The following is a 175,319-nucleotide window of genomic DNA, read 5'->3' on the forward strand; positions in this document are numbered from 1 at the left end:
CGGTCAGTACGACAACAGCGCGTTCACCTCCGCGTACGACACCACGGGCCAGTGGGCCGTGCCCGGCACACAGTCCGAGACCGGCACGTACGACGCGACCGCGTGGAACGCGACGGCGACGGCGACAGCGGCCACGACGACGATGCCCGCTCAGCCCGAGCCTCAACTTCCTTATGAGACAGCCGAGTTCCCACAGATGGAGCTCGCGGATGAGCCTGCGAACGAGCTCGCGGATGAGTTCCCGGACGTGCTCTCAGATGTGAACGCGGACGCGTTCGTGTACGGATCCGACCTCGATCCCGGCTCCGACTTGGAGCCCACCGCTCCCGATCTGCCCGGCCCGGTCGTCCCCGGTTCACGCGCCGAAGCCCGGCGCAACGCCGGTGCAGGCCGTCGGCGGCGTAGCCCCGCCAAGCGTTCGGCGCTGCTGACCGTCGCGGTGCCGTCCGTGTGCGTGATGGGGGTCGCGGGTGTCGCGGTCGCCTCCGTCAGCGGGCTCACCGGCGGCAAGGACGACGGAGCCACTGTGACGGCCGCGTCCGACCCCGCGTCGGTCAAGCCGGTCGCCGCCAACACCCAGCTGGACACGCAGCTCGCCAACCTCAGCGCCGACGCGAACAACTTCGCCGACCGGGCCAGCCGGACGCAGGAACGTATCGACCTCAAGGCCCGCCAGGACGCGGAGAAGAAGAAAAAGGAGGACGCGGCCGCCGCCAAGGAGGCCGCGCGCCCCAAGTTCGTCCTGCCGGTGACGCAGAAGGGCCTCAGCGCGTACTACGGGCAGGCAGGCGTCAACTGGATGTCGGTGCACACCGGCATCGACTTCCCGGTCTCGTACGGCACTCCGGTGATGTCGGCGATCGACGGCACGGTCCGCACGCAGTGGAACAGCGCCTACGGAAACATGGCCATAGTGACCGCTGCCGACGGCACCGAGACCTGGTACTGCCACCTGTCCAGCACCAAGATCCGCTCGGGTCCGGTGAAGGCCGGCGACGTCATCGCGTACTCGGGGAACTCCGGCAACTCCACCGGGCCGCACCTCCACTTCGAGGTACGGCCGGGCGGCGGCTCGTCGATAGACCCCCTGCCGTGGCTGCGCAGCCACGGCCTGGACCCGACGACGTAACCAAAAGCCCGGTCGAGCAAAAGCCCGGTCAGAGCAAACTCGATCAGAGCTTCTCCACCGGCGCGTACCGCAACAGCAGCTTCTTCGGGCGTTCGTCGCCGAAGTCGATCGTGGCCTGGGCGTCCGAGCCCGAGCCGGTCACCGTCATCACGGTGCCCAGGCCGAACTGGTCGTGCGTGACGCGGTCGCCGACCGACAGGGCGATCACCGGCTTGTCGTTGCCGCGCCGCGTCGCGAAGCCCGAGGGGCCCGCCTTGGAGCGCGACGAGGACAGCGAGTTGCCGATTCCGCCGCCGAGCGACTTGCCCGACATCGGGCCGGCCGGCGCTGCCATCGGCCCTGTCCGCTTCCACTCCAGGTGCTGGACCGGGATCTCCTCCAGGAAGCGCGAGGCCGGGTTGTACGAGGGCTGGCCCCAGGCGCTGCGCATCGAGGAGCGGGTCAGGTACAGCCGCTCGCGGGCGCGCGTGATGCCGACGTAGGCGAGGCGGCGCTCCTCCTCCAGCTCCTTGACCTGGCCGAGCGCCCGCATGTGCGGGAAGACGCCGTCCTCCATGCCGGTGAGGAACACGACGGGGAATTCGAGGCCCTTGGCGGTGTGCAGGGTCATCAGGGTGATGACGCCCGAGCCGTCCTCGTCCTCGTCGGGGATCTGGTCGGAGTCGGCGACCAGGGCGACCCTCTCCAGGAACTCGGCGAGCGTGCCCGCGCCCGCCCCTTCCCCGCCGTCGGCCTCCCTGCGCTCCTGCTCGAACTCCAGGGCCACGGCGGCCAGTTCCTGGAGGTTCTCGATGCGGGTCTCGTCCTGCGGGTCGGTGGAGGCCTGCAACTCGGCGAGGTAGCCGGTCCGTTCGAGGACCGCTTCGAGGACGACCGCCGGTCCCGCGCCGGAGTCGACGATCGTGCGGAGCTCCTCCATCAGCGCGTTGAAGCGCTTGACGGCGTTGGCCGAGCGGGCGGCCATGCCGTACGCCTCGTCCACGCGGCGCAGCGCCTGCGGGAAGGTGATCTTCTCGCGCAGCGACAGGGCGTCGATCATCGCCTCGGCGCGCTCGCCGATGCCGCGCTTGGGCACGTTGAGGATGCGGCGCAGCGGGACGGTGTCCTCGGCGTTCGACAGGACGCGCAGATAGGCCAGGACGTCCCTGACCTCCTTGCGCTCGTAGAAGCGGACGCCGCCGACGACCTTGTAGGGCAGGCCGACCCGGATGAAGATCTCTTCGAAGACACGGGACTGGGCGTTGGTGCGGTAGAAGACGGCGACGTCGCCCGCCTTGGCCTCGCCCTTGTCGGTGAGCCGGTCGATCTCGTCGGCGACGAACTGCGCCTCGTCGTGCTCGGTGTCGGCGACGTAGCCGGTGATCTGCGCGCCCGGTCCGGCGTCCGTCCACAGGTTCTTCGGACGGCGGCTCTCGTTGCGCTCGATCACCGCGTTGGCGGCGGACAGGATCGTCTGCGTGGAGCGGTAGTTCTGCTCCAGGAGGATCGTCGTCGCGCTCGGGTAGTCCTCCTCGAACTGGAGGATGTTGCGGATCGTCGCGCCGCGGAAGGCGTAGATCGACTGGTCGGCGTCACCCACCACGCACAGCTCGGCGGGGGCCTGCGCCTCGCCGGAGGGGCCCACCAGTTCCCGTACCAGCGTGTACTGGGCGTGGTTGGTGTCCTGGTACTCGTCGACCAGGACGTGCCGGAAGCGCAGCCGGTAGTGCTCGGCCACGTCCGGGAAGGCCTGGAGGAGGTGGACGGTGGTCATGATGATGTCGTCGAAGTCGAGCGCGTTGGCCTCGCGCAGCCTCGCCTGGTACATCGCGTAGGCCTGGGCGAGCGTCTTCTCGAAGCCGTCCGCGGCCTGGCCGGCGAAGGTCTCCTCGTCGATCAGCTCGTTCTTCAGGTTGGACACCTTGGCGCTGAACGACTTCGGCGGGAACTTCTTCGGGTCCAGGTCGAGGTCGCGGCAGACCAGCGCCATCAGGCGCTTGGAGTCGGCCGCGTCGTAGATCGAGAACGATGAGGTGAAGCCGAGCCTCTTCGACTCGCGGCGCAGGATACGTACGCAGGCGCTGTGGAACGTCATGACCCACATCGCGTTGGCGCGCGGGCCGACCAGCTGCTCGACGCGCTCCTTCATCTCGCCCGCGGCCTTGTTGGTGAAAGTGATCGCGAGGATCTGGCCGGGGTGCACCCCGCGGGTCGCGAGGAGGTGGGCGATGCGGTGCGTGAGCACGCGGGTCTTGCCGGAGCCGGCGCCGGCCACGATGAGCAGCGGCGAACCCGCGTGCACCACGGCGGCGCGCTGCTGTTCGTTCAGCCCTTCCAGGAGGGCCGCCGCGGCGATCGCCGGGCGCGGGGCGCCGCCGCGGTAGTACGCGTCACGGTCCGCGGGCGCGTCGAATCGGCCGCCGAACAGGTCGTCCGGCACCGGCTCGGGTGCGTGCGACTCCTCGGGCGGCGGCGGGTGCTCCTCCTCGGAGGGCTGGAGGTCCGCCAGGAAGCTGTCGTCAAAGAGGCTGCTCATCGTCTCCCGAGTCTAGGCCGCCCCTCTGACAGTCCGCCGCCGCCTTCGGAGAGACCGGCCACGACTACGCACCGTGAAGGTCACGGGAATGTATCGGGCCTGTCGGACATCAACCTTCCCAGAGCCCACGGGAGTTGGCTAGCGTGCCGCAGCAGCCGGGGAACGCCCCCGTCCGGAACGATCCGGAAGGAGGTGTCGGCCTTGCCCTCACACCGCAAGCCGCGCACCCGAATAAGCACCACCGGTCCCGCCCTCGGCGTGACGACGGCCGCGCTCGCCTCGGTGTCCCTGCTCGCGCAGAGCGCGGACGCCGCGCCCGCCGCGCCGAAGCCGAGCATCGAAGAGGTACAGAAGAAGGTCGACGCCCTCTACCGGCAGGCGGATCTCGCCACGCAGAGGTACGACGCGGCCAAGGAGGCCACCACCACCCGGCGTGCCCAGGTCGACGCGCTGCTCGACCAGGTGGCGGCCGGCACGGCGAAGCTGAACGACACCCGGCGGGTGATCGGCAGCTATGCGGCGGCGCAGTACCGCGACGGCGGGGTCACCCCCACCATGACGCTGCTGTTCTCGGACGATCCGCAGGCCTTCTTCGACCAGAGCCAGCTGATGGGCCGGCTCTCCGACGAGCAGCAGAAGACTCTGAGTACGTTCGAGACGGAGCGGGCGGCGAACGCGAAGAAGCGGGCCGAGGCGAGCCGGAGCCTGGCCGCGCTGACCGCCTCGCAGCAGACGCTACGGGCGGGCAAGCAGGACGTGCAGACCAAGCTGGCGGCGGCGCGCACCCTGCTGTCGACGCTGACCGCCGAGGAGAAGGCGCGGCTCGCCGCGATCGAGAAGAAGAAGCAGGACGAGGCCAGGCGCAAGGCCGCCGAGCTGGCCGCGCAGCAGGCCGCGCAGCAGGCCGCCGCCAAGGAGAAGCCCGCCCAGCCCGCCGGCCAGGCGCCCTCGTCGCCTTCGGCGCCCGCCGCGACCAAGGCGGCCAAGGCGCTCGCCTTCGCCCGCGCCCAGATGGGCAAGCCGTACGTGTGGGGCGCGACCGGCCCCGCCTCGTACGACTGCTCGGGTCTTACGCAGGCCGCGTGGAAGGCGGCGGGGGTGGATCTGCCGCGCACCACCTGGGACCAGGTGAAGGTGGGCACCCGGGTCGCGACGGCCGATCTGCAACCCGGTGACCTGGTGTTCTTCTACGACGACATCAGCCATGTCGGCATGTACATCGGCAACGGCATGATGATCCACGCGCCGCACTCCGGGGCGTACGTGCGCGAGGAGTCGATCTACTACATGCCGATCTACGGCAGCGTGCGGCCCGCGTAGGCCGCGCGGCCCATGCGGCTCAGGTCCAGAGCAGCGCGATGAAGATGTTCGCGACGGTGAGGCCGCCGACCACGCCGAACGCGGCCTTCTCGACCTTCTCCTCGTCCCGCTTCACATAGACCAGGCCCAGGATCACGATCAGGAACGCGAGCTTCACGCCGAGTTTGACGGTGTTCAGGGTGTGGTCGTCGGCCTGGTTGAGGCCGACCAGGGCGACGCCGGTGACCAGCATGGTCAAGGCGCCGTGCAGCATCGCCGGGACGAAGCGGGCGGTGCCCGCGCTCATCGCCTTCATCTGCGTCAGGAATCCGCCGAGCAGCGAAGCGATGCCGATGATGTGCAGGCCGACGACGACCTTGATGAGTACGTCCATGGGCCGGAGCCTAATTCCCTCGTAGCAGGCGCCGTGCGGCGGGTGGGGCCCAACCGGCACTTCGGTCACAGCAGGCGCGCACCCTGCGGGCCATCGTCCGGACTTCGGTCGAAGTCGGTCGCGCGAACGCCGGAACAGGGCACTTGCCGTCATTACATCTCTCGGCCGTGTCGCCCAGGTTTAGCGTCCTCCCCCAGGTGGCCGACTCCCCACCGCCGCCGCTCCACCGGGCGGCTGTCGGTCACCACCGCCGAAAGATCCGGCGGCGGGCCGCTCCCCCTGTGCGGTCCGTCGTCGGAACGGCTCCCCTCCCCGGAGCCGCAGCGCGGAAGCACTGCCGTACGGAAGGACGTGAAGGCCCTCGTGGCTGCGCACCGAAAGCCCAAGCAGCATCCGCTCACCGGCCCCGCCGCCCGCACCGCCGCGACGCTCGCCCTGGCGTCGGCGGCCACCGCCACTCTCTTCGAGGGTTCCGGGCACGCCGAGCCGAAGCTCACCCCGGCGCAGGTCAAGGCCAAGGTCGACCAGCTGTACCACGACGCGGAGGTCGCGACGGAGGCGTACGACGGGACGAAGGAGAAGGCGGACGCGACCGAGCGTTCGCTGAACGAGCTGCGGGACGAGGCCGCCCGCAAGACCCAGCGGCTCAACACCGCCCGCAACGCGCTGGGTTCGCTGGCGGCCGCCCAGTACCGCAGTGGCTCGGTCGCCCCCGAGCTCCAGCTGATCCTCTCCTCCGACCCGAAGCGCTACCTGGACGACGCCGCGATGGCCGAGCGCGCCGGGGACCGGACGGCGACCGCCGTGTCCGGGGTGCAGAAGCAGCTCGCCGAGCTCGACCGGCTGCACACGGCCGCCGACGGGAAACTCACCGAGCTGCGCGGCCAGCAGTCCACGCTGCGGAAGCAGAAGAGCGACATCCAGTCGAAGATCACCTCGGCCGAGGCGCTGCTCGCCCAGCTCACCGCGCCGGAGCGGGCCGCCTACGACGAGCCCGCCGCGGCCCCCGCCGCCACCCGGGCCAGCCGCTCGGCCGACGCCCCGCGCGCGCCGATCGCGGCCCCCACCGAGCGCGCCGCGGCCGCCGTCTCCTTCGCCTACGGCGCGCTCGGCAAGCCGTACGTGTGGGGCGCGACCGGCCCTTCGTCCTTCGACTGCTCGGGCCTGACCCAGGCCGCGTGGAAGGCGGCGGGGGTGGGTCTGCCGCGTACCACGTATACCCAGATCAACGCGGGCAGCCGGGTGGCGCGTTCCCAACTGGCGCCCGGTGACCTGGTGTTCTTCTACTCCGGAATCAGCCACGTCGGGCTCTACATCGGCGGCGGCCAGATGATCCACGCGCCGCACCCGGGAGCGCCGGTGCGGATCGCGCCGATCGACGAGATGCCGTTCGCGGGGGCCGTCCGGCCCGCGTGACACGTGCGGGCGGTACGCCCACTGACACGTACACTGACGGTGCGTCAGACTCCTTGCCCGGGTTCGACCTTGGCGCCCGCGCCCATCTCCTTGGTGAGCCAGCGGAAGACGTCCGGGACCTGGGTCTTCCACACCGCGCTCGCGTGCCCGCCGCCGTTGAGCTTGACCACGTTCACCACGGTGGGCGCCTTCGCGGCCTTCTTGAGGGCGAGCCCGTCGTTGTAGCCGTCGGTCTGCTCACCGGAGACGAACAGCGAGACGTGCGGCGGGGTCTTGGCGTTCTTGAGGATCCACAGCGGGTTGGTCTCCTCGCGCAGCTTCGGGTTCTTCGCGGTGATGGAGTCCTTTTCGGCCGCCGGGTCGTTGTAGCCGGACAGGTCGACGCCGGCCCGGTAGCGGTCGGGGTGCTCGATGGCGAGCTTGGCGGCGCAGTGGGCGCCCGCCGAGTACCCGGCGACGGCCCAGCCGTCGGCGCCGGTGGCGGCGCGGAAGTTGTCGGCGACCATCTTGCGGACGTCCACGCTCAGCCACGTGTCCGCGTTCACGACGCCGGGCACGTTCGCGCAGCCGGTGTCCTTGCCGTCCAGGAGGGTGGTGCGCGGCGAGACCAGGATGAACGGCGCGACCTCGCCCTTCTCCATCATCGGCGTGAGCTGCTCCTGCGTCTTCAGGGTGCCGAACCAGGCGCCTATCGACCCCGGGTAGCCGGGCAGCAGCTCGACCACGGGGAACGTCTTGTCCTTGTACGCCGGGTCGTTGTACTGCGGCGGCAGCCACACCGCCACATCGCCTTCGACGCCGGAGACCTGCCCCTTGAGCGTGGTCTTCATGACGCCCTTGCCGACCTTGTTGGTGTACGGCTCGAACTTCTGCTTCACCTTGGGGCCGGTGGCCGCGTTCTTGCCGCCGGTGCCGTCGGGGCCGAGGTCGGGGGCGGCGTTCACGTGGTTGCCGCCGCCGAGCAGGTCGTCCCAGGTGTCGTACAGGCCGTTGGCGTTGTTGACGAGGAGGAAGACCACGAGGATCGCGGTGACCTGGGCGAAGCCCAGCATGAGGAGCCGCGAGATCCAGCGCACGAAGGCCGGCCCGCCGATTCTGGTCCACAGGACGAGCGGCAGCAGCAGGGCAGCCGCCGCCGCCAGGATCGCGATCACGAGGAAGGGGGTTCCGGTCAGGCTCATCACGCCCCGCTAGAGGGCCGGCCGCAAACACCAGTTGCCCGTTTTACCAGCGTTTTACCAAAGGGTGACGCCCTGTGCCCTTCACTTCTCACCCCGTACGCCACCGGCGCCGGTGGCCCGCACGGCCGTCCCGTCGCCGCCCCCGCCGACGGGCTTCGGGCCGCCCTTGGCGTCCCTCGTTTCCTTGATGTTCTGTACGCCGCTGACCTGGCCGGACAGCCACCGGAACACCTCCGGCAGGAGCGGCTTCCACACCACGTTCAGATGACCGCCGCCGGTCTTCTGCACCCACACCTCGGTGGGCGCCTTCGCGGCCCGGCGCAGCGCGAGCCCGTCCTCGTAGCCGTCGCCGGGCTGGCCGGTGAGGAAGAGCGAGGTCTTCGGCGGGTGCTTGGCGTGGGTCAGCATCCACAGAGGGTCGGTCTCGCGGCGCAGCACCGGGTCGCCCGCCGTGATCGAGTCGGACTCGGCGGCCGGGTCGTTGTAGCCGGACAGCGAGATGCCCGCCCGGTAGCGGTCGGGGTGCTCGATGGCGAGCTTGGCCGAGCAGTGGGCGCCGGCCGATATCCCGGCGACGGCCCAGCCGGCCCCACCGGTCTCGGCGCGGAAGTTGTCGGTGACCATCTTGCGGACGTCCACGCTCAGCCACGTGTCCGCGTTCACGACGCCCGGCACGTTCGCGCAGCCGGTGTCCCGCCCGGGGAGCAGCGAGGTGCGCGGGGCGACCAGGATGAACGGCTCGACCTCGCCGCCGACCATCAGCGGCCGCAACTGCCCGGTGACGTCGAGGTTGATGAACCAGTCCCTGGCGGAGCCGGGGTAGCCGGGCAGCAACTCGACCACGGGGAACGTCTTGTCCTTGTACGCCGGGTCGTCGTACTGCGGCGGCAGCCACACGTACACCTCGCCGTCCGCCCCCGAGACCCGGCCGGTCAGCTGCGTGACCTGGACGCCGGTGCCCATGTTCGCGTCGTCGACCGGGCTGAAGGCCTGCTTGACGCGCGGTTCCCTGGCGATGCTGCGGCCGCCGGTGCCGTCGGCGCCGAGGTTGGGCGCGGCAGCGACGTGGCTGTCGGTTCCGAGCAGGTCACCCCAGGTGTCGTAGAGGCCGTTCGCGTTGTTGACGGCGACGAACACGACGACGACCGCCGAGGCCTGGGCGACGAGCACCATGAAGAGCCGCACGGCCCCGCGCACCACGACCGGCCCGCCGACCTTGTGCCAGACAAGCATCGGCACCAGAACGGCGAGCGCGGCCACCACGATCGCGGTGACGAAGAAGGGGGTTCCCGTCAGGCTCATCACGTCCGGAAAGAGTGACACGCATGCGTCCGGGTTGCCGGGTTTGCCATGGTTTTACGCAGGTAAAACCGCCGGTCACCTCCGTACGGAGGTCGCCGCTACCCCCCGTACGGAGGGTGCCGGCCCTCGTACGGAGATTGCCGGTCGCCCCGTACGGAGGCTCAGACCAGTCGGCGGGCCGTGGCCCAGCGGGTCAGCTCGTGGCGGTTGGAGAGCTGGAGCTTGCGCAGCACCGCCGAGACGTGCGACTCGACCGTCTTGACGGAGATGAACAGCTGCTTGGCTATCTCCTTGTAGGCGTAGCCCCGGGCGATCAGGCGCAGCACCTCGCGCTCGCGCTGAGTGAGCCGGTCCATGTCCTCGTCGACCGGCGGCGCGTCCGTGGAGGCGAACGCGTCCAGGACGAAGCCCGCCAGGCGCGGCGAGAACACCGCGTCGCCGTCCTGCACCCGGAAGATCGAGTCGACCAGGTCGGTGCCGGTGATGGTCTTGGTGACGTAGCCGCGGGCACCCCCGCGGATCACGCCGATCACGTCCTCCGCCGCGTCCGAGACGGACAGCGCGAGGAAGCGGACCGGGTTCTCGGCGGCCGCCATCATGGCCGCCGAGCGGCGCAGCACCTCGACGCCGCCACCGCCGGGCAGATGGACGTCGAGCAGCACGACCTCCGGGCGGGTCGCGGTGATCACCGTGATCGCCTGGTCGACGTCGGCGGCCTCGCCGACCACCTCGACGCCCGTGGTCTCGGTCTGGCCGATCTCCGCCTGGACTCCGGTGCGGAACATCCGGTGGTCGTCGACGAGGACCACCCTGACGTGGCGGTCTGTCGTTTCCTCGGTCATTCCTCTGCCCTCTCCATCTCCAGCTCGACCTCCGTGCCCCCGCCGGGCACCGAACGCAGCCTGGCAGTACCGCCGTTGCGCTGCATCCGGCCGATGATTGATTCTCGTACGCCCATCCGGTCGGCGGGCACCGCGTCGGGATCGAATCCGGGGCCCCGGTCCCGTACGGAGACGAAGACCGTGCGGCCCTCGACCTCCGCGTACACCTGGACGGCGCCGCCCTCGCCACCGTACTTGGCCGCGTTCACCATCGCCTCGCGTGCGGCCTGCATCTGTGCGGTCAGGCCGTCGTCCAGCGGGCAGTCGCCCACGACGACCACCTCCAGGGGGACGCCGTGCTTGTCCTCGACCTCGGCCGCCGCCTTCTTCACGGCCTCGGCGAGCGTCGTGGGTTCCTCTTCCTTGTCCTTGCCGGTGCCCTCCGGCTTGTACAGCCAGGCGCGCAGTTCGCGCTCCTGCGCGCGGGCCAGGCGCCGCACCTCGCCGACGTTCTCCGCGTTGCGCTGGATCAGCGTCAGGGTGTGCAGCACCGAGTCGTGCACATGGGCCGCCACTTCGGCCCGCTCCTGGGCCCGGATGCGCATCAGGCGCTCCTCGGACAGGTCCTGCGTCATGCGCACCAGGTAGGGCCCGGCGAGCAGCGCGATGCCGGCGAGCACCGCGATCGCCGCCGTCAGTACGTTGCCGAGCTGGGCGGCCGAGCCGTTGACGACGACGAAGCCGGTGAGCCCGGTGCCGACCAGGGCGACCCCGGCGAGCCCTCGGGCGACCGGCAGCCACCGGCTGCGGCGGGCGCCCTCGGTCCAGCGGGCCCGGCGCGTGTTGTCGGCCTGACGCCACACCAGGATGACGCCGACGCCGATCAGGGCGCTGGGGAAGATGTACGGGTTGGCCCAGCCGCCCACGTCCACCTTGGACGCGAAGATCGCGGCGCCGAAGAGCAGCGCGATCAGCGCTACGACCTGCCCCTTGTCGGGTTTGCGCAGCCTGCGCCGGCCGTCCGGGCTGACCTCGAACGCGGAGCGCGGCCCGGCCGTCGTACCCCCGAGGCCCAGCGGCACCACGAACCAGAACACCGCGTAGAGCAGCGCGCCCAGGCCGTTGATCGAAAGCAGCCCGAGGAACACCACCCGCACCCACACCACCGGCAGCCCGAGGTGCCCGGCGAGCCCGCGCGCGACGCCGCCGAGCATCCGCCCCTCGGCGGAGCGGTACAGCTTGCGGACCGGCGCTTCGTCGGCCTCGGTCGGCGACAGGCGGGGGGTGGTGACTGGCATGCCCCGATCGTCACACGGCCACGGGCCCGCGGGCATCAGGGTTGGCCCCCAGGCTTCCCTGAGGGAAACCCCCTCGCACGGGGGAGGGCCACCTCCCCTGCGAGGGGCGCCTTCGAGGGTGCCGCTCTCTGCCCCTTCGGGGACGAAATCAGGGTGAGGCCAGGGTCGGGGCGGGTGCCGTGTGTCGCGCGGGCCCGTCACCATGTACGTATGAGCACGCCGACCGAGACGCCCCTCGCGCCGCCCGATCCGGCCCCCGAGGCCCCGCAGCTGCGCCGCAGCAGCCGCAACAAGGTCATCGGCGGAGTCTGCGGGGGCCTCGGCCGGTACTGCGACCTCGACCCGGTGATCTTCCGGATCGCGCTCGGCGTGCTGTCCGTGACCGGCGGCCTCGGCCTGGTCTTCTACGGGTTCGCCTGGCTGATCGTGCCGCTGGAGGGCGAGGACGAGAACGAGGCGCGGCGGCTGCTCACGGGCCGCGTCGAGGGCGCGGCGCTGGTGGCCGTGCTGATGGCCCTGGCGGGCTGCGGAATCTTCCTCACCATGCTGAAGAACGGCTCGGTGATGACGTTCGCCGTGCTGCTCGCGCTGCTCCTCGCGGGCGCCGCCGTCTGGTCGCAGCGCCGCTCCACGACGCCCGCCGACACCCCGCTCGACCCGGTCGCGGCCCAGGCCGTCGCGGACGCGCCGCCCGAGACGAAGGCGCCGCCCGCGCCGGCCCCGCCGTCCTGGTGGCGGGACCCGATCGTCAAGGACGGCACCACCGGGCCGGTCCCGGGCGGCTATCTGTGGGGCCCGCCGGGCGCGGACGCGCCCCCGGTCTCCAAGGCCACCCGCAAGGCCGCGAACGCGGCGGTACGGGCGAGCCGGGGGCCGCGTCCCATCGGCGGGCTGATCTTCCTCACGGCGCTGCTCGCCTTCGGCGCGGGGCTCGGCGGCTCGTGGGACCACCAGCCGCTCGGCACCGGCCTGCAGATCGGGTTCGCGGCCGCGCTCGGGGTGTTCGCGCTCGGCCTGATGCTCAGCTCGTTCCTGGGCCGTACGGGGTTCGGCACTGTGTTCCTCGCGGTGCTCACGGCGGGCCTGCTCGCCGGGTCCGCGGCGCTGCCCAAGTCGATCGACTCGCACTGGGCACGGACCGGCTGGACGCCCGCCGCGATCAGCGACGTACGGCCGGACTACCACCTCGGCAGCGGCGTCGGCACCCTCGACCTGAGCCGGATCGCCGTGCCGCCGGGGCAGACCCTGACGACCGGCGCGGAGGTCGGCGCGGGCAGGGCGAGGGTCGTCGTACCGAAGGACGTGACAGTGAAGGTGACCTTCGACATGGGACTCGGCGACATCCGGCTGCCCGGCGAGAAGCCGGACGACATCCAGGTCACACCGGGCCAGAAGCGGACCGCGACGCTTGCGCCGCCCGTCGGCGCCAAGCCGGCCGGGACGCTCGAACTCCATCTCAAGGTCGGCGTCGGCCAGGCGGAGGTGGACCGTGCTGCGTCATGAGTTCCGCCCCGGCCGGCTCGTCGCCGGGCTCGCGCTGGCCGCCACCGCCGTCCTGTTCGCGGGGGACGCGGCCGGGCAGTGGAACACCCCCTCACCGGTGGCGATCCCGCTGGTCTGCGGCGGTCTCGGGATCGCCTCGCTCGTGAGCTGGATCGACTACGGGGTGCGCAAGCGGCGCCGGTTGGCGAGGAGCGCGTCGGCGGACAGCAGGGGCGTCCCGGCCAGTACGAGCGGCAGCCAGGCCATCAAGTAGGCCAGGTCGTTGCCGTAGTAGTACGGGTTGGTCTGCCAGCTCACCGTGAGCCACAGGGAGAGCGAGATGAGCGCGCCGCCCAGTGCGGCGAGCCGTCCGAACAGGCCGATCAGGGTGCCGATGCCGACGGCCAGCTCGCCGAACGCGATGGCGTACCCGAACCCCGCGGGGCTCTTCAGGGCGAGGTCCACGAGGGCGGGGATCGCGGAGCTGTCCCGCACGCCGCGCATCAGCTCGCCGATGGATCCGGTGCCGGTCGCGTGGAAGAACGCGCTGTCCGTGAGCTTGTCGAGGCCGGCGTAGATGAAGGTCACGCCGAGGAAGATCCTCAGCGGCACCAGTGCGTACGTGCGGGCCGTGGCCTGCCAACCCCGAGCCTGGTCCACCCCGGTCCGCACCCTGGTCGCGTGTCCATGTGCCATGGCTGATCCCGCCTCCATCCCATTCGCCTGTCACCAGACGATACGGACGGGGGGAACGGGTGTCTCATTCCCGCCCCGGGCAATGGGCGGGTGGCGGGCGGGCCCCCTACTCGGACACCTCCACCAGCACCGCGTTCGTCTCCGCCCCCGCCGCCGTCACCACCCGAACCTCCACGAGACCCGCCTCCACGTCCACCGGCACCGGCACGGTGAGCACCCCGTCGGTCGGGTTCGCGAAGCCGCCGGGGACGGGGATGAGGGGGACGTGGACGTAGACGGCCCCGATGCGGACCACCATCCGCGCGAGCCGGTCCGGCGTGCCCGCGCCCGGCGGTACGAACCCCGCGCCGCGGATCTCGATGTCCTCCCCGGTGCGGATGGGCGCGTCCAGGTCGCCGGCCTCCCGGGCCCGTACGACGGAGAGCACCACCGGACGGCCCCCCTCCGCGTGCTTCCCCGCGAAGTACGTCACGGCGGAGATGATGACCAGGAGCGCCAACCCCCATGGCAGGTCCGGGAGTTGGTCCGGTCGGCGGGCCAGTCGTACCGCCGCGAACAGCACCGCGGCCAGCGTCACCACCACGTACTGGGTGTCCGGGAAACTGCCCCGCCCCGCGTCGTCGGCGAACAGGTCGACCCCGCGCGGCCGGTCGGCGCGTACCTTCTGCAGCCGCTGCCCGTACACACGTACCGTCACGACGCGGCTGACCACCACCGCGATCAGCGAGGTGAGGAACAGAGCCGTCAACAGCCCGCCGCAGCGGGCGAGTTCGAGACCGCGTATGACCTTCTCGCGGTCGGCCGGGTCGGACGCCGCGGCCAGGCGCAGCGCGAGGAGCAGAGCCGCGAAGACCGCGAACAGGATCCAGGCCGCCGCGACCGTCCGCGAGGTGGAGAGCCGGTTGTCCTCGCCGAGTACGGGTGCGAGGAGGCCGCCGCGTGCGCGGTGGAAGTACGCCGCCGCCGTCAGCAGGGCCGCCGCCACGAGCGCGGACAGGAGCCCGGCGGTGCGGACCGCCGTCCAGCCCGCGCCGATGGCCGTCGCCGACTCGGCGAGACAGAGGGCGAACACCGCGCCCCACACCGTCGCCAGCGTGCCGCGCCACACCCGCTCGGGCCAGGCCCGGCCCGCTTCCCGGCCGTGTTCGGCGACCACCCGCGCGGACTGGGTGAGCTCGTCCGAGACCCACTGGCGGGACGCCACGGCGGAGTGGGCGAGGGCGGCGGGCAGCCCCTCGCCCGCGGCGAGCCCGTCCCGCTTGGCGAGGAACTCCGCCACCGCACGCCGGTGCCCGTCCCGCGCGCCGTGCGCGCAGTCACCTCCGCATTGCCGAGCCTCCTGCACCGCCACCGGGAACTCCGTCCTCGCGTCAAACCCCTTGAACCGTCAGGGAATTGTCGCGCACCAAAACCGCCCGGCGGTCGGCTATGCCTGGCTGGGCGGGTGATTGACGCACCATCAAATTGACGTACTACGACAGGAGTTCGGGCTCGTCGCGGCTGATCTGGCGCCACAGCGGCTGGTAGTTGATCCACGCCACGAGATCACTGCCGAGCTGGTCCCGGGTCGCCACCGCGTCCCGCCGGTCGATGAGCACGGGCTTGCCGGCCGCCCGCGCCGCGAGCTGCACGCGCGCGCACCGCTCCATCGAGATGAACCACCAGGCCGCCGCGTCCACCGAGTCCCCGACGGTGAGCAGCCCGTGGTTGCGAAGGACGACCGCCTTGTACGAGGCGAGCGCCGCCGCGATCCGCCGGCCCTCCTCGGCGTCGACGATCACCCCGGTGTAGGCGTCGTACACCGCGTGGTCTTCGAAGAACGCGCAGGCTTCCTGCGTGTACGGCTCGACGAACTCGCCCAGGGCCGCGAGCGCCCGTCCGTGCGTCGAGTGGGTGTGGACGACGGCGACCGCGTCGGGGCGGGCCCGGTGCACCTCGGCGTGCACGGTGAACGCGGCCTGGTTGACGTGGTGGCTGCCCTGCACGACCTGCCCGTCCCCGTTGGCCAGGACCAGCTCGCCCGCGGTGACGTGCGCGAACGGCACGCCGAAGGGGTTGACCCAGTAGCAGTCCGCCCACTCCGGGTCCCGCGCGGTGACATGGCCCGACACGCCGTCCTCGTATCCGAACCGGGCGAAGAGTCTCAGCGCCCCCGCGAGCCGCTCCTTGCGGTGCTGCCGCTCCTCGGCGGGGCTCTCGTGCACGGGCGGCAGATCGAACCGCAGCTGGTCCACCGGTATCGGCTGGGGCATCTCAGTCATGGCCGGAAGCTACCTCGCGTTACCGCAGGTGAACAGAGTCCTGCGGGAGTCCGCCCACAACGACGACGGCGCCGCCCCTGGTGCGGGGCGGCGCCGTCGGTTTCGCTGAGCGAGTGGGGACTACTCCCACTCGATGGTGCCCGGCGGCTTGCTCGTCACGTCGAGGACGACGCGGTTGACGTCGGCGACCTCGTTGGTGATGCGGGTCGAGATCCTCGCGAGCACGTCGTACGGCATCCGCGTCCAGTCCGCCGTCATGGCGTCCTCGGAGGAGACCGGGCGCAGCACGATCGGGTGGCCGTAGGTGCGGCCGTCGCCCTGGACGCCCACCGAGCGCACGTCGGCGAGCAGCACGACCGGGCACTGCCAGATCTCGCGGTCGAGGCCGGCCGCGGTCAGCTCCTCGCGGGCGATGGCGTCGGCCTCGCGCAGCAGGTCGAGGCGGTCCTTGGTGACCTCGCCGACGATGCGGATGCCGAGGCCGGGGCCGGGGAACGGCTGGCGCTGGACGATCTCGTCCGGCAGGCCGAGCTCCTGGCCGACCATGCGGACCTCGTCCTTGAACAGCTTGCGCAGCGGCTCGACGAGCTCGAACTCGATGTCGTCGGGCAGGCCGCCCACGTTGTGGTGCGACTTGATGTTCGCGGTGCCGGTGCCGCCGCCGGACTCCACGACGTCCGGGTACAGCGTGCCCTGCACGAGGAAGGCGACCTCGGGACCGTCCTCCTGGAGGATCTCCAGCTGCGCCTGCTCGAAGACGCGGATGAACTCGCGGCCGATGATCTTCCGCTTGGTCTCCGGGTCGGAGACCCCGGCGAGCGCGGTGAGGAAGCGCTCCTGCGCGTCGACGACCTTCAGCTGGACGCCGGTGGCGGCCACGAAGTCCTTCTCGACCTGCTCGGTCTCGCCCTTGCGCATCAGGCCGTGGTCGACGTACACGCAGGTCAGCTGCGAGCCGATGGCCTTCTGTACGAGGGCCGCGGCGACCGCGGAGTCCACGCCGCCGGACAGGCCGCAGATCGCGCGCTTGGTGCCGACCTGCTCGCGGATGAGGGCGACCTGCTCCTCGACGACGTTGTGCGTCGTCCAGGTCGGCTCGATGCCCGCGCCGCGGTAGAGGAAGTGCTCCAGGATCTGCTGGCCGTGCGTGGAGTGCAGCACCTCGGGGTGGTACTGGACGCCGTACAGCTTCTTCTCGTCGTTCTCGAAGGCGGCCACCGGGACGACGTCCGTGGAGGCCGTCACCGTGAAGCCCTCGGGGGCGGCGGAGCAGGCGTCGCCGTGCGACATCCACACCGACTGCTCGGCCGGGGTGCCCTCGAAGAGGGTGGAGCCGAGCTTGGAGACGGTCAGCGGGGTGCGGCCGTACTCGCGGGCGCCGTTGTCGTCGACCGTGCCGCCCAGCGTCGTCGCCATCAGCTGGAAGCCGTAGCACATGCCGAAGACCGGCACCCCGGCCTCGAAGATCGCGCGGTCCAGGCGCGGGGCCCCCTCGGCGTACACGGAGGACGGGCCGCCGGAGAGGATGATCGCCTTCGGGTTCTTGGCCAGCATCTCGGCCACGGGCATGCTGCTCGGGACGATCTCGCTGTAGACCCGGGCCTCGCGGACGCGGCGGGCGATGAGCTGGGCGTACTGCGCGCCGAAGTCGACAACCAGGACGACGTCCGGGTTGCTGTCGGGCGCGGCTGCGGAGGGTGCTGCTGGCACGGGAGGCGGCCTTCCGGCGGTGGGAGGGGGTCGGTATTTGTCGATTCTACCGGGGCGCACGGGTCCGGGTTCGTCTCACCATCCGAACCCGGATTGCCCCGCGCTCGGGGCGTCGGTCCATACTGTGCGCATGCGCAAGCACCAGACCTTCGTCTTTACCTATGGCATCCGGCCCGCCGGACGCCATGGTCGTGCTGCTTGAGCAACTGACGAGCAACTTCCACTGAGCGCCCCGGGCCGACAAGGTCCGGGGCGCTCAGTTGGTTTCCGGTCCTTGCCGACCCGGGGCGCCGCACCGAATTCCGACCCCATCGAATTCCGAGGAGCCCTCATGAGCATGTCCGTCACCGAGAAGACCGGCGCCCGCACCGACGAGGCCGCGGCCGTGATCACCGGCGCGCGCGAGCGCATCGACGCGCTGGACGACCACATCATCGGCCTCATCCAGGAACGCATGGCCGTCTCGGCCGTCATCCAGGAGTCCCGCATCGCCTCCGGCGGCCGCCGGGTCAACCTGAACCGCGAGATGGAGGTCCTGGCCCGCTTCCGCGACGCCCTGGGCAAGCCCGGCACCGCCCTCGCGATGACGATGCTGGAGCTGTGCCGGGGCCGCATCTGAGTTCGGGCGCTCCTCACCCGTACGGCGCCGTGACCGCCCCCGGCCCGGCTTCGTTGGTGGGGTGTCCGTGCCAGCCAGGGGCGGGCCCGAAAAAACCACGCGTGGCTCCGCTGGGGCGTGTGACGCACCTGCAAGTGCGTCGTGGGACCTCGCCCCGGTGTGCGTGACCGGGCGGCAGGGGACAGCAGCCCGGTCACCCCATAAGGTCGGCCGGTTCCGGGGACGCCCGGGGCCGGCCGCATCCGGTCGAAACGGTTGCGCCGGGCGCGGCCCGTCCAGCACGATGCAATGACAAGTCCCGTAATCCGCACCCCCGTTGCCAATGGTCGACACCACTCGCGCGCCTCGCACGCGCCGGGTCGGCCACCCTGGCGCACACAGTCCAGCGGCGCACCCCCCGGCGCCGCCCCGCGGCACCGACGCAGCCCTGACGTCGGTGCTGACGGCCCAGGGCCCCGCCGGCCACCCGTACGCATCCGCTGTACGGGGTGGCTGCGGGGCCCTTCGCTCGGTCGGCCTTCGCTTGGTCGGCCTTCGTTGGATCAGCGGGACAGGACGTAGCAGGTCGCGGCGTGCTGCGAATCCCGCTTCCAGTTGTCCTCGCTGGGCCAGACGTACCAGAACGCCCCCTCGTGGACGTTCTCGTCGGCCCACGCGGAAGGCGCGTTGCGGAAGGCCGTCGTGCACTCCGCGTCCGCCTGCTTCTTCACCGCCGCGCTGCCGGGGTAGCCGCCGTCCTGAAGCCCGGGGCGGGCGAGGATGCGGCCGTCGTGCGCGTGCCCGCAGTCGGCCTTGACCACGAGGCTCCTGTCCGTCAGCCCCGTACCGAAGTCGACGCAGGCCCCGGCCTTGGCCCCCTGGAGGTGGACGATGGCATCGGCCGCCGGGACGACCTTGTCCGCGGCCGGCACGGCGCCGTACGCCGAGCTGCCGTAGCCCTCAAGCGTCAGCTTGATGCGCAGACCCTGCACCCCGGCGATCTCACTTTGCTCACCCTTGGCGACGGCCGCCGACACATCGGTCTCGGCGGAGGTGATCCGGCCGTCCCGGTCCACGGTCATGGTGAAGGGGTAGCGCGCTGTGGTGCCGGCCTCGGCGAGCCCGCCGTCGGGAACAACGCCCCTCAGGAGCACAGTGACCGAGCGTCCGACCAGCACGGTCCGGTAGCGGCGGCCGCCGTCCGGCAGCGCCTCCTCCTTGGCCTCGCCGGTGGCCGCGAGGATTTCCAGCAGCGTGCCGTTGAACGGTGCCTGGTTGCCGCGCCAGGCGTTGGCGGCAAGCGCCGCGTATCCGTACGGGTCGCCGGTCAGAGGGGTGGTTCCGGTGTAACGGAGCCAGTAATCCGCCGTCGCCGAGCGGTAGTTGACGTTCTGGCGGTCGATGACCAGCCGGGCCGCCTGGTCGGTCCTGCGGCGATGCCGGTCGACATTGCCCAGCGCCTTCGCCGCCCCTTCCGGGAACCCCTCCCCCACGGTCCAGCCCAGCGAGCCGTCCGCGCGGCCGCCCTCGAAGTCCAGCTTGCCGGTGGTTTTCAGGACCGCGTCGGCGCCCTTCGCCGAGAAGGTGACGGTCTGGGTGAACGTCGCGTTCTTCGCCGCCTTGGTCTGGCCGAGCGCCGCGTACGGGCGGGCGTCCAGGGGCCTGGAGAAGACCGGGTGGGTGGACGAGGCGCTGGGGGCCGCCGGTTTCGCGGCGGGGGCGGACGGGCCGCAGGCGGCAAGGAGCAGCGCTCCTGACGCCGCCGCGACACCGGCCAGTGCGGTACGGGTTCTCATGTCAACTCTCCATGTCTGCAAGGGAGTTAGGGAGAAATCGGCAGGGCTTACGTGCGGCTGACCAGGCCGCAGCCCTCCGGACGGTCCGGCTTCAGCTCCCTGCTGCGGTCGTACGGGTCGATGGGAGAGCCGCTCGGGCTGGGGCCCGAAGGGGTCTCGTCGGCGAAATCGGGGTACAGATAGCCGTCGTAGAGCGCGCACCGCGAGTTGGAGATGTCCACGTCGTACCTGACGATCCTGAGCTTCCCCGCGGTGGACGTCATGACGGCCGGGTCGGAGACCTGGACGTCGAGGATCCGGCGCACGATGGTGCGGGCCACCTCTTCCGAGCCCGGCGCCGCCTTCACCACCGGGTAGACGAAGGTGTAGTCGGCGTGCACGACGACCCCGCTCTTGGCGTCCTTGTCGAACGTCATCCGGCCGCGGGTCTTGACCACGTCCCCGACGAGCTTGATCTTCTCGGGGTCGAAGCGGCTGAAGAAGTTCAGCGGGTCGTGCTCCTTGTCCGGCTTGACCAGGGCGGTGGTGAGGTCGCCGAGGAGGTCCTTCTGCAGCGGGTCGATGAGACCCAGCGCCTTTTCGGGGCGGCCGCCGTGCAGCGTCGCCGGGTTCAGGTCGGCGTCGATCAGGAGGTCGCGGGTGCGGGTCAGGGCCGCGGCCACCTGCTCCTTGGAGAGTCCGCCCAGGGCGGTGGCCTCGGGCAGTTCGATACCGGCGGCGCCGTCCGCGTACCGCGCCGCGGGCGAGCCGCGGAACGGCTCCTTCAGGGTGGGGTGGTCGGGGTCGGAGAAGGAAGGGGCGGCCGTGGGCGCGGCGGTCTCCGGCGGGAGCTGGGCCGTCGCCGTGCCGCTGGAGCTGTCGTCGCCGGTGATCAGTGACAGCGCGCGGGACGGGTTCAGCGCGACCAGGAGGACGCCCGCGGCGGCGAGGACGCCGAGCACGCCCCGGACGCGGCGCCTGCGCCCGGCCCGCCCGTCCATCTCCTGCCAGGCGGGCCCGGTCCGCCAGCCCTCGGGCTGGGCCGGGCGCTTTCTGCCCTTGCGTCCGCGGGCGGCGGCCTCGGCGGCCTCCTGCTCCTTGCGCAGCCGCTCGGTCACCATCCGGGCCCGCGCCGAGGGCTCCTTCGGCGCGGACTTCCTGATGTCCCGCTCGGTGTCGCGGACGAACTGCTCCCAGATCTCGTCCGGCAGCGAGTCGTCGCCCGACGGCCCCTTCGAGATCGGCGGCTTCTCGCTCACTTCTGATGGCCCCTCTTGACATGTCCGGTGCGGCACACGCCGCGGCAGCGGTTCGACATGCGGAGCCGCGCGAAGGTTGCCGCGAGGGAGAGGTGGCGTGGATCACATAAGGATTTCGTGAAGGCAGGACAACCATTCACAGGAGCCACGGGTCATGCATGCGGAACCAACAGCCTCGCCCGTGTTCTGTTCACGTCGGCGGGGCTCCACCAGGTCTCCGCACACGCGAGAGGCGCTGCACTCGGAGGGGGGTGCAGCGCCTCTTGTCGTGTCCGGGCCGGGGTTACGCGTGCGGCTTCGGCGGCACCGCCGGCATCCCCAGGAACGGCAGCTTCAGGGCGCCGAACGCCTCCGCCGGGACCGCCGGGGACTTCGGCTCGATCGGGGCGAGCCGCACATAGGCCGCACCCTGTGCGGGACGCGGGTCCTCCTCGCCCTTGTTCGGCCACAGCGACATCGCGCGCTCGGCCTGTGCGGTGATCGTCAGGGACGGGTTCACGCCCAGGTTCGCCGAGATGGCCGCGCCGTCGACGACCGAGATGCCGGGGTGCCCGTACAGCCGGTGGTACGGGTCGATCACGCCGGTCTCGGGTGAGTCGCCGATCGGGCAGCCGCCCAGGAAGTGCGCGGTGAGCGGGGTGCCCATGAGCTCGCCGACGTTCGAACCGGCGAAGCCGTTGATCTCCGCGGCGATCGCCGTCGCCCCCTCGGTGGCCGCCCGGATCTGCTTGGGGTTGGGCGCGCCGTGGCCCTGCTCGGCGGTCAGCAGTCCCTTGCCGACGCCGTCCGGCTTGAGATGGGTGGTGAGCGAATTGTCGAGTGACTGCATGACCAGGCCGATGATCGTTCGCTCGGACCAGCGGTGGTTGCTGATCGAACGTGCGAGGAGCAGGGGGTGCTTCGCCGCGTTGCCGAGCCAGTTGCGCACCCGGTTGACCCCGTACGGCACCTGGAGGATCGACATGCTGCCCATCGCGTTCGAGCCCTTGCCGTAGCGGACCGGCTCGATGTGGGTGTTCTCGTCCGGGTGGATCGAGGAGGTGATGGCGACGCCCCGCGTGAAGTCGACCCTGGGCGCGCCGTGCTGTTTGCGGTAGCGGCGGCTTGTGGTCTGCGCGCCGACGAGCGCCTCGGAGTTGGTCCGGGTCAGCTCGCCCAACTTCTTGGAGATGTACGGGAGTTGGCGGCCCGCCTTCATGCGGTGCAGCAGGGTCTGGGTGCCGTAGGTGCCGGCGGCGATGACGACGTGGCGGGCGGTGAAGAGCCGGCCCGCGGAGTTCTTGCGGTCGGTCGGCAGGGTGGCGACGGCGTGGCCGCCGCGCGAGTCGCCGGTCACCGAGACGACGGTCGTCATGGGGTGGACGACCGCACCGGCCTTCTCGGCGAGGTACAGGTAGTTCTCGTTGAGGGTGTTCTTCGCGCCGTGCCGGCAGCCCGTCATGCACTCGCCGCACTCGGTGCACGCCTTGCGGGAAGGCCCGGCCCCGCCGAAGTACGGATCGTCAACTGCCGTCCCCGGCTTGACTTTTGACGTACCGTCGGCGTCCTGACCGTCGCCGAAGAAGACGCCGACCGGCGCCATGTGGAACGTGTCACCGACCCCCATGCGCTGTGCCGCCGCCTTGAGGTGGACGTCGGAGGGCGTCATCGTCGGGTTGAGCCGGACCCCGAGCATGCGCCGCGCCTGGTCGTAGTACGGCGCCAGCTCGTCCTGCCAGTCGGTGATGTCCTTCCACTGCGGGTCGTCGAAGAACTGCTTCGGCGGCACGTAGAGGGTGTTGGCGTAGTTGAGGGAGCCGCCGCCGACTCCGGCGCCGCCGAGCACCATCACGTTGCCCAGCAGGTGGATGCGCTGGATGCCGTACAGGCCGAGCTTCGGCGCCCACAGGTAGTTCTTGATGTCCCAGGAGTTCTTGGGGAGCGTGGCCGGGGTGAAGCGGCGGCCCGCCTCCAGGACGCCGACCCGGTAGCCCTTCTCGGTGAGCCTCAGCGCCGTCACCGAGCCGCCGAAGCCCGAGCCGACCACGACGACGTCGTAGTCGTAGTCGTCCCCGCCGTCCTTGTCCGGTTTCTGGGCTGGGGGTACCTGGGACATGGCTCTCCTCGTGCACAGGGGCGGACTGGTCTTCGATGGGAGCTAGCGCAGACGCAGGGCCTTCATCGCCTTCAGGCTGCGGCTCATGAAGGCCGCGTACTTCTCGTCGTCCATGCCGAAGGAAGGGGCAAGCGGCAGGATGCGCTGCTGGGCGATGGTCTGGGCCTCGGTGTACTTGAGGATGCCCTCGGAGCCGTGCCGGCGGCCGAGCCCGGAGTCCTTCATGCCGCCCATCGGCGACTGGACGCTGCCGTACGCGGGCGCGTACCCCTCGTTGATGTTGACCGTGCCGGTGCTCAGCCTGGCCGCCACGGCGTGGCCGCGGCGCGAATCCTTCGTCCACACCGAGGAGTTGAGGCCGTACGGCGTGCCGTTGGCCTGCTCGATGACCTCGTCCTCGTCCTTGAAGCGGTAGATCGAGACGACCGGGCCGAAGGTCTCCTCGGTGCACACCGCCATGGGAGCCTCGACGCCGTCCAGGATCGTGGGCTCGTAGAAGAGCGGGCCGATGTCGGGGCGGGCGACGCCGCCCGCGACGAGCTTGGCGCCCTTGGCGACGGCCTCCTCGACGTGCCGGGTGACGGTCTCCAGCTGGCGCTCGCCGACGAGGGAGCCCATGTCCGCTCCGTACGCGAGTGATCGACCGAGCCGCATCGCCTTCGTACGTGCGGCGAATCGATCGACGAAGGCGTCGGCGATCGATTCGTGAACGTACAGTCGCTCGATCGAGATGCAGAGCTGTCCGGCGGAGGAGAAGCAGGCGCGGACGGCGCCCGCGGCCGCCTTCTCCACATCGGCGTCGTGGAGGACGAGCATGGCGTTCTTGCCGCCCAACTCCAGGGACACGCCCACGAGTCGGGCCGCCGCGCCCTGGGCGACCTCGCGGCCGGTACGGGTCGAGCCGGTGAAGGAGACGTAGTCGGCGTGCTTGACGACCTCGGGGCCGACGACCGGCCCCTCCCCCAGGACGACCTGGAAGACCTCGGCCGGAAGGCCCGCCTCGATCAGCAGGTCGCGCGCCCACAGGGCGGTCAGCGCGGTCTCGGTGTCGGGCTTCATCACGACGGCGTTGCCGGAGACGAACGCGGGCAGCGCGTCGCCCACCGACAGTTCGAGCGGGTAGTTCCAGGGCGCGATCTGGCCGACGACCCCGCGCGGCTGGCGCAGCTCGGTGACCTTGGTCAGGGTGGGCACGACTCCCGTGTGCCGCTTGGGCTTGAGGTACGACGGGGCCTTACGGCCGTAGTGCCGGGCGGCGACCGCGACGGCCTGCACCTCTTCGTGCGCGTGCAGGCGCGCCTTGCCGGTCTCCAGCTGGATCAGGTCAAGCACCTCGGCCTGGCGGGCGAGGACCAGGTCGTGGAAGCGGAGCAGCACGGCGGCGCGGGCGCGGACCGGCGTCGCGGCCCAGGCGGGCTGCGCCTCGCGGGCGCGCGCGAAGGCCTCGGCGACGTCCTCGGGGGTGGACTCGGGCAGGTCGGCCAGCTTCTCCCCGGTGAACGGGGTGTGGTTGGCGGTCCGTCCGGAGCCGGCCACGCCCCGGGTGAGCTGGGCGACCAGCTGGCCCGTGACCACATCGGCCGCGGTGCGCGCGCCTGCTGGGGCCGGGGCGACCGGGTTGGTTCCGGCGGTCTTGAGCGTGGTCGTGGGCGAGGCCTGCGAGTCCGTCATGGGGCGAGCGTATGCCCGGCGGACCACTTTCGGTACCCGTCGGTAACGGGTTTTCGGACCCCCGGTAACCCCGCCAGCGATCGCTGGCTGCATAAGTGCTGATCAGCGACTTACGGCCACCGGAGGCCCGCAGGACTTACAGGTCGTGGATCTTCAGACCGTCCGCGACCTGAGCGAACAGCTTCTCGCCGTCCTTCTCCGCCTGGCCCGCGGCCGGCATCGACACCCGCAGCCGCCAGTAGACGGTGCCCTTCCCGGGGACGAGCAGCTCGTGGTAGCGGTAGCGGGTCGGATTGGCGTCGGAGGAGGCCGAGTTCGGGGTGTAGTCGGTGACGATGTCGTACGCCGTCCGGCCCTGGTGCCGGACGGTGGTGGTGGTCACCTTGCCGTTCGTGAACTCGGTGCCGTTCTTGCCGCCCTTCTCGTAGTACGTCTTCCACGCCCCGGGGTCGCCGGGCAGCGTGTTGTGGGTCTTGTCGGTGGCCGGGTCGAGCCGGTCGGCGTAGACCTGGAAGACGGCGCTCGGGTCCTTGTAGGTGACGTTGTCGCCGTCGGTGCCCTGGGTGCGCGCGTAGTCGTCGGGGACCGTGACGTCCGCGTGCAGCACCTCGTTCTCGGGCCTGACCTGCCACCCCTCGGGCAGGCCGCCCCCGCCGAACGGATTGACCAGGAGCAGCACGAGGGCGACCGCGGCCGCCAACACCCCGCCACCGAGGCCGAGTTGAGCCCCCCGGTTGCCGGCGAGGACCGGCGGCACCCAGCGGTTCCCGCCGGTGGGCGCCCCCTCGCCCGCGTACAGCCGGGTCGCCGCGAGCGGGGCCGGGGCCGGGTTCGCGGCCGGCTCAAGCGTCGCCCGGATCTCGGCGGCGCTCGGCCTGGCCGCCGGGTCCTTGCGCAGGAGCTGCATGACGAGGGTGCCGAACGCCCCGGAGCCCCGGGCGGGCATCTGCGGTTCGGCGGAGAGCACGGCCTGGAGGGTGGCCGGGGTGTTGCTGCGGCGGTAGGGGGACATGCCCTCGACGGCCGCGTACAGGACGACGCCGAGCGACCAGAGGTCCGACTCGGGTCCTGGCCGCCGGCCCAACACCCGTTCCGGGGCGATGAACTCGGGCGAGCCGACGAACGCGCCGGTCTCGGTCAGGCCCTGCTCGCCCTCGACCTGGGCTATGCCGAAGTCGGTGAGCACGACCCGGTCGCCGCGCCCGAGCAGCACGTTGTCCGGCTTCACGTCACGGTGCAGGACGCCCGCCTCGTGCGCCGCCGCGAGCGCGCCGAGCACCGCGAGGCCGATCCTGGCCGCCTCGCGGACGTCGAGGGTGCCCTCCTGGAGCCGGTCGGCGAGCGACTGGCCGCGCACCAGCTCCATGACGATCCAGGGCTTGCCGTCCTCCATGACGACGTCGTGCACGGTGACCACGCAGGGGTGGTCGATGCGGGCGGCGGCGCGGGCCTCGCGCTGCATGCGCAGATGGACGGTGGCCCGCTCGCGCTCGCCCAAGTGGTCGGGCACGCGGGGTTCCTTGACCGCGACGTCCCGGTCGACGACCTCGTCGCGGGCCCGCCAGACCGTGCCCATGCCGCCGTGTCCGAGCCGCGAGACGAGCCGGTAGCGGCCGCCGAGGAGCCGCCCTGTGCCGTCGGCCGGTTGCTGCCGCGTCGGTTCGTAAGTCGTCGGCTCGTACGCCGACTGCTGCGGTACCGGAGCGGGCTCCGGGGGCCGCAGGCCGTAGCTGGTGGGCTCGTTCGCCCGTCCCCCATCGTTGGTCATGTCCACATCCTGACGAACGACGGCGGACCGTGCCACATCGGGCCGTGTGCGGATGCACAGCCGTGACAGAAGCACGCGGGAGCGGGTGGCTCAGGGTCCGGGGAAGAAGGAGTCGAGCGCGGTGTCGAAGGCGCGCTTCGCCTCGTCGAGCCGGCCGACCGGCGCCGACACCCACACGTCGTACATCCGCCCGAAGTCGTCCCAGCACTCGTCGTAGGTGTGCCGGGCGCCCTCGGCCGTGGTGAAGCCGTTCCAGGTGAACTCCCACAGCGCCGCGTCGCGCCCGTGATGGGTGGTCGCGGTGACCTTGCCGTCGCGGTAACCGGGGTTGGTGGAGGGCCCGTTGGCGGCCGCGAGCTTCATGACGCCGAGCGGCCCGCCGGACACCGCGTTCTGCGTGCGGATGCCGATCCGGACGGCGCCGTCCGGGGACTTGTAGAACACGCGCTGCTCGTCGGTGGTACGGACGTAGCCCTCGGGCAGTACGAGCGTGAAGCCGTTCGGGTCGCGGACGGGGCGGAATCCGTCGGGCAGCGGCGGCGGGGCCTGCCGCGGGGGTGGCGGGGGAGGCGGGGGCGGTCGCCTGGAGTCGTCCGGCGGGGCCGCGCCGGTGCTCGGCGCGGACTGCTCCACCGAGGTGCGGCCGCCTCCCGCGTCGAGCGCGAGGACCGCGACGGCCGCGCCCGCCCCGGCGAGCACGATCACCAGGGCGGCTCCCACCAGCACGCTCCGCGCCTGCCAGGGCCGTGCGACGGGCGAGGGCGATGTGACGGGTGTGGCGGGGAGTTCGGGGGCCGGGGGCACCGGCTGGTCGACGTGCTCGGTCGGCACGTAGCGCGGTCTGGGGGTGCTGCCCGTCGCGGCGAACGTACGGAGCAGTGACTCCGCCTCCACCGCGCCGAGCCGGTGGGCGGGGTCGCGCTCCAGGAGGCCGTGGACGACGGGGAGCAGCGGGCCCGCGGCGCGGGGCGGGCGGATCTCGTCGAGGACGACGGCGTGCAGGACCCCGCCCAACGAGTCGCGATGGAAGGGGGATTCGCCGCTCAGGGCCGCGCAGAGCAGGGCGCCGAGGGACCACAGGTCCGACTCGGGCCCCGCGTTCGCGCCCTGCATCCGCTCGGGCGCGGTGTATTCGGGCGAGCCGACGAACGCGCCCTCCTCGCTGATCGTCGAGGTGCCCGGCACCTGCGCGATGCCGAAGTCGGTGAGCACGACGCGTCCGCTGTCCTCCTCGATGAGGACGTTGGCGGGCTTGAGGTCACGGTGCAGCACGCCCCGGGCGTGCGCCGTGGTGAGCGCGCCGAGGAGCGCGACCCCGATGCGCGCGGCCTCCTGGACCCCGACGGGCCCGGCGGAGGCGAGCCGGTCGGCGAGCGAGCCGCCGTCGACGAGCTCCATCACGATGTACGAACGGCCGCCCCCGCCTTCGGCGTCGGCCTCCTCGACGACGTCGTGGACGACGATGACGTGGGGGTGTTTGATCTGGGCGACCGCACGGGCCTCACGCAGCGCGGCGGTGGCGGGCGCGCCGCCCTCGGGGTGCAGTTCCTTGACGGCGACCTGGCGGCCGAGCAGTTCGTCCTGAGCACGCCAGACCGTGCCCATCCCGCCCCGGCCGAGCCGCCCCCCTAGGCGGTAACGCCCGGCTACCAGACGGGAGTTGGGGCGCTGGTCCTGGGGTTCTTTCGGATCCTGCTCCGCTGTGGGCACCCGGGTTCCCCCTCGATCTCCCCGCACAATGTGCAGTGCCCATCATGCCGCACCCCGGGCGGGCTCCGACGGCGTTCGCCGCAGGTGGGAGCAGCCCGGTCAGCCGCCGTTGGCGGAGGTGGGCTGCCAGCCCTGGAGCACCGTGTCGAACTGCTGGCGGGTGGTCGCCCAGTCCTCGTCGGGGCCCGACATGTAGATGGCGTACTCGGGCTTGCCCCCGTCGCCGTAATACATCTGGTCGATGGCGTGCCGCTTGCCGGGGAAGTCCTGCTTCTCGAAGTAGGTGAACTCCCAGAGGGACGACTTCACCTGGTCCCGGAAGGTGTTGCTGTGCAGGGTGAGCCGCTTGTACTGCAGCCGCTCCTTCAGCGTCTTCTCCAGGTTGAGCATGTGCATGTACGGGTTCTCGAAGTCGGGCACCTTGTCGATGCTGATCCGGATGCGGTGCTTGCCGTTGTCCGGTGTGTAGTCGATCTCGGTGCCGTCCATCTGCCGCTTCCAGCCGTTGGGCACGAGCAGGCTGAAGCCGGCCTGGTCCTTGACCCGCTGCCAGCCGGCGGGCACCGACTGGTCGCCGCCGCCCGGCTTGTTGCCGGCCTCGGGGGTGGTGGGTGCGCCGGAGGTCCCCGAGCTGCCGCCGCCCGAACTGTCCTTGTTCTCCTGGTACTTCAGGTACGCGAACCCGGTGCCCACACCGACGACCGCGGCCAGCGCGACCACCAGGGCCACGGTCCGCCAGCGCCGCCGGCGTGGCGCGGGCCGGGTGCCGGGCTGCGCGGCGGGCCGGTCCGGGGACGGGCGCGGGGTCCGGTCGAGTTGGGTGGGCCCGGTCCGGGAGGTGGCGGCCGAGCGCATTTCCCGCTCGGAGAGCCGGCGGGTCGGCGCATAGGCCTGGGCGGACTCGGAGGGACCTCCCTCCATCGCGTCGAGGAACATCCGCTCGGCCTCCTCGACCGAGGGGCGCTCCTCCGGCTGCTTGCGGAGCAGCGCGACGATCACGGGGGCCAGCGCTCCGGCCCGGTCGGGCGCCGGGGGTTCGTCCTCCACCACGGCCTGCATGGTGGAGATCGGCGAGTCCCGGCGGAACGGCGACTCGCCCTGGACGGCGGCGTACAGGGTGGCGCCGAGCGACCACAGGTCGGAGGCGGGGCCGGGGTGGGCGCCCTGGACCCGCTCGGGCGCCAGGTAGTCGATCGAGCCGACGAGTTCGCCGGTCCTGGTGATGGTGACATCGCCCTCGATGGCGGCGATCCCGAAGTCGGTGAGCAGCACCCGCCCGTCGCTGGCGAGCAGTACGTTGCCGGGCTTCACGTCCCGGTGCAGGACGCCGGCCGCGTGGGCCGCGCGCAGCGCGCCGAGGACGTGCAGCCCGATGCGGGCGGCCTCGCGGGCGTCGATGCGGTTGCCGTCGGCGGCCTTGACGGCGTCGGCGAGCGAGGGCCCGTCGACGTACTGCATGACGATCCAGGGCCGGTTGTCGTGGTCGAGGACGTCATGGACGGTGACCACGCCGGGGTGGGTGATGCGGGCGGCGGCGCGGGCTTCCTTCTGGGTGCGCGCGTGCAGGATCGCCCGGTCGGCCTCGGCCACGTAGAGAGCGGCGGTGAGTTCTTTGACGGCGACGGTGCGGTGCAGGACCTCGTCGTGGGCGCGCCAGACCTTGCCCATGCCGCCGCGGCCTATCGCGTCGCCGAGCCGATAGCGCCCGGCGAGCAGCAGCCCCGCGCCGGAGCCGTTCGTGCTGTGAGTGTTTTCCACGTCCCCCGCCCGACCAGACCTTTCCTACGAGGTCAGATTACGGAGCGGAATCCGGCCAGGGAACCTCGGGGCACCCAACCGTGACCATACGGAACGTTGGTCCCGCGGTGATCGGGTCTTTCGGCCTTGTTCCGGGACGCACAAAACCGCCGAATCCCGTGCGCGCGGGGCGATTTCGGAGACTGCGCAGCGTGACCAGATGTCAGCGGGTGGCCTTGTAGGCGCCGGTGGCCTGCCCGAAGATCTCCGTCACCTTGTCACGCTGCGCCTCCGGACCGATGACCTGAACCACGTGATATCGGCCATTGACGATCATGGCGAGATTGCGCACATAGACCTGGCGGCCGTTGCTGTCGCGCCAGGTGAACTGCCCCTCGGCCATGGACCGCTGTCCCACGTCGATGCGTCGCAGACCACTGGAGGTGGACCAGCTGGAGTCCCGGAAGGGCTGGAGTTCGTGCTCCTTGTCGGCCTGGTAGGCCAGCGGATCCGAGCCGTTGTCCTTCACGGAGTCCCGCCCCGGAACGACGATCAGCGTGAAGTCACCTCCGACATAACGGACTTGCCCGGCATCATTCACGGGCTGCCGCTGCCAGCTCTTGTCGACGCCGACCTGGAATCCTTCCGCGTCCTTGCGTACGGCGTAACCGGCGGCCGGGGTGGCGCTGGGCCCGCCCGGCCCGGTGGTCTGCGTCTGCTGCGAGGGCGGCGTGCCGCCGGGCACGGGCACCTGCGAGCCGCTGCCTGGCTGCGAACCGGAGCTCTGCTGCCCGCTCGCGCGGGGCGGCGTGTCGCTGCCCGTGTTCTGCGCGGAGCCCGACCGGGGCATGAACAGCACGGCGTACGCGATCGCTGCGGCAAGCAGCACCAGGATGAGCAGAAGCAGCAGCCGGCCGAGCGATCTCGGTCTCCTGCTCCGCGGCGGCGCGGCCTGGCGGTGACGGTGGCGGCCGTGTTCGGCGGGCGGCGCGACGGGCACGGGGGCGGCGCCGCGCCGTCTGCGCCGTACGAGTTCGCCCCGGCGGCGCAGGATGGGGAGCCGTTTGGCGTCGGGCACGATCAGCGGGGCGATCCGGGTGCCCGCGTCCGGCTCGGGTGCGGACCGCACCAGCGAGCGCAGCCAGCCGCGCAGCTCCTCGAACTCCGGCCGCTCGGTGGGGTCCTGGCGCAGCAGTGATTCGACGACGGGCCGCAGCGGCCCGCACTCCTCGGCGAAGGCGGGCGGCTCCCCGCACACCATCTGGACGAGCTCCGCCGCGCTCTCCTCCGGGTAGGGGGCATGGCCCTGCACCGCGCGGAACAGCAGGGCGCCGAGTGCCCAGAGGTCGGTGGCAGGGCCGATCGGCGGGGCGAGCCGCCAGTTCTCGTGCACGGACCCGGCCTGCTCGGGCGCCCACCGCTCGGTGACCGCCCCCACGACGGCCATCCGGGTGTGCCGGGCCCGCTCGGCGGCGAGCCGGTTGGCGGGGCCGCGGTAGGGGGCGTCGGCCGAAACGGGGCTCGGCAGGTGCGCTCGCTCCTTGACCGGGACGGGCAGGGGGGCGCTGGGATGCGGCCGGCGCTGCGAGTCGGCCCGGAAGGCATCGGCCCGGAACCCCGGGGGCAGGGCGGGGGTTCTGGGGGCTGGAGTGGCGGTGGGAGTGGAGACGGGGGCGGGGGTGACCGACGTGCGTGCCGTGGTGCCTGAACTGCCTTGTGCATTACGGGAGTTGGGATTCACGGCGTTCGGGCTCCGGCCACCTGGATTCAGGGCATCCGGGTTCCGGGCATCCGAGTTCTGGGCCTCGGCTGCCTGGCGCAGGGTGGGGCGGGGCACCCAGCGCCCGGTCACCGGGTCGTACTGGCGGCGGGTGCGGCCGGAGTCGGGGCCGTGGTCCTCGGCGTACGGGCTGGCGGGGGCGCTGCTCGGGACCCGCACACCGCGTACGGGGTCGTACATGCCCTGGTCGCCGGGGGCGTCCGGCGAGACCCAGCTCCCTTCGAGCCCGGCCTGGCGGGCCTGTTCGGAGGGGGGCGGGCCCTCCGGGGCGGGGCGCTGCACCGGAAGATCCGCCCCGGTGCGCGCCGCGGCCCGGGCGCCCGCACGGTACGCGGCGATCACCCCGGGGCGCGCGGGACGCGGCTCGGGCCCGCCCTCTGAAGTGCCGCTCGGCGCGCCCGCGTTGAGGCCGGCCGAAGGCTCGGGCGGTGGTGTCTCGCCGGAGCCGGAGCCGGAGCCGGGGCCATCGGATTGGGATGTCGTGGCCGGTGGTGCTTCGTCGTCAGCTCCATGGGACGTCATGGCCGGGGCCGCTTCGCCGAACCCGTCGCCGTCCGGCGGGAGCGGCACGGGGGCGTAGCCGCACAGCGCGTCCTCGGCGGCCCCGGCCGCGAGGCCGGTCAGCACGACCCTGCCGTCGTCGCATATCAGCACCGTACGGGCGGTGATGTTGCGGTGCGTCCAGCCGTGTGCGTGCAGCACCGCGAGCGCGGTCAGCACGTCGGAGGCGACCTCCGCCGCGCGGAAAGGGTTCAGCGGGCGCTCGGCGAGCAGCGTCGACAGCGGGCGCGCGGCGACCAGTTCGCTGACGATCCACAGCGAACCGTCCTGCGCGAACACGTCGAAGACCTGGTCGAGGCGGGGATGGTCGGGGATCTGCGCGGCCGCCTGGGCCGCCTCGACAGCCCGGCGCACGGCGGGATCGGCGGGCCGCCGGGTGGTCCGCCCATATCCGGGCGCGGCACCGTACCCGCTCCCGCTCCCGCGCATATACGCGTCGGGTGTCCCGTACGCGTCAGGGCTCCCGTATAGGTCGGGCGTGCCGTATCCGTCGTCGTCACCGTCGCCGTCGTCGAGCACTTCGGCGTCGACGACTTCGGGCAACGGGACCTGCCGGACCAGGACTTCCTGGCCGCTGTACGTGTCGAAGGCGCGCGTCTCGACGAGTTCGTAGGTGTCGTCGGGGGGCAGCGGCAGCCGATACCGGTCGGCGAGCACCCGACCCGCGTAGTCGTCCACGACGCCTCCCCACAGCGCGCTGTTCCCCCGGACCACGGACCTCACTCCCGCCGCAACCCGTCAATTCCGGTCGTTTACCGGCCCATTGTGGCTGCGTACGGTCCGCGAGCTCTCACGATACGTGGCCCCGCCGCATCACGTCCGGGGGATGGACGTTTCCCCGGGCGGCGCGACTGTGCCCCTCGGGCGGGGCCCGGGCGGCGCGGCCGTGTCCCTCGGGCGGGGTCAGGCGGGCTGGAAGGTGGCGAAGAACGCGGCCAGCGTCTGCTGGGTCTCGGGCTTCGACCAGTCCGCGTCCTTGGCCGAGAACATGATTCCGTAGCCCTGCCTGAGGCCGGTGACGAAACCCCGGTCCACCGTGTGGTACTTGGCTCCGCTGTCGTCGTCGTAGGTGAACTCCCAGTCGGCGGCGGGCCAGCCCCGATAGTTCACCGCGGCTATCTTCACCCGCTTGTAGCCGGCCCTCGTCATGCCCGACTCCTGGTCCGTCCAGTCCGCCACCGGATTCGCCTTGGGGCTGTCGGTCCAGCCGATGAGGAGGCGCTGCCCGTTGGGGCCGGCGAATCGGATGCCCGCGTCGTCGGTCTTGCTGTACGACCAACCCGCGGGCAGGCCTATGGAGAAGCCCTGACTCGACTTGTAGGGAGTGGTTGCCGGACCGCCCGTGCCACCGCCCTTGTTGTTGTCGCCGGTGCCGGTGCCTGTGCCGGTGCCTGTTCCAGTGCCGTCGCCCGTGCTGCCGTCGCCCTGTCCGGCCGTGGCCGTGGAGCCCTGGCCGGACGGGGTGCTTCCACCGGAGGGCTTCTGGCTGCCGGTCCCCTTCTTGCTGCTCGCCGGGGAGCCGTTGGCCGCGGGCCCGGTGGAGGCGGCCTTGTCGCCCTTGGGCTTGTTCGCGGAATCGTCGCCTCCGCTGAGCGACACGGCGAGCACTGTGCCGAGTATGACGAGCGCCGCGACCACCGCGATGATCACCAGGGTGCGGCGCGGCACGACATCGGTGAGCGGCGCGCGCGGCGGCGGAACCGGGCCGGACTTGGGCCGCGGCGCGGGCACCGCCTTGTTCCGGACGTCCCGCGCCTCCCGGGCGACCTGCGCCTTCTCCTTGGCCGACGCCTTTGCCTCGGCGGCCGCGTTCCGTACGGACTTGAGCGCGCCGCGCACCCGCTCGGCGGCCGCGTCGCTCTTCGGCTCACCGGGCAGCGGCGGCAGCGGAACCACCCGGGTCGCCTCGGGCGACACCGGCTCGGGCGCGGCCGCCGGGCGCTCCGGGGCGCTGAGTACACCGGTGAGCAGCTTGCGCGCGGCGGCGTTGTCGAGCCGCTGCGCCGGGTCCTTGGCGAGCAGCCCGTAGATGACCTGCTCAAGGAGCGGCCCCGCGTTCTTGGGCGGATCGACCGGCTCGGTCATCACCGCGGTCAGCGTCGCGATCGCCGAACCCTTGTCGTACGGGGGCACGCCTTCCACGCTCGCGTACAGCAGCCCGCCGAGCGACCACAGGTCGGCGGCCGGACCGGGCTTGTGACCGCGGGCCCGCTCGGGCGAGATGTACGAGGGCGCGCCGACGAGCATGCCGGTGGAGGTGATGGAGGGGTCCCCCTCCACCTGCGCGATGCCGAAGTCGGTCAGCACGACCCGGCCGTCCTCGGCGATCAGCACGTTGGACGGCTTGACGTCGCGGTGCAGGATGCCTTCCCGGTGGGCGGAACGCAGGACGTCGAGGATGGCGAGCCCCACCTCTGCGGCGCGGCGGGGCGTCAGCGTCCCGTCCTCGCGCACCACTTCGGCGAGCGACTTGCCCTCGACGAGCTCCATGACGATCCAGGGCCGGTCGTCCTCGTCCACTACGTCGTAGACGGTCACGGCGGCGGTGTTACGGATCCGCGCGATCGCCTTGGCCTCGCGCAGGGTACGCGTGATGAGCCGACGCTTCTCGTCCTCGTCGATGCTGGAGGGGAAGCGGAGTTCCTTGACGGCGACGGTCCGCCCGAGCGTCTCATCGACGGCCCGCCAGACGGTCCCCATCCCGCCCCGCCCGAGCACCCCACCGAGCCGATAACGCCCAGCAAGCAAACGCCCTTCACCGCCGCCCTTCTTGGGGGGTTCGGCGCCGGTTCCGGTTCCGGTGCCGGTGCCGGTGCCGGAGGGGGTCTGGGAGCCCGTGCCGGTGGCGGCAACTGGCTTGGTGTCAGCGGGGCGGGGGGCCTGCTTGGCGTCGGTGGAGGGGGTGGTGGACTTGGCGAGCGACTTGGCCTCCGCCGAAGGGGAGGTGGGCTTGGCGAGCGACTTGGCGTCCTCGGGCTCGGGGGCGGGCTTGGTGTCGTTGGACAGGGAACTCGGCTTGGCGCCCTCAGCCTTGGAGGTCGGCTTGGCACCAGAGCCCTGCGGGCCCGACTCGGCTGGCGACTTGGCATCCGAGACCGCGGGGCCCGACCCGGCTACCGGCTTGGCATCGGCGGGCTGCTGAGAGCCCGACTTGGCTTCCCCAGCCTTGGCGACCGGCTCGGCGCCAGAAGCATCGGAGCCGCCCGGCTTGACAGCCGACTTGGCATCAGCGGGCCGGGAACCCGACTTCGCTTCCCCAGCCTTCGCAACCGGCTCGGCCTCGGAGCCCTCGGCGTCGGCGGAGCCGTCCGCCGGGCTCGGCTCGGCCGCCCTAGCCGGGGAGACCCGCTTCGTACCCTCCGCCTTGGTGCCCGGCTTCGCGGCGGGCTTGGCGACCGACGTCCGGGGGTCCGGCTTGGCCTCCCGGGCAGCGGCACCCCGCTCGGCTTCCGACGCACCGGCACCGGGCTTCGCGTCGTCCGCCCGGGAACCCGGGTTGCCCTTCGGGGCAGCCGCGTCCCGCCCCGCGTCCGACGACTTACCCGCACCCGACTCCGCCACCGCGTCACCCGCATCCGCCGGGCGCCGCCCGGACTTCGTGCCCGCCTCGCCCGAGGCGGACTCTGCGGGCGCCGACGACGCCCCCGGCTCCTGCCGCTTGCCCCGCTGGGGTTCCCGCGACTGCTCCGCCTCCGACATGCGTCCCCTCTGCGATTCCTGATCTTCGCCCGCGCCGGCCTCGGCCCGCGGCCTGCCGCGACCTGCCCTCGTGGAGGCGGCCCGGCTCACCGCTCCGACCTGCTTGTCCTGCCGGGTGCCCGACCGCACCGGAGCCGTTCTCGAACTCGGCGTCCGCGCGAGGCCCGTAACCCGCCCTGGCAGAGCCCCCATTGTCCCTCACGCCAGGACCGGTGGTGGTCCCGGGTCCGCCGTCCGCCAAGATGGCTCCGGAGGAAGGGAAGCCCGCCATGCCAACGCTCCGGGCGCTGCTCGTCGCACCGCTGGCCACGACGCTGACCACGGCGCTGTGCGTGCTCGGCACGACGTCGCTGCCCGGCGAAGCGGCCCCTTCCGCAACCCACACCGCACTGGCCCGCCTGGTCACCGACGGCGGCGCCCCGGCCGCCGCACTGCTCACCGAGGACCCGTCCGGCACGCGGTACCGCACCGCGGGCACCCCCCTCGGCCGCGCCGACCACTTCCGCGCGGGCAGCATCACCAAGACGTTCGTGGCCACCGTCGTACTCCAGCTGGCCGCCGAGGGCAGGCTGGGACTCGACGACACCGTGGATCGGTATCTGCCCGGGCTTGTGCGCGGGCACGGCAACGACGGCCGCCACCTCACCCTGCGCTCCCTGCTCTCCCACACCAGCGGTCTCTTCAACTACACGGCGGACACCACCGTTCCGGTTCCACTCACCCCCGACCAAGCCGTCCGCACCGCGCTCGCCCACTCCCCCGGGCCCCTCGGCACGTATGCCTACTCGAACACCAACTTCGTACTGCTCGGCCTGATCATCCAGGCCGTCACCGGCCACCCCTACGCCACCGAAGCCGAACGCCGCATCATCACCCCCCTCCATCTCAGCGGCACCTCCTTCCCGGGCGCCCGCACCACGCTCCCCGCACCGCACAGCCGCGCCTACACCCCCGGCGGCCGCGACGTCACCGAACTCGACCCGCGCCAGGCGGGCGCCTCCGGCGAGCTGATCTCGACCCTCGCCGATCTCAGCCGTTTCTACGCGGCCCTCCTCGGCGGCACCCTGCTGCCCGCGGCCCAGCGACACGAACTGCTCAGCACCGACGCCACCCACGGCGTCTACGCCCTGGGCATCTACCCCCAACGGCTGTCCTGCGGCCTGACCGTGTGGGGCCACGCCGGCCACATATCCGGCAGCTACGTGCGCGCCGCCACGACCCCGGACGGCCGCCACACCGCCGTCTTCCGTATCAACACCGATGCCCTCACCGACCCCTCCCTCGAACTCGCTCTCCTCGACGCCGAGTTCTGCCCGGCGCCGACCCATGCGCCGACGGCACCCAGCACCCCGGCGCCGCCCCGCGCACCGCAGCCGTCCCGCACCCCGCCCGCACCCCCGGCGACGGCACCGGCCCCGCCTCCCGCGTCCTAGACCGGTGCGATGTCCGGCGCCCCGAGCCGGGCCGCGTCCGCCGTCAGGTCGTCCGGCTGGCGCTGCGACTCCCGTTCGGCCTCCACCCGCTTCTCGTAGTGCTCCACCTCCTTCTCGATCTGCTTGTTGTCCCAGCCGAGCACCGGCCCCATCAGCTCCGCGCACTCCCGGGCCGAGCGCGTGCCCCGGTCGAAGGTCTCGATGGAGATCCGGGTCCGCCGGGTCAGTACGTCGTCGAGGTGGCGGGCCCCCTCGTGCGAGGCGGCGTAGACGATCTCGGCGCGCAGATAGTCGTCCGCCGCGGAGAGCGGTTCGCCGAGCGAGGGATCGGCGGTGATCAGCTCCAGGAGGTCCTCGGCCATCGAGCCGTACCGGTTCAACAGGTGCTCCACGCGCACCACATGGAGCCCGGTCCTCGCCGCGATCCTGGCCCGGGCGTTCCACAGCGCCTTGTACCCCTCGGCACCGAGCAGCGGGATGTCCTCGGTGACGCAGGCCGCCACCCGCTGGTCGAGCGCGTGCACCGCCTCGTCGACGGCGTCCTTCGCCATCACCCGGTACGTCGTGTACTTGCCGCCCGCCACAACCACGAGCCCCGGCACCGGATGCGCGACGGTGTGTTCGCGCGAGAGCTTGCTGGTGGCGTCGGACTCCCCGGCGAGCAGCGGTCGCAGACCGGCGTACACGCCCTGGACGTCGTCCCGGGTCAAGGGCACCGCGAGCACCGAATTGACGTGTTCAAGCAGGTAGTCGATGTCGGCGCTCGATGCCGCGGGGTGCGCCTTGTCGAGGTCCCAGTCGGTGTCGGTGGTGCCGACGATCCAGTGCCGGCCCCAGGGGATGACGAAGAGGACGGACTTCTCGGTCCGCAGGATCAGCCCGGTATTCGAGTGGATCCGGTCCTTGGGCACCACCAGATGGATGCCCTTCGAAGCCCGTACATGGAACTGCCCCCTCTCCCCGATCAGTGCCTGGGTGTCGTCGGTCCACACCCCCGTCGCGTTCACGACCTGCTTGGCGCGGACCTCGTACTCCCCGCCCGCTTCTCCATCCTGCACCCTGGCACCGACAACGCGTTCGCCCTCGCGCAGGAAGCCCACCACCCGGGCCCGGTTGGCGACCTGTGCCCCGTACGAGGCGGCGGTGCGCACCAGGGTGGTCACATAGCGCGCGTCGTCCATCTGCGCGTCGTAGTACTGCAGGGCGCCGACCAGCGCGTCCTTCTTCAACGCGGGGGCGACGCGCAGTGCGTGGCGGCGGCTCAGGTGACGGTGCGTCGGCAGCCCCCTGCCGTGCCCCGACGACACGGACATCGCGTCGTACAGCGCCACGCCCGAGCCCGCGTACAGCCGCTCCCAGCCCTTGTGCTGCAAGGGGTAGAGGAACGGAACCGGTTTCACCAGGTGTGGCGCGAGCCGTTCAAGCAGCAGCCCCCGCTCTTTGAGCGCTTCGCGTACGAGGGCGAAGTCGAGCATCTCCAGGTAGCGCAGGCCGCCGTGGATCAGCTTGCTGGAGCGGCTGGAGGTGCCCGATGCCCAGTCCCGCGCCTCGACCAGGCCGGTGGCCAGGCCCCGGGTCGCCGCGTCGAGTGCCGTACCCGCTCCGACCACCCCCGCGCCTACGACCAGCACGTCCAGCTCGCGTTCGGCCATGGCGGCGAGCGCCTGTGCGCGCTGCTCGGGCCCCAGTGTCGCTGTCCTCACGGCTTGCCTCCCGTGGATCGGGGTGGTCGCGCGGACCGGGTGGTCCGGCTCACATCCTCGATTCTGAACGTGACCACCGACATCGGCCACCGCCTGTGGACAACACTCGGATTGCCGCGCCCTCACAATGCCGCAAATCAGTCATATTTGCTCTTAGTCTGACATTCCGCACGCCCGTTCTGTCCACAGGGCTTGCGCTCCATGTCCCCTCGGGCTAAGGGAAAGGACGGCCACATGCCCGCAGACCTCGCCGTCATCGGACTCGGCCACCTGGGCCTGCCCCTTGCCCAAACCGCCGTCGCCGCCGGCATCCAGACCGTCGGTTACGACACCGATCCACACGCCGTCGCCGAGCTCAACGCGGGACGAACCCCCCTCGACGGCTCTCTCGCCCCCGCCGGCCTGCGCCGGATGCTCGCGGGCGGCTTCCACACCGCGACCGACCCGGCCGAACTGGGCCGGGTCCGTACCGCCGTCATCTGCGCTCCCACCACGCTCGGCGCCGACGACACCCTCGACCTCCGGGCGGTCGCCGCGGCCGCCCGCGCGCTCGCCGGGCGGCTGCGGCCGCACACCACCGTCATCCTGGAATCGGCCGCGCGCCCCGGAACCACCGAGGAATTCCTGCGCCCGCTCCTCGAAGAGGGCTCCGGCCTGCGGGCCGGGCGCGACTTCCACCTCGCCTACTCGCCGAGCCGCATCGACCCCGGCAACCGCACCCACAGCTTCGCGGCGACCCCGAAGGTCATCGGCGGGCTCACCCCGGCCTGCACGGAGTCGGCCGCCACGTTCTACGGGCGCCTCACCGACAAGGTGGTCCGCGCCCGGGGCTTGCGCGAGGCCGAGATGTCCAAGCTCCTGGAAACCAACTTCCGGCACGTCAACATCGCCCTGGTCAATGAAATGGCCGTGCTCTGCCACGACATGGGCGTCGACTTCTGGGACGTCATCCGCTGCTCGGAGACCAAGCCCTTCGGCTTCCATGCCTTCCGGCCGGGACCGGGCGTCGGCGGCCACGGCATCCCGCTCGACCCGGCCCCGCTGCCGTACGCGGGACTGCGCATGGTCCGACTCGCCCGCGAGATCAACGCGCACATGCCGGGCTACATCATCCAGCGCTCCACCACCCTCCTGAACGAACACGGCAAATCCGCCCGCGGCGCCCGCGTCCTGCTGCTCGGCGTGTCCTACAAGCCGGACTCGGCCGACCAGGAGGGCTCCCCGGCCCAGGAGATCGCCGGACGCCTGATGGATCTGGGCGCGCAGATCACGTACCACGACCCTTATGTGCCGACGTGGCGCGTACACGACCAGCCGGTGCCGCGCGCGGACTCGCTGTACGAGGCCGCCGCCCACGCCGATCTGACGGTGCTGCTCCAGCACCACCGCACGTACGACCTTCAGGGCCTGACGGTCAAGGCCCAGCTCCTCCTGGACACCCGGGGCGCGACCCCGGCGGGGGCCGCCCACCGGCTGTGATCGGGCCCTTATTCATCGCTTACGCCCGCGCCGACACGGCTGCTACTCTTCGGGGCCGCTCAATCGCACAGTCGTGCGCTTGTCCATGTTTGTTTCCAGGGGGAACGCGAAGATGAGCCAGTCCTTTCCGCCACCGCAGCAGCCTCAGCAGCCGGGCCAGTTCGGCCAGCCCCAGCCGCCGCAGGGCGGTTTCGGCTACCCGGCGGCGCCGCCGGCCGCTCCGGTGCGGAACAACTTCGCGCTCGGCCTGATCTCCGCGGTCGTCGCCGCCGTCGTCACGGCGGGCATCTACGGCGCGATCATCGGCGCCACCAAGCACGAGATCGGCTACGCGGCCGTGGGCGTCGGCTTCCTCGTCGGCTTCGCCGCCGGCAAGGCGGGCGGCCGCAACCCCGCCCTCCCGGTCCTCGGCGCCGTACTCTCGCTGGTCGCCGTGTACTTCGGCCAGTTGCTCGGAGCGGCGATCATCGTGAGCAAGGAGCTGCCGGTGACCGTCTCCGAGCTGTTCTTCGACCACTTCAGCGTCCTGAACGACGCCTGGAAGGCCGACGCCGACCCGCTCACCTTCCTGTTCTTCGCAATCGCGGCCGTGGCCGCCTTCTCGGGCGCCAAGAAGGCCGCCTCTTAAGAAGGCTTCGGCAGGAGACCTCCTCAGGAGGTCTTCTTCGCGAGTGCGGGACGCGACGCGAAGGGGCCCGGATCACCTGGTGATCCGGGCCCCTTCGCGTTGCGAGGCGTCAGCGCTTGTGCTGCGCGTCCGCCACCGTGACCTCGACCCGCTGGAACTCCTTGAGCTCGCTGTAGCCGGTCGTCGCCATCGAGCGGCGCAGGGCGCCGAACAGGTTCATCGAACCGTCCGGGGTGTGCGAGGGACCGGTGAGGATCTCCTCGGTGGTGCCGACGATGCCCAGGTCGACGAGCTTGCCGCGCGGCACGTCCTCGTGGACGGCCTCCATGCCCCAGTGGTGTCCGCGGCCCGGCGCGTCGGTGGCGCGGGCCAGCGGGGAGCCCATCATCACCGAGTCGGCGCCGCAGGCGACGGCCTTCGGGATGTCGCCGGACCAGCCCACGCCGCCGTCCGCGATGACGTGGACGTACCGGCCGCCGGACTCGTCCATGTAGTCGCGGCGGGCCGCGGCGACATCGGCGACGGCGGTGGCCATCGGGACCTGGATGCCCAGGACGTTGCGGGTGGTGTGAGCGGCGCCGCCGCCGAAGCCCACCAGGACGCCGGCCGCACCGGTGCGCATCAGATGCAGGGCCGCGGTGTACGTGGCGCAGCCGCCGACGATGACCGGGACGTCCAGCTCGTAGATGAACTGCTTCAGGTTGAGCGGCTCGGCGGCGCCCGAGACGTGCTCGGCCGAGACGGTGGTGCCGCGGATGACGAAAATGTCGACACCCGCGTCCACGACGGCCTTGGAGAACTGGGCGGTGCGCTGCGGGGAGAGCGCGGCGGCGGTGACGACACCGGAGTCGCGCACCTCCTTGATGCGCTGGCCGATCAGCTCTTCCTTGATGGGCGCCGCGTAGATCTCCTGGAGGCGGCGGCTCGCGGTCGCCTCGTCCAGCTCGGCGATCTCGTCGAGCAGCGGCTGCGGGTCCTCGTACCGGGTCCACAGGCCTTCGAGGTTCAGCACGCCGAGGCCGCCGAGCTCACCGATGCGGATCGCCGTCTGCGGCGAGACCACGGAGTCCATGGGGGCGGCCAGGAAGGGCAGCTCAAAACGGTAGGCGTCGATCTGCCAGGCGATCGAGACCTCCTTCGGGTCCCGGGTACGCCGGCTCGGGACGATGGCGATGTCGTCGAACGCGTACGCCCTGCGGCCGCGCTTGCCGCGCCCGATCTCGATCTCAGTCACGTTGTGTGGGCCTTTCCCTCTACGTCTGCATGCCCCAGTATCCCCGACATACGGGCGAGGGGCGGCCCCGGGAACTCCCGGGCCGCCCCTCGTCGGGTGCTGCGGACTACTTCCTGCTGTAGTTCGGCGCCTCGACGGTCATCTGGATGTCGTGCGGGTGGCTCTCCTTGAGGCCCGCCGAGGTGATCCGGACGAACTTGCCGTTCTGCTGAAGCTCGGGGACGGTGCGGCCGCCGACGTAGAACATCGACTGGCGCAGGCCCCCGACGAGCTGGTGGACGACCGCGGAGAGCGGGCCGCGGTAGGGCACCTGGCCCTCGATGCCCTCGGGGATCAGCTTGTCGTCGGTGGACACGGCCTCCTGGAAGTACCGGTCCTTGGAGAACGAGCGCTGGTCGCCGCGGGACTGCATCGCGCCCAGCGAGCCCATGCCGCGGTACGACTTGAACTGCTTGCCGTTGATGAAGAGCAGCTCGCCCGGGGACTCCTCGCAGCCCGCGAGCAGCGACCCCAGCATCACCGTGTCGGCGCCCGCGACCAGGGCCTTCGCGATGTCGCCCGAGTACTGCAGGCCGCCGTCGCCGATGACGGGGACGCCCGCGGCCTTGGCGGCGAGCGAGGCCTCGTAGATCGCGGTGACCTGCGGGACGCCGATGCCGGCGACGACGCGAGTGGTGCAGATGGAGCCGGGGCCGACGCCGACCTTGATGCCGTCGACGCCCGAGTCGATGAGCGCCTGGGCGCCGTCGCGGGTGGCGATGTTGCCGCCGATGAGGTCGACGCCCGAGGAGTTCGACTTGATCTTGGCGACCATGTCGCCGACCAGGCGGGAGTGGCCGTGCGCGGTGTCCACGACGATGAAGTCGACACCGGCGGCGATCAGCGCCTGGGCACGCTCGTAGGCGTCGCCCGCGACACCGACGGCGGCGCCGACGAGCAGCCGGCCGTCCTTGTCCTTGGCGGCGTTGGGGTACTTCTCCGCCTTGACGAAGTCCTTGACCGTGATGAGGCCCTTGAGGATGCCCTGGTCATCGACGAGCGGCAGCTTCTCGATCTTGTGGCGGCGCAGCAGCTCCATGGCGTCCACGCCGGAGATGCCGACCTTGCCGGTGACCAGTGGCATCGGGGTCATGACCTCGCGCACCTGGCGGCTGCGGTCCGACTCGAAGGCCATGTCGCGGTTGGTGACGATGCCGAGCAGCCTGCCCGCCGAGTCGGTCACCGGGACGCCGCTGATGCGGAACTTGGCGCACAGCTCGTCGGCGTCGCGCAGCGTCGCGTCCGGGTGCACCGTGATCGGGTCGGTGACCATGCCGGACTCGGAGCGCTTCACCAGGTCGACCTGGTTGGCCTGGTCCTCGATGGAGAGGTTGCGGTGCAGCACACCGGCGCCGCCCTGCCGGGCCATGGCGATGGCCATGCGCGCTTCGGTGACCTTGTCCATCGCCGCCGAGAGCAGCGGGACGTTCACCTTGACGTTCTTCGAGAGGTACGAGGAGGTGTCGATCTGGTCGGGCGCCATGTCGGACGCGCCCGGCAGCAGCAGCACGTCGTCGTATGTCAGCCCGAGCGTCGCGAATTTCTCGGGCACTCCGTCGACGTTTGCAGTCATGACACCTTCCCCAATGGCCTTGATCGGTGCGGATGTCCATGCTAACGGGCTGTGCGGGTGTCTCATTCCACGAGCAAGATCATCGAGATTCTTTGTACGTTCGCACGTGATCGGCAGGGGTTGGCGCCCCTGTCACACGCCTACGGACCGCCTACTGCTCGGCGAGGGCCCGCAGCCTGCTCAGCGCGCGGTGCTGGGCGACCCGGACCGCACCCGGTGACATTCCGAGCATCTGGCCGGTCTCCTCGGCGGTGAGGCCGACGGCGACCCGCAGCACCAGGAGTTCGCGCTGGTTCTCCGGGAGGTTGGCAAGGAGCTTCTTGGCCCATTCCGCGTCGCTGCTGAGCAGCGCGCGCTCCTCGGGGCCGAGCGAGTCGTCCGGCCGCTCCGGCATCTCGTCGGACGGCACGGCCGTCGAACCGGGGTGGCGCATCGCCGCCCGCTGGAGGTCGGCGACCTTGTGCGAGGCGATGGCGAAGACGAAGGCCTCGAAGGGGCGCCCGGTGTCGCGGTAGCGCGGCAGCGCCATCAGGACGGCGACGCAGACTTCCTGGGCGAGGTCCTCGACGAAGTGGCGAGCATCACCCGGCAGCCGGTTGAGCCGGGTGCGGCAATAGCGCAGCGCGAGCGGGTGGACATGCGCGAGCAGATCGTGCGTCGCCTGCTCGTCGCCGTCGACCGCACGGCGAACGAGTGCACCGATGACCCCTTGGGCCGCAGCCTCGTCGTCGCGCATCGATCCATGGTGCCCCGGCGTCGTCCCCTCCGTGGCACCGCGTCCGTAGTTGTGCACTGAAGCGTTATGAGCGGGTGCGCCGGAACTCATCCCCTGCACCCCCCTCCCGCTCGACCGACCTGTCCCCGAGGAACTCCACACCTACAAGGATGCGGCATCGCGGCGGAAGCAACACCTACTGCTGCCGTTCGCGGGGCGACCGGGCCCGTCCGCCCGATGACGGACGGGGCTCCGACCGGCTGTCGCACCTGCCGTCAGCGCACCAGGCCCCAGCGGAAACCGAGCGCGACGGCGTGCGCCCGGTCCGAGGCGCCGAGCTTCTTGAACAGCCGTCGGGCATGCGTCTTGACCGTGTCCTCGGAGAGGAACAGCTCGCGGCCGATCTCGGCGTTGGAGCGGCCGTGGCTCATGCCTTCGAGCACCTGGATCTCCCGCGCGGTGAGCGTGGGCGCCGCACCCATTTCGGCCGACCGCAGTCTGCGCGGGGCGAGCCGCCAGGTCGGGTCGGCGAGCGCCTGGGTGACGGTCGCCCGCAGCTCGGCGCGCGAGGCGTCCTTGTGCAGGTAGCCGCGGGCCCCGGCGGCGACCGCGAGCGCGACCCCGTCGAGATCCTCGGCGACCGTGAGCATGATGATCCGGGCGCCCGGGTCCGCGGACAGCAGCCGGCGGACGGTCTCCACGCCGCCCAGACCGGGCATGCGTACGTCCATCAGAATCAGGTCCGAGCGGTCGGCACCCCAGCGGCGGAGGACTTCCTCGCCGTTGGCCGCCGTCGTCACACGCTCGACGCCGGGCACGGTCGCAACCGCGCGGCGGAGCGCCTCGCGGGCAAGCGGGGAGTCGTCGCAGACGAGGACTGATGTCATGGCCGCCCTCCGCAGCTGATGCGCGTCACCTTGAGCCTCCAGGCTGGGTACATGTGTCACCTGTGCGATTGACGCCCTCGGACACTTGCCCGAGCGCTTGTTCTTTCAATCGCCTCCGCACTCTCAACGACGGTCACTCGAAAGAGTTACGGGTCGGGCGGGCACGTTCGGCACTCTACGTGAGGAAGCGCACACACAGGAGAGCGTAGCAAGCCACCCAGCTAACTTTTGTAGCTATGCCCCATTTAGCGGCTTTTCTTCCCATTCACTGGTGTCTGCGGCTAGATTCCCAATGAGTCATATTTACATCTACTTACACAGGAGATGTACCTTCGTCGGTACCTACGTTTCGGATGAGCCCCTGTGCGCACCCGTCCCGTACCGGCCCGCCCATCCGCCTCAGCACGGTTTCAAGGGGACAAGAGCAATGGCAGATTTCTCCCGCCTTCCCGGACCGAACGCCGATCTGTGGGACTGGCAGCTCCTCGCGGCCTGCCGTGGGGTCGACAGCTCGCTCTTCTTCCACCCGGAAGGTGAGCGCGGCGCGGCACGGAGCGCGCGCGAGAGCTCGGCGAAAGAGGTGTGCATGCGCTGCCCGGTGCGTGCGCAGTGCGCGGCCCACGCCCTGGCGGTACGCGAGCCGTACGGGGTGTGGGGCGGGCTCACCGAGGACGAGCGCGAAGAGCTCATGGGCCGGGCGCGCAACCGCCTGGTGACGGCCGCCGCCCCGGCCGGCGGCGGCCCGGGCCCCTCCTGAGGGACTCCGGAGCGGACCGGATCAGAAGAAACGTTTCTGCATGGTTTGATCCAGCTTCGGCCGCAAAGCGGCGGCTTGGTGCCGCCCCCTATGGTCGCGCCTGGTCGCGCGAGGCGGCCCTGGTCAGCTGGTCCAGCGTGGCCGCGACGGCCGGCACCTGGGCCAGATCGGGGAGGGTGAGGGCGACGATCTCCCGCTCGACGGCGGGCTCGACCGCGACCGTGCGCGCGCCCTTGGGGCGTACGGATTCGATCGCGAGCTCCGGCATCACCGCGACGCCGAGCCCCGCTCCCACCAGGCCGATCACCGCCGGGTAGTCGTCGGTCGCGAAGTCGATGCGCGGGGTGAAGCCGGACTCCTCGCAGACCTCCACGAGTTGGCGCCGACAGCGTGGACAGCCCGCGATCCAGGGCTCGTCCGCCAGGTCCTTGATGGCGACGGTGCCCGCTTCGGCCAGCGCGTGCCCCTCGGGCACCAGGCCCACCAGGCGGTCGACGAGCAGCGGGCGCACCACCAGGTCGTCCCACTCCGTGGCGTTGGAGCCGTACCGGAAGGCCAGTGCGATGTCGCAGTCGCCCTCGCGGAGCATCTCCACCGAGCGCGGCGGCTCGGCCTCGACCAGCGAGACCCGGGTGCCCGGGTGGGCCGCGCGCAGGGCGGCCAGCGCGGTGGGCACCAAAGTGGAGGAGCCGCTCGGGAAGGAGACCAGGCGCACCCGGCCGGCCCGCAGCCCGGCGATGGCCGCGACCTCCTCCTCCGCCGCGGTCAGCCCGGCCAGGATGCCGGCGGCGTGCCGGACCAGCACCTCGCCGGCCTGCGTCAGGCGCATCTCGCGGCCGGTACGGATCAGGAGCGGGGTGCCCGCGGACGATTCCAGGGCCTTCATCTGCTGGCTGACGGCGGGCTGGGTGCAGCCCAGCTCCCGTGCCGCCGCCGAGAAGGAGCCGGTGGCGGCGACGGCGCGCAGGACGCGGAGATGACGGGCCTCGATCATTCTTCGAGCATAAGCGACTCTTGGAGAGTGCGGCGATAATTCGGTCGCTACTTTGAGTTTGGCTCGGCTAGCGTGCGCCTATGGAGCTTCTGTCTGTGAACCTGGGCCGCGCCAAGACCGTCAGCTACACCGATGCCAAGGGCGGCGTCACCGGCATCGACAAGCGGCCCGCGACCGGCCCGGTCCGCGTCTTCGCTCCGGGCCCCAGGGGCCTGGGCGCCAGCGGCGTCGAGGGGGACGACGTCTGCGACTTGCGCCATCACGGCGGCGACCACCAGGCGGTCTACGCCTACGCCCGCGAGGACCTGGACGTCTGGGCGAAGGAGCTGGGCCGCGAACTGCCCAACGGCTCGTTCGGCGAGAACCTCACGACGTACGGCGTCGATGTGAACGATGCCCGGATCGGCGAGCGCTGGCGGATAGGGCGGGACGTGATCCTCGAAGTCTCCGCCGGGCGCATCCCCTGCCGTACGTTCGGGGGCTGGCTCGACCAGAAGGGCTGGGTTCGGCGCTTCACCGAGGCGGCGGCTCCCGGCGCGTACTTCCGGGTGATCGAACCGGGTGGGATCCGCGCGGGCGACTCGATCGAGGTGATCGAGCGACCGGATCACGAAGTTTCGGTGTCTTTCTGGTTCCGGGCATTCACGACCGAGCGGAACCTGCTGCCGCGAACCCTGGCGGCGGGCGACGCCCTGGAGCCCGAGGCGGTCGAGACCGTACGGAAGTACCTGGCCAAGCACGGCTCATAGGACCGGGGCCCGACCCGCTTGCCTCAAGATCTCCACAAACCCCTCAAAGACTGTCGCCAATGGGACAGTTCATGGGGATCGCGACCGGTTGGGCGGTCGGGTGGGGGCGGTCACCGCACGCCCACCGGGGGCATTAACGTGCGCCTATGACGACTGCACTGATTACGGGAGCGACGGCGGGCATCGGCGCCGCGTTCGCGCGGCGCCTTGCGGCCGATGGGCACGATCTGGTGCTGGTGGCCCGGGACACCAAGCGGCTGAGCGAGCAGGCCACCGAGCTGCACGACCGGCACGGCATCGAGGCCGAGGTGCTGTCCGCCGACCTGTCCACGGAGGACGGGATCGCCGCGGTCGAGGCACGGCTCTCCCAGCCCAGGCAGCCGGTCGATCTCCTGGTCAACAACGCCGGGTTCGCCAACAAGGGCCGCTATCTCGAAGTGTCCATGGCGGACGAGCTGACCATGATCAAGGTGCACATCGAGGCGGTCCTCAGGCTGACCTCGGCGGCGACCGCCTCGATGCGCGAGCGCGGGCGCGGCGGGATCGTGAACGTGGCCTCCGTCGCGGCCTTCGTACCGCGCGGCACCTATGGCGCGTCCAAGGCGTGGGTCGTGCAGTTCACCCAGGGCGCGGCCCGGGACCTCGCCGGGTCCGGGGTGCGGTTGATGGCGCTGTGCCCCGGGTTCGTGCGGACCGAGTTCCACCAGCGGGCCGGCATGGGCACCGACAACATTCCGGGCTGGCTGTGGCTGGACGCCGACAAGCTGGTGGCGGCCGCGCTGACCGACCTCGCGCGCGGCAAGTCGCTCTCGATCCCCGACCCCCGCTACAAGGCGCTGATGGGTGCGGTGAAGCTGGCTCCGCGCGGCCTGCTCGGCGGGATCACCTCCAAGACGGGCCGCAAGTACGGCCCCAAGTGAGCTGGTTCGGATTCAGGCCCTGAGCCCGCGCCCGGCACAGGCGCCGATGCTGGGGGCGGAGGCCGGGTTGCCGAAGTGGTCCCTGCCTCCGTTGTCGGCGACGACGGCGCCCGACAGCGAGGCCGGGGAGCCCTGGGCGAGGGCCGCGGCGGCGTGGCGGGGTCTCACATGTCCTCCTCCGTATGGACGGTTGGGGAGGCTCCGGAGTCGAGCACGAGTCGGCAGGTCGTTCCGTTCTGCCAGGTCACCCGGACGGTGTGGCCGGTGACCTGGATGTCGGCGAGGGTGTGGACCGGGCTGGGGTCCGGTTCGGCGGTGAGGGAGGCGAGCGCGATGAACAGGGATGGTGCGCTGCCGGTCGTTCCGTGGAGCGCCCGAATATCCGAGACGGGCCCGAACAGGGTTGATCTTGCGGCCAGTTGGCGCACTTCCGCGGCGTAGCCGTATACGGGGTGCAGCTGGGCGGTGCGGCCTGGAGCGGCGGCCCAGCCGGTCTGGCGGACGGGGGTGCCGGGTTCAGCCCCGACGACCAGGTGGGCACGGAGTTCGGCGCGGCCGTGGGCGAGGGTGACCGAGACGATCCGCGCGCCGGGCGGGCCCGGCCGCGGCTCGGACAGCGATGCCGCCCAGCCGGGACCGCTGCCGAGCGGGACGGCGGGGCCACGGGTGGTGGACTCCCCCTTTGCCAGGAGCCCGAAGTGGTTGTCGGGCACTCCGTGGGAGGTGGGGCCGGTGCCGGTCGAGTAGGCGAAGCGGGAGTACCAGGGGTCCTCGTCCGGGCCGCCGTCCACGTGGTGGTTGCTGCCGTGGTTGTGCAGCCGGACCAGGCCGTCCGCGACCGTCGACTGGATCAGCAGGCCCGGCGGCCCGAGGGTCACGGTGGCGTCCTCGGTCTCGGCGGGCAGCGGCTCCTCGACGGTCGCCCATACGGGGTGCTCGGGCGGCATCAGCAGCCCGAGGTAGCCCTTGGACGCCCAGTACGGGGACGCGGGGCCCGAGTAGTGCTGGATCAGCGGCGGGTACGGGCCGTGCCAGCCCAGGGTGAGCAGCCCGTCGGCGTCGGTCGCGCTCTGCCCTTCGGGCCGGTCGAGGAAGTACTTCAGGGTGCCCGAGGCCAGCCGCCGGGTGGCTCCGGGGGTGAGCGGGGTGTGGCCGGTGAGCGCGCCGAGCCAGGGTGCGGCCGCAGCGGCGAACCGGTAGGTCAGCGAGCGTCCGTACGGCATCGGGGCGCCGTCGGCACCGAATAGGCGCGTGTGGGCGTCGAGTTGGGCGTGCAGTCGGGGGCCATATCGGTCCAGGAGTTCCTGATCGTCACTCAGATGGGCGTGCAGGACGGGATAGAAGTGGAGGGCCCAGCCGTTGTAGTGGTCGAAGGAGCGGTTCGGGCCGTCGCTGTACCAGCCGTCGCCGAGGTACCACTGGTCGATGCGTTCCAGGGCGCGCTCGATGGTGGTCTTGGCGCGGTCGGTCTCGATGCCGGCGTCCTGGAGGAATCCGGCGACGGTGAGCCCGAACAGCCACCAGTTGTTGTCGACCGGGGAGGGGCCGAGGGCGGGCAGCAGCCACTCGACGGCGCGCTGGCGGGTGCGGTCGTCGAGCTTGTCCCACAGCCAGGGGCGGGTGAGGCGGAGGCCAAGGGCGACGGAGGCCGACTCGACGATCGCCTGCCGTACGTGAGTGGTGAGCGGCCACGCGTCGGGAGACGCGGAACGCAACTCGCCCGTGGGAAGCGGGAGTTGGGTGCCCGAGGCGAGGCCGGCGGCGTACCGGTCGAGGTGGCCGTGCGGGTCGTCGCCCCGGGCCCCGGCCACGCGCAGGGCTGCGAGCAGCCAGGTACGTGCGTAGCCTTCGAGCCCGTCGGAGCGCGGCCCCGACCGGCTGGGGCGGGCGCCGGGCAGGTTGATCAGCCCTCGGCGGGGGGAGGCGTAGGGCCGTACGGCCAGGAGGAGTCGATCCGCCGACTGCTCCCAGTGCGCGCGGGTCCAGCCGGTGTAGGGACTGAGCTCGCGGTTCTCGGGCGGGGTAGGCATGACGCTCCCTCGGGGGACGGCGGTGCGTGGCGGCGGGGCCGACCGGATACGGGGCAGGATCCGCTGGGTTCGGGGCCCCAGCCAGCCGGGGCCAGCCGCCGGGTCGGGACCAGCCGGGTCGGGTCCCACTCCGCCCGCGGCCAGCCGGGCCGGGCCCCGGGCGGAGCCCTTCCAGGGTCGCCGCCCCGCCCCGCCCGGCCAGGGCAGGGCAGGGCAACGCCCAGTCGGGGCCCAAGCCAACCCAACCCAACCGTTGAATCTCTGGGGAACCTAGAACTCGATTTGATCGAACGTCAATGGATCGGACCGAATGATCGAAACTCCCATCGTTCGATCACGTTGCATTAGGGTCATGGCCCATTGGGGCCACCACACGCAAAGGGGATGCCGCCGTGCGCGAAAGTGCTGCTGAACGTCATGACCGACTGCTGGAGCTGGTGCGCGGGCGCGGCTCGGCGCGGGTGTCCGAGCTTGCCGCGCAGTTGGGGGTCTCGCCGGTGACCGTGCGGCGGGACGTGGAGTTCCTGGCCAACGAGGGTCGGCTCGACCGGGTGCACGGTTCGGTGTCCTGGCCGGGCGGCGGGGAGGGCGTCGGGCAGGCGACCCAAGCCCAAGCCCCGGGCCAGGGCTCGCGCGAGCTCGTCATCGGCATGCTGGCGCCCAACGCCACGTATTACTTCGCCGAGGTCATCCGGGGTGCGCACGAGGCGGCCGCCGCCGCGGGGGCGCGGCTGATCCTGCGGATCTCGGACTACCGGCCGCAGGAGGACGCGGGCCGGGCGGCCGGGCTGCTGGCGGCCGGGGCCGAGGGGCTGCTGATCGCGCCGGGCTGGAAGGAGCCGGACGACCCGGTCGAGCACGGCGCCTGGATCGCCGGGCTGCCGGTGCCGACGGTGCTCCTGGAGCGGCGCGGGGTGCCCGGCCGGGAGCTGGACGACCTGGACCGGGTCTGCTCCGACCACAGCCATGGCGTACTCCTCGCGGTGCGCCACCTGCTCGGGCTGGGGCACACCACGCCCCTGCTGGTGGCCCGGGCCGACAGCCCCACGGCGATCGCGGTGCGCGCCGGATACCGCTACGCGCTCGACGCGCTCGGCCTCAAGTCGCCGCTCCCGGTGATCGGTTCGGTGTCGGCCGAGGCGGACCCGGGCGGGTTCGAGCAGGCCGTGCAGGCACTGCGCACCGCGGTCCTGGCCGGGCAGGCCACGGCGGCGCTCGTGCACAACGACGTGGACGCGATCCGCATCGTGCAGCGCCTGGCCGAACTGGGCGTACGGGTACCGGAGGACCTGGCGCTCGTGGCGTACGACGACGAGGTGGCGGCGCTCGCGGACATCCCGCTCACCGCGGTCGCCCCGCCCAAGCACGAGGTCGGGCGGTACGCCGCCGAGTTGCTGATCGAGCGCCTGCGCGCCGCTTCCGCAGGCGGTTCGGGCGGGACCGAAGTAGCTCCGCGGCGCCATGTCGACCTGCTGCCGAGGCTGCGCGTGCGGGCCTCCTGCGGGGCGCCGTCCGACACTCTGCGGAGCGCGATGAGCGTTCAGCCCTGAGCTCCGACCGACGTACGGCCGACTCTGCGACCGGCCTCCGACCATCCCGCGACCGACCTACGACCGACCTACGACCGTTCAAACTTTCTCTGATCCTTTTTCGATCAATCGAACTTTCGCTCTTGACTTCGGTCAGAACTGGGCCAAGGATCGCGGCCATCGCCTCGTCCCCTCACGTTCAGGAGCCGTTCCGTGAGCCGCAGTTGGACCAGATCGACCTCCGCCCTCGTCGGCACCGCCACCGCTCTCGCCCTGCTCACGGCCTGCGGTGGCGGGGACGGCAAGTCGGGCGACGCGGGCAAGGGCACCGCCGACAAGCCCGTCACCATCACGTTCTGGGCCTGGCAGAAGGGGTCCAAGGACGTGGTGGACGCCTTCAACGCCTCCCACGACAACATCCGGGTGAAGTTCGAGGAGATCCCCTCCGGCAACGCCGGCGGCTACGCCAAGATCTCCAACGCGGTGAAGGCCGGCAACGCACCCGACCTCGTGACCGTCGAGTACCCGATGCTCCCGGAGTTCGTCAGCCAGGGCTCGTTCCAGGACATCAGCACGTACGTCACCGACGACGTGAAAAAGCAGTTCCTGCCGCAGTCGATCCAGCAGACCACGCTCGGCGGCAAGAACTGGGCGATCCCCTTCGACGCGGCACCCCAGGCGTACTTCTACCACAAGGACTTCTTCGAGAAGAACAAGATCGAAGTCCCCAGGACCTGGGACGAGTTCAAGGCAGCCGCCCAGAAGGCCAAGGCCGCCGACCCGCAGGCGCGCATCGGCACCTTCTTCCCGGACGACCCGACCACCTTCGAGGCGATGGCCTGGCAGGCCGGCGCCCAGTGGTTCAAGGCCGACGGCGACACCTGGAAGCTCAACACCAGCGACGCCGCCACCAACAAGGTCGCCGACTACTGGCAGGGCCTGATCGACGACAAGCTCGTACAGAACGCGGTCTCCTTCAGCCCCGAGTGGACGGCTTCGCTCAAGGACGGCTCCACCGTCGGCTACCTCGGCGCCTCGTGGGCAGCGGGCGTCCTCAAGGGCACCGTGCCCGACCAGAGCGGCAAGTGGGCGGTGGCCCCCGTGCCCACCTGGGACGGCAAGCCGGCCAGCGGCATGCTCGGCGGCTCCACCTGGGCCGTGACCAAGGGCAGCACGAAGACCGAGGCCGCCCTTGAGTTCGCCAAGTGGATGTCGACCACCGAGGCGGGCATCGACGCCCGCATCAAGTCCGGTACGTCGAGCGCCTTCCCGGCCGACATCGCACTGCGCCCGGCCGCCAAGAAGGCATTCGACACGAGCTTCTACACCGGCCAGGACATCTACCGGCTCTTCGACGCCGCGGGCAGCTCGATCAACGCCAACTGGGCCTGGGGCCCGAGCATGGGCACCACCAACACCACGCTGAAGGACCAGCTCGGCAAGGTCGCCGGCGGCTCCGTGAAGATCACGGACGCCATCAGGGCCGCCCATGACGCGACCGTCACCGAGTTGAAGAAGCGCGGCCTGAAGGTCGAGGGCTGACCACGATGAGGACGAAGGGACGTCCTGCGAGCCGGACCGGGGCGGGGCGCGGAACCCCGCGCGTGCCACCGCCGGGCGAAGGAGGCGGTCATGGCCCGGCCATCACGCAGGACGACGACGCGGCAGCCGTACGCACCGGGACACCCGAGCCCGCCCCGGCCCCCGGAAGGTCCGGCAGAACGCCCCGCAGCGCCCGGGCCCACAGCCGTACCAACACCGCCGCGGGCGTGCTACTCACCCCGTTCTTCGTCCTGTTCACCGCCGTGACGGTGGTGCCGATCGGGTACGCGGTCTGGCTGAGCCTGTTCACCGAGAAGCAGTCGGGGCTCGGCTTCGGCGGCGCGACCTCCGTGTTCAGCGGGCTCGACAACTACACGGCGGCGCTGGGCGACCGGGCCTTCCGCGAGGGCTTCTGGGTGCTCGCCGGCTACTGCGTCGTGTACATCCCGCTGATGGTGGGCGGCGCCCTCGCGCTCGCGCTGCTGCTCGACTCGACGCTGGCCCGCGCCCGCCGCTTCTTCCAGCTGGCGCTGTTCCTGCCGCACGCCGTGCCGGGCATCATCGCCGCGCTGGTGTGGGTGTACCTCTACACCCCGGGCCTCAGCCCCGTCGTGCGGGCCATGAACTCCGGTGGTGTCGGCTTCGATTTCTTCTCGTCCAGCGGCACGCTCCCCTCGGTCGTCAACATCGCGCTGTGGGAATGGCTCGGCTACAACATGGTCATCTTCTACGCGGCGCTCCAGGCCATCGACCGCTCCGTCCTGGAGGCGGCCACCATGGACGGCGCGGGCGAGTGGCGCACCGCGTTCGGCATCAAACTCCCGCTGATCCGCGCCTCGTTGGTGATGGTGTCGCTGTTCACCGTCATCGGCTCGCTCCAGCTCTTCACCGAGCCGCTGATCCTCAACCAGGGCGGCAGTTCCACGGTCACCTCCACCTGGACGCCCAATATGTACGCCTACACGGCCGCGTTCAGCCGCAACGACTACGGCCTCGCCGCCGCCTCGGCCGTGCTCCTCGCGCTCGCCGCGGCCCTGCTCTCCTTCGCCGTCACCCGCCTCACCAACCGGAAGGGGGCCAAAGCATGACCTCCCCCGCCACCGCCGTACCCCGGCGACCGAGCCGCTGGCTGTCCAGGACCGCGGTCAACGGGGCGCTGCTGCTCTCCGTGCTCTACACGCTGTTCCCGCTGGTGTGGCTGGTCACGGCCGCCACCAAGGACACCGGCGGTCTGCTGTCCGGCGAGGCCTTCTCCTTCAAGGGCTTCGACCTCGGCCACAACCTGTCGCAGCTCGCCTCGTACAACGACGGCGTCTACTTCCGCTGGTACCTCAACTCCCTTCTGTACGCGGGCGGCGGCGCCGCCGTGTGCGCGCTGGTCAGCGTCGCCGCGGGGTACGCCTTCGACAAGTACGCCTTCCGCGGCAAGGAGAAGCTGTTCGGAGTCGTGCTGCTCGGCGTGCTCGTGCCCACCACGGCGCTCGCCCTGCCCATGTATCTGCTGGCGAGCAAGGTCGGCCTGGTCAACACGTACTGGTCGGTGCTCATCCCCGTTCTGGTCAACCCGTTCGGGGTGTATCTGTCCCGGGTGTTCAGCGCGAGCTACATCCCCGACGAGGCCCTGGAGGCCGCCCGTATCGACGGGGCGGGCGAGCTGCGCACGTTCTGGTCGATCGGTCTGCGCATGGTGATGCCGGGCTTCGTGACCGTGTTCCTCTTCCAGTTCACCGCGATCTGGAACAACTTCTTCCTCCCCCTGGTCATGCTCAGCGACCAGAAGCTCTTCCCGCTGAGCCTCGGTCTGTACGCCTGGAACAGCAACACCCACGCCGAGCCGAGCTACTACCCTCTCGTCGTCACCGGCTCCCTCCTCGCCGTCGTCCCCCTGATCGTCGCCTTCGTCTCCCTCCAGCGGCACTGGAAGGCCGGGCTCGCCGCCGGCAGCGTCAAATGACCGGCCCGGACACCCAGTTACCCCTGGCCAGCGCCTCGTGAGGAGCCCGAGTCCCACCATGCACCACACCACTGACAATCGGCCCGCTCTGCTGCTCGCGATGGGTCCCGGCATCGCGGACCGCCTCCTCGCGGAGCGCCACCGCACCCGGCTCGCCGCCCTCACCCGCACCGATCCGCAGCTGGTCGCCCACGACCTCGCCGCGCCCACCGGACCGGTCGCCGCCGCCCTCGCCGAGGCCCGGATCCTGCTCACCTGCTGGGGCGCTCCCCCGCTCACCGGGGACGTCCTGGACGCCGCCCCGAATCTGCGCGCGGTGGTCCACGCGGCGGGCTCCGTCAAGCACCACATCACCGACGCCTGCTGGGAACGCGGCATCGCCGTGACATCGGCCGCCGCGGCCAACGCCCTGCCGGTCGCCGAGTACACGCTGGCCGCGATCCTCTTCGCGGGCAAGGAAGTGCTGCGCTCGGCCCAGCGCTACGCCGAGCTGCGCACCGCCCCCGAGTGGCTGAGCGAGACCGAAGGCACCGGCAACTACCGGCGCACGGTGGGCATCGTCGGCGCCTCCCGCATCGGAAGGCGCGTGATCGAGCTCCTGCGCCCCTTCGATTTCGAAGTCCTGCTGTACGACCCGTACGTGAGCGGAACCGAAGCGGTGTCGCTGGGCGTTGAACAGGTAGCTCTGGACGCGCTGTGCGCCCGCAGCAGCGTCGTCTCCGTCCACGCGCCCCAGCTCCCCGAGACCCACCGCATGATCGACGCCCGCCGACTGGCCCTGATGCCGACGGGCGCCACCCTGGTCAACACCGCGCGCGGCTCCCTGGTCGACGAGCCCGCCCTGCTCGCCGAGCTCCTCTCGGGCCGCCTCCACGCGGTCCTGGACGTGACGGATCCCGAACTCCCGCCCCGCGAGAGCCCGTTGTACGACCTGCCCAACGTTCTGCTGACCCCTCACATCGCGGGCTCACTCGGCAACGAGCTGCACCGCATGGCGGATCAGGCGCTGGACGAGGTGGAGCGGTTCGCGGCCGGGGTGCCGTTCGCGGACCCGATGCTTCCGGAAGCCCTGGACCACTCCGCGTAGGGCCGTCGAAGGCTGTCGGACCGCCGTCCGCAGGCCCGTGGATCACCCGGCCGCAGCCCTGTGGATCACCCGTCCACAGGCCCGTTGATCGCCCCGCCGCCCGGGACATACGGCCCTTAAACTGGACGTATCTCCACCTGGACCACCGCACCGGGAGGCGCCATGAGATTCGCACAGGTAATCGACTTCAAGACCGAGCGGTTCGAGGACATGGACCGGCTCATGGACCAGTGGGTCGAGGCGACCAAGGGCAAGCGGACCGCCACGCGCGGGCTCATCGGCAAGGACCGCGCCGACGGGGCCCACTTCGTCGAGATCATCGAATTTCCCTCGTACGACGAGGCCATGGCGAACTCCAAGCTCCCGGAGACCGACCGGATCTTCCAGGAGATGGTGGCGCTCTGCGACGGCATGCCCACCTTCACGGACCTCGATGTCGTCCGCGAAGAGCAGTTGAACGCCGCAACTTCCCGGCGGTTCTTCCACGAGATCGCGGTCGGCGGCAACCTCGACGCCATCGAGGAGGTGTTCGCGGCCGACTACGCCGACCACGACATCATCAAGGAGCAAGAAACCACCGTCGGCTCCGACGTCATCCGCGGCGACGTCACCGGATGGCGGGACGGCTTCGACTTCACCTTCTCGCTCGACCGGCAGATCTGCGAGGGCGACGACGTGGTGACGCTGTGGACGTGGACCGGCACCCACAAGGGCGACTTCATGGGCATCCCGCCCACCGGAAAGAAGGTGTCCATGACCGGCACCACGATCTTCCGGTTCAAGAACGACAAGATCCAGGAAGGCTGGTGGCACTACGACGCCCTCGGCCTGATGAAGCAGCTCGGCGTCTCGGGCTGACCCGCCCCGCCGCCCCGCGAAACGGAAGGCCCCCGCTCCCGCCAGTGGCGGAAACGGGGGCCTTCCCACGTCGTACGACCTCACGCGCCCAGGACGTACATCACGTTCCCTGGATGTACATCACGCCCTCAGGACGTCATGACACTCGGGTCAGTGGCTGTGGCCGTGACCGTGGCCGTGACCGGCCTCGGGCTCCTCCTCGGCCGGCTTCTCGACGACCAGGGTCTCGGTCGTGAGCAGCAGGGAGGCGATGGAGGCGGCGTTCTCCAGGGCGGAGCGGGTGACCTTGACCGGGTCGATGACGCCGGCCTTGACCAGGTCGCCGTACTCGCCGGTGGCGGCGTTGAAGCCGAAGCCCTTGTCGAGCTCGCCCACCTTGGAGGTGATGACGTAGCCCTCAAGGCCGGCGTTCTCGGCGATCCAGCGCAGCGGCTCGACGACGGCGCGGCGGACGACCGCGACACCGGTGGCCTCGTCGCCGGTCTTGTCGAGGTTGCCCTCCAGGACCTTGGCGGCGTGCACCAGGGCGGAGCCACCACCGGAGACGATGCCCTCCTCGACCGCGGCGCGGGTCGCGGAGATGGCGTCCTCCAGACGGTGCTTGCGCTCCTTGAGCTCGACCTCGGTGGCGGCACCGACCTTGATCACGCACACGCCGCCGGCCAGCTTCGCGAGGCGCTCCTGGAGCTTCTCGCGGTCCCAGTCGGAGTCCGTGGCCTCGATCTCGGCCTTGATCTGGTTGACGCGGCCCTCGACGTCGGCGCTGTTGCCGCCGCCGTCGACGATCGTGGTGTCGTCCTTGGTGATGGTGACGCGGCGCGCGGTGCCGAGCACCTCAAGACCGGCCTGGTCGAGCTTGAGGCCGACCTCTTCGGCGATGACGGTCGCACCGGTGAGGGTGGCGATGTCCTGCAGCATGGCCTTGCGGCGGTCGCCGAAGCCCGGGGCCTTGACGGCCACGGCGTTGAACGTGCCGCGGATCTTGTTGACGACCAGGGTGGAGAGCGCCTCGCCCTCGACGTCCTCGGCGATGATCAGGAGCGGCTTGGAGGCGCCGGCCTGGATGACCTTCTCCAGGAGCGGCAGCAGGTCCTGGATCGAGGAGATCTTGCCCTGGTTGATCAGGATGTACGGGTCGTCGAGGACGGCCTCCATACGCTCCTGGTCGGTGACCATGTAGTGCGAGAGGTAGCCCTTGTCGAAGGCCATGCCCTCGGTGAACTCAAGCTCCACACCGAAGGTGTTGGACTCCTCGACGGTGATGACACCGTCCTTGCCGACCTTGTCCATGGCCTCGGCGATGAGCTCGCCGATCTGCTTGTCCTGGGCGGACAGCGCGGCGACGGCGGCGATGTCGGTCTTGTCCTCGATCGGACGGGCGGTCGCGAGGAGCTCGTCGGAGACGGCCTTGACCGCGGCGTCGATGCCCTTCTTCAGGGCGGCCGGGGAGGCGCCGGCGGCGACGTTGCGCAGACCCTCGCGGACCAGCGCCTGGGCCAGCACGGTCGCGGTGGTGGTGCCGTCACCCGCGATGTCGTTGGTCTTGGTCGCCACCTCCTTGACGAGCTGGGCGCCCAGGTTCTCGTACGGGTCGTCGAGCTCGACCTCGCGCGCGATGGTGACACCGTCGTTGGTGATGGTGGGGGCGCCGAACTTCTTGTCGATGACGACGTTGCGGCCCTTGGGGCCGATCGTCACCTTGACGGTGTCGGCAAGCTTGTTGACGCCGCGCTCAAGGGCGCGACGGGCGTCCTCGTCGAACTTCAGGATCTTCGCCATGGGAGCGGTTCAGCCCTCTCGAAAACTCGGGTTAATGACACTGCGCCCCTCGCCGCCCGGCAATCAGCGGGGTGACCAGGGGCGCAGCTTTCAAAGCATTCGCTTCGAAGTCGAAGTACTCGCGTACTTCGGTGAATTACTTCTCGATGATCGCGAGCACGTCGCGGGCCGAGAGGACGAGGTACTCCTCGCCGTTGTACTTCACCTCGGTGCCGCCGTACTTGCTGTACAGCACGATGTCGCCGGTGCTGACGTCGAGCGGCAGACGCTCGCCGTTCTCGAAGCGGCCCGGACCCACGGCCAGGACGACGCCCTCCTGGGGCTTCTCCTTGGCGGTGTCCGGAATGACCAGGCCGGAGGCCGTGGTCTGCTCGGCGTCGAGCGGCTGGACCACAATGCGGTCCTCAAGCGGCTTGATGGCAACCTTGGAGCTGGCGGTCGTCACGATCCGGTCTCCCCCTTCGGAGATCTCACGGGGTTAACTGTCAGGGGTGGCGACCAGGTGGATCCGTCGTCGCGGGTGCCGGACCTGCCCGTCGCTACTTGGCACTCTCCGGTGGGGAGTGCCAGAAGCGAGACTAGGACGGTGATTAGCACTCGGTCAAGCGGAGTGCCAATCTGCCACCGCCGCGGCGGATGCTTCCCGGGCTTCTGACCACCTGTGTGACCCTGGACGGCATGCGCATTCTGGTCGTCGAGGACGAAACCGGGCTCGCCGACTCGCTGCGTCGGGGCATCTCCGCCGAGGGGCACTGGGTCGACCTCGCGCACGACGGCCACCGCGGGCTCGACCTCGCGCTCACCGGCGGGTACGACGCGATCGTGCTCGACCTGATGCTGCCGGGGCTCAGCGGCTACGAGATCTGCCGCCGGATGCGGCGGCTCGGCGACCTCACTCCTGTCCTGATGCTGACCGCCAAGGACGGCGAGTACGACGAGGCCGACGGGCTCGACTCGGGCGCCGACGACTATCTGACCAAGCCCTTCTCGTTCGTGGTGCTGCTCGCCCGGCTCCGCGCGCTCGGCCGCCGGGCCGGGGCCGCGCGCCCGGGCCCGCTCCAGGCCGGCGACCTCACTCTCGACCCGGCCGCCCGGCGCTGCCGGCGCGGCGAGTCCGAGATCGAGCTGACCGCCCGCGAACTGGCGGTCCTTGCCTGCCTGATGGCCGAGCCGGGCCGGGCCGTCTCCAAGCAGCACATCCTGGACGAGGTCTGGGACACCGCCGCGGGACCGGACGGCGGGATCGACCCGAACATCGTCGAGGTCTATGTCTCTTCGCTCAGGAAGAAGATCGATTCTCCGTTCGGTCGTCGATCGATCCTGACCGTGCACGGGGTGGGCTACCGGATGGCGCCCGATGGGGGCTGAGTCGCCGAGGACGCGACGGTTCCTGCCCAGGACCGTGCGGGGAAAGGTCGCCGGGGCCGCCGCCCTCGCGATGGCGCTGCTGCTCGCCGCGGGCGGGATCTGGCTCTACATCGTGCTGCGCTCCAACCTCCTGGACAACACCACAGGCCGCACCGAACTGGCCGCCCGCAAGGTCGCGGCCCAGGTCGACACCGGGACCGTACGCGCGCAGCTGCCGCCGCCGGACGACGGCGTCGACCTCGTCGTCGTGCTCGACGAGGCGGGCCGGGTCACCGCCGCGAGCCAGGAGACCGGCGCCGCCGAGGAGTTGGCCGGGCTGCGCCCGCCGGACGGCCAGGACTCGGCCTCCCGGCTCCTGAACGACGCGGGCCGCCACGAGGTCGCCGTCGTCGTACGCGCCCAGCTCCCCGGCGGCCCCGCGAGCTACGTGTACGGGATGACCGTACTCAGCGACGTCGACGACGCGACCGGCGCCATCGGGTGGGCGCTGCTCGCCAGCGCCCCGCCGCTGATCGCGCTCGCCGCCGCCATCGCCTGGGCCGGCACCGGGCTCGCCCTGCGCCCGGTGACCTCGATCCGCACCGAGCTGGCCGAGGTCAGCTCCAGCGAACTGGATCGGCGGGTCCCCGACCCCGGCGGCGCCGACGAGATCGCGCTGCTCGCCCGGACCGTGAACGCCACCCTGGACCGGCTCGAACAGGCCCACGTCCGCCAGCGCGAGTTCGTCGCCGATGCCTCGCACGAGCTGCGCAACCCGATCGCCGCGGTCCGGTCCCGGCTCGAAGTCGCCCTCGCCGCACCGGACTTGGCGTCGGTGCGGGCCGCCCTCGACGACACCGAGCGGCTTCAGCGGATCGCCGCCGACCTGCTCCTCCTGGCCCGCCTCGACGCCCACCCGCAGCCCCTGGCCGAGCCGGTCGACCTGACGCTGCTCGCGGCCGAGGACACCGCGCGCCGGCGGGCCGCCCGGGTCCCGGTCGAGCTGGCCGCGGACGCTCCCGTGCCGGTGCGCGGCGACCCGGCGCAGCTGGAGCGGATGCTGGCCAACCTCGTCGACAACGCGGTGCGGCACGCCCGTACCGCGGTACGGGTGCGGGCCGACCGGGACGGGAACGACGCCGTCCTCGAAGTCGCTGACGACGGGCCCGGCATCCCGGCCGCCGACCGGTCCCGGATCTTCGAGCGCTTCGTACGCCTCGACGCCGCCCGCGCCAGGGAGAGCGGCGGCACCGGGCTCGGGCTCGCGATCGCCCGCGCGATCGCCCGGGCGCACGGTGGAGAGCTGTCGGTGGGGGCGGGTCCGGGCGCGACGTTCACGGTGCGGCTGCCGGGGCGGTTCTGAAGCCGTGGGGAAGCCGGGGTGCTGAAGCCGTTGGGGGCCCGGCGGTTCTGAAGGCGTCTTCAGGACTCTCAGGTTTCCTTCAGCGCTGGTGCCGCAGCATCGGTCGGCGTGAGCCACCGTCGAATGAGCCGCAGTCGAACCAGCCGAATCAGTCACCCCGGTCGCACCAGTCACACCAGTCGCATCAACCGCCGCCGTAAGCGTTCCGGCCCGATGCGCCTGGTGCGTACGCTCGCCGTCGCCGCCGTCGTCCTGGTGCTGTGCGCGCTGGCCGGCGGCTGGTACCTCTACCGCGATCTGGCCGGCAGCGTCGGCACCTCGCACGCGCTCGGCGACAACGCGCCCAAGTCCGTCGGCGGGGACACCAACATCCTGCTGATGGGCCTGGACAGCCGCAAGGACCAGAACGGCGACGACCTGCCGCCCGAGGTACTCGACAAGTTGCACGCGGGCAGTTCCGACATCGGCGGCTACAACACCAACACCCTGATCCTGCTGCACGTGCCGGCCGACGGCAGCAGGGCGAAGGCGTTCTCGGTGCCCCGCGACGACCTGGTCGACATAGCGGGCCACGGCCAGGACAAGATCAAGAAGGCGTACGGCCTGGAGAAGGCCCGCACCGAGGAGAAGCTGGCCGCGCAGGGCGTGACCGACAAGGGGAAGCTGGAGACGGCGGGCCGCGAGGCGGGCCGCCGGGCCGAGATCGAGACCGTGCGCGGCTTCCTCGGGGTGCCCATCGACCACTTCGCCGAGGTGAATCTCGCCGGGTTCTACCACCTGGCCGACGCCCTGGACGGGGTGACGGTCTGCCTGAAGAAGCCCGTGAAGGACAAGTACTCGGGCGCCGACTTCCCGGCCGGGAAGCAGACCCTGAACGGGCAGCAGTCCCTCGCGTTCGTGCGGCAGCGGCACGGCCTCGACGGCGGCGACCTGGACCGTACGCGCCGCCAGCAGGCGTTCCTCGCCTCGGCGGCGCACAAGCTCGACTCGGTGGGCACCTTCACCGACCCGGTCCGGCTGCTGAACCTGCTGAATGTGGCCAAGCAGGACCTCGTCACCGACAAGGGCTGGGACCTGATGTCGTTCATCAAGCAGGCCAAGAACCTCTCGGGCGGCAACGTCGAGTTCACGACCCTGCCGATCGAGCGGTTCGCCAAGCACCGGGGCGAGGACGTCAACATCGTCGACCCGGCGAAGATCAAGCGGCTGGTCGCGGAGGGCATCAGCCCCGTGCGCTCGACCCCGCCCAGCGCGCCCGAGGGCTCCCCGGCGCCGGGTTCGAGCAAGGCGCCGACCGCGCCGACCGGTCCGGTCATCGACGGCGGCGGCATCCCGTGCGTCGACTGAGCCGGACCGTCGGGCCCGTCGCGGCTCGGCGCCGGCGCTCGGAGGCGCTGCTCCTGCTGCTCGTCGTCGCCGTGACCACGTTCGGCCACGCGGCGGCCGCGATGGCCATGACGGGTCAACTCCCGCGCGCCACCTATGAGTTCGCTGCCTGCATGACGCTGATCGCGCTCGCCGGGCATCTCACGGTGCGCCGGTACGCCGCGTACGCCGACCCTCTGATCCTGCCGCTCGCCCTGCTCCTGTCGGGCCTCGGCCTGGTGCTGCTGTACCGGCTCGATCCCACGTACGCGCACAAGTTCAAGGCGGAGGCGACCGCGTCGGGCCAGCTCGTCTGGACGGTCATCGGCTTCGCGGTCGCGCTCGCCGCCCTGGCCGTGCTGCGCGACCACCGCCGCCTCCAGCGCTACATCTACCTCTGCATGGCCACGGCGCTGGTGCTGCTCATGGCCCCGGCGTTCTTCCCCGGCGACACCTACGGCGCCAAGCGCTGGATCTTCGTCGGCTCGTTCTCGCTGCAGCCCGGCGAGTTCGTCAAGATCATGATCGCGGTGTTCTTCGCGGGCTATCTCGTCGTCCACAAGGACTCGCTCGCGCTCACCGGCCGCAAGGTGCTCGGGGTCCGGCTGCCGCCCGGCCGCCAGCTCGCGCCGATCCTGACCATCTGGGTGGTGAGCCTGCTCGTCCTGGTCTTCGAGCGCGACCTGGGCACCTCGCTGATCTTCTTCGGCCTGTTCGTGGTGATGCTGTACGTCGCCACCCAGCGCACCAGCTGGATTCTGACCGGCATCGTGATGGCGGCGGCCGGGGCGTTCGTCGTCGGCTCGACCGAGCCGCACGTCAAGGGCCGTATCGTCGCCTGGCTGCACCCCTTCGACATCTATCTGCCGCCCGCGCAGCGCCCGCCGGGCCTCATCTCCGACCAGGCGGCCCAGGCCCTGTTCAGCTTCGGCAGCGGCGGCATGACCGGCACCGGGCTCGGCCGGGGCCACCCCGAACTCGTGGGCTTCGCGGGCCGCAGCGACTTCATCCTGACCACGGTCGGCGAGGAACTGGGCCTGGCCGGGACGATGGCGGTCCTCGCCCTGTACGCGCTGCTCGTGCAGCGGGGGCTGCGCGCCGCGCTCGCCGCGCACGACGGCTTCGGCAAGCTGCTCGCCACCGGCCTCGCCGCGGCCCTCGCGCTCCAGGTGTTCGTGGTGGCGGGCGGAGTGACGGGCCTGATCCCGCTGACCGGCAAGGCGCTGCCGTTCCTCGCCAAGGGCGGCTCGTCGCTGGTCGCGAACTGGCTGATGATCGCGCTGCTCATCCGGATCAGCGACAGCGGCGAGCGCGGCCGGGAGGCCGAACGGTCCGCTCCCGAGGGGGAGTTGACGCAACCGTCGGCCTCCGCCCGGCCCCGTCACACATAGTCCTCCAGGCGGGCCACGGCGTACCCCTTGTCGGTGATCACCTTCATCACCTGCCGGATCATGTCGGGCATGGTGCCGTTCCAGTCCTGCGGCCCGCGGAAGTGGGTGAGAATGATGTCGCCGGGGTGAAGGTCGCGGTCCCACTCGCGCCATTCCATGTGGTCGGTGAAGGCCTCGGCGGCCCACAGCGGCGCGGCCTTGATGCCGCAGGACTGGGCGGCCCTGAGGGTCTCCTCGTTGTAGTTGCCGTACGGCGGCCGGAACAGCCGGGGCCGCACGCCCGCCCACTGGCCGATCTTGTCCTGCTGGTCGCAGATCTCGTGCCGCTGCTCGTCGTAGGAGAGCGCGGGCAGGTAGCGGTGGTTGAGGGTGTGGTTGTTGAGGGTGACCCCGAGTCCCTGCATCTTCCTGAAGTAGTCGTGGTCGTCCTTGACCAGGTAGTCGCTGAGGAACGCGCTGTAGGGGATGCGGAGTTCCTGCATCATCTTCAAAAAGGCGGGGTCCTTCTCGGCGCCGTCGTCGATCGTCAGGAAGACGATCCGGTCCTTGGTGGGGACGGTGGTGAAGACCGGCGGCAGCGAGTCGCCGCCGTCCGTCTCGAAGCCGGGGCGGTTGGTGATCCTCGGCTTGACGGCGGGCGGCGGGGGCGCGAGCAGCGGCGGCTTGGCGAGCCCCCACTTCTTGACGGCCGCGAGCCGGGCGGCCTCGGTGCTCCGGAGCTGATCGGAGGCGCTGACGGGGCCCTTCCTGGCGGCCTCGGCGCCCGGACGGCCGGTGCCGCCGTCCTCGGAGGAGCAGCCGGAGGCGAGCAGGAGGGCGCCGAGCCCGAGAGCGACACAGGCGACCTTCGTCCGGTATTTACCCTTTTGTCGTACTAGTTGCATGGCGCCGCATCCTGTCAGGCGCGGGCCCCGCGGCCCGTACGACACCGCCGTCACGGGCGCACCATCGCCCGCCTGGCCCACAGCGGCGCGGCGGCTGGACGACAATGGCGGGGTGAACGACCTCGACACCTTCTCCCTCCTGCTCACCGACGAGGGCCGCGCCCTGCTCGCATCACTGCGGGAGTACGACCCGTCCCAGGAGCTGGCGGTCGCCACACGGCTGCGCCGCGAGCACGACGCGGGCCTGGTGTCGGCGGCGCTCGGGCAGGCGCGGCTGCGGCAGCGGGCGGTGGCGAAGTTCGGCGCGGCCGACGCGCACCGGATGTTCTTCACGCCGAACGGCGTCGAGCAGTCGACCCGCACGTCGGTCGCCGCCCACCGCGCGGACGTCTTCGCATCCCGTGGCGTACGGAGCGTGGCGGACCTGTGCTGCGGCATCGGCGGCGACGGGCTCGCCCTCGCGCGGGCCGGGATCTCGGTCCTGGCGGTCGACCGCGACCCGCTGACGGCGGCGGTGGCCCGCGCCAACGCGGAGGCGCTGGGCCTCGCGGACCTGATCGAGGTGCGCTGCGCGGATGTGACGGAGATCGATACGACGCCGTACGACGCGGTCTTCGTCGACCCGGCGCGTCGCGGCGGCCGGGGCCGCATTTTCGACCCGGAGGCGTACTCGCCACCCCTGTCGTGGGCGATTTCAGCGGCGCTCAAGGCGCCCTTCGCCGCGCTGAAGATCGCCCCCGGCATCCCGCACGAGGCGATCCCGCCGCAGGCCGAGGCGGAGTGGATCTCGGACGCCGGCGACGTGAAGGAAGCGGTGCTGTGGTTCGGCACCGGCGTGACCCCGGGCGCCTTCCGCGCCACCGTGCTGCCCGCGGCCGCCGCGCTGTGGACCGCGGCCCCGCTCCCGGCGCCGCCGGTGGGCCCGGTCGGCCGCTACCTGTACGAGCCGGACGGCGCGGTCATCCGCGCGCACCTGGTCGCCGAGATCGTCGAGCGGTGCGGGGGCCGTCTGATCGACGAGACGATCGCGTACGTGACGAGCGACGAGCCGTACGCGTCCCCGTACACCTCGGCGTACGAGATCACCGACCAACTCCCGTTCAACATGAAGAAGTTGAAGGCGTTGTTGCGGGAGCGGGGGGTGGGCGTCCTGACGGTGAAGAAGCGCGGCTCGGCGGTGGAGCCGGAGGAGGTGCGGCGCAAGGTGAAGCCCCAGGGGCCCCATGCGGCGACGGTGTTCCTGACGCGGGTGTCGGGTGCCCCGACGATGCTGATCGGCAAGCCTGTACCGCGCCCCGCCCCGCCCCTTCCCTAAACCCTCCGGGGGTGGTGGGGGCAAAGGTTGTTCATTGGGGCTCCGCCCCAAACCCCGTTCGCGCCTGAAGGGCGCTCGTCCTTAAACGCCGGACAGGCTGGGAATGCTCGGCCCCAGGATCAACCCTGCTAGGGGCGCGGGGAACTGCGCGACCAGCCCCGAGCCGGCCCGCGCTCAAACATCCGCACCCCCGGCGGAGCGCCTAGCCGAGGTCGGTCAGTTCGTCCGCGTAGACCTGGGACAGGGGCTGGGGCCCCACATACTGCTGGCAGTTGCACTGGGCCGATTCGAACCGCAGCGGCTTCTTGCTCTCGTCCCAGGCGACCGGAACTTCGACCCGCTCATGGCACTTACCGGCCTTGTCGTGCTTGGCCAAGTGGTGCGTGCACCCGCACACCGGCTCCGGTGGCTTGTGCGCGGCCTCCACGGCGAGACGTTCCTGCTTGGCCGCCTCAAGCCGCTCCATCTTGCGCTCGTGCCGGGTGCGCAACGCGGTCCGGGCATTGTCGATCGCCCAGCCGAACCCGCCCATCCAGAAAACGATCAGAATCCACCAGTACCAGGCCATTGCGACCGTCCTTCCCCCGGGATGTGTCACCGCATCGCGCTGCGGCACCCCAAGGATAGGCCCGGGTTCAGCGCCCTGTTCCTGGGGCCAGGGACCGCAGCACCCAGCGCCGGTGAGCGGACGCCTTCACGACGCCGACCAGCCCGGTCAGCCAGCAGATGAGGCCGAGCCCCATGCCGTAGACGACGAGGGCGTACGTGTCGTGGCCCGGGTCGGCGGTCGCGGGCAGCACCAGGCAGAGGGCGAGGCCGCCCGCACACAGCAGCACCGAGGGAACCAGCCAGGCGAGGCTCAGGCCGGGCCTGCGCAGGTTCCGGTCGAGTACGGGGTCGCGGTCCAACTCGCCCCATTGGCGCAGGAGTTCATGGATCCGGCGGTCCTTGCGCAGCCCGAACCCGACGGCGAGCCCGGTCGGGATCATCACGCCGAGGCCGAGCAGCAGGAACACCCCGCCGACGATCGCGGTGAGGACGTCGGTCAGCGAGGTGAGCGCGGTGCCGACCAGCGACCAGCCGAGCGCGAAGAGCGCCGCCCACAGCCAGTGCAGCCCGAGCCGCCCGACCCCCAGATACCCCTTGACCAGCGTCTCCAGGACCCGCGCCCGGTCGGCGAGCAGCGCGTTGCGGTCGGGCCAGGCGCGTATCTCGGCCGGGGGCGGCGAGGGCGGAAGCGGCGAACGGGGCGACATGCGCCAGAGATTAGCGGGGGCGCCCTCCGGGCCGGACCCCACCCCGCCTCATGTGTCCAACAGTTGGCCGGTACGCAGTCCACCGATCAGCCTTTGGACGCAGGCTCTCACCCGCGTTCGAGCGGGTTCGCCGCGACGCGAGCCGGCCAGTCGCCGGCCACCAGAGCGGCCGCCGCGCAGGCCGGCTTGCGCGCCGCCTGGTCCCGGAACAGCCCGACGAAGGCCTCGCCGAAACCCGCCCTCGGGTGGCTGCGCAGCAGACCGGCCCTGAACTCCGGGCCGAACGCGTCCAGGGTGCCGCCCGACACGTCGGCGGTCGTGCCGATCTGGAGGAGGTGGCTTTCCACGTCCTGCTCGGCGGACACGTCGTCCCGCATGTGCAGCACGATGATCTCGGCCGCCCGGTCCCGCCGCGCCACGTCCCAGCCGAGCCCGGCCGTGAACACCCGGGCGAGGTGCCCGCCGGCCTCCTCGAAGGGCAGGGTGTGACTGTCGAAGGGCGAGGTCAGCGCGAGGTCGTGCAGCAGCGCGGAGACGTACAACAGCTCGGCGTCGAACGAGAGTTGACGCTCGCGCGCGTACGCGGCACCGAAGACGTAGGACCGTACGGAATGGTGGTACAGCGCCTCGTCGGCATACTCGGCACACACCGTCCGCGCGGCCTCGCAGGCCCGCCCCCCGGGCATGACCACCCCGGCGATCCGCGTGCTGAGCCCGTTCATGATCCCCTCCCTGCACGGGCCCCGCACCCGCGCCGCCCTCAGCGTAAACCGCGGGTGAAGCAGGTCCGGCCGGGGGTCTCGGCCGGCAGGACGCCCCTCCAGGCCGTACGAACGAGTGGTGCGTGAGATCGCGTCACGCGTCCCGCAGCGCCTGGAGGTCGAGCTTCTTCATGCCCATGACGGCTCCCATGACCCGGTCGGACTTCTCCGCGTCCCGGCCGAGCAGCTCGGGGAGTTCGGCGGGGACGATCTGCCAGGACAGGCCGTACTTGTCCTTCAGCCAGCCGCAGGGTCCTTCTTCGCCGCCGTCGCTGAGCCGCGTCCAGAACCGGTCGATCTCCTCCTGGTTCTCGCAGGCCACCGAGAGCGAGATCGCCTCCGTGAAGGAGAACTGCGGGCCGCCGTTGAGGGCGGTGAACCTCTGCCCCGCGAGCTGGAAGTCGACCGTCATGACCGAGCCCGGCTCGCCCGGCGCCGACGCGGTGTAGTGGGTGATCCCCACGATCTTCGAGTCGCCGCCGAAGATCGAGACGTAGTGGTTGGCGGCTTCCTCGGCCTGGTTGTCGAACCAGAGGAAGGTGATGATCTTCTGCGTGATCTTCGCGGACATCCTTGGCCTCCTTGGCGTTGCCTGGCCCCCTACGGGCGGCATCAACAGGTAGACCGGCCCCGCGCGCGAAACTCATCGCCGTACGGCCCGGAGAATCGCCGTCTTCTCACGCCGTACGGCCCGGGAAGCCGCCGCCTCCTCGCGGCCCGGCCGTACCAGCAGATCACTGCGGCCATCGGGCGGCAACATTTCCCGGAACACCTCCCGAGGGGGCCGGGGCCGAAGCCCCGGCCGCAGGGGAGCGAGGAGGCCTAACCCTCGGCGATCTCCCGCACCTCCGAGGTGACGTCCCACTCCTTCTCGTGGATCCGCAGGAAACGCTTGGTCCACTCGATCGCCTCCGCCCTGTCCTTGGCCTGGATGATCGCGTAACCGCCCACGACCTCCTTGGACTCGGTGAACGGGCCGTCGGTGACGGTCAGTTGGCCGCCGTTCCAGCGGACCCGGGTGCCCTCGGCCGAGGGGGTGAGCCCGGCGGTGTCGAGCAGGACCCCGGCCTTGGTCATCTCGCCGATCAGGTCGCCCATCCGCTCCATGAGCTCGGGGCTGGGGCCGCCCGCGGGGGTGTTGTTCTCGTCGAGGCGGACGATCGTCAGGTAGCGCGGCATGGCCGTCTCCGTTTCTACGGATTCCGTGCGGGGCGGGGAGGGATTCCCCGCCTCTCACTCATACGTCGAACGGGAGGCGGCGCGATCGACACCGCCCCGGAAATCCGCCGGGATTTTTTTGACGACCTCAGGGCCTCGGGAGCCAGGACCTCAGGGGCTGGTCGGCCTCAGGAGCTGGTCGGCCTCAGCGGCTGGTCAGGATGACGAGCTGCTGCGTCGCCCGGGTCATCGCCACATAGCGGTCGACCGCCCCCTCGATGCCCTCGCCGAACCCCTCCGGGTCGACGAGCACGACCAGGTCGAACTCAAGCCCCTTCGACAGCTCCGGCGTCAACGACCGGACCCGGGACGTGGTTCGGGGCGTGGCCCGGAAGTCCGGGGCCCCGATGACGCAGGCGATCCCGTCGGCGTGCTCGGTGAGCCAGTCGTCCAGGACCGAGTCGAGCCGCGTGACGGATCCGTGGACCACCGGGATGCCGCTGCTGCGGATGGACGTCGGCACGTTGGCGTCCGGGAGCGCGGCCCGGATGACCGGCTCGGCCTCCGTCATGACCTCTTGTGGCGTGCGGTAGTTGATGCTGAGGGAAGCCACGTCGCTGCGGTCGAGCCCGATCCGCTCAAGGCGTTCCTGCCACGACTCGGTGAAGCCGTGCCGGGCCTGCGCGCGGTCGCCGACGATGGTGAAGCTGCGGGAGGGGCAGCGCAGGAGCAGCATCTGCCATTCCGCGTCCGTCAGTTCCTGGGCCTCGTCCACCACGATGTGCGCGAACGGTCCGGCAAGGAGGTCGGGTTCGGCGGTGGGCAGGGCGCTCTCGTCGATCAGGGCGTTCTGGAGGTCCTTGCCGCGCAGCATGCGCAGCGCGCCTTCGGCCTCGTCGCCGGCCGAGTTGAAGTTGGAGGCCGAGATGATCTCGTCGATGACGCCGGCCATGCGCTCGCGTTCGGCGGCGACCACGGCGTCGTGCTGCCGCTTGCGCCGTTCCGCCTCCCGGTCGCCGAGCCGCAGCCGTGCCGCGTCCAGGAGCGGCAGGTCGGACACCGTCCAGGCATGGGCGTCCGCGCGCCGCAGCTTGCGTACGTCGTCGGGGGTGAGCCAGGGCGCGCACATCCGCAGGTAGGCGGGGACCGACCACAGGTCGCCGACGAGGTCGGCCGCGTCAAGCAGCGGCCACGCGCTGTTGAGGGTCTCGGCCAACTCCCGGTCCTGGAGCAGCACTTCGCGGAACTCCTCGGGCGTGACATCGTCGCCGTCGTGCTTGTCGAGCAGGATCGAGACGAGCGCGTCCCAAACCAGCTCGCGCCCTTCGTTGTGCGGGGTGCTCGGTCCCGGCGCGTCGAACGCCTCGGCCCAGTCGTCGGCGGTCAGCCGGACGTCGGACCAGGGGGTCGTGACCGTCATGTCCCGGGTGGGCGGGTCCTCGTAGAACCGGACGGCCGTCTCGATCGCCTTCACCATGTCGGCGGACGACTTCAGGCGGGCCACGTCCGGGTCGCTCTCGTCCTTGGCCGCGGCCCCTTCGGTGACGAGGTCCCGCAGGATGCAGGTCTGCACGCCCTCCTCGCCGAGGCTGGGCAGGACGTCGGCGACGTAGTCCAGGTAGGGCCGGTGCGGGCCGACGAACAGGACTCCGCCGCGGCGGTGGCCGAGGCGCGGGTCGGAGTAGAGCAGATAGGCGGAGCGGTGCAGGGCGACGACGGTCTTGCCCGTACCGGGGCCGCCGTCGACGACGAGGGCTCCGCGCGATCCCGCCCGGATGATGGCGTCCTGGTCGGACTGGATGGTGGACAGGACGTCGCGCATCCGGGCCGAGCGGTTGGTGCCGAGGCTCGCGATGAAGGCGGACTGGTCGTCGAGGGCGGCGTGCCCTTCGAGCCCGTCGGCGCTGAACACCTCGTCCCAGTAGTCGCTGATCCGGCCGCGGGTCCAGCGGTAGCGGCGGCGGCTCGCCAGGCCCATCGGCTCGGCGTGGGTGGCCGCGAAGAACGGCTCGGCCGCGGGGGAACGCCAGTCGAGCAGCAGCCGGCGGCCCTCGCTGTCGGTGAGGCCGAGCCGTCCGATGTAGAGGGGCTCGGAGCCCTCGGCGCCGACGATGCGGCCGAGGCACAGGTCAAGCCCGAAGCGGCGCAGCGTGCGCAGGCGGGCGGTCACGTGGTGGACCTCGACGTCCCGGTCCATCACGGCCCGGCCGACGCCGCCGGGCGCCTTGCGCAGGGTGTCGAGGCGGTCGGACAGCTCGGCGATCGTCTGCTCAAGGCTTTCCGCGATGGCGGCGAAGTGCCGCTCGTCGTCGCCGATCAGCGTCGGATCGGCCTTGAGGGAAAGGCGGTCGGGAAGGTCGAAGGCGCTCGTGGTCAGGTGGTCCATGCCATCAGCTCCGTACAGCACACGCACTGAGTGAATCTCCCGTTTCCGCAGGTAGGGGACCTAGGCGAGAGATTGTGCGGCACGATGGGGGCCTTGCCGCAAGCCCCCCGGTGCGCTATATCTTGAGAGTGGCAGGGAGAGTGATTACTCCTTGCCTTCTTCTTTTTGTGCCGTCCGCACGAGAAGCGGCCGCCCGCCCCCGTCGCCCGCCCTAGAGGTAGTCCTCCAGGCGGGCCACCGTGAAGCCCTGCTCCTGGATGTGGCGGAGCATGTTCGCGGTCATCTCCGTCATGGACGCGCCCTTGAGCTCCTTCGGGCCGCGGAAGTGCGCCAGGATGATGTCGCCGGGGTGCAGCTTCTTGTCACCGCGCTGGTACTGCATGTTCGTGATCTGCATCGACTCGCGCCACAGCACGATCGCCTGGAGGTCGCAGGACTTGGCGGCGGTCCGTGTGTTCTCGTTCCAGTTGCCGTACGGGGGCCGGAAGAGCCGGGGCGCCTTGCCGTACTCCTTGCCCAGCTTCTGCTGCTGAGTGCATATCTCGTTCTTCTGCGCGGCTTCGCCCAGTGTGCGCAGGTTGGGGTGCGAGAGGGTGTGGTTCTCGATGGAGTTGCCGAGTTCCTGCAGCGGTTTGAAGTACCCGTAGTCGCCGCGGATGATGTCGTCGGTCAGGAACATCGTGAAGGGGACCTTCAGGTCCTTCATCATCTCGACGAACTTGGGGTCCTTCTCGGCCCCGTCGTCGAACGTCACGAAGACGATCTTGTCCTTGGTGGGGATGTCGCTCACCACCGGCACCTCGCCCGGCTTCGCCTTCACCGGCTTCTCGGCCGGGGGTGCGGGCGGCGCGGCGAACGGCTTGAGCCCCCACTTGCGGTACGCGGCCTCGGTCGCGGCCGCGCCTCCGCCCGGGGACGCCGACGCCGTACCGCTGCCCTTGGCGGACGGCGCGGACGCGGAGGGCGTGCTGCCCGATCCGCCGCCCGACGAGCAGCCCGCGACCATCAGAAGTCCGAAGACGGCCGCGCCGACCGCCTTCTTGCGCACGAGCCAGCCCATGTTCAATTACCCGTCCGTTTCAGCCGTCACCTGCTCTTAGGTGGATGCCGAAAACGGTTGCGAGGTTGCCTTGAACGATCAGAAGGCGACACATGCCGCCTCGGGCGGACGGCTCAGCCGACCGACTCGAAGCGCCAGCGGTGCACCGGCCTGGCCACCAACTCCCCGTCGGGCTCCGGGAGTTCGGGCAGCTCGGCGTCGTAGGGCGCATCCCACCAGGTGATCACGAGGACCCGGTCGCCGGGGGCTCGCAGGACCTCGCGGCGCAGCGGCGAACCGGCCACGGGCTGCTCCCGCACCCAGGCGAGCAGCTCGGCACCGCGGCCCTCGGCGGCCCGGGCCTCCCACATCAGCGCGACGGTCATGAGTACAGGTTCTTCTTGCTGACCTCGTGCACATGGTCGTGATCATGGGAGTGGGCGTGGTCATGCCCGTGGGAATGCGCCTCGCCCCGTTCCCGCGCCTCGCCCGGTACGTGCGGTTCGGTCACCGGCAGCGAGGAGTCCGCCGAGAGCTCCAGGTCGGAGGCGGGCCGGTTGCGGGCCACCATCTCCGCGCCGAGCGCGGCGACCATCGCGCCGTTGTCCGTGCACAGCCCGGGCCGCGGCACCCGCAGCCGGATCCCGGCCCGCTCGCAGCGCTCCTGGGCGAGCGCGCGGAGCCGGGAGTTGGCGGCGACCCCGCCGCCGATCATCAGGTGGTCGACGCCCTCGTCCTTGCAGGCCCGTACGGCCTTGCGGGTCAGCACGTCCACCACGGCCTCCTGGAAGGACGCGGCGACGTCGCGGACCGGGACCTCCTCGCCCGCGTTGCGCTTGGCCTCGATCCAGCGGGCCACGGCGGTCTTGAGGCCGGAGAAGGAGAAGTCGTACAGCGGATCGCGCGAGCCGGTCAGGCCGCGCGGGAACGCGATCGCCTTCGGGTCGCCCTCCTTGGCGAGCCGGTCGATGACCGGGCCGCCGGGGAAGCCGAGGTTCAGCACCCGGGCGATCTTGTCGAAGGCCTCGCCCGCCGCGTCGTCGATGGTGGCGCCCATGGGGCGGACATCGGCGGTGATGTCGGGGGCGAGCAGCAGCGAGGAGTGGCCGCCGGAGACGAGCAGCGCCATCGTCGGCTCGGGCAGCGGCCCGTGCTCCAGCTGGTCGACGCAGATGTGCGAGGCGAGGTGGTTGACCCCGTACAGCGGCTTGTTGAGGGCGTACGCGTACGCCTTGGCGGCCGAGACGCCGACAAGGAGCGCGCCCGCGAGGCCGGGGCCCGCGGTGACCGCGATGCCGTCGAGGTCCCGCGCGGAGACGCCGGCGGTCTTCAGGGCTCGCTCGATGGTCGGCACCATCGCTTCGAGGTGGGCCCGGGACGCGATCTCGGGGACCACGCCGCCGAACCGGGCGTGCGTGTCCACGCTGGAGGCGATGGCATCGGCGAGCAGCGTCGTACCGCGCACGATGCCGACGCCGGTCTCGTCGCAGGAGGTCTCGATGCCCAGTACGAGCGGTTCGTCAGCCATCAGTCAGTCTCTTCTGTTCCTTGGACGTGTTCCTGGACGGTCAGTCGCATCACGAGCGCGTCGACGTTGCCCGGCTGGTAGTAGCCGCGCCGGAACCCGATGGGCTCGAAGCCGAAGCGCTCGTAGAGCTTCTGGGCCCGGGTGTTGTCCACGCGCACTTCGAGCAGGACCTCGTCGCACTCGAAGGCGGTGGCGTGCTTGAGCAGATCGGTCAGGAGGCGGGCGCCGAGCCCGGTGCCCCACTGGTCGCGGGCGGCGGCGATGGTCTGCACGTCGGCGAGCCCGCCCGCCGCGGCGAGGCCGGCGTAGCCCACGAGCCGCCCTTCCCCGTTCTCGAAGGACTCGGCGACGACGTAGTGGCGCGTGGCGCCCGGCCCGCGCGCGTGCGCGAGCTCGGACCAGAACATCCCCGCCGACCAGGCGTCCTCGGGGAACAGCTCGTGTTCGAGTTCGAGCACGGGCGCGATGTCCCACCAGCGCATCTCGCGCAGTACGGCCCCGGTCGTCACTTCGGGGTGACCACCTTGTAGTTCTTGGGCACCTGTGCGTCCGGGCGGCGCAGGTACAGGGGTGTCGGCGGCAGGAACTCCGAGCCCGCGGCGAGCTTCTCCGCGGCGAGCGCCGCGAGCGCGCCCGCCGACTGGTGCTCGGGGCCGCGCGCCTCGGGGAACGCCTCCGGGTAGAGGAGGGCGCCCGCGCCGACGACGGGCAGGCCGCTCAGCTCGTCCGCGATGTCGGCGGGCCGGTCGACGCCGGGCTCGCCGGACCGCGTGCGGCAGTCGTCGTACCTGGCCCAGTAGACCTCCTTGCGGCGCGCGTCCGTGGCGACCGCGAAGGGGCCTTCGATGCCGGAGGCGTAGGCGAGTCCGTCCAGGGTGCACAGGCCGTGGACGGGGACGCCGAGCACCGAGCCGAACGTCGCGGCGGTGACCAGGCCGACCCGCAGGCCGGTGTAGGGGCCGGGGCCGACGCCGACGACCAGGTCCGTCACGGCGTCGAGTTTCAGGCCCGCCTCGGCGAGCACCCGGTCGACGGCGGGCAGCAGGAGCTCCCCGTGCCTGCGGGCGTCGACCTGACGGGACTCGGCGACGACGGCGGTGCCGTCGTGCAAGGCGACGGTGACGGCGGGGGTGGCGGTATCAACGGCGAGCAAGAGCACGCGAACAGCCTACGACCAAGGCGGCGGAGGCACGGCGTCCCGCCCTGAGCGTCACGTGCTGCTACCGTCAGCCGCAGGTATGACCGTAGACATGCACGTACGTACGAAAGGGGAAGCCCAGGTGGCAAGGAGCAGCACGGGATTCGTGGCCGGGCTCACCGCGGCCGCTCTCGCGGTGGTCGGCTTCCTCGCCTACCAGGCCTCGGCGAGCGCGCCCCCGCGGGCCCAGCTCGCGGCGCCCGGCGCCAGCGCCTCCCCGTCCGTGCAGCCGTCGAACATGCCGCCCGCCGGGTCCCCCGCCGACAAGCCCGACCTCGCGGTGCCCGCGAACTCCGGCACGGGCGTCCGTGTCGTGTACGCGCTCGGCGCGAAGCGGGTGTGGCTGGTGGGCGTCACGAAGACGCCCAGGACGTTCGCGGTCGTACCGTCCACCATCAGCCCGAAACCCGGCACGTACGTCGTGCTCTCGCGCACCGGGGGCAAGATCACCGGCTCGGACGGGGTGGTCGTCGACCACGTCGTGCGGTTCGCCAGCAACGAGAACGTGGCGATCGGCTTCAGCTCGGCGGTGGACGGCTCGATGACGAGCCCCAAGACGGACAAGAAGGCCGGCGGGATCCGCATGACGCGGGCGGACGGCGACGCGATGTGGACGTTCGCGACCCGCAACTCGAAGGTCGTCGTCGTCCCGTAACGCCCGGGCCAAGCCCGACGAACACCTGAGCCGCATATCCGAGAACACTCGATAGGACTACGCGGCGTCCTTGCGCGCGTCATCCTCGTCGCCCGCCGGGGCGCTCTCGCGCGGCGGGGTCGACACGGCGGTGGCCGCGGCGCACGAGGCGAGCAGATCGTGTATCGACACCCCGAGCGGCACCGGGACGCCCCGCGGGGCCTGTGGCTTCGCTTCGCGTTCCGGCACGGTCATGGCGGCCTCCTGAGGCTGCGGAAGAAGGCGCGGTTAGGTAGACCTAACCAGGTCTCTTCCTCCATGTGACCATGCCCGGTACGGCCCGCGCAACACTTTGCCGACGGCTTGTCGGAATGTACTGCTCCCTCCAGCCGTACCCGGCCGCGGCCTCAGAGGTTCTCGACCCCGGCGCCGGTCCAGCGGGGCCCGATCCCGGTGACCGTGACGACCCTGCGGTCGTCGTCGGTCTCGCCCACCACGCGGTCGATCAGGACCTGGAGCCGGTCGTCGGACAGTTCCTCGACCTTGCCCTCGCCCCACTCGACGACCACCACGGACTCGGGCAGCGACACGTCGAGGTCGAGGTCCTCCATCTCGTCGAGGCCGCCGCCGAGCCGGTACGCGTCCACGTGCACCAGGGCGGGCCCGCCGACCAGCGAGGGGTGGACGCGGGCGATGACGAAGGTCGGGGACGTCACGGCGCCGCGCACGCCGAGGCCCTCGCCGAGGCCGCGGGTGAGGGTCGTCTTGCCGGCGCCGAGCTCTCCGGTGAGCATCACGAGGTCGCCGGGGCGGAGCAGTTTGGCGATGCGGTGGCCCAACTCCTGCATTTCGGAAGGGGAGTTGAGGGTCAGGCGAGTGCCGGCGTCAGCCGCCGGGCTGCTGTGCGGTGCTTCCATACGTCCCAACGTTAGCGGCCTGCGGCACCGCACCGACCCGGGCCAGGAGGTCGGCGAGGCGGTCGGTGACCGTCTCGGGGTGCTCCAGCATCACCAGGTGCCCTCCGTCCGGCACGATGACCAGCTCGGCGTCGGGCAGCAGATCGGCGATGGCCTCGCTGTGCGAGCTGGGCGTGACCAGGTCGCGGTCACCGGCCAGGACCAGGACGGGAACCTCCGCGAAGATCGCCAGGGCCGCTGTCTTGTCGTGCTCGGAGAAGGCCGGGTAGAACTCCGCGACCACGTCGATCGGGGTGCCCTCGATCATCCGCTCGGCGAACCGGGCCACCGCAGGGTCGACGTCCTTGGAGGAGAACGAGTAGCGCTTGATCATGCCCGCAAACAGGTCGGCCGTCGCCCGCCGCCCCCGCTCCACCAGCTCGGCCTGCGAGCCCAGCGCCTTCAGCACGCCGGGCAGCACCCGCCGCACCGCGTTGACCCCGGCCACCGGAAGCCCGTAGTTGACCTCGCCGAGCTTGCCCGAGGACGTACCGACGAAGGCGACGCCGACCACGCGGTCCCGGATCAGTTCGGGGTACTGGTCGGCCAGGGCCATGATCGTCATGCCGCCCATGGAGTGGCCGACCAGGACGAGCGGGCCCTCGGGCGCGGCCGCGTCGATGACGGCCTTCAGGTCGCGGCCGAGCTGGTCGATGTCGACGGGGACGCCGTCGCGCTGCGCCTTGCCGCGGTCCGAGCGGCCGTGGCTGCGCTGGTCCCAGTGCACCGTGCGCAGCACTCCGCGCAGGGCGGCCCGCTGGAAGTGCCAGGAGTCCTGGCCGAGGCAGTAGCCGTGCGAGAACACCACGGTGACCGGGGCCGGGACCTTGCGCCCGAACAGCCGGCGCTTGCGCGAGCCGTTGGCGCCCGCCTCCGGCTCGACCTCGTCGGTCTCGTAGTAGAGGACGGTGCCGTCGTCGGCGACCGCCTTGCCGGGCATGCCCCGCAGAGACCCGTAGGGCCCGGACGCGTCAAGGGCGAGCCGCGCCTTCCTGCGCATCCCGCGCCCGACGGTGAGCCGCTCTATGGCGACCCCCGCCGCGGCGCCCGCCGCGACCACGCCGATCGCGGCGCCCGCGAACCCGGCCAGCCGCCAGTTCCCCACCGCCGACTGGGCATCCTGGACCGCGGATACGACGGCGTCCCCCGTGCTGCTCTCGCTCACCGTGCCGCTCCGCTCTTACTCGTCGTCGTCGGAACACTCATTCACGTAGACGCGGGGCACCCGTGAACCGATGCGCGTCACGATCTCGTAGCCGATGGTGTCGGCCGCCCGCGCCCAGTCCTCGACCGTCGGTTCCCCGTGGTCGCCCGGCCCGAAAAGGACGGCCCGGTCGCCCGGCTCGACCCTGTCCCCCTCAAGGTCGACCACGAACTGGTCCATGGCAATGCGGCCCGCCGCAGTACGCACTTTCCCGCCCACCAGAACCGGACCGCGCCCGGAGGCGTGCCGCGGAATGCCGTCGGCGTAGCCGAGCGGGACGAGGCCGAGGGTGGTCTCGCCCTTCGTGACGTAGTGATGCCCGTAACTGACGCCGTGACCCGCCGGAACCTGCTTGGCGAGGGCCACCGAGGCCGACAGCGTCATGACCGGGCGGAGCCCGAGCTCCCGCGCGGTGCCGAGCTCCGGCGCCGGCGAGATGCCGTACATGGCGATGCCGGTGCGTACGAGGTCGAAGTGGGACTCGGGGAGGGTGAGCGTGGCCGGGGAGTTGGCGATGTGCCGCACCTCGGGGGTGACGCCCGCCTTCTCCGCGTACGCCGTCATCTCCTGGAACACCGAGAGCTGGGCCGCGATCGAGGAGTGGCCGGGCTCGTCGGCGCAGGCCAGGTGCGACCACAGGCCGGTGACCGTCACCTCGGGGGCGGCGAGCGCCGCGTGCACGAGTTCCGGCCAGTCGGCGGGCTGGCAGCCGTTGCGGCCGAGCCCGGTGTCGGCCTTGAGCTGGATCCTGGCGGTGAGTCCGGCGCCGCGAGCGGCCTCGACGACCTCCCGCAGCGCCCACATGCCACTGACCGAGACGTCGATGTCCGCCTCGATGGCCTCGCGCCAGGGGCCGCCCGGCGTCCACAGCCAGCACATCATCGGGCCCTCGATGCCGGCCGCGCGCAGCGCCAGCGCCTCGTCCGGCGTCGCGGTGCCGATCCACGCGGCGCCCGCCTCCCGCGCAGCCCTGGCGCACGGCACCGCGCCGTGCCCGTACGCGTCCGCCTTCACCACGGCCATGAGCTGCGCGCCGGGCGAACAGGCGCGCAGCCTGCGCACGTTGGCACGCAGCGCACCGAGGTCGATCTCGGCGCGGGCGCGCCCGGCGGGGTACTGAGTCATCGCGGTCATCGCGCCAAGTCTCTCAGAGCGCGCGGGGACTCGGATTGTGCCGCAGGACACACCGGCGGAAGCGCTTGGTCAGGTGCCGTCCCGGTGCCCCCACACGTCGGCGGGATCGGGACAGGCTCAGGTACCGTCCCGATGCCCCCACACATAGACGCCGTCGCCCTGGCGCAGGGCGTCCCACAGTTTGCGCGCATCACCGAGGCTGAGGTTCACACAGCCCTGGCTGCCGACCGAGGTGTAGACGCTGTGGTAGATGGCGTGGAAGGCCTGCCCGCCGTCGAAGAACTGGGCGTAGGGCATGGACTGGTGGTAGATCGTCGACCAGTGGTTCTTGTGCCGCCAGTAGACCTTGTGCCACCCGGCCCGGGTCGGAAGCGAAGCCCGCCCGCTGCGGATGGGCACCGGCCCGAAGGTCACCTTCTGGCCGTCCTGCACCCACATCAACTGCCGCGTCAGATCCACGCACGCGACCCGCTTCGCCTTGACGGGGCACTTGCGCGCGGCGTTGGGGTTCTTGCGCGCGGACAGGAACTGCATCCGGGACCAGGTCACCGGCCCCGCGAACCCGATGGTCGGCGAAATGCCCTGCGCCTGCTGGAAGTTACGGATCGCGGCACAGTCGGCGGATGACTGCCGCCCGTCCGCCTTGAGCCCGAGCCACCGCTCGACCTGCCGCTGATAGGGCCCGGACTTGGCGGTACAGCTACCCGGCTTGGCGGCGACCTCGCTCCGCGGTACGTACTCGACGAGCCGGTACGCCCCCTCGGGCGCGGCAACCGGCTCAAGCCGGTCCTCGGCGGCGCTGGGCTGGTAGACGAGCGGGGGCAGCGCCTGGTCGGGGGTGTCGAGCGGCCCTGCCTGAGGATCGAGAACCTCGCCGCGAACGAGGGCCTCGGCGGGGGCGGTGCCGGAGGCGGGCGGGCCGGGGGGCGCGGGGGCGGTGCCGCCCGGCGCGGGAGGCACGGGCGCGGCGGGCCGACCGGGCGGCGGGGGCTGGGGGCCACCGGTGTCGGGCGCGGCGGCCCCGAGCGCGAGAGCGGCCGCGAGCACCAGCCCGCAAGCCCACCATTTCTGACGTTTCTGCCGCTTTTTACGGGTTTGTCCTTGGCTCATGCGCCCAGAGAACCCCCCACTCCGGGCGTGTCGCGGAAGCCGCGCGGCAGATGTCACCCGGCGGCGGGGGCGCCGATGCGGGCCCCCGGACGAGCGGGTGATCACGGGCATCAGCCCGCCGCGCACCTCCAGCCCGTCAGACAACCATGGGCATCCGCCCACTCCTGGCCCGTCCGGCGTTTGAGGACGAGCGCCCTCAAGGCGCAAACGGGGTCTGGGGCAGAGCCCCAGGAGACGACCGCCGGGCCGCAGCCGATCCACCCACCCCCGGCGGGTCCAGGGAAGGGGCGGGGCGGGGCCAACGGGGTCTGGGGCGGAGCCCCAGCACCACAGGGCACAGGTACGCCCATCACGGCGGGCACCACGCCGACCCGCCTCCCGCGATACGCGCCCCCTCCTCACCCGGCCGACGCGGCAACGTCCCGCCAAACCCCCGGCACCGCCTCAGCAACCGCGTACGCAGTCGCAGGCGCCCCCTGCGCGGCATGGCGCCCGGCCAAGCCGTGAAGGTAGGCCGCCACCGACGCGGCGTCCCTCGCGCGCAGCCCCGTCGCGAGCAGCGAGCCCGCCAGGCCCGACAGCACGTCCCCGCTGCCCGCCGTGGCCAGCCACGGGGTGCCGGTCGGGTTGACCCGCACGGGCCCGTCCGCGTCAGCGACCAGCGTGGTCGAGCCCTTGAGGAGCACGGTCGCGCCGTACCGCACGGCCAGTTCGCGCGCCGAGGCCAGCCGCTCGGCCTCGACCTTCTCGCGCGGGACGCAGAGCAGCGCGGCCGCCTCGCCCGCGTGCGGGGTGAGCAGGGTGGCCGCCGAGCGGGCCTGTACCGCGTCGGGGTCGAGACCGCGCAGCCCGTCCGCGTCCACCAGGACCGGCACGTCCGAGCCGAGCACCTCATCAACGCCCGGACCGTCCCCCAGCCCGGGGCCGACCACCCACGCCTGCACCCGCCCGGCCTTCGCGGGGGAGCCGTCCGACACCAGGGTCTCGGGGAAGCGCGCGATGACCGCGTCGCCGCCGGGCCCGACGTAGCGCACGGCACCGGCCCCGCCCCTCAGCGCGCCCGCGACGGCGAGGACCGCCGCGCCGGGATAGCGGGCCGAACCGGCGACGACCCCGACGACACCCCGCCGGTACTTGTCGCTCTCGGCGGCCGGAGTGGGCAACAGGTCGGCGACGTCGGCGTGTTGGAGGGCCTCGACGCCGGGGACGGACGGCAGGTCGAGCCCGATCGGGACGAGGCGTACGGCTCCCGCGTACTCGCGCGCCGGGTCGATGAGCAGTCCCGGCTTGTACGCCCCGAACGTGACGGTCGCGTCCGCCCGCAGCGCCTCGCCGGGCACCTCGCCGGTGCCCGCGTCCACACCGCTGGGGAGGTCGACGGCGACGACCACGGCGTTGGACCCCCGGGCCGCCCGGGCGAGCGGGATCGCGTCGGGGCGGAGCCCCCCACGGCCTCCGATGCCGGTGATGCCGTCCAGTACGAGGTCGGCGGCGGCCAGTACCTCGAAGGGGTCGTCGGCGATGCGGCCGCCGGCCCGGGTCAGGGCGGCGAGGCCTTCGGGGTGGGCGCGGTCGGGGGCGAGCAGCACCGCGCTGACGCCCGCGCCCCGGCGGGCCAGGCGGGCCCCCGCGTACAGGGCGTCGCCGCCGTTGTCCCCGCTGCCGACGAGCAGCACGACCCTGGCGCCGTACACCCGGCCCAGCATGTCCGCGCAGGCCGCGGCGAGGCCGGCGGCGGCGCGCTGCATGAGCGTGCCGGGCGGGAGGAGGGCCATGAGCTCGCTCTCGGCGGCCCGAACGGTGTCGACGTCGTAGGCAGTACGCATGCCTCCAACTCTCCCCCACCCCGGCCCGCCCCGCTGTGACATTCGCGGCTCCTCCGCGTGGCCCGCGGGGCGGGTCGGGGAAACTCACCCCTCCGCGATCACCACCGCGGACGCGACGCCCGCGTCATGACTGAGCGAGACATGCCAGTGCCGGACCCCCAGCTCCGCCGCCCGCGCGGCGACGGACCCCCGCACCCGGAGCCGCGGCTGCCCGCTCCCCTCCACGTACACCTCCGCGTCCGTCCACAGCAGCCCCGCCGGCGCGCCCAGCGCCTTCGCGAGCGCCTCCTTCGCCGCGAAGCGGGCCGCCAGCGAGGCGATCCCGCGCCGCTCGCCGTCCGGCAGTATCAACTCGCTGTCGACGAACAGCCGTTGGGCCATGGCGGGCGTCCGCCGCAGAGCGGCGTCGAACCGCTCGATCTCGGCCACATCGATCCCAACCCCGATGATCACGCGCTCACTCCACCGTGACGGACTTGGCCAGGTTGCGAGGCTGGTCGACCTCGTTGCCCCGGGCCGTGGCCAGCTCGCACGCGAAGACCTGGAGCGGCACGGTCGCCACCAGCGGCTGGAGCAGCGTGGGCGTGACCGGGATGCGGATCAGATGGTCGGCGTACGGCACGACCGCCTCGTCACCCTCCTCCGCGATCACGATCGTGCGCGCCCCCCGCGCCCGGATCTCCTGGATATTGGAAACGATCTTGTCGTGCAGAACAGAACGCCCGCGAGGCGAGGGAACGACGACCACAACCGGCAGATCTTCCTCGATCAGCGCGATCGGCCCGTGCTTCAGCTCCCCCGCCGCGAACCCCTCGGCATGCATGTACGCCAGCTCCTTGAGCTTGAGCGCACCTTCGAGGGCGACCGGGTAGCCGACGTGCCGGCCGAGGAACAGCACCGTGTTCTTGTCGGCGAGCGAGCGCGCCAACTCCCGTACGGGCTCCATGGTTTCGAGGACCTTGTCGACCTCGGAGGCGATCTCGGCGAGGTCGTGGACGACGGCCCGGATCTCGTCGCCCCACTTGGTCCCGCGCACCTGGCCGAGATACAGAGCCACCAGATAGCAGGCGACCAACTGGGTGAGGAAGGCCTTCGTCGAGGCGACGGCGACCTCGGGACCCGCGTGCGTGTACAGGACCGCGTCCGACTCGCGCGGGATCGTCGACCCGTTGGTGTTGCAGATCGCGAGCACCTTCGCACCCTGCTCGCGGGCGTGCCGCAGCGCCATCAGCGTGTCCATGGTCTCGCCGGACTGCGAGATGGCGATGACGAGCGTGCGCTGGTCGAGGATCGGGTCCCGGTAGCGGAACTCGCTGGCCAGCTCCGTCTCGCACGGGATCCGCGTCCAGTGCTCGATCGCCAGCTTCGCGATCATGCCCGCGTGGTAGGCCGTCCCGCACGCCACGATGACGACCTTGTCGACCTCGCGCAGTACGGAGTCGGGGATGCGCAGTTCGTCCAGGGTGAGCGAGCCCACCGCGTCGATCCGGCCGAGCAGCGTGTCGGCGACGGCCTTGGGCTGCTCGGCGATCTCCTTGAGCATGAAGTAGTCGTAGCCGCCCTTCTCGGCGGCGGAGGCGTCCCAGTCGACGTGGTACGCCCGGGTTTCGGCCGGCGCCCCGTCGAAGTCGGTGACGGTGACCCCGTCCCGGCGCAGCTCGACGACCTGGTCCTGGCCGAGTTCGATCGCGGAGCGGGTGTGCGCGATGAACGCGGCGACGTCGGAGGCGAGGAACGCCTCCCCCTCGCCGACCCCGACCACCAGGGGCGAGTTGCGCCGCGCGCCCACGACGACGTCCGGCTCGTCCGCGTGCACCGCGACCAGCGTGAACGCGCCCTCAAGGCGTCGGCACACCTGCCGCATCGCTTCCGCCAGGTCCTCGGCGGAGGAGTAGCACTCGGCGAGGAGGTGCGCCACGACCTCGGTGTCCGTCTCGGAGGCCAGCTGGTGGCCGCGCTCGGCGAGCTCGGCCCGCAGCGCGGCGAAGTTCTCGATGATCCCGTTGTGCACGACGGCGACCCGCCCGGCGTTGTCCAGGTGCGGGTGCGCGTTCGCGTCGGTCGGCCCGCCGTGCGTGGCCCACCGGGTGTGCCCGATGCCGGTCGCCCCGGTGGGCAGCGGCGCCTCCAGGAGCGCCTTCTCCAGATTGACCAGCTTGCCGGCCTTCTTCGCCCCGGCGAGCCCGCCGTCGGCGAGGACCGCGACGCCCGCCGAGTCGTATCCGCGGTACTCAAGCCGCTTGAGCCCCGCCACGACGACGTCCAGCGCCGACTGCCCGCCTACGTAACCCACGATTCCGCACATAGAAACCCCTCCATGGCCGCCTGACCAGCGACTTAAGGTGTCACTTACCACCCCTGACACCCTCTGGGGAGCCGGTGTGGAGCCCAACTCCCCATCGACCCACGCATCGAGCGCTTCGAGGCCACGACTGCCCGAGTCCGGCATCACGTGCGGTTACGTTCGCGTACGTTCGCGGCATGAAGGCCGGGTCCTCATGACCGAGCCACCTTGCCACGAGAACCGGCGACTCCCCCGCTTACGGCAGTGTCGCGGCGCGGGTGTGGCGCAGAACATGCAGCCCGCCACGCGCCGCCGCGCGGCACTGCCCTGACGGCCCGTCGCCCAGGCTCCCCAGCGGGCCCGCCACCCGTCAGGCCTCCATACCCTCCGTTCCGTCCGGATTCAGGACGGAGGGGTGGGAGCCAAGTGACCCACCCCACCCCCCACACACGTCATACAGCCGCAACAATGGACCCGTGATCACTTCGCCGCCACGGAGCGCCCACCGCAAGCCGGAGGCGACTCCCTATGTGGACCTGACCCGCGCAGAGTGGAGCGCCCTGCGCGACAAGACGCCGTTGCCGCTGACCGCCGAGGAGGTCGAGCGGCTGCGCGGGCTCGGTGACGTCATCGACCTCGACGAAGTGCGCGACATCTATCTGCCGCTGTCCCGGCTGCTCAACCTGTACGTGGAGGCCACCGCCCATCTGCGCGGCACCCTCAACACGTTCCTGGGCGACGCGGGCAACGGGCACGGCACCCAGCACGGCACCCCGTTCGTCATAGGGGTCGCCGGTTCCGTGGCGGTCGGCAAGTCGACCGTGGCGCGGCTCCTCCAGGCGCTGCTCGCCCGCTGGCCCGAGCACCCCCGCGTCGAGCTGGTCACCACCGACGGCTTCCTGTACCCGATGGCCGAGCTCCAGCGCCGCGGCCTGATGTCGCGCAAGGGCTTCCCCGAGTCGTACGACCGCCGGGCCCTGACCCGGTTCGTCGCCGACATCAAGGCGGGCAAGGACGAGGTCACCGCGCCCGTCTACTCGCACCTGATCTACGACATCGTGCCGGACGAGCGGCTCGTCGTGCGCCGCCCCGACATCCTGATCGTGGAGGGCCTCAACGTCCTGCAGCCCGCCCTGCCCGGCCAGGACGGCCGCACCCGGGTCGGCCTCGCGGACTACTTCGACTTCAGCGTGTACGTGGACGCGCGCACCGAGGACATCGAGACCTGGTACCTCAACCGCTTCCGCAAGCTGCGGGAGACGGCCTTCCAGAACCCGTTCTCGTACTTCCGCAAGTACACCCAGGTCTCCGAGGAGGAGGCCCTCGACTACGCCCGGACGACCTGGCGCACCATCAACCGGCCCAACCTGGTGGAGAACGTGGCACCCACCCGCGGCCGGGCCACGCTCGTCGTACGCAAGGGCCCCGACCACAAGATCCAGAAGATCTCCCTGCGCAAGCTCTGACCGCGCACTCCGGCCGCAAGCTCCAGGCTCGCATTCCGACCGCAACCTCTCACTCCCGGCGAGGAAACGTGCTGCACCTGCGACTGATCGTGCCCGCCGACCGCACCGACGAGGTCGTGCGCACCGTGGAGTCGACGGTCGGCACCGCGCATCTGGCGGTGCTCCCGGGGGCGGCCCGCAATCCGGTCGGCGATCTCGTGCTGTGCGACGTGGCGCGCGAGGCCGGGGACTCCCTGATCGCCGAACTGAGGGCCATCGGGCTCGACCGGGACGGTTCGATCGCCGTCGACCACATCGAGCTCTCGATCTCCAAGCGTGCCGACAAGGCCGAGGCGGAGGCGCCGGGCGAGGGCGCGGACGCGGTGCTGTGGGAGTCGCTGACCGACGCCACGCACGAGGAGTCGACGCTGTCGGTCACGTATGTGGCGTTCCTCGCCGTCGCGACGATGCTCGCGGCGTGCGGGGTGATGCTCGACAACGCGATCCTGATCGTGGGCGCGATGGCGGTCGGCCCCGAGTTCGGGCCGCTGGCCGGGATCTCCACGGCGCTGGTGCGGCGCGCCCCGCGCCTGGTGTGGCGCTCGCTGATCGCGCTGGTGGTGGGCTTCGCCTCGGCGATGCTGCTCACGGCGGGCTTCGGCTGGCTGATGGAGGTGTGCGGGCTCTTCGACAAGTCGATGATCGAGGCGGCCCGCCCGAACACGGCGTTCATCTACCGGCCCGACTGGATGTCGTTCGTCGTGGCGTTCCTGGCGGGCATCGCGGGAACGCTCTCGCTCACCTCGGCGAAGTCAGGCGCCCTGATCGGTGTGGCGATCTCAGTGACGACGGTCCCGGCGGCGGCCAACGCCGCGATGGCGTTCAGCTACCAGGACTACGGCCAGACCTGGGGCTCCAGCTGGCAACTGCTCGCCAACCTGGGCGGCATCGTCCTGTCCGGCACGCTCACGCTGCTCGCCCAGAAGTTCCTCTGGGCGAGCCAGCGCAAACGTCAACTGCCTTAGCCCAAGGCCGACTTGACCACATCGGCGAGGCGCCCCGCGACCGAGCGGGCCTGCTCGATGTCGGCGGCCTCGACCATGACGCGGACCAGCGGCTCGGTGCCCGACGGGCGAAGCAGCACCCGGCCGGTGGCGCCCAGCTCCCGCTCGGCCTCGGCCACGGCCGTGCCCAGCTCGGCGGAGGTGGAGACGCGGGACTTGTCGACGTCGGGGACGTTGATCAGGACCTGCGGCAGGCGCTCCATGACCCCGGCGAGGTCGGCGAGCGTGCGGCGGGTCGCGGCGACGCGGGCGGCCAGCATCAGGCCGGTCAGCGTGCCGTCACCGGTGGTCGCGTGGTCCAGGATGATCACGTGGCCGGACTGCTCGCCGCCGAGCGCGTACCCGTGCTCCTTCATGGACTCCAGGACATAGCGGTCGCCGACCGCGGTCTGGACGAGCTGGATGCCCTCGCGCTCCATGGCGATCTTGAAGCCCAGGTTGGACATGACGGTGCCGACGACGGTGTTGCCACGCAGCGTGCCCGCCTCGCGCATGCCGAGGGCGAGGACCGCGAGGATCTGGTCGCCGTCGACCTCGTTGCCCGCGCCGTCCACGGCCAGGCAGCGGTCGGCGTCGCCGTCGTGCGCGATGCCGAGGTCGGCGCCGTGCTCGACGACGGCCGCCTTGAGGAGGTCGAGGTGGGTGGAGCCGCACCCGTCGTTGATGTTGAGCCCGTCCGGCTCGGCCCCGATCGTGACGACCTCGGCGCCGGCCCGCGTGAACGCCTCGGGCGAGACCCAGGCGGCCGCGCCGTGCGCCTCGTCCAGGACGACCTTCAGCCCGTCGAGGCGGTTGGGCAGCACCCCGATGAGGTGCGCGACGTACCGGTCGAAGCCCTCGTCGTACGAGCGGACGCGGCCCACGCCGGAGCCGGTCGGGCGCTCCCACGGCGCGCCCGTGCGGTGCTGCTCGTAGATCGACTCGATGCGGTCCTCCAGCTCGTCGGCGAGCTTGTGGCCGCCGCGCGCGAAGAACTTGACACCGTTGTCCGGCATGGCGTTGTGGCTGGCCGAGAGCATCACGCCGAGGTCGGCACCCAGCACGCCGGTGAGGTACGCCACCGCGGGGGTGGGCAGCACACCGACCCGCAGGACGTCCACGCCCGCGCTCGCGAGGCCCGCGACGACCGCGGCCTCCAGGAACTCGCCCGAGGCCCGGGGGTCACGCCCGACCACGGCGGTCGGCCGATGCCCCTCGAAGGTCCCCGCCTCGGCGAGCACGTGCGCCGCCGCGACCGACAGGCCGAGCGCGAGCTCAGCCGTCAGATCCGAGTTGGCGACACCGCGCACGCCGTCCGTGCCGAAGAGTCGTCCCACGTCTGTCCTCCGAAAACCTGAAAGTGCGGGGTAATAACTGCGGGGGTGGATAGACGAACGCCCCGGCAGCACGGAAGGTGCTGCCGGGGCGAACGAAAGCCGTAGTGGCAGGCGCGGATTTAGCGCTTGCTGTACTGCGGGGCCTTACGGGCCTTCTTGAGACCGGCCTTCTTGCGCTCGACCGCACGGTCGTCACGCGAGAGGAAGCCGGCCTTCTTGAGGGCGCCGCGGTTGTTGTCCACGTCCGCCTCGTTCAGCGCACGGGCCACGCCGAGGCGCAGGGCGCCGGCCTGACCGGACACGCCGCCACCCGAGATGCGGGCGATGACGTCGTAGCGGTTGTCGAGTTCGAGCACCTTGAAGGGCTCGTTGACTTCCTGCTGGTGGACCTTGTTCGGGAAGTAGTCCTCAAGCGTACGCCCGTTGATCTTCCACTTGCCGGTGCCCGGAACGATCCGGACGCGGGCGATGGCGTTCTTGCGGCGACCCAGGCCGGCGGCCGGCTGCGGGTCCCCGAAGCGGGAAGCCATCGACTCGGAGGTGTACTCGCCCTCGACGGGCACCTCGGACTCGAAGGTGGTCACTTCGGCGTAGGTCTCGTCGCCCTCAAGCGGGGTCTCGACGGTGGTCTCGGCCACGATTCTCCTCAGATTTCTTTACGTCTTAGGGGGTGGCCGGAACTACTGCGCGACCTGGGTGATCTCGAACGGCACCGGCTGCTGGGCAGCGTGGGGGTGCTGGTCGCCCGAGTAGACCTTCAGCTTCGAGAGCATCTGACGGCCCAGGGTGTTCTTGGGGATCATGCCCTTGATGGCCTTCTCGACGGCCTTCTCCGGGTTGTTCGCCAGGAGGTCGTCGTAGCGCACCGAGCGGAGGCCGCCCGGGTAGCCGGAGTGGCGGTAGGCCATCTTCTGGGTCTTCTTGTTGCCGGACAGGTGAACCTTGTCGGCGTTGATGATGATGACGAAGTCACCCATGTCCATGTGGGGCGCATAGACGGGCTTGTGCTTGCCCCGGAGGAGGTTCGCAGCGGTGGTCGCCAGACGACCCAGGACGACGTCCCGGGCATCAATGACGTGCCACTGGCGAGTGATGTCGCCGGGCTTGGGGCTGTACGTACGCACTTCGTAGCCTTCGCTTCTTAGTGGATGGGGTACCAGACACATTGCACCCTGAAGCGATCATGCAGCTGGGGCTCACAATGCCGGGGACGCTGCCCGTATGCGAGCCACTGGTAACTGCTCCAGGAAACTTGCGTAAGGGCCTCTCGCGTGAGAACGACGGAGCCAATACGCATAACAAACCAGAAGACTACCCGGGCGCCCCCGGGCGGGTCAAAACCGCCCGGGCCCGACCTGGCCCGATTCGACCGGACCAGGCCCTGGCCTGCATAAACGCCCTACCTGGCCCGCTCCACCCGGCGCTCGTCCCACACCGGCTCCGACGTCTCACGCACCACGCCGTCCGAGCCGAAGACCAGATAACGGTCGAACGTCTTGGAGAACCAGCGGTCGTGGGTGACGGCGAGCACCGTGCCGTCGTACGACTCCAGCCCGTCCTGCAGCGCCTCCGCCGATTCCAGGTCGAGGTTGTCCGTCGGCTCGTCGAGCAGCAGAGCGGTCGTGCCGGCCAGCTCCAGGAGAAGGATCTGGAAGCGGGCCTGCTGGCCACCCGAGAGCTTCTCGAAGGGCTGGTCCCCCTGCCGCTCCAGCTCGTAGCGGCGAAGGACCGACATCGCGGCCCCGCGGTCCTTGGCGTGCTCGCTCCACAGGATGTCGACGAGGGTGCGCCCGAGCAGCTCGGGGTGTGCGTGGGTCTGCGCGAAGTGCCCGGGCACGACCCGCGCGCCCAGCTTCCAGTTCCCGCTGTACGCCACCGACGGATCCCCCGCGAGCAGCCGCAGGAAGTGCGACTTCCCGGAGCCGTTGGAGCCGAGGACCGCGACCCGCTCGCCGTAGAAGACTTCGAGCGAGAACGGCTTCATCAGCCCCGTCAGCTCAAGGTTCTCGCAGGTCAGGGCGCGTACACCGGTACGGCCGCCGCGCAGCCGCATGGTGATCGCCTGCTCGCGCGGCGGCTCCGGGGGCGGGCCCACCTCCTCGAACTTCTTGAAGCGGGTCTGCATCGCGTGGTAGCGCGACGCCATGTCCGGGCTGATCGCGGCCTGGTTGCGCAGCCGCAGGACCAGCGCCTTCAGACGGGCGTGCTCCTCGTCCCAGCGCCGCTTGAGCTCCTCGAAGCGCGCGAACCGCTCCCGGCGGGCCTCGTGGTAGGTGCCGAACCCGGCGCCGTGCACCCACACGTCCGTCCCCGCGGGGCTCGGCTCCAGGCTCACGATCCGCTCGGCGGCCCGCGAGAGCAGCTCCCGGTCGTGCGAGACGAACAGGACGGTCTTACGGGTCTCCCGCAGCCGCTCCTCCAGCCAGCGCTTGCCGGGGACGTCCAGATAGTTGTCCGGCTCGTCCAGGAGCAGCACCTCGTCGGGCCCGCGGAGCAGCGCTTCGAGCACGAGCCGCTTCTGCTCGCCACCGCTGAGCGTGCGCACCTCACGGAACTGGGCCTTGTCGTACGGCATCCCCAGCGCGGCCATGGTGCACATGTCCCAGACCGTCTCGGCCTCGTACCCGTGCACCTCCGCCCAGTCGCTGAGCGCCTGCGCGTACTTCATCTGCGCGGCCTCGTCGTCGACCGTCATGATCAGGTGCTCGGCCGCGTCCACCTCGGCCGCGGCCTTCCGGATCCGCGGCTGCGCGACGGAAACCAGCAGGTCACGCACCGTACGCTCGTCGCGCACCGAGCCCACGAACTGCGGCATCACGCCGAGCCCGCCGCTCACCGACACCGAGCCGCCGTGCGGCTGGAGCTCGCCGGAGATCATGCGGAGCAGCGTCGTCTTGCCGGCCCCGTTGGCACCGACCAGAGCCACCACCGAACCCTCAGCCACCCGGAACGAGGCGTCGCCGAGCAGCACCCGCCCGTCCGGGAGGTAGTACTCCAGATGTGCAGCCTCAAGATGTCCCATGGGCGGATTGTCGCGCAGGCCCTGGCCCTGTGGACAATCGAATTAAGATGCGCGGCATGAGCTTTGGGCAAGGGGGACCCGCGTGGGGCCCGGGGGATCAGCAGACACCGGACTGGGCGGCGCTCGCCGATGCGTCGGCCGCGCGCAGCCGGCGCAAGAAGTGGCTGTTCATAGGCGGCGGCGCACTGGCGACGGCGGCGGTCGTCGCGGTCGTGGCCACCGTGATCGTCAACGCGGGCAACAAGGACGACGGCAAGTCGGCCAGTGAACTGCCCTCTCCCCCGGCGCTGCCCAGCAACAGCGCGCAGCCGGGCCCCTCGTTCTCCCAGGTGGCCCCGCCGCCCCCGCCCAACCCGTACGACTACATCTCCAGTGCGAAGAAGGACACGGCGCCGCTGAGCGCCGACACCCTCTTCCCGGGCAAGAGCCTGACGCTGGGCAGCGGCGTCTACGCCAAGGGCCCCACCGACCAGGTCACCGACTGCGCCTCGGTCACCCAGGGTTCGCTCGGCTCGGCTCTCAACAACAACGGCTGCCGCCAGGTCATCCGGGCCACGTTCACGAAGGACGGCGTCGCGGTCACGGTCGGGGTCGCCGTGTTCGACACGGACACCGCGGCGACGAAGGCCAAGGAGCAGGCGAACGGCGGCATCGCGTCGCTCTCCGGCTCGGGCGTGAACACGTTCTGCCGGGGCGGTTCGGTGTGCCGGTCGACCACCAACTCCTACGGCCGCTATGCCTACTTCACGACCGGCGGCTTCGCCAACGGCAAGAGCGTGACGAAGGGCGACCAAGCCGTGTTCGCGGCGGGCGACGACCTCGCGAAGTCCACCTTCGACCAGATCGTCGCCCGCGGCCGCAACCAGGCCTCAGCAGCAGCCGCCAGGCCCGCCGCCTGAACTCCCGGGCAGCGTACGCACGTTGCGCGCCTCCTTGCTGCGCGCGGCGAGCAACTCGTCGGCGGGGTAGCCGACTTCCTCCAGGGTGAGGCCGTGCGGCTTGACCACGTGCACGGAGGAGTCGCGCACCGCGGCCGCGAGGACCTTGCCGGGCCACTCGGGGCCCCGGTGGCCGTCGCCGACGTACAACAGCGCGCCCACGAGGGAGCGCACCATGTTGTGGCAGAAGGCGTCGGCGCGCACGGTCGCGGTGACGATCCCGTCGTCGGCGCGCACCCAGGACAGCTCCTGGAGCGTGCGGATGGTGGTGGCGCCTTCCCTCTTCTTGCAGTACGCCGCGAAGTCGTGCTCGCCGAGCAGCGCGGCGGAGGCCGCGTTCATGGCCTCGACGTCCAACTCCCAGTCGTGCCACAGGACATGACCGCGCAACAGGGGGTCGACACCGCCGACGTTGTCGGTCACCCGGTACGCGTACCGCCGCCAGATGGCCGAGAACCGCGCGTTGAAACCACTCGGCGCCTCGGCGATCCGCCAGATCCGCACGTCGTGCGGCAGCCGCCCGGCCATGCGCCGCAGCAGCTTCTCGCGGTGCTCGGCCCACACGTCCTCGGGCAGGTCGACGTGCGCGACCTGCCCGCGCGCGTGCACCCCGGCGTCGGTGCGCCCGGCAACCGTCAGGTCGTACGTCACGTCGGAGCGCGTCACCGTGCGCAGCGCGTCCTCGATCTCGCCCTGCACGGTCCTGCGTCCGAGCGGCTGCCGGGCCCAGCCGGAGAAGTCCTTGCCGTCGTACGACAGATCGAGCCGCACCCGGACGAGGCCGGGCTCCACCTCATCACTCACGTAACAGATCCTCTCAATGCATCCACACAGCAGAACGGGCCCGCCCCCCGAAGGGAACGGGCCCGTTCACCAGCCTTCAGAACGCTTACGCGTCCTTCGCCTCGTCGGCCGGCTTGGCGTCCTCGACGACCTCGGCCTCAGCGGCCTTGGCGTCGGACTCCTTGACGGCGCGCACGGTGGCGGCCTCGGCCTCGGCAACGGTCGCCTTCTTGGCGATCTCGCCCTCGACCAGCTCGATCACGGCCATCGGCGCGTTGTCACCACGACGGTTGCCGATCTTGGTGATACGGGTGTAACCACCCGGACGCTCCTCGTAGCGGGGCGCGATCTCGGTGAAGAGGGTGTGGACGATGCCCTTGTCGGTGATCGTCTGCAGCACCAGGCGACGGTTGTGGATGTCGCCCTTCTTCGCCTTGGTGATCAGGCGCTCGGCGACCGGACGCAGGCGGCGGGCCTTGGCCTCGGTCGTCGTGATGCGGCCGTGCTCGAAGAGCGACTTCGCCAGGTTGGCAAGGAGCAGCTTCTCGTGCGCGGCGGAGCCGCCGAGACGGGCACCCTTTGCGGGACGCGGCATGGTGTTTCTCCTAGTGATCTGCACCGGCCGTACGAGGTACCGATGTCAGTGTCCGAGCAGGCGGTTACCTGTCGGAGACCCGCGCCCCAAAGGGGCGCGGGGAAGAGTCGATTATGCGACTCCGTCGCGTGTGCGCGACCAGCCGAGACCGGTCCGCAGACGAAGACCGATCAGTACTGCTCGGTCTCCACGAACCCGGCATCCGCGTCGTCGTCCGCGCCGAAGGCGTCGGCCGCGGCGGTCGGGTCGAAGCCGGGAGGCGAGTCCTTCAGCGCGAGGCCCATACCGGCCAGCTTCGCCTTGACCTCGTCGATCGACTTCGCACCGAAGTTGCGGATGTCGAGCAGGTCCGCCTCGGAGCGCGCCACGAGCTCACCCACGGAGTGGATGCCCTCACGCTTGAGGCAGTTGTACGACCGAACGGTGAGCTCCAGCTCCTCGATCGGCAGGGCGAGATCGGCGGCGAGGGCGGCGTCCGTGGGGGACGGGCCCATGTCGATGCCCTCGGCGTCGATGTTGAGCTCGCGCGCCAGACCGAACAGCTCGACCAGGGTCTTACCGGCCGACGCCATGGCGTCACGGGGACGCATGGCCTGCTTGGTCTCGACGTCGACGATCAGCTTGTCGAAGTCGGTGCGCTGCTCGACACGGGTCGCCTCGACCTTGTACGTGACCTTGAGCACCGGGGAGTAGATGGAGTCGACCGGAATGCGGCCGATCTCCTGGCCCAGCTGCTTGTTCTGCACGGCGGAGACGTAGCCGCGACCGCGCTCGACGGTCAGCTCCATCTCCAGCTTGCCCTTGCCGTTGAGCGTGGCGAGTACCAGGTCGGGGTTGTGCACCTCGACACCGGCCGGCGGGGCGATGTCAGCAGCGGTGACCAGGCCGGGACCCTGCTTGCGCAGGTACATCACGACCGGCTCGTCGTGCTCCGAGGAGACGACCAGCTGCTTGATGTTCAGGATGAGGTCGGTGACGTCCTCCTTGACGCCCGGCACGGTGGTGAACTCGTGCAGGACACCGTCGATCCGGATGCTGGTGACAGCGGCACCGGGGATCGAGGAGAGGAGCGTACGACGCAGGGAGTTGCCGAGCGTGTAGCCGAAGCCCGGCTCCAGGGGCTCGATGACGAACCGCGAGCGGTACTCGTCAACAACCTCTTCGGTCAGCGAAGGGCGCTGAGCGATAAGCATGTGGAGATCCTTCAGTCATGGGCACCCACTATTTGATGCCCTGCTGGGTTACTGCGTACTGCAAGGGTACGGGCGGCACGCCTCAAAGGAGCCGTACCGCCCAGACCTGCAAGCCGAAAACCGGCGCCAACCACAGATGCGTAACGCACCTGAGGTCAGACGCGCCTCCGCTTGGGCGGACGGCAGCCGTTGTGCGGCGTCGGGGTGACGTCCTGGATCGAGCCGACCTCAAGGCCGGTGGCCTGGAGGGAGCGGATCGCGGTCTCGCGACCGGAGCCCGGGCCCTTGACGAAGACGTCAACCTTGCGCATGCCGTGCTCCTGCGCGCGGCGGGCGGCCGACTCGGCGGCCATCTGCGCGGCGAACGGAGTCGACTTGCGGGAGCCCTTGAAGCCGACGTGGCCGGCGGACGCCCAGGAGATCACGTTGCCCGAGGGGTCCGTGATCGAGACGATGGTGTTGTTGAACGTGCTCTTGATGTGCGCGTGGCCGTGAGCGACGTTCTTCTTTTCCTTGCGGCGCACCTTCTTGGCAGCGCCCTGACGACCCTTGGGGGGCATGTCTTACTCCAGCTGGAGAGGGGAGGTGATCGGTCCTACAGCGAAGACCGCTGAAAAGCGTCCGCTGTGGACTACTTCTTGCCCGGCTTCTTCTTACCGGCGATGGCGCGACGCGGGCCCTTGCGGGTACGAGCGTTCGTGCTGGTGCGCTGACCGTGGACCGGCAGACCACGACGGTGGCGCAGACCCTGGTAGCAGCCGATCTCGACCTTGCGGCGGATGTCGGCGGCAACCTCACGGCGAAGGTCACCTTCGGTACGCAGGTTGGCGTCCACGTACTCGCGGATCTTGACCAGGTCCTCTTCGGCCAGGTCACGAACGCGGGTGTTCGGGTTCACGCCGGTCGAGGCGAGGATCTCCTTGGACCGGGTGCGCCCGATACCGAAGACGTAGGTGAGTGCGATCTCCACACGCTTTTCGCGCGGGATGTCAACACCGGAAACGCGTGCCATTTACTGGCTCCAGTTGTTTTCGGGGGTCTTCCGCAGCACCGCTCCCGACCGCCGTACTAGGTACGTTTCGGGTCCCCGGCCCCCGCCGGAGGTGTCACCAGCCGGGGAAACCGGCCAGGTGGATGCTGCGTATGTACGTTTTGCTCGCGTCGCGGGAAGAACTGCGAAATGCAGGTCGGTCGGCGTGCGTCAGCCCTGGCGCTGCTTGTGGCGCAGGTTGTCGCAGATGACCATGACCCGGCCGTGACGGCGGATCACCTTGCACTTGTCGCAGATCTTCTTGACGCTCGGCTTGACCTTCATGGGATGTCAGGTTCTCCGGGTCAGTGCCACCGCCGCTGGAACAGCGACGTGGGCAAGATCTACTTGTACCGGTAGACGATCCGGCCACGCGTCAGGTCGTAGGGAGAAAGCTCCACCACAACCCGGTCATCCGGGAGGATGCGGATGTAGTGCATCCGCATCTTGCCGCTGATGTGCGCGAGGACCTTGTGACCGTTCTGGAGTTCCACCTTGAACATGGCGTTCGGGAGGGACTCGATCACGGTGCCCTCGATTTCGATGGCACCTTGCTTCTTGGCCACGCTTCGCCTTTCGAATCGGCTACCTTGATCGACTCCCGCAGCCGTGTGTGGACACACGGGTACACGAGAGCCGACGCATCAGTCTACGTCAGGGCACTCGAAAAGACGAATCAGATGAGTTTGCCCCAACGTGGAGATCGTTACGCCAGGCAGCGGGGGTGCTCACGGCCCTGCGCCCGCCCGGCTCAGGCCGACGTCAGGCCAGCGGGTCCCAATCCCCCACGCCGCTCTCGCGGGCTCGGCGCCAGGGCGCCTCACAAGCTTCGAGCGGCTGCGCCGGCCTCCGACCGGCGGCCGCAGCTCAGGCCGACGTCAGGCCAGCGGGTCCGGCGCGGTCGTCACGCCGTACTCCGCCAGCTTCGCCTTGCCGCCGTCCGGCATCGTCAGGACCAGGGGGCCGTTCTCCGTCAGGGCGATGGAGTGCTCCCAGTGCGAGGACCAGGAGCCGTCGGTCGTGACGACCGTCCAGTCGTCCTCCAGGACCTCGGTGCGGGGCGTGCCGAGCGAGACCATCGGCTCGATCGCCAGGCAGAAGCCCGGGACGAGCTTCGGGTTGTGGCGGCCCAGCATGCGGCGCTTGTCGACGTAGTTCAGGAGGTGCGGGTCCATGTGCATCTCGGACCCGATGCCGTGGCCCCCGTAGTCCTCGACGATCCCGTACTTACCGGTCGAGGGGCGCGGCTGGCGGCGGATGTACGACTCGATCGCGCGCGAGACGTCGATGAGCTTGTTGCCCTTCTTCACCGCGGCGAGACCGGCCCACATGGACTCCTCGGTCACCCGGGACAGCTCGACCAGCTCGGGCGCGTGCCCGGTGCCGACGAACGCCGTGTACGCGGCGTCGCCGTGCCAGCCGTCGATGATCGCGCCGGCGTCGATGGAGATGATGTCGCCGTCCTTCAGGACGGTCTTGTCGTCCGGGATCCCGTGCACGACGACCTCGTTGACCGAGGTGCAGATCGTGGCGGGGAAACCGCCGTACCCCAGGAAGTTGGACTTGGCACCGTGTTCGGCGATCACCTTGCGGGCGACCTCGTCCAGGTCCTTCGTCGTGGACCCGGGCACCGCGGCCTCGCGGGTGGCGGCGTGGATCGCGGCGACGACCAGCCCCGCCTCGCGCATCTTCGCGATCTGCTCGGGGGTCTTGATCTCCACCATGTGCGGCTCACGCCTTTCTGGACAGGTACGGGTCACCAACAACGATAAGGCTTCCGTGTCCGGTGCCGAATACGGGCAGCCCAGCCCGTCCGCGCCATGGGGTTCGGCCTTCGAGTGCGGGCCGTGGTTGCCTCTCGCGCAGTTCCCCGCGCCCCTGACAGGGTTGTTCTTGGCAGGGTGCCCATGCAGGCATCCCCAGCCGGTCCGGCGCTTGAGGACGAGCGCCCTTCAGGCGCGAACGGGGTCTGGGGCAGAGCCCCAGGGAGCGACCACCGGCCCGCACACGCGAAACGGCCGCGGCACCCCCGTGAGGGGGCACCGCGGCCGTGGGCAGCGTTGGGTGCGAGGACTACGCCGCTTCGCGGCGCAACGCGTCCATCGCCTTCGTCGTGACCTCGTCGACCTTGCCGAGCGCGGAGATGGTGATGACCAGCCCCTGCGCGCGGTAGTAGTCGATGATCGGCTCGGTCTCGCTGTGGTAGACCTCAAGACGCTTGCGGACGGTGTCCTCGGTGTCGTCACCGCGCTGGTACAGCTCGCCGCCGCACTTGTCGCAGACGCCGTCCTGCTTCGGGGCGTTGTACGCCACGTGGAAGACGTGCGCGCTGTCGTTGCGGCAGATGCGCCGGCCGGCGATGCGCTTGACGACCTCGTCCTCGGGGACTTCCAGGTCGAGCACGGCGTCCAGCTTCACGCCGTCCGCCTTCAGCACCTCGTCCAGCGCCTCGGCCTGCACCACGTTGCGCGGGAAGCCGTCGAGCAGGAAGCCGTTCACGGCGTCCGGCGCTTCCATGCGGTCCTTGGCCATCCCGATGGTGACCTCGTCCGGTACCAGGTTGCCGGCGTCCATGTACGCCTTGGCCTGCTTGCCGAGGTCCGTGCCCTGGCTGATGTTGGCACGGAAGAGGTCGCCCGTGGAGATGTGCGGGATCGCCAGGTTCTGGGCAAGGAACGCGGCCTGCGTTCCCTTGCCTGCACCGGGCGGTCCGACGAGGACGATTCGCATCAGCGGAGGAACCCTTCGTAATTGCGCTGCTGAAGCTGGCTCTCGATCTGCTTAACGGTTTCCAGACCCACACCCACGATGATGAGGATGCTCGTCCCGCCGAGCGGGAAGCTCTGGACGCCGCCGAAGATGATCAACGCCATTGTCGGTACGAGCGCGATCAGCCCCAGATACAGCGACCCCGGCCAGGTGATCCGGTTGAGTACGTAGCTCAGGTACTCAGCGGTCGGTCGGCCAGCCCGGATGCCCGGGATGAAGCCACCATACTTCTTCATGTTGTCGGCGACTTCCTCGGGGTTGAACGAGATCGCCACATAGAAGAAGGCGAAGAACACGATCAACAGGAAGTAGCTGACGATGTAGTAAGGATGGTCGCCCTTGGTCAAGTTGTCCTTGATCCAGGTCGCCCAGCCTGCCGTCGAGTTCGAGAACTGGACGATCAGCGCCGGAATGTAGAGCAGCGACGAAGCGAAGATGACCGGGATCACACCCGCCTGATTGACCTTCAGCGGGATGTAGGTCGAGGTTCCGCCGTACGACCTGCGGCCGATCATGCGCTTCGCGTACTGCACCGGGATGCGCCGCTGGGCCTGCTCGACGAAGACCACGAGCCCGACCATGACGAGGCCGACCAGCACCACGGTGCCGAACTCGATCCAGCCACCGGCGAGGTGGCCCTGCTTCTTGATGGCCCACAGGGAGCTCGGGAAGCTGGAGGCGATCGAGATGAACATCAGGATGGACATGCCGTTGCCGATGCCGCGGTCGGTGATGATCTCACCGAGCCACATGACGCAGGCGGTGCCGGCGGTCATCGTGATGACCATCGTGATGGTGGTGAAGATCGAGCGGTTCGGGATGATCTCGGTGGCGACCTGGCAGCCGTTGAAGAGCGCGCCGCTGCGGGCGGTGGCCACCAGGCCGGTGCCCTGCAGGATCGCCAGCGCGACGGTCAGGTAACGCGTGTACTGCGTGATCTTCGCCGTACCCGCCTGACCCTCCTTCTTGAGGGCTTCCAGACGTGGGATCACCACGGTCAGCAGCTGCAGGATGATGCTCGCCGTGATGTACGGCATGATGCCGAGCGCGAAGATCGTGATCTGCAGCAGCGCACCGCCGCTGAACATGTTGACCAGGCTGAACAGACCGCTGTTCTGCTGGGCCTGGTCCACACAGGTCTGTACGTTCTTGTAGCTCACCCCGGGCATGGGCACATGCGTACCGAGCCGGTAGATCACGATGATGCCGAGTGTGAAGAGCAGCTTCTTGCGCAGGTCAGGCGTCTTGAACGCCTGGGCGAACGCGGTGAGCACGGTGCCTCCTGCGACCCCCGCGCAAGTGCGTCAGGGTGACGGTCTTGAGGATCGACGAATAAGGACTGAAGTCTTGATCTGCCAAAAATCCGTACTGTAGCCGTCCAGGCACACAGCACGGAACTTAGACAGTGCACGCCACCTTACCGGCGACTATGCCCCCCTAGGAACGACCAACCGGGGATGCCCCATTTGAGAGGCATCCCCGGTCGGATGTTCAAGCCATCAAGCTGTCTCAGACGAGCTCGGTGACGGTGCCGCCGGCGGCGGCAATCTTCTCCTTGGCGGAGCCGGAAACGGCGTCAACCGAAACCTGCAGCGCCACGGAGATCTCGCCCTGGCCCAGGACCTTGACGAGGCTGTTCTTGCGCACCGCGCCCTTGGCGACCAGGTCGGCCACCGTGACCTCTCCACCCTCGGGGTAGAGAGCGCCGAGCTTGTCCAGGTTCACGACCTGGAACTCGGTGCGGAACGGGTTCTTGAAGCCCTTGAGCTTCGGAAGACGCATGTGGAGGGGCATCTGGCCACCCTCGAAGCGCTCCGGAACCTGGTAACGGGCCTTCGTACCCTTGGTACCACGACCTGCGGTCTTACCCTTGGACGCCTCACCACGACCCACACGGGTCTTGGCGGTCTTGGCGCCCGGGGCAGGACGGAGGTTATGGGCCTTCAGCGGGCTGTTCTCACCCATGTCAGTCAACCTCCTCAACCGTCACGAGGTGGCGGACGGTCTGCACCATGCCGCGGAACTCGGGGCGGTCCTCCTTGACAACCACGTCGTTCAGGCGCTTGAGCCCGAGCGAACGCAGGGTGTCGCGGTGGTTCTGCTTGCTGCCGATGTACGACTTCGTCTGCGTGATCTTGAGACGGGCCATTACGCACCCGCTCCCGCACGCGCACGAAGCAGAGCCGCGGGGGCAACGGCCTCAAGGGGCAGACCACGGCGAGCCGCGATCTCCTCGGGACGCTGCAGGCCCTTGAGGGCCTCCACGGTCGCGTGCACGATGTTGATCGCGTTGTCGGAGCCCAGGGACTTCGACAGGATGTCGTGAACGCCGGCGCACTCCAGAACGGCGCGCACCGGGCCACCGGCGATAACACCGGTACCGGGGGAAGCAGGCTTCAGCAGGACAACGCCGGCCGCCTTCTCGCCCTGGATCGGGTGCGGGATGGTGCCCTGGATGCGCGGAACCTTGAAGAAGTTCTTCTTGGCTTCCTCGACACCCTTGGCGATGGCCGCGGGAACTTCCTTGGCCTTGCCGTAACCGACACCTACGGTGCCGTCACCGTCGCCCACCACGACCAGCGCGGTGAAGCTGAAGCGGCGACCACCCTTGACAACCTTGGCAACGCGGTTGATCGCGACAACGCGCTCAACGTAAGCGGTCTTCTCGGCGGCAGCGCCACCGTCGCGACCCTTCCGGTCCCGCCGCTCGCCGCCACCGGCACCGCTTCCGCGGCGCTGGGGTCCAGCCATTGGATTTACCTCTCTCTGTTACGTCCGTTAGTCCCGGAACCGGGGCTTAGAACTTCAGCCCGGCTTCGCGGGCGGCGTCAGCCAGAGCGGCAATGCGCCCGGCGTACCTGTTGCCACCACGGTCGAACACGACGGTCTCGACGCCGGCGGCCTTGGCGCGCTCAGCGACCAGGGCACCGACCTGCTTGGCCTGCGCGGACTTGTCGCCCTCGCCACCACGGATCGAAGCGTCCAGGGTCGACGCCGACGCCAGGGTGTGACCCTTGAGGTCGTCGATGACCTGAGCGGTGATACCGCGGTTGGAACGCGTCACGACGAGGCGCGGACGCTCCGCCGTACCCGACACGTGCTTGCGGATGCGGACGTGGCGACGTGCCTTGGCGGCACGCTTGTAAGCGTCGCCCTTGGCGATCTTCACACCGTATGCCATGGCTTACTTACCAGCCTTTCCGACCTTGCGGCGGATGACCTCGCCGGCGTACTTGACACCCTTGGCCTTGTACGGGTCGGGCTTCCGCAGCTTGCGGATGTTGGCGGCGACCTCGCCGACCTTCTGCTTGTCGATGCCCTCGACCGAGAACTTCGTGGGCGACTCGACCTTGAAGGTGATGCCCTCGGGGGCCTCGACGGTGATCGAGTGGCTGTATCCCAGCGCGAACTCCAGGTTGGAGCCCTTCGCCTGGACGCGGTAACCGACACCGCTGATCTCGAGCGCCTTGGTGTATCCCTGGGTCACACCGGTGATCATGTTGGCCACCAGCGTGCGGGACAGGCCGTGCAGGGCCTTGTTCTGACGCTCGTCGTTGGGGCGGGTGACGTTCAGAACGCCGTCCTCACCCTTCACGATCTCGATGGGAGCCGCAACAGCGTGCGTGAGGGAACCCTTGGGGCCCTTCACGTGCACCGTACGGCCATCGATGGTGACGTCCACACCGGCGGGAACCTGGATGGGGAGCTTGCCGATTCGCGACATTAGCTTTTCCTCCGTTCCCGACTACCAGACGTAGGCGAGGACTTCCCCACCTACGCCCTTCTTGCCTGCCTGCTGACCGGTGAGCAGACCGTGCGACGTGGAGATGATCGCCACGCCCAGGCCGCCGAGCACCTTCGGCAGGTTGGTGGACTTCGCGTACACACGCAGACCGGGCTTCGAGATCCGCTTGATGCCCGCGATGGAGCGCTCACGGTTCGGCCCGAACTTCAGCTCAAGGACGAGGTTCTTGCCGACCTCGGCGTCCTCGACCTTCCAGCCGGTGATGAAGCCCTCCTGCTGGAGGATCTCCGCGATGTGCGACTTGATCTTGCTGTGCGGCATCACGACGGAGTCGTGGTACGCCGAGTTTGCGTTACGCAGACGAGTGAGCATGTCTGCGATCGGGTCAGTCATGGTCATGAATCGGCCTTCGGCCTCTCTCGCCGCGGTTTCCTGTATGCGCCATCCCTCTCCCCACTCAGTGGCGGGACGGGTGCGGTGCGGGGACCTACGGCGTAGTAAGTCGTTATGGGCGGCGGACGCCCAACCCCAGAAGCCTACGGCATATGGAGCAGGGCATCCGCCGACCAGATACTTACCGAGAGCGTCCGGAAATTCCCAAGTCCCTAAGGACAGAGGGGAATTACCAGGAGCTCTTGGTCACGCCCGGCAGCTCGCCACGGTGAGCCATCTCACGAAGGCACACGCGGCACAGGCCGAACTTGCGGTACACGGAGTGAGGGCGACCGCAGCGCTGGCAGCGGGTGTACGCACGCACACCGAACTTGGGCTTGCGGGCAGCCTTCGCGATGAGAGCCTTCTTCGCCATCTCGCTTACGCCTCCTTGAAGGGGAAGCCGAGGTGACGAAGGAGCGCGCGGCCCTCGTCGTCGTTGGTCGCCGTGGTGACCACGGTGATGTCCATACCCCGGGTACGGTCGATCTTGTCCTGGTCGATCTCGTGGAACATGACCTGCTCGGTGAGACCGAAGGTGTAGTTGCCACGGCCGTCGAACTGCTTCGGCGACAGACCACGGAAGTCACGGATACGCGGCAGCGCGAGCGACAGCGTACGGTCCAGGAACTCCCACATGCGGTCACCACGGAGGGTGACGTGGCAGCCGATCGGCTGACCCTCGCGCAGCTTGAACTGCGCGATGGACTTGCGGGCCTTGGTGACGGCCGGCTTCTGGCCGGTGATCGTGGTGAGGTCGCGAACCGCGCCGTCCATCAGCTTGGAGTCGCGGGCGGCGTCGCCCACACCCATGTTGACCACGATCTTCACGAGGCCGGGAACCTGCATGACGTTCTCGTACGAGAACTCCTCACGCAGCTTGCCCGCGATCTCCTCGCGGTACTTCGTCTTGAGACGCGGAGTGGTGGTGGTAGCCATCAGATGTCCTCACCCGTCCGCTTGGCAACGCGGATCTTGTTGCCCTCGTCGTCGAAGCGGAAACCGACGCGGGTAACGACCTTGTTGCCGTCCTTCTCCACGACGAGCTGAACGTTGCTCACGTGGATCGGGGCCTCGGTCGTCACAATGCCACCGGTCTGCGAACCGCGAGCGGTCTGGCCGGCCTTGGTGTGCTTCTTGACCCGGTTGACACCCTCGACCAGGACGCGGTCCTCGCGGGGGAAGGCCGCGATGACCTTGCCCTGCTTGCCCTTGTCCTTACCGGTGATGACCTGAACCAGGTCGCCCTTCTTGATCTTCATGCTTACAGCACCTCCGGCGCGAGCGAGATGATCTTCATGAACTTCTTCTCGCGCAGCTCCCGGCCCACCGGGCCGAAGATGCGGGTGCCGCGGGGGTCGCCATCGTTCTTGAGGATGACGGCCGCGTTCTCGTCGAAGCGGATGTACGAGCCGTCCTGACGACGACGCTCCTTGACGGTGCGCACGACGACAGCCTTGACGACGTCGCCCTTCTTCACGTTGCCACCGGGGATCGCGTCCTTGACGGTGGCGACGATGACGTCACCGATACCCGCGTAGCGGCGACCGGAGCCACCGAGCACACGGATGCAAAGGATTTCCTTCGCACCAGTGTTGTCGGCGACGCGCAGTCGCGACTCCTGCTGGATCACGTCTATCTCCTGATCGTCTGCCGGTTCCCGGCGGGGGCCACGGACCTCTTACGAGGTGCGGCCCCCACCGAGCCTGGCGGAACCACTCTGAGGGAAACCCCCCAGAGATTTGCTTACTTGGCCTTCTCGAGGATCTCGACGATGCGCCAGCGCTTGCTCGCCGACAGCGGACGCGTCTCCATGATGAGGACGCGGTCGCCGACACCGGCAGCGTTCTGCTCGTCGTGCGCCTTGAGCTTGTTCGTACGGCGGATGACCTTGCCGTACAGCGCGTGCTTCACACGGTCCTCGACAGCGACGACGACGGTCTTGTCCATCTTGTCGCTGACGACCAGACCCTCACGGGTCTTGCGGAAACCGCGCTGCTCAGTCGTCTCAGTCACATTCTTCTCGCTCATCAGGCGCTCTCCACCGTCTCGATGCCCAGCTCGCGCTCGCGCATCAGGGTGTAGATCCGGGCGATGTCCTTACGGACGGACTTGAGCCGCCCGTGGTTCTCGAGCTGACCCGTCGCCGCCTGGAAGCGGAGGTTGAACAGCTCTTCCTTGGCTTCGCGGAGCTTGTTGAGAAGCTCCTCGTCGCCCAGCTCGCGCAGTTCGGACGCCTTGGTTCCGGCCGACATCACGCCTCACCTGCCTCGCGCCGGACGATGCGGCACTTCATCGGGAGCTTGTGAGCAGCTCGGGTGAGCGCCTCACGAGCAATCTTCTCGTTCGGGTAGGACAGCTCGAACATCACCCGGCCCGGGTGAACGTTCGCGACCCACCACTCCGGAGAACCCTTACCGGAACCCATGCGGGTCTCGGCAGGCTTCTTCGTCAGGGGGCGGTCCGGGTAGATGTTGATCCAGACCTTGCCGCCACGCTTGATGTGGCGGGTCATCGCGATACGAGCCGCCTCGATCTGGCGGTTGGTCACGTACGCCGGCGTGAGGGCCTGAATGCCGTACTCGCCGAACGCAACCGTCGTACCACCCTTGGCCATACCGCGGCGCTTGGGGTGGTGCTGCTTGCGGTGCTTGACCCTACGGGGGATCAGCATTTCGGTCAGGCCTCCGTTCCGGTGCTCTCAGCCGGAGCGGCAGCGGCGGGAGCCTCGGCCTTGGGGGCCTCGGCAGCCGGCGCAGCCTGCTGCGGCTTGCGGCCGCGACCGCCACGCTCGCCGCCACGGCCACCGCGGCCACCGGCCGGACGGTCGTTGGCGCCACCACGGGCCGGGCGGTTACCCGCACGGGCCGCTGCGTTCTCGGCGCGAACCTCGGCGATGTTCTTGACGTCGCCCTTGTAGATCCAGACCTTCACGCCGATACGGCCGAAGGTCGTCTTGGCCTCGAAGAAGCCGTAGTCGATGTTCGCGCGCAGGGTGTGCAGCGGCACACGGCCTTCGCGGTAGAACTCCGAGCGGGACATCTCGGCGCCGCCGAGACGGCCACCACACTGGATCTTGATGCCCTTGGCGCCGGCCTTCATCGTGCCCTGCATGCTCTTACGCATGGCGCGACGGAAGGAGACGCGGGAGGAGAGCTGCTCGGCAACGGCCTGAGCAACCAGCTGAGCGTCCATCTCGGGGTTCTTGACCTCAAGGATGTTCAGCTGGACCTGCTTGCCCGTGAGCTTTTCGAGGTCGCCGCGGATGCGGTCGGCCTCGGCGCCACGGCGGCCGATGACGATGCCGGGACGCGCGGTGTGGATGTCCACCCGCACGCGGTCACGGGTGCGCTCGATCTCAACCTTCGAGATGCCGGCGCGCTCCATGCCGGACGTCATCATCCGACGGATGGCGACGTCTTCCTTGACGTAGTCCTTGTACAGCTTGTCGGCGTACCAACGGGACTTGAAGTCCGTGGTGATGCCGAGCCGGAACCCGTGCGGGTTTACCTTCTGGCCCATTACCGGGTTCCTTCCTTGCTGCTGACGACCACGGTGATGTGGCTGGTCCGCTTACGGATCCGGTAGGCACGGCCCTGGGCACGCGGACGGAACCGCTTCAGGGTCGGGCCCTCGTCCACGTACGCCTCGCTGATGACCAGCGAAGAGGCGTCGGTGTGGTCGTAGTTGTGCGCGGCGTTGGCAATGGCGCTGTCCAGCACCTTGCCGACCGGCACGCTCGCGGCCTGCGGGGCGAAACGCAGGACCGCCTGAGCCTCCGTGGCATCCATGCCACGGATAAGGTCCACCACGCGGCGGGCCTTCATGGGCGTGACGCGGATGTACCGCGCCTGGGCCCTGGCTTCCATGGTTGTCCCTTCGGTGTAAGTCATAGTCGTTACCCACCCCGCGTTAGCGGCGCTTCGACTTCCGGTCGTCCTTGACGTGGCCGCGGAAGGTGCGAGTCGGCGAGAACTCGCCGAGCTTGTGGCCGACCATCGACTCGGAGACAAACACCGGGACGTGGGTCTTGCCGTTGTGCACCGCGATCGTGTGGCCGAGCATGGCCGGGATGATCATCGAGCGACGGGACCAGGTCTTGATGACGTTCTTGGTACCGGCTTCGTTCTGAGCGTCCACCTTCTTTACGAGGTGGCCGTCAACGAAGGGTCCCTTCTTGAGACTGCGCGGCATCTAAACCCGCTCCTAGCGCTTCTTGTTCGTCTTGCGGCGGCGGACGATGTACTTGCTCGATGCCTTCTTCGGCGAGCGAGTACGACCCTCCTTCTGACCCCACGGGCTGACCGGGTGGCGACCACCACTGGTCTTGCCCTCACCACCACCGTGCGGGTGGTCGACCGGGTTCATGGCGACACCGCGGACGGTCGGGCGAACGCCCTTCCAGCGCATGCGGCCGGCCTTGCCCCAGTTGATGTTCGACTGCTCGGCGTTGCCGACCTCGCCGATGGTGGCGCGGCAGCGGGCGTCGACCAGGCGAATTTCACCGGACGGCATACGAAGGTGGGCCATCGTGCCCTCCTTCGCCAGCAGCTGCACCGAAGCACCCGCGGAGCGGGCGAACTTCGCACCGCCGCCGGGACGCAGCTCGATGGCGTGGATGGTCGTACCGACCGGGATGTTGCGCAGCGCCAGGTTGTTGCCCGGCTTGATGTCGGCCCCGGGGCCGTTCTCAACGCGGTCACCCTGGCTGAGGCCACGGGGCGCGATGATGTAACGCTTCTCGCCGTCTGCATAGTGCAGGAGCGCGATGCGCGCGGTGCGGTTCGGGTCGTACTCGATGTGAGCGACCTTGGCCGGCACGCCGTCCTTGTCGTGACGACGGAAGTCGATCACGCGGTAGGCGCGCTTGTGGCCACCGCCCTGGTGACGGACGGTCACACGACCGGTGTTGTTACGGCCGCCCTTGCTGTGCAGGGGGCGGACCAGCGACTTCTCCGGCGTGGACCGCGTGATCTCGACGAAGTCGGCGACGCTGGAGCCACGACGGCCCGGAGTCGTCGGCTTGTACTTGCGGATACCCATTTCTCAGTCCTCGTCCGATATTCGGACCAGGGCGCTCCGTTAGGAGGCCTGGCCGAAGATGTCGATACGGTCGCCCTCAGCAAGGGTCACGATGGCGCGCTTGGTGTCGGCACGCTTGCCGAAACCGGTCTTCGTGCGCTTGCGCTTGCCCTGGCGGTTGATCGTGTTGACCCCGGTGACCTTGACCGAGAAGACCGCTTCCACGGCCTGCTTGATCTGGGTCTTGTTGGAGCCCGGCTTGACGATGAACGTGTACTTGTTCTCGTCGAGCAGCGCGTAGCTCTTCTCGGAAACAACCGGCTTGACAAGAATGTCGCGCGGGTCCGTGAAGGTCTTGCTGGTGATCTCGGCCATCAGGCCTCGCTCCCCTCGTTGTCATCGGCCTTGGGGCCAGACACGAAGGACTCGAAAGCGGCCTGGGTGAAGACCACGTCGTCGGAGACGATCACGTCGTACGTGTTCAGCTGGCCCGGCTCCAGGATGTGGACCTGGGGCAGGTTGCGGGCGGACAGCCACGCGGCCTCTTCGGCGCGGTCGACGACCAGGAGCAGGTTGGGGCGCTCCGAGATCTTGCCGAACAGCGTCTTGGCGGCCTTGGTGGAAGCCGTGCCCTCGACCACGCCGGTGACGACGTGGATGCGGGAGTGGCGCGCCCGGTCGGAGAGGGCACCGCGCAGGGCGGCGGCCTTCATCTTCTTCGGGGTCCGCTGCGAGTAGTCACGCGGCTGCGGGCCGTGGACGACGCCACCGCCGGCGAACTGCGGCGCACGGGTCGAACCCTGGCGCGCGCGGCCGGTGCCCTTCTGGCGGTAAGGCTTCTTGCCACCACCGCGGACTTCGCCACGGGTCTTGGTCTTGTGCGTGCCCTGACGGGCAGCTGCCAGCTGAGCGACGACGACCTGGTGGATCAGCGGAACGCTGGTCTTCGCGTCGAAGATCTCCGCGGGGAGCTCGACGGTACCGGCCTTGTCGCCTGCCGGCGAAAGGATGTCAATGGTGCTCATTACCTCAAGCCCCCTTGGCCGCGGTACGGACCAGGACGAGGCCGCCGTTCGGACCGGGGACCGCGCCCTTGATGAGCAGCAGACCCTTCTCCGCGTCAACCGCGTGGATGGTCAGGTTCTGGGTGGTGACTCGCTCGTTGCCCATGCGGCCCGCCATGCGGGTGCCCTTGAACACACGGCCAGGGGTGGCGCAGCCACCGATGGAACCGGGCGAGCGGTGCTTGCGCTGCACACCGTGACCGGCGCCCAGGCCCTTGAAGTTGTGACGCTTCATGCCACCGGCGAAGCCCTTGCCCTTGCTCTTGCCCGTGACGTCAACCTTGACGCCGGACTCGAACACCTCGGCAGTGATCTCCTGGCCCAGCGTGTACTCGCTGGCGTCAGGGGTGCGGAGCTCCACCAGGTGGCGGCGCGGGGTCACGTCGGCCTTGGCGAAGTGGCCCTTGAGGGGCTTGTTCACCTTGCGCGGGTCGATCTCGCCGAAGGCGATCTGTACCGACTCGTAGCCGTCGACGTCGTTGGTGCGAACCTGCGTCACGACACACGGCCCGGCCTTGATGACGGTGACCGGGACGACCCGGTTGTTCTCGTCCCAGACCTGGGTCATGCCGAGCTTCTCGCCCAGGACGCCCTTGATGTTCTTGCTCATCTCGGCCCGTCCCTTCAGAGCTTGATCTCGATGTCGACGCCGGCCGGCAGGTCGAGACGCATCAGCGAGTCAACCGTCTTCGGCGTGGGGTCGAGGATGTCGATGAGGCGCTTGTGCGTGCGCATCTCGAAGTGCTCGCGAGAGTCCTTGTACTTGTGCGGCGACTTGATGACGCAGTACACGTTCTTCTCAGTGGGCAGCGGCACCGGGCCTGCGACCGACGCACCAGTGCGGGTCACCGTCTCGACGATCTTCTTCGCCGAGGAGTCGATGACCTCGTGGTCGTAGGCCTTGAGCCGGATGCGGATCTTCTGTCCCGCCATGGCTACCTAGTAGTCCTTTGTCTCGTAACGCTCTGGAACCCGGGGGCTCTACCAACTCTGTCTCCGACCCACGCGGTCGGGCGTGTCGCACTCCCTCTACGCAGAAATCCCATACGGGATTTCCCAACCAAGGGGATGCGGGCCACAGGACCTCGCAGACGGGGGCAGAACACCCACCGGACGCCTGGCCGGAGCCCCGCTGACACTTCCCGGAAGATTCCCGTACGTCCGCCCCTGAGCAGGGACGACGAGTACTGTGGGACTCGCTTCCGGTCCTCCCGGCGGGAGGCGCGCAGCATCGGCACTCAACCGAGCAACCCCGACAGTCTGCCATACGGGGCCGGGGCCTGGCCAATCGCAGCGGGGAAGCGTACCCCACGTCACACGCGCTCACGCATCGGGCACGCGGACGCACAGCGCGGGCCGGTCCCGCCCCGCCGCTCAGCCACGCGCAGCCAGGATCAACCCGGGCTCCAGCACCGAAGCCCCCGGGCCGGATAGGTGGACCTTCGCGGCGTGAGGCGGATCGAAGAAATCCACGCTCCGGCCGTAACGATCAATGGCGGTCAACGTGACGCCATGCTCGACATCGCCGTGCTCGGACGCCACCTCCATGACGAAATTCTGCCCGGTTCGCACGACTCCGCCCACACATCTGGCAATGCAGACAGCAGAGCGTCCGCCTGCCTGTTCCACGGAATAGATGTGGAGTTTGCCTTCCACCATGAACCCGATACCCCCTCAGCTCATTGCGTCGGGCGTGATCTCGACATGTGCCAAATGTCGAATCATCAGTTCCAGGCCGCCGGGCAGAGCCGCCCCACGGCGCCTTCACTCAGACTCGCCGAGCCACTCAACGATCCACGCCCCCTCGGTGAAGAATCCCTCAAGCGACTCGAAGTCCTCCACCCAATAGTCTCCGCACCCGCTCTTGAACTCTCGGTCATGAGCGAGCAAGACGAGATAGCTGGGCGGCGAATCCGGGAGCTCATTCACTTTCACAAATTTACCCGCGTCATCCCCGGTACGGATCCACCCAACCTTACCGATTTCAATCATTCACCCCTCCAAAGTTAGACCAGGCGCGCGGCAACCCGACTGAACCTCTTTCATCCTGTGTCGCAGGGGTGAAATGGGCTGGTCAGCGGGCGTGGTGACGAGGCAGGGCCCCTCGTCGTTGGCGTGGTGATTCCACTCATCACACCGGCGACACGAGGGGCCCTGTTGGTTCCGCATCCTGCCACGATCGACGTGTCGCACGAGCTCGTCGAACACGTGGCCTGGCTTCTGTATGACCGCCGCCGAGAGATCAACTCCCGCTGGCGCAAGCTCGGTTGCTTCAAGCAAGCGCTGCCGGCTCTCGCGCGTCTACGGAAGAATGAGACACTCGCGCAGGTCGGCGCGGGCTTCGGTGTCTCCGAGGCAACCGCTTGGCGCTACGTCGACGAGACCCTGGACGTGCTTGCCTCATGGGCACCCGGCCTGCACGAAGCACTCACCGGTCTCGGCGAAGGCGACCACGTCATCGTTGACGGCACACTCATTCCGGCCGACCGCGTCCGGGCCGACGAGCCGTACTACTCCCAAAAACACAAGAAGCACGGCATGAACGTCCAGGTCATTGCCCGCCCGGACGGCACCCCGCTCTGGTTCTCACGGGCCACCCCCGGACGGACCCACGACCTGACCGCGGCCCGAGCCCACGGCATCGTCCAAGCGTGCCTGGCACGGCAGATCCTCGTACTCGCGGACAGGGCCTACCAGGGAGCCGGCGCCACCGTCCGCACCCCCTACTACCACCACCGCGAACAACCGCAGCACTGCCAGGAGTTCAACCGTGATCACGCCCGGCTTCGGGCTCCTGGAGAACGTGCCTCCGCGCAGCTGAAGGCCTGGCGACTACTCCGGCGGGCCCGATGTTCCACCCGGCGTATCGGCACCATCGTCCAGGCCGTCCACGCTCTCATGACCTGCACATATTCAGGATGAAAGAGGTTCACTGGACCAATGGGACGTGATTGTTAACCGAGGCCTTTTTGTCGCCAGGGTGTTCAAATATTTCGAAGTGCACATGAGGAATGTCTGGCCAGTGACCTCCCGCCAAGGAATCCGGATCCATGCGAAATTGCCTGAGTCCATCCGCACTACGGAACACCCCTCTATTCACCCCCTTCTCCGTGTACCCCTCCCCCAAGAGCCTCTGAGCGGCATCGAGAGCTTCATCAGGAGTGATCGGGTACTGGCTTATGATGCTCCCATCGCCCATTCTGTCGTGCGTCTCTGTGATTGCCGGATGCTCCGGGCATGGGGAGAGCCCCAGAGGATCGGTCCACAAAAATGGGTTCGGGACATAGGCGGACGGGTTTGGAGCAGGCGCCAGTCCCAGCGGATCCACCGAAAGATAGCGCGCGCCCTCCGGGTCATAATGCCGGAAATAGTTGTAATGCAGCCCCGTCTCAGGGCCGAAGTACTGACCCGGGAAGCGGAGTGGGGTGTAGGCGCGGGCGTCCGTGTTCCACGTCGTTGTGCCCCACAGGGTTGAGCGGGTGCGCCAGGCTATTTCGCCCCGTTCGTCGATCAGTTCGCTCGGGGTGCCGATCAGGTCGGTGACTATTGCGAAGAAGCGTTCGTCGATCGAGTCCTGTGGCGCGGGCGCCGTCGATATTCGTTCGGTCTGGGCGATGGGGCGCAGGCCCGCGTGGTCCCAGGTGAGGGAGACCGCCACGGCGGATGCGGACGACGACGTCGTCTGTTCGCACAGCGTCGTGCCGTCCCATGTGAACGACACCCGCTCCGCGACCGCCTCCCCCGCCATCCGCTCCTTGGCGATGCGGCGGCCCAGCGGGTCGTAGCGGTAGCGCCAGACCGTGCCGTCGGGGGGTGACGACGGAGGTCAGGCGGTCTTCCGGGTCCCAGGTGTAGCGCCAGGTGTCCGGCTTGCGCGAGAGGCGCTGTTTCTGGCGCAGGGTGACGCGGCCCTGGGCGTCGTGTTCGTAGCGGACCGAGCCCGCCCGGGTTATTCGGGTGCCCGTGTAGGCGCGGGGGCCCAGCGCTTCCTGGCCGGGGTGGGCCGCGGGCCAGGACGCCTCGGTCTGGTTGCCCGCCGTGTCGTAGGCGTACCGCTCCGACCAGTCCCCCGCCCGGACCGCCGTCACCCGGCCCGCCGCGTCCAGGTCGAAGCGGCGGGAGCCGGAGAGCTGGTCGTCCACGCCGGTCAGGTTGCCGTCGGCGCGGTAGTGGTAGGCGCGGCGCTGGATGGATTCGCCCTGCGCGCCGGTCACTGCCAGGTCCGTGAGGCGGCCCAGTGGGTCGAAGGCGTGGGCCAGGGTGATCGTTTCCCCGAACCGGCGGGTCAGCTCCCGCCCGGCCGCGTCGTGCGCGAAGGCGACCGTGCGGCCGGATGTGGTCAGTTCGGTGCGGTTGCCCGCCGCGTCGTACCTCCAGGCGCTGGCCGAGCCGCCCGGGGTCGTACGCCCGTTGCGGCGCCCCAACTCGTCGTAGGAGTACGACAGTTCGCGGCCGTTGACCGTCTCCGAGCGCACCCGTCCGTGCCGGTCGCGGAGCAGCATCAGCGTCGCGTCGGGGCCGCTGGCCTGGGCGAGCTGGTCGAAGATGTCGTACGCGAAGGTGGTGACCGCGCCCTCGACGTCCTTGCGGACCGCCTGGCCGAGCTCGTTGCGCTCGAACCGGATCGTTTCGCCCAGCCCGTTGGTGCGGGCGGCGAGGCGGCCCGCCGCGTCGTAGGCGTAGCCCAGCGTGCGGCCGTCGAAGTCGGTCTCCGTGATCAGGCGCCCGGCCGGGTCGTAGGCGTAACTCCACTCCAGGCCCTGGGGGTTGACGACCTTGGTCAGGCGCAGATCGGCGTCGTGCTCGAAGGTGTAGCGCACGCCGTCGGGGCCGGTTCGGGCCGTCAGGAGGTCGAAGTCCGTGTACTCGAAGCGGGAGACGGCGCCCAGCGGGTCGGTGTGGCTGGTGCAGTTGCCCTCGCCGTCGTACGTCCAGGACTCCTCGCTGCCGTCGGGGGCGGTGCGACGGGCGAGCCTGCCTTCCACCGTCCAGGCCAGACGCGTGGTCGCGCCCAGCGGGTCGGTGATCGTGACCGGCCGACCGAAGGCGTCCCGTGCGTAGCGGGTGACCGCGCCCATGGGGTCGGTGATGCCGAGCGGCAGCCCGGCCCGGTCGCACCGTATGCGGGTGGTGTGCCCGAGGCCGTCCGTCACCGCGGCGAGGTGGCCTGCCTCGTCGTACGTGAACTCGGTGCGCGCGCCGGACGGGTCGGTGACCGATGTGCGGTTGCCGCGCTCGTCGAAGCTCTGGCGCACGGTCAGGCCGTCGGCGCCGGTCACCCGGACCGGCAGTCCCGCCTCGTCGTAGACGATCGTCATCCGGCGCCCGTTGGGTCGTACGACCTCCGTCGGCCGGCCCGCCTCGTCATATGCGGAGCGGACGGTGCGGCCCAGCGGGTCGGTGCGGGACAGCGGGCGGTTGGTCAAGGCGGCGCCGCCGACCGCGCATCAGCCAAGGGGATCCTTCGCCGCGTCGACCGCATCCGTAGGGACAGGAAGCCCGAGCGCCATCGGCGACGGCCGGTAGTCGGGATTGTGGCTGAACTCCCCGGGCTCGCCCCGCTGGTCGACCGGCCATGCCCCGATGACCGCGTACGGCGGCACCGTCCCTCGCGGGTCGTACGCCGGGTCGATCGAATAGAGCCAGGTGCCCTCTTCGCCTGGGCTCTCATTGCCTCGGTGAGGAACCCATCCTGACGGAACCGCCCCACACGACCCTGGGCGCCCCCCTCGGCCGGCATCCCTCCGACCCGGGACGGCCCCCGCTACGCGACCCGCAAGAAACCCCCTCCACGGCAAGGACGTCACGCCCGGCCAGGGGGCGAACCTACAGCCGACCTGCCGCGCTACGCGTAGCGCTACGCCCACCTCCAGGCGTCACGCCCGCACCCGCTGGATAGCATCGCCGGTATCCCCTCGGCACCCAGCGGACGGAACGTACGTGTACGACGCAAGCGGTCGCGCGCAGCGCAGCGGTACCAGCAGGCCCACCCGTCGCGCGGCGCTCGGAGCCGCGGCCGCCGCCGGCCTCGCCGTCACCGTCGCGGGATGTTCCGTCCCCCCGACCGGGCGCACAGCGCCCCGCGCCGCCAAGGACACCCCCCTCACCGCACCCCCCAAGCCCCTCCTCCTCCAGATCCTCGCCCACCCGGACGACGACCTGTACTTCATGAATCCTGACACCCAGCACACCCTCGACTCCGGCGTTCCGCTGGTCAGCGTGTACGTCACCGGCGGGGAGGCCAACGGGGACAACCGGGTGGTGAGTGACACCGGGCCGCACGTCTACGACAAGGCCGCCTATTCGTCCGCCCGGCACCAGGGGCTGCGGCAGGCCTACGCCACCCTGCTCGGGCTCGACAAGTACGCACCCTGGCAGAAGTCCGTCGCCGAACTGCGCGGCGGGCACCGCGCCGAGGTCAACCGGCTCCAACACCGGGGCCGCAGCGTCGAGTTGGTGTTCCTCAACACCGCCATGCACACCCCCCTCGGGGGCCGGATGGGGCTGCCCAGCCTCTGGGAGGACCACCACCTCCAGCTGCCCGTCGTCATCGCGGAAGGGTCACCCCTCACCCGGGCCAAGGCCTACACCTACGACGACATGGTCGACGTGCTCGCCGGGATCCTCGACGACTACGCGCCCACCCTCGTCCAGACCCTCGACCCCGACCCCGACATCCAGCACAGCTCCACCGCCGACCGCCAGCACGACTCCGAGCAGCCGGGGTACGCCGACCACGCCGACCACACCGCCGCCGCCTCCTTCGCCTGGGCCGCGATGATCCGGCACGCCGAGCGGGGCAACGCCTTCCTCGCCACCGCCTACCGCGCCTACTACAACCGCCACTGGCCCAAGAACCTCCCCCCGAAGGTGCTCGCCGAGAAGGCCGCGCACCTCGTTCCGTACGGCGGGGACAAGGCATGGGCATGCGGGAACCCGGGCGGCTGCGGGGACTACAACGTCGGAGGGAACCGGCCGCTCACCAACTGGAAGGGGTGGGTGCGTTCCACCCACTACCGCCACCCCGGCACCCGGCTCGTCCTGTCCGCCGATGGCGCGTACGCCTATGGGGTCGTCGGGCTTCGCGCCGTCCGGTGGGCCCGGAACGGCGATGACAGCTGGGGCGACCCCGAGGACCTCGGCGGCTCGCCCCTCGCTCCCGTCCTCGGTGGCGCCACCCTCCCCGACGGCCGCCAGCTCCTCTTCGGGCTGCGGTTCTCCTCCCTCCAGGGACGTGCCGGCGCCAATACCCGGGAGATCGTCGCGCTCGAACAGGCCGTTCCCCACGGCAAGTTCGGGGCCTGGAAGGGACTCGGCAATCCCGAGCGCGGAGACGACCGCGGGCGGCGGATCGGGCCCCCGCTCGCCCTCGCCGCGCCGGACGGCCGCGTCCACCTCTTCGTGCGCAACGCCGACCGCGGCATCAGCTCCCGCATCCGGGAAGCGGACGGCGCCTGGTCGGCCTGGCGCGATCTCGGCGGGGAGTCCGTGCAGGAGGGGCTGAGCGGCACCGTCGACCGAAGCGGGCGCGTGCACGTCTTCGCGGCCGGCGCCGACACCGTGCACCACTGGACCCAGGCCGCCCCCGGCAAGCCCCTCGCCCCCGCCCCGTCCCGGCTTCCGCTCGCCGTCGACGCGGTGGCCCCGGTCCCGCTCGGCGACGGCGTACAGCTCCTGTACCGCACGTCCACCGACCCCAAGAAGGCCCTCCAGGACCCCGGCTCCCCGGCCTCCCCGCACCTCACCTCCGTAGGCCTCGACGGCAGCCCCACGGCACCCGTCAAGCTCGACGGGTACGGGCCGGTCGGCGCCGAAGCCGGATTCGTGCTGGGTACGGACGAGAAGGGGATTCTTCAACTGGCCGACAGGCAAAGGGTGTTGAGGCGCACCCAGGGCGTCGTGCCCGTCGGATCGCCCACCCTGTACGTACGCGACGGGCGGGCGCTCGCCGTCGGGCTCGGGGTCGACGCCCGGCCCTGGTCCTGGCGGCCGTAAGAGCCCGCGTCCAAACCTCCGGACAACGCGAAGAGCCCCGCACCTCGAAAGGTGCGGGGCTCTTCTGACAGCTCAGCGAGCTACCAGGTCAGACGGTCAAGTAATTACTTGACGATCTTGACGACCTGGCCGGCGCCCACGGTCCGGCCACCCTCACGGATGGCGAACTTCAGGCCCTCCTCCATGGCGACCGGCTGGATCAGCGCGACCGTCATGGCGGTGTTGTCGCCCGGCATGACCATCTCGGTGCCCTCGGGGAGGGTAACGACGCCGGTCACGTCCGTGGTACGGAAGTAGAACTGCGGGCGGTAGTTGTTGAAGAACGGCGTGTGACGGCCACCCTCGTCCTTGGACAGGATGTACGCCTGGGCCTCAAACTCGGTGTGCGGCGTGACCGAACCGGGCTTGATGATGACCTGGCCGCGCTCGACGTCCTCGCGCTTGATGCCACGAAGCAGCAGACCGACGTTCTCACCGGCCTGGCCCTCGTCGAGCAGCTTGCGGAACATCTCGATGCCGGTGACCGTGGTGGTGGTCTTCTCGGTCTTGATACCGACGATGTCGACGGTCTCGTTGACCTTCAGGACACCACGCTCGATACGACCGGTGACGACGGTGCCACGACCGGTGATCGTGAAGACGTCCTCGATCGGCATCAGGAACGGCTTGTCGACGTCACGCTCGGGCTGCGGGATCGCCTCGTCGACGGCGGCCATCAGGTTCAGGACCGACTGGCCCCACTCCTTGTCGCCCTCAAGCGCCTTGAGCGCCGAGACCTTGACGACCGGCAGGTCGTCGCCCGGGAACTCGTACTCGGAGAGGAGCTCACGGACCTCAAGCTCGACGAGCTCCAGGATCTCCTCGTCGTCCACCATGTCGGCCTTGTTCAGGGCGACGACGATGTACGGAACGCCGACCTGGCGGGCCAGGAGCACGTGCTCCTTGGTCTGCGGCATCGGGCCGTCGGTGGCGGCAACCACGAGGATCGCGCCGTCCATCTGCGCGGCACCCGTGATCATGTTCTTGATGTAGTCCGCGTGACCGGGGCAGTCGACGTGGGCGTAGTGACGCGACTCGGTCTGGTACTCGACGTGCGCGATCGAGATCGTGATACCGCGCTGGCGCTCCTCAGGAGCCTTGTCGATCTGGTCGAAGGCCGAGGCCTCGTTCAGGTCCGGGTACGCGTCGTGCAGCACCTTGGTAATGGCGGCCGTGAGGGTCGTCTTACCGTGGTCAATGTGACCGATGGTGCCGATGTTGACGTGCGGCTTAGTCCGCTCGAACTTCGCCTTCGCCACTGGGTCCTCCTGTGGAGTGGTTCTGTACGCCTTGCTTCATCGGCGCCAGGTGATCTTTGCTGGGATGCCGGGGCCCGGGGCATTCACCGCAAACCTGATGGTCTACGCCGAATGCCCCAGTGGCTCCGGTGACAAGCCTAAAGCGTGAACTCGGGAGAGTTACTCGCCCTTGGCCTTCGCGATGATCTCCTCGGCGACGTTCCGCGGAACCTCGGCGTAGGAGTCGAACTGCATCGAGTAGCTTGCGCGACCCGAGGTCTTGCTGCGGAGGTCGCCGACGTAGCCGAACATCTCCGAGAGGGGCACGAGGCCCTTCACGACGCGGGCGCCGCTGCGCTCCTCCATGGCCTGGATCTGGCCACGGCGGGAGTTGATGTCACCGATGACTTCACCCATGTAGTCCTCGGGCGTGACGACCTCGACGGCCATCATCGGCTCAAGGAGCACGGGAGAAGCCTTGCGCGCGGCCTCCTTGAAGGCCTGCGAACCGGCGATCTTGAACGCGAGCTCGGAGGAGTCGACCTCGTGGTAGCCACCGTCGAGAAGGATGACGCGGACGCCAGTCATCTCGTAGCCGGCCAGGATGCCGAACTGCATGGCCTCCTGCGCACCCGCGTCCACCGACGGGATGTACTCCCGGGGGATGCGGCCACCGGTGACCTTGTTCACGAACTCGTACGACGCCTCGCCGCCCTCGATGGGCTCGATCGCGATCTGCACCTTGGCGAACTGACCGGTACCACCGGTCTGCTTCTTGTGGGTGTAGTCCACGCGCTCGACGGTCTTGCGGATCGTCTCGCGGTACGCGACCTGCGGCTTGCCGACGTTCGCCTCGACCTTGAACTCGCGACGCATACGGTCGACGAGGACGTCGAGGTGGAGCTCGCCCATACCACCGATGATGGTCTGGCCGGTCTCCTCGTCCGAGTGCACCTGGAAGGAGGGGTCCTCCTCCGCGAGACGCTGGATGGCGACACCCAGCTTCTCCTGGTCACCCTTGGACTTGGGCTCGATGGCGACCTGGATCACCGGCGCCGGGAAGTCCATGGACTCCAGGATCACCGGGGACTTGTCGTCGCACAGCGTCTCACCGGTGGTGGTCTGCTTCAGGCCCATGACGGCGACGATGTCACCGGCGCCCACCGACTCGATCTCCTCACGCTTGTTCGCGTGCATGCGGTAGATCTTGCCGATGCGCTCCTTCTTGCCCTTGACGGAGTTCAGCACCGAGGTGCCGGCCTCCAGGCGACCGGAGTAGATCCGGATGAAGGTGAGCTTGCCCAGGTGCGGGTCGCTCGCGATCTTGAACGCCAGCGCCGAGAGGGGCTCCTCGTCGGACGGCTTGCGCTTGACCACGACCTCCGGGTCCTTGACGTCGTGGCCCTCGATGGCCTCGACGTCCAGAGGGGAAGGCAGGTAACGGACGACGGCGTCGAGCAGGGGCTGAACGCCCTTGTTCTTGAACGCGGTGCCACAGAACACGGGGGTGACGGTGGTGTCGCCGCCCTTGCCGGACGCGATGGTGATGCGACGCACCGCGGCGTACAGCTGCTCCTCGGTGGGCTCGACGCCCTCAAGGAAGAGCTCCATGATCTCTTCGTCGTTCTCCGCGACGGTCTCGACCAGCTTGCCGCGCCACTCTTCAGCAGCCTCGGTGTGCGTGGCCGGGATGTCGACGACGTCGTACATCTCGCCCTTGGTCGCTTCCGCGGACCACACGAGGGCCTTCATGCGGACCAGGTCCACAACGCCCTCGAAGTTGGCCTCGGAACCGATCGGCAGCTGCATCACGATCGGGGTCGCGCCGAGGCGGTCCACGATCATGTCCACGCAGCGGTGGAACTCAGCGCCGGTGCGGTCGAGCTTGTTGACGAAGCAGATACGCGGAACGCCGTAACGGTCGGCCTGACGCCAGACCGTCTCGGACTGCGGCTCCACACCGGCGACACCGTCGAACACGGTGACCGCACCGTCGAGGACGCGGAGCGAACGCTCCACCTCGACCGTGAAGTCCACGTGGCCCGGGGTGTCGATGATGTTGATGGTGTGGTCGACGTCCTCAAGCGGCCAGTGGCAGGTCGTCGCGGCGGACGTGATGGTGATGCCGCGCTCCTGCTCCTGCTCCATCCAGTCCATCGTGGCAGCGCCGTCGTGGACCTCACCGATCTTGTACGAGACACCGGTGTAGAACAGGATCCGCTCGGTGGTGGTCGTCTTGCCCGCGTCGATGTGAGCCATGATCCCGATGTTGCGGACCTTGGCCAGGTCAAGTGAAGTGGTAGCCATATCGGCTCAGTCTTCTCTCGGTCTCGATGTGGGTTGCGACTACCAGCGGTAGTGCGCGAAGGCCTTGTTGGACTCGGCCATCTTGTGGGTGTCCTCACGCTTCTTGACCGCAGCGCCGAGGCCGTTGGAGGCGTCGAGCAGCTCGTTCATGAGGCGTTCGGTCATGGTCTTCTCACGGCGGGCGCGGGAGTAGCCCACGAGCCAGCGCAGCGCGAGGGTGGACTGACGGCCGGGCTTGACCTCAACCGGAACCTGGTAGGTCGCGCCACCGACACGGCGGGACTTGACCTCAAGGGACGGCTTGACGTTCTCCAGCGCGCGCTTCAGCGTGATGACCGGGTCGTTGCCGGTCTTCTCGCGGAGACCCTCCATGGCGCCGTACACAATGCGCTCGGCGGTGGAGCGCTTGCCGTCCAGGAGGATCTTGTTGATCAGCGAGGTGACAAGAGGAGAGCTGTAGACCGGGTCGATGATGACCGGGCGCTTCGGGGCGGGGCCCTTACGAGGCATTCTTACTTCTCCTTCTTGGCGCCGTAGCGGCTGCGGGCCTGCTTGCGGTTCTTGACACCCTGGGTGTCGAGCGAGCCGCGGATGATCTTGTAACGAACACCCGGCAGGTCCTTCACACGGCCACCACGCACGAGCACGATGGAGTGCTCCTGCAGGTTGTGCCCCTCACCCGGGATGTAGGCCGTGACCTCGATGCCGGAGGTCAGACGCACACGCGCGACCTTACGGAGGGCCGAGTTCGGCTTCTTCGGGGTGGTCGTGAACACACGCGTGCAGACGCCACGGCGCTGGGGCGAACCCTCAAGCGCGGGCGTCTTGTTCTTCTCGACCTTGTCCTGCCGGCCCTTCCGGACCAGCTGCTGGATCGTAGGCACTACTTCTCCGGTTTCTGTGTGCCGTAGTAAAACTAACCTGGAACACGTCTCCGACCCACGCGGTCGGGTGTGTCGAATACTGCATGCTCCCGCCCGAGGGCAGGAGAAGCGCAGATTGCGGCGGCCGGTCTAGGAGCTCGCGCTGCGGACGTAGGCACGCAGCGGAGCCCAGGCACACCCCAGGCACAAGGTCTGAGCGTACCTACCTCATCGACTTGGGTCAAAACAAATGCCCACGCGCGGGCCTCCGCACCCCGTGGGACATGTCACCCCATACCCCTCCCGCTCCGGCCATGAGACGAACCGTCTCAGCAGATGGCCGTTCGGGAGCACTCCGGGGGGCCGGATCCGCTCCCCGGCCGGCCCCGAAAACCCCGAAGGGCGCCCACCCCGCACAAACGCGGGGTGGGCGCCCTTCGGCAGACGTACGCCTTACTGGTTGTACGGACCGTAGTCGTAGTCCTCCAGCGGAACGGCCTGGCCGGAGCCCGTGCCGAACGGCGAGTAGTCGATGTCGTCGTAGCCGACGGCCGAGTACATCGCGGCCTTGGCCTCTTCGGTGGGCTCGACCCGGATGTTGCGGTAGCGGGACAGACCCGTACCGGCCGGGATGAGCTTACCGATGATGACGTTCTCCTTGAGGCCGATGAGGCTGTCGGACTTGGCGTTGATCGCCGCATCCGTCAGGACTCGGGTCGTCTCCTGGAAGGAGGCGGCCGACAGCCAGGATTCCGTCGCCAGCGAGGCCTTGGTGATACCCATCAGCTGCGGACGGCCGGAGGCGGGGTGACCGCCCTCGGTGACCACACGACGGTTCTCGGTCTCGAACTTCGAGCGCTCGACGAGCTCGCCCGGCAGCAGCTCCGCGTCGCCGGACTCGATGATCGTCACGCGGCGCAGCATCTGCCGGATGATGATCTCGATGTGCTTGTCGTGGATCGACACGCCCTGCGAGTTGTAGACCTTCTGGACTTCGCCGACCAGGTGGACCTGGACCGCACGCTGACCGAGGATCCGCAGCACGTCGTGCGGGTTGGTGGCACCGACGGTGAGCTTCTGGCCCACCTCGACCGCGTCGCCCTCGCCGACCAGCAGACGGGCACGCTTGGAGATCGGGAACGCCGTCTCCTCGCTGCCGTCGTCCGGGGTGACGACGATCTTCTTGGTCTTCTCGGTCTCCTCGATCCGGACGCGGCCCTTGGCCTCCGAGATCGGCGCGACACCCTTGGGCGTACGGGCCTCGAAGAGCTCGACGACACGCGGCAGACCCTGCGTGATGTCGTCACCGGCCACACCACCGGTGTGGAAGGTACGCATCGTCAGCTGGGTGCCGGGCTCACCGATGGACTGGGCGGCGATGATGCCGACCGCCTCACCGATGTCGACCAGCTTGCCGGTGGCGAGCGAGCGTCCGTAGCAGAAGGCACAGGTGCCGACCGCGGACTCACAGGTCAGGACCGAGCGGGTCTTGACCTCCTCGACACCCGCACCCACGAGGGCGTCGATGAGCACGTCACCGAGGTCCACGTTGGCCGGCGCGATGACCTTGCCGTCGACGACGACGTCCTCGGCGAGCATGCGGGCGTAGACGGAGGTCTCGACGTCCTCGGTCTTGCGCAGCACGCCGTCGGCGCCCCGCTCCGCGATCTTGAGCTTGAGGCCGCGGTCGGTGCCGCAGTCCTCCTCGCGGATGATGACGTCCTGCGAGACGTCCACCAGACGACGGGTCAGGTAACCCGAGTCGGCGGTACGCAGGGCGGTGTCCGCCAGACCCTTACGGGCACCGTGCGTGGAGATGAAGTACTCCAGAACGGTGAGGCCCTCACGGAAGGACGCCTTGATCGGACGCGGGATGGTCTCGTTCTTCGCGTTCGACACCAGACCACGCATACCGGCGATCTGACGCATCTGCATCATGTTTCCTCGGGCACCCGAGTCAACCATCATGAAGATGGGGTTCGTCTTGGGGAAGTTCGCGTTCATCGCCTCGGCAACCTCGTTGGTCGCCTTGGTCCAGATCGCGATGAGCTCCTGCGTGCGCTCGTCCTTGGTGATCAGACCGCGCTCGTACTGCTTCTGGACCTTCTCGTCCTGCGCCTCGTAGCCCGCGACGATCGCCTTCTTGGCCTCGGGGACCACGACGTCGGAGATGGCCACGGTGACACCGGAACGGGTCGCCCAGAAGAAGCCGGCCGCCTTCAGGTTGTCGAGCGTCGCCGCCACGATGACCTTGGGGTAGCGCTCGGCGAGGTCGTTGACGATCTCGGAGAGCTGCTTCTTGCCCACCGAGTAGTCGACGAACGGGTAGTCCTCGGGCAGCAGCTCGTTGAAGAGCGCGCGGCCCAGGGACGTACGCAGCCGGAACGAGTCGCCCTGCTGCCAGGTCGTCTCGCCCTCCTCGTCGAGCGGCGGGGTCCAGCCGCGCGGCGGGACGGTGCCGATCGGGAAGCGGATGTCGACCTTCGCCTGGAGCGAGAGCTCCCGGGCGTCGAACGCCATGATCGCCTCGGCGGTCGAGTTGAAGGAACGACCGGCGCCCTTCACCTCGCGCTCCTCTTCGTCCGTGGTGAGGAAGAAGAGGCCGAGCACCATGTCCTGGGTCGGCATGGTGACGGGACGACCGTCGGCCGGCTTCAGGATGTTGTTCGAGGACAGCATCAGGATGCGGGCCTCGGCCTGCGCCTCCGCGGAGAGCGGCAGGTGGACGGCCATCTGGTCACCGTCGAAGTCCGCGTTGAACGCGGTGCAGACGAGCGGGTGGATCTGGATGGCCTTGCCCTCGACCAGCTGGGGCTCGAAGGCCTGGATGCCGAGGCGGTGCAGCGTGGGCGCACGGTTCAGCAGAACCGGGTGCTCGGCGATGACCTCTTCGAGGACGTCGTACACGACCGTGCGGCCGCGCTCGACCATCCGCTTGGCGCTCTTGATGTTCTGCGCGTGGTTCAGGTCGACCAGGCGCTTCATCACGAACGGCTTGAAGAGCTCCAGGGCCATGGCCTTGGGCAGACCGCACTGGTGCAGCTTCAGCTGCGGACCGACGACGATCACGGAACGCGCGGAGTAGTCCACACGCTTGCCGAGCAGGTTCTGACGGAATCGACCCTGCTTGCCCTTGAGCATGTCGGACAGCGACTTCAGCGGACGGTTGCCGGGGCCCGTGACCGGGCGACCACGACGACCGTTGTCGAAGAGCGCGTCGACGGCCTCCTGAAGCATGCGCTTCTCGTTGTTCACGATGATCTCGGGGGCACCGAGGTCAAGGAGACGCTTCAGGCGGTTGTTGCGGTTGATCACACGGCGGTACAGGTCGTTCAGGTCGGAGGTCGCGAAGCGGCCACCGTCCAGCTGCACCATCGGACGCAGGTCCGGCGGGATCACCGGGACGCAGTCGAGGACCATGCCCTTGGGGCTGTTGGAGGTCTGCAGGAACGCGGACACCACCTTCAGCCGCTTCAGCGCACGGGTCTTCTTCTGGCCCTTGCCGGTGCGGATGATCTCGCGGAGGCGCTCGGCCTCCTCATCGAGGTCGAAGGTCTCCAGGCGCTTCTGCAGAGCAGCGGCACCCATCGAGCCGTCGAAGTACGTGCCGAAACGGTCACGCAGCTCGCGGTAGAGCAGCTCGTCGCCCTCAAGGTCCTGGACCTTGAGGTTCTTGAAGCGGCTCCACACCTCGTCGAGACGGTCGATCTCGCGCTGCGAACGGTCGCGCAGCTGCTTCATCTCGCGCTCGGCACCCTCGCGCACCTTGCGGCGCACGTCGGCCTTGGCGCCCTCGGCCTCAAGCTCGGCGAGGTCCGTTTCGAGCTTCTTGGCGCGGGCTTCGAGGTCCGAGTCGCGACGGTTCTCGATCTGCTGACGCTCGACGGAGACATGCGCCTCCAGCGACGGCAGGTCGCGCGTACGGCGCTCCTCGTCCACGAACGTGATCATGTACGCGGCGAAGTAGATGACCTTTTCGAGGTCCTTCGGCGCGAGGTCGAGCAGGTAGCCAAGACGCGACGGAACGCCCTTGAAGTACCAGATGTGGGTCACGGGAGCGGCAAGCTCGATGTGGCCCATCCGCTCGCGGCGCACCTTGGCACGCGTGACCTCTACGCCACAGCGCTCACAGATGATGCCCTTGAAGCGGACGCGCTTGTACTTGCCGCAGTAGCACTCCCAGTCCCGGGTCGGACCGAAGATCTTCTCGCAGAAGAGTCCGTCCTTTTCGGGCTTGAGGGTGCGGTAGTTGATGGTCTCCGGCTTCTTGACCTCACCGTGGGACCACTGACGAATGTCGTCAGCAGTGGCGAGGCCGATCCGCAGCTCGTCGAAGAAGTTGACGTCGAGCACTTGTCGTCAATCCCTCTTTCGGGGTCGATTCTTCAAGATGGTCTGAGGGGGGTCCGGGGACGGCGGGGGCTCTAGCGAGCCCCCGCCAGACCCGTCAGACCTCTTCGACGCTGCTCGGCTCGCGCCGGGACAGGTCGATACCGAGCTCCTCCGCAGCGCGGAAGACGTCCTCGTCCGTGTCGCGCATCTCGATGGACATGCCGTCCGAGGACAGCACCTCCACGTTGAGGCAGAGCGACTGCATTTCCTTGATGAGCACCTTGAAGGACTCGGGAATGCCGGGCTCAGGGATGTTCTCGCCCTTGACGATCGCCTCGTAGACCTTCACGCGGCCGGTGACGTCGTCGGACTTGATGGTCAGCAGCTCCTGGAGGGCGTACGCGGCGCCGTATGCCTCCAGCGCCCACACCTCCATCTCACCGAAGCGCTGGCCACCGAACTGGGCCTTACCACCCAGCGGCTGCTGGGTGATCATCGAGTACGGACCGGTCGAGCGGGCGTGCAGCTTGTCGTCGACCAGGTGGTGCAGCTTCAGGATGTACATGTACCCGACCGAGATCGGGTCCGGGAACGGCTCGCCGGAGCGGCCGTCGAACAGGTTGGCCTTGCCGGAGGGCTGGACCAGCCGGTCGCCGTCGCGGTTCGGGATCGTGGCCTCGAAGAGACCCGTGATCTCGTCCTCGCGGGCACCGTCGAAGACCGGGGTCGCGACGTTGGTACCGGCGGCGACCTGGTCGGCGCCGATGGCCTGCAGACGCTGGGCCCAGTCGTCGGCCAGACCGGAGACGTCCCAGCCGCGGCTCGCGAGCCAGCCGAGGTGGATCTCCAGGACCTGTCCCGGGTTCATTCGGGACGGGACACCGAGCGGGTTGAGGATGATGTCGACCGGAGTTCCGTCCTCAAGGAACGGCATGTCCTCGATCGGAAGGATCTTCGAGATGACACCCTTGTTGCCGTGACGGCCGGCGAGCTTGTCACCGTCCGTGATCTTGCGCTTCTGCGCCACGTAGACGCGAACCAGCTGGTTCACGCCCGGCGGCAGCTCGTCGCCCTCTTCACGGTCGAAGACGCGGACGCCGATGACCTTGCCGGTCTCGCCGTGCGGCACCTTCAGCGAGGTGTCACGGACCTCGCGGGCCTTCTCACCGAAGATCGCGCGCAGCAGGCGCTCCTCCGGCGTCAGCTCGGTCTCACCCTTGGGCGTGACCTTGCCGACGAGGATGTCGCCGGCGACGACCTCGGCACCGATACGGATGATGCCGCGCTCGTCGAGGTCGGCGAGGACCTCCTCGGAGACGTTCGGGATGTCCCGGGTGATCTCCTCCGGGCCGAGCTTGGTGTCACGGGCGTCGACCTCGTGCTCCTCGATGTGGATCGAGGAGAGGACGTCGTCCTGCACGAGGCGCTGCGACAGGATGATCGCGTCCTCGTAGTTGTGACCCTCCCACGGCATGAACGCCACGAGCAGGTTCTTGCCCAGCGCCATCTCACCCTGCTGGGTGGCGGGACCGTCGGCCAGGACCTGGCCCTCGATCACGCGGGCGCCCTCGTCGACGACAACCTTCTGGTTGACCGAGGTGCCCTGGTTGGAGCGGGAGAACTTGGCGATCCGGTACGTGGTGTACGTGCCGTCGTCGTTGGCGACGGTGATGTAGTCCGCGGAGACCTCCTGGACGACACCCGCCTTCTCCGCCTTGATGACGTCACCGGCGTCGACCGCGCAGCGGTACTCCATGCCGGTGCCGACGAGCGGCGCCTCGGACGTGATCAGCGGCACGGCCTGACGCATCATGTTCGCGCCCATGAGGGCACGGTTGGCGTCGTCGTGCTCAAGGAACGGGATCATGGCGGTCGCGACCGACACCATCTGGCGCGGCGAGACGTCCATGTAGTCGACCTCGGTGCCGGGCACGTAGTCGACCTCGCCACCACGGCGGCGGACCAGCACGCGCGGCTCGGTGAACCGCATCTCGTCGTTGAGCGCGGCGTTGGCCTGCGCGATGACGAAGCGGTCCTCCTCGTCGGCGGTGACGTAGTCGACCTCGTCGGTGACCTGGCCGTCGACGACCTTGCGGTACGGCGTCTCGATGAAGCCGAACGCGTTAACGCGGCCGTACGAGGCGAGCGAACCGATCAGACCGATGTTCGGGCCTTCGGGCGTCTCGATCGGGCACATGCGGCCGTAGTGAGACGGGTGCACGTCACGGACCTCGAAGCCGGCCCGCTCACGGGAGAGACCACCCGGGCCGAGCGCCGACAGACGGCGCTTGTGGGTGAGACCCGACAGCGGGTTGTTCTGGTCCATGAACTGCGACAGCTGGCTGGTGCCGAAGAACTCCTTGATGGAGGCGACGACCGGCCGGATGTTGATCAGGGTCTGCGGCGTGATCGCCTCGACGTCCTGGGTCGTCATGCGCTCACGCACGACGCGCTCCATACGAGCCAGACCCGTACGGACCTGGTTCTGGATGAGCTCGCCGACGTTGCGCAGACGACGGTTGCCGAAGTGGTCGATGTCGTCGGTCTCGACGACGATGTTCCGACCCGACTCACCGACGGTCTCGGTCTCACCGGCGTGCAGCTTGACCAGGTACTTGATGGTCGCGATGACGTCGTCGGTGGTGAGCACGCCCGCGTCGAGGGGCTCATCCGCGCCGAGCTTCTTGTTCACCTTGTAGCGGCCGACCTTGGCGAGGTCGTAGCGCTTCGGGTTGAAGTAGAGGTTCTCCAGCAGCGTCTGAGCGGCCTCGCGCGTCGGCGGCTCGCCCGGGCGCAGCTTGCGGTAGATGTCGAGCAGTGCGTCGTCCTGGCCCTGGGTGTGGTCCTTCTCCAGGGTGGCGCGCATGGACTCGTACTCGCCGAACTCCTCAAGGATCTGCTCGGTGGTCCAACCGAGAGCCTTCAGGAGAACGGTGACGGACTGCTTGCGCTTGCGGTCGATGCGGACACCGACCATGTCGCGCTTGTCGATCTCCATCTCAAGCCAGGCACCCCGGGACGGGATGATCTTGGCCGTGAAGATGTCCTTGTCGGACGTCTTGTCGATGTTGGAGTCGAAGTAGACACCCGGCGAGCGGACCAGCTGCGACACGACGACACGCTCGGTGCCGTTGATGACGAAGGTGCCCTTGTTGGTCATGAGCGGGAAGTCGCCCATGAAGACCGTCTGGGACTTGATCTCGCCGGTCTCGTTGTTGGTGAACTCGGCGGTGACGAAGAGCGGGGCCGCGAACGTGAAGTCGCGCTCCTTGCACTCGTCGATCGAGTTCTTCGGCGGCTCGAAGCGGTGGTCGCGGAAGGTCAGGGACATCGACCCGGAGAAGTCCTCGATCGGGGAGATCTCTTCGAAGATCTCCTCCAGACCGGACTTGGTGGGGACGTCCTGTCCACTCTCGAGAGCGGCCTCGACCCGAGACTTCCAAGCGGCATTGCCGAGCAGCCAGTCAAAGCTCTCGGTCTGCAGCGCAAGAAGGTTCGGAACCTCGAGGGGCTCCTTGATCTTTGCAAAGGAGATGCGCAGCGGGGCGGTGCTGGCGCCGTTGTTCGTATTGGCGGTCGAGGCGTTGCGCGAGGCGGCCAAGAGGGGGTCCTTCCGAGGGCTCGGACTCACTACGCGCGTACCGGTCCCACGTGGGCACAGAGAGAGACGTTTCCCGACGCGGCCGAAGACGGCCAGGTCAGGCAGTTCAATCAAAGATGCTCAAGCGAGGGCATGCCCCTGGTGACGGGCAGGGGACAGCTAACAGGCAGCGCAAAGGGACAGTGTAGCCACTCGGCACACTGATGTCCAGGGCGGATTTTTCGAGACCCGCATTTCTCTTCTCAAGTACCTCGGTACCTCGGTCAGCCGTGCGCCGCGCAGACGCAGATTAGTACTGCCCTCTTCGCCGTCGATCCATGCCTCGGATCCGGATCGTTGTGACGACGCGTCCTGAGAATTGCGCGCTGCGTGCGGTTCGTCAAGACCCCTCCGCTCCCCGGAGATCGCCGCGGGAGCCGTGCGGGGCGTACGCCTGCGTCCTCGCCGAGCAGACGGCGAAGATCACCATACTCCCCGACGGGCCCCGTGCAAGGCTGACGTCACGGGTACGCCGAAGGGCGATCACCCGGATGGGTGATCGCCCTTGGCGGTGTCCAGCGGCGCGCGAGCGCGCCTGCGAGACGGGTGCGGGTCCAGCTGGACCCGCGAGGTGTTACTTGACCTCGACGGAGGCGCCAGCGGCCTTGAGGGACTCGGCAGCCTTCTCGGCGGCCTCCTTGGCGACCTTCTCAAGGACCGGCTTCGGGGTGCCGTCGACGAGGTCCTTGGCCTCCTTCAGACCCAGGGAGGTCAGCTCGCGCACGACCTTGATGACCTGGATCTTCTTCTCGCCGGCGCCGGTGAGGATGACGTCGAACTCGTCCTGCTCCTCGGCGGCCTCAACGGCGGCCGGGCCGGCGGGGCCGGCAACGGCGACGGCCGCGGCGGCGGTGACGTCGAACTTCTCCTCGAAGGCCTTCACGAACTCGGAGAGCTCGATGAGGGTCATCTCCTCGAACTGGGCGAGCAGGTCTTCCTGGCTGAGCTTCGCCATGATGGGCGATCCTTCCACTAATTCGGCGGGTGCCGGATGTACATGTAGGCGGGCGTACTTTCGGCCCGCTGCGACCGTCGCCCTAGCGGGCGACGATCAATGCGCGAGCCGAATTACTCGGCACCGCCCTGCTCGGCGAGCTTGACGCGAAGCGCTTCCGCGGTGCGGACGAACTTCGACGGCAGCGCCTGGAAGAGCGAGGCAGTCTGGGACTGCTTGCCCTTGAACGCGCCGGCCAGCTTGCTGAGCAGAACCTCGCGGGACTCAAGGTCCGCAAGCTTCTTGATCTCATCGGCGGACAGCGCCTTGCCATCAAGGACACCGCCCTTGATGATCAGGTTCGGGTTCTCCTTGGCGAAGTCACGAAGACCCTTCGCCGACTCCACCGGGTCACCGGTGATGAAGGCAACCGCCGTCGGACCATTGAACTGGTCGTCGAGCGAAGTGATCCCGGCCTCGTTGGCCGCAATCTTGGTCAGCGTGTTCTTCACCACGGCGTACTGGGCGTTCTCACCGAGCGAACGACGCAGCGTCTTGAGCTGCGCCACGGTGAGACCCCGGTACTCGGTCAGCACGGCGGCGTTCGAGCTGCGGAACTGGTCCGCGAGCTCGGCTACCGCGGCAGCCTTGTCGGGCCTTGCCATAGAGCGTCGGCCTCCTTCCGGGTGATGAGGACCGCTCAGAAGGGGCTGAACAATACGAAACGCCCCGGCGCAGGCGCACGGGGCGTAGCTCAACCAGCTGCACTCAGAAGAGGAACATCCGGGAACTTTCCACGGTCACCTGCGCGGGTCGTCCGCATCCAGCGGATCCTTCGGCCACCGCCCCTTCGAATGAAGGCACGGCAACGACCAGCGGTCTTTGGCTTCTGGGGAAGCGTACGTTACGTGGTCCGTGTCAAGCAAATCCGCCCATACGGACCCCGCGACTCAGGCGGCGTCGCCCATGTCCAGGCCCTTCTTGTCCAGGCCCTTCAGCATGTCGGCGAAGTCGTACGTGTCGCCCGCCGACGGCGCCTGCACCGTGTTCTTGGTGCCGTAGTCCGAGTAGTGCGCGCTCATCGCGATCTTGCCCTGGGGGGTGTCGACGCCGACGTTCATCTGGACCGGGTAGCCCGCCTTGTTGAGCCAGAGCTCGGTGTCGTAGCCCTTGATCCCGGCCGTCTTCATCCCGTCGATGAGCTTCTGGCGCTCCTGCGCGGACAGGCCGTCCAGGCCCTGGTTGCCGGCGACCATCTCCTCCAGCGTCAGGGTGCCCTTGTAGTGCTCCGCCGGGGCGCCGTCGATCTGCTCGCTGCCGAGGTGCTTCACGTTCGGCGAGTCCGTCAGGAGGGCGAGCTGCTGGGCCGGGTCCTGGTTCTGCGCGCCGCCGGTCAGCTGCTGGGCCATCGCGTCGCCGCCGGCGTCCTTGGCGAGGGCGCCGAGGTCCATCTTCATCCAGCGCTTGCCGTCATGCCCCTGAGCCGCCTCGGGACCCAGGTCCATGTACATGACGTTGTTCACCATGACCGTACGGAACTTGTCCGGGGCACCGGGCCTGCCCTTGAGGGCGGCCGCGCTCGTGGTGAAGTCCATCGCCGCCGGGTTCCACGACTGGACGCCGGACATCTCCATGTCACCGGCACCCGCGCCCGCCGTGGACGGCATCGACATCTTCATGGTGACCTTCGCGGACTTGGCCGCAGAGGTCTTCTTGTACGCCGCCTGGAGCGCCGTGCGCGCCGCGTTGGAGCTCGACTGCCCGGCGGTCTTCCCCGGTGCGTCCCCGGCCTTCTTGGAGTCCCCGCTCTGGCACGCGGCGGCCCCCGCCACCAGCACCGCGACCGCCGTCAGGGAGATTCCGGCGCGCTTGACGGACCTGCTCATCTTGTCCCACCCCATTGATCAAAACCGACGAAAACTGTCACAACCGTAACGCGGCGCACTGACAGCACAAACAGAAAAAACCGGCCCCCGCGCCTCTGACGAGGTGCGGGGGCCGGTCTCAGTACGCGACGCACGCGACGTACGTGTCAGTAAGTCTCAGTACGCCTCAGTGCGCGAACCCGCGACTGCCGGTGATCCGAGGGATCAGACGGCGGCCGGGTCCTCCTCGACGAGGAGGTTGCGGGTGCGGTTCGAGTCGAGGGAGATACCCGGGCCCATCGTGGTGGTGATGGTCGCCTTCTTGATGTACCGGCCCTTGGCGGCGGACGGCTTCAGACGGAGGATCTCCTCCAGAGCCGCACCGTAGTTCTCCACCAGCTTGGCGTCGTCGAAGGACACCTTGCCGATGATGAAGTGCAGGTTCGAGTGCTTGTCGACGCGGAACTCGATCTTGCCGCCCTTGATCTCCTCGACCGCCTTGGCGACGTCGGGGGTGACCGTGCCGGTCTTCGGGTTCGGCATCAGACCACGGGGACCGAGCACGCGGCCGAGGCGGCCGACCTTGCCCATGAGGTCCGGGGTGGCGACGACGGCGTCGAAGTCCAGGCGGCCCTTCGAAACCTCGTCGATGAGCTCGTCGGAGCCGACGATGTCGGCGCCCGCGGCAAGCGCGGCCTCGGCACGGTCGCCGGTCGCGAAGACCAGGACCCGGGCGGTCTTACCGGTGCCGTGCGGGAGGTTCACGGTGCCACGGACCATCTGGTCGGCCTTGCGCGGGTCGACACCCAGGCGGAAGGCGACCTCGACGGTGCCGTCGAACTTGGTCGTGGAGGTCTCCTTGGCGAGACGGACCGCTTCGAGCGGCGCGTACAGCTTGTCCGCGTCGATCTTGGCGTCCGCAGCGCGGAGAGTCTTGCTGCGCTTCACTTCAGCTCCTGTGTTGGTTCAGGCATGGAGTCGTGGTGCGGGCCAGCGCTTGGCCCTACCACTGGAGGTCAAACGGGGTGAGCTGAGATCAGCCCTCGACCGTGATGCCCATGGAACGGGCGGTGCCGGCGATGATCTTCGACGCGGCGTCCAGGTCGTTGGCGTTCAGGTCGGCGAGCTTCGTCGTGGCGATCTCGCGGACCTGGGCCTCGGTGATCTTGGCGACCTTGGTCTTGTGCGGCTCGCCGGAGCCCTTCTCGACACCAGCGGCCTTGAGGATCATCTTCGCGGCCGGCGGAGTCTTGGTGATGAAGGTGAAGGAGCGGTCTTCGTAGACCGTGATCTCCACCGGGATCACCCAGCCACGCTGCGACTCGGTCGCGGCGTTGTAGGCCTTGCAGAACTCCATGATGTTGACGCCGTGCTGGCCGAGCGCGGGGCCGACCGGCGGGGCCGGGTTCGCCGCACCGGCGTTGATCTGGAGCTTGATAAGCCCCGTGACCTTCTTCTTCTTGGGAGGCATTGCTCTCTCCGGGTCCTAGTGAGAGTGAACCGCCTGCATCCGATCAACCGGATGGAGGCATACCGCACAACGATAGCGGGTATAGCTGTGCGGCTAAAAACCGAGCAGGTCAGAGGGGCTGCGAGAGCCTCTCTGACCTGCTCGGAAGTGCTGGTTCCAGAAAGCGCCGGTTGGCTACGGCTGCTAGTTCTTCTGGATCTGGTCGAAGCTCAGCTCGACCGGGGTCTCGCGGCCGAAGATCTCGACAAGGCCCTTGACCTTCTTCGAGTCGGCGTTGATCTCGTTGATGGTCGCCTGCAGCGTCGCGAACGGGCCGTCCGTGACGGTGACCGAGTCGCCCACCTCGAAGTCCAGGACCTGGACCTCGACCTTGCGCTGCGGAGCCGGCTTGCCCTCGGCCTCGGCGGCCTCGCGGGCGGCCTTCTCCTCGGCCTCCGGGGCGAGCATCTTCACGATCTCGTCGAGGGTCAACGGGTACGGGTCGTAGGCGTTGCCCACGAAGCCGGTGACACCGGGGGTGTTGCGGACGACGCCCCAGGACTCGTTCGTCAGATCCATGCGGACGAGAACGTAACCGGGCAGCTTGTTCTGCCGGACGTTCTTGCGCTCGCCGTTCTTGATCTGGACGATCTCCTCTTCGGGGACCTCGGCCTGGTAGATGAACTCCTCGACGTTCAGCGAGACGGCACGCTGTTCGAGGTTGGCCTTCACACGCTTCTCGTAACCGGCGTACGTGTGGATGACGTACCACTCGCCGGGCAGGAAGCGGAGCTCCTGGCGCAGGGCCTCGACCGGGTCGACGGGGGCGGCGGGCTCCGCCGGCTCCTCGTCCTCGTCGGCTTCGGCGGAGGCCTCGGCGGACTCCTCGGACGCGTCCTCGTCCTCGTCCTCGACGGATTCGACGGAGGCCTCGGCCTCGTCGGAAGCCTCGACGGCTTCGGCCTCGGGCTCGGCGTCGTCGGACTCGACGTGCAGGGCAGCCTCTTCGGCCGCTTCGCCCGCAGCGGCGTCGGCAGCCTCGGCCTCGTCCTCGTCGGCCGCCTCGATGATTTCGAGCTCGTCCTCGACGGACTCGACCGACTCGATGGCGTCGTTCAGGTTCGGGTCAGACACGGTGGCTGCTTCTTCCTGGCTACAGATGGGGTGGAACATGCGAAAGGGGCGCCGATTGAGGGGCGCCCTTCGCGGATCAGCCGAAGACGTACTTGACTACCTGCGAGAAGCCGGAGTCAATCAACGTCACGATGCCAATCATGATGACAACGAACACGATCACCACGGAGGTGTACGTCGTCAGCTGGCTGCGTGTCGGCCAGACAACTTTACGGAGTTCGGCAACAACCTGCCGGTAGAAGAGCGCGAGACGGCCCAGAGGGCCCTTCTTGCCGCGCTTGCCGCCCTTGCGGGCCTTCTTCTTCGAATCCTTGGACTCCGCTGCCTCGTCCTGGGCATCAGGCATGTCGATGGAGCCCACGGCGTCCGTCACGCTTCTCACCTGATTCCGGGTCATGGCCGTGCCGCGCCCGGTGGAGCCGCACGGCGGTGCATTGAAGTACGTACATGCGCACACATCCTGGCGAAGGTGTGTGTAGCAGGGCCGGAGGGACTTGAACCCCCAACCGCTGGTTTTGGAGACCAGTGCTCTACCAATTGAGCTACGACCCTTTGTGGTTCCCCCAACCTACCGCATGTGGTGGTGTGGTCGGTGAGGGCCAACAGGCAGTGAGTGTACGTGGTCAGGGGCCCGGCGTCGAACAGCTTGCTCCCGAACACCTTCCGACCGCGCCCTCATCACCTACGTCTCCCCTTCGTAGGGCCTCTTCGCACGGCTTCTTTAAGAGGGCCGCTCGGACGCCTGTCCACATGCTGACCGGTCCGTGAAACGCGGGTGCTCCCCTCATGAGAGGTCTGGGACCATGACCCGCATGAGCGCTGCAACTCCCCCGCCTTCCTCCCCCACCGAGCGCCGGGTATCCGCGCGCATCGGCGCCATCTCCGAGTCCGCGACCCTCGCCGTCGACGCCAAGGCCAAGGCCCTCAAGGCCGCCGGGCGTCCGGTCATCGGCTTCGGCGCGGGCGAGCCCGACTTCCCGACGCCCGACTACATCGTCGAGGCCGCGGTCGAGGCCTGCCGCAACCCGAAGTACCACCGCTACACCCCGGCGGGGGGCCTGCCCGAGCTGAAGGCCGCGATCGCCGCCAAGACGCTGCGCGACTCCGGCTACGAGGTCGACGCCTCGCAGGTCCTGGTGACCAACGGCGGCAAGCAGGCGATCTACGAGGCCTTCGCGGCGATCCTCGACCCGGGCGACGAGGTCATCGTCCCGGCGCCGTACTGGACCACCTACCCCGAGTCGATCCGGCTCGCGGGCGGTGTTCCGGTGGACGTCGTGGCCGACGAGACCACCGGTTACCGCGTGTCGGTGGAGCAGTTGGAGGCGGCCCGTACGGAGCGTACGAAGGTCGTCCTGTTCGTCTCCCCGTCCAACCCCACCGGCGCCGTCTACAGCGAGGCCGACGCCGAGGCGATCGGGCGCTGGGCCGTCGAGCACGGCCTGTGGGTCATGACCGACGAGATCTACGAGCACCTGGTGTACGGCAGCGCCACGTTCACCTCGCTGCCCGCGATCGTGCCCGAGCTTCGCGACAAGTGCATCGTCGTCAACGGCGTCGCCAAGACCTTCGCGATGACCGGCTGGCGGGTCGGGTGGATCATCGGCCCGAAGGACGTCGTGAAGGCCGCGACCAACCTCCAGTCGCACGCCACGTCCAACGTGTCCAACGTGGCCCAGGTCGCTGCGCTGGCCGCCGTCTCCGGGAACCTCGACGCGGTCGCGAAGATGCGGGAGTCCTTCGACAGGCGCCGCACCACCATGGTGCGCATGCTGAGCGAGATCGAGGGCGTGGTCTGCCCCACGCCCGAGGGCGCGTTCTACGCCTACCCCTCGGTCAAGGGCCTGCTCGGCAAGGAGATCCGGGGCAAGCGCCCGCAGACCTCGGCCGAGCTCGCCGCGCTGATCCTGGACGAGACCGAGGTCGCGGTCGTCCCCGGCGAGGCCTTCGGCACGCCGGGCTACCTGCGCCTCTCCTACGCCCTGGGCGACGAGGACCTCGTCGAGGGCGTCTCCCGGCTCCAGAAGCTGCTGGCCGAGGCTCGGGACTAGGTTCCGGTTCCGGGTCCGGGCCGGGGGCAGTACCTCACATGAGGTACTGCCCCCGTTTCTGCGTTCGGAGGCGGTCCCGATCGGGGAAAGGGGCTGTCGGATGTCAGCGGGGTGCGGCAAGATCCGTGGATGGAGCACGTTCGCGACGTACGAGACCTGCCGAAGGCTCATCTGCATCTGCACTTCACCGGGTCCATGCGGCCCTCGACCCTGCTCGAACTCGCCGACAAGTACGGCGTACGGCTGCCCGACGCGCTGACCAGCGCCGAGCCGCCGAAGCTGCGGGCCACCGACGAGCGCGGCTGGTTCCGCTTCCAGCGCCTCTACGATGCGGCGCGGTCCTGTCTGCGCGCCCCCGAGGACATCCGGCGCCTGGTGCGCGAGGCCGCCGAGGAGGACGTCCGGGACGGTTCCGGGTGGCTGGAGATCCAGGTCGACCCGACCTCGTACGCGCCGCTGCTCGGCGGGCTGATCCCGGCGCTGGAGATCATCCTGGACGCGGTCGACTCCGCGTCGCGCGAGACCGGGCTCGGCATGCGCGTCGTCGTCGCGGCGAACCGGATGAAGCACCCCCTGGACGCGCGCACCCTGGCCCGGCTCGCGGTCCGCTACGCCGATCGCGGCGTGGTCGGCTTCGGGCTCTCCAACGACGAACGCCGGGGCATGGCAAGGGACTTCGACCGCGCCTTCGCGATCGCCCGCGAGGGCGGCCTGCTCGCGGCCCCGCACGGCGGCGAGCTCTCCGGCCCGGCCTCCGTACGCGACTGCCTCGACGATCTGCACGCGCGGCGCGTCGGCCACGGGGTGCGGGCGGCCGAGGACCCCCGCCTCCTGCGCCGCCTCGCCGACAAGGGCGTCACCTGCGAGGTCTGCCCCGCGTCCAACGTCGCCCTCGGCGTCTACGAGAAGCCGGAGGACGTGCCGCTGCGGGCCCTGTACGACGCGGGCGTCCCCATGGCGCTGGGCGCGGACGACCCCCTGCTCTTCGGGTCCCGTCTGGCCGCCCAGTACGAAATCGCCCGCCACCACCATGCGTTCACCGACGAGGAACTGGCGGAATTGGCCCGCCAGTCGATCCGGGGCTCGGCCGCGCCACCCGAGGTCCAGGGGAAGCTGCTTGCGGGGGTGGAGGGGTGGCTGGCCGGTTGATGCCGGCGCTGTCCAGCGCCCTTCGGGGGCGCGGGGAACGGCGCGTCCGGCCACGCACTGTCCACGGACGACACGCCTAGCCGATGCCCCGCAAAAGGGTCCGCGCCACCCCCCGCGCAAACTCCTCCCGCGTCTGAGGGGGCTCCCCGGACGGCGTCATGTCGTAGGCGAACGCCCGCTGCGCGCACGCGCCGAGCAGCAGCGACGCGGCCGCATAGGTGTCGGCGTCCTGACGGATCCGGCCCGCCGAACGCTCCGCCCGGAGGTACCCGTCCACCCACTCGATCGGCATGTGCGGACCGGAGCCGAGCTCCCGCAGAGCCTCGTCGTGCCGCCGCTTGAGCTGCGGATCCGCGTACAGCGATGCCGCGATCGGAAAGCTCTCCGCGTAGAACAGCGCGGCCTGGCGGGCGATCTCCGTCAGGTTCTCCTCCACCGACCGCTCCCCCGGCGACTCGGCGAGCCGCTCCACCAGCGGGCCCAGTTTCGGCAGCCGCTCCTTCAGGACCGTCACGAACAGGTCCTCCTTGCTCGCGAAGTGCTTGTAGAGCGCCGCCTCCGAGCACCCCGCCGCCTTCGCGATCTCCTTCGTCGTGGCGCGGGCGAGGCCGATGGTGAGCATGAGCTCGTGCGCGGCGTCGACGATGCGGGCGCGGGCCGGCGGCGACTGCATGTGTGCTCCAACGGGGCTTGACTAGTGGGTGAGTACTTACTCACTCTAGTGGTGGACGGAGTGAGTGAATACTTACCCACCCTAGGAGGGTGAAGCGATGAGGCTCACGGTTTTCGGTGCCACAGGAGGCATCGGCCAGGAAATCGTCAAGCAGGCGCTGGCTTCGGGGCACGAGGTCACGGCGGTGGTGCGCGATCCGGCCAGGTTCGCCGTGACCGGCGCGGGCCTCGATGTCGTCAAGGCCGATCTGACCGACCCCGAGTCGCTGCGCGGAGCGGTGGCCGGGCGGCACGCGGTCCTGTCCGGTCTCGGCGCCCGCAAACGCTCCGACGCCGGGATCACGACCCGCCTCACGCGGTCCGTACTGGCCGCGATGGAGTCCGAGGGGACGCGGCGGCTGATCGTCGTGAGCGCGGCGCCGGTCGGGCCGGAGGCACCCGGCGACGGGCTCCTCGACCGCGGTATGCGGTCCATGATCAGCGCGATCCTGAAGGACGTGTACACCGATCTCCGCGCCATGGAGGCCGAGTTGGCGGCCAGCGCCACGGACTGGACGTCCGTACGCCCGCCCAAACTCACCGACAAGCCGCTCACCGGGACCTACCGCCGGGTCATCGGCGGCAATCCCAAGGCGGGCCGCACCATCGCCCGCCCGGACGTGGCGCACGCGATGCTGGCCTGCGTGAACGACCCGGCGACGGTGAAGCAGGGGGTGGGAGTGGCGTACTGAGGCCTCTGAGGCTATTGAGGCGTGGCGTACTGAGGGGTTGCGGGCCGAGCGGCACGGGGCGCTCGGCTCTCGGATCTCTACGCCCTACGCCGCTCCACACCCCTGCCTAAAGCTCTACGCCGACCGCCACCGGCTCGTTCACCAGGGTCACACCGAAGGCCAGCTCCACCCCTGCGACCACTTCGCGGGCCAGCGCCAGCAGGTCCTCGGTCCTGGCGCCTCCGCGGTTCGTCAACGCGAGCGTGTGCTTCGTGGAGATCCGGGCGGGGCCGGTTCCGTAGCCCTTCGTGAAGCCCGCCTTGTCGATCAGCCAGGCGGCGGAGGTCTTGGTGCGGTCGGCGCCGACGGGCCAGGCCGGGGGCGTCACCTCGGCGCCGAGGCGCTCCTGGGCGCGGGCGACGAAGGCCGCGTACGCCTCGTTGGGGAGGATCGGGTTGGTGAAGAACGAGCCCGCCGACCACGTGTCGTGGTCCTCCGGGTCGAGCACCATGCCCTTGCCGGCGCGCAGCTTCAGCACGGTCTCGCGGGCGGTGGCGGCGGGGACGCGGTCGCCGGCCTCCACGCCGAGCGTCCGGGCGGTCTCGGCGTACTTGACCGGCGCGGAGAGCCCCCCGGCGTCCTCCAGCTCGAAGACGACGCGGAGTACGACATAGCGGTCCGGGTGCTGCTTGAAGCGGCTGTTTCGGTACGAGAAGTCGCACTCGGCGTTGCGGATGGTGACGGTGGTGCGGTCGAGGCGGTCGTAGGCGACCACGTGCGTGATGGTGCTGGACACTTCCTGGCCGTACGCCCCGACGTTCTGGATCGGGGTCGCGCCGGCCGAGCCCGGGATACCGGCGAGGCACTCGATACCGGCGAGCCCGGCCTCGACGCTCCTGGCGACGGCGTCGCTCCACACTTCACCGGCGGCGAGTTCGAGGCGGGTGCCGTCGAGCTCGAAGCCGCGGGTGGCGATGCGCAGGGCGGTTCCGGCGAAGCCCTTGTCCCCGATGAGCAGGTTGCTGCCCCCGCCGATGACCAGCAGCGGGGTGCCACTGTCGTCGGCCTCGCGTACGGCGTCGATGACCTCGGCGTCGGTGGTGGCCGTGACCAGCCGATCCGCCGGGCCGCCGAGGCGGAGGGTGGTCAGGGGGGCGAGGGGAGCGTCGTGAAGTTCCTGCACGGGGTCCAGCGTACGGGGGCGGGCCGACGGGGCCGCGCCGCCCTGCGGTCGGCCCCACCGGTGCCGCGCCTCCCTGGAGTACGCAAACGGGCTTCCGGGCGGTGCCGCGCCTCCCGGGAGTGCGCAAACGGGCGGGCGGGCGGGAAAACACACCCCAGCCCGCCCAGCGCCGCACGGCAACCCGCAACCGTCAGCCGACCAACTCCCGCACCTCCTCAGGCGCCTCCGGCGCCGGCTCCACCCGGGCCTGCGCGGTGCGCCCGGGGAGCAGCAGGGCCGATGCCGCCGCCACCGCGACCACTCCCGCCCCCACCCAGAGCGCCGGGCCGAGGCCGTCCACGAAGGCCCGCGCCGACCCGTACCCGCCCTGCGCGGAGAACACCGACGCCAGCACCGCGATGCCGAGCGCACCTCCGACCTCCCGCAGCGCGTTGTTCGCCCCGGAGGCGATGCCCTGCTCCGAGGGCCGCACGCTGGACATCACCAGATTGGCGGCCGGTGCGAAGTACAGCCCCATCCCGATGCCGCTGATGATCAACGCCGGCAGCTGCGCCCCGTACGACACGTCCGGCGAGATGATCGCGGCGAACCACCCGAGCCCGATGGCCTGGAGCGCGAGGCCGGTGGCGACGACCGGCCGCCCTCCGATCCGGTCGGAGAGGAACCCGGCTATCGGCGCGGCGATCATCGGCATCCCGGTCCAGGGCAGCATCCGCAGCCCCGCCTCGGTCGGCGAATAGCCGATGACGTTCTGCAGGAACTGGCTGAGCAGGAAGATCGAGCCGAACATCCCGACGAACATCAGCAGGCTCGCCGCGTTGATCGCGGAGAACGCCCGGCTGCGGAACAGCCGCATCGGCAGCATCGGGTTCGCGCTGCGGGTGCCGTGGGCCACGAAGCCCACGAGGAGCGCCGAACCGGCGATCAGGCCGGTCAGTACGGTCGCGCTGGTCCACCCGTCGGGGTTGCCGCGGATCAGCGCGTACACAATCCCGAAGAGCCCGCCGCTGGCCAGGAGCGTGCCCACGATGTCGAGGCGGGCGCCCGTGCCGTACGACTCGTTCAGGCGCAGCCGGGCCAGGGGAAGCGTGAGCAGGCCGAGCGGAACGTTCAGCCAGAAGATCCACTGCCAGGACACGTGCTCGGTCAGGCTGCCGCCGATCAGCGGCCCCGAGGCCACCGCGAGGCCGTTCACCGCGCCCCAGATCCCGTACATCATCCCGCGCTTGGCGGCGGGCACGGCCGCGGTCAGCAGCGTGAGGGTCAGCGGCATCATGATCGCGGCGCCGACCCCCTGTATCGCGCGGGCCGCGATCAGCCCGTTGATCCCGGGAGCCAGCGCGGCCCCCGCCGAGGCGCCGGTGAAGATCGTCAGCCCGGTGATGAAGAGCTTGCGGCGGCCGAACCGGTCACCCAGCGCCGCCCCGAACATCAGCAGCACCGCGAAGGTGAGGGTGTACGCGCTCACCGTCCATTCGAGGTCGTCCAGCGCTCCCCCGAGGTCCTCGCGGATCGACGGAAGCGCGGTGGTGACGACGAGGTTGTCCAGCGCCGCCATGAACCCGGCGACGCTGGTGATCACCAGCGCCCACCCCGCACCCCCGCGCCGACTCGTTCCGTTGCGCAGCCTTTCCGGCTTCTTCTCCGACATGACTCCCCCTTGGCGGGTTAGTTATCAATGACTAACTTCAGTACCCATGAAAGAGGCTGGGGCCCAAGAAGAACCCCGCCCCGATGATCTGGTTCGGGTTCGGTCCGGTCCGGTCACTCCGCGGCAGCGGCCCCGCCACTACCCGGCCTCGGCTGGGCCGATTCGTAGAAGCCCTTCCAGACTCGGTCCTCGGGCGGAAACCCCAGCGCCACAAGGGTGTTGATGAGCATCCCGTACGCCAGGAACGTCGTCGTCTCGGCCGGGTCCGCGCCCAGCGCCAGGTGGACCGTGTCGTACAGCTCCGTCCAGCCGGCCCGCACCGCCTTGCCGAACTCCAGGTCGCCGGCCGCCTCCGCGGAGGCCGCGGCCACATAGGTCTGCATCTGGAGGAGCAGCTTGTCCCGGTCCTCGGCGATGAGCGCCTGGTACGCCGCGGCCATGGCATGCAGCGCCGCCTCGCCTTCGAGCCCTTCGGCCGCGCCCCGGAAGACCGCGACGGTCTCCTCGATGCACCGGTCGGACGCCGCGAGGAAGATGGCCTGCTTGTTCGGGAACAGGCGGAAGAGGTACGGCTGCGAGACGCCCACCCGCTTGGCGATCGTCTCGGTGGACGTGCCGTGGTAGCCGCCGCGGGCGAACTCCACCATCGCCGCACGAATGACGCTCTCGCGCCTCTCTTCTGCGCTCATCCTGACCATGAAGCTAAGTTAGTGGCTGATTACTAACTTCGTCAAGCGATACGTCGGCGGGACTCCGGGGAGCGGCCCGGAGTCCCGCTCACGCGCCTCAGGCCAGGCGTACGACCGCTCGCGACATCCCGAGCACCTTCTGGCCCGCGCTCATCGCGGTGAGGTCCACGCGTACCGTCCGCGCCTCGTCGTCCAGCTTCGCCGCCACCTTGGCGCTGACCTCGATCAGCGCGCCGGTCTCGTCGTTCGGGACCACGACCGGCTTGGTGAAACGCACGCCGTACTCAGCCACCGCACCCGGGTCGCCGACCCAGTCCGTGACCACCCGCACCGCCTCCGCCATCGTGAACATGCCGTGCGCGATGACGTCGGGCAGCCCGACCTCCTTCGCGAACTTCTCGTTCCAGTGGATCGGATTGAAGTCCCCGGAAGCGCCCGCGTATTGGACGAGCGTGGCGCGGCTCACAGGGAAGGACGCGGACGGCAGTTCGGTGCCGGGCTGCACGTCCTCGTAACGGATCTTCGCGGTCATGTCAGGCCCCCTCGGGCGCTCGGGACACGAGCTTGGTCCACGCGGTCACGACGTGTTCGCCTACCTCGTCGTGGACCTCGCCCCGGATGTCCATGATGTCGTTGCCCGCGAGCGACTTGATCGCCTCGATGGTGGACGTGACGGTCAGGCGGTCGCCCGCGCGGACCGGGCGGCTGTACGCGAACTTCTGGTCGCCGTGCACCACGCGGCTGTAATCCAGGCCCAGCTGCGGGTCCTCGATGACCTGCCCCGCCGCCTTGAACGTGAGGGCAAACACAAAAGTCGGCGGCGCGATCACATCGGTGTGGCCGAGCGACTTGGCCGCCTCCGGGTCGGTGTAGGCCGGGTTCTCGTCCCCGATCGCCACAGCGAACTCGCGGATCTTCTCGCGGCCGACCTCGTACGGGGCGGTGGGCGGATAGGTCCGCCCCACGAAAGACTGGTCGAGCGCCATCTGCTGGCTACCTCCTGCGAATGAGGGTTCGGATCTCGTACGGAGAATCTAGTCTCGTGCGCCGGGCTCGGGTGGGAAACGCCGAGAGACCGCCCCCCGCTGTGGGGAACGGCCTCTCGAACGAGCCTGAATGCCAGACGCCGTGATTAACGGGTCTCGCGGTGCGCGGTGTGCGAGTTGCAGCGCGGGCAGTGCTTCTTCATCTCAAGACGGTCCGGGTTGTTACGCCGGTTCTTCTTGGTGATGTAGTTCCGCTCCTTGCACTCCACGCAGGCCAGCGTGATCTTCGGGCGGACGTCGGTGGCAGCCACGTGAGTGCTCCTTGACGGACGGATTGACGGATGAACGCATGAAAGAGTAGCCGATCGAAGGACCGACCCCACAATCGGCTACTGTGTGTAGCGGTGACCGGACTTGAACCGGTGACACAGCGATTATGAGCCGCTTGCTCTACCGACTGAGCTACACCGCTTTGACACGGAGTCCCTCACCCGAAGGTGAGGGCTTCCGCACCAGAGCCCCAATACGGAATCGAACCGTAGACCTTCTCCTTACCATGGAGACGCTCTACCGACTGAGCTATTGGGGCGAGCGATGAAGACATTACACGCTCCCTCGCCGATCGCCCAAATCCGTTTCGTGCCGCCCAGCGGGCGGCCTCCCGAGGCCCCGCCCCACCGGTCTCGTAGGCCACTCAGGGCCACACCGGTACGACTATTGCGCTCCTCCTCGATGCGCGGGTTGACCGCCCCTAGGCTCGCCTCACGCTGCGTGATCATGCCCGCCCGAGCCCGATCACCCGAGCCCGATCAGGAGCGCGATGTCCGACAGCCACCAGCAGCCGGCCCACTCCCCCGGCACCGGCGAAGGCCCCGAACCCATCTCCTCCGGCTCCCTGCTGCTGTGCGGCGCCCGGCTCGCCGACGGGCGCACCGTGGACGTGCGGCTCTGCGGCGGCCGCATCGAGGCGGTGGGCACCGCGGGCAGCCTCACCGCGCACGGCTCCTCCCGCGTCGACCTGAACGGCTTCCTGCTGCTGCCCGCCCCCGCCGAGCCGCACGCCCACAGCGACACCGCCCTGACCGCCTTCAGCACGGAGGGACCGGTCTCGTACGCCGTCGAGGAGGTCCAGCGCCGGGCCACCGAGGCCGCCCTGCTCCAGCTCGGGCACGGCGCCACCGCGCTGCGTTCGCACGTACGCATCGACGAGGTCAGCGGGCTCGACCCGCTGGAGGCGGTGCTCCAGACCCGCCGCTCGCTGCGCGGCCTCACCGAGCTCACGGTGGTCGCCGTGCCGCGGCTGCTCACCGGGGTGGCCGGCGCGGACGGGCTCGCCATGCTGCGCGACGCGGTGAAGATGGGTGCCTCGGTGGTGGGCGGCTGCCCCGATCTGGACGCCGACCCGGCCGGGTACGCGGAGGCCGTCCTGGAGCTCGCCGCCGAGCACGGCTGCGCGGTCGACCTGCACACCGACGGCACCGACCCGGCCCGCCTGGCCCGGCTCGCGGCCATGTCCGGCGGCCTGCGCCCCGGCGTCGCGATCGGCCCCTGCGGTGGCCTCTCCCGCCTGCCCCGCGACACCGCGGCGCGCGCCGCCGACCAACTCGCCTCCGCGGGAGTCGCGGTGACCTGCCTTCCCCAGGGAGGCTGCGGCATGACGGACCGTCAAGGGGCCGCTCCCGTACGCCTGTTGAGGGCCGCCGGGGTCCGACTGGCCGCCGGGAGCGGCGCGTTGCGCGATGTATCCAACCCGGTCGGCCGGGGCGACCCCCTGGAGGCCGCCTACCTCCTCGCCTCCCAGGCCGGCATGCGCCCCGAGGACGCGTACGCGGCGGTCAGCACGGTGGCCCGGCAGACGATGGGCCTTCCGGAGGTACGGGTCGAGGCCGGCTTCCCGGCCGAACTGCTCGCCGTACGCGGCGAACGCATCGCGGGCATCCTCTCGCTCGCCTACAGCCGCATCGTCATCCACCGCGGCCGGGTGGTCGCCCGCACGAGCGCGGTACGCGAGTACTGCGACTCCGCCGCCGCGGTCGCCCTCGGCCTCCCCCGCCAGGGCAGGCCGGACCCCGGACGCGGCGAGCCCGGGTGACGAGGTCGCCGCTCCACCAGCGGGCCGCCGCATCTCCGGCTACCGTCGTCAGCATGCGCATTGTCATTGCTGGAGGTCACGGTCAGATCGCGCTGCGGCTCGAACGCCTGCTGGCGGCGCGCGGCGAAGAGGTCGCGGGAATCATCCGCAAGCCGGAACAGGCGGACGACCTGCGACAAGCCGGCGCCGAGCCGGTGGTCCTCGACCTGGAGTCGGCTTCGGTGGACGCCGTGGCCGAGGCGCTCCGGGGCGCGGACGCGGTGGTGTTCGCGGCGGGCGCGGGCCCGGGCAGCGACGCCGCCCGCAAGGAGACGGTGGACCGGGCGGCGGCCGTCCTGTGCGCCGACGCGGCCGAACGCGCGGGCGTACGCCGGTACGTCATCGTCTCGTCGATGGGCGCGGACGCGGCCCACCGCGGCGACGGCGTCTTCGACGCCTACCTGCGCGCGAAGGGCGCCGCCGACGACGCCGTACGCTCCCGCACGACCCTGGACTGGACGGTCCTGCGCCCCGGAAGCCTCACCAACGACGCGGGCAAGGGCCTGGTCTCCCTGGCCGCCTCGACGGGCCACGGCGCGATCCCCCGGGACGACGTGGCCGCGGTCCTGGCCGAACTCCTGGACACCCCGGCGACAGCGGGCCTGACCCTGGAACTGGTCTCGGGCTCGACGCCGGTGACGGTCGCGGTCAAGGGCGTGGCGGGGAACTGACGTCCGCCGGGGGCGCGATCGCCCGCGCTCCCGCAAAGGCGCTCGCGGAGTGAGACAGCTCACCCGTCTTCGCTCCGGGAAAATCACCGCCTGCCAACGAAGAAACCCCCGCCCTCTGCGTTTCCGCAGGAGGACGGGGGTCTCACCCAGTGTGGCGGCGCCAGGATTCGAACCTGGGTAGGCAGAGCCGACGGATTTACAGTCCGTTCCCATTGGCCACTCGGGCACACCGCCATGGGATGTCGCCGCCGGATTCCCGCTTTCGGCGGTGCTCCGTGGCAACGACGTAAACGATACCCGATGCCCAGGGGTGCTTCGCCACCCCATTGATCAGCGCTTTGCCGGGCACGGGGTGGCTAGGCTTTGGGGCGGTGGTTCGGCAGTGGGGCCGGGTCGCCGCGCGCTCGGCCGCAGGGGTCGTGCGCACCCGACACGCACCCGATCCAAGGAGCCACAGGACATGGCCGACTCCAGTTTCGACATCGTCTCGAAGGTCGAGCGGCAGGAGGTCGACAACGCCCTCAACCAGGCCGCGAAGGAGATCTCGCAGCGCTACGACTTCAAGGGCACGGACGCCTCGATCTCGTGGTCCGGCGAGAAGATCCTGATGCAGGCGAACGGCGAGGAGCGGGTCAAGGCGATCCTCGACATCTTCGAGACCAAGCTGATCAAGCGGGGCATCTCCCTGAAGTCGCTGGACGCGGGCGAGCCGCAGCTGTCCGGCAAGGAGTACAAGATCTTCGCCTCCATCGAGGAGGGCATCTCCCAGGACAACGCCAAGAAGGTCGCGAAGGTCATCCGCGACGAGGGCCCCAAGGGTGTCAAGGCGCAGGTCCAGGGCGACGAGCTCCGTGTCTCCTCGAAGAGCCGCGACGACCTCCAGGCCGTCCAGGCGCTGCTCAAGGGCAAGGACTTCGACTTCGCCATCCAGTTCGTGAACTACCGCTGACCAAGCTCGCGCCGTTCGCCGAGCGGGCCTGGGGCGGCCGGACGTGATGTCCGATTTCCGCCAGCACGCGGTGGGCGGGGGTCGCAGACTCGGTGTCGTACGCAAGGGAAGGAACGTGCGATGACTGTCTATGCGACCCTCGACAGCCCTCTGGGTGAGCTGTTGCTCGTCGGGGTGGAGTCGGCTACCGCGCCGGGCGGGACCGCGCTGGTTTCGCTTTCCGTGCCGGGGCAGAAGGGCGGCGCCGCCGTCCAGGACGGGTGGCGGCTCGCGCCCGAGGCCTTCGCCGGCATCGCCGCGCAGCTGGGCGCGTACTTCGCCGGGGAGCTGACCCGTTTCGACATCGAGTACGCGGCCGAGGCGCCCGGCACCGATTTCCAGCGCCGGGTCTGGGCCCAGCTGGACGCCATCGAGTACGGGACGACGGCTTCGTACGGGGAGATCGCCCGGCGGATCGGGGCCTCCTCCGTGCAGGTGCGGGCGGTCGGCACCGCCATCGGGCGGAACCCGCTGCTCGTGGTGCGGCCCTGCCATCGCGTGATCGGCTCCGACGGGTCCCTCAAGGGGTACGCCGGCGGGCTTGAGCGGAAGCAGGCGCTGCTCGGGCTTGAGGGCGCCCTCAGGCCGGCTCCGGCGCCGTGAGTGAGGGGCTGTTCCGGCTGCCTCTGCCCGCGCGGGCAGAGGTCGCGCCCGGGGCCGTCCACGTGCCGGGCTGGCTCTCGCCCGACCGGCAGCGCGAGCTCGTCGCCGCCTGTCGGGACTGGGCGCGCGGCCCGGTGCCGATCCGCCACACCGTACTGCCCAACGGCGGTGTCATGTCCGTGCGGACGGTGTGCGTCGGGTGGCACTGGCAGCCCTACCGGTACACCCGTACCGCGACGGATGTGAACGGGCTCCCTGTCGCCCCATTCCCGGACTGGCTGGGCGAGTTGGGGCGATCCGCGGTCGCCGCGGCGTACGACGATCCGGGCGCGGCCGAGCGCTACTCCCCCGACACCGCGCTCATCAACTTCTACGACGGCTCCGCCAAGATGGGGCTCCACCAGGACAAGGACGAGAGGTCCGGGGCGCCCGTGGTCTCGCTCAGTATCGGAGACAGTTGCGTCTTCCGGTTCGGCAACAGTGAGAACCGCGGGCGCCCTTATACGGATGTGGAGTTGGGCTCCGGCGACCTGTTCGTCTTCGGCGGGCCCGCCCGGTTCGCGTACCACGGCGTGCCCAAGGTGCTGCCGGGGACGGGCGATCCGGCGACCGGTCTGAACAGTGGCCGGCTCAACATCACCCTTCGCGAGACCGGGCTCGCGTAGTCCCCCAATCGCTGGTCAGCGGCTTCGCGAGTTTCCGAACAGGATGCGGTAGATGATCAGCAGGACGAGCGAGCCGCCGATCGCCGCCGCCCAAGTGGCGCCGTCGTAGAAGTGGTTGGCGATCGGGCGGTCGAGCCAGCGGGCCGATATCCAGCCGCCGACGAACGCTCCCGCGACGCCTATGAGGGTCGTGCCGATCAGGCCGCCCGGGTCGCGGCCGGGGAGCAGGATCTTGGCGATCGCCCCGGCGAGCAGGCCGAGAACGATCCAGCTGACGATGCCCATGCCGGGAACCTGCCTTTCGTACGTATGTGATTCGCGGGGCATCTGCCGTATTGCGTAACCCCGCAACCATTCGGTTCGCCCGGGAAGACGCCCCCAGGGCGCCCACGGTTGCACGCGCTGTCAGGGTGCGGCGCAGGCCACGGGCCCCGCCACTCGCCTCACCTGGCGGCGAACGGCTGGTCCGTGGGGACGATCTCCTTGCCCAGGGGCAGCAACGACACGGGAATCAGCTTGAAGTTGGCGATGCCCAGCGGGATGCCGATGATCGTGATGCACAGCGCTATGCCGGTGAAGATGTGGCCGAGCGCCAGCCACCAGCCGGCCAGGATCAGCCACAGGACGTTGCCGACGCAGGACGGCGCGCCCGCGCCCCGCCGGTCCACGACCGTGTAGCCGAACGGCCAGAGGGCGTAGAGGCCGATTCGGAAGGCCGCTATCCCGAAGGGGATGCCGATGATCGTGACGCAGAGCAGCAGGCCCGCGAGCATGTAGCCGAGGAACATCCAGAAGCCGCACAGGATCAGCCAGATGACGTTCAGGATTGTCTTCATGAGCGGCGACCTGCCATCTGTTCGAGTCGGGCGATGCGTTCCGCCATCGGCGGGTGGGTGGAGAACAGTTTGGACACTCCCTGACCGGGGCGGAAGGGGTTCGCGATCATCATGTGGCTCGCCGTCTCGATGCGGGGCTCGGGCGGCAGCGGGAGCTGCTGGGTGCCCGCTTCCAGCTTGCGCAGGGCGCTGGCCAGAGCCAGCGGGTCGCCGGTGAGCTGGGCGCCGGACGCGTCGGCCTCGTACTCGCGGGAACGGCTGATCGCGAGCTGGATCACCGAGGCCGCGAGCGGGCCCAGGATCATGATCAGCAGCATGCCCACGATGCCGGGGCCCTCGTCGTCGTTGGAGCGGCCGACCGGGATCAGCCACGCGAAGTTGACCAGGAACATGATCACCGAGGCGAGTGCGCCGGCGACCGACGAGATCAGGATGTCGCGGTTGTAGACGTGGCTCAGCTCGTGGCCGATCACTCCGCGCAGCTCCCGCTCGTCGAGGATCTGCAGGATCCCCTCCGTGCAGCACACGGCCGCGTTGCGCGGATTGCGGCCCGTCGCGAAGGCGTTGGGCGCCTGCGTCGGCGAGATGTACAGCCGGGGCATCGGCTGGCGCGCCTGCGTCGAGAGGTCACGGACCATGCGATACAGCGCCGGGGCCTCGAACTCGCTGACCGGGCGCGCCCGCATGGCCCGCAGCGCCAGCTTGTCGCTGTTCCAGTACGCGTAGGCATTGGTGCCAAGCGCCACCAGAAGCGCGATGATCAGCCCTCCGCGGCCGAAGAAGCTGCCGATGACGATGATGAGCGCGGACAGTCCTCCGAGGAGGACAGCTGTCCTCAGCCCGTTGTGCCGGCGGTGCACGGTACGCCCTCCAAGTGGTGCGGCGGGGAGTCCTTCGCTGGTCGTCCTTCCACGTTCCAGTGGACTCTCCCGTACTGGTCAACGCCAGGCGGGGGACGCTAGTTCCCTTGTGCGCGCTGGAGGGCGCGTTACGCCGTACGGGTCGGATCAGCGCGGTGAGAGCAGCCCGGCCAGCTCCAGGGCCTTCGCGTCGGGCTCGACCTCGCTGGTGCAGTGCGAGCAGCGGGTCGCGATGCCGGGGATCTGGGAGTAGCAGCGGGGGCAGTCGCGCAGGGCGGCCTTGATGTCCACCGGCTTGTCCCGGTCGAGGCGGGCCTGGACCTTCATCATGGGCACGACGACGAGGAAGTAGAGCACGGCGGCGGTGATCACGAAGGCGATGGCCGCGCCGATGAACTTCCCGTAGGGGAAGGTCACGCCCTCCGCGGTGAAGGTCGCCGTACTGAAGTCGCCGGTCGAGCTGGTGGCCAGGCCGATCAGCGGGGTGATGAACGCGGTGCTGAAGCCCGTGACCACCGCCGTGAAGGCGGATCCGACGGCCAGACCGACGGCCATCGTCACTATGTTCCCGCGCAGGATGAAGTCCTTGAACCCGCTCAGCACCGCTCTGCTCCCTGTTGTGTGTCGTCTTGGTTCTGCGTCGTCGTACGTGTGTCCGTACTGGGGTGTGCGCGTACGACAGTGCCTTCTCATGGGCGCCCGAACCAAACCGTGCCCTTGCGCCGGGCTTGCCAAAACGGAATCGCGGCCGCAATAGGGGCGCGCCGAGGGCAGATCCGTTGCGTTCCGTTTCGATTGCCTGCCGCGCGCCCAAGGGCGAGCGCGAGCCCTCAGAAGAGGGTGACCGAGGCGAAGTGCAGCGCCAGTTGCGGGACGCCGGACAGGACGACGCCGACGACCGCGGTCAGGGCGATGGCGACGGTGAGCGGGGCCGGGACGCGCGGCCGTGCGGACCGGCCCGTCTCCGACGGCTCATCGGCGGCCTCGGGTGCCCGGAACAGGATCGCGGTCCAGCGCAGGTAGTAGTAGAGGGCGACGACCACGTTGATCGCCATGACGACCGCGAGCCAGCCGAGCCCCGCGTCGACGGCCGCCGAGAAGACGGTGACCTTGGCGAACAGGCCGATGATGCCCGGCGGAAGACCGGCCAGGCACAGCAGGAAGAAGGCCAGCGCAAGGGCGGCCAGGGGGCGCTCGGCGTACAGGCCCCGGTAGTCGGTGAGGCGGTTCAGCGGCTTGCCGCGGGCCACCAGGGCGGCGACCGCGAACGCGCCCAGGTTCACCACGGCGTACATCAGGGCGTACGCCACGGTCGCGCCGACCTGGTTGCCGCTGGAGTACGCGGCGGCCGCGATCGGCACCAGCAGGTAGCCGGCCTGTCCCACCGAGGACCAGGCGAGCAGCCGGACCGCGCTGTAGGCGCGCGTGGCGGACTGGCGCAGGGCGGCCGCGTTGCCGATGGTCATGGTCAGCGCGGCGAGGACGGCGAGCGCGGGGCCCCATACGTCGGCGTACGCGGGGAAGGCGACGACGGTCACCAGGATGAGCCCGGAGAAGCCGACCGCCTTGCCGACGACGGAGAGGTAGGCGGCGACGGGCAGCGGGGCGCCCACATAGGTGTCGGGCACCCAGAAGTGGAAGGGCGCGGCGGCCGTCTTGAAGGCGAAGCCCACCAGGGTCAGGACGACGCCTGTCTTGGCGACGGTGTCCAACTGGCCCGGAACGGTGGCCAGTTTGGTGGCGATCTCGGTGAGGTGCAGGGTGCCGGTCGCCGCGTACACGAAGCTGGCGCCGAGCAGCATCACGGCGGTCGCGGTGACCGACGACAGGAAGAACTTCAGGGCCGCCTCGGAGGACAGCCGGTCGCCGCGCTTGAGGCCGACGAGCGCGAAGGCGGGCAGCGAGGCGACTTCCAGGGCGACGACGAGGGTGGCCAGGTCGCGGGCGGCGGGCAGCAGTGCCGCGCCGGCCGCGGAGGACAGCAGCAGGAACCAGAACTCGCCCGCGGGCAGCTTCTCCTTGGTGTCCCGCACCGCGAGCAGCGCGGTCAGCAGGGCGCCGCCGAGGACCAGGGCCTGGATGACGAAGGCGAACTGGTCGACGGTGTAGCTGCACGCGTCCGGGTTCGCGGTGAGGCAGAACGTCGAGCGGCTGCCGGTGCGCAGCGGCGCGAGCGAGGCGAGGGCCGCTACCAGGCCCGCGATGGTGATCCAGCCGAGCAGCGGCTTGCGCGACTGCGGCAGGAACAGGTCGGCGAGCAGCACGACCAGGGCGACGGCCGCGGCGATCAGGGGCGGCGCGATCGCCACCCAGTCGACGGACTGGACCAGGCTTGCGGTGCCGGCCGCCGCGGTGGTGACGTCGGGGGTCACGACTTGCCTCCTGCGAGGAGCTTCTGGACGGCCGGGTCGGTGAGGCCGAGGAGGACCGCGGGCCAGAGCCCGGCGAGGACGGTGAGCGCGACGAGCGGGCTCCAGGCGGCGAACTCGTAGCCCTGGATGTCGGCGAGCTTCGGCCCCTCGGCCGGCTTGCCGCCCATGCAGACCCGGCGCACGACGACCAGCAGGTACGCGGCGGTGAGCAGGGTGCCGAAGGCGGCGATCGCCACGAAGGTGAGGTACGCGGAGCGGCTGAGCCCCGGGGCCGGGTCGAAGGCGCCGAACATGGCGAGCATCTCGCCCCAGAATCCGGCGAGTCCGGGCAGTCCGAGCGAGGCGACGGCGGCGAAGGCGAGCAGTCCGCCCAGGCGCGGCGCCCTGCCGTACAGGGCGGCTCCGGTGGCGCCGGCCAGGGTGTCGAGATCGGCGGTGCCGTAGCGGTCCTTGAGGGCGCCGACCAGGAAGAACAGCAGGCCGGTGATGAGGCCGTGGGCGATGTTGGCGAAGAGCGCGCCGTTCACGCCGGTGGGGGTCATCGAGGAGATGCCGAGCAGCACGAACCCCATGTGGCCGACGGAGGAGTACGCGATGAGTCGCTTCAGGTCGCCCTTGTTGCCCTGCTTGGCGAGCGCGAGGCAGGCAAGCGATCCGTAGATGATCCCGGCGACGGCGAAGGCGGCCAGATACGGCGCGAAGGTGTGCATGCCGTGCGGCGCGATCGGCAGGACGATGCGGACGAACCCGTAGGTGCCCATCTTCAGGAGCACGCCGGCCAGGAGCACCGAGCCGACGGTCGGGGCGGCGGTGTGGGCGTCCGGGAGCCAGCTGTGCAGCGGGAACATCGGGGTCTTGACCGCGAGCCCGATCCCGATCGCCAGAACGGCGATGACCTGCACGGATGTGGTCAGCCCACGGCCGTTGTCAGTGGCGAGTGCCACCATGTCGAATGTGCCCGACTTGAGCCCGACGAGGAGCAGGCCGAGCAGCATGACGACCGAGCCGAGCAGTGTGTAGAGGATGAACTTCCAGGCGGCGCCCTGCCGTTGGTCCCCGCCCCAGCGGGCGATCAGGAAGTACATCGGGATGAGGACCATCTCGAACGCGAGGAAGAACAGCACGAGGTCGAGGACGGCGAACGTGGCGAGGGTGCCGGACTCCAGGACGAGGAGGAGCGCGACGAACGCCTTCGGGGACGGGCCCGCGGGCATCTTGAAGTAGGAGTACAGCGCGCAGAGGAAGGTCAGCAGCGCGGTCAGGACGAGGAGGGGGAGTGAGATGCCGTCGGTGCCCAGGTGGATGTGGACGTTCAGGGCCGGGATCCACTGGATGTCCGTCGTGGCCTGCATCTTCGACGGGTGGCCGTGGTCGAAGCCGAGCGCGAGGACGATCGCGGCGATGAGGATCACGCCGGTCACGGTCACGCCGTGGCGCAGCACGGCCTGGTCTGGGCTCTTGCCCTTCAGTCCGGGCGGGGCGGGGAGCAGGGCCGCGACGGCGCCGAGGAGCGGGGCGGCGACGATGAACGCCAGAAGGAACTGCATCACGGACTCGCTGATATCGATCACGGCTCACGACCCCGCGGTGACGTTGGCAAGGACGACCACGGCGGCCGCCAGGACGAGTGAGCCGGCGAGCAGTGCGCTGAGGTAGCTCTGCACATTGCCGTTCTGCGCACGGCGGACGGCCCAGCCGAGCCAGCGCGGCGCGGCGCTCGCACCGCGTACGTACGTCTCGACGACCTCGCGGTCCAGGAAGCGGACCAGGGCGGCCGCGGCCAGGACGGGGCGGACGAACAGGGCGGAGTAGACGGCGTCCAGGTGGAATCCGGTGGCCGCGTGGCGGTGCAGCGGGCCGAGCAGGAGACGGCCGGGGTCGGCGGGGTCCGGGGCGGACGCGATGGAGCCGTAGACCTCGGTGTGGCTGGCGATGGCTTCCTCCTCGACCAGGCTGCCGTCGCCCTCGGGATGGGCGGCGACGGCGCCCATCGGGGTGCGGGCGGCAAGGGACGAGGTGTGGCGCCAGGCGGCGTAGGTGACCAGGCCGCCGACCAGGGCGACGCCCGTGGACAGGACGGAGGTGGTGACCGCCGGGGTGAGGGCGCGCCCGTCGAACCAGTCGCCGAGGTGGCCGGTGGTGAGTCCGAAGGCGAGGGAGGGGATGGCGAGCACCCAGAGCACGGCGTTCATGACGACCGGCTGACGACCGTGGTCCGGGGCTTCGGCTCCCCTGCCGCGGAAGGCGAGCAGCCACAGGCGGGTGGCGTACGCGGCGGTGAGGAGGGCGGTGAGCAGTCCGGCGATCAGCACGGTCCAGCCGGCGCCGGACGGGGCGACCTGGCTCTCGCCGAGCGCGGTGTGCTCGGCGGCGGACAGGACGGCCTCCTTGGAGAAGAAGCCGGCGAAGGGAGGGATCGCGGCGAGCGCGAGCAGGGCGACGGTCATCGTCCAGTACGCGTCGGGGATGCGCTTGGCCAGGCCGCCCATGCGGGACATGGCGGTCAGGGAGTTGGTGCCGGCGGCGTGGATGATCACGCCGGCGGCGAGGAAGAGGAGCGCCTTGAAGGCGCCGTGCGACAGGAGGTGGAAGACGGCGGCCCCGCGGTCGCCGACAGCCAGGGCGCCCGACATGTAGCCGAGCTGTCCGATGGTCGAGTAGGCGAGGACGCGCTTGATGTCGTCCTGGGCGAGCGCGGCAAGCGCCGAGCCGACCATGGTGACCGCGGCCATCACGGCGAGCACGGTCATCGCGGCCGCCGACGCGGCGAAGACGGGGAGCAGCCGGGCCACGAAGTAGATACCGGCGGCGACCATCGTCGCGGCGTGGATCAGCGCGGAGACCGGCGTCGGGCCGGCCATCGCGTCGGGCAGCCAGGTGTGCAGCGGGAACTGGGCGGACTTGCCGGCCACTCCGGCGAGCAGCAGCAGCGCGATCAGGGTGGGGTGGCCGATGCCGCCGGTCAGGGCGGCCTGGACGACGCCGGTGATCCGGAACGTACCGGCGTCGGTGGCGAGCGCGAACAGGCCGATCAGGAAGGGGACGTCGCCGAGCTTGGTGACCAGGAAGGCCTTCAGCGAGGCGGCGCGGGCCTCGGGGGTCTCCCAGTAGTGGCCGACCAGGAAGTACGAGCAGATGCCCATGATCTCCCAGCCGACCAGGAGCACCATCAGGTCGCCGGAGTAGACGACGAGCAGCATCGCGGAGGTGAACAGGGAGACGAGCGCGGCGTACGAGGTGTAGCGGGGGTCGTCGCGCAGGTAGCCCGTCGAGTAGAGCTGTACGCAGGTGGCGACCAGGCCGACCAGGACGGCGACGAGGACCGCGAACCCGTCCAGGTGGAGGGCGAGTTCGATCGGTACGGAGCCGGTCGGGGTGAGCCGGGTGGCCGCGTCGATGGCCTTGCCGCCGCCCTGGTCGACGGCGACGACCACGGCGAGGACGAACGCGGCGAACGTCGGGAGGACCGCGAGCGGCCGGACGAAGCCGGGGGCGCGGCGGCCGAGCAGCAGGCCGGCCGCGGCGCCCAGGAACGGAAGGAGGGGGACGAGGACGGCGAGGGTCGTGGTGGTCACGCGGCGGCCTCAGCCTTCTGTGCCGGGGCGGCGGGGTCTTCGGGGTCCGCCGGGTCGGGGTCGGGGCCGGTGCCCTCGGCGGTGTCGCGGAGCCTGTCGATGTCGGCGGTGCCGCGGTTGCGGTACACCGCGAGCACGATGGCCAGACCGATGCCGATCTCGGCGGCGGCGATGGCGATCGTGAACAGGGTGAGCGCCTGGCCCGCGTGGAGGGTGTCGCGCAGCCAGACGTCGAAGGCGACGAGATTGAGGTTGACGGCGTTGAGCATCAGCTCGACGGACATCAGGACCAGGATCGCGTTGCGCCGCGCGAGCACACCGTAGAGACCGGTGCAGAACAGGAGGACGGCGAGCACGGCGGGATAGGCGAGGTGCATCAGCGCGACTCCGTCTCACGGGGGGCGGCAGCGGTGGTGCGGAGGGCGTCACCGGGGGCGCTCTTGCGGGACAGCACGATCGCGCCGACCAGGGCGGCCAGGAGCAGTACGGACAGGGCCTCGAAGGGCAGCACCCAGTGCCGGAAGAGGATCTCTCCGGACACCTTGGTGGAGCCCTGGGCCGGGCCGTCCAGGTCGATCCAGCTCGTGCGGAAGGCGTCCACGACGACCCAGACGAGGGTTCCCGCCGCGGCGACGGCCACCGTGAGGGCCGCCCAGCGGTTGCCCGAATCGGCGTCCGGGGAGCGGCCGATGGGGGCCTTGGTGAGCATCAGTCCGAACAGGAGGAGCACCACGATCGAACCGACGTAGATGAGCACCTGCACCCAGGCGATGAACTCGGCGGTGAGCAGGAGGTATTCGACGGCCAGGCCGCCGAGCGCCACGACCAGCCACAGGGCGGCGTGCACCAGCTGCTGGGTGGTGACGGTCATGACGGCCGCGGCGAGGGTGGCGATGCCGACGAGGACGAAGGCGATCTCCACGCCGGTCGGCGACAGGAAGCCGTGCGGCGCGGTGAGGGCCGCCTGGGCGAGGATCCCGCTCATGCCTGCCCTCCCTCGGGGCCGGCCTGGCCGGTCTGGCCGGTCTGCCCGGTCTGCCCGGTCTCCGCGGCCTGGCCGGCCTCGGCCGCCGCGGCGGCTTCGGCGGCCTGCGCGGCGGCCAGTTTGTCGGCGGCCTTGCGGGCGGCGGCCACTTCCTTCGGCTCCTCGGCGCCGGGGTCGAGCGCGGGCGGCGCCGGGACCGTCCACATCCACTCGCGCAGCTTGTCGCGCTCGTGGGTGAGTTCGTGGATGTCCGTCTCCGCGTACTCGAACTCCGGGGACCAGAACAGCGCGTCGAAAGGACACACCTCGATGCAGATACCGCAGTACATGCAGAGGGAGAAGTCGATGGCGAAGCGGTCGAGGACGTTGCGGCTGCGTTCGCGGCCGCCCTCGACCGCGGCCGGGACCGTCTCCTTGTGGGAGTCGATGTAGATGCACCAGTCGGGGCACTCGCGGGCGCACAGCATGCACACCGTGCAGTTCTCCTCGAACAGGCCGATCACGCCCCGGCTGCGGGGCGGGAGTTCGGGCTGGACGTCGGGGTACTGCGCGGTGACGGTCTTCTTCGTCATCGTGCGGAGCGTGACGGCGAGGCCCTTGGCGAGGCCGGATCCGGGGATAGCCATTAGCTGATCGCCACCTTCACGATGCCGGTGAGCGCGATCTGCGCGAGCGCGAGCGGGATGAGCGTGGTCCAGGCGAGCTTCTGCAGCTGGTCCTCGCGGAGCCGGGGGTAGCTGACCCGGAGCCAGATCACGACGAAGGCCAGGACGGCCGTCTTGAGCAGGGTCCAGACCCAGCCGAGCCCGTCGGCGCCGAACGGGCCGTGCCAGCCGCCCAGGAACAGGACGGTGGTGAGGCCGCACAGGACGACGATGCCGGCGTACTCGGCGAGCAGGAACAGCGCGAAGCGCAGGCCCGTGTACTCGGTGTACGCACCGAAGATGATCTCGGAGTCGGCGACGGGCATGTCGAAGGGAGGGCGCTGGAGTTCGGCGAGGCCGGCGATGAAGAAGACCAGGGCGCCGACGATCTGCCAGGGCAGCCACCACCAGTGGAAGGCGTTGAGGATGCCGGGCAGCGAGACCGTGCCGGCCGCCATCGCCACGGAGGCGGCGGCGAGCAGCATCGGCAGCTCGTACGCGAGGAGCTGGGCGGCGGTGCGCAATCCGCCGAGCAGCGAGAACTTGTTGGCCGATGCCCAGCCCGCCATGAGGGAGCCGAGCACGCCCACGCCCATCACGGCGAGCACGAAGAAGATGCCCGCGTCGACGACCTGGCCGACCGCGCCCTCGCTCGGGCCGATCGGCACCGCCACGAGGACGAGGAGGTAGGGCAACAGCGCTACGGCGGGGGCGAGTTGGAAGATGCGGCGGTCGGCGGCGGCCGGTACGACGTCTTCCTTCTGCGCGAACTTCACGCCGTCCGCGACGAGTTGGGCCCAGCCGTGGAAGCCGCCCGCGTACATCGGGCCTAGCCGGCCCTGCATGTGCGCCATCACCTTGTGCTCGGTCTGCCCGATGACGAGCGGGAGGACCAGGAACACGACGAAGACGACGACCAGCCGGATGGCGACGTCGAGTGCGTCATTCACGCGGGTCGCCTCCGGCGGGGTCGGTTGGTTCGGCGGGGTCGTTCGGTCCGGCTTCACCGGTTCCGGCGCCCGGGGCGGGTTCCGCCTCGGGGCCCTCTTCGGCGAAGGCGGGTTTGGGGTTGTGCCAGGGGGCGTCCGAGCTACGGGTGCGCGGCGGCGCGGCGGGCTGCCGCCCCTCGGCTGCGCCCGGTCCGGACTCCTCCGCCGCACCCGGGGCCTTCGGTACCTCCGGGGTTTCCGGCCCCTTCGGAGACGTCTGCGACACCGAGCCCTCGCCGGCACTGCGACTACGGCGCGGGCGGGCGGCCGGTGCGGTCGGGTCGGCCGAGGCCCCCTGGGCATCCGGGGCAGCTGGGGTTTCCGGGGCCGCCGAAACCCCCGAAGCCCCCGAGGTTCCGCGGGTTTCAGGGGTGGCTGCAGGCGCCGGGGTGCCGGACGTCTCCGAAGCCGCCGGAGCCGCAGACGTACCGGATGCCGCCGGGCTCGCCTGCGAAGCCGAGCCCTCCGACACGCTCCGGGTGCGCCGGGCCGGACGGTCTCCCGCGGCCCGCACCGGGCGTTCGCCGGAGCCGGCACCAGCGCCCGCTCCGGCACCGGCTGCCGCACGCGGCGTTCGGGCCGGGCGGGCCGGGGCGGGGGGGAGTTGGCCCTTCAGGGGGCCCCAGTCGTTCGGGTCGGGGACGCCGGGCGGGAGCATCTGGCGGCGCTTGGGACCGCCGTGTTCCGATTCGCCCGGCTCCTTCGCGCCCGGCCACGCCTTCGCGACGCGGGCGGCCAGCACGAAGTCCTTGCGCAGGGGGTGGCCCTCGAAGTTCTCGGGGAGGAGCAGCGGGACCAGGTGCGGATGGTTCGAGAAGTCGATGCCGAACATCTCGTGGGTCTCGCGCTCGTGCCAGGCCGCGCCCGCGTAGACGTCGATCGCGGACGGCAGTACCGCGGCCGCGTGCGGGACCGTCGTGCGCAGGAGCAGGCGGCGGACCCGGCCGTCGCCCAGGGCCACGACATGGGCGCAGACCCGGAAGCCCGTGCCGGGTTCGTCGACCGCGCTCAGCCAGTCGAAGTAGGTGCAGCCCAGCGAGTCGCGGGCGATCAGGAGGGCGGCGATCCAGGAGTCGGCGGGCACGTCGACCGTGAGCAGCCCGTAGGCCTCCTCCGCCGTGGCCTGCGCGCCGAAGATCTCGGTGACGCCCTCGGGCAGGCTGTCGTACGCGGTCACGCCCGGCCCTCCCCAGGGGTCGGCGGGGCGGTCACGAGCCCGCTGGTCAGCTGGGCCGGGGTGGGCGCGTTGGCGTACCGCTCGCCGAGCGACTCGCGGGCGATCTTCTCCTGGAGCTTGAGGATGCCCTGGAGCAGTGCCTCGGGCCGGGGCGGGCAGCCGGGCACGTACACGTCGACCGGGATGATCTGGTCGACGCCCTTGGTCACCGAGTACGAGTCCCAGTACGGGCCGCCGCAGTTGGAGCAGGCGCCGAAGGAGATGACGTACTTGGGCTCGGGCATCTGCTCGTACAGCCGCTTGACCGCGGGCGCCATCTTGTCCGTCACCGTGCCGGAGACGATCATGAGGTCGGCCTGGCGCGGTCCCGGCGCGAAGGGGATCACGCCGAGCCGGATGAAGTCGTGGCGGGCCATGGAGGCCGCGATGAACTCGATGGCGCAGCAGGCGAGGCCGAAGTTGAAGACCCACAGGCTGTAGCGGCGGCCCCAGTTGAGGACCACCTTCATCGGCTCGGGGGCCAGGCGCGAGAGCACGCCCAGCTTCTTCGGCTCGGGCAGCAGCACGGGCTGCGACTCGGGTCCGGGAGTCGTCACGTCCATTCCAGGACGCCCTTCTTCCATGCGTAGAGCAGTCCCACGGCCAGGAAGCCGAGGAAGATGAACATCTCGACGAGGGTGGTCGCGCCGTAGCCCGGGGCCGCGAAGACGGTCGCCCAGGGGAAGAGGAAGATCGAGTCGACGGCGAAGATCACGTACAGGAAGGCGTAGACGTAGTAGCGGACCTGGGTGTGGGCCCAGCCCTCGCCCACCGGGTCCACTCCGCATTCGTACGTGAGGAGTTTCTCCGGCGTCGGCACGACCGGCCGCAGCAGCCGCCCGGCCCCGAAGGCCACGGCCACGAACAGCACGCCGATCACGGCGAGCAGGCCGACGACCGAATAGCTGTGGAAGTAGTCGGCAGCCAACACCGGCATCTGGCGCACGGTCGGTTCCGGCACGTCGCGCCCCTCGCTCCCTGGCCTCGATGATCTCGTCGCGCCCTGTTCGACGCTGTGTACGGACGGGAGTCTAGGCCCTGCTAAGGGAGCCCTTGGCAGGCGCGTCTCACCTGCTGGGCCGCCGGGGTGGGGTTTTCCCCCGTACAAGACGGTGCGGCACCCCATGGCGCCGCCGATCGCGGCCCGGCAGTCTTGGCACCATGACCAGGACCCTCCGCGACCAGCAGCGGTACCCAACACAGCAAGCCGGCCGCGATGAGAGCGCCGCTCCGCCCGCGGTGCGGTTCGCCTACGACCGGCACACCTGGAAGGAGGTCGTCCATCTCCTCGCCAATCTGCCGATGGCGCTGATCGGCTGGGTCTACGTCGTCGTGATGGTCGTGCTGGGCCTCGGTCTGTCGATCACCGTGGTCGGTCTTCCGCTGCTCGCGGCGGGCCTGCTCGGGGTGCGCCAGCTGGGCAAGCTGGAGCGGGCCCGGGCGCGCGCCCTGCTCGGGGTGCGGATCGAGGAGCCGACGCCGATCCCGACGAGCCCGAGCAAGCACGGCGGTTTCTTCTCCTGGCTGTGGACGAGCCTGAAGGACCCGGTGGCCTGGCGCAATGTGCTGTACGAGTTCGTGCGGCTGCCCTGGGGGATCCTGACCTTCACGGTCACGCTGGTCTCGCTGCTCGTGGCGTGGCCGGTGCTCGGGTTCATCGTGCGGGGGCTCGGCAACGTCGACCGGATGATGGCGCGCGCGCTGCTCTCGCCCTCGGACGAGCTGGAGCGGCGGATCGCCGAGCTGGAGTCCGACCGGGGCGTGGTCGTCGACACGGCCGCGGCCGACCTGCGCCGGATCGAGCGGGATCTGCACGACGGGGCGCAGGCCCGCCTCGTGGCCCTGGCCATGGGGCTCGGCCTCGCCAAGGAGAAGGTGCTCGAAGACCCGGAGGCGGCCGCCGCGATGGTCGACGAGGCGCACGGCGAGGTGAAGCTGGCCCTCCAGGAGCTGCGCGACCTGGCCCGCGGCATCCACCCGGCCGTCCTCACCGACCGCGGCCTGGACGCGGCCCTCTCCTCCGTCGCCTCCCGCTGCACGGTCCCGGTCAAGGTCGCCGTCGACCTGCCCGCGCGGCCCGCCCCCGCCATCGAGGGCATCGCGTACTTCACCGTCTCCGAACTGCTCCAGAACGTCAGCAAGCACAGCCGGGCACGCAGCGCCTCGGTCGAGGTGTGGCGCGCCGCGGATCGGCTGCTCATCCAGGTCGAGGACAACGGGGTGGGCGGCGCGCGCCTCGACGGCGGCAGCGGCATGGCGGGTCTCGCCGAGCGGCTCGGCGCGGTGGACGGGCTGCTCGTCCTCGAATCGCCGGTCGGCGGGCCGACCGTCGTCACGGCCGAACTGCCGTGGCGCGACCGGGGTCCCAGGGACTGACCGTTGGGCCGGGGGTAGGGAAAACCCCCGGCCGAAGAGGGTGACCGGCTGCATGGTCCGGGCCCGCCCCAACGGCCAAGCTGGTGGGTAGGTAAGAGGGGCGGCGCGTGGCCGCGCATCACAAGGAATGGACGGACGGGACCGATGACCATGGACACGGAGTACGGATACGGCGTGGCACGGTCCCCCGAGCCGCGGCGGCACCTCCTTCCGCCGGTACTGCGAGCGCCGTTCGAGGCTCGGACCTTCCGCGAGTTCGGCTACCTGCTGCTCAGCCTGCCGATCAGCATCGTGCTGTTCGTCTGGGCCGTCACCGCGGTGTCGGTCAGCGCCGGGCTCCTGGTCACCTTCATCGGCATCCCGCTCATGGCGGTGGCGCTGATGGGCTGCCGCGCCTTCGGCGTGATGGAGCGGGCCCGGGCGCGGCTGCTGCTCGGGGTCGAGATCGCCGAGCCGCAGCCGGTCCGCTCGCGCGGCGGCCTCATGTCGTGGATCGGCGGGGTGCTCAAGAGCGGCGTCTCCTGGCGCCACCTGCTGTACTCGGTCCTCCACTTCCCCTGGGCGCTCTTCGCCTTCTGCACCACCCTGCCGATCTGGCTGACCGGCTGGGCGCTGTTCACGTACCCGGTGTGGCAGTGGGTGTTCCCGATGTACGGGGGCCAGGCCGGCCTCCAGCTCTACGGGGACGGCCACCACAACGTCTACCTGGACTCGCCGGGCAGGATCGCCCTGACCTCGCTGGTCGGGCTGCTCATCACGCTGGCCGTGCCGTGGCTGATCCGCGGGTTCGCCATGATGGACCGGGTGATGGTCATCGGCCTGCTCGGCCCCTCGCGCCTTGAGGAGCGGGTCACCGAGCTGGAGTCGGACCGCGGGGTCGTCGTCGACACATCGGCGGCCGACCTGCGGCGCATCGAGCGGGATCTGCACGACGGGGCGCAGGCCCGCCTCGTGGCGCTCGCCATGGACCTGGGCCTCGCGAAGGAGAAGCTGACCGAGGACCCGAAGACGGCGGCGAAGATGGTCGACGAGGCGCACGGCGAGGTGAAGGTCGCCCTCCAGGAGCTGCGCGACCTCGCGCGCGGCATCCACCCGGCCGTCCTCACCGACCGCGGCCTGGACGCGGCCCTCTCCTCCGTCGCCTCCCGCTGCACCGTGCCGGTGCAGGTCGAGGTGGACCTGCCGGCCCGGCCGGTCCCGGCGATCGAGGGCATCGCGTACTACACGGTCTCCGAACTGCTCCAGAACGTCAGCAAGCACAGTGGCGCGAGCCGGGCCTCCGTCGACGTGTGGCGGGCCGGCGACCGGCTGATGCTCCAGGTCGGCGACAACGGGCGCGGCGGCGCGGACGCCACGGCGGGCTCCGGTCTCGCGGGCCTCGCGGAGCGGCTCGACGCGGTGGACGGAATCCTGGTCGTCGACTCCCCGCGCGGCGGCCCGACGACGATCACGGCGGAGCTGCCGTGGCGCGCGTAGCCCCCGAAATTCCCTAGCGCCCCCGCCCGCACCTCCCGGCCCTCAAACACAGGGTCGGGGGGTTTTTGCCTGGCGCGGGCCGATTCTTGCCCGGATGCTGGGATGCTGGATGGGCACAACGCCATGGCTTGCACAGAGCTGTGGGGCGCGCGCCCCTGCGACGCGCGCCTGCGAGCCAACGGAGCCGGGGGGCTGCAGAGTCGTGGAGGACAGGGTGCGGGTGGTCATCGCCGAGGATTCGGTACTGCTTCGGGAGGGCCTGACTCGCCTGCTGACCGACCGGGGGCATGACGTCGTCGCGGGAGTGGGCGACGGGGATGCGCTGGTCAAGACCGTGGGAGAGTTCGCCGACCAGGGCGCGCTGCCCGATGTCGTCGTCGCGGATGTGCGGATGCCGCCCACCCACACCGACGAGGGCGTGCGCGCGGCGGTGCTGCTGCGCAAGCTGTACCCCGGGATCGGGGTGCTCGTGCTCAGCCAGTACGTCGAGGAGCAGTACGCGACCGAGCTGCTCGCCGGGTCGAGCCGGGGCGTCGGCTATCTGCTGAAGGACCGGGTCGCCGACGTCAGGGAGTTCGTCGAGGCCGTCGTACGGGTCGCCCAGGGCGGCACCGCGCTCGACCCGGAAGTCGTGGCGCAGCTGCTCGGCCGCAGCCGCAAGCAGGACGTGCTGGCGGGCCTCACCCCGCGCGAGCGGGAGGTCCTAGGACTAATGGCGGAGGGGCGGACGAATTCCGCTATCGCCAAGCAGCTCGTCGTGAGCGACGGCGCCGTGGAGAAGCACGTCAGCAATATCTTCCTGAAGCTGGGGCTCTCGCCGAGTGACGGGGATCACCGGCGCGTACTCGCGGTATTGACCTACATCAATTCATGACCACCTGCCACCCTGTCGAGGATCGAGCGGGACTCGGTCGACAGGGCCGAAAGTCGGTCACCGGGCCGGATTGAGTCAGCGCTCGCGGGGCTCCCGACACGGTGAGACCTAGAACCGAAGAAGGATTGCTGGGCGTCTTAGCAGAAGGGGCCGGGGGGCGAGTAAATCGTGGCAATTCAGGGCAGTAAGGCGTCTCAAAAGAGCGTCCAACATATGAGCGGTCCAGGGAAGGCGACCCTTACCGACGTAGGGTGGGCCTTGGCGCTACCGGTCGGCCGGATGCGCCCGAGCAGCCCGCCCGAGGGAGGTCCAGTTCAGTGACCAGCCAGGTCAGTAGCCCAGCCGAGCAGGCCGATGGAGCCGATGAGGCCGTCGTCGGGGAGCAGCGCAGGCCCACCGGGGAGAAGGAAATCCGGCGTCTCGACCGCGTGATCATCCGTTTCGCGGGTGACTCGGGCGACGGCATGCAGCTCACGGGGGACCGGTTCACGTCGGAGACGGCTTCGTTCGGCAACGACTTGTCGACGCTGCCGAACTTCCCCGCCGAGATCCGGGCGCCTGCCGGAACGCTGCCGGGCGTGTCGAGCTTCCAGCTGCACTTCGCCGACCACGACATCCTCACGCCGGGCGACGCCCCGAACGTGCTGGTGGCGATGAACCCGGCGGCGCTGAAGGCCAACCTGGCGGACGTGCCGCGCGGCGCCGAGATCATCGTGAACACGGACGAGTTCGCCAAGCGCGCGATGGCCAAGGTCGGCTACGACACCTCCCCCCTTGAGGACGGGACGCTGTCCGCGTACAACGTGCACCCGGTGCCGTTGACGACTCTGACGATCGAGGCACTCAAGGAGTTCGGGCTCTCCCGCAAGGAGGCCGAGCGGTCCAAGAACATGTTCGCGCTCGGCCTGCTGTCGTGGATGTACCACCGGCCGACCGAGGGCACGGAGAAGTTCCTGCGGACCAAGTTCGCGAAGAAGCCGGCCATCGCCGAGGCGAACGTGGCGGCTTTCCGTGCGGGCTGGAACTTCGGCGAGACCACTGAGGACTTCGCGGTCTCCTACGAGGTCGCGCCGGCCACCAAGGCATTCCCGGCCGGTACGTACCGCAACATCTCGGGGAACCTGGCGCTGTCCTACGGCCTGATCGCCGCGTCCCGCCAGGCGGACCTGCCGCTCTACCTGGGCTCGTACCCGATCACGCCCGCCTCGGACATCCTGCACGAGCTGTCGCGGCACAAGAACTTCGGCGTGCGCACCTTCCAGGCGGAGGACGAGATCGCCGGAATCGGCGCGGCCCTGGGTGCGGCGTTCGGCGGATCGCTCGCCGTGACGACCACCTCGGGTCCGGGCGTGGCGCTGAAGTCGGAGGCGATCGGCCTCGCGGTCTCGTTGGAGCTGCCGCTTCTGATCGTGGACATCCAGCGCGGCGGCCCCTCGACGGGCCTGCCGACCAAGACCGAGCAGGCCGACCTGCTGCAGGCGATGTACGGCCGCAACGGCGAGGCGCCGGTGCCGGTCGTCGCGCCGAAGACCCCGGCGGACTGCTTCGACGCGGCCATCGACGCGGCGCGCATCGCGCTGGCCTACCGCACCCCGGTCTTCCTGCTCTCGGACGGCTACCTGGCCAACGGCTCCGAGCCGTGGCGGGTTCCCGAGATCGACGAACTCCCGGACCTGCGCGTCCAGTTCGCGACCGGCCCCAACCACACGCTGGCCGACGGCACCGAGGTGTTCTGGCCCTACAAGCGCGACCCGCAAACCCTGGCCCGGCCGTGGGCGGTGCCCGGCACGCCGGGGCTTGAGCACCGTATCGGCGGCATCGAGAAGCAGGACGGCACGGGCAACATCTCCTACGACCCGGCCAACCACGACTTCATGGTCCGCACCCGCCAGGCCAAGATCGCCGGCATCGAGGTGCCCGACGTGCGCGTGGACGACCCGGACGGCGCCCGCACCCTGGTGCTCGGCTGGGGCTCCACCTACGGCCCCATCACCGCCGCCGTACGCAGACTGCGCGCCCTGGGCGAGCCCATCGCCCAGGCCCACCTGCGCCACATCAACCCGTTCCCGAAGAATCTCGGCGAGGTCCTGAAGAGCTACGACAAGGTCGTCGTGCCGGAGATGAACCTCGGCCAGCTCGCCACCCTGATCCGCGCCAAGTACCTGGTGGACGCGCACTCCTACAACCAGGTCAACGGCATGCCGTTCAAGGCCGAGCAGCTCGCCACCGCTCTCAAGGAGGCCATCCATGCCTAATGCGAACGAGCTCCTGCAGCTGGTCCCCAAGGCCGAGGGCAAGCAGTCCATGAAGGACTTCAAGTCCGACCAGGAAGTCCGCTGGTGCCCGGGCTGCGGCGACTACGCGATCCTGGCCGCCGTGCAGGGCTTCATGCCCGAACTCGGCCTGGCCAAGGAGAACATCGTCTTCGTCTCCGGCATCGGCTGCTCCTCTCGCTTCCCGTACTACATGAACACCTACGGGATGCACTCCATCCACGGCCGCGCCCCGGCGATCGCGACCGGACTCGCTTCCTCGCGGCGGGATTTGAGCGTGTGGGTGGTCACCGGCGACGGCGACGCCCTGTCCATCGGCGGCAACCACCTCATCCACGCGCTGCGCCGCAACGTCAACCTCAAGATCCTGCTGTTCAACAACCGGATCTACGGTCTGACCAAGGGCCAGTACTCCCCCACCAGCGAACTCGGCAAGATCACCAAGTCGACGCCGATGGGCTCCCTGGACGCGCCGTTCAACCCGGTGTCCCTGGCGATCGGCGCCGAGGCCTCGTTCGTGGCCCGCACTGTCGACTCCGACCGCAAGCACCTCACCGAGGTCCTGCGCCAGGCCGCCGAGCACCCGGGCACCGCGCTGGTGGAGATCTACCAGAACTGCAACATCTTCAACGACGGCGCCTTCGAAGCCCTCAAGGACAAGGACCAGGCCGAAGAGGCCGTCATCCGCCTCGAACACGGCGCCCCGATCCGCTTCGGCCCCGACCAGTCCAAGGGCGTGATCCGGGACGCGGCGACCGGTGACCTCAAGGTCGTCCCGGTCACCGCGGACAACGAGTCGCAGATCCTGGTCCACGACGCGCACAGCTCCTCGCCGACCACTGCGTTCGCGCTGTCCCGCCTCGCCGATCCGGACACCCTGCACCACACCCCCATCGGCGTCTTCCGCTCCGTCGACCGCCCGGTCTACGACACGCTGATGTCCGACCAGCTCGACACCGCCATCGAGCAGAACGGCAAGGGCGACCTGGCCACCCTCCTCGCCGGCAAGGACACCTGGACCGTCGTCGGCTGATCCAGCGGCATGAAGAGCCGGGTGCCCGGCCGGGGAGTCTGCATGGACCCCGGGCCGGGCACCCGCTCTCATAGGGGGATGGACCGTCTCGCGTACCGCGTCAAGCGACGCCTGCTCGGCAAGCCCCTCACGACCGAGCGCGCCGGCGAGGAGAAACTGAACAACCGCACGGCGCTCGGCGTGCTCGCCTCGGACTGCATCAGCTCGTCGGCGTACGGCTCCGAGGAGATGCTCCGGGTGCTCGTCCCGGTGGCGGGGGCGGCCGCGTTCTCGCTGCTCATGCCGGTGACCGGTGCGATCCTGCTGGTTCTGCTCCTGCTGACGCTCTGCTACAGCGACGTCGTCATGATCTACACCCGGGCCGGCGGCTCCTATGTCGTGGCCCGCGAGAACTTCGGCCCGACCGTCGCGCAGATCGCCGCGGTCGCGCTGCTCGTGGACTACATCGTCACCGTCGCCGTCCAGGTCTCGGCCGGCACCAACGCGATCATCTCCCTCGCCCATCTCGTCGGCGGCGGCCCGACCGCCATGGACCACCTCCAACTCCCCATCTCCGCCGGGGTGATCCTCTTCCTCGCGTACGGCAACCTGCGCGGGGTGCGCGAGGCGGGGCGGCTTTTCGCGCTGCCCGCGTATCTGTTCATGGCGGCCGTCGGGCTCGTGCTCGCGGTCTCCGCCGTACGCGGCCTGACCGGCGGGCTGCCCCGGGCCGATCTGCACGCGGCGGGCGTGATCCCCGTCGGCGCCCCCGGCGATGGCTGGCTGTACGGGGCCTCGCTGTTCATCGTGCTGCGCGCCTTCGCCAACGGCGGCTCCTCGCTGACCGGTCTGGAGGCGATCTCCAACGGCATCTCGGCGTTCCGCGAACCTCAGGGCCGCAACGCACGGCGCACCCTCATCACGATGAGCTGCGTCCTGGGCACCCTGGTCCTCGGCGTCTCGACGCTCGCCCACTTCACGCACGCGGTCCCCTACCGCGACGGCACCCCCACCGTGATCGCCCAGGAGGCCCATTTCGCCTTCGGCGGCTCGGTGTTGGGGACGGCGGGCCTGGTCTTCGTCCAGCTGGCCACGGCACTGGTCCTCTACACGGGCGCCAACACCCCCTTCACGGGCTTCCCGTTCCTGGCCAGTTTCGTGGCCGAAGACCGTTTCCTGCCACGGCAGTTGACCCGCCGGGGCCATCGGCTGGCCTTCTCCAACGGAATCATCTCGCTCACCGTCGTGGCGATGGCCCTGCTGCTGGTGACGCGCGCGAGTGTGGACAAGCTGGTGGCGCTGTACGCGATCGGGGTGTTCACGGCGTTCACGATGGCCGGGTCCGGGCTCACCGCGTACCACTGGCGGCGCCGCGAGCGGCACCGCCGACTGAAGATCGGCATCAACGCACTGGCCGCCGTGGTCTCCGCGACCGTGGTCCTGATTTTCGCCGTCACCAAGTTCACCGAGGGCGCCTGGCTGGTGGTCGTCGTGTTCCCGCTCGGGGTGTGGGCGCTGACCCGGATCAACCGCGAGTACCGGCGCGAGGCCGCGGCGCTCACCACCATTCAGGCGCCCGGCGCGGATCGTCCGCACGCCAGGCGGCACTTGGTGTTCGTCCTGGTCGAAACCCTCGACCTCGCGACCATCAAGGCCCTGCGGTACGCGCACGAGGTGCGGCCCGACGAGATCAGGGCCGTCCACTTCGCGATCGACGAGCCGCACGCGCGCAGGCTGGCGGCGTCCTGGGAGGCGACGGCCGCGACCTCGGTGCCGTTGGAGCTGGTCGAGTGCCCCGACCGGCGGCTGCGGCACGCCATGGTGGAACTGGCCGACCGCACCACCGAGGACGGCGCGACCTCCTTGACGGTCCTGGTCCCCCGGCGCCTCTACACGAACGCGCTGGGCAAGCTGCTGCACCGGGGCACGGCCGAGGAGATGGCGAAGGCCCTGGAACACCTGCCGTCGGTGGCGGTGACGATCCTGCCTTTCGACGTGTCGCGCGCCCTGCACTCCCTGGAGGAGGGCCGCGACCCCCAACCCGACTGACCCACGACCCAACTCGCCTTAATCACAAGTCAGTTGACTCCCGCGCCGCGTCATAGGCGGCCCGCGCCCGCTGCACGTCACCCATGCGTACGTCCGTCCAGCGGGCCAGCGCCCGCACCTGCTCGGCGGCCTCGCGGCCGAGCGGGGTGATCGAATAGTCGACGCGGGGCGGGATCACCGGCTTGGCGTCCCGGTGCACGAAACCGTCGCGCTCCAGCGTCTGGAGGGTCTGGGCGAGCATCTTCTCGCTGACCCGGCTCACCTTGCCGATCTCGCGCCGCAGCTCGCTGAAGCGGTACGAGCGGTCGAGCAGCGCATCAAGGACGAGCACACCCCAGCGACTGGTGACGTGCTCCAGAACGAGCCGGTGCGGACACATGGCCTCGCGCCGAGCCCAGGCCTCACTCCCGCTCTCACTCCCGCTCGCACCCATGCCCTGACTCACTCTCCTACTGCAGTACTTACTTCTGTAGCAGTACCTTACTTCAAAGTGGGTACTTACGAATGGTTAGCGCTCTCCGTAGGGTGGATGCCGGGCGAGGAAACCGCCCCGACCAACCCAAGAACACCCAGAACCGCCACAAAGGAGCTTCCCCATGAGCATCGTCGTCACTGGAGCCACCGGAGCGCTGGGCCGTCTCGTCGTGGACGAGCTGCTCGCGCGGGTCCCGGCGAGCGAGGTCGTCGCCGTCGTACGCGACAAGGAGAAGGCCGCCGATCTCGCCGCGCGGGGCGTGGAGCTGCGCATGGCCGACTACAGCGAGCCCGCCACCCTGGCCGGGGCCTTCCGGGCCGGCGACCGGGTGCTGCTGATCTCCGGCAGCGAGGTCGGGCAGCGGGTGCCGCAGCACACCGCGGTGATCGAGGCCGCGAAGGCCGCGGGCGTGGCCCAGCTCGCCTACACCGGCATCCTCGGCGGCCCCGACGCCGACTTCGCGCTCGCCGACGAGCACAAGGCCACCGAGCAGCTGATCCTGGACTCGGGGCTGCCGTACACCTTCCTGCGCAACGGCTGGTACACCGAGAACTACACGGCCAACCTCGCCCCGGTCCTGGAGCACGGGGCGGTCGTCTCCAACGCGGGCGAGGGGCGCATCGCCTCGGCGACCCGCGCGGACTACGCGGCGGCCGCGGCAGCGGTGCTGACCGGTGACAGCCACCTGGGCAAGGCGTACGAGCTGAGCGGCGACGTGGCGTGGTCGCTGGCGGACTACGCGGCCGAGGTCGCGGCGGCCGCCGGCAAGCCGGTGGTCCACACCCCCGTCACCCCGGAGGCGCACCTCGCCATCCTGACCGGCGCGGGCGTCCCGGCCGGCATCGCGGAGATCCTGGTCGACGTCGACCACGCCATCGAACGGGGTCGCCTGGCCGGCACCTCGGGCGACCTGTCCCGTCTGATCGGCCGCCCGACGACGCCGCTGGCGGCGACGGTGAGGGCGGCGATCACGGCGTGAGCCCCCGCGAGCGGTGGTGACGGTGAGAGCCGCCGTTGCCGCGTGAGCCCCCGCGATCCGTGGCGACGGGGAAGGCCGCCTTCGCCACGGAAGTCTCCGCGGTTCGTGGTGCCCGTGAGGGCGGCCGTCCCCGCGCAAGTCCCCGCGATGCGCACCGTCAGGACCGTATCGCGGTACGGACATGACACCGGGGCCCGTTCGGCGCTACCTTCTGCCTTCTGTGGGTTGAGCGCGCGCAAGGAGGGCCAGTGGCCAAGGAGTCGGCGGGACAACAGCGGACTGGACTGCTGTACGGAATCGGCGCGTACGGGATGTGGGGCCTCGTCCCCCTGTTCTGGCCGCTCCTCAAGCCCGCCGACGCCATCGAGATCCTGGCCCACCGCATGGTGTGGTCCCTCGTCCTGGTCGGCGTCGTACTGCTGGTGATGCGGCGCTGGGCGTGGATCGGCGAGCTGGTGCGGCAGCCGCGCAGGCTCGGCCTGATAGCCGTGGCCGCCGTCGTGATCACGGTCAACTGGGGCGTCTACATCTGGTCGGTCAACTCCGGCCACGTGGTGGAGGCGTCGCTCGGTTACTTCATCAACCCGCTGGTCACCATCGCGATGGGCGTACTGATCCTGAAGGAGCGGCTGCGGCGGGCCCAGTGGATCGCGGTCGGGATCGGGGCCGCGGCCGTGGTCGTCCTGACGGTGGGCTACGGGCGGCCGCCGTGGATCTCGCTGACGCTGGCGTTCTCGTTCGCGACGTACGGCCTGGTCAAGAAGAAGGTGAACCTCGGCGGGCTCGAATCCCTTGCCGCCGAGACCGCGGTGCAGTTCCTGCCCGCGCTGGTGTACCTGCTGTGGCTGAGCGGCCAGGGCCGGGCCACGTTCGGGTCCGAGGGCCCGGGCCATGCGGCACTGCTCGCCGCGACCGGCGTGGTGACCGCCATCCCGCTGATCTGCTTCGGCGGGGCGGCGATCCGGGTGCCGCTCTCGACGCTCGGCCTGCTTCAGTACCTGGCGCCGGTGTTCCAGTTCCTGCTCGGCATCGTGTACTTCCACGAGGAGATGCCGCCGGAGCGCTGGGCGGGCTTCGCGCTGGTGTGGCTGGCCCTGACGATCCTGACGTGGGACGCCCTGCGCACGGCCCGCCTCGCCCGCAAGGCACTGGCCTCGGCGATCACGAACGTGCCGGGTACGCCGAGGGCGCACGGGCTGATCCCGCAGGCGCAGAGGGAGCCGAGGACGCCGGAGGCGCAGGGGTCCTAGGCGGCGGGCTTGGTCGCGAATCTGCGGCGGTACGCGGAGGGGCTGAGCCCCGTCTCCCGGCGGATCCGGGTGCGGAGGTTGGCCGTCGGGTATGCGATACGACCCCGGATTGCACCCGGGCCGCTTGGACCCCCTCGATCAGCTGCGGACCGTGCGTGGTTGCTCGCTCCCCCAAGTTCTCGGCTTCGCTCGAACAGGGGGGACCCCCATCGCGGCGGAGCCGCACATGTCACAGCCCCGCGCCCCCAGGGGGTTGCGATGCAGGTATTCCCAGCTCGCCCCCCGCTTGGCGAGCCGCCATCGTAGGCATCCCCAGCCTGTGCGGCGATTGAGGACGAGCGCCCTTGAGGCGCGACACGGGGGTCCGGGGGCGGAGCCCCCGAAAGGGGCGCAGGGGGCGGAGCCCCCGCGGGGGGCTGGGGGCGCAGCCCCCAGGAGCCGAACCCTCCCACCCCTTGCACGGGCGGGAGGGCGGGCAAACCCCCCGGGGTCTGGGGCGCAGCCCAGATCGGAAGAGCGTCGGGGAGG

General features: G+C 70.0%; 166 protein-coding genes, 4 tRNA genes and 1 pseudogene (1 of these 171 cut by a window edge). 45 read left to right on the forward strand and 126 right to left on the reverse strand.

Translation table 11 applies throughout. The annotated features are described in order from the left end of the window. A protein-coding gene (locus ACWC2B_RS16170; protein ID WP_450717089.1) for a M23 family metallopeptidase crosses the window boundary here: on the forward strand, positions 1-1,129 show its 3' portion. 527 nt of this gene lie to the left of the window's left edge; 1,129 of the gene's 1,656 nt are visible here — the last part of the coding sequence; its start codon lies beyond the left edge, outside the window; the stop codon is at positions 1,127-1,129. Positions 1,130-1,172: 43 nt separating this feature from the next. On the opposite strand, the gene pcrA is transcribed toward ACWC2B_RS16170, so the two are convergent. Next, positions 1,173-3,644, reverse strand: a complete 2,472-nt coding sequence (gene pcrA, locus ACWC2B_RS16175; protein WP_450717090.1) for a DNA helicase PcrA — start codon at positions 3,642-3,644, stop codon at positions 1,173-1,175. 201 nt (positions 3,645-3,845) lie between these two features. Here pcrA and ACWC2B_RS16180 point away from each other — a divergent pair, with 201 nt between their 5' ends. Further along, complete coding sequence (locus tag ACWC2B_RS16180; RefSeq protein ID WP_450717091.1) at positions 3,846-4,964, forward strand: NlpC/P60 family protein; 1,119 nt, start codon at positions 3,846-3,848, stop codon at positions 4,962-4,964. Between the two features lie 19 nt (positions 4,965-4,983). On the opposite strand, the gene ACWC2B_RS16185 is transcribed toward ACWC2B_RS16180, so the two are convergent. Next, entirely contained in the window at positions 4,984-5,337 is a 354-nt protein-coding gene (locus ACWC2B_RS16185; protein WP_386039857.1) for a hypothetical protein, read from the reverse strand. Positions 5,338-5,700: 363 nt separating this feature from the next. Here ACWC2B_RS16185 and ACWC2B_RS16190 point away from each other — a divergent pair, with 363 nt between their 5' ends. Beyond that, positions 5,701-6,753, forward strand: coding sequence for an NlpC/P60 family protein (locus tag ACWC2B_RS16190; RefSeq protein ID WP_450717092.1), 1,053 nt, complete (start codon positions 5,701-5,703; stop codon positions 6,751-6,753). A 44-nt stretch (positions 6,754-6,797) separates the two neighbouring features. Here the strand turns inward: ACWC2B_RS16190 and ACWC2B_RS16195 are convergent, their stop codons facing one another. From ACWC2B_RS16195 to ACWC2B_RS16210, 4 genes are all read right to left on the reverse strand, one after another. Next, on the reverse strand, positions 6,798-7,934 hold the full coding sequence (locus tag ACWC2B_RS16195; protein ID WP_450717093.1) for an alpha/beta hydrolase: 1,137 nt from the start codon (positions 7,932-7,934) through the stop codon (positions 6,798-6,800). An 81-nt stretch (positions 7,935-8,015) separates the two neighbouring features. Beyond that, positions 8,016-9,236 carry an alpha/beta hydrolase gene (locus ACWC2B_RS16200; RefSeq protein ID WP_450717094.1) on the reverse strand — a complete coding sequence of 407 codons (1,221 nt, stop codon included), beginning with the start codon at positions 9,234-9,236 and terminating at the stop codon, positions 8,016-8,018. A 161-nt stretch (positions 9,237-9,397) separates the two neighbouring features. Further along, positions 9,398-10,078 (reverse strand): LuxR C-terminal-related transcriptional regulator, encoded by a 681-nt coding sequence (locus tag ACWC2B_RS16205; RefSeq protein ID WP_450717095.1) that lies wholly within the window; start codon positions 10,076-10,078, stop codon positions 9,398-9,400. Further along, a complete protein-coding gene (locus ACWC2B_RS16210) occupies positions 10,075-11,355 on the reverse strand; it encodes a PspC domain-containing protein (protein ID WP_450717096.1) in 1,281 nt (426 codons plus the stop codon). The genes ACWC2B_RS16205 and ACWC2B_RS16210 overlap by 4 nt, the downstream gene beginning before the upstream one ends. A gap of 210 nt (positions 11,356-11,565) precedes the next feature. Between ACWC2B_RS16210 and ACWC2B_RS16215 the strand changes: the two genes are divergently transcribed. Both ACWC2B_RS16215 and ACWC2B_RS16220 read left to right on the forward strand, forming a co-directional pair. Next, positions 11,566-12,858 (forward strand): PspC domain-containing protein, encoded by a 1,293-nt coding sequence (locus ACWC2B_RS16215; RefSeq protein ID WP_450717097.1) that lies wholly within the window; start codon positions 11,566-11,568, stop codon positions 12,856-12,858. Continuing rightward, positions 12,845-13,111 (forward strand): hypothetical protein, encoded by a 267-nt coding sequence (locus tag ACWC2B_RS16220; protein ID WP_450717098.1) that lies wholly within the window; start codon positions 12,845-12,847, stop codon positions 13,109-13,111. The genes ACWC2B_RS16215 and ACWC2B_RS16220 overlap by 14 nt, the downstream gene beginning before the upstream one ends. On the opposite strand, the gene ACWC2B_RS16225 is transcribed toward ACWC2B_RS16220, so the two are convergent. The 4 genes from ACWC2B_RS16225 to guaA form a co-directional block, all read right to left on the reverse strand. Continuing rightward, positions 13,015-13,533: a DoxX family protein gene (locus tag ACWC2B_RS16225; RefSeq protein ID WP_450717099.1), complete on the reverse strand. Its 519-nt coding sequence runs from the start codon at positions 13,531-13,533 to the stop codon at positions 13,015-13,017. The genes ACWC2B_RS16220 and ACWC2B_RS16225 overlap by 97 nt on opposite strands. A 106-nt stretch (positions 13,534-13,639) precedes the next feature. Beyond that, entirely contained in the window at positions 13,640-14,884 is a 1,245-nt protein-coding gene (locus tag ACWC2B_RS16230; RefSeq protein WP_450717100.1) for a hypothetical protein, read from the reverse strand. 121 nt (positions 14,885-15,005) lie between these two features. Then, positions 15,006-15,794: a class II aldolase/adducin family protein gene (locus ACWC2B_RS16235; RefSeq protein WP_450717101.1), complete on the reverse strand. Its 789-nt coding sequence runs from the start codon at positions 15,792-15,794 to the stop codon at positions 15,006-15,008. Between the two features lie 120 nt (positions 15,795-15,914). After that, positions 15,915-17,504, reverse strand: a complete 1,590-nt coding sequence (gene guaA / locus ACWC2B_RS16240; protein WP_450717102.1) for a glutamine-hydrolyzing GMP synthase — start codon at positions 17,502-17,504, stop codon at positions 15,915-15,917. A gap of 331 nt (positions 17,505-17,835) precedes the next feature. Between guaA and ACWC2B_RS16245 the strand changes: the two genes are divergently transcribed. Further along, the gene (locus tag ACWC2B_RS16245) at positions 17,836-18,123 is read left to right on the forward strand and encodes a chorismate mutase (protein WP_450717103.1); all 288 of its coding nucleotides are present in this window, start codon (positions 17,836-17,838) and stop codon (positions 18,121-18,123) included. A gap of 542 nt (positions 18,124-18,665) precedes the next feature. Here ACWC2B_RS16245 and ACWC2B_RS16250 read toward each other — a convergent pair. The 9 genes from ACWC2B_RS16250 to ACWC2B_RS16290 form a co-directional block, all read right to left on the reverse strand. Next, a complete protein-coding gene (locus ACWC2B_RS16250; RefSeq protein ID WP_450717104.1) occupies positions 18,666-19,898 on the reverse strand; it encodes a hypothetical protein in 1,233 nt (410 codons plus the stop codon). A gap of 47 nt (positions 19,899-19,945) precedes the next feature. Beyond that, on the reverse strand, positions 19,946-21,136 hold the full coding sequence (locus ACWC2B_RS16255; RefSeq protein WP_450717105.1) for a hypothetical protein: 1,191 nt from the start codon (positions 21,134-21,136) through the stop codon (positions 19,946-19,948). Between the two features lie 283 nt (positions 21,137-21,419). Continuing rightward, the gene (locus tag ACWC2B_RS16260) at positions 21,420-23,231 is read right to left on the reverse strand and encodes a GMC oxidoreductase (RefSeq protein ID WP_450717106.1); all 1,812 of its coding nucleotides are present in this window, start codon (positions 23,229-23,231) and stop codon (positions 21,420-21,422) included. A 42-nt stretch (positions 23,232-23,273) separates the two neighbouring features. Next, positions 23,274-24,902, reverse strand: coding sequence for a succinic semialdehyde dehydrogenase (locus ACWC2B_RS16265; RefSeq protein ID WP_450717107.1), 1,629 nt, complete (start codon positions 24,900-24,902; stop codon positions 23,274-23,276). 136 nt (positions 24,903-25,038) lie between these two features. Then, positions 25,039-26,670: a serine/threonine-protein kinase gene (locus ACWC2B_RS16270; protein WP_450717108.1), complete on the reverse strand. Its 1,632-nt coding sequence runs from the start codon at positions 26,668-26,670 to the stop codon at positions 25,039-25,041. Positions 26,671-26,760: 90 nt separating this feature from the next. Next, on the reverse strand, positions 26,761-28,275 hold the full coding sequence (locus ACWC2B_RS16275) for a serine/threonine-protein kinase (protein ID WP_450717209.1): 1,515 nt from the start codon (positions 28,273-28,275) through the stop codon (positions 26,761-26,763). Positions 28,276-28,479: 204 nt separating this feature from the next. Continuing rightward, complete coding sequence (locus ACWC2B_RS16280; RefSeq protein WP_450717109.1) at positions 28,480-30,138, reverse strand: serine/threonine-protein kinase; 1,659 nt, start codon at positions 30,136-30,138, stop codon at positions 28,480-28,482. A gap of 202 nt (positions 30,139-30,340) precedes the next feature. Continuing rightward, positions 30,341-33,172 carry a protein kinase gene (locus ACWC2B_RS16285; RefSeq protein WP_450717110.1) on the reverse strand — a complete coding sequence of 944 codons (2,832 nt, stop codon included), beginning with the start codon at positions 33,170-33,172 and terminating at the stop codon, positions 30,341-30,343. A gap of 189 nt (positions 33,173-33,361) precedes the next feature. Further along, positions 33,362-35,206 carry a protein kinase domain-containing protein gene (locus ACWC2B_RS16290; protein ID WP_450717210.1) on the reverse strand — a complete coding sequence of 615 codons (1,845 nt, stop codon included), beginning with the start codon at positions 35,204-35,206 and terminating at the stop codon, positions 33,362-33,364. Between the two features lie 1,220 nt (positions 35,207-36,426). Between ACWC2B_RS16290 and ACWC2B_RS16295 the strand changes: the two genes are divergently transcribed. Continuing rightward, positions 36,427-37,590: a serine hydrolase domain-containing protein gene (locus ACWC2B_RS16295; RefSeq protein WP_450717111.1), complete on the forward strand. Its 1,164-nt coding sequence runs from the start codon at positions 36,427-36,429 to the stop codon at positions 37,588-37,590. Here ACWC2B_RS16295 and ACWC2B_RS16300 read toward each other — a convergent pair. Beyond that, on the reverse strand, positions 37,587-39,293 hold the full coding sequence (locus ACWC2B_RS16300; protein ID WP_450717112.1) for a glycerol-3-phosphate dehydrogenase/oxidase: 1,707 nt from the start codon (positions 39,291-39,293) through the stop codon (positions 37,587-37,589). The genes ACWC2B_RS16295 and ACWC2B_RS16300 overlap by 4 nt on opposite strands. A 234-nt stretch (positions 39,294-39,527) precedes the next feature. Here ACWC2B_RS16300 and ACWC2B_RS16305 point away from each other — a divergent pair, with 234 nt between their 5' ends. Together ACWC2B_RS16305 and ACWC2B_RS16310 are read left to right on the forward strand one after the other, a co-directional pair. Beyond that, positions 39,528-40,772, forward strand: coding sequence for a nucleotide sugar dehydrogenase (locus ACWC2B_RS16305; RefSeq protein WP_450717113.1), 1,245 nt, complete (start codon positions 39,528-39,530; stop codon positions 40,770-40,772). 112 nt (positions 40,773-40,884) lie between these two features. After that, complete coding sequence (locus tag ACWC2B_RS16310) at positions 40,885-41,400, forward strand: hypothetical protein (protein WP_450717114.1); 516 nt, start codon at positions 40,885-40,887, stop codon at positions 41,398-41,400. Between the two features lie 109 nt (positions 41,401-41,509). On the opposite strand, the gene ACWC2B_RS16315 is transcribed toward ACWC2B_RS16310, so the two are convergent. The 4 genes from ACWC2B_RS16315 to ACWC2B_RS16330 all read right to left on the reverse strand — a co-directional run bounded on the left by ACWC2B_RS16315 (position 41,510) and on the right by ACWC2B_RS16330 (position 45,848). Continuing rightward, on the reverse strand, positions 41,510-42,634 hold the full coding sequence (locus tag ACWC2B_RS16315; RefSeq protein ID WP_053730355.1) for a GuaB3 family IMP dehydrogenase-related protein: 1,125 nt from the start codon (positions 42,632-42,634) through the stop codon (positions 41,510-41,512). Positions 42,635-42,740: 106 nt separating this feature from the next. Then, positions 42,741-44,246: an IMP dehydrogenase gene (guaB, locus tag ACWC2B_RS16320; protein WP_450717115.1), complete on the reverse strand. Its 1,506-nt coding sequence runs from the start codon at positions 44,244-44,246 to the stop codon at positions 42,741-42,743. A gap of 151 nt (positions 44,247-44,397) precedes the next feature. After that, a complete protein-coding gene (locus tag ACWC2B_RS16325; RefSeq protein ID WP_053730357.1) occupies positions 44,398-44,982 on the reverse strand; it encodes a sigma-70 family RNA polymerase sigma factor in 585 nt (194 codons plus the stop codon). A 254-nt stretch (positions 44,983-45,236) separates the two neighbouring features. Beyond that, positions 45,237-45,848: a response regulator transcription factor gene (locus ACWC2B_RS16330; RefSeq protein ID WP_003948568.1), complete on the reverse strand. Its 612-nt coding sequence runs from the start codon at positions 45,846-45,848 to the stop codon at positions 45,237-45,239. A 427-nt stretch (positions 45,849-46,275) separates the two neighbouring features. On the opposite strand from ACWC2B_RS16330, the gene ACWC2B_RS16335 reads away from it, so the two are divergent. Continuing rightward, positions 46,276-46,605, forward strand: coding sequence for a WhiB family transcriptional regulator (locus tag ACWC2B_RS16335; RefSeq protein ID WP_450717116.1), 330 nt, complete (start codon positions 46,276-46,278; stop codon positions 46,603-46,605). Between the two features lie 88 nt (positions 46,606-46,693). Here ACWC2B_RS16335 and ACWC2B_RS16340 read toward each other — a convergent pair whose 3' ends face one another. Further along, positions 46,694-47,599 carry a LysR family transcriptional regulator gene (locus tag ACWC2B_RS16340; RefSeq protein ID WP_450717117.1) on the reverse strand — a complete coding sequence of 302 codons (906 nt, stop codon included), beginning with the start codon at positions 47,597-47,599 and terminating at the stop codon, positions 46,694-46,696. An 80-nt stretch (positions 47,600-47,679) separates the two neighbouring features. Between ACWC2B_RS16340 and ACWC2B_RS16345 the strand changes: the two genes are divergently transcribed. Beyond that, positions 47,680-48,348, forward strand: a complete 669-nt coding sequence (locus ACWC2B_RS16345) for an MOSC domain-containing protein (protein WP_450717118.1) — start codon at positions 47,680-47,682, stop codon at positions 48,346-48,348. Between the two features lie 146 nt (positions 48,349-48,494). After that, complete coding sequence (locus tag ACWC2B_RS16350; protein WP_450717119.1) at positions 48,495-49,268, forward strand: SDR family NAD(P)-dependent oxidoreductase; 774 nt, start codon at positions 48,495-48,497, stop codon at positions 49,266-49,268. 12 nt (positions 49,269-49,280) lie between these two features. Here the strand turns inward: ACWC2B_RS16350 and ACWC2B_RS16355 are convergent, their stop codons facing one another. Together ACWC2B_RS16355 and ACWC2B_RS16360 are read right to left on the reverse strand one after the other, a co-directional pair. Continuing rightward, complete coding sequence (locus tag ACWC2B_RS16355; RefSeq protein WP_450717120.1) at positions 49,281-49,436, reverse strand: hypothetical protein; 156 nt, start codon at positions 49,434-49,436, stop codon at positions 49,281-49,283. Next, the gene (locus ACWC2B_RS16360; protein WP_450717121.1) at positions 49,433-51,298 is read right to left on the reverse strand and encodes a DUF2264 domain-containing protein; all 1,866 of its coding nucleotides are present in this window, start codon (positions 51,296-51,298) and stop codon (positions 49,433-49,435) included. The genes ACWC2B_RS16355 and ACWC2B_RS16360 overlap by 4 nt, the downstream gene beginning before the upstream one ends. A 392-nt stretch (positions 51,299-51,690) precedes the next feature. Here ACWC2B_RS16360 and ACWC2B_RS16365 point away from each other — a divergent pair, with 392 nt between their 5' ends. The 6 genes from ACWC2B_RS16365 (at position 51,691) to ACWC2B_RS16390 (ending at position 58,268) form a co-directional block, all read left to right on the forward strand. After that, positions 51,691-52,848: a substrate-binding domain-containing protein gene (locus ACWC2B_RS16365; RefSeq protein ID WP_450717122.1), complete on the forward strand. Its 1,158-nt coding sequence runs from the start codon at positions 51,691-51,693 to the stop codon at positions 52,846-52,848. A 192-nt stretch (positions 52,849-53,040) separates the two neighbouring features. Beyond that, the gene (locus tag ACWC2B_RS16370; RefSeq protein ID WP_450717123.1) at positions 53,041-54,369 is read left to right on the forward strand and encodes an ABC transporter substrate-binding protein; all 1,329 of its coding nucleotides are present in this window, start codon (positions 53,041-53,043) and stop codon (positions 54,367-54,369) included. 62 nt (positions 54,370-54,431) lie between these two features. Beyond that, positions 54,432-55,457 (forward strand): carbohydrate ABC transporter permease, encoded by a 1,026-nt coding sequence (locus ACWC2B_RS16375; protein ID WP_450717124.1) that lies wholly within the window; start codon positions 54,432-54,434, stop codon positions 55,455-55,457. Beyond that, positions 55,454-56,323: a carbohydrate ABC transporter permease gene (locus ACWC2B_RS16380; RefSeq protein WP_450717125.1), complete on the forward strand. Its 870-nt coding sequence runs from the start codon at positions 55,454-55,456 to the stop codon at positions 56,321-56,323. The genes ACWC2B_RS16375 and ACWC2B_RS16380 overlap by 4 nt, the downstream gene beginning before the upstream one ends. 58 nt (positions 56,324-56,381) lie before the next feature. Beyond that, positions 56,382-57,410 carry a hydroxyacid dehydrogenase gene (locus tag ACWC2B_RS16385; RefSeq protein WP_450717126.1) on the forward strand — a complete coding sequence of 343 codons (1,029 nt, stop codon included), beginning with the start codon at positions 56,382-56,384 and terminating at the stop codon, positions 57,408-57,410. A 162-nt stretch (positions 57,411-57,572) separates the two neighbouring features. Next, positions 57,573-58,268: an ester cyclase gene (locus tag ACWC2B_RS16390; protein WP_450717127.1), complete on the forward strand. Its 696-nt coding sequence runs from the start codon at positions 57,573-57,575 to the stop codon at positions 58,266-58,268. Positions 58,269-58,418: 150 nt separating this feature from the next. On the opposite strand, the gene groL is transcribed toward ACWC2B_RS16390, so the two are convergent. Together groL and groES are read right to left on the reverse strand one after the other, a co-directional pair. Then, positions 58,419-60,047, reverse strand: coding sequence for a chaperonin GroEL (gene groL, locus ACWC2B_RS16395; RefSeq protein ID WP_450717128.1), 1,629 nt, complete (start codon positions 60,045-60,047; stop codon positions 58,419-58,421). Between the two features lie 136 nt (positions 60,048-60,183). Continuing rightward, entirely contained in the window at positions 60,184-60,492 is a 309-nt protein-coding gene (gene groES / locus ACWC2B_RS16400; RefSeq protein WP_053727656.1) for a co-chaperone GroES, read from the reverse strand. A gap of 233 nt (positions 60,493-60,725) precedes the next feature. Between groES and ACWC2B_RS16405 the strand changes: the two genes are divergently transcribed. The 4 genes from ACWC2B_RS16405 (at position 60,726) to ACWC2B_RS16420 (ending at position 65,513) form a co-directional block, all read left to right on the forward strand. Continuing rightward, entirely contained in the window at positions 60,726-61,415 is a 690-nt protein-coding gene (locus ACWC2B_RS16405; RefSeq protein ID WP_450717129.1) for a response regulator transcription factor, read from the forward strand. Positions 61,416-61,449: 34 nt separating this feature from the next. Next, positions 61,450-62,757 (forward strand): sensor histidine kinase, encoded by a 1,308-nt coding sequence (locus ACWC2B_RS16410; protein WP_450717130.1) that lies wholly within the window; start codon positions 61,450-61,452, stop codon positions 62,755-62,757. A 213-nt stretch (positions 62,758-62,970) separates the two neighbouring features. Further along, on the forward strand, positions 62,971-64,104 hold the full coding sequence (locus ACWC2B_RS16415) for an LCP family protein (protein ID WP_450717131.1): 1,134 nt from the start codon (positions 62,971-62,973) through the stop codon (positions 64,102-64,104). Then, positions 64,101-65,513, forward strand: a complete 1,413-nt coding sequence (locus ACWC2B_RS16420) for an FtsW/RodA/SpoVE family cell cycle protein (RefSeq protein WP_450717211.1) — start codon at positions 64,101-64,103, stop codon at positions 65,511-65,513. Before ACWC2B_RS16415 ends, ACWC2B_RS16420 begins: the two co-directional genes overlap by 4 nt. On the opposite strand, the gene ACWC2B_RS16425 is transcribed toward ACWC2B_RS16420, so the two are convergent. Next, positions 65,504-66,397 (reverse strand): polysaccharide deacetylase family protein, encoded by an 894-nt coding sequence (locus ACWC2B_RS16425; protein ID WP_450717132.1) that lies wholly within the window; start codon positions 66,395-66,397, stop codon positions 65,504-65,506. The genes ACWC2B_RS16420 and ACWC2B_RS16425 overlap by 10 nt on opposite strands. 112 nt (positions 66,398-66,509) lie before the next feature. Here ACWC2B_RS16425 and ACWC2B_RS16430 point away from each other — a divergent pair, with 112 nt between their 5' ends. Beyond that, positions 66,510-67,712 carry a class I SAM-dependent methyltransferase gene (locus ACWC2B_RS16430; protein ID WP_450717133.1) on the forward strand — a complete coding sequence of 401 codons (1,203 nt, stop codon included), beginning with the start codon at positions 66,510-66,512 and terminating at the stop codon, positions 67,710-67,712. A gap of 202 nt (positions 67,713-67,914) precedes the next feature. Here the strand turns inward: ACWC2B_RS16430 and ACWC2B_RS16435 are convergent, their stop codons facing one another. From ACWC2B_RS16435 to tsaB, 11 genes are all read right to left on the reverse strand, one after another. Next, positions 67,915-68,280, reverse strand: coding sequence for a hypothetical protein (locus ACWC2B_RS16435; protein ID WP_450717134.1), 366 nt, complete (start codon positions 68,278-68,280; stop codon positions 67,915-67,917). Between the two features lie 67 nt (positions 68,281-68,347). Then, on the reverse strand, positions 68,348-68,968 hold the full coding sequence (locus ACWC2B_RS16440) for a hypothetical protein (RefSeq protein WP_450717135.1): 621 nt from the start codon (positions 68,966-68,968) through the stop codon (positions 68,348-68,350). 107 nt (positions 68,969-69,075) lie between these two features. Continuing rightward, positions 69,076-69,690: an HD domain-containing protein gene (locus ACWC2B_RS16445; RefSeq protein WP_450717136.1), complete on the reverse strand. Its 615-nt coding sequence runs from the start codon at positions 69,688-69,690 to the stop codon at positions 69,076-69,078. A gap of 133 nt (positions 69,691-69,823) precedes the next feature. Further along, positions 69,824-70,300 carry a VOC family protein gene (locus ACWC2B_RS16450; RefSeq protein ID WP_450717137.1) on the reverse strand — a complete coding sequence of 159 codons (477 nt, stop codon included), beginning with the start codon at positions 70,298-70,300 and terminating at the stop codon, positions 69,824-69,826. A 251-nt stretch (positions 70,301-70,551) separates the two neighbouring features. Further along, positions 70,552-70,908: a YciI family protein gene (locus ACWC2B_RS16455; protein ID WP_450717138.1), complete on the reverse strand. Its 357-nt coding sequence runs from the start codon at positions 70,906-70,908 to the stop codon at positions 70,552-70,554. Positions 70,909-71,092: 184 nt separating this feature from the next. Further along, positions 71,093-73,273, reverse strand: coding sequence for an RNA polymerase recycling motor ATPase HelR (gene helR / locus ACWC2B_RS16460; protein WP_450717139.1), 2,181 nt, complete (start codon positions 73,271-73,273; stop codon positions 71,093-71,095). 211 nt (positions 73,274-73,484) lie between these two features. Further along, complete coding sequence (locus ACWC2B_RS16465; RefSeq protein WP_450717140.1) at positions 73,485-74,333, reverse strand: polysaccharide deacetylase family protein; 849 nt, start codon at positions 74,331-74,333, stop codon at positions 73,485-73,487. A gap of 113 nt (positions 74,334-74,446) precedes the next feature. Further along, complete coding sequence (locus tag ACWC2B_RS16470; RefSeq protein WP_450717141.1) at positions 74,447-74,698, reverse strand: hypothetical protein; 252 nt, start codon at positions 74,696-74,698, stop codon at positions 74,447-74,449. Then, on the reverse strand, positions 74,695-75,843 hold the full coding sequence (tsaD, locus tag ACWC2B_RS16475; protein WP_450717212.1) for a tRNA (adenosine(37)-N6)-threonylcarbamoyltransferase complex transferase subunit TsaD: 1,149 nt from the start codon (positions 75,841-75,843) through the stop codon (positions 74,695-74,697). The genes ACWC2B_RS16470 and tsaD overlap by 4 nt, the downstream gene beginning before the upstream one ends. Continuing rightward, a complete protein-coding gene (rimI, locus tag ACWC2B_RS16480) occupies positions 75,840-76,322 on the reverse strand; it encodes a ribosomal protein S18-alanine N-acetyltransferase (RefSeq protein ID WP_450717213.1) in 483 nt (160 codons plus the stop codon). The genes tsaD and rimI overlap by 4 nt, the downstream gene beginning before the upstream one ends. A gap of 23 nt (positions 76,323-76,345) precedes the next feature. Continuing rightward, the gene (tsaB, locus tag ACWC2B_RS16485) at positions 76,346-76,999 is read right to left on the reverse strand and encodes a tRNA (adenosine(37)-N6)-threonylcarbamoyltransferase complex dimerization subunit type 1 TsaB (RefSeq protein ID WP_450717142.1); all 654 of its coding nucleotides are present in this window, start codon (positions 76,997-76,999) and stop codon (positions 76,346-76,348) included. A 145-nt stretch (positions 77,000-77,144) separates the two neighbouring features. Between tsaB and ACWC2B_RS16490 the strand changes: the two genes are divergently transcribed. Then, the gene (locus tag ACWC2B_RS16490) at positions 77,145-77,693 is read left to right on the forward strand and encodes a hypothetical protein (protein WP_450717214.1); all 549 of its coding nucleotides are present in this window, start codon (positions 77,145-77,147) and stop codon (positions 77,691-77,693) included. Between the two features lie 57 nt (positions 77,694-77,750). Here the strand turns inward: ACWC2B_RS16490 and ACWC2B_RS16495 are convergent, their stop codons facing one another. The 8 genes from ACWC2B_RS16495 to glmS form a co-directional block, all read right to left on the reverse strand. After that, positions 77,751-77,927 carry a hypothetical protein gene (locus tag ACWC2B_RS16495; protein ID WP_450717143.1) on the reverse strand — a complete coding sequence of 59 codons (177 nt, stop codon included), beginning with the start codon at positions 77,925-77,927 and terminating at the stop codon, positions 77,751-77,753. A gap of 152 nt (positions 77,928-78,079) precedes the next feature. Beyond that, on the reverse strand, positions 78,080-78,589 hold the full coding sequence (tsaE, locus tag ACWC2B_RS16500) for a tRNA (adenosine(37)-N6)-threonylcarbamoyltransferase complex ATPase subunit type 1 TsaE (protein ID WP_450717144.1): 510 nt from the start codon (positions 78,587-78,589) through the stop codon (positions 78,080-78,082). Continuing rightward, positions 78,558-79,793, reverse strand: coding sequence for an alpha/beta fold hydrolase (locus tag ACWC2B_RS16505; RefSeq protein WP_450717145.1), 1,236 nt, complete (start codon positions 79,791-79,793; stop codon positions 78,558-78,560). Before ACWC2B_RS16505 ends, tsaE begins: the two co-directional genes overlap by 32 nt. 15 nt (positions 79,794-79,808) lie before the next feature. Further along, positions 79,809-80,957 carry an alanine racemase gene (alr, locus tag ACWC2B_RS16510; protein ID WP_450717215.1) on the reverse strand — a complete coding sequence of 383 codons (1,149 nt, stop codon included), beginning with the start codon at positions 80,955-80,957 and terminating at the stop codon, positions 79,809-79,811. 126 nt (positions 80,958-81,083) lie between these two features. After that, complete coding sequence (locus ACWC2B_RS16515) at positions 81,084-82,076, reverse strand: L,D-transpeptidase family protein (protein ID WP_450717146.1); 993 nt, start codon at positions 82,074-82,076, stop codon at positions 81,084-81,086. A gap of 398 nt (positions 82,077-82,474) precedes the next feature. Continuing rightward, a complete protein-coding gene (locus ACWC2B_RS16520; protein WP_450717147.1) occupies positions 82,475-83,902 on the reverse strand; it encodes an NAD(P)H-hydrate dehydratase in 1,428 nt (475 codons plus the stop codon). An 84-nt stretch (positions 83,903-83,986) separates the two neighbouring features. Next, positions 83,987-84,355 (reverse strand): holo-ACP synthase, encoded by a 369-nt coding sequence (locus tag ACWC2B_RS16525; protein WP_450717148.1) that lies wholly within the window; start codon positions 84,353-84,355, stop codon positions 83,987-83,989. 4 nt (positions 84,356-84,359) lie between these two features. Next, positions 84,360-86,207, reverse strand: coding sequence for a glutamine--fructose-6-phosphate transaminase (isomerizing) (glmS, locus tag ACWC2B_RS16530; RefSeq protein WP_450717149.1), 1,848 nt, complete (start codon positions 86,205-86,207; stop codon positions 84,360-84,362). 455 nt (positions 86,208-86,662) lie between these two features. Here glmS and coaA point away from each other — a divergent pair, with 455 nt between their 5' ends. Together coaA and ACWC2B_RS16540 are read left to right on the forward strand one after the other, a co-directional pair. Next, positions 86,663-87,652: a type I pantothenate kinase gene (coaA, locus tag ACWC2B_RS16535; protein WP_450717150.1), complete on the forward strand. Its 990-nt coding sequence runs from the start codon at positions 86,663-86,665 to the stop codon at positions 87,650-87,652. Positions 87,653-87,720: 68 nt separating this feature from the next. Beyond that, on the forward strand, positions 87,721-88,656 hold the full coding sequence (locus ACWC2B_RS16540) for a DUF389 domain-containing protein (RefSeq protein WP_450717151.1): 936 nt from the start codon (positions 87,721-87,723) through the stop codon (positions 88,654-88,656). On the opposite strand, the gene glmM is transcribed toward ACWC2B_RS16540, so the two are convergent. The 4 genes from glmM to ACWC2B_RS16560 all read right to left on the reverse strand — a co-directional run bounded on the left by glmM (position 88,653) and on the right by ACWC2B_RS16560 (position 93,033). Next, positions 88,653-90,011 carry a phosphoglucosamine mutase gene (gene glmM / locus ACWC2B_RS16545; protein WP_450717152.1) on the reverse strand — a complete coding sequence of 453 codons (1,359 nt, stop codon included), beginning with the start codon at positions 90,009-90,011 and terminating at the stop codon, positions 88,653-88,655. The genes ACWC2B_RS16540 and glmM overlap by 4 nt on opposite strands. A 119-nt stretch (positions 90,012-90,130) precedes the next feature. Continuing rightward, a complete protein-coding gene (gene rpsI / locus ACWC2B_RS16550) occupies positions 90,131-90,649 on the reverse strand; it encodes a 30S ribosomal protein S9 (RefSeq protein ID WP_053727626.1) in 519 nt (172 codons plus the stop codon). 42 nt (positions 90,650-90,691) lie between these two features. Continuing rightward, entirely contained in the window at positions 90,692-91,135 is a 444-nt protein-coding gene (gene rplM / locus ACWC2B_RS16555) for a 50S ribosomal protein L13 (RefSeq protein WP_053727625.1), read from the reverse strand. A 275-nt stretch (positions 91,136-91,410) separates the two neighbouring features. After that, positions 91,411-93,033, reverse strand: a complete 1,623-nt coding sequence (locus tag ACWC2B_RS16560; protein WP_450717153.1) for an ABC-F family ATP-binding cassette domain-containing protein — start codon at positions 93,031-93,033, stop codon at positions 91,411-91,413. Positions 93,034-93,089: 56 nt separating this feature from the next. Between ACWC2B_RS16560 and ACWC2B_RS16565 the strand changes: the two genes are divergently transcribed. Next, positions 93,090-93,932, forward strand: a complete 843-nt coding sequence (locus ACWC2B_RS16565) for a hypothetical protein (RefSeq protein WP_450717154.1) — start codon at positions 93,090-93,092, stop codon at positions 93,930-93,932. Here the strand turns inward: ACWC2B_RS16565 and truA are convergent. The 33 genes from truA to ACWC2B_RS16730 all read right to left on the reverse strand — a co-directional run bounded on the left by truA (position 93,903) and on the right by ACWC2B_RS16730 (position 112,596). After that, positions 93,903-94,775, reverse strand: a complete 873-nt coding sequence (gene truA, locus ACWC2B_RS16570) for a tRNA pseudouridine(38-40) synthase TruA (RefSeq protein ID WP_450717155.1) — start codon at positions 94,773-94,775, stop codon at positions 93,903-93,905. The two genes, ACWC2B_RS16565 and truA, sit on opposite strands and share 30 nt — an antisense overlap. Positions 94,776-94,860: 85 nt before the next feature. Beyond that, a complete protein-coding gene (rplQ, locus tag ACWC2B_RS16575) occupies positions 94,861-95,349 on the reverse strand; it encodes a 50S ribosomal protein L17 (protein WP_450717156.1) in 489 nt (162 codons plus the stop codon). A gap of 170 nt (positions 95,350-95,519) precedes the next feature. Continuing rightward, complete coding sequence (locus ACWC2B_RS16580) at positions 95,520-96,542, reverse strand: DNA-directed RNA polymerase subunit alpha (RefSeq protein WP_010473911.1); 1,023 nt, start codon at positions 96,540-96,542, stop codon at positions 95,520-95,522. A gap of 155 nt (positions 96,543-96,697) precedes the next feature. Next, positions 96,698-97,102: a 30S ribosomal protein S11 gene (gene rpsK / locus ACWC2B_RS16585; RefSeq protein ID WP_003956432.1), complete on the reverse strand. Its 405-nt coding sequence runs from the start codon at positions 97,100-97,102 to the stop codon at positions 96,698-96,700. Positions 97,103-97,173: 71 nt separating this feature from the next. Continuing rightward, on the reverse strand, positions 97,174-97,554 hold the full coding sequence (rpsM, locus tag ACWC2B_RS16590) for a 30S ribosomal protein S13 (RefSeq protein ID WP_053727621.1): 381 nt from the start codon (positions 97,552-97,554) through the stop codon (positions 97,174-97,176). Positions 97,555-97,743: 189 nt separating this feature from the next. Continuing rightward, the gene (rpmJ, locus tag ACWC2B_RS16595; protein WP_003956441.1) at positions 97,744-97,857 is read right to left on the reverse strand and encodes a 50S ribosomal protein L36; all 114 of its coding nucleotides are present in this window, start codon (positions 97,855-97,857) and stop codon (positions 97,744-97,746) included. A 59-nt stretch (positions 97,858-97,916) separates the two neighbouring features. After that, the gene (gene infA / locus ACWC2B_RS16600) at positions 97,917-98,138 is read right to left on the reverse strand and encodes a translation initiation factor IF-1 (protein ID WP_003956442.1); all 222 of its coding nucleotides are present in this window, start codon (positions 98,136-98,138) and stop codon (positions 97,917-97,919) included. Positions 98,139-98,450: 312 nt separating this feature from the next. After that, the gene (gene map, locus ACWC2B_RS16605) at positions 98,451-99,296 is read right to left on the reverse strand and encodes a type I methionyl aminopeptidase (protein WP_450717157.1); all 846 of its coding nucleotides are present in this window, start codon (positions 99,294-99,296) and stop codon (positions 98,451-98,453) included. 349 nt (positions 99,297-99,645) lie between these two features. Further along, the gene (locus tag ACWC2B_RS16610) at positions 99,646-100,302 is read right to left on the reverse strand and encodes an adenylate kinase (RefSeq protein ID WP_399489711.1); all 657 of its coding nucleotides are present in this window, start codon (positions 100,300-100,302) and stop codon (positions 99,646-99,648) included. After that, a complete protein-coding gene (secY, locus tag ACWC2B_RS16615) occupies positions 100,302-101,615 on the reverse strand; it encodes a preprotein translocase subunit SecY (protein WP_386001998.1) in 1,314 nt (437 codons plus the stop codon). Before secY ends, ACWC2B_RS16610 begins: the two co-directional genes overlap by 1 nt. A 235-nt stretch (positions 101,616-101,850) precedes the next feature. Next, complete coding sequence (gene rplO / locus ACWC2B_RS16620) at positions 101,851-102,306, reverse strand: 50S ribosomal protein L15 (protein ID WP_450717158.1); 456 nt, start codon at positions 102,304-102,306, stop codon at positions 101,851-101,853. Position 102,307: 1 nt separating this feature from the next. Next, positions 102,308-102,490 (reverse strand): 50S ribosomal protein L30, encoded by a 183-nt coding sequence (gene rpmD / locus ACWC2B_RS16625; RefSeq protein ID WP_053682614.1) that lies wholly within the window; start codon positions 102,488-102,490, stop codon positions 102,308-102,310. Then, positions 102,490-103,092, reverse strand: coding sequence for a 30S ribosomal protein S5 (rpsE, locus tag ACWC2B_RS16630; protein WP_189963075.1), 603 nt, complete (start codon positions 103,090-103,092; stop codon positions 102,490-102,492). Before rpsE ends, rpmD begins: the two co-directional genes overlap by 1 nt. Before the next feature lie 46 nt (positions 103,093-103,138). Further along, the gene (gene rplR, locus ACWC2B_RS16635; protein ID WP_189963076.1) at positions 103,139-103,522 is read right to left on the reverse strand and encodes a 50S ribosomal protein L18; all 384 of its coding nucleotides are present in this window, start codon (positions 103,520-103,522) and stop codon (positions 103,139-103,141) included. A gap of 3 nt (positions 103,523-103,525) precedes the next feature. Then, on the reverse strand, positions 103,526-104,065 hold the full coding sequence (gene rplF / locus ACWC2B_RS16640) for a 50S ribosomal protein L6 (RefSeq protein WP_189963077.1): 540 nt from the start codon (positions 104,063-104,065) through the stop codon (positions 103,526-103,528). A 21-nt stretch (positions 104,066-104,086) separates the two neighbouring features. After that, entirely contained in the window at positions 104,087-104,485 is a 399-nt protein-coding gene (rpsH, locus tag ACWC2B_RS16645) for a 30S ribosomal protein S8 (protein ID WP_003966947.1), read from the reverse strand. A 223-nt stretch (positions 104,486-104,708) separates the two neighbouring features. Next, the gene (locus ACWC2B_RS16650; protein ID WP_003956452.1) at positions 104,709-104,894 is read right to left on the reverse strand and encodes a type Z 30S ribosomal protein S14; all 186 of its coding nucleotides are present in this window, start codon (positions 104,892-104,894) and stop codon (positions 104,709-104,711) included. Between the two features lie 5 nt (positions 104,895-104,899). Then, complete coding sequence (rplE, locus tag ACWC2B_RS16655; protein ID WP_053727613.1) at positions 104,900-105,457, reverse strand: 50S ribosomal protein L5; 558 nt, start codon at positions 105,455-105,457, stop codon at positions 104,900-104,902. Next, on the reverse strand, positions 105,457-105,780 hold the full coding sequence (gene rplX, locus ACWC2B_RS16660; RefSeq protein WP_053727612.1) for a 50S ribosomal protein L24: 324 nt from the start codon (positions 105,778-105,780) through the stop codon (positions 105,457-105,459). The genes rplE and rplX overlap by 1 nt, the downstream gene beginning before the upstream one ends. 2 nt (positions 105,781-105,782) lie before the next feature. After that, positions 105,783-106,151: a 50S ribosomal protein L14 gene (gene rplN, locus ACWC2B_RS16665; RefSeq protein WP_053727611.1), complete on the reverse strand. Its 369-nt coding sequence runs from the start codon at positions 106,149-106,151 to the stop codon at positions 105,783-105,785. 113 nt (positions 106,152-106,264) lie between these two features. Then, on the reverse strand, positions 106,265-106,549 hold the full coding sequence (gene rpsQ / locus ACWC2B_RS16670) for a 30S ribosomal protein S17 (RefSeq protein ID WP_008739702.1): 285 nt from the start codon (positions 106,547-106,549) through the stop codon (positions 106,265-106,267). After that, complete coding sequence (rpmC, locus tag ACWC2B_RS16675; RefSeq protein ID WP_003966952.1) at positions 106,549-106,773, reverse strand: 50S ribosomal protein L29; 225 nt, start codon at positions 106,771-106,773, stop codon at positions 106,549-106,551. The genes rpsQ and rpmC overlap by 1 nt, the downstream gene beginning before the upstream one ends. Continuing rightward, complete coding sequence (rplP, locus tag ACWC2B_RS16680; protein ID WP_053727610.1) at positions 106,773-107,192, reverse strand: 50S ribosomal protein L16; 420 nt, start codon at positions 107,190-107,192, stop codon at positions 106,773-106,775. Before rplP ends, rpmC begins: the two co-directional genes overlap by 1 nt. A 5-nt stretch (positions 107,193-107,197) precedes the next feature. Next, positions 107,198-108,040, reverse strand: a complete 843-nt coding sequence (gene rpsC, locus ACWC2B_RS16685) for a 30S ribosomal protein S3 (protein ID WP_053727609.1) — start codon at positions 108,038-108,040, stop codon at positions 107,198-107,200. After that, positions 108,040-108,387, reverse strand: a complete 348-nt coding sequence (rplV, locus tag ACWC2B_RS16690; RefSeq protein ID WP_004571827.1) for a 50S ribosomal protein L22 — start codon at positions 108,385-108,387, stop codon at positions 108,040-108,042. The genes rpsC and rplV overlap by 1 nt, the downstream gene beginning before the upstream one ends. A 43-nt stretch (positions 108,388-108,430) precedes the next feature. After that, complete coding sequence (rpsS, locus tag ACWC2B_RS16695; protein WP_100578122.1) at positions 108,431-108,712, reverse strand: 30S ribosomal protein S19; 282 nt, start codon at positions 108,710-108,712, stop codon at positions 108,431-108,433. 12 nt (positions 108,713-108,724) lie between these two features. Beyond that, positions 108,725-109,561 (reverse strand): 50S ribosomal protein L2, encoded by an 837-nt coding sequence (rplB, locus tag ACWC2B_RS16700; RefSeq protein WP_114037186.1) that lies wholly within the window; start codon positions 109,559-109,561, stop codon positions 108,725-108,727. A gap of 39 nt (positions 109,562-109,600) precedes the next feature. Continuing rightward, complete coding sequence (gene rplW, locus ACWC2B_RS16705; protein WP_053727606.1) at positions 109,601-109,915, reverse strand: 50S ribosomal protein L23; 315 nt, start codon at positions 109,913-109,915, stop codon at positions 109,601-109,603. Beyond that, positions 109,915-110,565 carry a 50S ribosomal protein L4 gene (rplD, locus tag ACWC2B_RS16710; protein ID WP_450717159.1) on the reverse strand — a complete coding sequence of 217 codons (651 nt, stop codon included), beginning with the start codon at positions 110,563-110,565 and terminating at the stop codon, positions 109,915-109,917. The genes rplW and rplD overlap by 1 nt, the downstream gene beginning before the upstream one ends. 4 nt (positions 110,566-110,569) lie before the next feature. After that, positions 110,570-111,214: a 50S ribosomal protein L3 gene (rplC, locus tag ACWC2B_RS16715; RefSeq protein WP_344375256.1), complete on the reverse strand. Its 645-nt coding sequence runs from the start codon at positions 111,212-111,214 to the stop codon at positions 110,570-110,572. Between the two features lie 14 nt (positions 111,215-111,228). Further along, positions 111,229-111,537 carry a 30S ribosomal protein S10 gene (gene rpsJ / locus ACWC2B_RS16720; protein WP_003948644.1) on the reverse strand — a complete coding sequence of 103 codons (309 nt, stop codon included), beginning with the start codon at positions 111,535-111,537 and terminating at the stop codon, positions 111,229-111,231. 441 nt (positions 111,538-111,978) lie between these two features. Next, positions 111,979-112,263 (reverse strand): hypothetical protein, encoded by a 285-nt coding sequence (locus tag ACWC2B_RS16725; protein ID WP_450717160.1) that lies wholly within the window; start codon positions 112,261-112,263, stop codon positions 111,979-111,981. 105 nt (positions 112,264-112,368) lie between these two features. Then, positions 112,369-112,596, reverse strand: a complete 228-nt coding sequence (locus ACWC2B_RS16730) for a hypothetical protein (RefSeq protein ID WP_450717161.1) — start codon at positions 112,594-112,596, stop codon at positions 112,369-112,371. 123 nt (positions 112,597-112,719) lie between these two features. On the opposite strand from ACWC2B_RS16730, the gene ACWC2B_RS16735 reads away from it, so the two are divergent. Further along, positions 112,720-113,526 carry a transposase family protein gene (locus ACWC2B_RS16735; protein WP_450717162.1) on the forward strand — a complete coding sequence of 269 codons (807 nt, stop codon included), beginning with the start codon at positions 112,720-112,722 and terminating at the stop codon, positions 113,524-113,526. A gap of 307 nt (positions 113,527-113,833) precedes the next feature. On the opposite strand, the pseudogene ACWC2B_RS16740 reads toward ACWC2B_RS16735, so the two are convergent. Further along, a pseudogene (locus tag ACWC2B_RS16740) lies at positions 113,834-116,024 on the reverse strand (RHS repeat-associated core domain-containing protein); the annotation flags it as partial. Positions 116,025-116,544: 520 nt separating this feature from the next. Here ACWC2B_RS16740 and ACWC2B_RS16745 point away from each other — a divergent pair. After that, the gene (locus ACWC2B_RS16745) at positions 116,545-118,599 is read left to right on the forward strand and encodes a PIG-L family deacetylase (RefSeq protein ID WP_450717163.1); all 2,055 of its coding nucleotides are present in this window, start codon (positions 116,545-116,547) and stop codon (positions 118,597-118,599) included. Between the two features lie 104 nt (positions 118,600-118,703). Here ACWC2B_RS16745 and tuf read toward each other — a convergent pair whose 3' ends face one another. From tuf to ACWC2B_RS16815, 14 genes are all read right to left on the reverse strand, one after another. Next, positions 118,704-119,897 carry an elongation factor Tu gene (gene tuf, locus ACWC2B_RS16750; RefSeq protein ID WP_053731194.1) on the reverse strand — a complete coding sequence of 398 codons (1,194 nt, stop codon included), beginning with the start codon at positions 119,895-119,897 and terminating at the stop codon, positions 118,704-118,706. Between the two features lie 159 nt (positions 119,898-120,056). Then, a complete protein-coding gene (gene fusA / locus ACWC2B_RS16755; RefSeq protein ID WP_189963081.1) occupies positions 120,057-122,183 on the reverse strand; it encodes an elongation factor G in 2,127 nt (708 codons plus the stop codon). A gap of 39 nt (positions 122,184-122,222) precedes the next feature. Then, the gene (gene rpsG / locus ACWC2B_RS16760) at positions 122,223-122,693 is read right to left on the reverse strand and encodes a 30S ribosomal protein S7 (RefSeq protein WP_053731192.1); all 471 of its coding nucleotides are present in this window, start codon (positions 122,691-122,693) and stop codon (positions 122,223-122,225) included. Positions 122,694-122,695: 2 nt separating this feature from the next. Beyond that, positions 122,696-123,067, reverse strand: coding sequence for a 30S ribosomal protein S12 (gene rpsL / locus ACWC2B_RS16765; protein WP_003948652.1), 372 nt, complete (start codon positions 123,065-123,067; stop codon positions 122,696-122,698). 432 nt (positions 123,068-123,499) lie between these two features. Then, positions 123,500-127,399, reverse strand: coding sequence for a DNA-directed RNA polymerase subunit beta' (locus tag ACWC2B_RS16770; RefSeq protein WP_450717164.1), 3,900 nt, complete (start codon positions 127,397-127,399; stop codon positions 123,500-123,502). A gap of 94 nt (positions 127,400-127,493) precedes the next feature. Continuing rightward, on the reverse strand, positions 127,494-130,979 hold the full coding sequence (gene rpoB, locus ACWC2B_RS16775) for a DNA-directed RNA polymerase subunit beta (protein ID WP_189963089.1): 3,486 nt from the start codon (positions 130,977-130,979) through the stop codon (positions 127,494-127,496). Positions 130,980-131,592: 613 nt separating this feature from the next. Next, a complete protein-coding gene (gene rplL / locus ACWC2B_RS16780) occupies positions 131,593-131,973 on the reverse strand; it encodes a 50S ribosomal protein L7/L12 (RefSeq protein WP_450717165.1) in 381 nt (126 codons plus the stop codon). 113 nt (positions 131,974-132,086) lie between these two features. After that, positions 132,087-132,617, reverse strand: coding sequence for a 50S ribosomal protein L10 (gene rplJ / locus ACWC2B_RS16785; RefSeq protein WP_450717166.1), 531 nt, complete (start codon positions 132,615-132,617; stop codon positions 132,087-132,089). A 285-nt stretch (positions 132,618-132,902) separates the two neighbouring features. After that, on the reverse strand, positions 132,903-133,838 hold the full coding sequence (locus tag ACWC2B_RS16790; RefSeq protein WP_450717167.1) for a hypothetical protein: 936 nt from the start codon (positions 133,836-133,838) through the stop codon (positions 132,903-132,905). Between the two features lie 204 nt (positions 133,839-134,042). Then, complete coding sequence (gene rplA / locus ACWC2B_RS16795) at positions 134,043-134,765, reverse strand: 50S ribosomal protein L1 (RefSeq protein ID WP_053731186.1); 723 nt, start codon at positions 134,763-134,765, stop codon at positions 134,043-134,045. 88 nt (positions 134,766-134,853) lie between these two features. Then, the gene (gene rplK, locus ACWC2B_RS16800; RefSeq protein ID WP_053731185.1) at positions 134,854-135,288 is read right to left on the reverse strand and encodes a 50S ribosomal protein L11; all 435 of its coding nucleotides are present in this window, start codon (positions 135,286-135,288) and stop codon (positions 134,854-134,856) included. Positions 135,289-135,471: 183 nt separating this feature from the next. Then, positions 135,472-136,401, reverse strand: coding sequence for a transcription termination/antitermination protein NusG (nusG, locus tag ACWC2B_RS16805; RefSeq protein ID WP_450717168.1), 930 nt, complete (start codon positions 136,399-136,401; stop codon positions 135,472-135,474). Positions 136,402-136,477: 76 nt separating this feature from the next. Next, positions 136,478-136,774, reverse strand: a complete 297-nt coding sequence (gene secE, locus ACWC2B_RS16810; RefSeq protein ID WP_053731183.1) for a preprotein translocase subunit SecE — start codon at positions 136,772-136,774, stop codon at positions 136,478-136,480. A 106-nt stretch (positions 136,775-136,880) separates the two neighbouring features. Continuing rightward, positions 136,881-136,953: transfer RNA gene (locus ACWC2B_RS16815), tRNA-Trp, on the reverse strand. Positions 136,954-137,213: 260 nt separating this feature from the next. Between ACWC2B_RS16815 and ACWC2B_RS16820 the strand changes: the two genes are divergently transcribed. Further along, a complete protein-coding gene (locus ACWC2B_RS16820) occupies positions 137,214-138,452 on the forward strand; it encodes a pyridoxal phosphate-dependent aminotransferase (protein WP_450717169.1) in 1,239 nt (412 codons plus the stop codon). A 129-nt stretch (positions 138,453-138,581) separates the two neighbouring features. After that, positions 138,582-139,601 (forward strand): adenosine deaminase, encoded by a 1,020-nt coding sequence (locus ACWC2B_RS16825; RefSeq protein ID WP_450717170.1) that lies wholly within the window; start codon positions 138,582-138,584, stop codon positions 139,599-139,601. Between the two features lie 76 nt (positions 139,602-139,677). Here ACWC2B_RS16825 and ACWC2B_RS16830 read toward each other — a convergent pair whose 3' ends face one another. Next, positions 139,678-140,274: a TetR/AcrR family transcriptional regulator gene (locus tag ACWC2B_RS16830; RefSeq protein WP_450717171.1), complete on the reverse strand. Its 597-nt coding sequence runs from the start codon at positions 140,272-140,274 to the stop codon at positions 139,678-139,680. 97 nt (positions 140,275-140,371) lie between these two features. Between ACWC2B_RS16830 and ACWC2B_RS16835 the strand changes: the two genes are divergently transcribed. Then, the gene (locus ACWC2B_RS16835) at positions 140,372-141,004 is read left to right on the forward strand and encodes an NAD(P)-dependent oxidoreductase (RefSeq protein ID WP_450717172.1); all 633 of its coding nucleotides are present in this window, start codon (positions 140,372-140,374) and stop codon (positions 141,002-141,004) included. Between the two features lie 106 nt (positions 141,005-141,110). Here the strand turns inward: ACWC2B_RS16835 and ACWC2B_RS16840 are convergent, their stop codons facing one another. From ACWC2B_RS16840 to ACWC2B_RS16875, 8 genes are all read right to left on the reverse strand, one after another. Continuing rightward, positions 141,111-142,166, reverse strand: a complete 1,056-nt coding sequence (locus ACWC2B_RS16840) for a UDP-N-acetylmuramate dehydrogenase (RefSeq protein ID WP_450717173.1) — start codon at positions 142,164-142,166, stop codon at positions 141,111-141,113. A 190-nt stretch (positions 142,167-142,356) separates the two neighbouring features. Beyond that, entirely contained in the window at positions 142,357-143,817 is a 1,461-nt protein-coding gene (locus tag ACWC2B_RS16845; protein ID WP_450717174.1) for a DHA2 family efflux MFS transporter permease subunit, read from the reverse strand. Between the two features lie 113 nt (positions 143,818-143,930). Beyond that, complete coding sequence (locus ACWC2B_RS16850) at positions 143,931-144,515, reverse strand: TetR/AcrR family transcriptional regulator (RefSeq protein ID WP_450717175.1); 585 nt, start codon at positions 144,513-144,515, stop codon at positions 143,931-143,933. 88 nt (positions 144,516-144,603) lie between these two features. Continuing rightward, positions 144,604-145,038 (reverse strand): MaoC family dehydratase, encoded by a 435-nt coding sequence (locus tag ACWC2B_RS16855; RefSeq protein WP_450717176.1) that lies wholly within the window; start codon positions 145,036-145,038, stop codon positions 144,604-144,606. A gap of 1 nt (position 145,039) precedes the next feature. Beyond that, positions 145,040-145,492 carry an FAS1-like dehydratase domain-containing protein gene (locus ACWC2B_RS16860; RefSeq protein WP_450717177.1) on the reverse strand — a complete coding sequence of 151 codons (453 nt, stop codon included), beginning with the start codon at positions 145,490-145,492 and terminating at the stop codon, positions 145,040-145,042. Positions 145,493-145,638: 146 nt separating this feature from the next. Further along, the gene (rpmG, locus tag ACWC2B_RS16865) at positions 145,639-145,803 is read right to left on the reverse strand and encodes a 50S ribosomal protein L33 (protein ID WP_003956487.1); all 165 of its coding nucleotides are present in this window, start codon (positions 145,801-145,803) and stop codon (positions 145,639-145,641) included. Positions 145,804-145,891: 88 nt separating this feature from the next. Further along, positions 145,892-145,964, reverse strand: a tRNA-Met gene (locus ACWC2B_RS16870). Positions 145,965-146,008: 44 nt separating this feature from the next. Beyond that, a tRNA-Thr gene (locus ACWC2B_RS16875) sits at positions 146,009-146,081 on the reverse strand. A 231-nt stretch (positions 146,082-146,312) separates the two neighbouring features. Here ACWC2B_RS16875 and ACWC2B_RS16880 point away from each other — a divergent pair. Together ACWC2B_RS16880 and ACWC2B_RS16885 are read left to right on the forward strand one after the other, a co-directional pair. Next, positions 146,313-147,584 (forward strand): amidohydrolase family protein, encoded by a 1,272-nt coding sequence (locus ACWC2B_RS16880; protein WP_450717178.1) that lies wholly within the window; start codon positions 146,313-146,315, stop codon positions 147,582-147,584. Between the two features lie 53 nt (positions 147,585-147,637). Then, positions 147,638-148,294, forward strand: a complete 657-nt coding sequence (locus ACWC2B_RS16885; RefSeq protein ID WP_450717179.1) for an SDR family oxidoreductase — start codon at positions 147,638-147,640, stop codon at positions 148,292-148,294. Positions 148,295-148,446: 152 nt separating this feature from the next. Here ACWC2B_RS16885 and ACWC2B_RS16890 read toward each other — a convergent pair. Further along, positions 148,447-148,528: transfer RNA gene (locus ACWC2B_RS16890), tRNA-Tyr, on the reverse strand. 226 nt (positions 148,529-148,754) lie between these two features. Here ACWC2B_RS16890 and ACWC2B_RS16895 point away from each other — a divergent pair. The 3 genes from ACWC2B_RS16895 to ACWC2B_RS16905 all read left to right on the forward strand — a co-directional run bounded on the left by ACWC2B_RS16895 (position 148,755) and on the right by ACWC2B_RS16905 (position 150,550). Beyond that, positions 148,755-149,243, forward strand: a complete 489-nt coding sequence (locus ACWC2B_RS16895; protein WP_386040727.1) for a YajQ family cyclic di-GMP-binding protein — start codon at positions 148,755-148,757, stop codon at positions 149,241-149,243. 120 nt (positions 149,244-149,363) lie between these two features. After that, the gene (locus tag ACWC2B_RS16900; protein ID WP_450717180.1) at positions 149,364-149,885 is read left to right on the forward strand and encodes a methylated-DNA--[protein]-cysteine S-methyltransferase; all 522 of its coding nucleotides are present in this window, start codon (positions 149,364-149,366) and stop codon (positions 149,883-149,885) included. Next, on the forward strand, positions 149,882-150,550 hold the full coding sequence (locus tag ACWC2B_RS16905; RefSeq protein WP_450717181.1) for an alpha-ketoglutarate-dependent dioxygenase AlkB family protein: 669 nt from the start codon (positions 149,882-149,884) through the stop codon (positions 150,548-150,550). Before ACWC2B_RS16900 ends, ACWC2B_RS16905 begins: the two co-directional genes overlap by 4 nt. 15 nt (positions 150,551-150,565) lie before the next feature. Here ACWC2B_RS16905 and ACWC2B_RS16910 read toward each other — a convergent pair whose 3' ends face one another. From ACWC2B_RS16910 to ACWC2B_RS16975, 14 genes are all read right to left on the reverse strand, one after another. Next, positions 150,566-150,835, reverse strand: a complete 270-nt coding sequence (locus ACWC2B_RS16910) for a GlsB/YeaQ/YmgE family stress response membrane protein (RefSeq protein WP_450717182.1) — start codon at positions 150,833-150,835, stop codon at positions 150,566-150,568. Between the two features lie 158 nt (positions 150,836-150,993). Then, positions 150,994-151,386, reverse strand: coding sequence for a YccF domain-containing protein (locus ACWC2B_RS16915; RefSeq protein WP_450717183.1), 393 nt, complete (start codon positions 151,384-151,386; stop codon positions 150,994-150,996). Then, positions 151,383-152,246: a zinc metalloprotease HtpX gene (htpX, locus tag ACWC2B_RS16920; RefSeq protein WP_450717184.1), complete on the reverse strand. Its 864-nt coding sequence runs from the start codon at positions 152,244-152,246 to the stop codon at positions 151,383-151,385. Before htpX ends, ACWC2B_RS16915 begins: the two co-directional genes overlap by 4 nt. Before the next feature lie 147 nt (positions 152,247-152,393). Then, positions 152,394-152,849: a large conductance mechanosensitive channel protein MscL gene (locus ACWC2B_RS16925; RefSeq protein ID WP_450717185.1), complete on the reverse strand. Its 456-nt coding sequence runs from the start codon at positions 152,847-152,849 to the stop codon at positions 152,394-152,396. Positions 152,850-153,076: 227 nt separating this feature from the next. Further along, a complete protein-coding gene (locus ACWC2B_RS16930; RefSeq protein ID WP_450717186.1) occupies positions 153,077-154,618 on the reverse strand; it encodes an NADH-quinone oxidoreductase subunit N in 1,542 nt (513 codons plus the stop codon). Next, positions 154,615-156,189, reverse strand: a complete 1,575-nt coding sequence (locus ACWC2B_RS16935) for a complex I subunit 4 family protein (protein ID WP_450717187.1) — start codon at positions 156,187-156,189, stop codon at positions 154,615-154,617. Before ACWC2B_RS16935 ends, ACWC2B_RS16930 begins: the two co-directional genes overlap by 4 nt. 3 nt (positions 156,190-156,192) lie before the next feature. Further along, positions 156,193-158,193 carry an NADH-quinone oxidoreductase subunit 5 family protein gene (locus tag ACWC2B_RS16940; protein ID WP_450717188.1) on the reverse strand — a complete coding sequence of 667 codons (2,001 nt, stop codon included), beginning with the start codon at positions 158,191-158,193 and terminating at the stop codon, positions 156,193-156,195. Continuing rightward, positions 158,190-158,570 carry an NADH-quinone oxidoreductase subunit NuoK gene (gene nuoK / locus ACWC2B_RS16945; protein WP_450717189.1) on the reverse strand — a complete coding sequence of 127 codons (381 nt, stop codon included), beginning with the start codon at positions 158,568-158,570 and terminating at the stop codon, positions 158,190-158,192. The genes ACWC2B_RS16940 and nuoK overlap by 4 nt, the downstream gene beginning before the upstream one ends. After that, entirely contained in the window at positions 158,570-159,178 is a 609-nt protein-coding gene (locus tag ACWC2B_RS16950) for an NADH-quinone oxidoreductase subunit J family protein (RefSeq protein WP_450717190.1), read from the reverse strand. Before ACWC2B_RS16950 ends, nuoK begins: the two co-directional genes overlap by 1 nt. After that, positions 159,175-159,804, reverse strand: a complete 630-nt coding sequence (locus ACWC2B_RS16955) for a NuoI/complex I 23 kDa subunit family protein (protein WP_450717191.1) — start codon at positions 159,802-159,804, stop codon at positions 159,175-159,177. Before ACWC2B_RS16955 ends, ACWC2B_RS16950 begins: the two co-directional genes overlap by 4 nt. Continuing rightward, a complete protein-coding gene (locus ACWC2B_RS16960; RefSeq protein WP_386002239.1) occupies positions 159,804-160,772 on the reverse strand; it encodes a complex I subunit 1/NuoH family protein in 969 nt (322 codons plus the stop codon). Before ACWC2B_RS16960 ends, ACWC2B_RS16955 begins: the two co-directional genes overlap by 1 nt. Further along, positions 160,765-161,988, reverse strand: coding sequence for an NADH-quinone oxidoreductase subunit C (locus ACWC2B_RS16965; protein ID WP_450717192.1), 1,224 nt, complete (start codon positions 161,986-161,988; stop codon positions 160,765-160,767). The genes ACWC2B_RS16960 and ACWC2B_RS16965 overlap by 8 nt, the downstream gene beginning before the upstream one ends. After that, positions 161,985-162,590, reverse strand: coding sequence for an NADH-quinone oxidoreductase subunit B (locus tag ACWC2B_RS16970; protein ID WP_450717193.1), 606 nt, complete (start codon positions 162,588-162,590; stop codon positions 161,985-161,987). Before ACWC2B_RS16970 ends, ACWC2B_RS16965 begins: the two co-directional genes overlap by 4 nt. Then, positions 162,581-162,964, reverse strand: a complete 384-nt coding sequence (locus tag ACWC2B_RS16975; protein WP_114037282.1) for an NADH-quinone oxidoreductase subunit A — start codon at positions 162,962-162,964, stop codon at positions 162,581-162,583. Before ACWC2B_RS16975 ends, ACWC2B_RS16970 begins: the two co-directional genes overlap by 10 nt. 224 nt (positions 162,965-163,188) lie before the next feature. On the opposite strand from ACWC2B_RS16975, the gene ACWC2B_RS16980 reads away from it, so the two are divergent. From ACWC2B_RS16980 to ACWC2B_RS17005, 6 genes are all read left to right on the forward strand, one after another. Next, entirely contained in the window at positions 163,189-164,403 is a 1,215-nt protein-coding gene (locus ACWC2B_RS16980) for a sensor histidine kinase (RefSeq protein ID WP_450717194.1), read from the forward strand. Positions 164,404-164,553: 150 nt separating this feature from the next. After that, a complete protein-coding gene (locus ACWC2B_RS16985) occupies positions 164,554-165,879 on the forward strand; it encodes a sensor histidine kinase (RefSeq protein WP_450717216.1) in 1,326 nt (441 codons plus the stop codon). Between the two features lie 214 nt (positions 165,880-166,093). Beyond that, entirely contained in the window at positions 166,094-166,753 is a 660-nt protein-coding gene (locus ACWC2B_RS16990; protein WP_450717217.1) for a LuxR C-terminal-related transcriptional regulator, read from the forward strand. Positions 166,754-167,070: 317 nt separating this feature from the next. After that, a complete protein-coding gene (locus tag ACWC2B_RS16995) occupies positions 167,071-169,008 on the forward strand; it encodes a 2-oxoacid:acceptor oxidoreductase subunit alpha (protein ID WP_450717195.1) in 1,938 nt (645 codons plus the stop codon). After that, positions 169,001-170,059, forward strand: a complete 1,059-nt coding sequence (locus ACWC2B_RS17000; protein WP_450717196.1) for a 2-oxoacid:ferredoxin oxidoreductase subunit beta — start codon at positions 169,001-169,003, stop codon at positions 170,057-170,059. The genes ACWC2B_RS16995 and ACWC2B_RS17000 overlap by 8 nt, the downstream gene beginning before the upstream one ends. A gap of 78 nt (positions 170,060-170,137) precedes the next feature. Then, the gene (locus ACWC2B_RS17005; protein ID WP_450717197.1) at positions 170,138-172,087 is read left to right on the forward strand and encodes an APC family permease; all 1,950 of its coding nucleotides are present in this window, start codon (positions 170,138-170,140) and stop codon (positions 172,085-172,087) included. Between the two features lie 22 nt (positions 172,088-172,109). On the opposite strand, the gene ACWC2B_RS17010 is transcribed toward ACWC2B_RS17005, so the two are convergent. Next, a complete protein-coding gene (locus ACWC2B_RS17010; protein ID WP_450717198.1) occupies positions 172,110-172,520 on the reverse strand; it encodes a winged helix-turn-helix transcriptional regulator in 411 nt (136 codons plus the stop codon). Positions 172,521-172,683: 163 nt separating this feature from the next. Here ACWC2B_RS17010 and ACWC2B_RS17015 point away from each other — a divergent pair, with 163 nt between their 5' ends. Beyond that, the gene (locus ACWC2B_RS17015) at positions 172,684-173,541 is read left to right on the forward strand and encodes an SDR family oxidoreductase (protein ID WP_450717199.1); all 858 of its coding nucleotides are present in this window, start codon (positions 172,684-172,686) and stop codon (positions 173,539-173,541) included. A gap of 248 nt (positions 173,542-173,789) precedes the next feature. Further along, positions 173,790-174,791, forward strand: coding sequence for an EamA family transporter RarD (gene rarD / locus ACWC2B_RS17020; protein ID WP_450717200.1), 1,002 nt, complete (start codon positions 173,790-173,792; stop codon positions 174,789-174,791). Positions 174,792-175,319 lie beyond the last annotated feature (528 nt).

The organism is Streptomyces sp. NPDC001415 (assembly GCF_053597395.1).

Coding starts and splice junctions, on each gene's coding strand:
- rplF (WP_189963077.1), bottom strand. CDS start 104,065: ATGTCGCGAATCGGCAAGCTCCCCATCCAGGTTCCCGCCGGTGTGGAC.
- ACWC2B_RS16955 (WP_450717191.1), bottom strand. CDS start 159,804: ATGGCTATCCCCGGATCCGGCCTCGCCAAGGGCCTCGCCGTCACGCTC.
- ACWC2B_RS16200 (WP_450717094.1), bottom strand. CDS start 9,236: ATGAGCCTGACGGGAACCCCCTTCTTCGTCACCGCGATCGTGGTGGCC.
- ACWC2B_RS16350 (WP_450717119.1), top strand. CDS start 48,495: ATGACGACTGCACTGATTACGGGAGCGACGGCGGGCATCGGCGCCGCG.
- ACWC2B_RS16260 (WP_450717106.1), bottom strand. CDS start 23,231: ATGTCCCAGGTACCCCCAGCCCAGAAACCGGACAAGGACGGCGGGGAC.
- rimI (WP_450717213.1), bottom strand. CDS start 76,322: ATGCGCTGGTGGGACATCGCGCCCGTGCTCGAACTCGAACACGAGCTG.
- ACWC2B_RS16195 (WP_450717093.1), bottom strand. CDS start 7,934: ATGAGCCTGACCGGAACCCCCTTCCTCGTGATCGCGATCCTGGCGGCG.
- rplQ (WP_450717156.1), bottom strand. CDS start 95,349: ATGCCGCGTCCCGCAAAGGGTGCCCGTCTCGGCGGCTCCGCCGCGCAC.
- ACWC2B_RS16835 (WP_450717172.1), top strand. CDS start 140,372: ATGAGGCTCACGGTTTTCGGTGCCACAGGAGGCATCGGCCAGGAAATC.
- rplD (WP_450717159.1), bottom strand. CDS start 110,565: ATGAGCACCATTGACATCCTTTCGCCGGCAGGCGACAAGGCCGGTACC.
- ACWC2B_RS16520 (WP_450717147.1), bottom strand. CDS start 83,902: ATGCGTACTGCCTACGACGTCGACACCGTTCGGGCCGCCGAGAGCGAG.
- ACWC2B_RS16850 (WP_450717175.1), bottom strand. CDS start 144,515: ATGGTCAGGATGAGCGCAGAAGAGAGGCGCGAGAGCGTCATTCGTGCG.
- ACWC2B_RS16415 (WP_450717131.1), top strand. CDS start 62,971: ATGCGCCTGGTGCGTACGCTCGCCGTCGCCGCCGTCGTCCTGGTGCTG.
- ACWC2B_RS16265 (WP_450717107.1), bottom strand. CDS start 24,902: ATGACGGACTCGCAGGCCTCGCCCACGACCACGCTCAAGACCGCCGGA.
- ACWC2B_RS16860 (WP_450717177.1), bottom strand. CDS start 145,492: ATGGCGCTCGACCAGTCTTTCGTGGGGCGGACCTATCCGCCCACCGCC.
- ACWC2B_RS17005 (WP_450717197.1), top strand. CDS start 170,138: ATGGACCGTCTCGCGTACCGCGTCAAGCGACGCCTGCTCGGCAAGCCC.
- rpsC (WP_053727609.1), bottom strand. CDS start 108,040: ATGGGCCAGAAGGTAAACCCGCACGGGTTCCGGCTCGGCATCACCACG.
- ACWC2B_RS16445 (WP_450717136.1), bottom strand. CDS start 69,690: ATGAACGGGCTCAGCACGCGGATCGCCGGGGTGGTCATGCCCGGGGGG.
- ACWC2B_RS16390 (WP_450717127.1), top strand. CDS start 57,573: ATGAGATTCGCACAGGTAATCGACTTCAAGACCGAGCGGTTCGAGGAC.
- ACWC2B_RS17000 (WP_450717196.1), top strand. CDS start 169,001: ATGCCTAATGCGAACGAGCTCCTGCAGCTGGTCCCCAAGGCCGAGGGC.
- rpsE (WP_189963075.1), bottom strand. CDS start 103,092: ATGGCTGGACCCCAGCGCCGCGGAAGCGGTGCCGGTGGCGGCGAGCGG.
- ACWC2B_RS16235 (WP_450717101.1), bottom strand. CDS start 15,794: ATGACTGAGATGCCCCAGCCGATACCGGTGGACCAGCTGCGGTTCGAT.
- ACWC2B_RS16450 (WP_450717137.1), bottom strand. CDS start 70,300: ATGTCCGCGAAGATCACGCAGAAGATCATCACCTTCCTCTGGTTCGAC.
- ACWC2B_RS16305 (WP_450717113.1), top strand. CDS start 39,528: ATGCCCGCAGACCTCGCCGTCATCGGACTCGGCCACCTGGGCCTGCCC.
- ACWC2B_RS16825 (WP_450717170.1), top strand. CDS start 138,582: ATGGAGCACGTTCGCGACGTACGAGACCTGCCGAAGGCTCATCTGCAT.
- ACWC2B_RS16845 (WP_450717174.1), bottom strand. CDS start 143,817: ATGTCGGAGAAGAAGCCGGAAAGGCTGCGCAACGGAACGAGTCGGCGC.
- ACWC2B_RS16275 (WP_450717209.1), bottom strand. CDS start 28,275: ATGGGCACGGTCTGGCGTGCTCAGGACGAACTGCTCGGCCGCCAGGTC.
- ACWC2B_RS16330 (WP_003948568.1), bottom strand. CDS start 45,848: ATGACATCAGTCCTCGTCTGCGACGACTCCCCGCTTGCCCGCGAGGCG.
- ACWC2B_RS16245 (WP_450717103.1), top strand. CDS start 17,836: ATGAGCATGTCCGTCACCGAGAAGACCGGCGCCCGCACCGACGAGGCC.
- ACWC2B_RS17010 (WP_450717198.1), bottom strand. CDS start 172,520: ATGGGTGCGAGCGGGAGTGAGAGCGGGAGTGAGGCCTGGGCTCGGCGC.
- ACWC2B_RS16730 (WP_450717161.1), bottom strand. CDS start 112,596: ATGATTGAAATCGGTAAGGTTGGGTGGATCCGTACCGGGGATGACGCG.
- map (WP_450717157.1), bottom strand. CDS start 99,296: ATGGTGGAGATCAAGACCCCCGAGCAGATCGCGAAGATGCGCGAGGCG.
- ACWC2B_RS16725 (WP_450717160.1), bottom strand. CDS start 112,263: ATGGTGGAAGGCAAACTCCACATCTATTCCGTGGAACAGGCAGGCGGA.
- ACWC2B_RS16900 (WP_450717180.1), top strand. CDS start 149,364: ATGACTGTCTATGCGACCCTCGACAGCCCTCTGGGTGAGCTGTTGCTC.
- ACWC2B_RS16325 (WP_053730357.1), bottom strand. CDS start 44,982: ATGCGCGACGACGAGGCTGCGGCCCAAGGGGTCATCGGTGCACTCGTT.
- ACWC2B_RS16345 (WP_450717118.1), top strand. CDS start 47,680: ATGGAGCTTCTGTCTGTGAACCTGGGCCGCGCCAAGACCGTCAGCTAC.
- ACWC2B_RS16975 (WP_114037282.1), bottom strand. CDS start 162,964: ATGCCGGTGTTGGCTGCCGACTACTTCCACAGCTATTCGGTCGTCGGC.
- ACWC2B_RS16405 (WP_450717129.1), top strand. CDS start 60,726: ATGCGCATTCTGGTCGTCGAGGACGAAACCGGGCTCGCCGACTCGCTG.
- ACWC2B_RS16225 (WP_450717099.1), bottom strand. CDS start 13,533: ATGGCACATGGACACGCGACCAGGGTGCGGACCGGGGTGGACCAGGCT.
- ACWC2B_RS16435 (WP_450717134.1), bottom strand. CDS start 68,280: ATGGCCTGGTACTGGTGGATTCTGATCGTTTTCTGGATGGGCGGGTTC.
- rpsQ (WP_008739702.1), bottom strand. CDS start 106,549: ATGAGCGAGAAGAATGTGACTGAGACGACTGAGCAGCGCGGTTTCCGC.
- rplL (WP_450717165.1), bottom strand. CDS start 131,973: ATGGCGAAGCTCAGCCAGGAAGACCTGCTCGCCCAGTTCGAGGAGATG.
- ACWC2B_RS16880 (WP_450717178.1), top strand. CDS start 146,313: ATGTCCGACAGCCACCAGCAGCCGGCCCACTCCCCCGGCACCGGCGAA.
- ACWC2B_RS16205 (WP_450717095.1), bottom strand. CDS start 10,078: ATGACCGAGGAAACGACAGACCGCCACGTCAGGGTGGTCCTCGTCGAC.
- rplO (WP_450717158.1), bottom strand. CDS start 102,306: ATGGGTGAGAACAGCCCGCTGAAGGCCCATAACCTCCGTCCTGCCCCG.
- ACWC2B_RS16985 (WP_450717216.1), top strand. CDS start 164,554: ATGGACACGGAGTACGGATACGGCGTGGCACGGTCCCCCGAGCCGCGG.
- tsaE (WP_450717144.1), bottom strand. CDS start 78,589: ATGGAAGCACCGCACAGCAGCCCGGCGGCTGACGCCGGCACTCGCCTG.
- rpsS (WP_100578122.1), bottom strand. CDS start 108,712: ATGCCGCGCAGTCTCAAGAAGGGACCCTTCGTTGACGGCCACCTCGTA.
- ACWC2B_RS16440 (WP_450717135.1), bottom strand. CDS start 68,968: ATGTCGCCCCGTTCGCCGCTTCCGCCCTCGCCGCCCCCGGCCGAGATA.
- rplX (WP_053727612.1), bottom strand. CDS start 105,780: ATGAAGATCAAGAAGGGCGACCTGGTTCAGGTCATCACCGGTAAGGAC.
- rpsG (WP_053731192.1), bottom strand. CDS start 122,693: ATGCCTCGTAAGGGCCCCGCCCCGAAGCGCCCGGTCATCATCGACCCG.
- ACWC2B_RS16250 (WP_450717104.1), bottom strand. CDS start 19,898: ATGAGAACCCGTACCGCACTGGCCGGTGTCGCGGCGGCGTCAGGAGCG.
- ACWC2B_RS16980 (WP_450717194.1), top strand. CDS start 163,189: ATGACCAGGACCCTCCGCGACCAGCAGCGGTACCCAACACAGCAAGCC.
- ACWC2B_RS16580 (WP_010473911.1), bottom strand. CDS start 96,542: ATGCTTATCGCTCAGCGCCCTTCGCTGACCGAAGAGGTTGTTGACGAG.
- rplJ (WP_450717166.1), bottom strand. CDS start 132,617: ATGGCAAGGCCCGACAAGGCTGCCGCGGTAGCCGAGCTCGCGGACCAG.
- ACWC2B_RS16380 (WP_450717125.1), top strand. CDS start 55,454: ATGACCTCCCCCGCCACCGCCGTACCCCGGCGACCGAGCCGCTGGCTG.
- ACWC2B_RS16855 (WP_450717176.1), bottom strand. CDS start 145,038: ATGACCGCGAAGATCCGTTACGAGGACGTGCAGCCCGGCACCGAACTG.
- ACWC2B_RS16295 (WP_450717111.1), top strand. CDS start 36,427: ATGCCAACGCTCCGGGCGCTGCTCGTCGCACCGCTGGCCACGACGCTG.
- ACWC2B_RS16495 (WP_450717143.1), bottom strand. CDS start 77,927: ATGACCGTGCCGGAACGCGAAGCGAAGCCACAGGCCCCGCGGGGCGTC.
- rplE (WP_053727613.1), bottom strand. CDS start 105,457: ATGGCTACCACCACCACTCCGCGTCTCAAGACGAAGTACCGCGAGGAG.
- rpsH (WP_003966947.1), bottom strand. CDS start 104,485: ATGACCATGACTGACCCGATCGCAGACATGCTCACTCGTCTGCGTAAC.
- fusA (WP_189963081.1), bottom strand. CDS start 122,183: ATGGCTACCACTTCACTTGACCTGGCCAAGGTCCGCAACATCGGGATC.
- rpsJ (WP_003948644.1), bottom strand. CDS start 111,537: ATGGCGGGACAGAAGATCCGCATCCGGCTCAAGGCCTACGACCACGAG.
- ACWC2B_RS16185 (WP_386039857.1), bottom strand. CDS start 5,337: ATGGACGTACTCATCAAGGTCGTCGTCGGCCTGCACATCATCGGCATC.
- ACWC2B_RS16910 (WP_450717182.1), bottom strand. CDS start 150,835: ATGGGCATCGTCAGCTGGATCGTTCTCGGCCTGCTCGCCGGGGCGATC.
- rplR (WP_189963076.1), bottom strand. CDS start 103,522: ATGGCATACGGTGTGAAGATCGCCAAGGGCGACGCTTACAAGCGTGCC.
- ACWC2B_RS16270 (WP_450717108.1), bottom strand. CDS start 26,670: ATGACCAACGATGGGGGACGGGCGAACGAGCCCACCAGCTACGGCCTG.
- rpmD (WP_053682614.1), bottom strand. CDS start 102,490: ATGGCCCGTCTCAAGATCACGCAGACGAAGTCGTACATCGGCAGCAAG.
- rpsK (WP_003956432.1), bottom strand. CDS start 97,102: ATGCCCCCCAAGGGTCGTCAGGGCGCTGCCAAGAAGGTGCGCCGCAAG.
- ACWC2B_RS16335 (WP_450717116.1), top strand. CDS start 46,276: ATGGCAGATTTCTCCCGCCTTCCCGGACCGAACGCCGATCTGTGGGAC.
- ACWC2B_RS16820 (WP_450717169.1), top strand. CDS start 137,214: ATGAGCGCTGCAACTCCCCCGCCTTCCTCCCCCACCGAGCGCCGGGTA.
- ACWC2B_RS16215 (WP_450717097.1), top strand. CDS start 11,566: ATGAGCACGCCGACCGAGACGCCCCTCGCGCCGCCCGATCCGGCCCCC.
- helR (WP_450717139.1), bottom strand. CDS start 73,273: ATGGACCACCTGACCACGAGCGCCTTCGACCTTCCCGACCGCCTTTCC.
- pcrA (WP_450717090.1), bottom strand. CDS start 3,644: ATGAGCAGCCTCTTTGACGACAGCTTCCTGGCGGACCTCCAGCCCTCC.
- ACWC2B_RS16515 (WP_450717146.1), bottom strand. CDS start 82,076: ATGAGCCAAGGACAAACCCGTAAAAAGCGGCAGAAACGTCAGAAATGG.
- ACWC2B_RS16650 (WP_003956452.1), bottom strand. CDS start 104,894: ATGGCGAAGAAGGCTCTCATCGCGAAGGCTGCCCGCAAGCCCAAGTTC.
- rpmC (WP_003966952.1), bottom strand. CDS start 106,773: ATGTCGGCCGGAACCAAGGCGTCCGAACTGCGCGAGCTGGGCGACGAG.
- ACWC2B_RS16385 (WP_450717126.1), top strand. CDS start 56,382: ATGCACCACACCACTGACAATCGGCCCGCTCTGCTGCTCGCGATGGGT.
- rplC (WP_344375256.1), bottom strand. CDS start 111,214: ATGAGCAAGAACATCAAGGGCGTCCTGGGCGAGAAGCTCGGCATGACC.
- ACWC2B_RS16830 (WP_450717171.1), bottom strand. CDS start 140,274: ATGCAGTCGCCGCCGGCCCGCGCCCGCATCGTCGACGCCGCGCACGAG.
- rplK (WP_053731185.1), bottom strand. CDS start 135,288: ATGCCTCCCAAGAAGAAGAAGGTCACGGGGCTTATCAAGCTCCAGATC.
- ACWC2B_RS16565 (WP_450717154.1), top strand. CDS start 93,090: ATGAGCTTTGGGCAAGGGGGACCCGCGTGGGGCCCGGGGGATCAGCAG.
- ACWC2B_RS17015 (WP_450717199.1), top strand. CDS start 172,684: ATGAGCATCGTCGTCACTGGAGCCACCGGAGCGCTGGGCCGTCTCGTC.
- ACWC2B_RS16425 (WP_450717132.1), bottom strand. CDS start 66,397: ATGCAACTAGTACGACAAAAGGGTAAATACCGGACGAAGGTCGCCTGT.
- groL (WP_450717128.1), bottom strand. CDS start 60,047: ATGGCGAAGATCCTGAAGTTCGACGAGGACGCCCGTCGCGCCCTTGAG.
- rpsM (WP_053727621.1), bottom strand. CDS start 97,554: ATGGCACGCGTTTCCGGTGTTGACATCCCGCGCGAAAAGCGTGTGGAG.
- ACWC2B_RS16470 (WP_450717141.1), bottom strand. CDS start 74,698: ATGACCGTCGCGCTGATGTGGGAGGCCCGGGCCGCCGAGGGCCGCGGT.
- ACWC2B_RS16360 (WP_450717121.1), bottom strand. CDS start 51,298: ATGCCTACCCCGCCCGAGAACCGCGAGCTCAGTCCCTACACCGGCTGG.
- rplP (WP_053727610.1), bottom strand. CDS start 107,192: ATGCTGATCCCCCGTAGGGTCAAGCACCGCAAGCAGCACCACCCCAAG.
- ACWC2B_RS16310 (WP_450717114.1), top strand. CDS start 40,885: ATGAGCCAGTCCTTTCCGCCACCGCAGCAGCCTCAGCAGCCGGGCCAG.
- ACWC2B_RS16560 (WP_450717153.1), bottom strand. CDS start 93,033: ATGGGACATCTTGAGGCTGCACATCTGGAGTACTACCTCCCGGACGGG.
- nuoK (WP_450717189.1), bottom strand. CDS start 158,570: ATGCACCTCGCCTATCCCGCCGTGCTCGCCGTCCTCCTGTTCTGCACC.
- rplB (WP_114037186.1), bottom strand. CDS start 109,561: ATGGGTATCCGCAAGTACAAGCCGACGACTCCGGGCCGTCGTGGCTCC.
- alr (WP_450717215.1), bottom strand. CDS start 80,957: ATGACTCAGTACCCCGCCGGGCGCGCCCGCGCCGAGATCGACCTCGGT.
- glmS (WP_450717149.1), bottom strand. CDS start 86,207: ATGTGCGGAATCGTGGGTTACGTAGGCGGGCAGTCGGCGCTGGACGTC.
- rplV (WP_004571827.1), bottom strand. CDS start 108,387: ATGGAAGCCAGGGCCCAGGCGCGGTACATCCGCGTCACGCCCATGAAG.
- ACWC2B_RS16455 (WP_450717138.1), bottom strand. CDS start 70,908: ATGCCGCGCTACCTGACGATCGTCCGCCTCGACGAGAACAACACCCCC.
- ACWC2B_RS16465 (WP_450717140.1), bottom strand. CDS start 74,333: ATGGGCTGGCTCGTGCGCAAGAAGGCGGTCGGCGCGGCCGTCTTCGGA.
- ACWC2B_RS16915 (WP_450717183.1), bottom strand. CDS start 151,386: ATGAAGACAATCCTGAACGTCATCTGGCTGATCCTGTGCGGCTTCTGG.
- ACWC2B_RS16885 (WP_450717179.1), top strand. CDS start 147,638: ATGCGCATTGTCATTGCTGGAGGTCACGGTCAGATCGCGCTGCGGCTC.
- ACWC2B_RS16950 (WP_450717190.1), bottom strand. CDS start 159,178: ATGAGCGGGATCCTCGCCCAGGCGGCCCTCACCGCGCCGCACGGCTTC.
- rplW (WP_053727606.1), bottom strand. CDS start 109,915: ATGGCCGAGATCACCAGCAAGACCTTCACGGACCCGCGCGACATTCTT.
- ACWC2B_RS16895 (WP_386040727.1), top strand. CDS start 148,755: ATGGCCGACTCCAGTTTCGACATCGTCTCGAAGGTCGAGCGGCAGGAG.
- ACWC2B_RS16610 (WP_399489711.1), bottom strand. CDS start 100,302: ATGCGAATCGTCCTCGTCGGACCGCCCGGTGCAGGCAAGGGAACGCAG.
- ACWC2B_RS16970 (WP_450717193.1), bottom strand. CDS start 162,590: ATGGACGTGACGACTCCCGGACCCGAGTCGCAGCCCGTGCTGCTGCCC.
- guaB (WP_450717115.1), bottom strand. CDS start 44,246: ATGACTGCAAACGTCGACGGAGTGCCCGAGAAATTCGCGACGCTCGGG.
- ACWC2B_RS16790 (WP_450717167.1), bottom strand. CDS start 133,838: ATGAGCAGGTCCGTCAAGCGCGCCGGAATCTCCCTGACGGCGGTCGCG.
- ACWC2B_RS16210 (WP_450717096.1), bottom strand. CDS start 11,355: ATGCCAGTCACCACCCCCCGCCTGTCGCCGACCGAGGCCGACGAAGCG.
- rpmJ (WP_003956441.1), bottom strand. CDS start 97,857: ATGAAGGTCAAGCCGAGCGTCAAGAAGATCTGCGACAAGTGCAAGGTG.
- ACWC2B_RS16340 (WP_450717117.1), bottom strand. CDS start 47,599: ATGATCGAGGCCCGTCATCTCCGCGTCCTGCGCGCCGTCGCCGCCACC.